200 protein-coding genes and 3 pseudogenes (2 of these 203 cut by a window edge) are annotated in these 230,686 nt (G+C 71.9%); 110 read left to right on the top strand and 93 right to left on the bottom strand.

Going from position 1 to position 230,686, the window contains the following annotated elements; all coding sequences use genetic code 11:
• From scpA to GHR20_RS09170, 3 genes are all read right to left on the bottom strand, one after another.
• Positions 1–1,109: the 5' portion of a methylmalonyl-CoA mutase gene (gene scpA / locus GHR20_RS09180; RefSeq protein ID WP_111580908.1), read on the bottom strand. Its footprint begins 1,066 nt before the window's first position; the window shows 1,109 of its 2,175 coding nt (coding positions 1–1,109); its start codon is at positions 1,107–1,109; its stop codon lies beyond the left edge, outside the window.
• Entirely contained in the window at positions 1,109–2,908 is a 1,800-nt protein-coding gene (locus GHR20_RS09175; RefSeq protein WP_153812897.1) for a methylmalonyl-CoA mutase family protein, read from the bottom strand. Before GHR20_RS09175 ends, scpA begins: the two co-directional genes overlap by 1 nt.
• Before the next feature lie 165 nt (positions 2,909–3,073).
• Complete coding sequence (locus tag GHR20_RS09170; protein ID WP_153815906.1) at positions 3,074–4,783, bottom strand: hypothetical protein; 1,710 nt, start codon at positions 4,781–4,783, stop codon at positions 3,074–3,076.
• A 298-nt stretch (positions 4,784–5,081) separates the two neighbouring features.
• On the opposite strand from GHR20_RS09170, the gene GHR20_RS09165 reads away from it, so the two are divergent.
• From GHR20_RS09165 to GHR20_RS09150, 4 genes are all read left to right on the top strand, one after another.
• Positions 5,082–5,459: a cell division protein SepF gene (locus tag GHR20_RS09165; protein WP_153812896.1), complete on the top strand. Its 378-nt coding sequence runs from the start codon at positions 5,082–5,084 to the stop codon at positions 5,457–5,459.
• 210 nt (positions 5,460–5,669) lie between these two features.
• Positions 5,670–6,878 (top strand): ATP-binding protein, encoded by a 1,209-nt coding sequence (locus GHR20_RS09160; RefSeq protein WP_153812895.1) that lies wholly within the window; start codon positions 5,670–5,672, stop codon positions 6,876–6,878.
• Entirely contained in the window at positions 6,862–7,194 is a 333-nt protein-coding gene (locus GHR20_RS09155) for a nucleotide pyrophosphohydrolase (protein WP_153812894.1), read from the top strand. Before GHR20_RS09160 ends, GHR20_RS09155 begins: the two co-directional genes overlap by 17 nt.
• Positions 7,195–7,376: 182 nt before the next feature.
• Positions 7,377–7,877, top strand: coding sequence for a DUF6099 family protein (locus GHR20_RS09150; protein ID WP_181515931.1), 501 nt, complete (start codon positions 7,377–7,379; stop codon positions 7,875–7,877).
• 91 nt (positions 7,878–7,968) lie between these two features.
• On the opposite strand, the gene GHR20_RS09145 is transcribed toward GHR20_RS09150, so the two are convergent.
• Positions 7,969–8,892, bottom strand: a complete 924-nt coding sequence (locus GHR20_RS09145) for an LLM class F420-dependent oxidoreductase (protein ID WP_148026165.1) — start codon at positions 8,890–8,892, stop codon at positions 7,969–7,971.
• Between the two features lie 103 nt (positions 8,893–8,995).
• Here GHR20_RS09145 and GHR20_RS09140 point away from each other — a divergent pair, with 103 nt between their 5' ends.
• Both GHR20_RS09140 and GHR20_RS09135 read left to right on the top strand, forming a co-directional pair.
• Positions 8,996–10,459 (top strand): 3' terminal RNA ribose 2'-O-methyltransferase Hen1, encoded by a 1,464-nt coding sequence (locus GHR20_RS09140; protein WP_161383198.1) that lies wholly within the window; start codon positions 8,996–8,998, stop codon positions 10,457–10,459.
• Positions 10,456–12,996: a polynucleotide kinase-phosphatase gene (locus GHR20_RS09135; RefSeq protein WP_153812893.1), complete on the top strand. Its 2,541-nt coding sequence runs from the start codon at positions 10,456–10,458 to the stop codon at positions 12,994–12,996. Before GHR20_RS09140 ends, GHR20_RS09135 begins: the two co-directional genes overlap by 4 nt.
• A gap of 21 nt (positions 12,997–13,017) precedes the next feature.
• Here GHR20_RS09135 and GHR20_RS09130 read toward each other — a convergent pair whose 3' ends face one another.
• Together GHR20_RS09130 and GHR20_RS09125 are read right to left on the bottom strand one after the other, a co-directional pair.
• Positions 13,018–13,908: a hypothetical protein gene (locus GHR20_RS09130; protein WP_111580917.1), complete on the bottom strand. Its 891-nt coding sequence runs from the start codon at positions 13,906–13,908 to the stop codon at positions 13,018–13,020.
• Positions 13,905–15,035: an SPFH domain-containing protein gene (locus GHR20_RS09125; RefSeq protein ID WP_148026163.1), complete on the bottom strand. Its 1,131-nt coding sequence runs from the start codon at positions 15,033–15,035 to the stop codon at positions 13,905–13,907. Before GHR20_RS09125 ends, GHR20_RS09130 begins: the two co-directional genes overlap by 4 nt.
• A gap of 172 nt (positions 15,036–15,207) precedes the next feature.
• On the opposite strand from GHR20_RS09125, the gene GHR20_RS09120 reads away from it, so the two are divergent.
• The 3 genes from GHR20_RS09120 (at position 15,208) to GHR20_RS09110 (ending at position 19,223) form a co-directional block, all read left to right on the top strand.
• Positions 15,208–16,431 carry an arginine deiminase gene (locus GHR20_RS09120; RefSeq protein WP_153812892.1) on the top strand — a complete coding sequence of 408 codons (1,224 nt, stop codon included), beginning with the start codon at positions 15,208–15,210 and terminating at the stop codon, positions 16,429–16,431.
• Between the two features lie 95 nt (positions 16,432–16,526).
• Complete coding sequence (gene argF / locus GHR20_RS09115) at positions 16,527–17,537, top strand: ornithine carbamoyltransferase (RefSeq protein WP_153812891.1); 1,011 nt, start codon at positions 16,527–16,529, stop codon at positions 17,535–17,537.
• 183 nt (positions 17,538–17,720) lie between these two features.
• On the top strand, positions 17,721–19,223 hold the full coding sequence (locus GHR20_RS09110) for an amino acid permease (RefSeq protein ID WP_153812890.1): 1,503 nt from the start codon (positions 17,721–17,723) through the stop codon (positions 19,221–19,223).
• Here GHR20_RS09110 and GHR20_RS09105 read toward each other — a convergent pair.
• Positions 19,183–19,635 (bottom strand): ATP-binding protein, encoded by a 453-nt coding sequence (locus GHR20_RS09105; RefSeq protein ID WP_148026161.1) that lies wholly within the window; start codon positions 19,633–19,635, stop codon positions 19,183–19,185. The two genes, GHR20_RS09110 and GHR20_RS09105, sit on opposite strands and share 41 nt — an antisense overlap.
• Positions 19,636–19,940: 305 nt before the next feature.
• On the opposite strand from GHR20_RS09105, the gene GHR20_RS09100 reads away from it, so the two are divergent.
• Both GHR20_RS09100 and GHR20_RS09095 read left to right on the top strand, forming a co-directional pair.
• Positions 19,941–20,768 carry an enoyl-CoA hydratase family protein gene (locus GHR20_RS09100; RefSeq protein ID WP_111580923.1) on the top strand — a complete coding sequence of 276 codons (828 nt, stop codon included), beginning with the start codon at positions 19,941–19,943 and terminating at the stop codon, positions 20,766–20,768.
• A 6-nt stretch (positions 20,769–20,774) separates the two neighbouring features.
• Entirely contained in the window at positions 20,775–23,066 is a 2,292-nt protein-coding gene (locus GHR20_RS09095) for a bifunctional salicylyl-CoA 5-hydroxylase/oxidoreductase (RefSeq protein ID WP_153812889.1), read from the top strand.
• Positions 23,067–23,120: 54 nt separating this feature from the next.
• Here GHR20_RS09095 and GHR20_RS09090 read toward each other — a convergent pair whose 3' ends face one another.
• Positions 23,121–23,651, bottom strand: coding sequence for a hypothetical protein (locus GHR20_RS09090; RefSeq protein ID WP_148026159.1), 531 nt, complete (start codon positions 23,649–23,651; stop codon positions 23,121–23,123).
• Positions 23,652–23,830: 179 nt separating this feature from the next.
• Here GHR20_RS09090 and GHR20_RS09085 point away from each other — a divergent pair, with 179 nt between their 5' ends.
• The 4 genes from GHR20_RS09085 (at position 23,831) to GHR20_RS09070 (ending at position 29,487) form a co-directional block, all read left to right on the top strand.
• A complete protein-coding gene (locus tag GHR20_RS09085; RefSeq protein WP_046422025.1) occupies positions 23,831–24,052 on the top strand; it encodes a hypothetical protein in 222 nt (73 codons plus the stop codon).
• Between the two features lie 338 nt (positions 24,053–24,390).
• Positions 24,391–24,717 (top strand): CU044_2847 family protein, encoded by a 327-nt coding sequence (locus GHR20_RS09080; RefSeq protein ID WP_194858850.1) that lies wholly within the window; start codon positions 24,391–24,393, stop codon positions 24,715–24,717.
• A 41-nt stretch (positions 24,718–24,758) separates the two neighbouring features.
• Positions 24,759–28,883 (top strand): trypsin-like peptidase domain-containing protein, encoded by a 4,125-nt coding sequence (locus tag GHR20_RS09075; protein ID WP_194858849.1) that lies wholly within the window; start codon positions 24,759–24,761, stop codon positions 28,881–28,883.
• Between the two features lie 193 nt (positions 28,884–29,076).
• Positions 29,077–29,487, top strand: a complete 411-nt coding sequence (locus GHR20_RS09070) for a hypothetical protein (RefSeq protein ID WP_146609724.1) — start codon at positions 29,077–29,079, stop codon at positions 29,485–29,487.
• Between the two features lie 93 nt (positions 29,488–29,580).
• Here the strand turns inward: GHR20_RS09070 and GHR20_RS09065 are convergent, their stop codons facing one another.
• Positions 29,581–30,399 (bottom strand): PaaX family transcriptional regulator C-terminal domain-containing protein, encoded by an 819-nt coding sequence (locus tag GHR20_RS09065; RefSeq protein WP_153812887.1) that lies wholly within the window; start codon positions 30,397–30,399, stop codon positions 29,581–29,583.
• A gap of 15 nt (positions 30,400–30,414) precedes the next feature.
• Positions 30,415–32,007 (bottom strand): AMP-binding protein, encoded by a 1,593-nt coding sequence (locus tag GHR20_RS09060; RefSeq protein WP_153812886.1) that lies wholly within the window; start codon positions 32,005–32,007, stop codon positions 30,415–30,417.
• A 153-nt stretch (positions 32,008–32,160) separates the two neighbouring features.
• Here GHR20_RS09060 and GHR20_RS09055 point away from each other — a divergent pair, with 153 nt between their 5' ends.
• From GHR20_RS09055 to GHR20_RS09045, 3 genes are all read left to right on the top strand, one after another.
• Positions 32,161–33,294, top strand: a complete 1,134-nt coding sequence (locus tag GHR20_RS09055; RefSeq protein ID WP_153812885.1) for an acyl-CoA dehydrogenase — start codon at positions 32,161–32,163, stop codon at positions 33,292–33,294.
• Entirely contained in the window at positions 33,291–33,689 is a 399-nt protein-coding gene (locus GHR20_RS09050) for a RidA family protein (RefSeq protein ID WP_148026149.1), read from the top strand. Before GHR20_RS09055 ends, GHR20_RS09050 begins: the two co-directional genes overlap by 4 nt.
• 91 nt (positions 33,690–33,780) lie before the next feature.
• Positions 33,781–34,242, top strand: a complete 462-nt coding sequence (locus GHR20_RS09045) for a DUF6299 family protein (protein WP_153812884.1) — start codon at positions 33,781–33,783, stop codon at positions 34,240–34,242.
• Between the two features lie 157 nt (positions 34,243–34,399).
• Here GHR20_RS09045 and GHR20_RS09040 read toward each other — a convergent pair whose 3' ends face one another.
• The 4 genes and pseudogenes from GHR20_RS09040 to GHR20_RS09025 all read right to left on the bottom strand — a co-directional run bounded on the left by GHR20_RS09040 (position 34,400) and on the right by GHR20_RS09025 (position 37,533).
• On the bottom strand, positions 34,400–34,600 hold the full coding sequence (locus GHR20_RS09040) for an acyl-CoA carboxylase subunit epsilon (RefSeq protein ID WP_148026147.1): 201 nt from the start codon (positions 34,598–34,600) through the stop codon (positions 34,400–34,402).
• Positions 34,601–34,611: 11 nt separating this feature from the next.
• Positions 34,612–36,144: an acyl-CoA carboxylase subunit beta gene (locus tag GHR20_RS09035; RefSeq protein ID WP_187279280.1), complete on the bottom strand. Its 1,533-nt coding sequence runs from the start codon at positions 36,142–36,144 to the stop codon at positions 34,612–34,614.
• A 211-nt stretch (positions 36,145–36,355) separates the two neighbouring features.
• Positions 36,356–37,153 (bottom strand): AfsR/SARP family transcriptional regulator, encoded by a 798-nt coding sequence (locus GHR20_RS09030; protein WP_148026790.1) that lies wholly within the window; start codon positions 37,151–37,153, stop codon positions 36,356–36,358.
• A gap of 286 nt (positions 37,154–37,439) precedes the next feature.
• Positions 37,440–37,533: pseudogene (locus GHR20_RS09025) on the bottom strand.
• Positions 37,534–37,709: 176 nt separating this feature from the next.
• Between GHR20_RS09025 and GHR20_RS09020 the strand changes: the two are divergent.
• The 6 genes from GHR20_RS09020 (at position 37,710) to fabI (ending at position 42,965) form a co-directional block, all read left to right on the top strand.
• Complete coding sequence (locus GHR20_RS09020) at positions 37,710–38,717, top strand: DUF2156 domain-containing protein (protein ID WP_111580936.1); 1,008 nt, start codon at positions 37,710–37,712, stop codon at positions 38,715–38,717.
• Between the two features lie 66 nt (positions 38,718–38,783).
• Complete coding sequence (locus tag GHR20_RS36735; RefSeq protein ID WP_164932611.1) at positions 38,784–38,933, top strand: hypothetical protein; 150 nt, start codon at positions 38,784–38,786, stop codon at positions 38,931–38,933.
• Between the two features lie 294 nt (positions 38,934–39,227).
• The gene (locus GHR20_RS09015) at positions 39,228–40,328 is read left to right on the top strand and encodes an acyl-CoA desaturase (protein ID WP_111580937.1); all 1,101 of its coding nucleotides are present in this window, start codon (positions 39,228–39,230) and stop codon (positions 40,326–40,328) included.
• 144 nt (positions 40,329–40,472) lie between these two features.
• Positions 40,473–41,846, top strand: a complete 1,374-nt coding sequence (locus GHR20_RS09010) for an MFS transporter (protein WP_111580938.1) — start codon at positions 40,473–40,475, stop codon at positions 41,844–41,846.
• A gap of 28 nt (positions 41,847–41,874) precedes the next feature.
• Entirely contained in the window at positions 41,875–42,201 is a 327-nt protein-coding gene (fdxA, locus tag GHR20_RS09005) for a ferredoxin (RefSeq protein WP_111580939.1), read from the top strand.
• Positions 42,198–42,965 carry an enoyl-ACP reductase FabI gene (gene fabI, locus GHR20_RS09000; RefSeq protein ID WP_037654306.1) on the top strand — a complete coding sequence of 256 codons (768 nt, stop codon included), beginning with the start codon at positions 42,198–42,200 and terminating at the stop codon, positions 42,963–42,965. The genes fdxA and fabI overlap by 4 nt, the downstream gene beginning before the upstream one ends.
• A gap of 59 nt (positions 42,966–43,024) precedes the next feature.
• Here the strand turns inward: fabI and serS are convergent, their stop codons facing one another.
• The 12 genes from serS to GHR20_RS08940 all read right to left on the bottom strand — a co-directional run bounded on the left by serS (position 43,025) and on the right by GHR20_RS08940 (position 55,103).
• On the bottom strand, positions 43,025–44,302 hold the full coding sequence (gene serS / locus GHR20_RS08995) for a serine--tRNA ligase (protein ID WP_111580940.1): 1,278 nt from the start codon (positions 44,300–44,302) through the stop codon (positions 43,025–43,027).
• Entirely contained in the window at positions 44,286–45,770 is a 1,485-nt protein-coding gene (locus tag GHR20_RS08990) for an APC family permease (RefSeq protein ID WP_153812883.1), read from the bottom strand. Before GHR20_RS08990 ends, serS begins: the two co-directional genes overlap by 17 nt.
• 110 nt (positions 45,771–45,880) lie before the next feature.
• Positions 45,881–47,101, bottom strand: coding sequence for a beta-ketoacyl-[acyl-carrier-protein] synthase family protein (locus GHR20_RS08985; RefSeq protein WP_148026787.1), 1,221 nt, complete (start codon positions 47,099–47,101; stop codon positions 45,881–45,883).
• A complete protein-coding gene (locus GHR20_RS08980) occupies positions 47,101–47,331 on the bottom strand; it encodes a phosphopantetheine-binding protein (RefSeq protein ID WP_111580943.1) in 231 nt (76 codons plus the stop codon). The genes GHR20_RS08985 and GHR20_RS08980 overlap by 1 nt, the downstream gene beginning before the upstream one ends.
• Before the next feature lie 35 nt (positions 47,332–47,366).
• Entirely contained in the window at positions 47,367–48,374 is a 1,008-nt protein-coding gene (locus GHR20_RS08975; RefSeq protein WP_111580944.1) for a beta-ketoacyl-ACP synthase III, read from the bottom strand.
• Entirely contained in the window at positions 48,371–49,351 is a 981-nt protein-coding gene (locus GHR20_RS08970; RefSeq protein WP_111580945.1) for a VlmB-like protein, read from the bottom strand. The genes GHR20_RS08975 and GHR20_RS08970 overlap by 4 nt, the downstream gene beginning before the upstream one ends.
• Entirely contained in the window at positions 49,348–49,896 is a 549-nt protein-coding gene (locus GHR20_RS08965; protein ID WP_111580946.1) for a flavin reductase family protein, read from the bottom strand. Before GHR20_RS08965 ends, GHR20_RS08970 begins: the two co-directional genes overlap by 4 nt.
• On the bottom strand, positions 49,893–50,426 hold the full coding sequence (locus GHR20_RS08960) for a hypothetical protein (protein WP_111580947.1): 534 nt from the start codon (positions 50,424–50,426) through the stop codon (positions 49,893–49,895). Before GHR20_RS08960 ends, GHR20_RS08965 begins: the two co-directional genes overlap by 4 nt.
• 20 nt (positions 50,427–50,446) lie before the next feature.
• Entirely contained in the window at positions 50,447–50,929 is a 483-nt protein-coding gene (locus GHR20_RS08955) for an SRPBCC family protein (protein ID WP_111580948.1), read from the bottom strand.
• A 2-nt stretch (positions 50,930–50,931) separates the two neighbouring features.
• Positions 50,932–52,227, bottom strand: coding sequence for an aminotransferase class III-fold pyridoxal phosphate-dependent enzyme (locus GHR20_RS08950; protein ID WP_111580949.1), 1,296 nt, complete (start codon positions 52,225–52,227; stop codon positions 50,932–50,934).
• 74 nt (positions 52,228–52,301) lie between these two features.
• Positions 52,302–53,444, bottom strand: a complete 1,143-nt coding sequence (locus tag GHR20_RS08945) for an acyl-CoA dehydrogenase family protein (protein WP_148026786.1) — start codon at positions 53,442–53,444, stop codon at positions 52,302–52,304.
• Between the two features lie 27 nt (positions 53,445–53,471).
• Complete coding sequence (locus tag GHR20_RS08940; RefSeq protein WP_037654324.1) at positions 53,472–55,103, bottom strand: aldehyde dehydrogenase; 1,632 nt, start codon at positions 55,101–55,103, stop codon at positions 53,472–53,474.
• A gap of 260 nt (positions 55,104–55,363) precedes the next feature.
• Between GHR20_RS08940 and GHR20_RS38300 the strand changes: the two genes are divergently transcribed.
• The 16 genes and pseudogenes from GHR20_RS38300 (at position 55,364) to GHR20_RS08860 (ending at position 78,591) form a co-directional block, all read left to right on the top strand.
• Complete coding sequence (locus tag GHR20_RS38300; RefSeq protein ID WP_237520301.1) at positions 55,364–55,555, top strand: acyl carrier protein; 192 nt, start codon at positions 55,364–55,366, stop codon at positions 55,553–55,555.
• 11 nt (positions 55,556–55,566) lie between these two features.
• Positions 55,567–61,254, top strand: coding sequence for a type I polyketide synthase (locus GHR20_RS08930; RefSeq protein ID WP_153812882.1), 5,688 nt, complete (start codon positions 55,567–55,569; stop codon positions 61,252–61,254).
• A 34-nt stretch (positions 61,255–61,288) separates the two neighbouring features.
• Positions 61,289–62,890: a fatty acid--CoA ligase gene (locus GHR20_RS08925; protein ID WP_111580953.1), complete on the top strand. Its 1,602-nt coding sequence runs from the start codon at positions 61,289–61,291 to the stop codon at positions 62,888–62,890.
• Positions 62,891–62,928: 38 nt separating this feature from the next.
• Complete coding sequence (locus GHR20_RS08920; RefSeq protein ID WP_153812881.1) at positions 62,929–63,927, top strand: LLM class flavin-dependent oxidoreductase; 999 nt, start codon at positions 62,929–62,931, stop codon at positions 63,925–63,927.
• A gap of 29 nt (positions 63,928–63,956) precedes the next feature.
• Positions 63,957–64,724, top strand: a complete 768-nt coding sequence (locus GHR20_RS08915) for a thioesterase domain-containing protein (protein WP_148026914.1) — start codon at positions 63,957–63,959, stop codon at positions 64,722–64,724.
• 133 nt (positions 64,725–64,857) lie between these two features.
• Positions 64,858–65,868, top strand: coding sequence for a ketoacyl-ACP synthase III family protein (locus GHR20_RS08910; protein WP_148026783.1), 1,011 nt, complete (start codon positions 64,858–64,860; stop codon positions 65,866–65,868).
• A gap of 53 nt (positions 65,869–65,921) precedes the next feature.
• Complete coding sequence (locus tag GHR20_RS08905; protein ID WP_153812880.1) at positions 65,922–67,427, top strand: MFS transporter; 1,506 nt, start codon at positions 65,922–65,924, stop codon at positions 67,425–67,427.
• Between the two features lie 99 nt (positions 67,428–67,526).
• Positions 67,527–69,035 carry an MFS transporter gene (locus tag GHR20_RS08900; protein ID WP_153812879.1) on the top strand — a complete coding sequence of 503 codons (1,509 nt, stop codon included), beginning with the start codon at positions 67,527–67,529 and terminating at the stop codon, positions 69,033–69,035.
• Positions 69,036–69,243: 208 nt separating this feature from the next.
• Positions 69,244–70,440, top strand: coding sequence for a cytochrome P450 (locus GHR20_RS08895; protein WP_153812878.1), 1,197 nt, complete (start codon positions 69,244–69,246; stop codon positions 70,438–70,440).
• Positions 70,441–70,814: 374 nt separating this feature from the next.
• Positions 70,815–72,023 (top strand): cytochrome P450, encoded by a 1,209-nt coding sequence (locus GHR20_RS08890; protein ID WP_148026779.1) that lies wholly within the window; start codon positions 70,815–70,817, stop codon positions 72,021–72,023.
• 50 nt (positions 72,024–72,073) lie between these two features.
• Positions 72,074–73,540 (top strand): MFS transporter, encoded by a 1,467-nt coding sequence (locus tag GHR20_RS08885; protein ID WP_111580959.1) that lies wholly within the window; start codon positions 72,074–72,076, stop codon positions 73,538–73,540.
• Between the two features lie 60 nt (positions 73,541–73,600).
• Positions 73,601–74,431, top strand: coding sequence for an alpha/beta hydrolase (locus GHR20_RS08880; protein ID WP_153812877.1), 831 nt, complete (start codon positions 73,601–73,603; stop codon positions 74,429–74,431).
• A gap of 191 nt (positions 74,432–74,622) precedes the next feature.
• Positions 74,623–75,573: a diacylglycerol kinase family protein gene (locus tag GHR20_RS08875; RefSeq protein ID WP_111580961.1), complete on the top strand. Its 951-nt coding sequence runs from the start codon at positions 74,623–74,625 to the stop codon at positions 75,571–75,573.
• A gap of 51 nt (positions 75,574–75,624) precedes the next feature.
• Positions 75,625–75,993, top strand: a complete 369-nt coding sequence (locus GHR20_RS08870) for a nuclear transport factor 2 family protein (RefSeq protein ID WP_111580962.1) — start codon at positions 75,625–75,627, stop codon at positions 75,991–75,993.
• 102 nt (positions 75,994–76,095) lie between these two features.
• Positions 76,096–77,667 (top strand): MmgE/PrpD family protein, encoded by a 1,572-nt coding sequence (locus GHR20_RS08865; RefSeq protein ID WP_148026776.1) that lies wholly within the window; start codon positions 76,096–76,098, stop codon positions 77,665–77,667.
• Positions 77,668–77,731: 64 nt separating this feature from the next.
• Positions 77,732–78,591: pseudogene (locus GHR20_RS08860) on the top strand (IS5 family transposase).
• Between the two features lie 262 nt (positions 78,592–78,853).
• Here the strand turns inward: GHR20_RS08860 and GHR20_RS08855 are convergent.
• A complete protein-coding gene (locus GHR20_RS08855; RefSeq protein WP_194858848.1) occupies positions 78,854–80,056 on the bottom strand; it encodes a trypsin-like serine protease in 1,203 nt (400 codons plus the stop codon).
• 143 nt (positions 80,057–80,199) lie between these two features.
• Complete coding sequence (locus GHR20_RS08850) at positions 80,200–80,565, bottom strand: hypothetical protein (RefSeq protein WP_237520302.1); 366 nt, start codon at positions 80,563–80,565, stop codon at positions 80,200–80,202.
• A 545-nt stretch (positions 80,566–81,110) separates the two neighbouring features.
• On the opposite strand from GHR20_RS08850, the gene GHR20_RS08845 reads away from it, so the two are divergent.
• From GHR20_RS08845 to GHR20_RS08835, 3 genes are all read left to right on the top strand, one after another.
• The gene (locus GHR20_RS08845; RefSeq protein WP_194858847.1) at positions 81,111–84,536 is read left to right on the top strand and encodes an ALF repeat-containing protein; all 3,426 of its coding nucleotides are present in this window, start codon (positions 81,111–81,113) and stop codon (positions 84,534–84,536) included.
• Between the two features lie 12 nt (positions 84,537–84,548).
• On the top strand, positions 84,549–84,881 hold the full coding sequence (locus GHR20_RS08840; RefSeq protein WP_111580967.1) for a hypothetical protein: 333 nt from the start codon (positions 84,549–84,551) through the stop codon (positions 84,879–84,881).
• Positions 84,882–85,286: 405 nt separating this feature from the next.
• Positions 85,287–85,634 carry a hypothetical protein gene (locus GHR20_RS08835; protein WP_153812874.1) on the top strand — a complete coding sequence of 116 codons (348 nt, stop codon included), beginning with the start codon at positions 85,287–85,289 and terminating at the stop codon, positions 85,632–85,634.
• A gap of 395 nt (positions 85,635–86,029) precedes the next feature.
• Here GHR20_RS08835 and GHR20_RS08830 read toward each other — a convergent pair whose 3' ends face one another.
• Positions 86,030–86,770: a GntR family transcriptional regulator gene (locus GHR20_RS08830; RefSeq protein WP_111580968.1), complete on the bottom strand. Its 741-nt coding sequence runs from the start codon at positions 86,768–86,770 to the stop codon at positions 86,030–86,032.
• Between the two features lie 324 nt (positions 86,771–87,094).
• Between GHR20_RS08830 and GHR20_RS08825 the strand changes: the two genes are divergently transcribed.
• The 10 genes from GHR20_RS08825 to GHR20_RS08780 all read left to right on the top strand — a co-directional run bounded on the left by GHR20_RS08825 (position 87,095) and on the right by GHR20_RS08780 (position 97,998).
• Entirely contained in the window at positions 87,095–88,372 is a 1,278-nt protein-coding gene (locus tag GHR20_RS08825; protein WP_148026769.1) for an extracellular solute-binding protein, read from the top strand.
• 109 nt (positions 88,373–88,481) lie between these two features.
• The gene (locus tag GHR20_RS08820; RefSeq protein ID WP_111580970.1) at positions 88,482–89,480 is read left to right on the top strand and encodes a sugar ABC transporter permease; all 999 of its coding nucleotides are present in this window, start codon (positions 88,482–88,484) and stop codon (positions 89,478–89,480) included.
• Complete coding sequence (locus GHR20_RS08815; RefSeq protein ID WP_153812873.1) at positions 89,477–90,307, top strand: carbohydrate ABC transporter permease; 831 nt, start codon at positions 89,477–89,479, stop codon at positions 90,305–90,307. The genes GHR20_RS08820 and GHR20_RS08815 overlap by 4 nt, the downstream gene beginning before the upstream one ends.
• 6 nt (positions 90,308–90,313) lie before the next feature.
• Positions 90,314–91,825 (top strand): glycoside hydrolase family 3 N-terminal domain-containing protein, encoded by a 1,512-nt coding sequence (locus GHR20_RS08810; protein ID WP_153812872.1) that lies wholly within the window; start codon positions 90,314–90,316, stop codon positions 91,823–91,825.
• Positions 91,826–92,523: 698 nt separating this feature from the next.
• Positions 92,524–93,555: a phytanoyl-CoA dioxygenase family protein gene (locus tag GHR20_RS08805; protein ID WP_148026767.1), complete on the top strand. Its 1,032-nt coding sequence runs from the start codon at positions 92,524–92,526 to the stop codon at positions 93,553–93,555.
• Positions 93,552–94,838 carry a DUF6271 family protein gene (locus GHR20_RS08800; protein WP_153812871.1) on the top strand — a complete coding sequence of 429 codons (1,287 nt, stop codon included), beginning with the start codon at positions 93,552–93,554 and terminating at the stop codon, positions 94,836–94,838. The genes GHR20_RS08805 and GHR20_RS08800 overlap by 4 nt, the downstream gene beginning before the upstream one ends.
• The gene (locus tag GHR20_RS08795) at positions 94,835–96,088 is read left to right on the top strand and encodes a type III PLP-dependent enzyme (RefSeq protein ID WP_153812870.1); all 1,254 of its coding nucleotides are present in this window, start codon (positions 94,835–94,837) and stop codon (positions 96,086–96,088) included. Before GHR20_RS08800 ends, GHR20_RS08795 begins: the two co-directional genes overlap by 4 nt.
• A gap of 1 nt (position 96,089) precedes the next feature.
• On the top strand, positions 96,090–96,608 hold the full coding sequence (locus GHR20_RS08790) for a GNAT family N-acetyltransferase (RefSeq protein WP_111580976.1): 519 nt from the start codon (positions 96,090–96,092) through the stop codon (positions 96,606–96,608).
• Positions 96,608–97,831, top strand: coding sequence for an MFS transporter (locus GHR20_RS08785; RefSeq protein WP_153812869.1), 1,224 nt, complete (start codon positions 96,608–96,610; stop codon positions 97,829–97,831). The genes GHR20_RS08790 and GHR20_RS08785 overlap by 1 nt, the downstream gene beginning before the upstream one ends.
• The gene (locus GHR20_RS08780; RefSeq protein ID WP_153812868.1) at positions 97,828–97,998 is read left to right on the top strand and encodes a hypothetical protein; all 171 of its coding nucleotides are present in this window, start codon (positions 97,828–97,830) and stop codon (positions 97,996–97,998) included. Before GHR20_RS08785 ends, GHR20_RS08780 begins: the two co-directional genes overlap by 4 nt.
• Here the strand turns inward: GHR20_RS08780 and GHR20_RS08775 are convergent.
• Positions 97,973–99,220, bottom strand: a complete 1,248-nt coding sequence (locus GHR20_RS08775; protein WP_153812867.1) for a LuxR family transcriptional regulator — start codon at positions 99,218–99,220, stop codon at positions 97,973–97,975. The two genes, GHR20_RS08780 and GHR20_RS08775, sit on opposite strands and share 26 nt — an antisense overlap.
• The gene (locus GHR20_RS08770) at positions 99,166–100,806 is read right to left on the bottom strand and encodes an ATP-binding protein (RefSeq protein ID WP_153812866.1); all 1,641 of its coding nucleotides are present in this window, start codon (positions 100,804–100,806) and stop codon (positions 99,166–99,168) included. The genes GHR20_RS08775 and GHR20_RS08770 overlap by 55 nt, the downstream gene beginning before the upstream one ends.
• A 483-nt stretch (positions 100,807–101,289) precedes the next feature.
• Here GHR20_RS08770 and GHR20_RS36730 point away from each other — a divergent pair, with 483 nt between their 5' ends.
• The 9 genes from GHR20_RS36730 (at position 101,290) to GHR20_RS08730 (ending at position 109,808) form a co-directional block, all read left to right on the top strand.
• The gene (locus GHR20_RS36730; RefSeq protein ID WP_194858846.1) at positions 101,290–101,814 is read left to right on the top strand and encodes a hypothetical protein; all 525 of its coding nucleotides are present in this window, start codon (positions 101,290–101,292) and stop codon (positions 101,812–101,814) included.
• Positions 101,811–102,563 carry a thioesterase gene (locus tag GHR20_RS36725; RefSeq protein WP_194858845.1) on the top strand — a complete coding sequence of 251 codons (753 nt, stop codon included), beginning with the start codon at positions 101,811–101,813 and terminating at the stop codon, positions 102,561–102,563. The genes GHR20_RS36730 and GHR20_RS36725 overlap by 4 nt, the downstream gene beginning before the upstream one ends.
• Before the next feature lie 89 nt (positions 102,564–102,652).
• Positions 102,653–103,546 carry a class I SAM-dependent methyltransferase gene (locus tag GHR20_RS08760; RefSeq protein WP_243877982.1) on the top strand — a complete coding sequence of 298 codons (894 nt, stop codon included), beginning with the start codon at positions 102,653–102,655 and terminating at the stop codon, positions 103,544–103,546.
• Positions 103,547–103,830: 284 nt separating this feature from the next.
• On the top strand, positions 103,831–104,703 hold the full coding sequence (locus GHR20_RS08755; RefSeq protein WP_153812863.1) for an AfsR/SARP family transcriptional regulator: 873 nt from the start codon (positions 103,831–103,833) through the stop codon (positions 104,701–104,703).
• Between the two features lie 70 nt (positions 104,704–104,773).
• On the top strand, positions 104,774–105,238 hold the full coding sequence (locus GHR20_RS08750; RefSeq protein ID WP_153812862.1) for a group II truncated hemoglobin: 465 nt from the start codon (positions 104,774–104,776) through the stop codon (positions 105,236–105,238).
• Positions 105,239–105,556: 318 nt separating this feature from the next.
• The gene (locus GHR20_RS08745) at positions 105,557–106,780 is read left to right on the top strand and encodes an MFS transporter (RefSeq protein ID WP_153812861.1); all 1,224 of its coding nucleotides are present in this window, start codon (positions 105,557–105,559) and stop codon (positions 106,778–106,780) included.
• Between the two features lie 165 nt (positions 106,781–106,945).
• Positions 106,946–107,695 carry a methyltransferase gene (locus GHR20_RS08740; RefSeq protein WP_153812860.1) on the top strand — a complete coding sequence of 250 codons (750 nt, stop codon included), beginning with the start codon at positions 106,946–106,948 and terminating at the stop codon, positions 107,693–107,695.
• A 129-nt stretch (positions 107,696–107,824) separates the two neighbouring features.
• Positions 107,825–109,282 (top strand): FAD-binding oxidoreductase, encoded by a 1,458-nt coding sequence (locus GHR20_RS08735; RefSeq protein WP_153812859.1) that lies wholly within the window; start codon positions 107,825–107,827, stop codon positions 109,280–109,282.
• A 118-nt stretch (positions 109,283–109,400) separates the two neighbouring features.
• On the top strand, positions 109,401–109,808 hold the full coding sequence (locus GHR20_RS08730; protein WP_111580985.1) for a RidA family protein: 408 nt from the start codon (positions 109,401–109,403) through the stop codon (positions 109,806–109,808).
• 125 nt (positions 109,809–109,933) lie between these two features.
• Here the strand turns inward: GHR20_RS08730 and GHR20_RS08725 are convergent, their stop codons facing one another.
• Positions 109,934–110,509: a flavoprotein gene (locus GHR20_RS08725; protein WP_153812858.1), complete on the bottom strand. Its 576-nt coding sequence runs from the start codon at positions 110,507–110,509 to the stop codon at positions 109,934–109,936.
• 221 nt (positions 110,510–110,730) lie between these two features.
• On the opposite strand from GHR20_RS08725, the gene GHR20_RS08720 reads away from it, so the two are divergent.
• From GHR20_RS08720 to GHR20_RS08700, 5 genes are all read left to right on the top strand, one after another.
• Positions 110,731–114,003 carry a non-ribosomal peptide synthetase gene (locus GHR20_RS08720; protein WP_153812857.1) on the top strand — a complete coding sequence of 1,091 codons (3,273 nt, stop codon included), beginning with the start codon at positions 110,731–110,733 and terminating at the stop codon, positions 114,001–114,003.
• Complete coding sequence (locus GHR20_RS08715; RefSeq protein ID WP_153812856.1) at positions 114,000–115,664, top strand: GMC family oxidoreductase N-terminal domain-containing protein; 1,665 nt, start codon at positions 114,000–114,002, stop codon at positions 115,662–115,664. The genes GHR20_RS08720 and GHR20_RS08715 overlap by 4 nt, the downstream gene beginning before the upstream one ends.
• 913 nt (positions 115,665–116,577) lie before the next feature.
• Positions 116,578–117,303 (top strand): alpha/beta fold hydrolase, encoded by a 726-nt coding sequence (locus tag GHR20_RS08710; protein WP_153812855.1) that lies wholly within the window; start codon positions 116,578–116,580, stop codon positions 117,301–117,303.
• 4 nt (positions 117,304–117,307) lie between these two features.
• Positions 117,308–118,450 carry an acyl-CoA dehydrogenase family protein gene (locus GHR20_RS08705; protein WP_153812854.1) on the top strand — a complete coding sequence of 381 codons (1,143 nt, stop codon included), beginning with the start codon at positions 117,308–117,310 and terminating at the stop codon, positions 118,448–118,450.
• A gap of 97 nt (positions 118,451–118,547) precedes the next feature.
• A complete protein-coding gene (locus GHR20_RS08700) occupies positions 118,548–119,141 on the top strand; it encodes an XRE family transcriptional regulator (protein ID WP_194858844.1) in 594 nt (197 codons plus the stop codon).
• A 90-nt stretch (positions 119,142–119,231) separates the two neighbouring features.
• On the opposite strand, the gene GHR20_RS08695 is transcribed toward GHR20_RS08700, so the two are convergent.
• Positions 119,232–120,206, bottom strand: a complete 975-nt coding sequence (locus GHR20_RS08695; RefSeq protein WP_153812852.1) for an NAD(P)/FAD-dependent oxidoreductase — start codon at positions 120,204–120,206, stop codon at positions 119,232–119,234.
• A 151-nt stretch (positions 120,207–120,357) separates the two neighbouring features.
• Between GHR20_RS08695 and GHR20_RS08690 the strand changes: the two genes are divergently transcribed.
• Entirely contained in the window at positions 120,358–120,600 is a 243-nt protein-coding gene (locus GHR20_RS08690) for a hypothetical protein (RefSeq protein WP_309251923.1), read from the top strand.
• Positions 120,601–120,610: 10 nt separating this feature from the next.
• Here the strand turns inward: GHR20_RS08690 and GHR20_RS08685 are convergent, their stop codons facing one another.
• The 3 genes from GHR20_RS08685 to GHR20_RS08675 all read right to left on the bottom strand — a co-directional run bounded on the left by GHR20_RS08685 (position 120,611) and on the right by GHR20_RS08675 (position 123,270).
• A complete protein-coding gene (locus GHR20_RS08685; protein ID WP_153812851.1) occupies positions 120,611–120,943 on the bottom strand; it encodes a monooxygenase in 333 nt (110 codons plus the stop codon).
• A 189-nt stretch (positions 120,944–121,132) separates the two neighbouring features.
• The gene (locus GHR20_RS08680; protein ID WP_111580995.1) at positions 121,133–122,662 is read right to left on the bottom strand and encodes a UDP-N-acetylglucosamine 1-carboxyvinyltransferase; all 1,530 of its coding nucleotides are present in this window, start codon (positions 122,660–122,662) and stop codon (positions 121,133–121,135) included.
• Between the two features lie 137 nt (positions 122,663–122,799).
• Positions 122,800–123,270 (bottom strand): Lrp/AsnC family transcriptional regulator, encoded by a 471-nt coding sequence (locus GHR20_RS08675; RefSeq protein WP_153812850.1) that lies wholly within the window; start codon positions 123,268–123,270, stop codon positions 122,800–122,802.
• 154 nt (positions 123,271–123,424) lie between these two features.
• Between GHR20_RS08675 and GHR20_RS08670 the strand changes: the two genes are divergently transcribed.
• Complete coding sequence (locus GHR20_RS08670; protein ID WP_153812849.1) at positions 123,425–123,901, top strand: rhodanese-like domain-containing protein; 477 nt, start codon at positions 123,425–123,427, stop codon at positions 123,899–123,901.
• A gap of 68 nt (positions 123,902–123,969) precedes the next feature.
• On the opposite strand, the gene GHR20_RS08665 is transcribed toward GHR20_RS08670, so the two are convergent.
• Both GHR20_RS08665 and coaD read right to left on the bottom strand, forming a co-directional pair.
• Positions 123,970–124,911, bottom strand: coding sequence for a DUF4232 domain-containing protein (locus GHR20_RS08665; RefSeq protein ID WP_153812848.1), 942 nt, complete (start codon positions 124,909–124,911; stop codon positions 123,970–123,972).
• 74 nt (positions 124,912–124,985) lie between these two features.
• A complete protein-coding gene (coaD, locus tag GHR20_RS08660) occupies positions 124,986–125,411 on the bottom strand; it encodes a pantetheine-phosphate adenylyltransferase (RefSeq protein ID WP_153812847.1) in 426 nt (141 codons plus the stop codon).
• Between the two features lie 344 nt (positions 125,412–125,755).
• On the opposite strand from coaD, the gene acnA reads away from it, so the two are divergent.
• Positions 125,756–128,473: an aconitate hydratase AcnA gene (gene acnA / locus GHR20_RS08655; protein ID WP_111581000.1), complete on the top strand. Its 2,718-nt coding sequence runs from the start codon at positions 125,756–125,758 to the stop codon at positions 128,471–128,473.
• Positions 128,474–128,625: 152 nt separating this feature from the next.
• On the opposite strand, the gene GHR20_RS08650 is transcribed toward acnA, so the two are convergent.
• The 6 genes from GHR20_RS08650 to GHR20_RS08625 all read right to left on the bottom strand — a co-directional run bounded on the left by GHR20_RS08650 (position 128,626) and on the right by GHR20_RS08625 (position 134,229).
• A complete protein-coding gene (locus tag GHR20_RS08650; protein WP_153812846.1) occupies positions 128,626–131,346 on the bottom strand; it encodes a SpoIIE family protein phosphatase in 2,721 nt (906 codons plus the stop codon).
• A gap of 64 nt (positions 131,347–131,410) precedes the next feature.
• A complete protein-coding gene (locus GHR20_RS08645; protein ID WP_153812845.1) occupies positions 131,411–131,917 on the bottom strand; it encodes a GNAT family N-acetyltransferase in 507 nt (168 codons plus the stop codon).
• A 43-nt stretch (positions 131,918–131,960) separates the two neighbouring features.
• Entirely contained in the window at positions 131,961–132,863 is a 903-nt protein-coding gene (locus tag GHR20_RS08640; protein WP_153812844.1) for a poly-gamma-glutamate hydrolase family protein, read from the bottom strand.
• Positions 132,860–133,102, bottom strand: coding sequence for a DUF397 domain-containing protein (locus GHR20_RS08635; protein ID WP_153812843.1), 243 nt, complete (start codon positions 133,100–133,102; stop codon positions 132,860–132,862). Before GHR20_RS08635 ends, GHR20_RS08640 begins: the two co-directional genes overlap by 4 nt.
• A gap of 66 nt (positions 133,103–133,168) precedes the next feature.
• Positions 133,169–133,414 carry a DUF397 domain-containing protein gene (locus tag GHR20_RS08630; RefSeq protein ID WP_153812842.1) on the bottom strand — a complete coding sequence of 82 codons (246 nt, stop codon included), beginning with the start codon at positions 133,412–133,414 and terminating at the stop codon, positions 133,169–133,171.
• Positions 133,411–134,229, bottom strand: a complete 819-nt coding sequence (locus GHR20_RS08625) for a helix-turn-helix transcriptional regulator (RefSeq protein ID WP_243877981.1) — start codon at positions 134,227–134,229, stop codon at positions 133,411–133,413. The genes GHR20_RS08630 and GHR20_RS08625 overlap by 4 nt, the downstream gene beginning before the upstream one ends.
• 112 nt (positions 134,230–134,341) lie before the next feature.
• Here GHR20_RS08625 and GHR20_RS08620 point away from each other — a divergent pair, with 112 nt between their 5' ends.
• Complete coding sequence (locus tag GHR20_RS08620; protein WP_243877980.1) at positions 134,342–134,764, top strand: ATP-binding protein; 423 nt, start codon at positions 134,342–134,344, stop codon at positions 134,762–134,764.
• Here the strand turns inward: GHR20_RS08620 and GHR20_RS08615 are convergent.
• Both GHR20_RS08615 and GHR20_RS08610 read right to left on the bottom strand, forming a co-directional pair.
• Complete coding sequence (locus GHR20_RS08615; RefSeq protein WP_153812841.1) at positions 134,757–135,086, bottom strand: hypothetical protein; 330 nt, start codon at positions 135,084–135,086, stop codon at positions 134,757–134,759. The genes GHR20_RS08620 and GHR20_RS08615 overlap by 8 nt on opposite strands.
• A gap of 96 nt (positions 135,087–135,182) precedes the next feature.
• Positions 135,183–138,986 (bottom strand): GH92 family glycosyl hydrolase, encoded by a 3,804-nt coding sequence (locus GHR20_RS08610; protein ID WP_194858842.1) that lies wholly within the window; start codon positions 138,984–138,986, stop codon positions 135,183–135,185.
• A 381-nt stretch (positions 138,987–139,367) separates the two neighbouring features.
• Here GHR20_RS08610 and ngcE point away from each other — a divergent pair, with 381 nt between their 5' ends.
• The 10 genes from ngcE to GHR20_RS08560 all read left to right on the top strand — a co-directional run bounded on the left by ngcE (position 139,368) and on the right by GHR20_RS08560 (position 151,866).
• Positions 139,368–140,810, top strand: coding sequence for an N-acetylglucosamine/diacetylchitobiose ABC transporter substrate-binding protein (gene ngcE / locus GHR20_RS08605; RefSeq protein WP_148026752.1), 1,443 nt, complete (start codon positions 139,368–139,370; stop codon positions 140,808–140,810).
• 29 nt (positions 140,811–140,839) lie between these two features.
• On the top strand, positions 140,840–141,766 hold the full coding sequence (locus GHR20_RS08600; RefSeq protein ID WP_111581008.1) for a sugar ABC transporter permease: 927 nt from the start codon (positions 140,840–140,842) through the stop codon (positions 141,764–141,766).
• A gap of 4 nt (positions 141,767–141,770) precedes the next feature.
• Positions 141,771–142,694, top strand: a complete 924-nt coding sequence (locus tag GHR20_RS08595; RefSeq protein ID WP_111581009.1) for a carbohydrate ABC transporter permease — start codon at positions 141,771–141,773, stop codon at positions 142,692–142,694.
• Between the two features lie 201 nt (positions 142,695–142,895).
• A complete protein-coding gene (locus GHR20_RS08590) occupies positions 142,896–144,107 on the top strand; it encodes an ROK family transcriptional regulator (RefSeq protein WP_111581010.1) in 1,212 nt (403 codons plus the stop codon).
• Positions 144,108–144,240: 133 nt separating this feature from the next.
• The gene (locus GHR20_RS08585) at positions 144,241–145,344 is read left to right on the top strand and encodes a substrate-binding domain-containing protein (RefSeq protein WP_153815901.1); all 1,104 of its coding nucleotides are present in this window, start codon (positions 144,241–144,243) and stop codon (positions 145,342–145,344) included.
• A 196-nt stretch (positions 145,345–145,540) separates the two neighbouring features.
• Positions 145,541–146,332, top strand: coding sequence for an ATP-binding cassette domain-containing protein (locus GHR20_RS08580; RefSeq protein ID WP_161214881.1), 792 nt, complete (start codon positions 145,541–145,543; stop codon positions 146,330–146,332).
• Positions 146,329–147,636, top strand: a complete 1,308-nt coding sequence (locus GHR20_RS08575) for a sugar ABC transporter permease (RefSeq protein ID WP_111581013.1) — start codon at positions 146,329–146,331, stop codon at positions 147,634–147,636. Before GHR20_RS08580 ends, GHR20_RS08575 begins: the two co-directional genes overlap by 4 nt.
• A gap of 66 nt (positions 147,637–147,702) precedes the next feature.
• The gene (locus GHR20_RS08570) at positions 147,703–148,041 is read left to right on the top strand and encodes a hypothetical protein (RefSeq protein WP_153812840.1); all 339 of its coding nucleotides are present in this window, start codon (positions 147,703–147,705) and stop codon (positions 148,039–148,041) included.
• A gap of 233 nt (positions 148,042–148,274) precedes the next feature.
• Positions 148,275–150,203, top strand: coding sequence for a 1-deoxy-D-xylulose-5-phosphate synthase (gene dxs / locus GHR20_RS08565; protein WP_153812839.1), 1,929 nt, complete (start codon positions 148,275–148,277; stop codon positions 150,201–150,203).
• Positions 150,204–150,354: 151 nt separating this feature from the next.
• Positions 150,355–151,866: an amino acid permease gene (locus GHR20_RS08560; RefSeq protein WP_153812838.1), complete on the top strand. Its 1,512-nt coding sequence runs from the start codon at positions 150,355–150,357 to the stop codon at positions 151,864–151,866.
• A 50-nt stretch (positions 151,867–151,916) separates the two neighbouring features.
• On the opposite strand, the gene GHR20_RS08555 is transcribed toward GHR20_RS08560, so the two are convergent.
• Positions 151,917–152,303 carry an NTP pyrophosphohydrolase gene (locus GHR20_RS08555; RefSeq protein WP_111581017.1) on the bottom strand — a complete coding sequence of 129 codons (387 nt, stop codon included), beginning with the start codon at positions 152,301–152,303 and terminating at the stop codon, positions 151,917–151,919.
• A gap of 69 nt (positions 152,304–152,372) precedes the next feature.
• Here GHR20_RS08555 and GHR20_RS08550 point away from each other — a divergent pair, with 69 nt between their 5' ends.
• Positions 152,373–153,389: a hypothetical protein gene (locus GHR20_RS08550; RefSeq protein WP_111581018.1), complete on the top strand. Its 1,017-nt coding sequence runs from the start codon at positions 152,373–152,375 to the stop codon at positions 153,387–153,389.
• Between the two features lie 106 nt (positions 153,390–153,495).
• On the opposite strand, the gene GHR20_RS08545 is transcribed toward GHR20_RS08550, so the two are convergent.
• From GHR20_RS08545 to GHR20_RS08525, 5 genes are all read right to left on the bottom strand, one after another.
• Positions 153,496–155,622 carry a 3-hydroxyacyl-CoA dehydrogenase NAD-binding domain-containing protein gene (locus GHR20_RS08545; protein WP_111581019.1) on the bottom strand — a complete coding sequence of 709 codons (2,127 nt, stop codon included), beginning with the start codon at positions 155,620–155,622 and terminating at the stop codon, positions 153,496–153,498.
• Positions 155,619–156,836 carry an acetyl-CoA C-acyltransferase gene (locus GHR20_RS08540; RefSeq protein WP_111581020.1) on the bottom strand — a complete coding sequence of 406 codons (1,218 nt, stop codon included), beginning with the start codon at positions 156,834–156,836 and terminating at the stop codon, positions 155,619–155,621. The genes GHR20_RS08545 and GHR20_RS08540 overlap by 4 nt, the downstream gene beginning before the upstream one ends.
• A 238-nt stretch (positions 156,837–157,074) precedes the next feature.
• Positions 157,075–158,364: a ribonuclease D gene (locus GHR20_RS08535; protein WP_153812837.1), complete on the bottom strand. Its 1,290-nt coding sequence runs from the start codon at positions 158,362–158,364 to the stop codon at positions 157,075–157,077.
• Positions 158,365–158,595: 231 nt separating this feature from the next.
• Positions 158,596–159,255 carry a response regulator transcription factor gene (locus tag GHR20_RS08530; protein WP_111581022.1) on the bottom strand — a complete coding sequence of 220 codons (660 nt, stop codon included), beginning with the start codon at positions 159,253–159,255 and terminating at the stop codon, positions 158,596–158,598.
• 282 nt (positions 159,256–159,537) lie between these two features.
• Positions 159,538–160,215, bottom strand: coding sequence for a DUF3000 domain-containing protein (locus GHR20_RS08525; RefSeq protein ID WP_153812836.1), 678 nt, complete (start codon positions 160,213–160,215; stop codon positions 159,538–159,540).
• 110 nt (positions 160,216–160,325) lie between these two features.
• Between GHR20_RS08525 and hemE the strand changes: the two genes are divergently transcribed.
• The gene (gene hemE / locus GHR20_RS08520; protein ID WP_111581024.1) at positions 160,326–161,393 is read left to right on the top strand and encodes a uroporphyrinogen decarboxylase; all 1,068 of its coding nucleotides are present in this window, start codon (positions 160,326–160,328) and stop codon (positions 161,391–161,393) included.
• A gap of 3 nt (positions 161,394–161,396) precedes the next feature.
• Here the strand turns inward: hemE and GHR20_RS08515 are convergent, their stop codons facing one another.
• Both GHR20_RS08515 and GHR20_RS08510 read right to left on the bottom strand, forming a co-directional pair.
• Positions 161,397–162,224 (bottom strand): rhomboid family intramembrane serine protease, encoded by an 828-nt coding sequence (locus tag GHR20_RS08515; RefSeq protein WP_148026742.1) that lies wholly within the window; start codon positions 162,222–162,224, stop codon positions 161,397–161,399.
• 65 nt (positions 162,225–162,289) lie between these two features.
• Positions 162,290–163,675 carry an FAD-dependent oxidoreductase gene (locus GHR20_RS08510; RefSeq protein ID WP_153812835.1) on the bottom strand — a complete coding sequence of 462 codons (1,386 nt, stop codon included), beginning with the start codon at positions 163,673–163,675 and terminating at the stop codon, positions 162,290–162,292.
• An 88-nt stretch (positions 163,676–163,763) separates the two neighbouring features.
• Between GHR20_RS08510 and hemG the strand changes: the two genes are divergently transcribed.
• A complete protein-coding gene (hemG, locus tag GHR20_RS08505; RefSeq protein ID WP_153812834.1) occupies positions 163,764–165,218 on the top strand; it encodes a protoporphyrinogen oxidase in 1,455 nt (484 codons plus the stop codon).
• Between the two features lie 5 nt (positions 165,219–165,223).
• Positions 165,224–165,955: a hydrogen peroxide-dependent heme synthase gene (gene hemQ, locus GHR20_RS08500; protein ID WP_111581027.1), complete on the top strand. Its 732-nt coding sequence runs from the start codon at positions 165,224–165,226 to the stop codon at positions 165,953–165,955.
• 3 nt (positions 165,956–165,958) lie between these two features.
• On the opposite strand, the gene GHR20_RS08495 is transcribed toward hemQ, so the two are convergent.
• The 14 genes from GHR20_RS08495 to GHR20_RS08435 all read right to left on the bottom strand — a co-directional run bounded on the left by GHR20_RS08495 (position 165,959) and on the right by GHR20_RS08435 (position 178,386).
• The gene (locus GHR20_RS08495) at positions 165,959–167,659 is read right to left on the bottom strand and encodes an alpha/beta hydrolase (RefSeq protein WP_153812833.1); all 1,701 of its coding nucleotides are present in this window, start codon (positions 167,657–167,659) and stop codon (positions 165,959–165,961) included.
• A gap of 108 nt (positions 167,660–167,767) precedes the next feature.
• Positions 167,768–168,541 (bottom strand): TIGR04222 domain-containing membrane protein, encoded by a 774-nt coding sequence (locus GHR20_RS08490; protein ID WP_153812832.1) that lies wholly within the window; start codon positions 168,539–168,541, stop codon positions 167,768–167,770.
• Between the two features lie 70 nt (positions 168,542–168,611).
• Complete coding sequence (locus tag GHR20_RS08485) at positions 168,612–169,892, bottom strand: DUF692 domain-containing protein (protein ID WP_153812831.1); 1,281 nt, start codon at positions 169,890–169,892, stop codon at positions 168,612–168,614.
• Between the two features lie 104 nt (positions 169,893–169,996).
• Positions 169,997–170,962, bottom strand: a complete 966-nt coding sequence (locus GHR20_RS08480) for an MFS transporter (RefSeq protein WP_343335998.1) — start codon at positions 170,960–170,962, stop codon at positions 169,997–169,999.
• On the bottom strand, positions 170,959–171,291 hold the full coding sequence (locus tag GHR20_RS38295) for an MFS transporter (protein ID WP_343335997.1): 333 nt from the start codon (positions 171,289–171,291) through the stop codon (positions 170,959–170,961). The genes GHR20_RS08480 and GHR20_RS38295 overlap by 4 nt, the downstream gene beginning before the upstream one ends.
• A 71-nt stretch (positions 171,292–171,362) precedes the next feature.
• Positions 171,363–171,644 carry a hypothetical protein gene (locus GHR20_RS08475; RefSeq protein ID WP_153812830.1) on the bottom strand — a complete coding sequence of 94 codons (282 nt, stop codon included), beginning with the start codon at positions 171,642–171,644 and terminating at the stop codon, positions 171,363–171,365.
• Between the two features lie 376 nt (positions 171,645–172,020).
• Positions 172,021–172,332 (bottom strand): DUF6087 family protein, encoded by a 312-nt coding sequence (locus tag GHR20_RS08470; RefSeq protein WP_153812829.1) that lies wholly within the window; start codon positions 172,330–172,332, stop codon positions 172,021–172,023.
• A 65-nt stretch (positions 172,333–172,397) separates the two neighbouring features.
• Positions 172,398–173,525, bottom strand: coding sequence for a protein-L-isoaspartate(D-aspartate) O-methyltransferase (locus GHR20_RS08465; protein ID WP_153812828.1), 1,128 nt, complete (start codon positions 173,523–173,525; stop codon positions 172,398–172,400).
• Positions 173,525–174,490: an ATP-grasp ribosomal peptide maturase gene (tgmB, locus tag GHR20_RS08460; RefSeq protein ID WP_153812827.1), complete on the bottom strand. Its 966-nt coding sequence runs from the start codon at positions 174,488–174,490 to the stop codon at positions 173,525–173,527. The genes GHR20_RS08465 and tgmB overlap by 1 nt, the downstream gene beginning before the upstream one ends.
• Positions 174,490–174,786: a putative ATP-grasp-modified RiPP gene (tgmA, locus tag GHR20_RS08455; protein WP_153812826.1), complete on the bottom strand. Its 297-nt coding sequence runs from the start codon at positions 174,784–174,786 to the stop codon at positions 174,490–174,492. Before tgmA ends, tgmB begins: the two co-directional genes overlap by 1 nt.
• A 699-nt stretch (positions 174,787–175,485) precedes the next feature.
• Positions 175,486–175,869 (bottom strand): DUF6415 family natural product biosynthesis protein, encoded by a 384-nt coding sequence (locus tag GHR20_RS08450; RefSeq protein ID WP_153812825.1) that lies wholly within the window; start codon positions 175,867–175,869, stop codon positions 175,486–175,488.
• Positions 175,866–176,030: a hypothetical protein gene (locus GHR20_RS08445; protein ID WP_153812824.1), complete on the bottom strand. Its 165-nt coding sequence runs from the start codon at positions 176,028–176,030 to the stop codon at positions 175,866–175,868. Before GHR20_RS08445 ends, GHR20_RS08450 begins: the two co-directional genes overlap by 4 nt.
• Before the next feature lie 196 nt (positions 176,031–176,226).
• Positions 176,227–177,411, bottom strand: coding sequence for a helix-turn-helix transcriptional regulator (locus GHR20_RS08440; protein ID WP_153812823.1), 1,185 nt, complete (start codon positions 177,409–177,411; stop codon positions 176,227–176,229).
• Between the two features lie 246 nt (positions 177,412–177,657).
• Positions 177,658–178,386, bottom strand: coding sequence for a peptidyl-tRNA hydrolase (locus GHR20_RS08435; RefSeq protein WP_153812822.1), 729 nt, complete (start codon positions 178,384–178,386; stop codon positions 177,658–177,660).
• Positions 178,387–178,537: 151 nt separating this feature from the next.
• Here GHR20_RS08435 and GHR20_RS08430 point away from each other — a divergent pair, with 151 nt between their 5' ends.
• A complete protein-coding gene (locus tag GHR20_RS08430) occupies positions 178,538–179,431 on the top strand; it encodes an ATP-binding cassette domain-containing protein (RefSeq protein WP_153812821.1) in 894 nt (297 codons plus the stop codon).
• The gene (locus GHR20_RS08425; protein WP_153812820.1) at positions 179,428–180,099 is read left to right on the top strand and encodes an ABC transporter; all 672 of its coding nucleotides are present in this window, start codon (positions 179,428–179,430) and stop codon (positions 180,097–180,099) included. Before GHR20_RS08430 ends, GHR20_RS08425 begins: the two co-directional genes overlap by 4 nt.
• A gap of 65 nt (positions 180,100–180,164) precedes the next feature.
• On the opposite strand, the gene GHR20_RS08420 is transcribed toward GHR20_RS08425, so the two are convergent.
• The 7 genes from GHR20_RS08420 to zapE all read right to left on the bottom strand — a co-directional run bounded on the left by GHR20_RS08420 (position 180,165) and on the right by zapE (position 187,304).
• Complete coding sequence (locus GHR20_RS08420; RefSeq protein ID WP_153812819.1) at positions 180,165–181,019, bottom strand: polysaccharide deacetylase family protein; 855 nt, start codon at positions 181,017–181,019, stop codon at positions 180,165–180,167.
• Positions 181,020–181,168: 149 nt separating this feature from the next.
• Positions 181,169–182,731 carry an FAD-dependent oxidoreductase gene (locus GHR20_RS08415; protein ID WP_153812818.1) on the bottom strand — a complete coding sequence of 521 codons (1,563 nt, stop codon included), beginning with the start codon at positions 182,729–182,731 and terminating at the stop codon, positions 181,169–181,171.
• Positions 182,732–182,761: 30 nt separating this feature from the next.
• Positions 182,762–183,619 (bottom strand): PPK2 family polyphosphate kinase, encoded by an 858-nt coding sequence (locus GHR20_RS08410; RefSeq protein WP_148026733.1) that lies wholly within the window; start codon positions 183,617–183,619, stop codon positions 182,762–182,764.
• Positions 183,620–183,702: 83 nt separating this feature from the next.
• On the bottom strand, positions 183,703–184,302 hold the full coding sequence (locus tag GHR20_RS08405; RefSeq protein WP_153812817.1) for a YbhB/YbcL family Raf kinase inhibitor-like protein: 600 nt from the start codon (positions 184,300–184,302) through the stop codon (positions 183,703–183,705).
• A gap of 10 nt (positions 184,303–184,312) precedes the next feature.
• Positions 184,313–185,371, bottom strand: coding sequence for an SPFH domain-containing protein (locus tag GHR20_RS08400; protein WP_153812816.1), 1,059 nt, complete (start codon positions 185,369–185,371; stop codon positions 184,313–184,315).
• Between the two features lie 78 nt (positions 185,372–185,449).
• Positions 185,450–186,028 (bottom strand): carbonic anhydrase, encoded by a 579-nt coding sequence (locus GHR20_RS08395; RefSeq protein ID WP_111581038.1) that lies wholly within the window; start codon positions 186,026–186,028, stop codon positions 185,450–185,452.
• 166 nt (positions 186,029–186,194) lie between these two features.
• Positions 186,195–187,304, bottom strand: coding sequence for a cell division protein ZapE (zapE, locus tag GHR20_RS08390; protein ID WP_241670512.1), 1,110 nt, complete (start codon positions 187,302–187,304; stop codon positions 186,195–186,197).
• Positions 187,305–187,335: 31 nt separating this feature from the next.
• Between zapE and GHR20_RS08385 the strand changes: the two genes are divergently transcribed.
• From GHR20_RS08385 to GHR20_RS08350, 8 genes are all read left to right on the top strand, one after another.
• Complete coding sequence (locus GHR20_RS08385) at positions 187,336–188,130, top strand: pyrimidine reductase family protein (RefSeq protein WP_153812815.1); 795 nt, start codon at positions 187,336–187,338, stop codon at positions 188,128–188,130.
• A 131-nt stretch (positions 188,131–188,261) separates the two neighbouring features.
• A complete protein-coding gene (locus tag GHR20_RS08380; protein WP_181515972.1) occupies positions 188,262–188,735 on the top strand; it encodes an indole-3-glycerol phosphate synthase in 474 nt (157 codons plus the stop codon).
• 76 nt (positions 188,736–188,811) lie between these two features.
• Complete coding sequence (gene murC, locus GHR20_RS08375) at positions 188,812–190,203, top strand: UDP-N-acetylmuramate--L-alanine ligase (protein WP_153812814.1); 1,392 nt, start codon at positions 188,812–188,814, stop codon at positions 190,201–190,203.
• A gap of 13 nt (positions 190,204–190,216) precedes the next feature.
• On the top strand, positions 190,217–190,624 hold the full coding sequence (gene msrB / locus GHR20_RS08370; protein ID WP_111581041.1) for a peptide-methionine (R)-S-oxide reductase MsrB: 408 nt from the start codon (positions 190,217–190,219) through the stop codon (positions 190,622–190,624).
• Between the two features lie 131 nt (positions 190,625–190,755).
• A complete protein-coding gene (locus GHR20_RS08365; protein ID WP_194858841.1) occupies positions 190,756–191,868 on the top strand; it encodes an ABC transporter ATP-binding protein in 1,113 nt (370 codons plus the stop codon).
• Positions 191,865–192,521, top strand: a complete 657-nt coding sequence (locus GHR20_RS08360; protein WP_111581042.1) for an ABC transporter permease subunit — start codon at positions 191,865–191,867, stop codon at positions 192,519–192,521. The genes GHR20_RS08365 and GHR20_RS08360 overlap by 4 nt, the downstream gene beginning before the upstream one ends.
• Positions 192,518–193,186 carry an ABC transporter permease gene (locus tag GHR20_RS08355; protein WP_111581043.1) on the top strand — a complete coding sequence of 223 codons (669 nt, stop codon included), beginning with the start codon at positions 192,518–192,520 and terminating at the stop codon, positions 193,184–193,186. The genes GHR20_RS08360 and GHR20_RS08355 overlap by 4 nt, the downstream gene beginning before the upstream one ends.
• A gap of 118 nt (positions 193,187–193,304) precedes the next feature.
• A complete protein-coding gene (locus GHR20_RS08350) occupies positions 193,305–194,225 on the top strand; it encodes an ABC transporter substrate-binding protein (RefSeq protein WP_148023041.1) in 921 nt (306 codons plus the stop codon).
• Between the two features lie 71 nt (positions 194,226–194,296).
• On the opposite strand, the gene GHR20_RS08345 is transcribed toward GHR20_RS08350, so the two are convergent.
• From GHR20_RS08345 to GHR20_RS08335, 3 genes are all read right to left on the bottom strand, one after another.
• On the bottom strand, positions 194,297–194,752 hold the full coding sequence (locus tag GHR20_RS08345; RefSeq protein ID WP_111581045.1) for a TerB family tellurite resistance protein: 456 nt from the start codon (positions 194,750–194,752) through the stop codon (positions 194,297–194,299).
• Positions 194,753–194,850: 98 nt separating this feature from the next.
• Entirely contained in the window at positions 194,851–195,291 is a 441-nt protein-coding gene (locus tag GHR20_RS08340; RefSeq protein WP_194858840.1) for a DUF6114 domain-containing protein, read from the bottom strand.
• Positions 195,292–195,296: 5 nt separating this feature from the next.
• The gene (locus GHR20_RS08335; RefSeq protein ID WP_241670513.1) at positions 195,297–195,968 is read right to left on the bottom strand and encodes a DUF6230 family protein; all 672 of its coding nucleotides are present in this window, start codon (positions 195,966–195,968) and stop codon (positions 195,297–195,299) included.
• A 741-nt stretch (positions 195,969–196,709) separates the two neighbouring features.
• Here GHR20_RS08335 and GHR20_RS08330 point away from each other — a divergent pair.
• The 3 genes from GHR20_RS08330 (at position 196,710) to GHR20_RS08320 (ending at position 199,512) form a co-directional block, all read left to right on the top strand.
• Entirely contained in the window at positions 196,710–197,360 is a 651-nt protein-coding gene (locus GHR20_RS08330; protein WP_153812812.1) for a Tat pathway signal sequence domain protein, read from the top strand.
• A 309-nt stretch (positions 197,361–197,669) separates the two neighbouring features.
• The gene (locus GHR20_RS08325; RefSeq protein WP_111581049.1) at positions 197,670–198,314 is read left to right on the top strand and encodes a ScbR family autoregulator-binding transcription factor; all 645 of its coding nucleotides are present in this window, start codon (positions 197,670–197,672) and stop codon (positions 198,312–198,314) included.
• Positions 198,315–198,336: 22 nt separating this feature from the next.
• Positions 198,337–199,512, top strand: coding sequence for a damage-control phosphatase ARMT1 family protein (locus GHR20_RS08320; protein ID WP_153812811.1), 1,176 nt, complete (start codon positions 198,337–198,339; stop codon positions 199,510–199,512).
• Here the strand turns inward: GHR20_RS08320 and GHR20_RS08315 are convergent.
• Complete coding sequence (locus GHR20_RS08315) at positions 199,505–200,767, bottom strand: cytochrome P450 (protein ID WP_243877979.1); 1,263 nt, start codon at positions 200,765–200,767, stop codon at positions 199,505–199,507. The two genes, GHR20_RS08320 and GHR20_RS08315, sit on opposite strands and share 8 nt — an antisense overlap.
• Positions 200,764–201,546 carry an alpha/beta hydrolase gene (locus GHR20_RS08310; protein WP_111581052.1) on the bottom strand — a complete coding sequence of 261 codons (783 nt, stop codon included), beginning with the start codon at positions 201,544–201,546 and terminating at the stop codon, positions 200,764–200,766. Before GHR20_RS08310 ends, GHR20_RS08315 begins: the two co-directional genes overlap by 4 nt.
• Positions 201,547–201,680: 134 nt before the next feature.
• Between GHR20_RS08310 and cyc2 the strand changes: the two genes are divergently transcribed.
• The 5 genes from cyc2 to GHR20_RS08285 all read left to right on the top strand — a co-directional run bounded on the left by cyc2 (position 201,681) and on the right by GHR20_RS08285 (position 208,969).
• The gene (gene cyc2, locus GHR20_RS08305; RefSeq protein WP_153812810.1) at positions 201,681–203,843 is read left to right on the top strand and encodes a germacradienol/geosmin synthase Cyc2; all 2,163 of its coding nucleotides are present in this window, start codon (positions 201,681–201,683) and stop codon (positions 203,841–203,843) included.
• 119 nt (positions 203,844–203,962) lie between these two features.
• On the top strand, positions 203,963–205,846 hold the full coding sequence (gene phsA / locus GHR20_RS08300; protein ID WP_153812809.1) for an O-aminophenol oxidase PhsA: 1,884 nt from the start codon (positions 203,963–203,965) through the stop codon (positions 205,844–205,846).
• Positions 205,847–206,002: 156 nt separating this feature from the next.
• Positions 206,003–206,542, top strand: a complete 540-nt coding sequence (locus tag GHR20_RS08295; protein WP_153812808.1) for a PDZ domain-containing protein — start codon at positions 206,003–206,005, stop codon at positions 206,540–206,542.
• A gap of 291 nt (positions 206,543–206,833) precedes the next feature.
• On the top strand, positions 206,834–207,961 hold the full coding sequence (locus GHR20_RS08290) for an aminopeptidase P family protein (RefSeq protein ID WP_153812807.1): 1,128 nt from the start codon (positions 206,834–206,836) through the stop codon (positions 207,959–207,961).
• Between the two features lie 75 nt (positions 207,962–208,036).
• The gene (locus tag GHR20_RS08285; RefSeq protein ID WP_153812806.1) at positions 208,037–208,969 is read left to right on the top strand and encodes an aminoglycoside phosphotransferase family protein; all 933 of its coding nucleotides are present in this window, start codon (positions 208,037–208,039) and stop codon (positions 208,967–208,969) included.
• A gap of 15 nt (positions 208,970–208,984) precedes the next feature.
• On the opposite strand, the gene treZ is transcribed toward GHR20_RS08285, so the two are convergent.
• Complete coding sequence (gene treZ / locus GHR20_RS08280) at positions 208,985–210,730, bottom strand: malto-oligosyltrehalose trehalohydrolase (RefSeq protein ID WP_153812805.1); 1,746 nt, start codon at positions 210,728–210,730, stop codon at positions 208,985–208,987.
• 203 nt (positions 210,731–210,933) lie between these two features.
• Between treZ and GHR20_RS08275 the strand changes: the two genes are divergently transcribed.
• Positions 210,934–211,497 carry a DUF1707 and FHA domain-containing protein gene (locus tag GHR20_RS08275; protein WP_111581059.1) on the top strand — a complete coding sequence of 188 codons (564 nt, stop codon included), beginning with the start codon at positions 210,934–210,936 and terminating at the stop codon, positions 211,495–211,497.
• An 81-nt stretch (positions 211,498–211,578) separates the two neighbouring features.
• A complete protein-coding gene (locus GHR20_RS08270) occupies positions 211,579–211,998 on the top strand; it encodes an SSI family serine proteinase inhibitor (protein ID WP_111581060.1) in 420 nt (139 codons plus the stop codon).
• A 79-nt stretch (positions 211,999–212,077) separates the two neighbouring features.
• Here the strand turns inward: GHR20_RS08270 and GHR20_RS08265 are convergent, their stop codons facing one another.
• The 4 genes and pseudogenes from GHR20_RS08265 to glgX all read right to left on the bottom strand — a co-directional run bounded on the left by GHR20_RS08265 (position 212,078) and on the right by glgX (position 218,288).
• The gene (locus GHR20_RS08265) at positions 212,078–213,331 is read right to left on the bottom strand and encodes a M14 family zinc carboxypeptidase (RefSeq protein WP_153812804.1); all 1,254 of its coding nucleotides are present in this window, start codon (positions 213,329–213,331) and stop codon (positions 212,078–212,080) included.
• 124 nt (positions 213,332–213,455) lie between these two features.
• A pseudogene (locus GHR20_RS37410) lies at positions 213,456–213,647 on the bottom strand (dihydrolipoyl dehydrogenase); the annotation flags it as partial.
• Between the two features lie 64 nt (positions 213,648–213,711).
• On the bottom strand, positions 213,712–216,081 hold the full coding sequence (treY, locus tag GHR20_RS08255) for a malto-oligosyltrehalose synthase (RefSeq protein ID WP_194858839.1): 2,370 nt from the start codon (positions 216,079–216,081) through the stop codon (positions 213,712–213,714).
• A gap of 98 nt (positions 216,082–216,179) precedes the next feature.
• On the bottom strand, positions 216,180–218,288 hold the full coding sequence (gene glgX / locus GHR20_RS08250; protein WP_153812802.1) for a glycogen debranching protein GlgX: 2,109 nt from the start codon (positions 218,286–218,288) through the stop codon (positions 216,180–216,182).
• Between the two features lie 280 nt (positions 218,289–218,568).
• Here glgX and GHR20_RS08245 point away from each other — a divergent pair, with 280 nt between their 5' ends.
• Entirely contained in the window at positions 218,569–219,807 is a 1,239-nt protein-coding gene (locus GHR20_RS08245; RefSeq protein WP_153812801.1) for an SAV2148 family HEPN domain-containing protein, read from the top strand.
• Positions 219,808–219,917: 110 nt separating this feature from the next.
• A complete protein-coding gene (locus tag GHR20_RS08240; RefSeq protein ID WP_153812800.1) occupies positions 219,918–220,640 on the top strand; it encodes a 3'-5' exonuclease in 723 nt (240 codons plus the stop codon).
• A gap of 46 nt (positions 220,641–220,686) precedes the next feature.
• On the opposite strand, the gene GHR20_RS08235 is transcribed toward GHR20_RS08240, so the two are convergent.
• Positions 220,687–221,550 (bottom strand): aminoglycoside phosphotransferase family protein, encoded by an 864-nt coding sequence (locus tag GHR20_RS08235; protein WP_153812799.1) that lies wholly within the window; start codon positions 221,548–221,550, stop codon positions 220,687–220,689.
• Between the two features lie 307 nt (positions 221,551–221,857).
• On the opposite strand from GHR20_RS08235, the gene GHR20_RS08230 reads away from it, so the two are divergent.
• The 3 genes from GHR20_RS08230 (at position 221,858) to GHR20_RS08220 (ending at position 224,183) form a co-directional block, all read left to right on the top strand.
• Positions 221,858–222,409 (top strand): DUF1697 domain-containing protein, encoded by a 552-nt coding sequence (locus GHR20_RS08230; protein WP_153812798.1) that lies wholly within the window; start codon positions 221,858–221,860, stop codon positions 222,407–222,409.
• Between the two features lie 23 nt (positions 222,410–222,432).
• Positions 222,433–223,449 carry a 2-dehydropantoate 2-reductase N-terminal domain-containing protein gene (locus tag GHR20_RS08225; RefSeq protein WP_153812797.1) on the top strand — a complete coding sequence of 339 codons (1,017 nt, stop codon included), beginning with the start codon at positions 222,433–222,435 and terminating at the stop codon, positions 223,447–223,449.
• Between the two features lie 410 nt (positions 223,450–223,859).
• Positions 223,860–224,183, top strand: a complete 324-nt coding sequence (locus GHR20_RS08220) for a hypothetical protein (RefSeq protein WP_111581069.1) — start codon at positions 223,860–223,862, stop codon at positions 224,181–224,183.
• A gap of 40 nt (positions 224,184–224,223) precedes the next feature.
• Here GHR20_RS08220 and GHR20_RS08215 read toward each other — a convergent pair whose 3' ends face one another.
• The 7 genes from GHR20_RS08215 to cysC all read right to left on the bottom strand — a co-directional run.
• The gene (locus tag GHR20_RS08215; RefSeq protein ID WP_153812796.1) at positions 224,224–224,961 is read right to left on the bottom strand and encodes a sirohydrochlorin chelatase; all 738 of its coding nucleotides are present in this window, start codon (positions 224,959–224,961) and stop codon (positions 224,224–224,226) included.
• 5 nt (positions 224,962–224,966) lie between these two features.
• Positions 224,967–225,857: an ABC transporter permease gene (locus tag GHR20_RS08210; protein WP_153812795.1), complete on the bottom strand. Its 891-nt coding sequence runs from the start codon at positions 225,855–225,857 to the stop codon at positions 224,967–224,969.
• On the bottom strand, positions 225,844–226,623 hold the full coding sequence (locus GHR20_RS08205) for an ABC transporter ATP-binding protein (RefSeq protein ID WP_111581072.1): 780 nt from the start codon (positions 226,621–226,623) through the stop codon (positions 225,844–225,846). Before GHR20_RS08205 ends, GHR20_RS08210 begins: the two co-directional genes overlap by 14 nt.
• 34 nt (positions 226,624–226,657) lie before the next feature.
• Entirely contained in the window at positions 226,658–227,767 is a 1,110-nt protein-coding gene (locus GHR20_RS08200; RefSeq protein WP_153812794.1) for an aliphatic sulfonate ABC transporter substrate-binding protein, read from the bottom strand.
• Positions 227,768–227,985: 218 nt separating this feature from the next.
• Positions 227,986–229,320 carry a GTP-binding protein gene (locus GHR20_RS08190; protein ID WP_153812792.1) on the bottom strand — a complete coding sequence of 445 codons (1,335 nt, stop codon included), beginning with the start codon at positions 229,318–229,320 and terminating at the stop codon, positions 227,986–227,988.
• Between the two features lie 2 nt (positions 229,321–229,322).
• Positions 229,323–230,258: a sulfate adenylyltransferase subunit CysD gene (cysD, locus tag GHR20_RS08185; RefSeq protein ID WP_153812791.1), complete on the bottom strand. Its 936-nt coding sequence runs from the start codon at positions 230,256–230,258 to the stop codon at positions 229,323–229,325.
• On the bottom strand, positions 230,255–230,686 hold the 3' portion of the coding sequence (cysC, locus tag GHR20_RS08180; protein WP_153812790.1) for an adenylyl-sulfate kinase. Its footprint extends 183 nt past the window's final position; the window shows 432 of its 615 coding nt (coding positions 184–615); its start codon lies beyond the right edge, outside the window; the stop codon is at positions 230,255–230,257. Before cysC ends, cysD begins: the two co-directional genes overlap by 4 nt.

Genomic DNA, 230,686 nt, shown 5'->3' with positions numbered 1-230,686 from the left:
TCGTCCAGCGCGTTGGTGTGCAGCGACTGGGTGTGGCCCTGGGTCGCGGCCATCGCCTCCACACAGGTGCGCGTGACGTTGTTGAACACGTCCTGCGCGGTCAGCGACCAGCCCGAGGTCTGCGAATGGGTGCGCAGCGACAGGGACTTGGTGTTCTTCGGCTCGAACTGCGCGACCAGCTTGGACCACAGCAGCCGGGCCGCCCGGAGCTTGGCGACCTCCATGAAGAAGTTCATGCCGATCGCCCAGAAGAACGACAGGCGCGGCGCGAACGCGTCCACGTCCAGGCCGGCTTCGCGCCCCGCGCGGATGTACTCCACACCGTCGGCGAGCGTGTACGCCAGCTCCAGATCGGCCGTCGCACCCGCCTCCTGGATGTGATATCCGGAGATGGAGATGGAGTTGTAGCGCGGCATCCGCTGCGAGGTGTACGCGAAGATGTCGGAGATGATCCGCATCGACGGCTTCGGCGGATAGATGTAGGTGTTGCGGACCATGAACTCCTTGAGGATGTCGTTCTGGATGGTCCCGGCCAACTTCTCGGGCGGTACGCCCTGTTCCTCCGCCGCCACGATGTACAGCGCGAGCACCGGCAGCACGGCGCCGTTCATCGTCATCGACACGGTCATCCGGTCGAGCGGGATGCCGTCGAACAGCTGCCGCATGTCGTAGATCGAGTCGATCGCCACGCCCGCCATGCCGACGTCGCCGGTCACCCGCGGGTGGTCGCTGTCGTAACCGCGGTGCGTGGGCAGGTCGAAGGCGACCGACAGGCCCTTCTGGCCGGCCGCGAGGTTGCGCCGGTAGAAGGCGTTGGACTCCTCGGCGGTGGAGAAGCCCGCGTACTGGCGGATCGTCCAGGGCTGGTTGACGTACATCGTCGGGTACGGGCCGCGCAGGTACGGCGCCATGCCCGGGTAGGTGTCCAGGAAGTCCAGGCCCTCCAGGTCACGCCCGGTGTACAGCGGCTTGACCCCGATGCCCTCCGGGGTCTCCCACAGCGGCTCGGCGCCGCCGGTGGCCTGCTTGACGGCCGCCTGCCACTCCTCGGCGCTGCCGCCGGCCGGCGGGGTCCCCAGCTCGATGCCGGAGAAGTCGGGGATTCCCATCAGGACACTCCCATACGGTCGAGAGTCGCGGTCAGCACATCGACGGCGTCGCAGCCCGCGAAGACGTGACGGTCGACGCCGGCGTACTCGCCCCGGCCCGCCAAAAACACCTGCCGGGCGCCCGCGGCGCGCAGCGCCGCGGCGCTCTCCTCGGCCTGTGCGGCGTACGTCGCGTCGCCGGAGCACAGCACGGCCTCGGTGGCGCCGCTGTCCTCGAAGGTTCCCCCGGTGACCGGCTCGATGCCGCCGGCCTGGAAGAGATTGGCGGCGAAGGAGGCCCGCGCGGTGTACTCGGCGGGCGAGCCGAGCGTGGCGAGGAAGATCCGCGGCCGGGCGCCGGTCGCCGCGAGATGGGCGTCGGAGCGGGCCCGCAGCTCCTCGAACGCCTCGTCCCGGCGCACCCGGGGCAGCCCCCCGGACGGCGCCTTCGGCGCGGGCTCGCGCTTCACCGGCTTCTCGGCCAGCAGCGGGAACTCGCTGACACCGGTGATGGGTTCGCGCCGCTTGGCGAGCTTCTTGGAGCGCTGCGCCCAGGTCGTCGCGAGGTCGGTGCGCAGCCGTCCGGAGCGCAGCACGGCCGCCTGGCCGCCGTCGCGCTCGATGGTCCGGAAGAACTCCCAGCCGGCCTCGGCGAGTTCGTCGGTCAGCCGCTCCACGTACCAGGAGCCGCCCGCCGGGTCGATGACGCGCGCGAGGTACGACTCCTCGATCAGGATCGTGGAGGTGTTGCGGGCGATGCGCCGGGCGAACGCGTCCGGCAGCCCGAGCGCGTGGTCGAACGGCAGCACCGTCACGGAGTCGGCGCCGCCCACCCCGGCGGCGAGCGTCGCGATCGTGGTGCGCAGCATGTTCACCCACGGGTCGCGGCGGGACATCATCACCGGCGACGTCACCACGTGCTGCGTCTGGGCGCCGGGCGCCCCGCTGACCTCCGCGACCCGCGCCCACAGCCGGCGCGCGGCGCGCAGCTTGGCGATGGTCAGGAACTGGTCGGCGGTGGCCGCGTACCGGAACTCCAGCTGCCCGGCGGCCTGTTCGACGCTCAGGCCCGCCTCGGTGAGCGCGCGCAGATAGGCCACCCCGGTGGCGAGCGAGGCGCCCAGCTCCTGCGCGGCCGAGCCGCCGGCCTCGTGGTACGGCAGCGCGTCCACGGTCAGCGCGCGCAGCCCCGGGTAGCCCTCGGCGCAGCGCGCGGCCAGAGCGACGTACGGCGCGACGTCCTGCGCGGTCCCGGTGCGGGCCTCGTACCCGAGCGGGTCGCCGCCGAGGTTGCCGCGTACGTCCTCGGGCTCGACGCCCTTGTCCGCGTACAGGGCCAGCAGCGCCTCGGCCGCCTCGGCGGTGTCCCGTCCGGCGTCCAGCACGACGGGCGCGAGGTCCAGGTAGACGCCCTCCAGGGCCCGGCCCAGGTCGGCGAGCGGGATGCCGCCCTCGCCCAGCGCCAGCCACAGCGAGGTGCCGCCGTTCTCCAGATCGGCGAGGACCGCGCCGTCGGCGAGCGTCGTGTGCCGCTGGCGTACGCCCCAGCCGCCCGCGACCCCGCCCTCGGGGCGCGCGCCCCGTACGAACGGGGCGAAGCCCGGCAGACCGGGGTCGGGCGCGGTGTCGCGCGCCGTGTACAGGGGACGGGTGCGCAGCCCGTCCTCCAGCGTCGTGGACAGAGCGTCCTCAGCTGCCGCGCCCGAGACTTCCTTGCCCGACTTGCGCAGCACACCCTCGACCAGGCGTTGCCACTGCTCGTGTGTCGCGTCAGGGAACTCGGCGGCCAGTGGGAGCCCGTCGTCAGGCAGGACCGTCATGGCTCGGATGCTAGGCCAGGGCGCTCAAAAGAGTGCAGAGCAATCGCTTGTGAGTTTTCTCCCCTTGCGGCTGTGACCGGCGCCGCTCCCGTAGTGGATCACCCCGGTACGACGGCGCGGCCCGGCCTCGACGAGGACCGGGCCGCGGCGGACGGGTGGGGGCGTTCAGCCCTTGACGCGCAGCGTGGACCGGGGTACATCCCGGGTGGAGAGCGTCTGGGGGCCGCCGGTGAAGGCGCGCAGCCGCAGCCGGGCGCTTGGCTTCCTCGGGAGCGTGAAACCGCCCGAGGGGGCACGGAGTTCGACGGTCGCCGTGCCGTGCGCGGGGATGGTGGCCGGGCCGTGCGCGAGCGGCCAGTAGCGGGTCATGCCCTGGCCGGTGGTGAGCATGTAGTGCGGGGTGAGCGGGTCGTCGCCGGTGTTGGCGACCCGCAGGGTCACCCCGGAGACCGTGCCGGGCGCGAGGGGCCGTACCGCCGTGATGTCCATCCGCAGCGGCGGGCTCCCGGTGGCCGCGAGGACCGCGCTGACCAGGGCGGGCGCCAGCAGCACCGGGACGGCCGCGAGCCGGACGGCCCTGCGCCGGGGACCGGCCAGGAAGCGCGGCCGGGGCTGCCACGCCTGCGCGAACTCCGGCAGGGGCGCGGTGACCGCCGCCGCCAGCCACAGCGGGGTCATCATCAGGTAGTAGCCGTCCTGCGAGCGTGTCGCCAGGAAGAACGCGCACCACGGCAGCACGGTCGCGGCCGGTCCGAGGCGCCGTACGAACAGCACGAACAGGGCCAGCAGGGCGGCGGCCAGCAGCATGCTCGCGTGCCCGTACCAGTCGAGGCGGTCGCTGCCGTGGGTGAAGTACAGCGAGATGCCCACGATGCCCTGGCCGTGCAGCACCGCGCCCTGGGTCAGCGGCAGCACGATGCCGCGCAGCCACGGGCCGGGCTCGGTCACGATCAGATACGCGTCGAGCAGCAGGAAGGCCAGGACGGCGATCCCGGTGATCCGCAGCACCACGCGCGCGGCGGCCCGGCCGCCCAGCTCGCCCCGGCGCACCGCGTAGATCCCGGCGAGCAGGAACGGCGCGACGAACCAGGGGAGTTGCTGGGCGGCGCAGGCCGCGCCGAGACAGGCGGCCCGGGCGACGCCGACCGCGCCGAGCCGGCCGCGCGCGCCGAGCCGGGGCCAGCGGACCACCACCGGGACCAGCAGCGCGAGGGCGAGGATCGCCGGGTAGCCCTGGCGGCCGTAGCTGGACAGCATGCCGAAGCCGAGGAAGACCATGGTGGCCGCCGACCGCCACTGCGCCGGGAGCAGCCGCCACAGCGCGATCGCGCCCGTGATCAGGGCGAGGGTGCCCACCGCCGTCGCCGGGGCGCCGCCGTGGCCCAGCCACAGGAACGGGACGGTGAGCAGCGGCGCGAGCGGGGGATAGCCGTACGTGTAGTCGTATCCGCCGGTCGTCGTCGCGGTCAGGGCGACGCCCTTGATGCGGAACAGCCAGGGCCATGGATGCTCGTACAGGTGGTGACCGTGGACGAGTTCCCGCGCGGCCTGTGTGGTCAGGAGCGCCTCGTCGCCGCCGCCGTGGTTCAGCGCCCACGCGCACAGGGCGAGGACGACCGCGGTCACCAGCACCACCAGGTCCAGGCGGGCCAGTGAGCGGGCCCGGCGGACCGTCAGCGCGAGCACGCCGGTCACCAGGATCGCCGCGTAGCACAGCGAGATGACCGCGGCGAGGACGAGACGGTGCGTGGCCGCCTGTGTCCAGACGGAACGGGTACCGATGAAGAGGCTCACGTCGGCCAGGAGCGTGAGGACGCGGTGCCACTGCGCGGGCCCGCCGGGCGCCTGCGCGCGCGGTCCGGGTACGGCGGACACCGCCGACTGCGTCCGCCGGCCGGGCGTCACCTGCTGTGTTTCTGCCAAGTGCACGGGACCGGACGCTAGCGGCGGTGCGTGACCGGCGCGCGACCAGCGGTGAAGAGTCCGGTATGAGGGCGGTAAGAAGCGGGCATATTCGCACATCTGCCCAGAGAAGGGGCGGGGTTGGGGCGGGGCGGGCGCCACCGGACCGATCGACTCCGTGTCGTTGTGTGTCGTTGTTGGGCCGAACGGGTGACTTGGCGTAAGAATTGGCTGGTGCAGGCATGGAAAGCGAGCAAGGTCGGGGGAGCCGGTGAGCCGTTATGACGTCACCGATGAACAGTGGGAAGGGCTCGCCCAGGTCGTGCCACTACGGGGCCGCGACGCGTGGCCCTCGGCGGTCAACCACCGTTCCCTACCGGACGACGAGACCGAGACCCGGCGCCGTTTCGTGGTCCTCCGCGTCAACGTCTTCGCCGATGCCCGGGAGGTCGCCGAGACGGTGATGGCGGGCGCGCCCGTCCTCCTCGACCTCTCCGGCGCCGAGGGGGATGTCGCCAAGCGCGTCCTCGACTTCAGCACGGGCGTCGTCTTCGGCCTGGGCAGCGGGATGCACCGGGTGGACCGCAACGTCTTCCTGCTGACCCCGCCGGGTACGGAGGTCAGCGGGCTGCTGGAGGGGGCGGGGTGAGCGCGGGCTCTCCCCGCGGCACCGGCGGCACCCGCGGCGTCCATGGCACCCACGGCGTCCATGGCGCCCCCGGCGTCCCATGGCTCTCCCCGGCCCCCGTAGCTCCCCGGAGTGAGGCCCGGTCCCCGTTGTTGCCGTGAACGCCCCCGATCGTGGGAACATCCGCCGGGTAAACGGTTCGCCCGCCCGGCGGAGCCCTACGTTCCGGGCATGGCCATGCCTTTCGCGTCCGCTGAGCCGCCGGTGGTCGACGGGCTCGGCGGGACCCTCCCGCCGGAGTCCCGCGAGCCCCTCGATGTGCGGCCCCGGGTCACCGAGCTGCGGTTGTCGGCGTTCGCCGGGCACCGGGGCGCGGGATTCCCGCTGGGGGCGGTCACGCTGTTCGCCGGCCCCAGCGGATCGGGGAAGACGACGGCGCTGGCGGCCTACGAGGCGCTGGCCCGGCTCGCCGGCGGCGCGCCGCTCGGGGAGGCGTTCCCCGATCCCGTCGCCTGCGTGCCCGACCGGGCCCGGCCCGACGGCGAGGGCCGGCGCGGCTTCAGGATCGGCTGCACGGCCGACGGCGCCGAGGGCCCGGTACGGCTCGACCTCGCCGTACAGGCCGAACCGCAGCCGCGGATCGTGGGCGAGCGGCTGAGCGCGGGCGGCACCGTCCTGCTCCAGACCGCGTTACGGGACCCGGGGCGGCGCGCCGTGCAGGCCGCCTGGCACACCGCGGGCACCGCGCCGGTGACCCGCGCGCCCCTGCCCGACGACCGCCTCGGCACCGCGCTGCTCCCGCTGCGGGTGGCCGGCAAGACCGACGGCCAGCGCCGGGTGCTGGCCGCCGCCGAGCAGATGGTCGTCGCCCTGCGCTCGGTCTTCGTCTGCGATCCCCGCCCCGACTGCATGCGCACCCCCGTGCCCACCGGCTCCGGCCGGCTGATGCCCGGCTGCGACAACCTCGCGGACGTGGTCTGGCGCACCCGCGCCGAGTGCGCCCGCAGGCACGGCCGGCTGGTCGAGGCGCTGCGCGCGGGCTGCGCGGGACCGGTGTACGACCTGATCGCCGAACCCCTCTTCGACGGCATGGTGCGCGCCCTGCTCGACCGCGGCGACGGCCACCGCACGGAGCTGGCCCGCCTCGGCGACGGCGAACTCCGCTACCTCGCCCACACCCTGGTGCTGCTGACCGGTCCCGGTGTGCTGGACATGGACCCGCCGGGCGAGGTCCCCGACGCCCTGCGCTCCCTCACCGTCCTCGCCGACGGCTTCGACCGCTCCCTCGACCCGGGCCAGCGCCGGTCCCTGCTGCGCCTCGCGGCCGCCATGGGCGAGTCCGGGCACATCCGGCTCGTCGCGGCGGTGAACGACGCCTCCTGGTGCGCGGGGGCCGAGGGCGTCACAGTGGTACACCTGAACCGTGACGGAACACCCTGACCTCCCCCGACTCCAGCGCAGGCTCGCCGAGTTCGCCGCCGCCCGCGACTGGGGGCGGTACCACACCCCCAAGAACCTCGCCTCCGCGCTGAGCGTGGAGAGCTCCGAACTGGTCGAGATCTTCCAGTGGCTGACCCCCGAGGAGTCGGCCCGGGTGATGTCCGACCCCGCCACCGCGCACCGCGTCCGCGACGAGGTCGCCGATGTCCTCGCCTATCTCCTCCAGTTCTGCGCGGCCCTGGACATCGATCCGCTGACCGCGCTCTCCGAGAAGATCGACCGCAACGAACACCGCTTTCCGGCGCCCGAAGACTGACAACAGGCGGATTCCCCGGTTCCGTTATCACTCTCCGCTGTCAATTCATCTACCGAATCCGAATTGTTGTCCCCAGATTTCGGGCTTCCTCTAGCTTTTCGCACCAACGGCCCTCACTCTGGGTAGTGGACAGGAGAGTCAGTGAACGTACGAGCGAGTGCGTGGAGGGACGGGGGCGACGGATGGACGCGGTACGACTCATCCTCACCGGCAGACGAGCCCTGGCGAACGGCGCGGACACGCGCGAGTTGATGGCGGAGGTGTGGCAGGCAGGGGCCCTCGCGCAGGCGATCGGCAGCAGACTCGCGGTCTCCGGACCGCCGGAGCTGCGCGGCGAGGCGCTCGGGCTGACCGAGCTGGCGGGCCGGGGCTGCGGTGTCCTCGACCCGCCCGAGCTGGACCTCGGCGATCTGCGCGCCGCCCAGCTCACCCGGCTGGACGACGCCCGCGAGACCCTGCTCTGCCTCGGCGGACTGCTCGCCGAGGTCGGCATGGCCCTGGTCGGCATGGCCAGCGGCGCGGCGGACGAGACGACGTACTGGCAGTGCATGGAGGCCATCGACGCGGCCGACGAATCCCGCGACCGGGTCCGCGAGATGCTGCGCAAGCTGGCCGCGCGGGAGGAGGTGTTATCGGCGGACGACAACCAGCGCAGCCCCTTCGGGGGCGCCCCCTGCGCGTAGCCGCCGCGCGGGAGTCGGGTACGACGGTTCGCGCCAAGGTTCCCGGAGCGGCGCGCGGCACCGCCCGCGGGCGACGGTGCCGGTCGCCCCGTCAGGCCACGTGCGGCATGACCTCGGACGCGATCAGCTCCAGGTGGGCCAGGTCGTCCAGGTCCAGCATCTGCAGGTAGACCCGCCCCGAACCCACCGCGGCATAGCGCCCCAGCTTGTCCACCACCTCCGCCGGAGAACCCGCGAGACCGTTCGCCTTCAGCTCGTCCACCTCGCGGCCGATGGCCGCCGCCCGCCGCGCGACCTCGGCGTCGTCCTTGCCGACACAGGCGACCAGCGCGGCGGAGTACACCAGGTCGTCGCCCTTGCGCCCGCGCTCCTCGGCCGCCGCCCGCACCCGGTCGAACTGCCGCTCGCTGTCCTCGACGGAGGCGAAGGGGATGTTGAACTCGGTGGCGTACTCCGCCGCCAGCGCCGGCGTGCGCTTGGCGCCGTGACCGCCGATGAGCACCGGCACCCGGCTCTGCGCCGGCTTCGGCAGCGCGGGGGAGTCCTGCAACTGGTAGAAGGTGCCGTCGTAGTCGAAGCGCTCGCCGATCGGCGTCTCCCACAGCCCCGTGACGATCGCCAGCTGCTCCTCCAGCCGCCCGAACTTCTCCTTCGGGAACGGGATGCCGTACGCCTTGTGCTCCTCCTCGTACCACCCGGAGCCGAGGCCCAGCTCCACCCGGCCGCCGGACATCTGGTCGACCTGCGCCACCTGGATGGCCAGCACGCCGGGGAGGCGGAAGGTACCGGCCGTCATCAGGGTGCCGAGCCGGATACGGCTGGTCTCCCGGGCGATGCCGGCGAGGGTGATCCAGGCGTCGGTGGGGCCGGGCAGGCCGTCCGCGCCACCCATGTGGAGATAGTGGTCGGAGCGGAAGAACGCGTCGTAGCCCAGCTCTTCGGCGGTCTTGGCGACACGCAGAAGCGTGTCGTAGGTCGCGCCCTGCTGAGGTTCGGTGAAGACTCGAAGATCCATGCGTCCATGATGCATGCCGTTGCGCGCGCAACCCTGTACAAAGCCGTCCGGAGGCGTGAAAACCGGTGGTCAGCGGGGTGCCCGGGCGGCCAGACTCGGACACGTGTTCCTGACGATCTCTCTCCGCGGCGACGCCGCCCACCCGGCCACCGACCTCGGGTACCTGCTGCACAAGCACCCGGGCAAGGCACAGCGCTTCTCCACGTCCTACGGCACCGCGCACGTCTTCTACCCGGAGGCGGACGACGCGCGCTGCACGGCCGCCCTGCTGCTGGAGACCGACCCCGCGGCGCTGGTGCGGCGCGGCAAGGGCAAGGGCCGCGGCGGCGCCCCCGACGCGGCCCTCGCGCAGTACGTCAACGACCGCCCGTACGCCGCCTCCTCCCTCCTCGCCGTCGCGCTGAGCGGCGTCTTCTCCAGCGCCATGCGCGGGATCTGCGCCGCCCGCCCCGAGCGGGCCGCCGCGCCGCTGCCGCTGCGCATCGAGGTCCCGGCCCTGCCCGCCCGCGGCGGCGCCGCGCTCGTACGGCGGCTGTTCGAGCCGCTGGGCTGGACCGTGGACGCCGAACCGGTGCCGCTGGACACGGAGTTCCCGCAGTGGGGCGACTCGCGGTACGTCCGGCTCGTGCTGGAGTCCGAGACGCTGACCCTCGCCGAGGCGCTGCGCCACCTGTACGTCCTGCTGCCGGTCCTCGACGACGCCAAGCACTACTGGGTCTCCGCCGACGAGGTCGACAAGCTGCTGCGGGCCGGCGAGGGCTGGCTGCCCGGCCACCCGGAGCAGCAGCTGATCACCAGCCGCTATCTCTCCCGCCGCTGGTCGCTGACCCGGCAGGCGCGCGAGGCACTGGAACTGGTGCGGCTCGCCGAGGCCGACGACAGCGAGGTCGAGTCGATCGACAACGCGGTCGGCGAGGAGACCGAGGCGGAGGAGAAGCCGACCCCGCTCGCGGTGCTGCGCCGGGAGGCGATCCTCACCGCGCTGCGCGCCCGCGGCGCCGCCCGGGTGCTCGATCTCGGCTGCGGCCAGGGGCAGTTGGTGCAGGAACTGCTCAAGGACGTCCGGTTCACCGAGATCGTCGGGGTGGATGTCTCCGTCCGGGCCCTCACCATCGCCGCCCGTCGGCTGGGGCTCGACCGGATGGGCGAACGGCAGGCGTCCCGCGTCCAGTTGACGCAGGGCTCGCTCGCCTACACCGACCAGCGGCTCAAGGGCTACGACGCCGCCGTGCTCAGCGAGGTCATCGAACACCTCGACCTGCCCCGGCTGCCCGCCCTGGAGTACGCCGTGTTCGGGCACGCCCGTCCCCGCACGGTCGTCGTGACCACCCCGAACGTCGAGTACAACGTCCGCTGGGAGACCCTGCCCGCGGGACACGTCCGGCACGGCGACCACCGCTTCGAGTGGACCCGCGCCGAGTTCCGCGCCTGGGCCGCCGAGGTCGCCGAACGGCACGCGTACGAGGTCGAGTTCGCGCCCGTCGGACCCGACGACCCCGAGGTGGGACCGCCCACCCAGCTGGCCCTGTTCACTCTCCGCGCCGAGAAGGAGGCGAAGGCGGCATGACCGAGACACGCAAGGGGCGGGCCCTGCCCGTCACCGACCTCTCCCTCGTGGTCCTGATCGGCGCCTCCGGCTCCGGCAAGTCCACCTTCGCCCGCCGGAACTTCAAGCCCACCGAGGTGATCTCCTCCGACTTCTGCCGCGGCCTGGTCTCCGACGACGAGAACGACCAGGGCGCCACCCGCGACGCCTTCGACGTCCTGCACTACATCGCCGGCAAGCGGCTCGCCGCCGGGCGCCGCACCGTCGTGGACGCCACCAGCGTGCAGCAGGACAGCCGCCGCCAGCTGATCGAACTGGCCAGGAAGCACGACGTGCTGCCCATCGCCATCGTCCTGGACGTGCCGGAGGAGGTGTGCGCCGAGCGCAACGCGGCCCGCACCGACCGCGCCGACATGCCGCGCCGGGTCATCCAGCGGCACATCCGCGAACTGCGCCGCTCGCTGCGCCACCTGGAGCGCGAGGGCTTCCGCAAGGTGCATGTGCTGCGCGGCGCCGAGGAGGCCGAGAGCGCCACCGTCGTCACCGAGAAGCGCTTCAACGACCTCACGCACCTCACCGGCCCCTTCGACATCATCGGCGACATCCACGGCTGCTCCGCCGAACTGGATTCGCTGCTGGGCAAGCTGGGCTACGTGGACGGCGTCCACCCCGAGGGCCGTACCGCCGTCTTCGTCGGCGACCTGGTCGACCGCGGCCCGGACTCCCCGGGGGTGCTGCGCCGGGTGATGTCGATGGTCGAGTCCGGCCGGGCGCTGTGCGTGCCGGGCAACCACGAGAACAAGTACGGCCGTTACCTCAAGGGCCGCAAGGTCCAGCACACCCACGGCCTCGCCGAGACCATCGCCCAGATGGAGGGCGAGAGCGAGGAGTTCCGGGCGCGGGTACGGACGTTCCTCGACGGGCTGGTCAGCCACTACGTCCTGGACGGCGGCGGGCTCGTCGTCTGCCACGCCGGACTGCCCGAGAAGTACCACGGCCGCACCTCCGGCCGGGTCCGCTCACACGCCCTGTACGGCGACACCACGGGCGAGACCGACGAGTTCGGCCTGCCCGTGCGCTACCCGTGGGCGGAGGACTACCGGGGCCGGGCGGCGGTCGTCTACGGCCACACCCCGGTGCCGGAGGCGACCTGGCTCAACAACACCATCTGCCTGGACACCGGCGCCGTCTTCGGCGGCAGGCTGACCGCGCTGCGCTGGCCGGAGCGGGAACTGGTCGGCGTACCGGCCGAGCGGGTCTGGTACGAGCCGACGCGCCCGCTGCGCACCGAGGCGCCCGGCGGGGCGGACGGGCGGCCGCTGGACCTCGCCGATGTGCGGGGCCGCCGGGCGGTCGAGACCCGGCACGCCGGCATGGTCGCGGTCCGCGAGGAGAACGCGGCGGCTGCCCTGGAGGTCATGAGCCGCTTCGCGATCGACCCGCGCCTGCTGCCGTATCTCCCGCCGACCATGGCGCCGACGGCCACCTCCGGGGTGGACGGCTATCTGGAGCACCCGCGGGAGGCGTTCGCGCAGTACGCGGCGGACGGGGTCGCGCGGGTGGTGTGCGAGGAGAAGCACATGGGCTCGCGGGCCGTGGTCCTGGTGTGCCGGGACGCTTCGGCGGCGACGAAGCGGTTCGGTGTGGACGGGCCGACGGGCGCGCTGTACACGCGTACCGGGCGCCCCTTCCTCGACGACGAGAAGACCACGGAGGAGATCCTGGCCCGGCTGCGCACGGCGGTCTCCGACGCCGGTCTCTGGTCCGAACTGGACACGGACTGGCTGCTGCTGGACGCCGAGCTGATGCCGTGGTCGCTGAAGGCGGCGGGGCTGCTGCGCAGTCAGTACGCGGCCGTCGGCGCGGCGTCCGGGGCGGTGTTCCCGGGTGCGCTGGCCGCGCTGGAGGCGGCGGCGTCCCGGGGCGCGGAGGTGGGCGAGCTGCTCGACCGGCAGCGGGAACGCGCGGCGGACGCGGCCGCGTTCACCGCCGCGTACCGGCGCTACTGCTGGACCACCGACGGCCTCGCCGGCGTCCGCCTGGCCCCCTTCCAGATCCTCGCCGCCGAGGGCCGCAGCCTCGCCGCGCTCCCGCACGACGAGCAACTGGCCCTGCTGGACCGCCTGGTGGAGCACGACGGAACCGGTCTCCTGGCCACCACCCGACGCCTCTACGTCGACACGGGCGACCCGGAATCGGTACGGGCGGGCATCGACTGGTGGCTGGAGATGACCGGCCGCGGCGGCGAGGGCATGGTCGTCAAGCCCCTCACCGCCCTGGCCCACCGCCCGGACGGCCGCCTGGTCCAGCCCGGCATCAAGTGCCGGGGCCGCGAGTACCTCCGGATCATCTACGGCCCGGAGTACACCCGCCCCGACAACCTCGCCCGGCTGCGCCGCCGCTTCCTCAACCACAAGCGCTCCCTCGCCCTGCGCGAGTACGCCCTCGGCCTGGAAGCACTGGACCGCCTCTCCGCCGGCGAGCCGCTGTGGCGGGTCCACGAGGCGGTCTTCGGCATCCTGTCCCTGGAATCCGAACCGGTGGACCCCCGGCTGTGACGCGGCCCGCGCCTGGTGGCCTCACCCCACCAGGCGCAGCCGCTCACCCCACACCCCGACCCGCACCCGCTGGCCCCACGTCAGCTGGAGTGCGTCGGTCTCGATGCCGTCGCCGAAGGCGATCAGGTGGTCGGACTCCACGGTGAGGGTCAGCGCGGCGGACGCGTCCAGTTGTCCGGAGACCAGGGTCGTGCCGGTGGCCGGGGAGGGCCATGCCTCGCGGACGTACCACAGGAGGCGGGGCTCGGTGGGGGCGGGCAGGGGGAGCTGTGCGCCCCGCTCCTGCCACAGGGAGCGCAGCCAGCCGGTGGCGCCCGTGCCCGTGCCCACCAGGACCCCGGAGGATGCCTGGGCCTCGACGGCACCCCTGTCGCCGTCGAGACCCAGGCGGTACCGGGCGGTCTGGTGGCCCGGGGCGCCGAGGTAGACCTCGTTGAGCGCGACCAGCCGCTGCGTGTCGTCGGCCTCCGCCGCCACCATCGTCAGCTCCTCGCACCCGCCGCCCGGCGCCGCGAGCAGCTTCGCCGCGTCCCGCGGCCGGTGCCGCACCAGCACCCCCGGGTTGCGTCCCGGGTCGGTGTCGATGCCGATCACCGGCTGCCCGGTCAGGTACTTGGCCACATTGGCGACCAGCCCGTCCTGGCCGACGACCACGACGACGTCCTCGGGCGCGAACAGGAACCGTTCCAGGTCCGCGCGTTCCACCCGGGCCTGCCGCCAGGTGAGCGGCACGGCCGCCGCCACCTCCGCCAGCGCCCGCCGCGTCCCCTGGTGCCGGGCCGCGATCTCCTCGATGTCCCGGCCCCGGGAGGCGAGCACGAACGCGGCCTGGCCGTGGGTGCCGTACCGGGCGACCAACTCCGCGTACTCCGTGGTGCGATGGACCAGCACGGCCCGCGGCGCGAGACTCACGCCCCGGCCCCACCGGAGCCGGAGCCCGAGGCCGAGCCGGAGCCGGAGGCCGTTCCCGGTCCGGAGCCCGCCCCGCCGAGCTTCGCCAGCAGCCCCGTCAGCACATCCGGCGAGATCGTCACGCTCTCGATGTCCGGCAGGTTCTCCGCCACCCGCATCGCCGCCAGCGCGTGCAGCGTCGCCACGTCCGCCTCGCCGTGCACCCGCAGCCACGCCGCCCGCGCCTGCGCTTGCGCCTCTCCCACCTCGCGCTCCCGCTCCGCCGTCGCGCGCGCCAGCCGTACCGCCTTGTCCGCCTCGGCCTCGGCGAGCCGTACCGTACGCGTCGCCTCCGCCTCGGCCAGCCGTACCGTGCGTGCCGCCTCGGCGTCCGCCCGTACCGCGTCCGCGGCCGCCTGCTCCTCCGCCTCGCGCCGTGCGTTGGTGCCACGCTGCTCCACCAACTGCTCCTCGCGCCGGGCGAGTTCGATGCGGCTGGCCAGCTCGTTCTCGGCGATCGTGCGCTCCCGCTCGACGGCCACCGCGCGCCGCTCGTACGTCGCCCGGTCCGCCTCCTGCTGGATCTGCTCCCGCGCGGGGGTGCGCAGCGCCCGTTCCACCTCGGGCTCCGGGCGTACGGCCACCACGCGCACCGCGACCACCTCCACCCCGGTCTCCGGCAGCCGGGGCTGCGCCGCGAGCCCGGCCGCGAGCCGTTCGCGCACCGCGCTCACCCCGTCGGTCAGCGCGGCCGACAGCGGCGTACGGGCCAGTACGTCCAGGGCGTGCTCCTGCGCCGTCTCCGTGAGCAGGGTGGCCAGTTGCTCCAGCGGTGTGCCCCGCCAGGCGCCGGTGTCCGGGTCGACCGAGAAGTCGAGCCGGGCGGCGGCGAGTGCCGGGTCGCCGATGCGGTAGGTGACCGTCGCCTGCACCGTCACGTCCTGGAAGTCGGCCGTACGGGCGTGGAAGGTCATCGCCAATTCACGGTCGTCCACCGGCACTTCGGAGAGCGCCGCCGTCAGCGAGCGGAACCAGAAGCTGAGTCCGGGGCCGTCGTGCAGCAGTGTCCCGGAGCGGTGGTGGCGGATGTGCGCGGTCGGTGTGCCCCGCAGATGGCGCCAGCCGAGGCGCCGGGTGATGTCGGCCATGGGGCTCCCCCTCGCTTCTTTTCGTCGTCAAGACGATAAGCGGAACTCCCCGTTGTCGTCAAGTGGACGAAAAGCACCCCCCGGTCGGGTGATCGAACTGAAGTCGCAACAAGAGCGCTCCGAAATGGCCGACAGGCGGGTGAATCCGGTCCCCGGTGGTCAGGATGGTCACATGGGATTCCAAGTCGACTCCGAGGCCGGGCGGCTGCGCCGCGTCATCCTGCACCGGCCTGATCTCGAGCTCAAAAGGCTCACCCCCAGCAACAAGGACGCCCTCCTCTTCGACGACGTCCTCTGGGTGCGCCGGGCCCGCGCCGAACACGACGGGTTCGCCGACGTCCTGCGCGACCGGGGCGTCGCCGTCCACCTCTTCGGCGAGCTGCTGGTCGAGACCCTGGAGCTGCCCGAGGCCCGCACCCTGGTCCTCGACCGCGTCTTCGACGAGCGGGAGTACGGCCCCCTCGCCACCTCCCATCTGCGCGCCGCCTTCGAGAACCTGCCCGCCCGCGAACTGGCCGAGGCCCTCGTCGGCGGCATGACCAAACGGGAGTTCCTGGCGGCCCACGCGGAGCCGACCTCCGTCCGCTTCCATGTGATGGACCTGGACGAATTCCTCCTCGCCCCGCTGCCCAACCACCTCTTCACCCGCGACACCTCCGCCTGGATCTACGACGGGGTCTCCATCAACGCCATGCGGCTGCCCGCCCGGCAGCGCGAGACCGTCCACTTCGAGGCGATCTACCGGCACCATCCGCTCTTCCGTGACGAGCGCTTCCACATCTGGTCCCAGGGCCAGGCCGACTACCCCTCCACCATCGAGGGCGGGGACGTCCTGGTGATCGGCAACGGCGCGGTCCTCGTCGGGATGAGCGAGCGCACCACCCCGCAGGCCGTGGAGATGCTCGCGCACAAGCTGTTCGCGGCCGGCTCCGCCCGGACGATCGTCGCGCTCGACATGCCCAAGCGGCGCGCCTTCATGCACCTCGACACGGTGATGACGATGGTCGACGGCGACACCTTCACCCAGTACGCCGGGCTCGGCATGCTGCGCTCGTACACCATCGAACCGGGCGTGAGCGAGAAGGAGCTGAAGGTCACCGACCACCCGCCGGAGCACATGCACCGCGCGATCGCCGCCGCCCTCGGGCTCGGCGAGATCCGGGTGCTGACCGCCACCCAGGACGTGCACGCGGCCGAGCGCGAGCAGTGGGACGACGGCTGCAACGTGCTCGCCGTCGAACCCGGCGTCGTCGTCGCCTATGAACGGAACTCCACCACCAACACCCATCTGCGCAAGCAGGGCATCGAGGTCATCGAGATCCCGGGCAGCGAGCTCGGGCGGGGCAGGGGCGGACCCCGGTGCATGAGCTGTCCGGTGGAGAGAGATCCTGTGTGAGAACCCGCACGTCAGGGGGATGCATAAGTTTACTGAGGGTCGTATAGAATTCCAGAGTCTCTGTAGTCGTACCCCCGTACCCCTGGAGCGCCCCCATGGCGACAGTCCCGACCGCCCTCGCCGGCCGCCACTTCCTCAAGGAGCTGGACCTCACCGGGGAGGAGTTTCGCGGCCTGGTCGAGCTGGCCGCGGAGCTGAAGGCCGCCAAGCGCGCCGGGACCGAGATCCAGCACCTCCGGGGTCGTAATATCGCACTGATCTTCGAGAAGACCTCGACGCGCACCCGCTGCGCGTTCGAGGTCGCGGCCGCCGACCAGGGTGCCCACACCACCTACCTCGACCCGTCCGGCTCGCAGATCGGGCACAAGGAGTCCGTGGGGGACACCGCCCGGGTGCTCGGCCGGATGTTCGACGGCATCGAGTACCGCGGCGACAGCCAGGCCAAGGTCGAGGAGCTGGCCGCCCGGGCCGGGGTGCCCGTCTACAACGGGCTCACCGACGACTGGCACCCCACCCAGATGCTGGCCGACGTGCTCACCATGACCGAGCACTGCGCCAAGCCGCTGACGGAGACGGCCTTCGCCTACCTCGGCGACGCCCGCTTCAACATGGGCAACTCCTACCTGGTCACCGGCGCCCTGCTCGGCATGGACGTACGGATCGTCGCGCCCGAGGAGTACTGGCCCGCCCCCGCGATCGTGGCCCGCGCCCGCGAGCTGGCGAGGACCAGCGGCGCGGTGATCACCCTGACCGAGGACATCGCGGAGGGCGTCCGCGGCGCCGACTTCGTCGCCACCGACGTGTGGGTCTCCATGGGCGAGCCCAAGGAGGTCTGGGCCGAGCGGATCAAGGCGCTCGCGCCGTACGCCGTGACCATGGACGTGCTGCGCGCCACCGGCAACCCGGACGTCAGATTCCTGCACTGCCTGCCCGCCTTCCACGACCTCGGCACCAAGGTCGGCCAGGAGATCCACGAGGCGTACGGCCTGACCTCCCTGGAGGTCACCGACGAGGTGTTCGAATCGACGTACTCCGTCGTCTTCGACGAGGCCGAGAACCGGCTGCACACCATCAAGGCCGTGCTGGTCGCCACACTCGGCCGCTGAGTCTGTTCCCGTCCCCGACCAGGGATTATCCTGATCGGCGGCCTCGGAACCACCCATTCCGGGGCCGTCGGCGCGACCGTCATCCCGTCGCTCGCACCCGCGACGCCACCCGTCGCACCCGCCGCTCGCACCGGCGGCCGTCACCCGGCCGCCCGCCACCGCCAGAAACGAGCACCACCCGCAATGCCCGCTCCCCGCATCAAGTCCCCCCACCTGCTCGTCGCCGAATCCGGCGCCGACCGCGAGGGACACGGCCTGAAGCGCACGATGGGGCTCTTCCAGCTCATCTGCTTCGGCGTCGGCGCCATCGTCGGCACCGGCATCTTCGTCGGCCTCTCCGACTCCGTCGCCCAGGCCGGCCCCGCCGTCGTCGTCTCCTTCGTCCTCGCCGCGCTCACCTGCGTGTTCACCGCCTTCTCCTTCGCGGAGCTGGGCGGCGCGATCCCGGTCTCCGGCTCCTCGTACTCCTTCGCCTACGCCGGCCTCGGCGAGTCCACCGCCTTCCTGGTCGGCTGGTGCCTGCTGCTGGAGTACGGCATCTCCATCTCGGCCGTCGCGGTCGGCTGGAGCCAGTACGTCAACGAGCTGCTGCACAGCCTCATCGGCTGGCAGCTGCCCGCCGCCCTGTCGGCGGGCCCGAGCGACGGCGGCATCGTCAACCTCCCGGCGGTGCTGGTGATCGCCATGGCCTCCGTGCTGCTGGTGCGCGGCGTGCGCGAGAGCGCCGGCGCGACCGCCGCCATGGCCGCCGTCAAGCTGGTGATCCTGATCGCCTTCTGCGCCATCGGCTACAGCGCCTTCAAGCACGGCAACCTGACCCCGTTCTCCCCGGCCGGCCTCGGCGGCATCGGCGCGGGCACCACCGCCGCGTTCTTCTCGTACATCGGCTTCGACGCGATCACCACCGCCGGCGAGGAGGCCAAGAACCCGCGCCGCGACATCCCCGTGGCGATCATGGTCTGCATGGGCATCGTGACGCTGCTGTACTGCGCCGTCGCGCTCGCGGCCATCGGCGCCATCGGCGGCAAGCAGGTCGCGGGCCGCCCGGCCGCCCTGTCCTACGTCGTCAACGAGGTCACCGGCTCCACCATCGGCGGCGGCGTGATCGCCTTCGGCGCGGTCGTCGCCATCGCCTCCGTGGTCCTCGCGGTGATGTACGGCCAGACGCGCATCCTGATGTCGATGTCCCGGGACGGCCTGATCCCGCGCGTCTTCGAGAAGGTCTCCCCGAAGACCTCCACGCCGGTCGCCGGCACCCTGATCGTCGCCGCCGTCTTCGCGCTCCCGGCGGCCTTCGCCTCGCTCGACGCGGTGATGAACCTGTGCACCATCGGCACGCTGGCGATCATGGCCGTGGTGAACGTCGCGGTGATGACCCTGCGCCGCCGCGAGCCGGACCTGGACCGCAGCTTCCGGGTGCCGCTCTACCCGGTGGGCCCGCTGCTCGGCATCGCCTTCTGTCTGTACCTGATCTACGAGACCGGCTGGTTCACCTGGGTGCAGTTCGCGCTGTTCCTCGCGGTGGGCTTCCTCGTCTACGTCGCCTACGGGCGCCGGCACTCCACGCTGGGCCGCGAGCTGGCGGCCGGGGCCAAGGCCGGGGACGCGGTCGAAGCCGGAGCCGCCGAGGCGGACCGGGTCGGCGTCACAGCGGCCGGCGCGGAGCGGGAACCGCGGGAAGCGTGAACCACACCGCCTTGCCCCTCGGGGTGGGGCGGTGTCCGCAGGAGGCGCTCAGGGCGCGGATCAGCAGCAGCCCGCGCCCGCCCTCCTGCCACAGGTCGGGCTCCTCCAGCACCGGCCGGGTCAGCTGGCCGGGCGGCGCGGGGTCGGGGTCGTGCACCTCGACCTGGCAGCCGGTCGGCAGCAGCTCCACCACCAGCTCTATCGGGCCGCGGCCCGCGGTGTGCTCCACCGCGTTGGCCACCAGCTCCGCCGTGAGCAGCTCCGCCGTGTCGCGGTCGGCCGCGTGCTCCACCTCGGAAAAGGCCGTACGCACCATGGCGCGGGCCACCGGCACCGCCGCGGCGGTGTGCGGCAGCGCCATGCGCCAGGAGGCCGATTCGGTGGGGCGTTCGTGCAAGGCGAGTCCGTTCATGGAGCAGGCTGTCCTGCTTTCGACTGTAGGAATGGTACGGGCCCGGTCGTCCGAAATGGCCGGCGGGCTTCGCCCGGGACCCTCGCCCCGGTACCGGACGCCCTACCCGTCCCGGCGCCCCGCCCCGCGCGCCGGGGCCCTCTGTTACGGGGCTGGAGCCGACCGGTGACAGTCGGCACGGTCCGGCCGAAAAGAGACCATCGACACCTCGGCTTGTCGCGTGCCCGTGACGACAGTCACAAACGGGTGATAACTTCGGAGGACCGCGCAACGTACGGCACCGCCGCCCAAGGAGGCCGCACGTCATGAGTCCCTTCACCGGCTCCGCCCGCCGCACCGCCGACTGGGAGCATCTGCGCCTCCAGATCGCCGACGGGGTCGCCACGGTCACCCTCGCCCGCCCCGACAAGCTCAACGCCCTCACCTTCGGCGCCTACGCCGACCTGCGCGATCTGCTGGCCGAGCTGTCCCGGGAGCGCGCGGTGCGCGCCCTGGTGCTGGCCGGGGAGGGGCGCGGGTTCTGCTCCGGCGGCGACGTGGACGAGATCATCGGCGCCACCCTCGCCCTGGACACCGCCCAGCTGCTCGACTTCAACCGGATGACCGGGCAGGTGGTGCGCGCGATCCGCGAATGCCCGTTCCCGGTGATCGCCGCCGTCCACGGGGTCGCGGCGGGCGCCGGCGCCGTCCTCGCCCTCGCGTCGGACTTCCGGGTCGCCGACCCGAGTGCCCGCTTCGCCTTCCTCTTCACCCGGGTCGGCCTGTCCGGCGGCGACATGGGCGCGGCCTATCTGCTGCCCCGGGTCGTCGGCCTCGGCCACGCCACCCGGCTGCTGATGCTGGGCGAGCCGGTCCGCGCGCCCGAGGCCGAGCGGATCGGCCTGATCAGCGAACTGACCGAGGAGGGCCACGCCGACGAGGCCGCGAGCGCGCTGGCCCGCCGCCTGGCCGAGGGCCCGGCCCTGGCCCACGCCCAGACGAAGGCCCTGCTGACGGCCGAGCTGGACATGCCGCTGGCCGCCTCGGTCGAACTGGACGCGGCGACCCAGGCGCTGCTGATGAACGGCGAGGACTACCGGGAGTTCCACGCGTCGTTCATGGCGAAGCGGCCTCCCAAGTGGCAGGGAAGGTGACCTCTCATGCCCACCGCGAGCAACCAGCCCCCGCGCATCGCGATCATCGGCGGCGGCCCCGGCGGTCTCTACGCCGCCGCCCTCCTCAAACGCCTCGACCCCACCCGTGAGGTGACCGTCTGGGAGCGCAACGCCCCCGACGAGACCTTCGGCTTCGGCGTGGTCCTCTCCGACGAGACCCTGGGCGGCATCGAACACGCCGACCCGGTCGTCTACGAGGCCCTGCGACGGCACTTCGTCCGCTGGGACGACATCGACATCGTGCACCGCGGCACCCGGTACACCTCAGGCGGCCACGGCTTCGCGGCCCTCGGCCGGCACCGCCTCCTGGAGATCCTGCACACCCGCTGCGCGGACCTGGGCGTCCGTATCGAGTTCCGCACCGAGGCCCCGCCCGTCGACCGGCTCCTCGCCGAGTACGACCTGGTCGTCGCCGCCGACGGGGTCCACAGCGCCACCCGTGAGGCCCACGCCGACGTCTTCCGCCCCAGGATCACCGGCCACCGCTGCCGCTACATCTGGCTCGCCGCCGACTTCGCCTTCGACGCCTTCCGCTTCGAGATCGCCGAGACCGAGCACGGCGTGATGCAGCTGCACGGCTACCCGTATGCGCCCGACGCCTCCACCGTCATCGTCGAGATGCGCGAGGAGGTCTGGCGGGCGGCCGGATTCGACGAGCTGGACCCGCGCGAATCGACCGACCGCTGCGCCAAGATCTTCGCGGAGGCGCTACGAGGCCGCCCGCTGCGCTCCAACAACTCCGCCTGGACGACGTTCCGTACGGTGGTCAACGAGCGCTGGTCGCACGGCCACCTCGTCCTGCTCGGCGACGCTGCCCACACCGCCCACTTCTCCATCGGCTCCGGCACCAAGCTGGCCGTCGAGGACGCGCTGGCCCTGGCCGCGTGCCTGCGCGAACAGCCGGACGTACCGGCCGCGTTGACGGCGTACGAGGCGGAGCGCAGGCCCGTCGTCGCCTCCACCCAGCGGGCCGCGCGGGCGAGCCTGGAATGGTTCGAGGACCTGGACCGGTACCGGGACCAGCCGTCCCGCCAGTTCGCGTTCAACCTGCTCACCCGCAGCCGCCGTGTCACCCATGACAACCTCCGGCTGCGCGACGCCCGCTTCACCGGGTCCGTGGAACGCGAGTTCGGCTGCCCGCCCGGCACGCCCCCGATGTTCACCCCGTTCCGGCTGCGCGGCCTGACCCTGCGCAACCGCGTCGTCGTCTCCCCGATGGACATGTACTCGGCCGCCGAGGGCGTCCCCGGCGACTTCCACCTCGTGCACCTCGGCGCCCGCGCGCTCGGCGGCGCGGCGCTGGTGATGACCGAGATGGTGTGCGTGAGCGAGCAGGGCCGCATCACCCCCGGCTGCGCGGGCCTCTACAACGGCCGCCAGGCGGAGGCGTGGCGGCGCGTCACCGACTTCGTGCACCGGCAGGCGCCGGGCACGGCGATCGGCGTCCAGCTCGGCCACTCGGGCCGCAAGGGCTCGACCAAGCTGATGTGGGAGGGCATCGACGAGCCGCTGCCCAGCGGGAACTGGCCGGTCGTGGCCCCCTCCCCGCTGCCGTACCGCCCGGGCAGCCAGACCCCGCGTGAACTCTCCCGCGCCCAGCTCACCGACATCCGCGAGCAGTTCACCTCGGCCGCCTGGCGCGCCGCCCGCGCCGGCTTCGACCTCCTCGAACTCCACTGCGCCCACGGCTACCTGCTCTCCGGCTTCCTCTCGCCCCTGACCAACCGCCGCACCGACGCGTACGGCGGCTCACTGGAGCGGCGACTGCGCTTCCCGCTGGAGGTCTTCGACGCCGTCCGCTCGGTGTGGCCCGGCGAACGCCCCATGACGGTCCGCATCTCCGCGACCGACTGGGCCGAGGGCGGTACGAGTGCCGAGGACGCGGTCGAGATCGCCCGCGCCTTCGCCGCCCACGGCGCCGACGCGATCGACGTCTCCACCGGCCAGGTCGTCTCCGAGGAGCAGCCGGACTTCGGCCGCTCGTACCAGACGCCGTTCGCCGACCGTATCCGCCACGAGATCCGGGTCCCGGTGATCGCGGTGGGCGCGATCTCCTCCTGGGACGACGTCAACTCCCTGATCCTGGCGGGCCGCACCGACCTGTGCGCCCTGGCCCGTCCCCACCTCTACGACCCCCACTGGACCCTGCACGCCGCCGCCGAACAGTCCTACGAGGGCCCCGGCATCCACTGGCCCACCCCGTACCGCGCCGGCAGCCGCCGCCCCCGTACGGGCCGCGCGGACACCCCCAAACCCCGCCTGTCGCTGAGCGACTGAGAACACCGGCAGCCGCCCGCGGGCTGTCTCCGAGGCCGACGGCGCTGCTCCCGGCTACCACAGCATGCGGAGCAGCCGCCGTCCCTTGCTTTCCCAACTCCCGGGCGAGGAGGCGAGGTCGATCAGGGTCCGGACCGTGCCGGGGGACCACAGCCAGGGGTGGCGGCGGCTTCGCCCCGCGATGTCGCCGCTGTGCGCCGCCGCCGCGACGGCCACCGCCGGTGTCGCCAGAAAGGCCAGCAGGGTCTGGCCGTAGCCGCCGTACATGGCCACGAGAACGAGCACCACCTCGGCCTGGAACAGCCCTCCCGCGACGACCGCTGCCAGCACTCCCCGAAGCGGACCGCGGGAGACCAGCCAGTCCGGTGCGACCGCCAGTACCGCTCCCGTCGCCACGCCGAGCAGTGCGCCCACCCCGAGGCTGCCCACCACGACGATGAGGCCCCGACCGAGCACGGCGAGCGGGCCGTACCGGGCCGAGGCCACCGTCAGGACCAGGAACAGCACACCCCAGAAGGCGGCCGGAATCACCCCGACCCGTATCCCGAACCGCAGACCGCGCGGCACCGCACCCCGCCTCACCATCACGCACGCCCCCCATGGCCCGACCCCCGGCTGATCGCCACCCGTGAGCTTAGACCTGCGGTCCATTTTCTCCCCGCCGCCGCACGAAACACCAGGTCAGCGGCGTGATGCGGGTCCGCCGGCCCGGAATTGTGCCGACGACCACAGCGAACGGGTTGCGCGAAGGCGCATAATGAGCCATGACAAAGCCTCCTGCGCCGAAGCGACACCTGCCGACGAGCCCCTTCAAGGCCCCGGTCGCACCGGTTCCCAAGCACTTCGCCCTGGGTGATCAGGTCACGCATGACATGTACGGCCTCGGCCGGGTGATCGGCATCGAGGAGGGCGTCGCGGCCCTGGTGGACTTCGGCTCCTCGCAGATGCGGATCTTGAGCCCGTACAGCAAGATGACCAAGCTGTAGTACCGCGGTGCCCGGTCACGGCACCCCAGGACCCCACTCGGGGACCTGTCACGAAAGAGAGCCCTCCCATCGATTCCTCCTCGCTGTTCTCCGCTCCGGAAGGGCAGCCCCGCTGCCCCACCGCGGCCTCCCCGCCGCCGGCGACCAACCCCTTCCAGGCCCCCGACTTCGGTGAGGCCGACACCTTCCCGCCGGACGACGCCCAGCCACCCGCCCCGCACACCCGCAGGCCACGCCCCAGGGCGGCCTAGCCTGTTCGCCCCCGGACGGAGAAGCTCCGGGCGGCGAGCCGGAAACGCCAAGTAGAATCTTCGCTCACGCGTGGTGAGGGGGGCGGAGTGACTACGCAGATCGTGTCGTATTTGCTGGACGACGAGACGGCGGTCCAGTTCGAGGTCGAGCCGACGGGAGACTGGCATCCCGTCAGCGCGGACGAAGCGGCCGGACGAGTCCGGGAGGCAGTGGGTCCTGCGGTCGAAGCCGCTCGAACCGTGCTGGCCAGAGTCGCCGCATTGCAGCCGGATCAGGTACAGGTCAAATTCGGCATCAAGGTCAACGGCACTGCGAACTGGGTCGTGGCCAGGGCGGCCACTGAGGCCAACTTCGAGATCGCCCTTACCTGGAATCCACAGACCGTGACGGAACAAGACGCTCCCCGGTCATGAGGGCGACTTCGCAAGGAATCCGGCCCCAACGCGACACTTGGGTGGCGGCGCTCCACGCCACTGAGCAGGACATGCGCCCGCTGGGCTCCGGCGTTCTGATCGATGAGCGGCGCGTGCTGACCTGCGCTCATGTGGTGCAGACGGTCTGGGAGCGAAGCGGAGTTCTGTGGGCTGCCTTTCCCAAGGCCGAGGAGGCCGTCGATCACCGTGTCCAGGTTGCTGATGTGGTGCTGCCTCCGGGTGGTGTCCACGAGGTCCGGGACGCGGCGGTGCTGCACCTTGCCGAGGAATTGCCCAAGGACCTCGCAGCACGGCTGAGGCGAGCGGCTCCCGGCGATCTGGTCGGCACGGAGTGGTGGTCGTTCGGCTTTCCCGAGGGAGTACTCGGCAATTCCGCGAGCGGGGACGTGGGAGAGACGCTCGGGCACGGCTGGATGCGACTCGATGCCCATCGGTCTCGGTATCCGGTCAAAGGCGGTTACAGTGGTTCCGCTGTGTGGTCGGCGGCGTACGAAGCCGTTGTCGGTCTGATAGGGCAGGCGCACAGCGGCACGGGGGATGCGCTGGCCATTACCGTGCGCCAGATCGACCGGCTTCTGCCGGCTGAGAAGCTGCGTGAGCTCACTGAGTGGTCGCTTGAAGCCGCCGACGAGCCGGCCCTGTCCGCATGGGGCTGGTCCCTGAACACCGATCTGGAAGCCGGGAGGCACTGGCGACCGCGCGCTCGTGGGGTGAACACCGACGCGGAACGCGGCTTTCGGTTCCAAGGCCGTACCGCTGTACTGGGTGAGATCAGTCGGTGGATCAGCGCCGCTCCACCTCAGCGCAAGGTGCTGGTAGTCACTGGCACACCAGGCTCCGGCAAGTCTGCGGTGCTGGGCCGGGTCATCACAACCGCGGACCCCGATATCGCCTCGTCGCTGCCGCCATATGACACGGCTCTACGCGCGCCGTTGGGAGCCGTAGCCTGCGCTGTGCACGCCAAGGGCAAGACCGCTTTGGAGGTGGCTCAGGAAATCGCCCGCGCCGCTTCCACTGCTTTGCCGAGCCAGGTCATCGATCTGCCACCGTTCTTGCGGGAAGTCTTGCAGGAACGCCCCGCCCGTTCCTTCGCACTCGTCATCGACGCACTCGACGAAGCGGCCTCACCGGCCGATGCACGTGCCATCATCAACCACATACTGGTACCCCTCGCGGAGACGTGCACAGGCGCAGGAGCACGCCTGGTAGTGGGAACCCGACGTCGTGACGACGCGGGCGACCTGCTGGCCAGCTTCGGACACTCGGCGCGGGTCCTCGATCTCAACGGACCTGAACTTTCAGAGCACTCGGATCTGGTCGCATATGCGTTGGCCACGCTTCAGCTCCGGGGCGACGAGCGTGGTAGGAACCCTTACGCGGACGGTGCATTGGCCTTCCCGGTCGCGGAACGTATTGCCGAACTGGCCGACGGCAACTTCCTGGTGGCCGGGCTGGTAGCCCGGGCACACGGAATGCATGATCCAGAGGCCGTTGACCTGGACGAGGTGTCCTTCCCGGTGACGGTGGAGACCTCGCTGCGCGAATACCTGCGCTATCTGCCCGACCTCGCGGGGCTGTCTGCCGAGAAACTACTCATCCCGCTCGCACACGCCGAAAGCCCTGGCCTTCCGCCCCGTCTGTGGCGGACAGCTCTCACCGCACTGTTCCGGACAGCTCCTGCCGAGGACGAGTTGCTCGCCTTCGCACGGTCCTCTGCGGCGAACTTTCTCCTCGAGTCCACCACTGACGACTCGCCCGACATCAGTTTCCGACTCTTCCATCAAGCATTGAACGACGCACTGCGTGCCTCACGGGCCGACCTGGCGCTGCTCGCCTCGGACGAGCTGGCCATCGCACGCGCATTCATCGAGGAGGGAGTTGAGCGCGGTTGGGTAAACGCACCCCGCTATCTCTTGCGGTCCCTGGCCACGCACGCGAAACGCGGTGGCATGATCGACCGGCTGCTACAAGAGGACGAATACCTGCTCCACGCCGACCTGCGTCGCCTCATCCCGCAAGCGCGTTCCGCGGTCACGGGCAGCGGCCGTCAGCGCGCAGAGCTACTACGACGGACACCGCGCGCCCTCGACGCCACGGCATCCGAACGGGCGGCCTTGTTCAGTGTGACCGAGGTACAGGAAGACCTTGGAACAACGTACAGGCACAGCGACAAGGCGGCTCCCTACCAGGCCCTCTGGTCGACCGCACCACCGTTGTTGGAGGTGGCCGTCTTCGAGGGACACAACAAGCAGGTGAACGCGCTCTGTTCGATGCGTACTGCTGAGCGCAGCCTCGTCGCGAGCGCTGACGAGCAATCCATTCGGCTCTGGGACGCGGTGACGGGCGAAGCCGTCCGCAGCCTTGGTGGGTATTCAAGCTGGGTTGGGGCTTTGTGCGGGGTGGTAGTGGATGACAGCACGCTGCTGGCCGGCGCTGGAAGCGATGGCACCGTGCGACTCTGGGACCCGGAGACCGGCGTCGTCGTCCGTGAGATGAAGGGTCATGACGCGCCGATCGACCATCTGTGCGTCGTCGACATGGCGTCCCACCCCTGTTTGGTGAGTGCCGGACGTGACGGCCGATTGACGATCTGGGATCCTCGAACAGGAGAGGCTCGGCGTACTTTCCGCACCCGGGGCAGTCGTATCAACAGCGTATGTGCTTTTGACGAGAACGAGCGTCCACTGCTGGCGATCAGCGTTGCGCAACGCTCGAAGAAGTACGACCAGATACGTGTGTGGGATCCAGCGACCGGGAAAACGGTCCGGGTGTTCTCGGCGTGCAGTAGCAGCCTGTTCAGCCGAAAGCTCACCGCGGTGCCCTGCCTGGACGGACCTCTTCTGGCCACTAATCATGGAGAAGACATCCTGCTCCTCGACCCTTGTAGCGGAAAGCCCATCCGGCTGCTCGACGGCATGGAAGAAAGCGACATTTTCACTCTCGCCACTGTGCACAGCGCCCACGGTCCTCTTGTGGTAGCCGGATACGGTCAGGAGGAGGCCGGGACCATCGTGATCTGGGATCCGGTCACAGGTGTGCGGACTCACTCTCTGGAAGGCCATGACGGCTGGGTGGGAGATGTGTGCGGGGTGCGATCGGAAGGTGAATGGCTTCTGGCCAGTGCTGGCGAGGACCGCACCGTGCGCCTCTGGGACCTCGACCGACAACCGGTTGCTCAACGTTACGACGAAGCGGGCGGTTGGGTCGATTCATTGTGCACACTCAGGCTCGGCGATCGCGAGGCTCTCGCCGACAATGGGTTACCCGGTGCTGTCCGGATACACGACATCGCGACGGGTGAACTCGTTAAGGTGGTAGGCGCCCCTTATGCTCGCGTTCTGGATCTATGTATGGTACAGGTGGACGACCGTTCCTGTCTGGCCATCGCCAGCGGCAGTCTGAAAGAGGGGGCGCTCCAGGTCTGGGATCCCGTATCGGAGGCAGTCAAGGAAATTAAGATCGAGGGCTGGCCTCGGAAAATTTCTCCGATTAATGTGAGTGGCAGGACGTGCCTCGCATTGGCTTTCAGTGAGGAAAATGCAAATCGGGTTCTGATTTTGGATCCGTCGTCCGGGGAGCGGATCAATTGCTTTGATGGCGGTGACCTGGGACGAGTTGATGACCTCTGTGGTCTCCGTACTGGAGGCGGCGCCGGGCTTGGAGTCCTTCAAAGTAACGTGATGGACGACTTCGGCACGGTCACCGTGTGGGATGTGGGCCAGTCGAAAGTGATCTTTTCCCTGCGGATCCCAGACGCTGAAATGGGATGCCTGTGCGCACTCGACACGGGCGGCAAAGATCTCCTGGTGGTGAAACGGCAAGTGAGCACGGACGAGGAGGACAGCTGGGGCGTCGGTTCGGTGTGGGTCCTGGATCCCGAGACGGGCCACAGGGTCAATGCGCGGGAGCTGCACAACGGGTGGGTGAACAGTGTCAGCCGCGTAGAGTTCGGGAGTCGGGAGCTGCTCGCGAGCGCTGGTCAGACCGGGCGCTGCGTGGGCCTGTGGGCAGACGAAAACCTACGACCGGTGCTCAATATCCCCGTACGCCGGGAAGCATTCTCCGTCATCGAGGCCGATGGCCGTCTCGCCGTCGGCCTCAGCCAGGGCGTCATGGTGCTCAGACTCCATGTTGAACAGTATTGACATGGTCCGGAGAGGCCATGCGGCCACAGCGCTGTTTACCTTAAAGGGTCTCTGGCTGGAGCCGGCTCAAGGTCCCGATCAACCGTCAACAGTGGCCCGCTGAGGTGAGTCACCGGCCTCGAACGAGGAGTCATCAGGTCCCGGCTTCCGTCCGGATGTGTTTGCCCTCCGCGCCAGCGGCAACGCGGAGTTCATGACTCAGACGAACAGTGGCACCAACAAGGCATCCGTGAACAAGACCCGGCGGGCGACCGCCAAGGTGACCGCGCCGGCGGCGAAGGCGGCCGGGAAGGCGGCGGAGAAGTCGGACGAGGTGGCCTCGGAGGCCGCCGGGGTGGCGGAGCGTGCGGCCGGGGCGGGCGCCTCGGTGGTGCGGGGTACGGCCGAGCGGGTGCAGGCCGGCCGGGAGGCGGTCGTCGCCGCGTCGGGGCACGCCGTGGGCTTCGCCAAGACGGCGTGGACCGTGGTCGCCCGACGGAAGGCCATCGCCGCCGGGGCGGGTGTCGGCCTGTCGGCGCTGGGGGCGGCCTCGTACCTCGCGGGGCATCGGGCCGGGCGCCGTACCCTCGGACCGATCACCCGGCTGACCGGCGGCCGGATCTGAGGGGCGTCAGGACGTCGGGCCAAGGGCGGCTCTCGTCGGCTCCGGCTGAGCGCCCCCGGCCCGCGGCCCGAGCGGCAGCGGGCCGGCGAAGGTTCAGGGCTGCTGTCGCGCGAACTCCGCGCCCGCGTTCCGGAGTCGCTCGTGCAGCGCCCGGAAGACCTCCGAGGAGCGCACGCCCGGCCAGTCGGCCGGGAGCAGGTCGGTGGGCAGGCCGGGGTCGGTGTACGGCAGGTGGCGCCAGGAGTCGAGGGTGAGCAGGTAGTCGCGGTAGGCGTCCTGCGGCGGGGTGTCCGCGCGGTGTTCCCAGGCGTGCAGCAGCGGGGCGTGGGTGTCCAGGAAGCGGATGTGCTCCTTGGCGATCGAGGCGAGGTCCCACCAGCGGGCGACCGCCTCCGGGGTGGGGGCGAAGCCCAGGTGGTCGCCGCGGAAGAAATCGACGTACGGGTCCAAGTGGAGGCGGCGCAGGGTGTGTTCGGTCTCGTCGTAGAGACGGGACGGGGCGATCCAGACGCCGGGGGCGGCCGTACCGAAGCCCAGCGCGGACAGGCGGGAGCGCAGCACATGGCGCTTCTGGCGCTCCGTCTCCGGCACCGAGAAGACCGCCAGCACCCAGCCCGCGTCCTCGGGCGGCGCGGCGGCGTAGATGCGGCGGTCGCCGTCCTCCATCAACTGAAGTGCCTCGGAGGAGAGTTCGTATCCGGCGGCACCGGCCTCCGTGCGGGCGGGCAGCAGCAGGCCGCGGCGCTTGAGGCGGGACACCGAGGAGCGGACGGATGGCGCGTCCACGCCGACCGCGGCCAGCAGCCGGATCAGCTCGGCGACGGGCACCGGGCCGGGCAGGGAGCGGCCGTACGCGCCGTAGAGCGTGACGATGAGGGATCTGGGGGCGTGCTGCTCGGACACGATGATCATCTTAGGTCGTCGGCATCACTGCTGGTCACCTGGGATGCGCAGGCGGAACCTCTGCAACTTGCCGGTGGCGGTGCGGGGGAGGGCGGACAGGAAGACGAACTCGCGCGGACACTTGTACGGCGCCAGTTCGGCGGTCAGGAACGCGCGCAGCGCCTCCGGGTCGCGGGTCGCGCCCTCGCGCAGCACCGTGTAGGCGACCGCCACCTGACCGCGGACCGCGTCCGGGCGGCCGACCACCGCCGTCTCCATCACGTCCGGATGGCGCAGCAGGGCGTCCTCCACCTCGGGCCCCGCGATGTTGTACCCGGCCGAGATGATCATGTCGTCGGCGCGGGCCACATAGCGGAAGTAGCCGTCGGCCTCGCGGATGTACGTGTCGCCGGTGATGTTCCAGCCGCCGCGCACGTACTGGCGCTGGCGGGGGTCCGCCAGATAGCGGCAGCCGACCGGGCCGCGCACGGCCAGCAGTCCGGGCTCGCCGTCCGGCAGCGGGGTGCCGTCCGGCCGCTGCACCCGCGCCTGCCAGCCCGGCACCGGCACGCCCGTGGCGCCCGGTCTTATGCCGTCGTCGGCGGCGGAGACGAAGATGTGCAGCAGCTCGGTCGCGCCGATCCCGTTGATGATCCGCACTCCGGTGCGCTCGTGCCACGCCCGCCAGGTCGCCGCGGGCAGGTTCTCCCCGGCCGACACGCAGCGCCGTAGCGAGGAGACGTCGTGGCCGTCCAGGTCGTCCAGCATCGCGCGATAGGCGGTCGGGGCGGTGAACAGGACGGAGACGCGGTGCTCGGCTATCGCGGGGAGCAGCCGGCGCGGGCCGGACTGTTCCAGCAGGAGGGCGCTCGCGCCGGCCCGCAGCGGGAAGATCACCAGGCCGCCGAGGCCGAAGGTGAAGCCGAGCGGGGGGCTGCCCGCGAAGACGTCGTCGGCGCGGGGGCGCAGGACGTGCCGGGAGAAGGTGTCGGCGATGGCCAGCACGTCCCGGTGGAAGTGCATGCACCCCTTCGGGCGTCCCGTGGTGCCCGAGGTGAAGGCGATCAGGGCCACGTCGTCGCTGGCGGTGTCGACCGCCGGGTAGGGGGTCGCGGGCGCGGTGCGGCGCAGCAGGTCGTCGGGGCTGTCGCCGCCGTACGTCGTGATGCGCAGCCCGGGGATCTCGGCCTTCGCCAGGTCGTCCACCGCACGGGCGTCGCACAGCGCGTGGCTCACCCGGGCGATCTCGCAGATGGTCGCCAGTTCGTGCGGGCGCTGCTGGGCCAGCACGGTGACCGCGACCGCGCCCGCCTTCAGCACCGCGAGCCAGCAGGCCGCGAGCCAGGGGGTGGTGGGGCCGCGCAGCAGCACCCGGTTGCCGGGGACGACGCCCAGCTCGCCGGTGAGCAGGTGCGCGATCCGGTCGACCCGGGCGCGCAGTTCGGCGTACGTCCACCCGGGCCCGTCCGGGGTGCGGAAGGCCGGGCGGGCGCCGTCGGCGTGGTCGAGGAGCTCCACCGCGCAGTTCAGCCGGGCGGGGTAGCGCAGCTCCGGCAGGTCGAAGCGCAGCTCGGGCCAGTCCTCCGGCGGCGGCAGGTGGTCGCGCGCGAAGGTGTCCACATGCGCCGAGAGATGCATGGCCTTGCCCCCTTGCCGTGACGGACGTCCGGACGGGCATTCCTGGCGGGCTCGCGGTTCGAGCGTATCGTGTTGGTGACGGCAGTCAACTGTGCGCGATAACGTCGTACGGGTGGACGGTCGCCGTGGTCCGTCCCGGAGGGAGGACCGGCAGTGCCCGCATTCTCACTCGACCCGGATCGGCTGGCCTGGTGCGCGCGACTGCGCTCGCTCGCCGCCGAGGAGCTGCGCCCGCTCGCCGACAAGGGCGCCCCCGGCCGTGTCAACCGGCCCCTGCTGGCGGCGCTCGGTCAACTCGGCCTGCTGGGCAGGCTGTTCACGTCCGGCGCGCTCGATCTGTGCCTGATGCGGGAGTCGTTGGCGCAGGGCTGCACGGAGGCGGAGACCGCCCTCGCCCTCCAGGGGCTCGGCGCCCACCCCGTGCACGCGCACGGCACCCCGGCCCAACGGGAGCGCTGGCTGCCGAAGGTCGCCGACGGCGGTGCGGTCGCGGCCTTCGCGCTGAGCGAGCCGGGCGCCGGTTCGGACGCGGCCGCGCTGGCGCTCGCGGCCGAGGAGCGCGGGGCGGGGGAGTGGCGGCTGACGGGGGAGAAGTGCTGGATCTCCAACGCGCCCGAGGCCGACTTCTACACCGTCTTCGCGCGCACCGGGCCGCGGGCCGGCGCCCGGGGCGTGACGGCGTTCCTCGTCCCCGCCGACCGGCCCGGACTCACCGGCCGCGCCCTGGAGATGATCTCCCCGCACCCCATCGGCGCGCTCGACTTCGACGCCGTGCCCGTCACCTCAGACGATGTGCTCGGCGAGGTCGGCCGGGGCTTCGCCGTCGCCATGGGGACGCTCAACCTCTTCCGGCCCAGCGTCGGGGCGTTCGCGGTGGGCATGGCGCAGGCGGCACTGGACGCGACCGTGGCACACACGCGTCAACGTCAGGCTTTCAAGGGTCGGTTGATGGACCTCCAGGCGGTGGCGCACCAGGTTGCGGAGATGGCGCTGCGCACCGAGGCGGCCCGGCTGATGGTGTACGCGGCGGCGAGCGCGTACGACGAGGGCGCGCCCGATGTGCCCCGCCGCTCCGCGATGGCCAAGCTGCTCGCGACGGAGACCGCGCAGTATGTCGTCGACACCGCGGTGCAGTTGCACGGCGCGCGCGCCCTGGAGCGCGGTCATCTGCTGGAGCACCTCTACCGCGAGGTGCGCGCGCCGCGTATCTACGAGGGTGCGAGCGAGGTCCAACGGGGCATCATCGCCAAGGAGTTGTACGCCGCATACGAGGAGGACGCACGGTGACGACCGAACGTGTCAACCCGCCCGAGCTGTCCCCGGCCACGGGGTTCTCGCACGCCGTCGTCGCGGCCGGGTCCAAGGTGGTGTTCCTAGCCGGGCAGACCGCGCTCGACGGCACGGGGAAGATCACCGGCGACACGCTGGCCGAGCAGTTCGAGCGGGCCCTGGGCAATCTGCTCACCGCCCTGCGCGCGGCCGGCGGCACCCCCGAGGACCTGGCCCGGGTCACGGTGTACGCCACGGACATCGCCGAGTACCGCGCGCGGGCGGGGGAACTGGGGCGGCTGTGGCAGGAGGCGGCGGGCCGGGTCTATCCGGCGATGGCCGTCGTTCAGGTCGTACGACTGTGGGACGAAACGGCGCTCGTGGAGCTGGACGGGTTCGCCGTACTGCCGTGACGCGCCACCGCCCGGGTGACGGTCACGCCCGCAGGGGTGGGTGACGGGTACCAGTGGATACCCCCGAAACGGTGCAAACCTGGAGGTATCCATGCCTGTCCGCCCCGCCCTCGCCGCGGTTCTCGGTGGCGCCGCCCTGCTGGCCCTCACCGCTGGACCGGCTCACGCCGCGGCATCGGTCCGCACCGCGGTGCCGGCTCATGCCGCTCCCGGCGAGTTCGTCACCGTCGACACGGTCGGCCGTCTCGCCGCCGACGGCACCGTCACCCTGACCGGCACCTACCGCTGCGCCGGCAACACCGGCCCGGTCTTCGTGACGTCTTCCCTCAGCCAGCGCGACCCCCGGGTGCGGCACGGCATCGGCGGCACCGTCGCGCGCTGCGACGGCATGACGCACAACTGGTCCAACTCCGGCCGGGTCACCAGCGAGACCCTCCGGCCCGGCGCGGCCCACGTCCAGGCCACGGTGATGGAACTGCGCCCGGTCGGGCTGGTGCCGCTGCCGGTGTTCCACGCCACCGCCGACCAGGACGTCACCCTGGTCCGGGGGTGATCCGGGGCGGCCACGCAGGAGCCGAAGCCGCAGCCGATGCCGCAGCCGCAGCCGCAGCCGCAGCCGCAGCCGAAGCCGCATCCGGAGCAGGAGTCGGAGCCGGGGCCCAGGGCAGGCGCACCCGTACCGGTGGTGCGCCCCCTGGGCCGTGCGGGGGTTACGCCCGCTGCCAGCTGTGCGGCGCGTGGAAGGAGTGCGGGCGCCAGGCCGTCGTGCCCGGGGAGGACGCGTCGGTGCCGGGGCCCGCGAGGGCGCTGCGGCTGAGCAGGAGGACGGTCAGGGCGGCCAGTTCCTCGGCGGTGGCTTCGCCCCTCTCGACCCGGATGGGGGGAGTGGGGGAGGGCGTGGACACGGACATGGGGACCTCCGTCATTGAGGGGGGTTGCCGTGCTTGCGGGCGGGGCTCTCCGCGTGCTTCGTGCGGAGCATCGCCAGCGACCGCACCAGGACCTCACGGGTCTCGGCGGGATCGATGACGTCGTCGACGAGGCCGCGCTCGGCGGCGTAATAGGGGTGCATCAGCTCGGACTTGTACTCCTTGACCAGCCGCGCGCGCATGGCCTCGGGGTCCTCGGCGTCGGCGATCTGGCGGCGGAAGATGACATTGGCCGCGCCCTCCGCGCCCATCACCGCGATCTCGTTCGTCGGCCACGCGAACGTCAGGTCCGCGCCGATCGACTGGGAGTCCATGACGATGTACGCGCCGCCGTACGCCTTGCGCAGGATCAGCGAGATGCGCGGCACGGTCGCGTTGCAGTAGGCGTACAGCAGCTTCGCGCCGCGGCGGATGATGCCGCCGTGCTCCTGGCCGACGCCCGGCAGGAAGCCCGGCACGTCCAGCAGGGTGACCAGCGGGATGCTGAAGGCGTCGCACATCTGCACGAAGCGCGCGGCCTTTTCGGACGCCTCGATGTCGAGGACGCCCGCGAGGGACTGCGGCTGGTTGGCGATGATGCCGACGACCTGGCCGTCGAGGCGGGCGAGCGCGCAGATGATGTTGCGGGCCCAGCGCTGGTGGACCTCCAGGAACTCGCCGTCGTCGACGATCTCCTCGATCACCTTCGTCATGTCGTACGGCCGGTTGCCGTCCTCCGGCACCAGATCGGCCAGCGCCTCGCAGCGCCGGTCGGCCGGGTCGGAGCACTCCGTCCGCGGCGGGTTCTCCCGGTTGTTGCCCGGGAGCAGCGACAGGAGGTATCGGACCTCCTCCAGGCAGGTCTCCTCGTCGTCGTAGGCGAAGTGGCAGACCCCGCTCGTCTCGGCGTGCACGTCCGCGCCGCCCAGGCCGTTCTGGGTGATCTCCTCGCCGGTGACCGCCTTGACCACGTCAGGTCCGGTGATGAACATCTGCGAGGTCTCGCGGACCATGAACACGAAGTCGGTCAGCGCGGGGGAGTAGGCGGCGCCGCCCGCGCACGGGCCGAGCATCACGGAGATCTGCGGGATCACTCCGGAGGCGGCCGTGTTCCGGCGGAAGATGCCGCCGTAGCCGGCGAGCGCGGTCACGCCCTCCTGGATGCGGGCGCCCGCGCCGTCGTTCAGGGACACGAGCGGTGCGCCGGCCGCGATGGCCATGTCCATGATCTTGTGGATCTTGGTGGCGTGGGCCTCGCCCAGCGCGCCGCCGAAGATGCGGAAGTCGTGCGCGTAGACGAAGACCGTACGGTCGTCGACCGTGCCCCAGCCGGTGATCACACCGTCGGTGTAGGGCTTCTTCGCCTCCAGGCCGAAACCGGTCGCCCGGTGCCGGCGCAGCGGCTCGACCTCTTGGAAGGAACCGGGGTCCAGGAGCAGTTCGATCCGCTCCCGTGCCGTCAGCTTGCCCTTGGCGTGCTGCGCCGCGGTCGCCTTCTCGCTCGGGCCGGCGAGCACGCTCTCGCGTATGCCGGCCAGTTCCGCGATATGGGACTTCATCTCTGCCTGCCTCTGTGGTGAGGTGACGTGACATCGGACGCTGCCCGCGCCGGACCGTCGCCGGGGTGATCCGGACACGATCGTGGCAACGCGGTCTGACCGGGCACTGACGGGCCGCTTACGGTCCGCACCGCCGCACCCGGACCGCCCCCCGCGCTCACCCGACCGCCTCTCGCGCTCACCCGACCGCCCCCCGCGCTCACACCGGCTGCAACGCCGTCGGGACCAGGTGATCGCCGGTGAGCGCCGGATCGTGCGAGAGGATCGCCAGCTCCACCTTGCGCAGCGCGGGCGACGGCTGGATGCCCAGCTCCTCGTCCAGCCTGCGGCGCATCCGGCGGAACACGTCGAGCGCGTCGGCCTGCCGGCCCGAGCAGTACAGGGCGACCATCAGCTGCTCGCAGAAGCGCTCGCGCAGCGAGTGGTTGGTGTGCGCCTCGGCCAGCTCCGCGAGCACCGAGGCATGTCTGCCCAGGCGCAGTTCGGCGTCGAAGCGCAGTTCCATCGCGCGCATCCGGTACTCCTCGTACCGGGCCCCGGCGAGCTGGCACATGGTGCCGCCGGGGAAGCCGCCGAACACCGGGCCCCGCCACAGCGCGAGGGCCTCGCCGAGCATCCGGGCGGTGCGCTCCGGGTCCTTGGGCCCGGCCGACTCGGCCTGCCGTACGGCCCGTACGAACTCCGCCGCGTCCAGCTCGCCCTCGCCGACGCTGAGCCGGTAGCCGGCCGGATGGATGGTCACCCGGGAGGCGGGGCGGTCCGGCTCCAGCGCCCGCAGCCTGCGCCGCAGCCGGCTGATGTGCGCCTGGAGGGCGTTGGCCCGATGGTCGGGCAGGGTCTCGCCCCACATCTCCTCCGCCAGGCTCTCCCCGGACACCGGCCGGCCCTCACTGACCAGCAGGGTCTGCACCAGAGTGCGCTGGAGATCGCCGCACACGTCCGCCTCGCCGGCGGTGGTGCGTATCTCCAGCGCTCCGAGAACGGAGAACCTCAGCATATCTTTCCCCCTAGATGACAATTCCTCGCCGACGGTGTTTCCGGAGTGGTGCTGCCGTGAAAGAAAGAATGTCCGAACGCGCCTTGCCCCGGCGGGCCTCGACCTGTACCGCGGCCCGCCGGGGCGTTAGCTCCGCCGGGACGGGGGGCGGCCGGCGGCTTCTGGGTGGTGCCGGTGCCCGAATGCGTTCGGAGGAGCACCGGCTGGTGGTGCCGAATTCATGGACGGACGCCTGCGATGTCCCACCGTCCGGGGCGGGAAGCGCGTCCAGCCATGGTTCCGGCCGTGGCGGAGAGGGCAGGATTTGAACCTGCGTGGGCTGTTGGGCCCGACCAGCGCGGTGCACGTGGTCCCCGATCGGCCACTCCGGGCACCTCTCCCCGTGTCCGGCTCCGGATTCCGGCGCCGTTCACGTCAACTACTTTGGCAGTAACGGCTGACGGAATGCTGACGCGGTTCTGACACAGGTAAATGAATGCCCAACTGCTCTTTTCCGGGGCAACGTTACGGTGCTGTACTCCCTTTGACGGAAAACGCTCCCGAAAGGGGTCAGGAAATGACCGCGATCACCACCGAGACCGGTACGGACAGGCTGATTCTCGACGCCGTACGAGCCCACACCACGAGCGAGAACCCGAGTTCCTTCCTCGCTCTCAACAGCGGAAACAGTGCCTTCACCGTCCCGGGCGTGGACGGTGTCGTCGTCTACCGCCGCACCGGCCGCTGGGCCGTGCAGTTCGGCGGCCCGTTCGCGGCCGAGGGCGACTACGACACCCTCCTGGACGCCTTCCGGACCTACGTCCGCGACGAGGGCCTGAGCCTGGTCGGCGTGCAGCTCCAGCGGGCCGACGCCGAGCGGTACGCGGCGCGCGGCTGCGTCGTCAACCAGATCGGCGCCTCCTGGGCGGTGAGCCTCGCGGACTTCACGCTGCGCGGCACCAAGTTCATGCAGCTGCGCAACAAGATCTCCCGCGCGCTGCGCAACGGCCTCCAGATCCAGGAGGTCGACGCGACCGAGGTCGCCGACGACATCGCCGTGATCGACAGGGCGTGGCTCGGCTCCAAGGGCGGCGCGCAGCAGCTGGAGTTCCTGGTCGGCCAGATCGGCGGGCCCGCCCAGGCGCAGCGCCGGCTGTTCAGCGGCACCATCGACGGCGAGCCGGTCGCCTACATCTCGTACTCGCCGGTCTACGGCAGCCGGGCCGGCTGGATGCACGACCTCAGCCGGCGCATCCCCGAGGGCTCGCCGGGCCTGATGGAGGCCATCAACGCGCACGCCATCGAGGTCTTCCGCGCCGAGGGCGTCGAGTGGCTGCACTTCGGCTTCACGCCGTTCACCGGGCTCGACGCCGGACACGAACTCGACGGCCACAGCCCGGGGTTCCAGTGGTTGATGCACGCCCTGTGGGCCGAGGGCGCGGCGCTGTACCCGGCGCAGACCCAGCTGTCGTACAAGCAGAAGTGGGCCCCGGACGTGCTGATCCCCGAGTACGTCGCCTTCGACGGGCCGCAGGCGTCGCTGCCCGGCTTCGCGCACATCTTCCGTGCCTGCAAGGCGTTCTGACACCCGCCCCGCACGGTCCCGCACCGCACCGCACCACACCGCCCCGCACCGACAGGAGACGATGAAATGAGCCAGTCCACCGAGGACCTCTCGCACGCCGTGGTCGAGCAGCTGATGGCCGTCATCGGCGCCCCCGACGACGCCCAGGTCGCCGAGACCGCCGACGCCGCCGTGCGCGCCCTGGACGACCGCCTGCGCGCCGAGGCGACCGCCTGAGTGGCCGACGGGCGGCCCGGGTGCCGGCCGTCGGGGCCCGCCTGGCCCGATCAGACCGGTATCAGTGCCACATCAGTGGTGCACGGAACGCTGGAACTACGTTCGCCCGGTGGTCCGGGTCCGGGAGTGCCGCACTGTACTCCCGTCGCCCGGGTCCGCCGGGCGGGCCACAGCCCGCGGCGGTGACGCCACGCGGGAGCTGAAGTCGACTCGCGGCGCCCGCCGGTCCGCAGGTCCGCGGGGCAGCGGCGCCGCCGCCCGCTATCGGGCACTTTCTCCCAAGGAGAGCAACGCATGCAGCGTCCGCACATACAGGAAGCCGTGGCCGCGGCCGCGCCGGGCGGCGAACGCACCGGCGCGTCGGCCACCTTCGCCGAACTGCTCAAGCGGGTCAAGGCCGAGGGCCTCCTCGATCTGGACCCGCGCTACTACGTGGGCAAGCTCGCCCTCAACACCGCCCTGCTGGCGATCGGGTTCGCCGCGTTCTTCGAACTGGGCAACAGCTGGTGGCAGTTGCTCACCGCCGTGTGGATGGGCCTGTGCGGCGGCCAGTCGGCGTTCATGTGGCACGACGCCGGTCACAAGGCCATGTTCCGCAGCAAGAAGGCCGCGTCCGCCGTCGGTTACGTGCACGCCAACCTGGTCAACGGGGTCAGCTACGGCTGGTGGGTCAACCACCACAACCGGCACCACTCCAACCCCAACCACCTCGACATGGACCCGGACATCGGCCGGCGCACCGCCATCTTCGACATCAAGCAGTACCCGACCCGCACGGGCACCCAGAAGCTCGTGGTGCGCTACCAGAGCGTGATGTTCTTCGTGCTGCTGGTCCTCGAGGGCTTCAAGATGCTGAAGACCGCGGTGGTGTCCATCACCGGCGGCAAGACCAAGCGCCCGCTGCTGGAGACCTCCCTCATCCTGCTGCGCGCCGCCGTCTACCTCACCTGCGTCTTCACCGTCCTGTCCCCGGGCCTCGCGGTCGCCTTCATCGTCGTCCAGCACGCCGCCCTCGGCGTGTACTTCGGCATGATCTTCGCCCCGAACCACAAGGGCATGGAGGTCCGCGACGGCGAGGTGGAGACCCTGGACTGGTTGCAGCGCCAGGTGCTCACCTCCCGCAACATCCGCCCCAGCCTGTTCATCGACTTCCTGTACGGCGGCCTCAACTACCAGGTCGAGCACCATCTGTTCCCGGCCATGCCGCAGAAGAGCCTGCCCCGCGCCCGCGAGCTGACCATGGAGTACTGCGCCGAACGCGGGGTGCCGTACCACGAGGTCGGCTTCTGGCGCTCGTACCGCGAGGTCGCCTCCTTCCTCCACAAGGTCAGCGCCCCGGTGCGCCGCGGTGACGTCGACGAGCAGATCCGCCGCCAGGCCATGGAAGCGGCCTGATCCCCCCACCCCCCTTGTCCACCTCCTCCTCACCCCCACACCTGGCCCCCGGGCCGCACGCCCGGGTCCGCCGGTGACCCGGGCGGTTCCTTCCCCAGCAGCACAGCGACAGCGTGCGACAGCAGTTTCCAAGGAGCCAGCCCCATGTCCCAGACCACCGCCGCGGCCGGCGGTCGCACCGCTCCCGTCCCGATCGGCGCCCGCCTGGACCGCATGCCGATCACTCCCCTGCACCGAAGACTCACCGCGGTCATCGGAGTCGGCCTGTTCTTCGACACCTTCGAGAACAACCTCTCCGGCACCATCGGAAAAGTGCTGCAGAGCGACTTCGGCTTCGGCACGACCTCGCTCAAACTCGTCCTGGCCTCCGCGTTCGTCGGCCAGTTCATCGGATCCCTGACGCTCGGCCGGATCGCGGACCGGTTCGGCCGGCGTCGGGCCTTCCTGGTCAACCTGGCGATCTACTCGGCCTGTTCACTGCTCGGCGCCTTCGCGCCGAACGCCGCCTGGCTGATCGTCACCCGCTTCCTCGCCGGTCTCGGCATCGGCGCCGAACAGGCCCTCTCCGACTGCTACCTGGCGGACGTCCTGCCCGCCTCCAAGCGCGGCCGGTTCATCGCCTGGGCCTACACCCTCGCCTTCTGCGGGGTGCCCGCGGTCGGCTTCGCCGCCCTGTGGCTGGTGCCGCTGTCCCCGCTCGGCGTGGCCGGCTGGCGCTGGCTGTTCGTGCTCGGCGCCCTCGGCTCCGCCGCCGTGTGGGTGCTGCGCCGCCAGCTGATCGAGTCCCCGCGCTGGCTCGCCGCCACCGGCCGCACCGAGGAGGCCGACCGCCTGGTCGCCCGCATGGAGGCCGAGGCGGCCGGAGCGGGACTGCCCCTGGAGCCGCCCGCCCCGCGGCAGGACACCGGGGCCCCCGCGCGGCAGGCCCGCCTCCGTGACATCTTCCGGCCCGGACTGCTGCGCCGCACCCTCGTGCTGTGGGTGTTCTGCGTCCTGTCCGTCGTCGGCTACTACGGCTTCGGCACCCTCGCCCCGCAGATCGTCGCCGCCAAGGGCTACGGCGTCGTCGCCGGACTCGGCTTCACCGCGCTGTCCTTCCTCGGCTACCCGGTGGGCTCCGCGCTGGTCCTGCCGATCGTGGACCGCATGGAGCGCCGTACCCTCGTCGCCCTCTCGGCCGGCGCGATGGTGGTCGCGGGGCTCGGCTTCGCCTACGCCGGGTCCGCGGAGCTCATCGTGCTGTGCGGCTTCGCCTACACCCTGTTCAGCAACGTCTTCTCCAGCGTCTCGCACGTGTACCTCTCCGAGCAGTACCCGACCGAGATCCGGGCCACCGCCGCGGGCGCCGCGTACTCGCTGTCCAAACTCAGCGCCGGCGCACTGCCGTTCGCGCTGCTCCCGGTCCTCGACGCGCACGGCCCCGGCGCGCTGTTCGCCGTCATCGCCGCCGCCATGGCCGTCCTCGCCGTCACCGTGCTGTCCCTCGGCGAGCGCACCACCGGTGTGTCCCTGAAGTGAACAACCCCTATCGATCAAGGAGTTGAGCATGGCCTACGTCATAGGACTGCCCTGCGTCGACATCAAGGACCGCTCCTGTGTCGACGAATGCCCCGTGGACTGCATCTACGAGGGCCGCCGCGCCCTGTACATCCATCCGGAGGAATGCGTGGACTGCGGAGCCTGCGAACCGGTCTGCCCGGTCGACGCCATCTACTTCGCGGACGACCTGCCCGAGGAGTGGGGCGACGACCACGCCGCCTCCAACGCCGACTTCTTCGCCACCCTCGGCTCGCCCGGCGGCGGCAGCGCGGCCGGTCCCCAGGACCACGACTCCCCGCTGGTGAGCACCCTGCCGAAGAAGGTGTCGGCATGAGCGGCATCCTCGCGGGCAAGCGCATCCTGGTGACCGGCGTGGTCACGGACGCCTCCATCGCCTTCCATGTGGCCCGGATCGCCCAGGAGGAGGGCGCCGAGGTGCTGCTCACCGGGTTCGGGCGGCTCTCCCTGATCGAGCGGTTCGCGGCGAAGCTGCCCAAGCCCGCCCCCGTCATCGAGCTGGACGTCACCGACCAGGACCACCTGGACACCCTGGCCGAGCGGCTCGGCGCGCACACCGACGGCCTCGACGGCGTGGTGCACTCCATCGCCTTCGGCCCCCAGGGCGCCTTCAACTTCCTCGACGGCACCTGGGACGACGTCTCGACCGCCGTGCACGTCTCGGCGTACTCCCTCAAGTCCCTGACCACCGCCTGCCTTCCGCTGCTCAAGCAGCGCGGCGGCTCGGTCGTCGGGCTCACCTTCGACGCGGCCGTGGCCTGGCCGCACTACGACTGGATGGGCGTCGCCAAGGCCGCCCTGGAGTCCACCAGCCGCTATCTCGCCCGCGACCTCGGCGAGTTCGGCATCCGCAGCAACCTGGTCGCGGCGGGCCCGCTGCGCTCCATGGCCGCCAAGTCCATCCCCGGCTTCGGTGAACTGGCCGACGTCTGGACCACCGGGCGGGCCCCGGCCGGCTGGGACCTCACCGACCCGGAGCCGGCCGCCCGCGGGGTCGTCGCCCTGCTCTCGGACTTCTTCCCGCGCACCACGGGCGAGATCGTCCATGTGGACGGCGGGGTGCACATGATGGGCGCCTGACGGCGCGCACACGGGAAGGGGGCGGGTGCCGGACCGGCACCCGCCCCCTTCCCGTGGTGTCACTCGGTGATGCCGCCCGGCAGGATGCGCCGGAACCCGGTGTACGGCTGGAGCGCCGCCGGCAGCAGCACCGAACCGTCGTCCTGCACGCCCTGCTCCAAGAGCGCGGCCACCGTCCGGCCGATCGGCAGCGCCGAGCCGTTCAGCGTGGCGGCCGGCGACTTGCGGCCGTCGGCCCGCTTGACCCGGATGTCCGCGCGGCGCGCCTGGAAGGTGCCGCAGTCGGACACCGAGGAGATCTCCCGGAAGGCGTCACCGCCCGGCAGCCACACCTCGATGTCGTACGTCATCCGCGCCGAGAAGCCCATGTCGCCCGCGGGCAGCAGCACGGTGCGGAAGGACAGTTCGAGCCGGCGCAGGCACTCCTCGGCGTGCCCGACCATCAACTCCAGCTGCTCCTGCGCCTCTTCGGGGGCGCAGATCCGCACCAGCTCCACCTTCTCGAACTGGTGCAGCCGCAGCACACCGCGGGTGTCGCGGCCGTACGCGCCCGCCTCCGCGCGGAAGCAGGGGGTGCGGGCGGTGAAGGCGTACGGCAGCGCCCGCGCGTCCAGCAGCTCGCCGGAGACCAGGTTGGTCAGCGGCACCTCCGCGGTCGGGATCAGGAACAGCTCCCGCTCGCCGACCTGGGTGCGGAAGAGGTCCTCCTCGAACTTGGGCAGCTGCCCGGTGCCGGTCATGGTGTCCCGGGAGACCAGGTACGGCACCGACTGCTCGGTGTAGCCGTGCTCGCGGGTGTGCAGGTCGAGGAAGAAGTCGGCGAGGGCGCGCTCCAGGCGGGCCCCGGCGCCGTGCGCCACGCTGAACCGGGCGCCGGACAGCTTGGCCGCGGCCTGCGGGTCCAGGATGCCGAGGGCCTCGCCGATCTCCGCGTGGTGCCGGGCGCCCTCGGCCGGGCGCGGCGCGGGACCGCCCCGGCGCACCTCCACGGCCTCCTTCTCGGAGTCGCCGTCCGGGACGCTGTCCAGGGGCAGGTTGGGGATGCCCAGCAGCAGTTCGGTCAGGTCCGCCGCGGCCACCCGGGCGACGCCCTCCGCCTGCTGTACCTCGGCGCGCAGCGCGCGGGCAGCCTCCTTCTCGGCCTCGCTGGGCGGGCCCGAACGGCGGGCCTTGGCCGTCCTGTTCAGCTCGGTGCGCAGCCGGGTCACCTCGGCGTTGGCGGCCGTACGGGCGCGCAGCGCACCGCCCACGGCGTCCAGGTCGAGCTCGTAACGGCGGCGGGCCAGGCGGCGCTTGGCGTCCTCGCCGGCCTCGATCAGCTCATTGGGATCGTGCATGGCGGTCTCCTGACGGGGTGAGGGTGAGGTCGGGGGCGGCGGGGGTGGCGGTGTGCCGGGTGCCGAGCTGCCGGTAGCGCAGCGGGTGGGCGCCGCGCAGCCGGGCCGCGTAGAGGAGCCCGCCGAGCGCGACCAGCGGCAGCAGCCAGGGCAGCGCGGCGATCACCTGGGAGGGGGAGCCGGTGAGCATGTCGAAGTTGCCGACCACCAGCCAGACGGAGGTGGCGAGCCCGGCGAAGCCCAGCAGCGGGGCGAGGGTCTCCTTCCACCAGTGCCCGTGCCCGGCGCGCAGCCGCAGCCCGAGCACCGACAGCGCGGCCAGCGCCTGGAGGGTGACGATGCCGAGGGTGCCCAGGCCGAGCATGCTGGTGGTCAGGTCGGCGTACGGGTCCAGGCCCGCCACCGCGAACCCGGCCAGCACCAGCGCGGTCAGCATGCTCTGCCACACGCTCGCCCGGTGCGGGGAGCCGTGCCGGGCGTGCTCGGCGGCCAGCGTGCGGGGGAGCAGCCCGTCCTGGGCGAGGACCTGGGCGTAGCGGTTGGCGGCGCTGTGCAGGGCCAGCGTCGCCGCGAACAGGCTGGTGCACAGCAGGACTTGGAGCAGTGTGCTGCCCGCCGAGCCGAGGAAGTCGTCGCCGAGCCCGAAGAACAGGTCGCCCATCTGCTTGCCGGCGACCTCGCGCACGTGGTCCGGGCCGATCGCGCCCACCGCCAGCCAGCTGGTCAGCGCGTAGAACCCGGCGATCAGCGCGGCGGCCGCGTACGTCGCCCGGGGCACACTGCGCTCCGGGTTGCGCGCCTCCTTGCCGTACAGCGCCGCCGACTCGAACCCGATGAAGGACACGAACGCGAACATCAGCGAGACACCGACGCCGGGGCCCGCGGCGGTGTGCGGGGAGAACGAGGCGGCGGGCAGCGCGTGCACCCCGTGCCGGACGAGGATCGACACGTCCAGCGCCGCCAGCACCCCGATCTCGCCCAGCATCAGCAGGGCCAGCACCCGGGCGCTCAGCGCGATCTCCCGGTAGCCGAGCACCGCGGTCAGCACCAGCCCGACCGCCGCGCACCACTCCCAGGACACCGTCAGCCCATGGGCGGCGAGCACGAGCTGGGTGAAGTACCCGAGCGCGCCGGCCAGCCCGATGGTCGCGCAGTTGTACGACAGCAGGGCCATGTACCCGGCCGCGACCGCCGGGGGTCTGCCGAGTCCGTCGGCGACGGAGGCGTAGAACCCGCCGGACCCGCCGGTGCGCCGCGCGCTGACCGCGTACCCGGCCGAGAAGCAGAGCAGGGTCACCCCGGCGAACAGGAACGCCGCCGGCACTCCGGCCCCGTCGCCGAACGCGAACGCGAGCGGGACGGTGCCGACCATCGCGGAGAGCGGGGCCGCGGCGGCGACGATGAGGAACAGGATGTGCGCGGTACCGAGCCGCCCCGAGACGGGCGGCGAACCACTGGTGGTGGACATGGGTGCTCCAGATATGGGGAGTGGGGTGGGGACTGTGGGGGGTGGGTCAAGGCCAACAGCCGCCCGCGGAACGTGCTCAGCGGACGGCTGTTGGAATGCGGGGCGTCTGCTCAGGCGGGCGCGATCGCCAGAGCGGTGTTCTGCCCGCCGAACCCGAGGGAATTGCTCAGCGCCAGATCGATCGGCATCTCGGTCAGGGTCTGTGCCAGCTTGATCTCCATCCGGGCGTCCGGCATCACCAGGTTGGCGGTGGGCGGGATGATTTCGTGCTCGACGCTGAGCACGGTGAACGCGGCCTCGACCGCGCCCGCCGCGCCCAGCAGATGCCCGGTGACCCCCTTGGTGGACGTCACCACCGGATCGCCGCGCAGCGTCCGCTGGATCATCCGTGCCTCGGACAGGTCGTTCAGCGGCGTCGACGTACCGTGCGCGTTGACGTGCTCGACGTCGTCGGGGTCGGCGCCCGCGTCGGCGAGCGCGGCGCGGACCGCCGCCTCGATGCCGGCGCCGTCGGGATGCGGCGACGTCATGTGGTGGGCGTCGGCCGTGGCGCCGTACCCGATGATCCGCCCGTGGATGTGCGCCCCACGGGCCCGCGCGTCGGCGACGCGCTCCATCACCAGGATTCCGGCCCCCTCGCCGGCCACGAACCCGTCGCGGTCGGCGTCGAAGGGGCGGGAGGCGGACGCCGGGTCGTCGTGCCGCTTGGACAGCGCGCCCATCTGGGCGAACCCGGCCATGACCAGCGGGGTGATCATGGCTTCGCTGCCGCCGGCCAGCACGATGTCGCAGCGGCCGAGCGCCAGCAGATCCCGGGCGGTGCCGATGGCCGTCGCGCCGGACGCGCACGCGGTGGCCACCACCAGGTTGGGACCGGTCGCCCCGAACTCGATGGCCGTCTGACCGGCCAGCATGTTCGGCAGCTGCATCGGCAGCAGCAGGGGTGACACCCGGTCCGCGCCCTGCTCGCGCAGCACATGGTGCTGTTCCTCGACCGTGCCAGGGCCGCCGTCGGCGCAGCCGAGGACCACGCCCACCCGGGCGCCGTCCCAGGTCCTCGGGTCGAGACCCGCGTCGGCCACCGCCTCGTGCGCGGCGACCAGCGCGAACTGCACGAACCGGTCCAGGCGGTGGGCCCGGCGCGCGCTCAGCAGGCTCTCGGGATCGAAGCCGGGCACCCGGCAGGAGAGCTGTACGGGGTTGTCGGCCAGCACCGGATCGAGGGCCGCGGCCGGCCTGCCGTCGCAGACCGCCGCCCAGCTCGGTCCGACCCCGATCCCGCCGGGGGTGATCAGACCGAGCCCGGTGACGGCGATGTCCATCGCGGCCATCAGACCTTCGCGCTCCGCTCCTCCATCAGCGAGACCATGTCGGCCACGGTCTCGGCTTCCAGGAGGTCGTCGTCGCTGACGTCCAGGTCCAGCTCGGACTTCAGCAGCAGCGACAGCTCCACGACGGCCAGCGAGTCCAGCTCGATGTCCTCCCGGGTGGCCTCGGGGGTGATGGCCTCGGGCGACACCTTGAGCTTGTTGGACAGGATTTCCTTGAGCTGCTCCAGCATGACGATTCCTTTCGAAGGTCTTTTCTGACGATCGGTCAGATGGTCTGGAGTTCGGGCCAGACGACCGTGGCCGCGCCCCAGGAGAGCCCGCCGCCGAACGCGGTGAGCAGCACCCGGTTCCCCGCGGTCAGCCGCCCGTCGGCGGTGGCCTCGGCGAGCAGCAGCGGGATCGAGGCGGCACCGGTGTTGCCGACCCGCGCGATATTGCTGAGCCGCCGCTCCTCGGGGATGTCGAGCCGGTCCGAGACGGCCTCCAGGATGCGGGCGTTGGCCTGGTGTGCCGCGAACCGGTCGACGTCCTCCAGGCGCCAGCCGGCCCGTTCGACGGCCTCGGTGGACGCGCTGGTCATCCGCTCCACCGCGTGCCGGTAGGTCTCCCGCCCGAGCATCCGGAAGTAGTGGTCCTCCGGGGCGGCCGGGCGGCCCGAGGAGCGCTGCTTGGAGCCGCCCGCCGGGACCTCGATCAGATGGCTCAGCTCGCCGTCGCTGCCGAGCACCAGCGGTCCGAGCGCGCCGGGTTCGTCCGGCGAGCCGGCCCGCAGTACCACCGCGCCCGCGCCGTCCGCGAAGATCACGGCGGTGGTGCGGTCCTCCGGGTTGATGATCGTGGTGAAGGCGTCGGCGGCGATCAGGAGCACGCTGTCGGCGACCCCGGAGGCGATCAGCCCGGCGGCGGACGCGAGGCCGTACAGGAACCCGGAGCAGACGGCCGCCACGTCGAAGGCGGGCACCTGGCCGAGCCCGAGCCGCGCGGCCACCTGGGGGGCGGTCGCGGGGCAGGGCTGGTCCGGGGTGGTGGTGGCGAGCACCACCGCGCCGACCTGCTCGTCGCCCGCCGACTTCAGGGCCCGCAGGCCCGCCTCCACCGCGAGGTCGCCGGTGGTGGTTCCGGGGGTGATGTAGAACCGCTCGGCGATGCCGGTACGGGTGCGGATCCACTCGTCGGAGGTGTCGAGGCGCCGTGAGAGGTCCTCGTTGGTGACGATGTTGGGCGGGACGTACGAGCCGATCCCGGTGACGACCGCCGCCCGCCCGGTACTCATGCGCCGGCCTCCGAGGCGAGGACCTCGACGGGCAGGCCCATGTACTCCATCCGGACCTCGGCCATCTCGTCGGTCCACTGCTCGGCCATGTCGTAGCGCTGGTCGGGAGTGGTGTCGAGGAGGCGGACGCCCGGCCAGACCTCGTAGTCGCCGATCAGGTCGGCGTGCTTGAACATGCCTTCCTGGAACAGCTCCTCGCGGTGGATGACGAACTCGCGGTCCGGCAGCTCGTCCCACAGCTTGACGCCCGAGCGCAGGATCTCCAGGAGCCGGGGGGTGTACTCGGGGTGCTCGACGAGGTGGTCGCGCAGGATGGTGCTGGCCACGGTGAGGTGGCGGATCTCGTCGATGGCGGTGCCGCGGGAGATCTCGCCGGTCGCCGGGGACAGCGGGGTCCACTTGCGCTCGCTGAGCTCGGCGGCGGGGGCGAGGACGCCCTCGATGATGATGGCGAACACCCCCACGCCGCCGGGGAAGTCGGCCTTGTCGCGGACGATGTCCAGCGTGAAGTCCACCACCGGGTTCAGGACCCGCTTGCGGTAGTCCTGGGTCATCTCCTCGATCTCCCGCAGCAGGGCGCTCTGCGGGATGCCGAGATCCACCAGGTGCTGGCGGAAGACACGGGCGTGCCGGGCCTCGTCGATCAGCTGGGTGGCGTAGAACTCCATCTCGGGGATGGAGGGCGCGATGGTCACGTAGTGGCCGAGCAGCCGGGTGGCGAGCTCCTCGGAGAGGGCCCGGAAGCCGAACTCCAGGATCAGGGCCTCGCGCAGCGGGCCGGGGGCCTTCAGGAAGTCGGGGGTGAGGGCGTCCACATGGTGGCCGGTGGCACCTCGGTCGCGCAGGGTGCCCTGGGCGACGGAGGTGAACCAGTAGGCGAGGTCGCACTCCTCGGGGCCGAGGGTGAGTTCCTTCGCGCCGTCCAGCAGGCCGGGGGCTTTCTCCCAGTCGGCCTCGGGGGCAACGGGTGCGGTCATGATGCGGCGGTCTCCTTCGCCGGACGCAGGGAACCGGCGTACAGCCCGCCGGTGTAGCTCAGCAGCGGCAGGCCCTCGTCCGCGGTGGCCCGGACGACATGGCCGAGCAGCAGCTCGCTGTCGCCCGCGGTGTGCGCGGAGTGGAACCGGCAGACATAGTGGGCGAGGGCGCCCGCGAGCAGCGGGGCCTGGGCGTAGCGGTCGGTGGTCCAGGCGAGGCCGGCGAAGGCCGCGCTGCCCTCGGGCCGCGAGCTGACCGCGAACCGCCGTGCCACGTCGGCCTGTTCGCCGCCGAGCACATTGATCGCGAACCGGCCCTCGGCGGCGGCGCGGCGGCCGAAGGACGAGCCCGCCCGCAGCACCACCCCGACCAGCAGCGGCGAGCGCGAGACCAGGGTGACGGTGCTCGCGGTGGTGCCGTGCATCCGTTCCTCGGGGCCCGTGGTGAGCACGGACACCGCGGAGGCCAGGTGGTACAGGGCCCGCCGGCGCTCGGCCGGGTCCTGGCGCACCGCCCGGCGTACCGGGGTCGCGGCGGTGGTCATCGCACGGCCTCCGTCTCGCGGACGACGGGCCGCGCGGGGACGTGCCCGACCGGCACCGGGTCCATCGCGTGCCCCACCGGCTTGGGATGCGGCAGCCCCAGGTCGTCCAGGAGGCGGAGGTACCCCTCCTGGCGCACCGGCTCGAAGGGCAGCGCGAAGGACTTCATGAAGTTGCCGAACAGGCCCCGGTCGCCGAAGAGATGGAACGGCAGCACCAGCAGCGCCCACTCCGGCTTGACCAGCAGGCACCACAGCGCGGCGACCGCGCCCTGGGTGATGAGGCTGTGCATGACGTTGTACAGGACGTAGTACGCCTTGTGGATCGGCTGCCCGCCGCTCTTGCGGAAGGCGATGGCGCCGGGGATGTAGCCGATCAGGTCGATGTAGAGGAACAGCCCGAGCGCCGGCAGCCAGCGGATGTCACCGAAGTGGTAGATGATCATCCCGGTGGTGACGGCGAGGCCCACCAGGTACTCGGCGCGGTGCAGCGAGTAGGTCCGTGGGGTCTCGAAGGGATTCGCCTGGTCCATGGTCAGCTCCTTCGGCGGTGCTACGCGCCGACCGTGGCGGGCGTGTTCAGCTCGATGCCGCCCTGGATGCGCACGGCCGGGTACAGACCGGTCAGGGCCCAGGCGACCGTCTCCTTGATGACCCGCTCGGCGATCGGGTCGAGGATGCCCTCCAGGCTCGGGATGCCGAAGTCGAAGTCGGCGTCGAAGCGGACGACGACGTCCTCGCCCTTCTGCTTGACCGACCAGACACCGGTGAAGGAGTCGAAGTCGCCGTCGGACTGCTCGAAGCGGATCTCGCCCGCCTCCGGCAGCACCGTGTCGTCCTCGGTCCAGCGCAGCAGACCGCTGCGGAAGTGCAGCTCCCAGCTGGAGGAGGGCTTGGGCTCGGGGTACGCGGAGTGCACGGTGGTCGCGTTCACGTGCGGCGCGAGGTCCGGGTACTTCTCAAAGCGCCGTACGGCGTGCAGGACCTCCTCGGCCTGCGCCGCGGGAATCAGGGATTCGAGTTCTACGTGCCGCACGATCAGTTACCGCCTTCCGGCATAGTGGCCGCGCCCTTGATGAGATCCCGGGTGGCCAGATCGAAGGAGTTGACGAGGTAGTCGAGGTCGGTGTCGCTCAGCACGGCGGGCGGGGTGAACCGGACCACCGAGCTGCCGTTCATGGAGTGGTTGGCGACCACGCCGTGGTTGAACAGCTCGATCAGCAGCTCGCCGGCGAGGCCCGCCTCGACCAGCTCCACGCCGATGAGCAGCCCCTGGCCGCGGACGTCCACGACCAGCTCGGGGATGTTGCGGTGGGCGACCTCCGCGATCCGCGGCAGCAGCCGGGCGCCGAGGTCCAGGGAGCGGGTGACCAGGCGCTCCTCCTTGACGGCACGGACCGCGCCCAGCACCGAGGCCATCAGCACCGGCTGCCCGGAGAAGGTGGCGGTGTGGACGTAGGGGTCCTTGTCGAAGGGGCGGAACGCCTTGCGGGTGGCGACGGCCGCGGACACCGGCATCACACCGCCGCCGAGCGCCTTGCCGGCCAGCAGCACGTCCGGTACGACGCCTTCGAGGTCGGCGCCCCACCACTCGCCGAGCCGTCCGAAGCCGGACTGCACCTCGTCGAGGATGAGGAAGCCCTCGTACTCGCGGACCAGTTCCTCGACCCGCTTGAGGTAGCCCTTGGGCGGGATGATCACGCCGCCCTCGCCCTGGACCGGCTCCAGGATCACGCAGACCTCGCCCGGGTGGGCGCGCAGCTCGGCCTCCAGGGCGTCGGCGTCGCCGAACGGCAGGTGCTGGAAGTCGGGGATCAGCGGCCGGAACGGCGCCTGGTAGACGTCCTTCGCGGTCGCCGACAGGGCGCCCAGCGTCTTGCCGTGGTAGCCGCCGCGCATCGAGATGGTCCGCTTGAAGCCGCCCGCGCGGGCCAGCTTCAGACCGGTCTCCACCGCCTCGGCGCCGGAGAGCGCGAAGTGCACCCGGTCCAGGCCGGTGGGCATCACCGACACCAGCGCCTCGGCGGCGCGGGCCACCGTCGGCTCCAGCAGGATGCGGGTCGCGGTGGGGTGGGTGCGCAGCTGGCGCTCCACCTCCTCCATGACGATCGGGTGCCGGGCGCCCATGATGAACACGCCGTAGCCGCCCGCGTTCAGGAAGCGCTCACCGTCGCTGGTGGTGAGCCAGGCGCCCTCGGACGCCACCTCCATGTGGCTGCCGAACAGCTCGGCGAGCGTGGCCCGGCCCTTGCTCAGGTGGGCCCGGTAGAGGTTGAGGATCTCGGCCTCGTCGTCGACGACGGGCGCGTGGGGGGAATCGTGCAAGACGGTCACGTGTCACTCACTCCAAGAGAGGGGGACTTTTCAATGCCGTTCAGGGGAGCGCCCCGAAGGGGCGCGGGGCCGCACTACGCGAGAACCAGCGGCCCTCCGTCGAAGTACGTCAGCAGCGGCTCCGACGCGGCGATCCGCGACGGCGGGTGGAAGGCCAGCGCCCTCGTGGCGGCCGCGGCCTGCGCGGACGCGGAGTTCGTGATGAAGTCCATCCCGCCGAGCAGCTCCAGCGCCCGTGCCACGATCCCCGGCAGCGCGTTCTGCACCGCGTAGCGCGCCACCAGCACCCGCGCCACCGACTCCTCGTCGCCCGGCTCGCGGCCGGTGCCCCGGGCCACGCCTTCGAGGAGGGCCAGCGCGGCCTCCATGTCGACGGCGAGCGCGGCCCGCTCGTCCGCGCTGCCCCGCTTGCGGGTCAGCACCTGCTCGACCAGCGCGGCCGCGGCGCCCGCGTACCCCGCCGAGATCAGCATCTCGAACCAGACGAACCCGGCGGACTGGAGGTCGTCCAGGCGCGTGGGATCGTCCGCGCCGGCCCGCACCACCATCTCGCTGGGCACGAACACGTCCTCCAGGCGCACCTCGTCGCTCTCGGCGCCGGCCAGCAGGTCGTTGGCCCAGAACCGCTGCACGGTCAGGCCCGGCGCGTCGGCCGGCACCAGCGCGAGCGCCAGCTCGGGCTCGCCGCCGTCCTCGCCGTGGATCGCCGTGGACGCGGTCAGCAGGCTCATCGAACGCGACAGGCTGCACGGCTTCTTGGAGCCGGAGAGCAGGAAGCCGCCCTCCACCGGGCGCGCGGTCACGGCCGGCTTGAGGATGTTCGCGGCGGTACGGCCCTCCGACCAGCCGGAGGCCAGCACCTGCTGGTCGGGCACGATCTGGTGCAGGAGCTGGGTCTGCGCGTCGGTGAGCCGCCCCGACTTGACGGCGAGCGAGTACAGCATGGCCGCGGTGAAGTGGTGCATGGAGACGGCCGCGACCAGCGAGGGCGACAGGGCGCCGAGCGCCAGCTGCACCCGCAGCGCCTCCAGCGGAGCCGCGCCGTGACCGCCGTACGTCTCGGGGATCAGCAGGCCCACACCGCCGTGGATGCGGAACAGGTCGATCACCGGACTGCCGGGTTTCTCCCGCTCTTCGTAAGGGAGTTGCTCGATTTCCTTGAGCAGTCCTGGGTGGAACCGCTCGCACACGGTCCGGGCGACATCGAGGGTACGCACGGGAAAACCTCCGGGGACGGGGTGGGTTCAGGCGCCGAAGACCGCGTCGTACGGGCTGACGTCGCGGGCGATGCTGACTCCCTGGACGTGGGAGGTCTTGAGCATCGGGTAGTTGGCCTCGCCGAACGCGCCGCCGGTGCGGCCGGTGCCGCCGTGGCTCGGCAGATACGGCAGGAAGCCGATGTGGGAGTCGTTGACCTTCAGCAGACCGCCGTTGACGGTGCGCCGCACGAAGGTCTCGACCACGTGGTCGGAGCGCGACCACAGCGAGTTGCGCAGCCCGTAGTCGTTGCTGTTGACGAACTGGAGGAACGATTCGAGCAGGGCGTCGTCATGATCGCGTTCGGCGACCACGATCGGGATCAGCGGGAAGAAGGTCTCCTCGCGGACCACGTCGTACGTCCGTGCCCGGTCCAGGCCGTCCACCCGGACCACCGTCGGCTGGAGGAACACGCCCGTCTCCGAGACCGTGCCGTCCACCTCGGTGCGGTTGCCGCCGGTGACCAGCTCGGCACCGTTGTCCAGCGCCTGCCGCAGCAGCCGGAAGAAGCGCTCACTGCGCCGCACCGGCGACAGCAGCACGTCCTCCTCCTCGGGCAGGCCCGGCTTGATGCCCTTGACCTGCTCCTTGACCTCGGCGATCAGCGCCTCGGCGACATCCGGGTGGGCCAGCACGTAGTTGGGGACCATGCAGATCTGCCCGGAGCCGTAGAACGCCTCCGTGATCGCCTCGGCCGCCCACTTCACGTCGGCGTCCTTCCAGACCACGATGCCGTCGTTGCCGGCGAGTTCGAGGATCGGCTTCTTGCCGTGGGCGACGCACTGCTGCTCGAAGCGCAGGCCCTCCTGGCTGCCGCCGATGTAGAAGATGTCGTTGATCAGCGGATCCGCTATCCAGCGGTCCATGGTCTGCTTCGGGTTGGAGCAGACCGCGTTGAGCACGCCGGGCGGCGCGTCGAACTCCTCCAGCAGCGGGGCGACGATGTCGCGCAGCAGCCACATGGTGGAGAGCGCGATACTGCGGGGGGCCCGCACGACCACCGCGTTGCCGGCCATCAGCGCCAGCACGCACAGCGCGGCACTCGGCAGCGGGGCGTTCTGCGGCGGGTTGAAGGCGACCACTCCGTCGGGCTGGCGGTGGAGGATCAGGCGGCGGCCGTTGTACTCCTTCTCGACCCGCATCTGCTTGTCGTACCAGCGCAGCGATCCGGGCGCGTAGATCTGGAGCAGGCAGCTCAGCTCCCAGCGAGCGAGCTTGACGGGGTGGGACTCGGCGACCAGCATCCGCAGGAACTCGTCCTCGTGCTTGATCAGTTCCTCGCGGAAGCGGGTGCCGAGCTTCATCCGCCGCTCCAGCGGTACGGCTTGCCACTCGGCGGCGGCCGCCGCGGCGGCCTGCGTGGCGAGGTCGATGGAAGCGTCGTCCGCGATCGCACAACGCCCCACGACGTAGGGGTGCTTGGCCGCCTCGGACTCGGGGTCCTGTTCGAGGGAGCGCTTCAGGCTCACGCTGGTGAACACGTCTTCCAGCAGGGAACGCCCGCTGACGGTGTACACCCAGCCGTCGCCGGCGACGTCTTTGCCCGCGATGTAGAGGTCGTAACTCTTCAATCCGGAAGGTGCCTCAGCACTCTCCTCCTGCGCGGCTTCGCGAAGCATCTTCAGCCTTTCGGATATGGCGTGTGGATTTCTTGAAGCAATGCGAGCGTGACAGCGGAATCTGATCCGGCGCTGACACCCGACTGATCCAGCCAACCCGCCCCACCCGCGCCGTCAGTGGTGCGTCAGCCGCCGCTGCTTGCATGAGGCGCATGTCACCCGTCGACAGCACCATCCAGCGGCTACGTGATCTGCCGCGCAGCGAACTGACCGAGGAAATCGAGACAATCGTCCTCAGGAAATTCAAGGTCGTTCTTCTCATGGACGATTCCGAGGACCTCCCCGTCGACATCTCCTACTTCGATCTCGGGCTCACCTCGCTGCGCCTGACCGAGATACGCCAGAGCCTGGAACAGCTCCTGGATCTGTCGATCAACGTCAATGTGCTCTTCAACGAGCCGACCATCACCCACCTCGTCGACCACCTGACCCAGGCCGTCCAGGAAGCTTGAGGAGTCGTTCCATGCCGCGTAAGGAATCAGCGCAGGCGCCCGAGCCGGTAGCGATCGTCGGAATCGGTCTGCGGTTCCCCGGCGGCAGTGGCTCGCCCGAGGAGTTCGACGACTTTCTGCGCGAGGGCCGCAGCGGAATCCGCCCCATCCCCACCGATCGCTGGGACGTCGAGGCGTTCACCCCCGAGGGCCCCGACGACAAGGGCAAGATCCGCGCCTCGGCGGGCGGGTTCCTCGACCGCATCGACCTGTTCGACGCGGGCTTCTTCAACATCTCGCCGAAGGAAGCCCGGTACATGGACCCCCAGCAGCGGCTGCTGCTGGAGACCGCCTGGCAGGCGCTGGAGCACGCCGGCATCGACCCGGCCCCGCTGCGCCGCGGCAACGGCGGCGTGTACATCGGCGCCAGCTCCATCGACTACGCGCTCGAGCTGGACTCGCTGCCGTACGAGGAGCTGGACGGCCATCTCGCCTCCGGCATCACCATGTTCCCGCTGTCCGGGCGGCTCTCCTACTTCCTGGGCTGGCGCGGTCCGAGCATGAGCGTGGACACCGCCTGCTCCTCCTCGCTGGTCGCCCTGCACCTGGCCGTGCAGGCGCTGCGCGGCGGCGAGACGGACATCGCGCTGTGCGGCGGCGTCAACGCCCTGCACCACCCGCGCATCCCGGTCATGTTCTCCAACGCGCAGATGCTGGCCCCGGACGGCCAGTGCAAGACCTTCGACGAGGCGGCCGACGGATACGCCCGCGCCGAGGGCTGCGGCATCGTCGTCCTCAAGCGGCTCTCCGACGCCGAGCGCGACGGCGACCGGGTGCTCGCCCTGGTGCGCGGCACCGCCGTCGGCCAGGACGGCGACAGCGCCGGCCTGACCGTGCCCAACGGGCCCGCCCAGGAGAAGGTCATCCGCAGCGCGCTGAGCGCGGCCCACCTCGCGCCCGAGGACATCAGCTACGTCGAGGCGCACGGCACCGGCACCCCGCTCGGCGACCCCATCGAATTCGGCGCCATCGGCGATGTGTTCGTGGACTCGCACACCAAGGACCAGCCCGTGGTGGTCGGTTCGGTGAAGACGAACCTCGGCCACATGGAGCCGGCCTCGGGCATCGTCGGCGTCATCAAGACGGTGCTCATGCTGCGCTCGGGCACCATCTACCCGCACATCAACCTCGACAACCCCTCCGGGCGCATCCCCTGGGACCTGTACCCGCTGCGCGTGCCCACCGCCCCCGAGCCCTGGAAGGCGGAGGTCAAGCGCGCCGTCGTCAACAGCTTCGGGTTCGCCGGGACGATCGGCGCGGTGGTCCTGGAGGAGGCCCCGGAGCATCCCGCCGAAGAGACCGAACAGACGGGCGCCGCACCGCTGTTCACCCTCTCCGCGAAGAACGCGACCGCTCTTCGTGAACTCGCCGCGGACTACCGGGCGTTGCTGGAGCGGCGGCCCGAGATCTCCGTCGCCGCGCTCTGCCACAGCGCCAACACCGCCCGCGCCCACCACCCGTACCGCGTCGCCGCCCCCGTCGCCGACCGTGCTGCCCTCGTCAAGCTCCTCGACAAGGCCGCCGAGCGCGAGCACGAGGGTCCGACCGGCATCCGCAAGACCGCATTCATGTTCACCGGCCAGGGCTCCCAGTACGCCGGCATGGGCGCCGCCCTCTACGCGGCGCTCCCGGTCTTCCGCGCGGAGGTCGACGCCTGCGACGAGCTGTTCGCCGCCCACCTCGGCCGCTCGGTGCGCGAGCTGCTGCTCGGCACCGCCGCCGACCCCGAGGCCATCGACCGCACCGAGTACACCCAGCCCGCCCTGTTCACCCTGGAGTACGCGCTCGCCCAGCAGTGGATGGCCTGGGGCGTCAAGCCCAACGTGCTCATCGGGCACAGCATCGGCGAGGTCGTCGCCGCCGCCGTGGCCGGGCTGTTCAGCCTCCCGGACGCGGTCAGGCTGGTCGCCGCCCGCGCCCGGCTGATGCAGGCCGTCACCGCCGAGGGCGGCATGGCCGCCGTCTCCGCGCCGCTGGAGGACGTCGCCCCGCTCCTGGAGGGCCACGCGGACCTGGCCGTCGCCGGGGTCAACGCCCCCGACCAGACGGTGATATCGGGCGCCACCGCGGCCCTGGACGAGGTGAGCGCCGCGCTCACCGAGCGGGGCGTGCGCGTCGAGCGGCTCAAGGTCTCCCACGCCTTCCACTCCCCGCTGATGGCCGAGGTCTACGACGACTTCCGCGCCGCCCTCGACGGCATCGAGTTCCACGAGCCGAAGATCAGCCTCATCTCCAACGTCACCGGCCGGCTCGCCCGCTTCCGCGAGATCGGCAACCCCGGCTACTGGGTGCGGCACATCGGCGAGCCCGTGCGCTTCCTCGACGGCATCCGCGCCGTCGCCAAGCGCGGCCGGCACGCCCTGATCGAGGTCGGCCCGCAGGCCGGGCTCACCGCGCTGGCCCGCCGCTCGGTCACCGTCGAGGACCACGTCTGGCTGGCCAGCCTGCGCCGCCGCGACACCACCACCGCGACCACGCTGGGCGCCCTCGCCGAGGGCTACACGGCCGGGCTCACCGTCGCCTGGGACGGCTACCACGCCGGGCACCCCGCCCCCGCCCGGGTGGACCTGCCGACGTACGCCTTCCAGCGCAAGCGCTACTGGCTGCCCTCCGTCACCCCGCGGCGCTCCGCGTCGAACGGCACCGCCCGCCACCCGCTGCTCGGCACCGAGGAGCGATTCGCCAGCGGGGTAAGGGAGTTCACCGCCGAGTTCATGCCCGAGGAGCTGGGCGCGCTCGCCGACCTGGCCGCCGAGGACCGCACGGTGCTGCCCGCCGGCGCCTACGTCGACCTGCTGCTCGCGGTGCAGGACGCGGTGCAGGGCCACGCCCGCAACGCCGTCCGCGACCTCAGGCTGCTGGCCCCCCTGGAGCTGTCCGCCGAGACGGTCACCGCGCTGACCACCCGCTGGCGGCCCCGCCCCGACGGCGGCGCCGAGGTCGAGGTGTACACGCTGGTCGGCGGCGAGGAGAACCTGCACGCCACCGCCACGGTCGCCGCCGACCCCGAACCCCTGGTCCCGGTCTCGGAGCTGGCCGAGCTGGACGCGGGGCTCGCCCCGGCCGCCCAGCACATCGACGACGAGGACATCTACACCGACCTCGCCTCCGTCGGCCGCCCCCAGGGCCCCCGCATGCGCCTGCTGGTCAGGGCCGCCCGGCACGGCGACGGCCTGGTCTCCGGCGAGCTGACCGGCCGCGACGCCAGTGCCGTCGAGCACGTCCCGGCCGAGCTGCTGGAGGCCGCCGTACAGGCGCTGGTCGTCCTCGACCCCGAGGGACCGGTGTTCGTGCCCCGCGAGATCGCCTCCGTACGGCACTTCCGCAAGCCGCGCGGCGAGCAGCTGCGCGTCCTCGCCCGGGTCCGCGGCGAGCAGGACCGGCGCCTCGCCGATGTGCTGCTGCTGGAGAACGGCGACCCGGTCGCCGAACTCCTCGGGGTGCGCATGGCCCGCCCCGAGGGCCGCGCCGGGCGCCGCCAGTTCCTGCACCGCCCCGAGTGGGTGCGGCGCGCCCTGCCCGCCCGCGGCGGCGCCCCCGCCGCCCGGCACGTCGTCCTCCTCGACCCCTCGGCCGCCCGCGCCGCCGAACTGGCCGCCGAACCCGGCCTCAAGGTCACCTGGCTGCCCGATCTCACCGATCTCAAGGCCGCCCTGGAGGACCCCACCGTCACCGACATCTGCCGGCTGTGGCACCAGCGCTCCGGGCCGATGTCCGCCGAGCGGATGCGCGCCGAGTGCGAGGACAACTACCGCGAACTCCTCACCCTCATGACCGCGCTGGAGAGCGCGAACCGCCCGCCGAGGCTGTGGCTGGTCACCGAGGGCGCCCAGTGGCTGCCCGGCGACCCGGCCGGCGACGGCGGCCACCTGGCGGCCGCCACCCTGTGGGGCTTCGGGCGGGTGCTGCTCACCGAGTACGCCCAGTACCGGGCCACCCTGGTCGACCTCGCCCCCGGCAGCGGCCTCGCCCCGCTCGCCGAGGAGTGGCGGACCGAGCCGGCCGGCGAGTACCAGGTCGCCCACCGGCCCGGCCGCCGCTATGTGCGCCGGCTGCTCGCCGGTGACACCAGCCTCACCTGGTCCGGCGGCTTCGAGCTGCGCGCCCCCGACTCCGGAGACCTGTCCGACCTGGTGCTCGTGCCGGTCGCCGACCGGGCCCCGGGAGCGGACGAGGTCCAGGTCCGGGTGAGCGCCGTCGGCCTGACCGCCGAGGACGCCCGCGCCGCCCTGGACACCGGGCGCGCCGAACGCGCCGAGGAGACGGGCGAGGCCGAACTGCCGCCGCTGCTCGGTCAGCTGGCCCGGGGTTCGGTCCTCGCGGCGGCCGAGGGCACCGGGTTCGCGCCGGGTGACGAGGTCCTCGTCCGCCATGACGGGACCTTCCGTGCCACGCTCACCGTGCCCGCGGTCGCCGTCGTACCGGCCGGCGGCGAGGACGGCTCCGGCCTCCGCTTCGGCCTGGACGAGACCGGCGAGGCCCTGCGCACCGCCCTGTCCGACCCGGCCGGACCCGCCTGGGTGACCCTGCCCGCGGACCTCCAGGAGCGGCCCGAGCCGGCCGACGAGGGGCCCGCCGGGCTCCGCGCCGACCGCACCTACCTGGTCACCGGCGGTCTCGGCGGCCTCGGTCTGGTCACCGCCCGCAAGCTGGCCGCGCTCGGCGCCCGCCACCTCACCCTGGTCAGCCGCAGCGGCAAGGCCACCGAGGAGGCCGCACCGGTCCTCGCCGACCTCGCGGCCGACACCGAGATCGACGTCGTACGCGCCGACATCTCCCGGCCGGGGGACGTCGAGCGGCTGGTCCGGCACCTGGCGGCGGGCTCGCGTCCGCTCGGCGGGATCGTGCACGCCGCCGGTTCCTACGACAAGAAGCTGGTCTCCGAGCTGACCTGGGAGTCCATCGACGCCCAGCTCGCGGCCAAGGCGTACGGCGGCTGGCTGCTGCACGAGGCCGCCGAGAACTCCTTCCCCGACCTGGAGTTCTTCGTCACCTACTCCTCCATCGCCTCCGTCCTCGGCGGCGCCACCCAGGGCCACTACGCCGCCGCCAGCGCCGGGCTCGACGCGCTCGCCGAATGGCGCGGCCGGCGCGGGGTGCCGGGCCTGTCGGTCAACTGGGGCGCCTGGGCCCGGGTCGGCATGTCCGCCCGGCTGGAGGAGCACCTCAGCCAGGAGATCGAACGCAGCGGCGTCCGCTTCTTCTCCCCGACCCGCGCCCTGGACACCCTGGCCCGGCTCTGGGGCCGGCCCCGCACCCAGCGGATCGTCGGCGAGTTCGACTGGGACCGCTACGTCTCCGGCAGCGTCAACGGCGACCTCTTCTTCGACCGGCTCGCCCGCCGGGGCGGCGAGGAGGGCACCGGTCTCGACCTCACCGCCCTCACCGCGCTCCCCGACGCCGAACGGCTCGCCGCCGTCACCGGCGTGGTGAGCGAGAAGGTCGGCGCCGTCCTGCACCTGGAGGAGGGCGACGAGCTGGATCTGAACAGCGAGTTCGTGTCGCTGGGCCTGGACTCCCTGATGGCCCAGCAGGTCAAGGCCGCACTGGAGCAGTCGTTCCGGCTGCCCCTGCCGGCCTCCCTCACCCACGACCACCCCACGGTCCGCGCGCTGGCCCAGTTCGTCGACGGGCAGCTCGCCCCGGCGCCCGCGGCGTGACGGTCGGACAGTTCGACAGAGACGGCACATCATCATGAGCGACATACCGAGGGAGCGCTGGACGCTCCACCACTCCGCCCGTGCCCACGCCGGCACCCGCCCCGACCACCCGGCGATCATCTGCGACGGGCACGTCACCACCTACGACAAGCTGCACCGCGACAGCAACCGCGCCGCGCACGCCCTGCACACCAGCGGGGTACGGCACGGCGACCGGGTCGCCTACCTCGGCCGCGAGTCCGCGAACTACTACCTCGTGATGATCGCCTGCGCCAAGGCGGGCGCCGTCCTGGTGCCGGTCAACTGGCGGCTCACCCCGGGCGAGGTCGACCACATCCTGCGCGACTCCGGCGCCACGCTGATCTTCGTGGACGACGAGTTCTGGGACACCGTCGCCGCCGTACGGCCCCAGCTGCGCGGCCTGCGCAAGGTGATCCGGGTCGACGGCACCGACGTGGACGGCGAACCCGCCCGCGGCGCCGGACTGCTCGCCTGGGCCGCCGACCAGCCCGAGACCGACCCGGCGCCCGGCACCGGACCCGACGACGCCGTCATCCAGATCTACACCAGCGGCACCACCGGGCTGCCCAAGGGCGCCATCCTCGCCCACCGCAGCTTCTTCACCCTGCCGCACGCCAGCCGCGAGCGGGGCCTGGACTGGATCGACTGGCTGCCCGAGGACGTCGCCCTGATCTCCCTGCCGGGCTTCGGCGTCGCCGGCATCGGCTGGTTCCTGCACACCTTCAACGCCGGCGGCACCAATGTGATCATGCCGCAGTTCGACCCGCAGGAGGCCGTCCGCCTCATCCGCGAGCACGGCGTCACCACCACCTTCGCCGCACCCGCGATGCTCCAGGCGATGGCCGCCGAACGCGGCGCCGGACCCGAGGCGTTCACCTCCCTGCGCAAGATCGCCTACGGCGCGGCGCCGATGTCCGAGACGCTGCTCAAGCAGTGCCTGGAGACCTACCGCTGCGAGTTCGCGCAGATCTACGCCAGCACCGAGACCGGCAGCGTCGCGGTCTGCCTGCCGCCCGGCGACCACCACGCGGGCAGCACCCGGCTCATCTCGGTGGGCCTGCCCTGCCCCGGCAACGAGATCAAGGTGGTCGGTCCCGACGGCGCGGTCCTGCCGCCCGGCGCCATCGGCCAGGTCTGCGTGCGCGCCCCCTCCCGGATGCTCGGCTACTGGAACCTGCCCGAGGCCACCGCCACCACCCTGGTGGGGGAGTGGCTGCACATGGGCGACGCCGGATTCCTCGACGAGGACGGCTATCTCCACCTGTGCGACCGCATCAACGACACGATCATCGTGGCCGGGCAGAACATCTACCCGGCCGAGGTGGAGAAGGCCCTCGCCGCGCATCCGGCGGTCGCCGACGTGGCCGTGGTCGGGCTGCACGACGACCGCTGGGGCGAGAGCGTGCACGCGGTGGTCGTCCTGCGCCCCGGCGCCAGAGCGACCCCCCGCGAACTCCTGCTGTCCCTGCGCGGCCGGATCGCCGACTACAAGATCCCCGGCACCTACCACTTCGCCGGCTCCCTGCCCCGCAACCCCTCGGGCAAGATCCTGCGCCGCGCGGTGCGCGAGCGGCTGACGGCGGAGACCAGGGCCGTCGCCGGGAGTGCCGTATGACCACGTTCCCCGACCTCCCCGCGGAGAGTGACACGTCCATGAGTACCGAACCGCTGCGGATCGGCATCCTCCTGCCCACCCGCGAGCAGGCCATCAACGGCGCCTACGCGGCCGCCCCGTTGCTGGACTTCGCCCGCCAGGCCGAGGCGCTCGGCTTCGACTCGCTGTGGGCCGGCGACTCGCTCACCGCCCGCCCCCGCCTCGACCCGCTGGTCGTGCTGTCGGCCGCCGCCGCCGCGACCCGGCGCATCACCGTCGGCACCGCCGCGCTCACCCCCGCCCTGCGCCACCCCCTCATCGGCGCCAACATGATCGCGAGCCTCAGCCATGTGGCCGCCGACCGGCTGATCCTGGGCCTGGGTTCGGGCTTCCCGATGGCCGAGACCGAGGCGGAGTTCGAGTCCGTCGGCGCCTCCTTCCAGGGCCGCGTCGGCCGCCTGGACGAGATCGCCGCGCTGTGGCGCGCCGCCTGGCGGGCCGGCGAGGACGGCGAACCCAGCGAGTTCGAGGGCAGGTTCTGGCAGGCGGAGAACCTGGACCGGCTGCCGTCGCCCGCCGTGCCCGGCGGTCCGCCGCTGTGGCTGGCCGGCAGCGACACCCCCAAGGTGCTCGCCCGCGCCGCCACCCGCTACGACGGCTGGCTGCCCTTCCTGCCCGACGTCGACGCCTACGGCCGGGCCGCCGCCCGGCTCGGCGAACTCGCCGCGGAGGCGGGGCGCACGGTGGTCCCCGGGCTGTACGCCACGGTCACCGTGAACAGTGACGAGGCTACCGCCGAGGCCGAGTTGGAGCACTACATCAGCCACTACTACGGCCGCTCCCTGGAGCAGATGAGCACCATCCAGGCATACGCCTGGGGCAGTGCCGAGAAGTGCGCCGAATGGCTCGGCGGATACGTCCGCGCGGGCGCCCGGCACCTGGTGATCCGCATCGGATCCCTCGACCCGGAGCCCCAGTTGAAGGAGATCGCCGAGGTGCTGCTGCCCGCGGTACGCGCCCTCGGCACCGCACCCACCGTAGGGAGTACGCAGTCGTGACCACCGCCATCGGCACCATCGGCAGCCAGATGTCCAGCGAGGGACACTGGTTCCACCCCGTGGAGCCCTCGCCCGACGCCTCCGTCCGGCTGTTCCTGCTGCCCCACGCGGGCAGCGGCGCCATCATCTACCGCGACTGGGAACGCCTGCTGCCGCCGGACATCTCCCCGCAGGCCGTCACCCTCCCCGGCCGGCACAACCGGCGCGAGGAGGAGACCTACGAGAACTTCTGGCCGCTGCTCGAAGCTCTGCACGAGGCGGTCCTGAACGACCTCGACGACCGTCCGTTCGCGTTCTTCGGCCACTGCCTCGGGGCCCAGCTGGCCTTCCGGCTCGCCATCCGCATGGAGGAGGAGGGCGGCCCGGTCCCCGCGATGGTTGGCATGTCCGGCTGGTCGCCGGTCGGCTTCTTCAAGCCGACGGAGGAGCAGAGCCGGATGCCCGAGCCCGAACTGATCGAGTGGATCAAGAAGTTGGGCTCCTTCCCGGCCGAGGTCTACGACAACCCCGAGATGCTCGCCCTGGTCGTGCCCGCCCTGCGCTCCGACCTGCGGGTCGCCGGGGACTACGACGACGACGGCGCCGGCGTCAGCTGCCCGCTCGCCTCCTACGGCGGCCGCAGCGACCCGCTCCAGGAGGCCCCGGACGCCATGACCCACTGGGCCGGGCGCACCCCGTCGTACCTGGGACACAACGAGTACGAGGGCGGCCACTTCTACATCGACACCCACGCCCAGGCCGTCACCGCCCACTTCGCACACCGGCTCCAGCGGACCGTGGCCACCGCTGTGAGCTGACCGGGGGAAACGGCGCGCGTCAGCGCCGTGTCAGCGGGACGCGAGATGGTGCAAGGCGGCCCGCCGACACGGCGCTCGTCGGTCTCTCCCCGACGTACTGCCGAGGCCACCCATCCGAGAGAGAAGCAGCAGTATGAGATTCGACAACGACCTCTTCATCGCGTCGGCCGGGTCGTGGATACCGGACACGATCACCGTGGCACAGGCCACCGCCGAGGGCCTGGTGGACGCGGAGCACCGCGACCTCGGCTTCGAGCACATCGCCGTCTCCGACGAACTCTCCGGCCCCGAGATGGCCGTACGCGCGGGCCGCCTCGCCGTCGAGCGCTCCGGCGTCGCGCCCGCGGACGTCGGCCTCGTCCTGCACTCCTCCGGCAGCTACCAGGGCCACGACATGTGGCCCGCCGCGGCCTACGTCGCGAACGAGACCGTCGGCCCCGGCGCCCCCGCCTTCGACCTCCAGCAGCGCTGCAACGCGGCCGTCGGCTCGCTGAGCCTGGCCGCCGGATACCTCACCTCCGGCCTCGCCACCGAGGTGCTGCTCACCACCGGCGACCGGTTCGCCCCGCCCTGGGTGGACCGCTGGAACGTCCAGATGAACCTGATCTTCGCGGACGGCGGCAGCGCCCTGCTGCTGTCCGGCCGCACCGGCTTCGCCCGGGTGGTCGCCGCCACCCTGGGCGCCGACAACTCGCTGGAGCGCTGGAACCGCGGCCTGGAGCCCTTCGCCCTCCAGCCCGGCCCCGAGGTACGGCTGATCGATCGCGGCGCGCAGCACGCGGCCACCCCGGAGGCCGAGGGCTCCTGGGAACGCTACGAGGCCGCCCTGATGTCCACCACCCGGCGCGTGCTGGCCGAGGCGGGCGTGTCGACCGAGGACATCGCCCGCGTCGTCACCCCGCACGTCCACCGCAACAAGACCCCCGAGAATTTCGACCTGCTGGGCTTCACCGAGAAGCAGAGCACCTGGGAGGTCGGCCGCAAGTACGGCCATGTCGGCCCCGGCGACCAGTTCCTCGGCATCGAACACCTCGTCCTGGAACGCGCCGTCGGACCGGGCGACCTCGTCCTCGTCGTCGCGGCCGGCGCGGGCTTCAGCTTCTCCGCAGCCGTACTGGAGATCCTGCACACCCCGTCCTGGTGACGGGAGGGGCGGCTCCCCAGTCCCCCCATCGCACGAAGAGAGGAACGGCCGTCATGGCCCTACAAGAACCCCGGGAAGCCGCCCCGGACCACAACGGCGACCAGCCCGGCGCCACCGCGGACCCCCCGCGGGCCGTCGCGCCGCAGGAGCCCGCGGCCCCGCACTGGGCGATGCTGCCGATCATCCTGATCGGCACCTTCGTCATCACCCTCGACGTGTTCATCGTCAATGTGGCGATCCCCGCCACCCAGCGTGATCTGCACGCCGGTTCGTCCGCCGTGGAGTTCATCGTCGCCGGGTACGCGCTCGCGTACGCGGCCGGACTGATCACCGGCGGCCGGCTCGGCGACCTCTACGGCCGCCGCCGGATGTTCCTGATCGGCGTGGCCCTGTTCACCCTCTCCTCGGCCTGGGCCGGCAGCGCGCCCACCGCCGGGCAACTGGTCGCGGCCCGCGTCGCCCAGGGCCTCGCCTCCGCCCTGATGGGCCCCCAGGTCCTCGCCATCATCGGCACCGTCTACAGCGGGCCCGCCCGCATCCGCGCCTTCAACGCCTTCGGCCTGACGATGGGTCTCGCCGGGGTGTTCGGCCAGCTCATCGGCGGTGTGCTGATCCACCTGGACATCGCCGGGCTCAGCTGGCGCACCTGCTTCCTGGTCAATGTGCCCATCGGTGTCGCCGCGCTGGTCTTCGCGCCGCGCGTGGTGCCCGAGTCCAAGGCACAGGGCAAGTCCCGCCTCGACCCGCTCGGCATGCTGCTGGTCTCCGCCGGTCTGGTCGCCGTCGTACTGCCGCTCGCCGAGGGCCAGCAGAAGGGCTGGCCGGAGTGGACCTGGGTGTGCCTCGCCGTCTCCCCGGTGCTGCTCGCCCTGTTCGCGCTGTACCAGCGGCGGCTGGCGGCGGCCGACCGCGGCCCGCTCGTCGATCCGGCGCTGTTCCGCCAGCGTTCCTTCACCGTCGGGGTGAGCACGGCCCTCGTCTACTACTCGGGCATGGCCTCGTTCTTCCTGGTGCTCGCCCTCTACCTCCAGCAGGGCTGCGGGCTCAGCGCGCTCGACTCCGGCCTGGTCTTCCTGCCGCTCGGCGTGGGCTTCCTCGGGGTCTCGCTGACCGCCAAGCAGATCGCCGCGGCGCTCGGCCGGCAGACCCTCGCGGTCGGCGCGCTGGTGCTGACGGCCAGTCTGATCGGCCTGTACGCCGCCGTGGAGCACATCGGCACCCACGGAGAGGTCGCCTGGCTGGTACCCGGGCTGCTGGTCGGCGGCGCCGGCATGGCCATGGTGATGGCGCCGCTGGCCACCGTGGCCCTCGCGGGCACCGACCCGCGCCACGCGGGCGCGGCCTCCGGGGTGCTGTCCACCGCCAACCAGGTCGGCGGCGCGATCGGCGTCGCGCTGGTGGGCGTGGTCTTCTACCACGTCCTGGGCCGCGGCACCGGCCCCGACGCCTACGCCGACGCCTTCCGGGCCAGCGTCTATCTGCTGGTGCCGTTCGCGCTCGGAGTGGCCGCCCTGGTCCAGCTGTTCCCGCGCCCGCCCAAGAAGGCGCCCACGTCCTGAGCCGCGCGGCCGCGGCCCGTTCGCGGGCCCGGCCGCCGGCCCCCGATCCGCGTGTCCGCCGACGGACGCGCCGTCAGCGCACCAAGAGGAGTCACGTCCATGACCACCGAAGCGGAACCGACCGGCAGAGCTGCCGAGTCCGCGCCGGCAACGGACCACGGGGAAACCGGCGGCAAGCCCGCCTGGGGTGCTCTCCTCGTGGTGTTGCTCGGCCTGTTCATCGCCAACATCGACTTCTTCATCGTCAATGTGGCCATCCCCTCCCTCCAGCGGGACATGCACGCCACCAGCGCCGAGATCCAGCTGGTGGCGGCGACCTTCAACATCGGCCTGTCCGCCATGCTCATCACCGGCGGCCGGCTCGGCGACCTGTACGGCCGCCGCAAGGTGTTCGCCATCGGCCTGGCCCTGTTCGCGCTGGCCTCGCTGGCCTGCGGCATCGCGCCGAACATGCCCGAGCTGATCGCGGCCCGCGCCGTGCAGGGTGCCGCGGCCGCGCTGGTGATCCCGCAGGTCCTCGGCATCCTGACCACCGCCTACACGGGCAAGGCCAGGGTCGCCGCGTTCAACGCGTACGGCATCACGATGGGCGCCTCCGCCGTGTTCGGCCAGCTGATCGGCGGTCTGCTGATCAAGGCCGACCTCTTCGGCTGGGACTGGCGGACCATCTTCCTGATCAACGCCCCGATCGGCGCCGTCGTCCTGCTGCTCACCCCGAAGGTGGTCCCCGAGTCCCGCGCGGAGGGCCGTACGGGCCTCGACTGGACCGGTGTCGTGCTGGTGACCGCCGGCCTGACGGCCATCGTGCTGCCGCTGGTCCAGGGCCGCGAGCAGGGCTGGCCGGCCTGGACGTGGGAGTGCCTGGTGGCGGCCGTGCCGCTGCTGGCCGCGTTCTGGTGGACGCAGCGCCGCAAGGCCGCCCGGGACGGATCGCCGCTGGTCCACCCGAGCCTGTTCGCGGACCGCGCGTTCGGCGTCGGCGTCGTCTCCCTGCTGGTGTTCTTCGCCGCGATGGCCTCCTTCTTCCTGGTCCTCGCGCTGTACCTCCAGGAGGGCCGGGGCGTGTCCGCGCTCAAGTCCGGTCTGCTGTTCATGCCGCTCGGCCTCGGCTTCTTCCTCGGCTCCGCGCAGTCGCCCAAGGTCGCCGCCAAGCTCGGCAAGCAGGTGCTCGCCCTCGGCGCGGTGCTCCAGGCCGTGGGCAACCTGGGCCTGGCCGAAACCGCATGGCACCTGGACAGCACCGGGAACGTCGCCTGGTGCATTCCGGCCATGGTCGTGGCCGGTCTCGGCATGGGCTTCGTGATCGCCCCGCTCGCCTCGCTGGTCCTGGCCGGGGTCGCCCCGCAGCACGCGGCCGCCGCGTCCGGGGTGTTCTCCACGGCCCAGGAGATGGGCAACGCGATCGGCATCGCCGTACTCGGCGTGGTCTTCTTCGGGGTCGCCGGATCGCATGTCTCCGCGCACTCCTACGCACACGCCTTCAGCGTCGGACTGCTGGTCCAGGCGGGGATCTGCGTCCTGGTCGCCTGCCTGGTGCAGCTGCTGCCCCGGCCGGCGGCGGCCGAAGCGGGGCCGGTGCCGGCCCCCGAGGCGGCACCGGCCGTCTGAGGCCCCTTCCGATCGCCCCGACGGGGGCCGGCGCGCGAGCGCCGGCCCCCGTTCGCGTGTTCCGGAACAGTGCATCCCGCTCCCCTTGACCTCTCGTAAACCAGCCATTGACTGGCCGAAAACGAATCAGTTAACCGTCAGATTCACGTCAGTTACGCTCGCCACGATGTCCTTCCAACGCTGAGATTCAGCCAACGGAGGGAACCCGATGTCCGCCTGCGACCAGCACCAACTCGCCGAGTGGCCGATGCCCCGCACCTGCCCCTACGCGCCGCCGGACGCCTACCGCGACCTGCGCGAGGACGCGCCCACGCGAGTGCGCATCCGCGGCGGCGACGCCTGGCTGGTCACCCGGCACGCGGACGTGCGCCAGGTGCTCAACGACAACCGGTTCAGCGCCGACGACCAGCAGCCCGGCTTCCCCATCCGGATCCAGCTGCCGCCGGAGCCCGGAGTGATGTCTTTCAGTCGCATGGACGACCCCGAGCATGGCCGGCTGCGCCGGATGGCGCTGACCGAGTTCACCGCCCGCCGTACCCGCGCCCTGCGGCCCGAGGTGGAACTCCTCGTCGACCGTCTGCTCGACGAGCTGGAGCGCAGACCCAGACCCGTCGACCTCGTGACCGAGTTCGCCGTCCGCCTACCCGCGCTGGTCATCGCCCGCATGCTCGGCGTGCCCGAGCAGGACGAGGCCGACTTCACCGAGCAGAGCCGCGTCGTGCTGTCCCAGGAGGCCGGCCCCGAGGAGACCTACGCCGCCTTCGTCACCATGACCCGCCTGCTCGACCGGCTGGTGACCGAGCGCACCGCCGACCCGCGCGACGACCTCATCAGCCGCCTCGCCACCCGCTATGTGGCGAGCGGCGAGCTGACCCACGACGAACTCGTGTCCATGGCCCGCTTCTTCCTCGTCGCCGGGCACGAGACCACGGCCCACCAGATCGGTCTCAGCGTGCTCAGCCTGCTGCGCGACCCCGGTCAGCTGTCCGAACTCCGCGCCGATCCCGTCCTGTTCAAGCCCGCCGTCGAGGAACTCCTGCGCTACTGGTCCATCTCGCAGGACAACCAGGTGAGAGTGGCGGTGGGCGATATCGAACTCGGCGGCGCACGCATCCGCAAGGGTGAGGGAATCGTTCTCGCCATCCCCGCCGCCAACCACGACGAGTCGGTCTACCCCGGCGCCGAGCGGCTCGACATCCACCGCGACGCCGCAGGTCACCTCGCTTTCGGCTTCGGCCCCCACCTGTGCCCGGGCGCCTCGCTGGCCCGCATGGAACTGGAGGTCTGCCTCAGCCGGCTCTTCGCCCGCTTCCCCGCGCTGCGCCTGGCCGTGCCGGTCGAGGACGTCCGCTTCCGCCAGAACACCCTGGTCTACGGCCTGGAGGAGCTCCCCGTCACCTGGTGACATCGACTCCGGGTAAAGAGTTCCTCATGGTGGCCAAAACCGGAGGGTCGTGCCCCACCACGGCCCTGTCCCGGCCCCGTCCGTCAGTTCCGGATCAGCCTCAGGTCAGCGCGGCTTGGCAAAGTCATTACCCAATTCGCTTCTGAGAGATCCCGCACCGAACCGCACACGGGCCCCCGCCGGGCCCGGTGTCAGTGCTACGTCAGCGCGGTGTCAGCGTGGTGCGCGACAGTGGCGCCACGACGTCCGCGCGCACGGCTCGGAGGAAAAAATTCCCCTTGCCGCCCCGCGTCGACGAACCCACCGTCGTGTCGAGCACAGGAAGCGAGTCGGTGCCGCGGATCGCCTTTGCCCCCCGGACCTGGAGGACAAGCATGTCGCTCGCCGACCACGCCGACATACTGGACTGGCCCTTCGCCCGGGCCGAGGACGGCAGCCCGCCGCCCATCCTCGCCGAACTGCGCCAGGCGCCCCCGCGCGTGGTGCGCATCCCGGCCGGCGCGGCCGAGTCCCGGCTGGGCTGGCTCGTGACCCGGTACGCCGATGTGCGCCAGGCGCTCGCCGACCCCCGGCTCAGCGCCGACGAGACGTTACCGGGTGCCCCCGTGCGCATCCAGGTGCCGCCCGGCGGCAACCCCAGCTCCTTCCTGCGCCTGGACGACCCGGAGCACGCCCGGCTGCGCGGCATGATCCAGACCGAGTTCACCGCCCGCCGGGTCAAGCGGCTGCGCGAGCCCGTGCAGCGCCTGGTGGACGAGCTGCTGGACGAGCTGGCCGCCCAGCCCCAGCCCGCCGATCTGCACGCCGTCTTCTCCCGGGCGCTGCCCACCCTCGTGATCGCGCGCCTGCTGGGCGTCCCCGAGGAGGACTCGCCGTTCTTCATCGAGAAGACCCGCGTCACCATCTCCCAGGAGGACCCGGCCGTCTCCCAGGCCGCGTTCGTGGAGATGTCCGAGTACCTCGCCAAGCTGGCGCTGCGCAAGCTCACCGAGCCCGGCGACGACCTGATGAGCCGGCTCGCCGTGCGCCACCACGCCACCGGCGCCATCACCCTGGACGAACTCGTCGGCATCGCCCGCCTGGTCCTGGTCGCGGGCCACGAGACCACGACCAACCAGATCGCCCTGAACATCCTCGCCCTGCTGCGCGACGACGACCTGCGCGCCCGGGTCGCCGCCGACGACGGTGCGCTGATCCCCAACTTCGTCGAGGAGTCGCTGCGTTACTGGTCGATCTCCCAGGACGCCATGGTCCGCCTGGCCCTCGAGGACATGGAACTGGGCGGTGCGCGCCTGGAGAAGGGCGACGCCGTGGTGATCTCGGTGCCCGCCGGCAACCACGACGAGACCGTCTTCGCCTGTCCGCACCGCATCGACCCCGAGCGCGACACCAGCGGCCACCTCCAGTGGGGCTTCGGCCCGCACTACTGCCAGGGCGCCCCGCTGGCCCGCCTCGAAATGGACCTGGCGCTGCGCACGCTGCTGCGCCGCTTCCCGAACCTCCGCCTCGCCGCCGATCCGCGCACGCTGTTCCGCCGGGGCACCGTTTTCCACGGGGTGACCCGTCTCCCCGTGACCTGGTGACCGGCCGGTCACCGCAGCAACCGACCGAAAGATCGAGAAACGGAGTCGTCATGACTCAGGAGTTAACTCCGGACATCGCGGCGGAGGGGCGCGAGCGGACGGCCTCCGACGGTGCCGCGGCCCCCTCGCCGGGCGCCCTGGCGGTGGTCCTCATCGGCACGTTCATCACCGTGCTCGACTTCTTCATCGCCAACGTGGCCGTCCCGGCCATCAAATCCGACCTGCACGCCACCGCCGCCCAGGCCCAGCTGATCATCGTCGGCTACGGCGTCGCCTTCACCTCGGGCCTGATCACCGGCGGCCGGCTCGGCGACCTCTACGGCCGGCGCCGGCTGTTCGCCCTCGGCATGGTGCTCTTCATGATCACCTCGGCCGCGTGCAGCTTCGCCCCCACGGTGACCTTCCTCGGAGTCGCCCGGATCCTCCAGGGCGGCTCCGCCGCGCTGATGGTCCCGCAGGTCCTCGGCATCATCAGCACCGTCTACACCGGCGCCGCCCGCGACCGTGCCTTCACCGTCTACGGCCTGGTCATCGGACTCGCCGGTGTCTTCGGCCAGTTCATCGGCGGCGCGCTGATCTCCGTCGACGTGGCGGGGCTCAGCTGGCGCACGATCTTCCTGATCAACGTGCCGCTGTGCCTGGTCTCCCTGGCCATGACCCGCCGTACCATCCCCGAGTCCCGGGGCCAGGGCGGCACCCGGCTGGACCTGCTCGGCGCCCTGCTGATCACCGTCGCCCTCGGCCTCATCGTGTTCGCGCTCCTGGAGGGCCAGGAGCGGCACTGGCCGGCGTGGGTGTGGGAGTCGCTGGCCGTCGCGGCCGTGCTGCTCGCCGTCACCGTCTGGCATCTGCGCCGCCGGTCCGCCGCCGGGCGCGGCCCGCTGATCGAGCCGGGCATGTTCCGCTCCCGGCTGTTCTCGGTGGGCCTGCTCGCCACGGTCGCCTACTTCCTGGCCATGGGCTCGTTCTTCTTCACCCTCGCCCTCTACCTCCAACTGGGCCGGGGCATGAGCCCGCTGGAGTCCGGCTCGATGTTCCTGGCGCTGGGCGTCGGCTACTTCGGCGCCTCCATCGTCTCGGCCCGGTTCGCCGCCTCGGTCAACGCCCGCCGGGTCGCGGCCGGTCCGCTGATCCTCGCCATCGGCTACACCGCCATCGCGCTCACCGCCTGGGACCTGAAGCTGGACGGTTCCGCGCTCTGGCTGCTGCCGATGCTGCTCGTCGCTGGGCTCGGCATGGGCCTGACCACCGGGCCGCTGACCAACCTGGTGCTCGGCGGCGCGGTCCCCGAGCACGCGGCCGCGGCCTCCGGACTGCTGAACACCGCGCAGGAGGGCGGCGCCGCCGTCGGCGTGGCCATCGCCGGCGCCGTCTTCTTCCCGGCCCTGGCCCGCGCGGGCGGCAAGGCGGACGCCTACCCGCACGCCTTCACCGTCACCCTGATCCCGCTCGTTTGCCTGGGCCTGCTCGCCTCGCTGCTCGTGCTGTCGGCCCCCGGCCGCGCCGCCCGGAGCTGACGCCACGCACCACCGGCGGCACGAGCGTCCCCACCACCACTGGAAAGGAGGCACACCGCGATGCCGTACTTCACCACCCGGGACGGAACCCGGCTGCACTACGACGACTGGGGCGAGGGACGCCCCGTCGTCCTGCTCGGCGCCGCCATGGCGGACGCGCGCATGTGGGAGTTCCAGGCCCCGTTCCTCGCCGGGAACGGACTGCGCTGCGTCACCTACGACCGGCGCGGCAGCGGCCGTTCGGACAAGCCCTGGACCGGATACGACTACGACACCCTCGCCGGCGACCTCGCCGACCTGCTCGACCACCTCGACCTGAGGGACACCGTGCTGGTCGGCTACGCGGTCGGCGGCGGGGAGTGCGTGCGCTACCTGTCCCGGTACGGCGACACACGGGTCACGGGCCTCGCCCTGGTCGCCTCGACCACCCCCTACCTGCTGCGCGACTCCGACAACCCCGACGGGCTCGACCTCGCCCTCTTCGACCAGATCGAGCAGGCCATCAAGGCCGACCGGGCCGCCTGGCTGTCCGAGCTGACCTGGCCGTTCTTCGCGGGCGCCGCACCCGACCCGGAGAACCTGCCGATCTCCCCGCAGCTGGCGAAGTGGCTGATCGAGATGTGCCTGAACACCTCGCCGAGAGCCGGCATCGAGATCTACCGCACGCTGCTCACCACCGACCAGCGCGCGGAGACGGCCGCGGTGCGGACCCCCACCCTGGTGATCCACGGGACCGCCGACCTGGCCGCCCCGTACCCGCTGTGCGCCCCGCGCACCACCGGGCTGATCCCGGACAGCAGGCTCATCACCTACGAGGGCGCCGCGCACGGCCTCTTCGCCACCCACGCGGACCGCCTCAACGCCGATCTGCTGGCCTTCGTCAAGGAGTGAGCCCCGCCGCCTCCCGGCAGCCACGTCCGGCCCCTCACCGCGAGGGGCCGGACGCGCGCGTTCGCGGCACGGGCGCCGTGTCAGCGCCGGGTCAGCGGCATGACAGTCCTCCCCGGCACAGTGGTCATTGCCGCGACACCGGGGCGCACCAGCCCGGTACCCCGGTGCCGACCGACGAAGGAGTACGCCCCATGGCAGACACCGCAGCCCCGGGACCCACCCGGGCACTCGTCCTGGGCAACCCCGCTTCCGGCAGCCACTCGCCCGAACTGGTCGAGGAGGTACGCCAGTTGTGCGCCTCCATGCTGGAGCGCGCCGAGGTCCACCTGACCACGGGACCGGGTGACGCCACGGTCGCCGTACGCCGCGCCCTGGAGCGCACCGACGACGCCCCCGACCTGATCGTCGCCATCGGCGGCGACGGCACGGTCCGCGAGGCCGTCCAGGGACTGGTGCCGGCCGACCACGGGGCGAGCCTCGCGGTGGTACCCGGTGGCACCGGCAACTCCGGCTACAAGATGCTGTGGGGCGAGCGCCCCTGGAGCGAGGCGCTGAAGGCGATCCTCAGCGACCACGGCGTCGGCGGCAGCGCCCGGCTGCGCAGGCTCGACCTGGCACGCCTCGCCGAGACGCGCAACTACGTCTATCTGGGCGCCTGTTCGGGCGTGATCGCCGACGCGCTGATCACCGCCAAGCAGGTCCCGCTGCGCGGCCGCGAGCGCTACGTCCGCGCCTTCGCCGACACCGCCGACGGGTACGAGCCGTACCCCGGCCGGGTCACGGTCGACGGCCGGATCGTGCACGAGGGCCCCACCGTGCTCGCCAACGTCGGCGGCGGCCCCTACCGCGGCGGCCGCTTCCAGGTACTGCCCGACTCGCTGCTCGACGACGGACTGCTCGACGTCTGCGTCATCGGCGGCGACATCACCGCGGCCCAGGTTCCCGAACTGACCCTGAACGCCGCCCATATGTCCCATCCGGCGACCGTCTACGCACGGGGCCGCCGGATCACCGTGGAACGCACCGACGGCCGCCGCCTCCCGCTGGAGCACGACGGTGAGTACCAACACGGCATCGGCGCCGCCGCCACCTTCGAGGTGCTCCCCGGAGCCCTCCCCGTGTGGGCGCCCGCCACCCCCTGAACCAACCGTCCGAAGAACCGAAGAAGCACCACCAAAAAGGAGATCGCCCGCATGAGCGACCTGACCACCACCGTCACCCGCTACCTCGACATCTGGAACGAGGCGGACGCCGACAAGCGCGCCGCGGCCATTGCCGAGCTGTTCACCGCCGACGCCCCGTACATCGACCCGCTGGCCGCGGTCGAGGGTCGCGAGGGCTTCGCGGCTGTGGTGGCCGGCGCCCGCGACCAGTTCAAGGGTCTCTCCTTCGAGCTGCACGGCACCGTCGACGCCCACCACAACCAGGCCCGCTTCCAGTGGGGCCTGGTGACCGAGGCCGGCGCCGAGCCGGTCGCCATCGGCTTCGACGTCCTCGTCGCCGACGAGGCCGGCAAGATCAAGGCCGTCTACGGCTTCCTGGACAAGGTCCCGGCCGCGTAACATCGGCACGCGTCGCGGGAGCACCGGCAGGTCCGGTGCTCCCGCACCCGTGTTGAGGACCGACGTCCTCCCCCTCGACGCACGCACGGAAGGTACCCCGCCATGACCGCCGTCCTCGCGGAGAGCGTCGCCCAAGCGCTGTGCGACGACTGGGCCGAGCAGGCCGCGGCATCGTCGCCATCGGCCGCCCGCAACCCCGCCGGTACGGACAGCCCGCTGCGCGAACTCTCGCACTGGGCCGCCACCTTGCGCCCGCAGGCCGTGCCGTGCCGGGTGCTCAAACTCGCCGCGAGCCAGGTGCTCTCGCAGATCGCCTCCATCCGGGCCGGGCTCCAGCACCCCCTGGGCCGCAAGCTGGTGGCCGCCTTCGGGCACCCCATGCAGCGCGACCCCCGCCAGGCCGCCGGGGTCTTCGCGGCGCTCGGCTCCTGGCTCAACCTGGACGACACCGCGTACGCCGGCCATCTGTCGAACTCCACGGTCGCCGTCCCCCTCGCCTTCGCCTACGCCCGCCGCCTGGACGGCCTCTCCCTGCTGACCTCGGTGGTCGTGGCCAACGAGTGCGCGGCCCGCATCACCGCCTCCGCGACCCTGGGCCCGCTGCGCGGCCAGAGCGCCGTGCACACCCATCTGGCCGGCGCCGTCGCCGGGCGGCTGCACGCCGACCGGGCCTCCGCGAGCCTGTACGAGAACGCCTTCGGACTGGCCTTCGCCATGCCCAACTGGCCCCTGATGCGCGCCTTCCTGGCCAGCGACGCCCGGCTGTTCAACACCTTCACCCCGGTGCGCACCGCGATGGACGCCTGCGACGCGGCGTACGCCGGGCTGCGCGGCGCACCCGACATCATGGAGCACAGCGACGGCTTCCTCGCCCGCTTCGCGACGGTCCCGCTGCCGCAGGCGGTCGCCAAGGGCCTCGGCCGGCGCTGGCACACCGACACCCTGTCCTTCAAGATGCACCCCGGCGGCCCCGGCATCGACGCGGCCGTGGACTGCGCGGCGGAGATCCACCGCGAACTGGGCTCCCTGCGCCCGCAGGACGTGGCCGAGGTCGTCGTGGAGGCGTCCCTGTACACCCTGTTCGCGGGGGAGCGGGCCGCCGCCTACGTCACCGGTCCGGGCTCCCCGCTCGGCGCGCTGGTCCTGGACGTGCCCTACCCGGTGGCGACCACCCTCCTCACCGGCGAGTTCTCCGTCGACGACTTCTCCTCGCCGCGTGTGGACGACCTCGACCGGTGGGCGCTGGCCAAGCGGATACGCCTGGAGCACGACACCGAGATGACCCGCGAACTCTTCCTGTCCGACGCCCCGTTCGGGGAGGCGGTACGAGAGGCGGGGGAGCTGGCGGTGCCGTGGCTGCGCGGCTTCGGCGGCGACGAACTCGTGGACCTGGTCGGCGCGATCCGTGCCGACAACCGCGACTTCTCCCGCTCCACCAAGGCGACGGGCGCCCGCGTCACCGTCCGCCTGACCGACGGCCGTACGATCTCCCGCACCCGCCTGATCCCCGTCGGCGCCGCGGGCCCCGAGACCCGCCGCTCCCACGCCGACCTGGTCCGCGAGAAGTTCCTCTCGGTGGGCGGCTCCCACGAGGTCGCCGACACGGTCGACCGCCTGCACCGGATGCGCCCCTCGGCGGTACGCCGCTGGATAGAGACGGCGTTCCTCGACTGAGGACGCCACCGGCCCGGGCTTTCCTAGAGTGTGTCTCTTTGATGGGTTCATCAGTTGATCGGATGTGCCTGCCCGATTAGTGCTCACTGATGTGATGTGGGATCGGCTCGAGCTGCTGATGCCGGCCGATCCGGTCCGGGGACGGCGGTGGGCCGACTACCGTCGCATGCTGGAGGCCATCGCGTGGAAGTACCGCACCAACTCGCCCTGGCGGGATCTGCCCGATGAGCTCGGCTCTTTCCAGACCGCCCACCGGCGGCTGATCAGGTGGGCAGTCGACGGCTCCTGGGAGATGATCCTCGCCGCTGTCCTCGCGGCAGCGGACGCCGACGACGATATCGACTGGACGGTGTCGGTGGGCTCCACGGTCGTGCGGGCTCACCAGCATGCCGCCGGAGTACGCAAAGGGGGGGCCTCGCTCCGGTGAGCCCGCCGGCCACGCACTCGGACGCTCCCGCGGAGGCCTGAGCGCCAAGGTCCATCTGGCCGCGGACGGCGGTGCATGCCCTTTCGCCTTCACTGTCACCGTAGGCCAAGCCGGTGACGCATCCGCTTTCGAGTCGGTGATGTCCCGCATCCGTGTGCCTCGCGGCGGCCCGGGCAGGCCACGGACCCGGCCTTTCGCTGTGCTGGCCGATCGGGCCTACTCTGTTCCGTGCCATCCGCGCCCGCCTGCGGCGCCGGGGAATCCGAGCGGTCATCCCGCAGCCGTCCGACCAGGTCGGCCACTGCCCGCGGCGGGGCCGCCGAGGAGGCTGCCCGCCAGGCTTCGACCGCGAGGCATACAAGCGGCGGAACACCGTCGAGTGGTGCATCAACCGGCTAAAACAGTGGCGCGGCCTGGCCGCACGAACCGACAAACTCGCTATCGCCTACCAGGCCGCACTCCACCTCGCAGGCATCATCATCTGGACCCGACGCTGACCAAAGAAACAGAACCTAGCCGGTCCACGAACAGCAGCTGGTACCGAGCACCCGCACCCGGCGCACGCCCTCGTGTTCCACCACGCACTCGCTCCCGTCGGCCCTCCGCCGAAGCTGCCCACGGCGAGGCCAACTCCTTGACCAGCGCCGCCAGATGCACCGTCGGTATACCCGTGAACAACGGATGCGCCCACACCGCCCGATCGACCATGCCCTTCACTTACCACGAGAGCATGCCCACCCGCTATCACGCACCAACTCGTTAGGAGGCTGGCAGCGGGCCGGGCTGGACGGCGTCGCGGGATGCGGTGGGGAAGTTGTCGGCGCGGGTGAGGCCGAAGCGTTCCCAGCTGCCGATCGTGTCGCTGCGCGCGCGCAGCAGTCCGTTGTCCGTGTCGCTGTCGTTGATCTCGGTGGACACGTACTTGCCGTTGCTCATTGCCTTGAGGGAGTAGTTCCCGTTGCTCTGGCGGTCGAGTCTGAACTTCTCCCAGTTGCCCGCACTGGTGGCGCGGGCGCGCAGCATGCCGGCGTGGGTGCCGGAGTCCTCGACCTCGACGCTCACGTACAGGTCACCGTTCTGGGCCTGCAGGCTGATACCACCGTCGGTGCCGTTTGCGGGGAGCGCGAACTGTTCCCAGCTGCCGGTGGGGGCATCGCTGCGGGCGCGCAGCTTGCCCTGCTGGTTGCCGGCGTCGTTGAACTCGGCTGCGACGTACTTGCCGTTGGCCTCTGCCTTCAGACCCCACCGCGCGACGTGCGCCGATACCCAGCCGGCCAGGTCGTCGACACGGGTGTCGAGTGCGTCGGTGCGCGTCTCAGTGGCGTCAGTGCCGAAACAACCTCCCTGCCAGGATCGGGAGTTGATGCCCACGAGCTCGCTCTTGCCGCCGTTGACGGCCAGCGCGGGTGCGCCGGTGTCGCCGGCGCAGATGGCGGAGCCGTCCTTGCCGGCGAGCGGCAGGTCGCTGGTGCCGGTGGCACCGACAGTGAAGGTGCCGACGTGCATCTTCTGCGGCGACCACTCGGTCTTGGTGCGCCCGTAGCCGGGCACGGTCACGTCGGTTCCCGCGGCGGGGGCCTGGGCAGCGATGGCCACTGGGGTGATGTCGGTGACCGGCTTGTCCAGACGGGCCAGCGTCAGGTCGCGGTCGGTGCGCGGCACCAGTTGCACGATGTTGCGTACCTGTCCGGTGCTGGAGGTCAGGTCGTTGCGGCCGATGGTGGCCTTCGCGGCCTTGGCCGGGGTGCCTGCGGCAGGTTTGCCGTCGGCGAAGCAGGTGGCGGAGGTCAGCAGCCACTGCGACTCGACCAGGACGCCGGAGCATGTGCGGTCGCCGTCGCCGATGTCGATGCGGGCGGTGAACGCGGCGGTGGCCTTGTCGGCCTCGGAGCCGGTGACGGCCTGGGCGGGCAGGGCAGCGAATGCCCCGGTGACGAGCGAGGTGGCGAGCAGGCCGGTCAATGCTGCTCGACGGGATGTTCTGGACACGGGTACGCAGGATCCGATCAAAGTGGAACAACGAACAGGGACGGCGAGCCGGCGGTGCCGGGAGCCGGGGGATGGCCTGCGCGCCTCACTCAGGCGGCAGGGCGCAGAGGGCGAGGTCAGCCGGTGACGCGCAGTTCGACCAGGATGGAGCGCTCTCCGGAGTCACCCGCCTCGCCCATCGGCGTGTAGTCGTTGACCGGAGCCTTCACGACGCTCTCCTTGCCGCCCGCGTCCAGCGTCGCCGTGACGGGGTGTGCCCCGTTGTCGATCCCGAAGGAGTCCGGAAGCTCAAGCGTGAGCAGGCCCTTCTTGCTGTTCACCGCAAAGCAGAAGTGCCCGAGTCGGGAGCGGACCTGGAGGTCGTAGGGCTGGGCGCAGTCGGTGAGTGTGATGTGCCCGTCTCCGCGCTTGAGGGCGATGCCCTTCTCCCCGGCGATCTTTGCCGCACCAGGGTAGTCCCAAGTCTCGGCGGTGGTAGGCATGTCCGTGGCTGTGGCTGCGGTCGGGGCAGTCTGCGGATCGGCCTGTGCGGTGCTGAGTGTCAGGAGGCTGCCGGTTGCGGCCAAGGCTCCAACGGCACCTGCGATGAGTGCCTTTCGGGCACGGGTTATCGCCATATCTTCCTTCCGGTTAGAGGCAGGTCGGCGCGAGTGACGCCTCACAAGATTTTCATAAGTAAATCACATGTATGCTTCACTCTCCTCGACAACTCCCAGCTCAGGGGCTGTTTCGCGCCCAAACGAAGTCATCGCGAAGGTGTCAGGCTTCGCCTTGGTGAGCAACCCTGACTCCTCATCAAGTACCTCACACGAGCGTTCCGCTTGGAGGTGGGCGTTTCGAGGGATCTCGCCTTCGCTGCGATCGGTATGAGGCACCGCACGTTCGCTGTGCGGGCCGAGAGAAAGGAATCAGGGTGGGAAGACGACCACTCGGCCACGGCGCTGGTACCTCACGTCGGACCGAGTCAAGACACCGGAACAGGACGCAGCGGTGGGGCACCCGCAGAGCTGCAGCCATGCTCCCCGGGATGCTTATAGCCGGGTTGCTGAGTATGCCTGTGCCAGCCGCGGCTGCCACAGACCAGGATGGCGTTCCAGTCCTCACCGATCGTGAACAGGCCGTCGACTACTGGCAGTACGGCGGCACGGGCATCAAGGAAGCCGCCGAACAGGCACTGCTCGGCGGCAGCGACGACATCAAGAAGTTCCTCGACGACGCGCCTGCGATCCAGAACCTCGATGACGAGGTCGATGTCAGCCGCATCTTCAACGCAGGTGGTCCCGCGGTCAGGGATGCCGCGAAGACAGCGCTGGCGGGTACCCCGGAGCAACTGCACGCCTTCTTGAAAGACGGGTGGAAGGCACCGCTGGAGCAGGACCAGGAGGTCGATGTCTCCCGGATCGTCAACTACGGCGGCCCCAGCGTGCAGGAGGCCGGGAAGAAGGCACTGAGCGGCACCGCCGCCGACCGGGCGAGGTTTCTCGACCGCGGCCAGTACGACGCCAGGGAGATCGACAACGAGGTCGAGGTCTCCAAGATCATCAATGCGGGCGGGCCGAACGTGCGGGCCGCCGGCAAGCTGGCTCTCAGGGGCAGCGCGGATGACATCGTCGAGTTCCTGGAGGTCGGCCAGTTCACGGCCCGTGACCGCGACGAGGAACACGCCACCATCGCCGAACTGACGGATCAGGCGGAGAAGGCCGGCAAGCAGGCGAAGAAGGAGACCGAGGCCGCCCAGGAGCAGTCGAAGAAGGCGATCGCAGCAGCCGGGCAGGCGCGGAAGGCTGCCGACAAGGCCGCGACCGAGACCGAGGCGGCCAAGAACGACTCGAAGATGGCCGCAGTCAAGGCCAAGCAGGCCGCCGATGCGGCCCGCCAGGCCGCATCCGCCGCACAGAGCGCGATTAGTGCCGCGAACGCGGCCAACCGTTCCGCGCGCATCGCCGCGCTCGCGGCCGCGCAGACCGCGAGCGCCGCTGCGCAGGCTGCGGACGCTGCCGAGGACGCCTACAACGCTGCGATCGCTGCAGGCAAGGACAAGAACCAGGCCGCAGATGCAGCCGCCAAGGCCAAGGCCGCACACAAGGCCGCCGATCTCGCGCGCCGTTCCGCGGTGGCCGCGGACCAGGCGGGCAAGGCGTCGCTGGCGGCGAAGGCCGCGGTGAAGGCCTCCCGCAGCGCCGGGGCGAACGCGAACGCGGCCGCCGATGCGGCCGACCGCGCCAACACCGCTGCCGAAGCGGCGGGTGTCCACTCGGGCGAGGCCGCGGCCGCCGCTGCAGAGACGCGCCGTCACGCCGCGGAGGCCAACCGAGCGGCGGACGCGGCCGAAGCCTTGGCGGACAAGTCCGCCACCGCCGCCAGCCAGGCACGCGACTACGCCAACTCGGCTGCCGACCACGCCGATAAGGCCGCCGATGCTGCGGACGCGGCCGCCAAGTTCGCCGGCACGGCAGCCGAAGCGGCGAAGCTGGCGACCCAGCACGCGGCCGCGGCCAAGCAGGCCGCCGACACCGCCACTCACGCGGCCACCACGGCGCACCAGGTCTTCGACGTGGCCCGCCAGACCGAGGCGGAGGAGCTGACCACCCGCACCAACGCCGCCATCGAGGTCGCCAAGACCGAGAAGGCTACCTACGACGAGTCCGTGTCCCAGGCCGCCGGCGTTGCCGTCAAGGCGCATGACCTGGATGCCACCGAGGCCACCCTCGGTGCTGAGGCTGCCAAGCCGGACGCCGATCAGGCCGTTCTCGCGGCCAAGGGCCGCCAGCTCGCCCTAGAGGCGATGAAGACCCGCGGCCCATGGGTGAGCCAGGCCGCTGCCGACGTCCTGGGCGGCACCGACCAGGACGTGATCACGTTCCTGCGTACCGGCTGGAACGCGGCAGTGCAGGACGAGACCCGCGACGCCGTCTCCGAGCTGAGCACCACCAGCCCGTACGAGAGCGTGCGCACCGCTGCGGCCAAGGCCCTTGAGGGTGACGCCAAGACGGTCAACGACTTCTATACCACCGGCCAGTACACCTCCGGTACCACCGACATGGAGGTGGAAGTCTCCAAGATCGTCAATGCCGGTGGCACCAGCGTGCAGGAAGCCGGCAAGGCCGCGCTCGCCGACGGCAGCGGCAAAGCCCTCGCGGCGTTCCTCGCCCACGGACAGTACGTCGCCCGCAGCACCGATGAAGAGGCCCAGGCCTCCAAGCTGGTCAACGACGGCGGCCCCGAGGTGAAGGCCGCGGCGAAGATCGCACTGGCCGGACCGGTCAACGAACTGCACGACTTCATCGCTGTCGGGCAGTACATGGCCGACCGCAAGGACCAGCTGGCCGCCACCCACGTCGCCCGGGTGACCGGCCTGGTCGCCCAGGCCGATGCCGCAGCCGCCACCGCGCGCAAGAACAGCTTCCTGGCGGCTAAGGCCGCCTACGAGGCCAACGGAGCCGCCGCCGACGCGACGGCCGCAGCCGAAGACGCCAAGGAGTCCGCGGACGAGGCCAAGGGCTACGCGGCCGACGCCGACAAGTCCGCCAATCAGGCACAGGCCAGCGCCGACAAAGCGGCCAAGTCCGCGACCACCGCCCGCAACGCCGCCGACGCCGCGGACCGCGACGCCGCAGCCGCCACCGAATCCGCCGCCCAGGCCGCATGGTCCGCCACCTACGCACGCAACTCCGCCGCGTCAGCCAACGCCTCGGCGGCACAGGCCAAACAGGACGCCCTGGACGCCGGCAAGTCCGCCGACCAGGCAAATAGTGACGCCAAGGCAGCCTGGAAGAAGACCTACGAGCTGCGCAAGCAGGAAGAAGCCGCAGCGCGCAAGGCCGCCGAGGAAGCCCGTAAGAAGCAAGCGGCAACCGACAACAAGCCGCGCTGCATCCCCAACAACAACGTCGCCGGAGTCGACTGGAACCTGGTCCGCTGTGTCAACAAGGGCGGCACCATCGAGGCCCCCGAATACGACCCGCGCCTCGTCGCCCTCGTCTGGGCCGTCACCGGAACCGACCTTGCCGTCGAGTGCTACAAGGATCCCAGCGCGACGAAGTGCGGCGAAGCCCTAGCGATGGTGATCCCCGGGGCGGGAGAAATCAAGGGCCTCAAGGCACTCAAGGACGTCGAGAAGATAGCGGAATCAACCCGCCTCGGCCGGATCGGGCACCTTAGCGAGGTTGTCCTTAAGGAAGGAAAGCCCCTCGGATACGAGGACAGCCCAGGCGTTCGCATCATCACTCCTGATGAGCTCAAGGACGTTGCTGACTCAATCCGTAGTAAGCTCGGCCCGCCTGATCAGGTGACGCAGGTCCCCGGGAAGGGAAGCGTTGAAGTGTGGAAGATGGAAGGCGGGAACGTCAACTACCGAAACTTCAGCAGCTCAGGCGGGGCCGGCGATACCACGATCGACTTCACCAAGGACCTCGCCAAAGAGTTCGGATTTAAGCGATACCACGCTAAGTAAGGAAGAACGCTCATGCTGGCGGACGCCGAGTACCGCGCCGAGCTGGATTATCTGATCCGATACACAGAGATGTCCCCGGTCTACTTCACTCCACTCTGGGACGCAGCCGAAACCGTGGCAGGTCAGAGCGCCAGTGAAGCTGAGGTGCAAGAAGCTGCACTCAGGCTTATCGGAGACATGATGGACCACGGCATCAAGGTGGGAGATATGAGCCCAAAAGATGGAGAGGGCGTCATCCCGTGGGGTCTCTCCCGCTCTGAGACGCTGGAACGCATCCACTCGGAAATGCAGGCGTGCGAGGACCCGCTTGAGTATGTGAATATTTGCTGGTTCAGCGCTACCTGACGCCAGCGGATTCCAGTATGCCCTGCGGCGCAAGAAGTGCGGCGCAGGGCATACTAGTTACGTGGCGGGTCTCGCGAGCTTCTTGTAGCAGGTCAGAGCCACTGCGAGGCCGAGCAAGGCCAGGAAGTACGATCCCTTCCGCTCGTATCTCCCCGGTCGCTTCCTCGGGTCGAGCAGATCACGATTCATTGACCGCATCTCTGGGTGAGCCTCAGTGCTTAGACAATCGCCGGGGCCCGCAGATGACGGGCGTGACTTAAGAGGATCGCTTGATCGTCGGTTCCAATCTGAGGAGCTGACCACCTGCACTAATTTCGCCTTCGAGATCGCCAAGATCGAGAAGGCCACCACCGACGACTTGCCAAGGATCTCGTTCATCAGTGGCGCTAACCCGAGGAGCACGGGATGACGGCAACCAAGCGGCATCCAACCATCAAAGTCATGGCGGACTACGAGTGTCATCCCTTGTGGCTCACCGGCGTTGATGCCGGCGACATTGAGCCCGGCGACTCTCGCCTGAATCTGTCACCTCAGTTGGCGCAACGATTCACCACTTGGGCTCAACAATTCGACCAAACGTTCAACCACGACGACCCCATCTCGTCCGGTTTTCTGACGCGTCAAGCCGAGGAAGAATTCGTTGCGACAGGAGAGTCACTCGCAAGTGACCTGGCACGAGAGCTCGGATCCGGCTGGAGAGTTCTTTACCAAGACATTCGGTCGGACACGACACGAGAGGTCCGTCATGGCTGAGTAGCTCCCGTGTGTGGTTGTAGAGTTCGTTGAGCTATACAACCACACGCGACCTTCCCGAAACGTCCAGACCAGATTTCGAGAAATCCGGGTCTCGCCCAGGGAACGGTGTCAACGAGCGCCGCTACCCGGCCGAGCGTCTCGAACGCCTCCGCTGGGTACACGAGAGCGCCTACTTCGCTCTACATCACACGATTCTGCACGCACAGGTGTTGCGCTCTGCGCTCAGGGAGCATTTTCGGTGGTCATTCTCGATCTACCGGCGCCTTCCGACCTGGTGACGCCGCCCCGCGGGTCATGGTCGACAGGGGGCAAAAGTCGTGCTGGGCCAGAAGGCCGCGAGCCTCACGATCGAGTCCGTCGAGAAGGTGACTGTGGTCGATGGTCAACAGAACCTAGGCCCCCCAGACCGCCGGCCGGCGCAGCGTCGCCACGAACTTGTACCGCGACCCCCGGTACACGGACCGCACCCATTCCACCGGCGCCCCCTCCGCGTCCCGTGAGTGCCGGGACATCAGCAGCATCGGCAGGCCCACGTCCGTCGCCAGCAGCGCCGCCTCCCGGGGCGTCGACAGCGACGTCTCGATCGTCTCGTCGGCCGACGACAGCCGCACCCCGTACACCTCCGCCAGCGCGGTGTACAGCGAGGGACACGAGGCCAGCACCCCCCGCAGTCCCGGGAACCGGCGCGCGGACAGATGTGTCGTCTCGATCGCCATCGGCTCCCCGCTGGCGAGCCGCAGCCGTTCGATCCGCAGCACCCCCTCCCCGGCGAAGACCCCCAGCAGCCCCGCGAGCCGCTCGTCCGCCGGCACCTCCCCGACGTCGAGCACCTGCGAGGCCGGCGACAGCCCCTGCGCCCGCATGTCCTCGGTGTGCGAGGTGAGTTGCAGCGTCCGGTACAGCTTCGGCTGCGCGACGAACGTGCCCTTGCCCTGGATCCGGTCCAGCCGCCCTTCGCCGACCAGCTCTTGGAGCGCCTGCCGCACGGTGGTCCGTGAGGTGTCGAACTGCTCGGCGAGCAACCGTTCCGCCGGCACCGCCGCACCGGGCTGGAGCGCCTCGGTCATGGCGAGCAGCCGCTGCTTGATGCGGTAGTACTTCGGCACGCGCGCGCCGCTGACGTCGGTGGTCATGCCTGCCTTCCGGCTGGGTCGATGGGCTCCCGTTATAGCGACCAAGTGCCCTATGGTCTAGTCCAACTGAACGGACCGGGCGAAAGGGACGCACGGGCCGTGTGCGGGGGCCCCGAAGCGGACGAGAGCACTCCGGTGTCTTTCTCGTAACGGCCTCGACCCGGCTCCCGGACCACCCTTGACACCCCGAAAGGTCTAGGCCAAGCTCCACCGTACTGGTCTACACCATTAGTGGCCAGGTCCCGAGCCCTACGTGCAACAGCGTCGTACGCAGGTCACCGCCGAGGGCGTGGGGGGTTGAGTGGCATCCCTGAGGAGGGTGGCGTGAAGCGCAAGCTCGCTTCCGCGATCGTGATCGCGGGCATGATGGTCTCCGTTGCGGCGTGTGGCGGAAGCTCCGGCAATGACAGCAAGGACGAGGGTCCCGGCAGCTGGAAGGGCCAGACCCTGACGGTGTGGACCATGACGGGCTCCGCGCCGCCGCAGTGGACCAAGGACGTGCAGGCCGCCTTCGAGAAGAAGACCGGCGCCAAGGTGAAGTTCGAGATCCAGCAGTGGGACGGGATCCAGCAGAAGATCACCACCGCGCTCTCGGAGGACACCCCGCCGGACGTCCTGGAGGTCGGCAACACGCAGACCCCGGCCTACGCGTCCACCGGCGGTCTCGCGGACCTCGGTGACATCAAGCAGTCCATCGGCGCCGACTGGACCGCCTCCGTCTCCAAGTCCGCCGTCTACGACGGCAAGCAGTACGCGGCCCCCTGGTACTTCGCCAACCGCGTCGTCATCTACAACAAGAAGATCTGGGCCCAGGCCGGCATCAAGTCCACGCCGAAGACCCGTGACGAGTTCCTCAAGGACCTCGACACCATCGGCAAGAAGACGGACGCCGAGCCGCTCTACCTGCCCGGCCAGAACTGGTACTTCCTGGACGGCCTGATCGTCGGCCAGGGCGGCGACCTGGTGAAGAAGCAGGGCGACAAGTACGTCTCCAACCTCGCGGACCCGAAGGTCGCCGCGGCCATGGAGATCTACAAGAAGTACGCCGCCTACTCCAAGGCCCCCAAGGACAAGGACGAGGCCAACCCGCAGCAGGCCACCGTCTTCGGCAAGGGCAAGACCGGCGCCTTCATCGGCATGGGCTGGGAGGCGGCCACCGCCGTCCAGGCCAACAAGTCCATCGAGAAGGACCTCGGCTACTTCACCATCCCCGGTGCCACCGCCGACAAGCCCGAGGGCGTCTTCCTCGGCGGCTCCAACCTCGCGGTCGCCCAGAACAGCAAGAAGCAGTCCCTGGCCAAGGAGTTCCTGAAGATCGCCCTGTCCGACCAGTACGAGGGCGAACTGGCCAAGCTGGGCGGCGTCATCCCGAACAAGACGTCCCTGGAGAGCAACCTCAAGGGCAACGCGGCCGCCGAGGCCGCCGCCCCGGGCGCCGCGGTGGGCGGCACCACCCCGCTGATCCCCGAGTGGGCCGCGGTGGAGAACACGCCGAACCCCATCAAGTCGTACATGACCGCCGTGCTGAACGGTAAGGCCCCGGCCGCCGCCGCCAAGGACGTCGAGAGCCAGATCAACCAGCGCCTGGCCCAGCAGAACTGACCCCGCGCCGGGGGCGTCCCAGCGACGCCCCCGGCTCACCTGCGCCGCCCGCGTCCTTCGGCGCCGGCGGGCACACGATTTCGTACGGCCACGGAAGAGACGACGACTCATGTCAGTGCAGACCGAAGGCACGGACACGGCCGGGGGGCCCGCTGTCCGCAAGGGCCGGGTGCCGGCGCCGCCGCGCGGTGCGGACCGGGCCTCCCGGTCCCCGGCGGGCCGCCCCGCCGCCGCTCCTTATCTCCTCCTGCTGCCCGCGCTGGCGGCCACACTGGTCCTGCTGGGCTGGCCGCTGGTCAAGAACGGCATGCTGTCGTTCCAGAACCTCAACCCGCGGCAGCTCATCCAGCACCTCACCGAGTGGAACGGCTTCCACAACTACCAGCAGATCCTGAGCGGTTCGGAGTTCTGGAAGGTCGTCGAACGCTCGGTCCTGTTCACCGCCGCCAACGTCGTCCTGATCATGCTGATCGGCACCCTGATCGGACTGCTGCTGGCCCGCCTCGGCAAGAAGATGCGCCTCACCCTGCTGGTGGGCCTCGTCCTCGCCTGGGCCATGCCCGTCATCGCCGCCACCACCGTCTACCAGTGGCTGTTCGCCCAGCGCTTCGGCGTCGTCAACTGGGTCCTGGACAAGCTGGGCTGGCACTCGATGGCCGACTACAACTGGATGGGCAGCCAGTTCTCCACCTTCTCGGTGATCGTCCTGCTCATCGTGTGGCAGTCGATCCCGTTCGTCGCGATCAACCTCTACGCCGCGACGACCACCATCCCCAAGGAGCTGTACGAGGCCGCCTCCCTGGACGGCGCCGGCGCCTGGCAGAGCTTCACCTCCGTGACCCTGCCCTTCCTGCGGCCCTTCCTCTACTCCACGACCTTCCTCGAGGTCATCTGGGTCTTCAAGGCGTTCCCGCAGGTCTTCGCCATGAACGAGGGCGGCCCCGACCGGCTCACCGAGACCCTGCCGATCTACGCCTACGTCGAGGGCGTCGGGAACCAGCACTTCGGGGTCGGCGCGGCGATCTCCTTCCTCACCATCCTGGTCCTGCTCGTCATCACCTCGTACTACCTGCGCATGGTGCTCAAGCAAGAGGAGGACGAGCTGTGAAGCGCTCGCTCTTCGGCCGTATCTGGCCCAACGCGACCGCCGCCGTCCTCTTCGTCGGCTTCGTGTTCCCCGTCTACTGGATGTTCGCCACGGCCTTCAAGCCGACCGGCGACATCATCACCGAGAACCCGGTCTGGTTCCCGACGCACTTCACCTTCGGCCACTTCACCAAGGCCGTGCACGCCGACCACTTCTGGACCCTGGTCGCCAACTCCGTGACCGTGACGCTCTGTTCGGTCCTGCTGTCGCTCGTCATCGCCCTGTTCGCCGCCTTCGCGCTCGCCCGGATGCGGTTCAAGGGACGGCGCGGGTTCATCATCACCTTCATGCTGGCGCAGATGGCCCCCTGGGAGGTCATGATCATCGCCATCTACATGATCGTGCGCGACGGCGACATGCTGAACAGCCTGGTCCCGCTCACCGTCTTCTACGCGATGATGGTGCTGCCCCTCACCGTCCTGACGCTGCGCGGCTACATCGCCGCCGTGCCGAAGGAGCTGGAGGAGTCGGCGATGGTCGACGGCTGCACCCGCTTCCAGGCGTTCCGCAAGGTGATCTTCCCGCTGCTCGCGCCCGGCCTCATGGCCACCTCGCTGTTCGGGTTCATCACCGCCTGGAACGAGTTCCCGCTGGTCCTGATCCTCAACAAGGACATCGAGAAGCAGACCCTGCCGCTGTGGCTGTCGCAGTTCCAGACCGCCTTCGGCGACGACTGGGGCGCCACCATGGCCGCGTCGACCCTGTTCGCGCTGCCCATCCTGATCCTCTTCATCTTCCTGCAACGCAAGGCTGTCAGCGGTCTGACCGACGGCGCCGTGAAGGGATGACGCCCGATGACCACACTCGCCACCACCGGGTCCGACAGCGGCGCCGCCGCGGGTGACGCCCTGACCCGCGACGCCCTCGCGGTGCTCCAGCCCGGCTTCGACGGCACCACCGCCCCCGACTGGGTGCGCCGCCGCATCGACGAGGGACTCGCCTCCGTCGCCCTGTTCGGCCGCAATGTCGTCACCGAGGACCAGGTCACCGCCCTGACCGCGCAGTTGCGCGCCGAGCGGGACGACCTCCTGGTCGCCATCGACGAGGAGAGCGGCGACGTCACCCGCCTCGACGTGCGCACCGGCTCCTCCTTCCCCGGCAACCACGCCCTCGGCGCCGTCGACGACCCGGACCTCACCCGCGCCGTCTCCCGCGAGCTGGGCCGCCGCCTGGCCGCCTGCGGCGTCAACTTCGACTGGGCGCCCTCCGCGGACGTCAACGCGAACGCCGACAACCCGGTCATCGGCGTCCGCTCCTTCGGCGCCGCCACCGACCTCGTCGCCCGGCACACCGCCGCCTGGGTCGAGGGCCTCCAGTCCACCGGCGTCGCCGCCTGCACCAAGCACTTCCCGGGCCACGGCGACACCAACATCGACTCCCACCACGCCGTACCCCGCATCGACGTCGACGCCGAGACCCTCTTCGCGCGCGAACTGCCCCCGTTCCGCGCGGCGATCGCCGCCGGCACCCGGGCCATCATGAGCGCGCACATCCTCGTCCCGGCCCTGGACCCCGACCGCCCCGGCACCCTCTCCCGCCGCATCCTCACCGAGCTGCTGCGCGGCGAACTCGGCTACCAGGGCCTGATCGTCACCGACGGCATGGAGATGCGCGCCATCTCCGGCACCTACGGCCTGGAACACGGCGTGGTCCTCGCCATCGCGGCCGGCGCCGACGCCATCTGCGTGGGCGGCGGGCTGTGCGACGAGGGCACCGTGCTCGGCCTGCGGGACGCCCTCGTGGCCGCCGTGCGCTCCGGCGAACTGCCCGAGGAGCGGCTCGCCGACGCGGCCGCCCGGGTACGGGAGCTGGCCCGCTGGACGGCCGGTGCGCGCGGCGACGCGGCCCGCACCGAACCGGCGCCGGAGGTCGGCCTGACGGCCGCGCGCCGGGCGCTGAGAGTGACCCGCTCCGGGGCGGCCGTCCCCGTCGACTCCCCGGTCTACGTCGCCCAGTTCAACCCCGAGCCCAACATCGCCGTCGGCGACCAGACCCCCTGGGGCGTCACCGACGAGCTGAGACGGCTGGTGCCCGGCAGCACGGACGGCTCCTTCACCGGCACGGACGCGGGCGCCCTCGCCCTCGCCGCCGCGGGCGACCGCCGGATCGTCGCCGTCGTCCGCGACGAACACCGCCACGACTGGATGCGCTCCGCCCTCGACACCCTCCTCGCCGCCCGCCCCGACACCGTTGTCGTGGAGATGGGCCTGCCCCAGGCGGCACCGCGGGGAGCCGCGCACATCGCCACGTACGGCGCCGCGCGCGTGTGCGGGGTGGCGGCGGCGGAGGCGGTCGTGAAGGGCTGAGCGGGGAGGACGTACGGCGGGCCGGCGGGGGGCTGGCGTTCCGGCCGGGGCAGGTTCGGGGGACCTGCGGCGGGGCGGGGCGGGTACGGCGCGGTGCGCGTACGACACGCGCGGCGCGCGTACGGCACGGTGCGTATACGGCACGACGGGGGACCGTGTGCGTCGCGACGGGGGCCCGCGTACGGCGCGACCGGGGGACCGCGCGGACGTGGCGGGCCCCACGGGGTCGTGGCGGGCCCCACGGGGTCGTGGCGGGCCTCCGCCGGGGGCACCCGCGCCAACCCCGGACATACCCGCACCGGTTGCCGGAAAGAGCTTCCCCGCGCCGCCCCTGACCGGACCAGCCCAGCGGGCCCGCGCCGGGCCCCGGCCGTACCCGCCGATCACCTGGTGCCGCCCGCCCTGACCAGCTGAAGCCCCACCGAACCGACCACCCGAAGCGGGGTGGGCCCGGCCCGACCCGGCAGGGCCGGGCCCACCCACCCCGGCGAGCCCCCGCGCCCCGAGGGGTGCGGGGCCGTCCCCGATACACGGCTCCGCCGCGGGGACCCGACGAGCCGCACCGCACCCGCACCCATCCGTGCGCCGAACATCCCTATCCGACCCGCCCGGACATCTCCCGGCCCCTTCGTGCCCCCCGCGTATGCCACCGGCACATGTCTCACCGCCATCCACATCCGTCATCCCGGAGTGCTCGCATGCAGACACCCGCCCCCTACCTCCACCGCGCGGCATCCGGCCGCCCCTACTTCAGCGCCGACGGCGAGACCTACCTCGCCCCGACCCCGTTGCGCGACATCGAGAAGTCCCGCCCGCTGCGGGTGCTTTCGGAAGCGGACCTCGCGTTCTGGCAGACGTACGGCTATGTCGTCGTCCGTGAGGCCATCACCCCCGGCGAGGCCAAGCAACTCCTCGACTTCACCTGGGAGTTCCAGGGCCTGGACCCGGACCGCCCGGATTCCTGGTACGAGCAGCCCGAGTTCCGCTCCGAACTCGACCAGCACCTGTTCATCTACGGCTTCGTGGAGGCGTACCACCACCAGCTCCTGTGGGACAGCCGGCAGAACCAGCGGGTCTACGACGCCTTCGTGGACGTCTGGGACTGCGAGGAGCTGTGGGTCACCCTCGACCGCCTCAACCTCAACCCGCCGAACACCGGCTCCCGTTCGCGCTCGCTGATCGAGCCCACCGCCGAGGGCTTCGACATCGACCTGCACTGGGACGTGGACACCACCCTCGCCGTGCTGCCCCAGCGCGTGCAGGGCATCATCGCGCTGAACGACACCCGGCCCGAGCTCGGCGGCTTCCAGTGCGCCCCCGAACTCTTCCACCGCTTCGAGGAGTGGCGCCTCGCCCAGCCGCCCGGCCGCGACCCGATCCGCCCGAACGCCGACCGCACCGAGTTCCCCGTGATCCGCCCCGACCTCCAGGCCGGTGACCTGCTCATCTTCAACGGGCTGCTGGCGCACGGCGTCGCCCCCAACCGGTCGGAGCGCGGGGTGCGGGCCGTCCAGTACCTGTCGATGATGCCCGCCCTGGAGGAGCACACCACCCTGCGCGACGCGCGCGTGCACTCCTGGCGCACCCTGGCCACCCCCGACTGGAACGCCACCCTCCTCGGCGACGCCCGCCGCCCCGAGGCGGCGCGTTATGAGACGGCCGAACTCAACCCCCTGGGCCGCAAGTTGCTCGGCCTCGACTCCTGGACCGGTGGAGGCGACGCCGAGTGAAGCACCGCATCTGCCTCTGCCTGCCCACCAACCGGGCCTGCCCCGCGACGATCACCGCCCTGCACCAGGAGGCCGCCTACGCGGTCCGCCACTTCGGCGCGGACGTCCACCTCCTGATCCTCGACTCGGCCGACGCCCCCACCCGCGCCGACCACCTCCGGGTGATCGCCGCGCTCCCCGAGACCCCCCAGGTGACCGTCCACCACCTGGACGAGGACCAACAGCGCTCCCGCCTCAGCGAGTTGATCAAGACAGCGGGGCTGCCCTCCGACCTTGTCCACCTGCTGCTCCCGCCCGCCGTCTCCTACGGCGCCTGCACCAACCGCGCCTTCCTGTTCGCCGCCGCGCTCGGCTGCCGTTCCCTGCACCGCAGGGACTCGGACAGCACCTACCAACTGCACGCCGAACAACCGGTGTTCCCCATCCACCACGAACTGCCCTGGCTGGGCCGCCCCGCCGCCGAGGCGACGGCCGCCGGCCAGTACACCGACCTGGACCCGGCCCACGCCCACCGCCCGGTCTCCCTGGCGGGTGCCTCCTTCATCGGTGAACTCTCCGTCGACATCGCCGAGATACGCCATCTGGACCCGGCGGTCTACCACGACGTGGTCAGCCTCTGGGCGCCCGCCGACTGGCCGGAGGAGCGCAAGCGGGACCTGGTCGCCGAGTCCTTCACGGGCGCGGGGACCGCCCCGTTCACCGGGGACCGCTCGACCCTCACCCTGGTCGACCCGATGCGCGTCGACATGTGCAACATCGCCTTCGACCGGGCCGTCTACGAGAGCGTCCCGCTGCCGCCCGCCACGGACACCATCGGCAGCGACTACTTCCTCCTCCACCTGGTCCACGACGCCACCTTGCCCGGCATCCTCCACAACCGGCACATCGAGAACTTCCACACCCCCGAACGGCGCACCCCCACCGGCTTCCTTGCCTATCAGCGCCGCTTCGTGAAGTTCCTGCTGTCGATGCGCTACTTCCACCACGTCTACGACCGCATGACCGCCGAGGGCGCCGCCCTCCTGGACGACGACGGCCGGCTCCGCCCCGACCGGATCACCGCGTTCCTCCGCGAGAGCACCACCCTGGACCCCACCGAGAACATCTGGCGCCTGGACCGCCTGGACACGTCGTACCGCAAACTGGGCGGCAGATACGCGGAGTTCGCCGACCGACTGGGCGACGAACGCGACCGGTTGCTGACCGAGGCCGCCTCGGACATCACGGCCTACGCGGACCTGATCGACGCCTGGCCCGCACTGATCAAGGCGATCCGCGCATGAGCGCCCCCGAGTGGCGCGGGGAACCGCGCGCTCAACCCCGTCGAACCCGCACCCGCCCGACAGCACTTCCCGGCACCCTCACAGGCGAACTCGCCGCCGCCACCACCGACCGCATCATCTACGACCTCACCGGCATAGAACACCAGTACGACTCCCTGCGCACCGAACTCCCCGGCACCGACATCCGCTTCGCGCTCAAGGCGTGCCCCGTCGACGACGTCCTCCACTGCCTGGCGGCCCGCGGCGCCGGCTTCGACGCCGCGAGCCCCGCCGAGATAGCGCAGGCCCTCCGCACCGGCGCCGACCCGAGCCGTATCCACTACGGCAACACCATCAAGTCCGACCGGGACATCGCCGAGGCCCACCGCCATGGCATCCGCACCTTCGCCACCGACAGCGTCGAGGACGTCACCGCGATCGCCCGACACGCTTCCGGCGCACGGGTGTTCTGCCGACTCGCCACCAGTGGCGAGGGCGCCCTGTGGGGCCTGAACCGCAAGTTCGGCTGCGCCCCCGAGGACGCCGTGCACATCCTGGAAACGGCACGTTCGGCCGGCCTCACCCCCGCCGGTCTGTCCGTGCACGTCGGCTCCCAGCAGATGACCGCCGAGGGCTGGCAGGCCGCCTTCGACCTGCTCGCCGAGACCCTGACGGCGCTGGCCGGACGGGGGATCGTACCGGACCACATCAACCTCGGCGGCGGACTGCCCGCGCTCGGCTACCGGGACCTCCACGGCGACCCCCTCGACCCGCCCCTCGACAAGATCTTCGCCGTGCTCCGCGAGGGAATGGACCGGCTGCGCGCCCTCGCCCCCGTCACCTTCGTCATGGAACCGGGCCGCCATCTGGTCGCCGACCACGGTGCCGTCCGCGCCCATGTCGCCCGCCTCACCCGCCGCCGCGGCCCGGACGGCGAGGACGCGCACTGGCTCTACCTCAGCTGCGGCAAGTTCAACGGCCTCTACGAGATGGACCAGTTGACCCATCACATGGTCTTCCCCGGACAGCCGGACGCGGGGGAGACGGTACCGGCGATCGTGGCCGGCCCGACCTGTGACAGCGACGACGCCTACGGCGCCGGCCTGCACCCCGTCCGCATCCCCCGGTCCCTCGCCTCCGGCGACCCGGTGTGGATTCTCTCCGCCGGCGCCTACGCCACGAGTTACACCACCGGCGGCTTCAACGGCTTCGGCCCGCTGCCCTGCGTCTGCGTCCGCGCGCCCGACTCCCCGAACCACGAACGGCTCTGACATGAACGACCACATACGCATCCGGGAGATAGCGGCCCCCGACTGGCCCGCGCTGGCCGCCCTCGAACACGAGACGTACGCGCACCTCTCCCTCGCCGAGGGCGAGCACCTGCTGCGCTCCCGCGCCGCCGCCTCACCCGCGACCTGCTTCGCCCTCACCGTGGACGGCCGACTGGCGGGCTACACCCTCACCCTGCCCTACCCCCGCCCCCACTGCCCCGACCCGACCCGCCCCGAGCACACCCGCCACGACACCACCAACCTCCATCTGCACGACCTCGTCGTGAGTGCCCCGCTGCGCCGCAGGGGACTGGGCAGCCGCCTGGTCCGCCACGTCAGCGAGACGGCACGGGACCGCGGCTTCGAGACGGTCTCCCTGATCGCGGTGGCCGGCAAGGAGACCTTCTGGCGGGCGAACGGCTACGCGTCCCACCCCGACACCCCCGTCCCGTCGGCCTACGGCGCCGACGCCCTCTACATGTCGGCCCGTCTGCCCCGCGAAGCGCTGAGGACGTCGTGATGCCCACCCTCTCCTTCTCCCGCGCGAAGTGGTCGATCGCGGCCCTGTTCTGCTTCCTCGGCTTCCAGTACGGCACCTGGGTCTCCCGCCTCCCCGCGCTGAAGACCCGCCTCGACCTGGGAGCCGGGGAAGTGGGCCTCCTCCTGATGGCCTGCGGCGCGGGCGCGGCGGCCGCGTTCCCGCTGGTCGCGGTCCTGATGCGGCGCCTGGGCTCACGCACCCTGTCGCTCGCCTCGGCGCTGGCCCTGATCGTCGTACTGGCCGCGCTGTCGGTCGTACCGAACTACCCCCTGGCCCTCCTCGCGGTCTGCGCCGACGGTGTCGCGGTGGGCTGCCTCAACGTCGCCATGAACGCGCAGGGCGCAGCGCTGGAGTCGTCGTACGACCGCACGGCCATGTCCCAGCTCCACGCCACCTTCAGCGCGGGCCTGCTCACCGCGGCCCTGCTGACCTCCGGCGTCACCAGCCTGACGCCCTCCGTCCCGGTCCATTTCACCGTCGCGGGCGCGGTGTTGCTCCTGCTGCTGGCGGGCGCCCACCGGGGCCTGCTCCCCGACGCGCCCGCGCCGAAGGAGACCGCGACGGTGACGGCGGAGAAGCGGCGCGCACGACGCTGGTCCCTCCCCTCCGGCCTGACCCTCCTCATGGGCTGCGCCATGACCTTCGGCACGATCACCGAGGGCGCGATGAACGACTGGTCGACCCTCTACCTGAAGGACACCGTCAAGGCGTCCTCGACGGTCGCCCCGCTGGGCATCGCGGTGGTCTCCGCGACGATGCTGCTGGCCCGCGCGTGCGCCGACCGCTGGCGCGACCGCTGGGGCGACGGCCCGGTGGTGCGCGCGGGCAGCGCGCTCGCCGCCGCCGGACTGGGAATCGCGCTGCTGACCGGCGGGGTGCCCGTCACACTCCTCGGCTTCGCCTGCGTCGGCCTCGGCGCGGCCGCCATCACGCCGTGCGTGTACGTCGCCGCCGCCGACCGCGGCTCCGACGCGCTGTCCCTGGTCGCCGCCATGGGCACCACGGGCCTGCTGGCCGGCCCCGCCCTGATCGGCTTCGTGGCGACGGCGGGCGGCCTGACCCTGGGCATGACCGTGGTCGCCGCCTCAGCCCTCGCGGTCACCGCGACCGCGTTCTGGATCCCCTGGAACATCCGTACGTCCCCGCAGCGAGACCCGATCCGGACCAACCTGGATCACGAAGAGGTGAAGACTCCTCATTGAACCAGTGCAACATCCAACGGGAGATAAAGGAGTTCGACCGGCACCGGCCCCTGGTGGCGCCGCTGGTCTCCTTCCACAGTCGCGCCGTGAGCATGTGGCTGACCTTCGTCTTCGGTCGGAAGGCCGCCCGCCCCGCCCCCGTCACCCCGTCCGCGGCAGCGGAGTGAACGCCGTCCGGTGCGGGAGGAACGGTACCGGGGCCGGGGCGGGCTCCTCGTCGGGTGGGAAGAACCTGGCCAGCTCATGGCGCCCGCTGATGCGCAACTTCCGGTAGGAGTGGGTGAGATGGGACTCGACATTGCGCAGGCTGACCTTCAGCAGCTGGGCGATGCCGCGGTTGCTCAGCCCGCGTGCGGCCAGCTCGGAGACCTGCCGTTCGGTGGGCGTCAGCAGCGACTCCGCGGAGTCCTTGCGCGGGTCCGGCCGGCCCCCCGCGCCCCGCAGCTCCCGCTGCACCGCCGCGACCAGGCCCTCGGCACCCAGCGAGATCCCGACCTCGTTGGCCCGGTGCAGCAGTTCGCGGGCGCGTCCCGCGTTGCCGGTGCGCCGGTGGGCGGTACCCGCCGCGTGCAGGGCGTGGGCGAACAGCAGGGGCGTCTGGGCGGGTTCGAGGAGTCCCACGGCCCGTCCGGCGAGCTGGAGCGCCTCGCGGCCCGAGCCGGCCGCGGCCCGCGCCACCAGGGCCCGGCCCAGGGCGAAGGGCGCTCCCCAGCGGGCGGCCAACTCCACCTCCTCCTGGGCGATCCGGCGGGCCCCCGCCGTGTCGCCGAGGGCCAGCAGGAGTGCGGACCGGGTCGAACGCCAGGGCAGGGGCGCCGGGTTGACCACCCCCCGGCGTTCCAGCTCCGCCGCGCACCGGTCGACCAGGGCGAGCCCGCGCCGGGTCTCGCCGAGCCGCGCCAGCGCCCGCCCGGCACTGTGCAGCAGATGCAGCTGCCACCACGTGACGGGCCGGTCCTCGGGCACCGGCGCCTCGTCGAGGAGAGCGCTGGCACCGGCGACATCGTCCTTCTCCAGGGCCACATCGATGAGCACGGCGCGCGCGAGCGCCCCGGTGTGGTGGCCGTCGGCGCCGATCCGGGACAGCAGCTCCAGCGCCTCCCCGGCGTCGTCCCTGGCCTCCGTCAGCAGCCCCCGGTGCAGCTGCACGAGGCCGCGCACGGCGAGCGATTCGGCGCTGCGGGGCACATCGCCCTCGGCGCGCGCGAGCCGCACCTCGGTGTCCATGCGCCGCAGGGCGTCGTCCACCTCGCCCGTCCACAGCAGGGCGAGCAGCGCGTGGTACCAGGGCGGCGAGCCGTACGGGGCACGCGGGACGGACAGGACGCCGTGGGCTATCCGCCGTACCGCGGGCGCCGAGTCGCCGCGGGCGGCACGCAGCAGCAGCACCCGCTCCAGCCGGCCCTCGCCCCCTCCCCGGGCCGGTAGCTCCCGTCGAGCAGCCGGACATGGACGAGACCCCGGCGCAGCCGCGCGGCCGCCACGGGGTCCCGGGTCCCGACCTCCCGCTGAGCCTCCTCCAAAACGGAGCGGGCCCGCGGTAGTTCATCGAGACGCAGCAGTATCTGGGCCAGTTCCAGGGCCTGTCGACATCGCTCGGCGGGACCGGCGCAGACGGCGGCGCGCGCGGTCAGCGCGCCCGCGGCCGCGGGCAGGTCGAGCCGGGTGAGCACCTGCACGCGCAAGTCCTCGGCGCGCGCGGCCAGTTCCGGCGGAAGGCCGTGCAGCACCGCCTTCTCGATCAGCCGGCGGGCGCCCGCCGGATCGGCTCCGGCCATGTCGTGGGCGCTGTCCAGGAGCAGCCGGGTCATCCAGGGCTCGTCCAGCCGGTGCGAGCGCAGCAGATGGGTGGTGACCGCCTGGGCCGGGGCGTCGCGCAGCCGCAGGCAGTGCGCGGCGATCCGGTGCAGCTCGGCACGTTCGGCGCACGGGATGTCCTGGTAGAGCAGCTCGGCCAGCAGGGGATGGCGGAATCTCAGGTCGTCGGGGTGCAGCAGACCCGACTCGGTGAGCCTGCCCAGACAGCGGCAGGCACCCTCCGTGGGGATGCCGCACAGGGCGGCGAGCAGGGCCGCGTCCAGCGGGGCGCCCAGGACGCAGGCCGCGCGGGCGACCTGCACGCCATGCGGATCGAGCCGCCGGATCAGGCACAGGATGCGCTCCTTGACCGCGTCCAGGCGGGTCCGCCGCTCCGGCGGGTCGGCCGGCGCGTGGCCCGGGGAACGCTTGTCCCCGGTGGCGTGCAGCGGGGTGACCCGGACCGCGGGAACGGTGCGTATCTGTTCGGTCAGCAGGTACGGATTGCCGCCGCTCTCCGCGATGAGCGCGCCCACGGACTCCTGGCCGTGGCCGCAGAGCGCGGCGGCGAGATCGAGGGCGGCGCTCGGGCTCAGGTCGTGCAGGTGGATATGGCGGTCGGGGCGGACGCCCTCCATGAACTCGACCAGCAGATGCTGGTCGGACGCCGGTTCCCCGCAGCGCTTCGTGGCGAGCAGCGCCACCGGCAGGTTCTCCAGGCGGCGGGCCAGGAACCCCAGCCACATCAGGGACTGACGGTCGGTGTGCTGGACGCAGTCGACCGTCAGCAGGACCGGGGTGTGGCGGGCGGCCCGGCCCAGACCCGCGCACAGCTTTGCGAGCAGCGGATAGTCGGGACAGGCCGGGTCCGTGGTGCCGTCAAAGGCGCCGCACCGCGCGAAGGCCCGGTCCCACAGGCCCGACGTCTCGGGCAGCGTCCCGAGAAGCTGGTGCACGATTCCCAGCGGGAACCGCTGCTCGGCCGGGGACGCGGTGGCCGACAGCATCACCATGCCCCGCTCGCGGGCGCTCCCCTCGGCCCAGCGCAGGAGTGCCGTCTTACCGGTCCCGATGATGCCTTCCACCAGCGCGGTCGCTCCCGTGCCGGTGGTGGCGGAGTCGAGCAACTCGACGATGATCCTTGCTTCTTCGCTCCTGCCGAACAGTTCCCGGGGCACCGGGCCCACACCTCCTGCCTGAACAGTGCACGACCTGGGTGACGAGGAATTCGAAGGGGGGCTCAGAAAGGCAGAGCCTGTAAATCACGCCGGAATCAGCTCGATCAAGCGCTTTTTCCGATCATGGCGGAACCATCACGGCCATCATGGAAAGGATTTCGCCAGGGAACGCGGGAAGTACGTCCGAGATTTCCCTCACGGCTCCCCCGCGGACACCGGTGAACGGCGTACACCTCTGATGCTCCCGACGCTAGCACGAGTACCCGCTGAATTTGTACAGCCGGTTCGCCACCAGGTTCCGGAGCGTGTTTCTTCGGCCAGTGCTTCGGTCCCACCGTATTGATGTTCACGGGTACCGCACCAGTACGGTCGGCACGGCTCAGAGCCGGTGCCCGGTGACCCGCGCACGGAAGGCGGCACCGCGTGTCCCGTCCCGTTCCTCCGTCCTGTTGGCGGAAACCCGGTGGAAGGATCGGTCCCCACGTGCCCGCGACCAGTCAGCAGCCCGGTGGCTGTCGTACCGAGCAGTTCGTCCTGTCCCTGACCGGCATCCTGCCGTACGTCTACGAGCAGGCATGGCAGTCCGTACGGGCGGCCTCCCCGGCCCTGCGCGGGGCCCTCGCCGAGGCCCGGTTCCCGCTCCAGGCGGTGGACTGGCGGGCCACCCACCCGGCCGTGCAGGACGCGCGGCTCGCCGAGCGGCTGGCCGCGGAGGCGGCCACCGGACTCGCCCGCGAGGAGGGGCCGCCGATGCGCGCCACCCTCATCCGGCGCACCGACCGGACCTGGACCTTCGCCTGGCGCTACGCCCGCGGCCTGCTGGACCGCGGCGCCGGAGCGCGGCTGCTGTCCGAGACCGCCGAGGAGTACGGCGTACTGCTGCGCGGCGGCCCCTCGCGGCACCCGGAACCGTCACCGCCGCGCCCCGGCGCCCCGCGGCCCCCGCGGTCCGGGGCCGGCGCCCCGGCGCTTCCCGCCCTGCTCGGCGGGCCGGTGGGCGACCGGTGAGCGACGGCTCGGTACGCCTGTTCTGCCTGCCCTTCGAAGGCGTGTCGGCGGGCGTCTATCTGCCCTGGCGCGAGGCGCTCGGCCCCGCCGTGGTCGTCACGCCCGTGGAACTGCCGGGCCGCGGGCGCCATCCGCGCACCCGCCCCTGCTCCCGGATGGAGCACCTGCTGGCCGAGGTCATGCCGTACGTGGTCCGCATGCGCGACCGGCCCTTCGCGCTCTACGGGCACGGCTTCGGCGCGCTCCTCGCGTACGAGATCGCCGCCCGCCTCGAATGGGAGCACGACGCCGTGGCCGAAAGGCTCTACGTCTCCGGCGCCGCACTGCCGCACCGCCCGGCGGCCGGGCGGCCCGCGGGCGGCCCGCCGGACGCCGGGCTGCCGGACGCCGAACTGCTGCGCAGGCTCGGTGAGTGCGGCCGGATACCACCGGGTGCGCAGGACCCCCGGCGGGCCGGCCGGGTGCTCGCCGCGCTGCGCGCGGACCGCGCCGTCCTGGCGGCGTACCGGCGCGATCCGCGCCATGTCGTGCACTGCCCGGTCACCCTCATGACCGGGCGGGACGACCGCGCTGCCGCCGCCGGACCGGCCGGCTGGCGCCTGTGCACCCGCGGTTCGCTGCGCACCCAGACCCTGCCCGGCGGCCACTACTTCCCGCTCACGGCCGGCTGGGACCTGCTGGACATCTTCACCCGGGACCTGCTCCGCCCGCCGGCGGTGCGCCACGTCCGGGCGGCCGCGGCCCGCTGACCGGCCGCCGCCCGCCGGGATTCCGGAAACGGCAACAAGATTTGCCCGGCCTGCCCGGCATGCTCATGCTGGCCGCCGGAGGTGACCGTATGACCACACACCACATCGAGGATGTCGGCGGCGACGACCTCGCCGCCGGACCGGAGGCGGAACTGGCGGTGGAGCCGCACTCCGGTTTCCTGGCGGAGGCGGCCGGCTGGCTGCGGGACCTGCTCGTGCCCGCGGACCGGGTGGCGGCGGTCCGCCGGGTGCTGGACGTGGGCAGCGGGCCGGGTGCGGCCTCCTGCGAACTGGCCCGTGTCTTCCCCCGGGCGGAGGTCGTCGCGGTCGACCGGTCCCCCTCGCAGCTGGTCCGGGCGAGGACCAGGGCCGCGGCACTCGGTCTGACCGGCCGGCTCAGCACCCGGCCGGCCGAACAGCCCGAGGAGTTCGGCGCCCTGGGCCCCGCCGATCTGGTCTGGACCGGCAACGTCTGCCGTCACCTGGGCGACCAGCAGGCGGCCGTGACGAGCCTGGCGTCCGCCCTGCGCCCCGGCGGACTGCTCGCCGTCTGCGAACGCGGCCTTCCGCCCCGTTTCCTGCCCCGTGACATCGGCATCGGCCGCCCTGGGTTGCAGGCACGGCTGGACGCGGCGCTGGAGGACCGGTTCGCCGAGCGGCGGGCCCGGCTGCCCGGTGCCACCTCCGTGGTCGAGGACTGGCCGCGGTTGATGGCCGCGGCCGGCCTCGTACCGGCCGGTACCCGCACCTTCCTGATCGACCTGCCCGCTCCGCTGGGGCCGGCCGCACGCGGATACCTGCGCGCCCGGCTGGCCCGGCTGCTCGCCGAGATCGGCGACCGGCTCGACCTCGCCGACCGGCTGACCGTGGAACAGCTCCTGGACGGCGACGCCTGCACCGGCATCCTGTGGCGGCCCGACGCCTTCTACCTCAGGGCGGTCACGGTGCACACCGCGCGTCTGTGCGCGGGCCGCCGCGCCTGACCGGACCACCGGGCGCGGTATTCGGTGAGAGCGCGTTCTCTTTCCCTGTTCCGCACCGGGGGAGAACGCGCCCTTCGGCCTGCCCGAATTCCGGGAGCGCCTTCGTGCGGCACGCTCCGTCGCCCTTTTCGGGAAACGCGTGCGGTACGGCTCAGATTCTACGGTCAGCCCTACGGTGCCACCGTATTGAGGCCCCCGGCCCCGCACTCCTACGTTCCTCTCGTGGCCATCGCCACATGGAATTACCGAGACCAGGCACTTCACGGTGATATTACGGAGGACTCGTGAAGATTCAGGTTCTGGGCCCCCTGCACGCAGTGGCCGGCGGAGTTCCGGTCACCCCGGCGGCGGGAAAAGAGCGGCAGATCCTGGCGCTCCTCGCCCTTCACCCGGGGCGGCTCGTGCCGGTGACCACCCTGATCGAGGAGGTGTGGGGGCCCCGGCCGCCGCGCACCGCGCACAGCACCGTCCAGACCTACGTCCTGCGGCTGCGCCGCACCCTGGCGACCGCACTCGGCGGCGCGGACGGCCCAGACGGCGCGATTGGCCCAGACGGCTCGGGCGGTCCGGACGGCCGGTACCGCGCCCGGCAGTTGCTGGCCACCGGCCACGGCGGCTATCTGCTGCGGGTCGCGGAGGACGACGTCGACGCCTTCGCGTTCCGGCGGGCGGCCCGGGCGGGCCATACGGCCTTCGCGGACGGCGAGGGGGAGCGGACCGCCCTGCTGCTGCGCGACGCGCTGGCGCTGTGGCGGGGACCGGCCCTGGTCGACGTGCCCGCCGGGGAGCCGCTGCGCGTCCAGGCGGCCCGGCTGGAGGAGGGCAGGCTGCTCGCCACCGAGCGGCTCGTCGACGCCGAACTGCGGCTCGGCCGGCACGGCGAACTCATCGCCGAACTGGTCGAACTGACGAGCCGTCACCCCAAGAACGAGCGGCTGCACGCCCAGGCCATGGTCGCGTTCTACCGCTCGGGACGACGGTCCTCGGCGCTGGAGCTCTACCGCGCCCTGCGCCGCCGGCTGGTGGACGAACTCGGTCTGGAGCCCGCGCCGCAGCTCCAGCGGCTGCACGAGGCGATGCTGACGGTCGATCCCCGGCTGGACGTCCTCACCCAGGGCGGCAGGCCGACCCCGACCTTCGACCTGTACGCCGCCTGACCACCGCGCCACCCTCCACCCGGTCCCACCCGCCCCCTCCACCCGGTCCCACCCAGCGAAAGGCGACATCGTGACGGACCAGACTCCCACCCTCTACGAGTGGGCCGGCGGCGCCGAGGCGCTGAGCCGGCTCACGGAGGAGTTCTACTCTCGCGTTCGCAAGGACGAACTGCTCGCTCCGCTCTTCGCCCGGATGTCGGACGACCACCCCCAGCACGTCGCCACCTTCCTCGGCGAGGTGCTCGGCGGCCCGGCGGACTACACCCGGCACCACGGCGGCTACCGGCACATGGTCTCCCGGCATCGCGACCGGGCCATCGAACCCGCCCAGCGGGAACGCTGGGTGGAGCTGATGCGGGAGGCCATGGACGTGGTGGGGCTCCCGCAGGACGCGGAGTTCCGCTCGGCGTTCATCGGCTACATCGAGTTCGGCTCGCGCCGCGCCATGGCCAACTCGCAGCCGGGCGTCGGACCCGGCACTCGTACGACGGTCAAGAAGTGGGGCTGGGGCGAGGCCGCCCCCGGCGACGACTGACCGGCCGCCGCCTTGAGTGGCCGCAACCCCGACCGACCGCCCGGGGACGTCCCGGTATCGGCAACAAATGTTGTCCGCCGGCCACGCCCGGTCCCAGCATGGGCACCAGTGGTGATCACCACGAAGACGCGGATCGCCGAGGCACCGCTCAGCACGTGGCCGCGACTCCCCCCGCCCGTCAGGACGCCGCGCCACCCGCCCTGATCCGCATGCCCGAACAACCCGAACAAGGAGTTCGCCCATGCGTATGACCACTCCCGGGCCGGCGCACCGCGACGCCGCGCCGACCGGCCCCGAGCAGCCCGGAGGTGGCCGCCGATGAGCGCCCAGACCGAACAGCTCCAGGCGGCCGACGGCAAGGCCACCGGCCGGCTCCCGCTCGGGGTCTACCTGCTCGCGTTCAGCCTGTTCGCCATGGGCAGCGCCGAGTTCCTGCTCGCCGGTGTGCTCCCCGACATCGCCGACGACCTCAACATCTCGCTGTCCGAGGCGGGCGCGCTGATCTCGGCGTTCGCCATCGGCGTGGTGCTCGGCGGTCCGCCGCTGGCCGTGCTGACCCTGCGCTGGCCGCGCCGTGCCGCCCTGGTGGTCTCCCAGGCCCTCTTCGCCGTCCTGGTGGCGATCGGCCTGATCAGTGACAACTTCGCCATCCTGCTGGTCACCCGCTTCCTGTGCGGCCTCGCCTACGCCGGGTTCTGGGCGGTCGCCGCGGTCACCGCGATCAGCCTGGTCACCCCCGACCGCACCGCCCGCGCCTCGGGCGTGGTGGTCAGCGGGCTCAGCGTGGCGATGGTGGCCGGCGGCCCGGCCGGTGCGCTGCTGAGCCACTTCACCTCCTGGCAGGGCGGCTTCTGGGCGGTCGTCGCCCTCACCGCCCTCGGCGCGATCTCCACGGTCGCCGCCGTGCCCGTCACCCGGGCCGCGCAGGAGCCCAGCGTGCGGCGGGAACTGCGCACCATGAAGCAGCCGCAGCTGTGGGTCGTGTACGCGGCGACCCTGCTGAGCACCGCCGCCTACATGATCTCCTACAACTACCTCGCGGCCTTCCTCACCGACATCACCGGCATCCGTACGGTGTGGGTGCCCGCGGTCCTGGTCCTGTTCGGTGTCGGCGCCTTCGTCGGGCTGTCCATCGGCGGCCGGATCTCCGACGGACGCCCTCATCACGCGCTGCTGGCCGGCGCGGCCGGCATCCTGGCCGCCTCCGTACTGCTCGCGCTGTTCGCCCACCACGCGGTGGCCGTCGTCCCGCTGGTGCTGATCCTGGGCGTCGCGGGATTCGTGCTCAACCCGGCCATCTACGGGCGGGTGTTCACGGTCGCGGCCGGGGCGCCCACCCTCGCCGGCGCCACCGCCGTCTCCATGTTCCAGCTCGGCATCAGCCTGGTGCCCCTCCTCGCCGGCGTGGCACTCGGCGCCGGGGCCGGGCTGACCGCCATCCCCTGGCTCGGCGCCGGTCTGGCCGTCCTCACCGTCCCCGTCGTCCTGATCGACCGCACGATGACCCGGGGCCGTGCGAACGCCCCGTCCGCCGAGGGCTGATCCGGGACCCGGAAGACCGGTCCACCGGGCGACGGCCGATCCGCCGCCGCCCGCCGCCCGCCGTCCAACGGAGTTCCCGCGTCCGTCCGCACCTTCCACCGTCCGGCGCCGTGGCGCAGCACGTCCCTGACGAGCCGCGCCACGGCCTTTCCCAAGGAGGACCGAATGGACAACAAGCTCGGATACGAGCTCGGCAACTGGGTCGTGGCACAGATCCAGAGCCCGGACGGCCCGGCGCAGACGGAGTTCTCGCTGCTCGGCCGGGACTGGGAATTGCTGCCCGAGGTGTTCCCGCCGTTCACCGACCCGGGCCCCGGCCTGTTCGCCTCCTGGGTGCCGTACGAGAAGGGCAGCCGCTTCCTGGAGATGGGATGCGGCGCCGGGGTCGCGGCCGTGCTCGCCGCACAGCAGGGCGCCGAGCGGGTGCTGGCCCTCGACGTCAACGAGGCGGCGGTGGAGAACACCCGCCGCAACGCCGCCCGGCACGGCGTGTCCGACCGGGTGACGGCCCTGCACAGCGATCTGTTCGACGCCCTGGACCCGGCCGAGGTGCTGGACCTCGTCTTCTGGAACACCCCGTTCATCGAGGCGCCGGAGGACCGGCCGCCCGGCGGCGGGATCGAGCGGGCGGTCTTCGACCCCGGCTACGAGCTGGTGCGCCGGTTCTTCCGGGACGTGGTGCCCCATCTCGCGCCCGAGGGGCGGGTCTATCTCGGCACCAGCGAGGCGATGGGCAACCCGCGAAAGATGCTGGGGGCCGCCGCCGACGCCGGATTCGAGGGCCACCGGTACCGCGGCGAGACCGTCGGTCTCCAGGCCGCCGACTTCCCCGAGTCCGCGGTGGTGAAGGCCCACACCGACGAGCGCGGAATCGTGGACATGGATTTCACGATGTACGAATTCCAGCGCCGCTGACCGTGTTCCGTCCGGCCGGGCGGAAATCCCGCCGCGACACCCACCGAACCATCAGCTCAGCCCCGATGGAATTGATGTGCCTCGCCTCGATCCGGACGCTGACACAGCGCGCTGGAGGATTGGATTGTGATGAACGCCAGCGGAAAGGCAGACGGCGGTAACTTCGATGTGGTCATCGCCGGCAATGGAATCCTCGGACTGTCGCTCGCCTGGATTCTCGCCCGGCGCGGACAGCGGGTCGCCGTGCTCGGCCGGCCGGCCCGCCCCTGGGCCGGTTCGACCGCGTCCGGCGCCATGCTCGGCTGTTTCGGCGAGGTCACCACCTCCCTGCTGGCCAGCGAGCACGGCCGGGCCAAGCTGGAACTCGGCATCGAGGCGGGCAGGCTGTGGCCGCAATGGCTCGCCGAGCTGGAGGAGGTGACCGAGGGCGCCCCCGTCAAGACCGCGCGGGGCACCACCGTCGTCCTCAACACCATCGGCACGGCCGAGATCGACGACGCCAACTACCAGGCCATCCGCGCCGAACTCACCCGCTACGAGGAGCCGTTCGAGGACGTCGAGCCCGCCGACCTGGACTGGGTGGACGCCGAGCCGATCTCCCGCCCGCTGCGGGCCTTCCACATACCCGGCGAGCACGCGGTCAACTCGGCCGCGCTGCTGGAGCGCCTGGAGGCGGCCGTCGTCCAGGCCGGCGGCATCCTCGTACCCGAGTTCGCCACCCGCGTCGAGTACCGGGGCGACCGCGTCACCGGCGTCGTGCTCGCCGACGGGCGGCGGATCACCGCGGGGCATGTCACGCTGGCCGCCGGAGCCCGCACCCAGGAACTCCTGGACAGCCTGCCCGTCGGCCCTCGCATTCCCCGCCTGGTCAGCGGCTACGGCGTCTCCGCCCTGATCAGGACCGCCGACGGCACCGCCCCCGACAGCGTCGTCCGCACGCCGAACCGCTCCTTCGCCTGCGGCCTGCACGTCGTCCCGCGCGGCGACGGACAGGTGTACGTCGGCGCCACCAACGTCATCTCCGTCGACCCCCGCGACACCGCCGAGATGCGCGACCTGGTGTTCCTCCTCCAGTGCGCCCACCGCCAGGTCCGTCGCAACCTCTGGAACAGCGACGTCACCAAGGTCCAGGTCGGCAACCGCCCGGTGTCCATGGACGGTTTCCCGCTGCTCGGCGACGGCGGCATGCGCGGCCTGTCGGTCATGACCGGCACCTACCGCGACGGCCTGCACCTCTCCCCGCTGCTGGCCCAGGACTTCGCCGCGCGCGCCCTCGGCGAGGAGACCCGGGCCGACGTGGCGCGGTTCGCCCCCGTGCGGCAGCCGCTGCGGGCCGGGACCCGCGAGGAGATCGTGGACGTCCTCATCGACCACCAGATGGGCATCGGCTACGAGCAGGACTGGACGATCCCCGTCGAGTGGCACCAGTGGATCGAGATGGACCTGCGGCCGGGCACTCTCGCCTGGGCGAACGGCCTCGACCCCGAGTTCACCCCGCCGCCCGAGCTGCTCTTCGCGTCCCGCTTCGACCCGGAGCTGGTCAGCATCCTGCGCAAGTACTACGCCACGTGCCGCGAGTACAGCTGACCCACCGCGCCCGGCCGCCCGCCCCCGAACTCCCGCCCCCCGAACTCCAGAACGGCCGTGCGGGCGGGCCGGTGTCCCCGCACCCGCCCGCACGGCCCGTCGAGAAAGGACGACCCGCATGGCAGTCGAGACGATCGACCCGCCCGGCCTCCCCGAGCCCTACGGCTGGCGGCAACTGGCCGTGGGCACCGGCAGCAAGATGGTGTTCCTCAGCGGCCAGACCCCGCGCACCGCGGACGGCGAGCCCGTGGGCATGGGCGACCTCGCGGCCCAGACCGAGCAGGTCTACCTCAACATCGCCACCGGACTGGCCGCGGCCGGTGCCACCTTCGACGACGTACTCCGCCTGACCATGTACGTCGTGGACTGGTCGCTGCCCAAGTGGGAGGAGATCAGCGCGGGCGCCAAGCGGGCCGCGGCCAGGCTCGGCGTCGACGTCATCCGGCCCACCACCCTCGTCGGGGTCGCCACCCTCGCCGAACCGGACTTCCTCATCGAGGTCGAGGCCACGGCCATCGCCACCTGACCAAATCCCCGCCTCCCGACCAGGGCCGCGTCTCCTCACCAGCGTCGCCGATACGTGCGGTGCCCCGCCTCCCTCCCCGGGGGCGGGGCACCACGCGTACCGGCCGGTCCGGCCGCCCGGACCGGTCACACCAGCAGGTCCCCGATCACCTTCGCCACCGAGTCCGGCGCCGGCAGCCCCGGATGGTTGCTCGTGGTCCCCGTGCCCGGGTCGTAACCCTCGTGCCACTCCGGTTCGTTGACGAGTGCGCCGTCCTCGCGGAGCCGCGCGATGTTGCGCCGTACCGCGGGCTTTCGCCACATCTTCGCGCCCATCACCGGGAAGTAGACGACCGGACAGTCCACCGAGAGCGCCACGGTCAGCAGCCGGTTCGGCGCGGCCCCTGCCGCCGCCGACGCCAGGGTGTGGGCGGTGGCCGGGAGCACCGCGAGCACGTCGTGGTCCGCGGCCAGCCGGGAGGGCTTGTCGGTCGGCCAGTCGGCCGGCGACTCCCCGCTCACCACCCGCTCGGCGAACAGGGCGAGACTCTCGGGGGAGACGAACGACGCCGCGGTATGGGTCAGCAGGACCGTGAACGTACTGCCCTCGATGTGCCGGCGCAGCGCCTGGATATATGCGGGAAGTCCGGTCACCGCGATCGATCCGGTGGCCCCGATGAGTACGCGTTTCCCGGCCGTCCCCGGGGAGTCCTTGAATTCCATGCCCGATGATGTCGCCGCCGTCCCGCTCGCGGTCAACGGTGTGCACCCGAATTCCGGAGAGAATCCGGCGCGGGTCCAGCGGCGGTCCAGTACCGGCCAAATCCTTCGGGTGTCCCTACGGTCTCACCGTATTGAGGCCGAATGCGGCCGCTGCCTAATGTCCCTTGCGCACCACCGATGCGAAAGCCGATCAGGCATCCGACGAAAAGGGACGTGAATCGATGGAGGATCTCTTCGCGGAACTGTGTACCCGGACTGGCCACCGTGGGCCGGACCAGGACACGCCGGAACTCAAGCCGCGGCCGGAGCAGCGCCATGAACCCTTCCCGCTCACCGACATCCAGCAGGCGTATCTGATCGGCCGGCTGGGCGGCCTGGAGCTGGGTGGTATCTCCAGCCAGTACTACCTGGAGTTCGACTGCCCCGGTCTCGACCCGGACCGGCTGGCCGAGGCCCTGCGCGAGGTCGTCGCCCGGCACGAGGCGCTGCGCACGGTCACCGGACCCGACCGGACCCAGCGGGTCCTGTGCGGGCACGAAGCGGCGCCGTGCCCCGTGCGCACCACGGATCTGCGCGGCCGGCCGGCCGCCGAACAGCGGGCCGAACTGGAGCGCATCCGCGCCGAGGCGACCGGGCAGGTGCTCCCCGCCGACCGGGCACCGCAACTCGATGCCCGGGCCACGCTCCTGGACGACGGCCGCGTGCGGCTGCACCTCGCCGTCGACCTGCTCTTCCTCGACATGCCCAGCCTCTTCCGGCTGCTGCGGGAATGGCGCCGCCACTACGACGACCCCGGTCTGCGCACCCAGCCGCTGGAACTCTCCTTCCGTGACTACGTGCTGGCCCAGGAGGAGCTGCGCGAGTCCGGCACCGGCCGGGCCGCCGCCGCGTACTGGACCGAACGGCTGGACAGCCTGCCCCCGGCTCCCGAACTGCCGCTGGCCGCGGCCCCCGAACAGCTGGGCACCCCGCGGTTCGTACGACACCGTGCCACGCTCGCGCCCCAACGATGGGCGGCACTGCGGGCGGCGGCCGCCGAGCACGGGCTCACCCCCTCGGGTGTGCTGCTCGCCGCGTACGCGGAGGTGCTGCGGGCCTGGTCGCGGCGGCAGGAATTCACCCTGACCGTCACCCAGTTCCACCGGCTCCCGCTGCACCCGCAGGTGGCGGAGATCCTGGGCGACTTCCTCTCCCCGGGACTGCTCGCCGTCGGCGGAGACCCCGAGGAGACGTTCGCGCGGCGGGCCGCGGACCTCCAGGCGCGGCTCCTGGAGGACCTGGCGCACGCCACCCATGGCGGCATCCGGGTGCTGCGCGAGCTGGCCCGGCGCCGGGACGACGGCCGTGCCGCGATGCCGGTGGTCTTCTCCAGCACCCTGGGCGGCGAGGACCTCCCCGGGGCGGGGGCCCTGGAGTCCTTCGGCGAGCTGGTGTACGACCACAGCCGGACCCCGCAGGTGTGGCTGGAGAACCAGATCCTGGAACTCGACGGCCGGCTCAGCGTCAACTTCAACGCTGTCGAGGGCCTGTTCCCCGAGGGGACTCTGGAGGACATGTTCGAGGCGTACACGACGCTGCTGCACCGGCTCACGGACGACCCGTCCACCTGGCACACCACCCGCGGACTCGTGCCGCTGCCGCCCGCGCAGGCGAAGGAGCGGGCGCTGGCCAACGCCACCGCCGCGGACATCCCGCCGGCCCTGCTGCACGAGCTGGTCGCCGACGCGGCCCTGCGCCGCCCCGACGCGGTCGCGGTCGTCACCCCCGGTACGGAGACCACGTACCGCCGCCTCACCGAGGCCGCCCACCGCATCGCCCACCGGCTGCTCACCGGCCCCGCCACCGCACCCGGCGAGATCGTCGCCGTGTCCATGCGGCCGGGCGCCGCCCAGTACTCCGCGCTGCTCGGCGTGCTGCACGCGGGCGCCGTCTACGTGGCCATCGACCCGGAGCTGCCCGAGGAACGGCGGCTGCGGCTGCTGGCCCGGTGCGCGGCGCGCGCGGTGATCACCGAGCCGGACCTGCGCGAGTCGCTGCGCTGGCCGGCCGGTGTGACGGTGGTGACCGGACAGGACGCGGCCACCCTGGAGTGCTCCACCGAGCGGCCCGCCGGACGCCGGAGCCCGGACGACCTGGCGTACGTGATCTTCACCTCGGGCTCCACCGGCGAACCCAAGGGCGTGATGATCAGCCACCGCGGCGCCGCCAACACCGTGCGGGACATCAACCGCCGCTTCGACGTCGGCCCCGACGACCGGGTGCTGGCCCTCGCCCCCACCGGCTTCGACCTGTCGGTGTACGACCTCTTCGGCGTCCTCGGCGCCGGCGGCACCGTCGTCGTCCCCGACCCGGCCCGCGCCGGCGACATCGCGCACTGGACCCAGTTGCTCAGCCGCTACGGCGTCACCATCTGGAACAGCGTGCCCGCCCCCATGCGCATGTGGATCGACTCGCTCGGCGACGGCGGCGCTCCGCGCGGCTGCCGGCTGCGCCTCGCCCTGCTCAGCGGCGACTGGATACCCGTCGACCTGCCGGACCGCGTCCGGGAGAAGATCCCCGCGATGCGGGTGATCAGCCTGGGCGGTGCCACCGAGGGCTCGATCTGGTCGATCCACCACCCCGTCGAGGCCGTCCGGCCGGAGTGGTCGAGCATCCCCTACGGCAAGCCGCTCGCCAACCAGACCATGCATGTCCTCAACCAGTGGCTGGAGCCGTCGCCCGTCGGTGTCACCGGCGAGATCCACATCGGGGGGACCGGTGTGGCCCAGGGATACCTGGGCGACCCCGAGCGCACCGCCGAACGCTTCCTCGTCCACCCCGTCACCGGGGAACGCGTCTACCGCACCGGCGACCTCGGCCGCTATCTGCCCGGCGGCGACATCGAGATCCTGGGCCGCGAGGACTTCCAGGTGAAGATCAACGGCTATCGGGTCGAGCTGGGCGAGATCGAGGCCGCGCTGCTGCGCCAGCCGGGCGTGCGCACCGCGCTGGTCACCGCGCCGGCCCACACCCGCACCGGCCAGCGGCAGATCGCCGCGTACGTGGTGCCCGAGCCCGGCGCCGACCCGGACCCGGCCGCGCTGCGCGAGGCGCTGACCGCCCTGCTGCCCGGCTACATGGTGCCCAGCCGCTTCCTGACCCTGGACACCCTGCCCCTGACCGTCAACGGCAAGATCGACCACAAGGCGCTGCCCACGCCGTGGAACGACGACGCCGAGGCGGGGGACGGCCGCGTCGCGCCCCGCGGCCGGCTGGAGGAGCGGCTGTTCGCCCTGTGGTCGCGGCAACTGGGCCATGGCGACTTCGGTGTGGAGGAGGGCTTCTTCGACATCGGCGGCGACTCCCTGCACGCCGTCGGCCTGCTCACGCTGCTGCGCGCCGAGTTCGGCATGGGCACCGAGGAGGAGCAGGAGATGGTCGAGGGGCTGTTCATGAACGCCTCGATCGCCTCGTTCGCCGAACTGCTCGGCACAACAACGGAGTTGACCGCATGAGCGGCGCCCGTGGACCCGCCGCGGAGCCCCGTGAGTGGGAGTACGTGATCGTCGGTGCGGGGTCGGCCGGCGCCGTCACCGCCGCCCGGCTCGCCGCCCGGGGCTCCGGGAGCGTGCTGCTGCTGGAGGCGGGCGCCGACCAGCCGCGGCCCCGGGACCGCTCCCATCCGCTGGCCGACGCCGGCCGGCTCGTGCTCTCGGGCTACAACTGGGACTACCGGGCGAACCTGCGCACCAGCAGCCGCCTGGAAGACCTGGTCCGAGGCACCGGCACCCCCGCCGGTCCCGGCGTCGGCACCCCGGCCGGTCCCGGCGCGGGCCGGGCCGCGGCCCGCGCCCTGTGGGAACGCTTCCCCTACCAGCTCGGCAAGGTCGTCGGCGGCGGCTCCGCCGTCAACGGCGCCATCGCCCTGCGCGGCCTGCCCCGCGACTTCGCCGCCTGGGCGGCGCGCGGCAACCCCGACTGGTCCTGGGCGCAGGTCCTGCCGTTCTACAAGGACATCGAGCACGACGCCGACTTCCCCGGTCCGCTGCACGGCGACAGCGGCCCGCTGCCCGTCCGCCGGACTCCCCGCGTGCGGGTGCACGCACTGGACGAGGCGTTCTGGGCGGAGTGCGACCGGCAGGGCGTCACCACGCTGGCGGACCTCAACGCGGGCGCCGAGGCCGGGGTCGGTGCGATCCCCGGCAACACCGTCGACGGCGAACGCGTCGACGCCGCCACCGCGTTCCTCTCCGGCGCCCGCGACCTGCCCGACCTGCACCTGCGCACCGGCGTCCGGGTCACCCGGGTGCTGTTCGAGAAGAACCGGGCCGTCGGTGTGGAGACGGAGAGCGGCGGCCGGCTCGACACCGTCCGCGCCCGGCACGTCGTGCTCAGCGCGGGCGCCGTCGGGACCCCCGTCATCCTGCAGCGCTCCGGCGTCGGTGGCGCGGCACTGCTCCGCGCGCTCGGCATCACCCCCGTCGCCGACCTGCCCGGGGTGGGCCGCGACCTCGTGGACCACCCGTCGGTCGTCATCTGGTCCCGGCCGGCCGACGGCGTCTGCACCCCCGGACTGCCCTGGCGGCAGGTCGCGGCCCGCATGAGCAGCGGCTACGACGGCGACACCGACATCCAGGTGGGGCTGCTCAACAACGTGGAGAGCCACACCATCCCCGGCTTCGTGGACCGCCTCGGGTGGCCGCTCGTCGTGGGCACCTCGGTGATGCTGCTGCGCCCGCGCTCCCGGGGCCGGGTCTTCCTCGACAGCGCCGACCCCACCGCCGCGCCCGTCATCGAACTGGGCATCGGCACCGACCCGGAGGACGTGGAGCGCCTCTACCACGGCGTACGCCGGGCCTGGAGCTTCCTGCGCTCGCCGGGACTGGCCGGCCGGCTGGCGCAGACCCAGTTCTGGAGCGACCGGATGATCGCCAGTGACGGCGTGGTGCGCAGCGGCGTGCGGCACATCATGAACCCCGGCTGGCACGCGGCCGGTTCCTGCCGCATGGGGCCCGCCACCGACCCCTTCGCCGTGGCCGGTCAGGACGGCCGGGTGCACGGCACCGAACACCTGCGCATCGCCGACGCCTCCCTCTTCCCGGCGATCCCCAGCGCGCCCACCAACCTGACCACCCTGATGCTGGCCGAGAAACTGGCCCGCGGCACAAAGGAGTAAACGTGCGCCCTCCCTCCGGCCCCCCGACACCCACCCACCCCAACCTCCCGGCATCGACCCGGCCCGGCTCTCCGGCATCCACCCAGCCCGGCTCTCCGGCATCGGCCCGGTCCGGCTTCCCGGCACCCGTCCGCTCCGGCTCCCCGGCCCCCGCCCATCCCGCCCTCCCGGCATCGGCCCGGTCCGGCTCTCCGGCATCCGACCGATCCGGCCTCCCGGCATCGGTCCGGTCCGGCTCTCCGGCATCCGACCTGCCCGGTTCCCCGGCACCCGTCAGATCCGGCTCTCCGGCGTCCACCCAGCCGGGCCCCCCGGCCCCCGCCCGATCCGACCCCCCGGCACCCGTCCGCTCCGGTTCCCCGGCATCGGCCCGGCCTGGCTCCCCGGCCCCCGCCCATCCCGACCCCCCGGCATCGGCCCAGCCCAACTCCCTGGCATCGGCCCAATCCGGTTCCCCGGCGTCCGCCTTGCCCGGCCCCCCGGCACCCGTCCGCTCCGGTTCCCCGGCATCCGCCCTGCCCGGCCCCCCGGCACCCGCCCATCCCAACCCCCGGCATTAGCCCGGTCCGGCTCTCCGGCATCGGCCCGACCCTGCTCTCCGGCTCCTGTCAGCTCCGGCTCTCTGGCATCTGCCCGCTCTGGCCCCCCGGCATCTGCCCGCTCTGGCCCCCCGGCATCTGCCCGCTCTGGCCCCCCGGCATCTGCCCGCTCTGGCCCCTCGACACCCGCCCGCTCCGGCCCCCCGGCATCCGCCCGGCCCGGCCCCTCGACACCCGCCCGCTCTGGCCCCCCGGCATCTGCCCGCTCCGGCCCCTCGACACCCGCCCGCTCTGGCCCCCCGGCTCCCGCCCGGCCCGGCCCCCCGGCCCCCGCCCGCTCTGGCCCCCCGGCTCCCGCCCGGCCCGGCCCCCCGGTGCTCCTCTACTGCTTTCCGCACGCCGGGGCGACCTCGCTCGTCTACCGGAGCTGGCAGCCGCCCGCGGGTACCCGGCTGTCGGTCCGGGGCGTGGACCCCCCGGGGCGCGGGACCCGCCGTCGCGAGCGCCGCGCCGAGGGCTTCCACGCCCTGGTCCGGGCCATGGCCGAACAGGTGGTCGCCGACCTGCTGGTCGAGCGGGCCCGCACCCCCGGCGTGCGCTGGGCGGTCTTCGGACACAGCTTCGGCGCCACGACCGGTCTCGCGGTCGCCGCCGCCGTGGCCCGCCAGGTGGGTACGGCACCCGAACGCGCCGTACTGTCCGGGGCGGTGCCGCCCGCGCTCCAGCGGCCCGGGGAACTCCTCGCCGACGTGTCCGACGCGGAACTGCTCGCCCGTACCGCCGCCGGCAAAGGCACCCCGGCCGCGGTGCTCGCCGACCCCACGATGAGCCGCATCCTGCTGCGGATGCTGCGCGAGGACGACGCCGTACGGGCCGAGTTCGCGCGGGAGGCGGCCGGGCTGCGGGTGGACTTCCCGCTCACCCTGATCGCCGCCCGCGAGGACGCGTACGCCCCGCCGGAGCAGGTCTGGGCGTGGTCCGCGCACAGCACGGCCCCGGTCCGCCGGGAGGAGATCGACGGCGGCCACTTCGCGGCCGTACAGCACCCGAAGGAAACGCTGACGACCGTCGCCGAGCACACCGGCGCGGGGGAGAGGTGACCGCATGGCACGCAGGCGGTACGAGACGGCGCACGAGCAGTTCCGGGACGCGTGCCGGGAGTTCCTGACCCGGGAGGTCGTGCCGTACCACGCCCGCTGGGAGCGGGACGGCATCGTCGACCGGGAGGTGTGGCGCAAGGCCGGGAAGGCCGGCCTGCTCGGCATCGGGGTGGCGCCCGAGTACGGCGGGGGCGGCGAGCGCGACTTCCGCTACCCGGCCGTCTTCGCCCAGGAGATCATGTGGGCCCGCGCCACGGCACCGGGCTTCGTCGCGCACAACGACGTCATCGCCGGATACCTGTCCGAGCGCACCACCGAGGAGCAGCGCGCCCGCTGGCTGCCCGGCCTCTGCTCGGGCGAACTGATCGCCGCGATCGCGATGAGCGAACCCGACGCCGGGTCCGATGTCGCCGACATCCGCACCACCGCCGTACGCGACGGCGACGGCTATGTCCTGAACGGCCAGAAGACCTTCGTCACCAACGGCGAGAACTCCGATGTCGTCCTGGTCGCCGCCAAGACCGCGCCCGAGCGCGGCGCGCAGGGGATCAGCCTGCTGGTCGTGGAGCGCGGCGCCCCCGGCTTCACCCGGGGCCGGCGCATGGAGAAGCTGGGGTGGCATGCCAGCGACACCTGCGAGCTGTTCTTCGACGACTGCCGGATACCGGCCGAGAACCTGATCGGCAAGGAGAACGCCGGGCTCGCCTACCTGATGGCCGGACTGCCCCGGGAGCGGCTGAGCATCGCGACCGTCGCCGTGGGCGCGGCCGAGCGGATGCTCGCCGACACCCTGGAGTACGCGCGCACCCGGCAGGCGTTCGGGCAGACCATCGGAACCTTCCAGCACAACCGGTTCCAGCTCGCCACGATGGACACCGAACTCACCGTGGCCCAGGTCTTCCTGGACCACTGCGTCACCGAACTCAACGCCGGACGGCTGTCGGTGACGGACGCCGCGAAGGCGAAGTGGTGGACGACCGAGCTCCAGATGGACATGGCCAACCGCTGCCTGCAACTGCACGGGGGCTTCGGCTATCTGAAGGAGAGCGCGATCTCCCGGGAGTGGGCCAACGCCCGGGTGCAGACGATCTACGGCGGTACGACCGAGGTGATGAAGGAGCTGATCGGCCGCTCCCTCGGCCTGTGAGCCGGACCGCGCGGCACTGACCCGGACGCGTGATCGGCGTCCGAAAACAGCACCGTGCGTTGCGAGTTCGGGGACACGATCGGTTGTAATGAGAAGCGTGGACCAGTCCCCGACCATCGCCCAGGCCCTGTCCGAGGTCGGCCCCCGGCTCAAGCGGCTGCGCACCCTGCGGGGTGTCACGCTCGCCGCGCTGGCGGAGGCCACCGGCATCTCCAAGAGCACGCTGTCACGGCTGGAGGCGGGCCAGCGCCGCCCCAGCCTGGAAATACTGCTGCCCATCGCCCAGGCGCACCAGGTCCCGCTCGACGAACTGGTCGGAGCCCCGGAGGTGGGCGATCCGCGGGTCCGGCTCAAACCGCACCGGGTGAACGGCAACACCGTGCTGCCGCTGACCCGCCAGCCCGGCTCGATCCAGAGCTACAAGATGGTCCTGCCGGCCGGCCGCAGCACACCCGAACTGTGCACCCACGAGGGATACGAGTGGCTGTACGTGCTCTCGGGCCGGCTGCGGCTCGTCCTCGCCGACCACGATCTGGTCCTGGGCCCCGGCGAGGTGGCCGAGTTCGAGACCCGGCTGCCGCACTGGTTCGGCAGCACCGGGGAAGGCCCCGTGGAGGTGCTGAGCCTCTTCGGCCGCCAGGGCGAGCGGATGCATGTGCGGGCCCGCCCGAACCACGGTTCGGGCGCTTGAGCGCACCGCCGCTGCCCGCGCGCCGACGGGCCGGCGCCGGAGGAACACGGATGTTCCTCCGGCGCTGGAGGGATGCCGGGCGCCCGACGGTCAGCGTGCCGCGGTCACGGCCGACGCGCGATGCGCGGTGACGGCCTGCTCGATCTCCTCGTCCACCAGGTCGTGATTGAGCGCGAAGGCGGCGGCGGCCCCCATACCGGCCGCGGTCACGGCCTGGGCGCGGCTGTCCACCACATTGCCGACCGCCCACAGGCCCGGCCGGCTGGTGCGCCCGGCCCGGTCGGTGACGAGCCAGCCGCCCTCGTCCCGCGCGCAGCCGAGGCCCTCGAAAGCCGCGTCGTTCGGGGTCATCCTCGGGAAGACGAACACCGCGGCGCACTCCAGGCTCCGCCCGTCGGCGAGTTCCACCGCGTGCAGCCTGCCCTCCCGGGTGAGCACACCGGACACCGGTCCTTCGGCCACCCTGACGCCGCGCGCGTCCATCCGCTCTCGCTCCTCCTCGGTGAGCGGCTGGGTGTGCGGGACGTACACGACGTCGTGCGACCACTGGCGCAGCAGCAGCGCCTGCCCGGCGGACGCCGGGTGCACGCCCAGCACCACCAGCGGCTGGTCACGGACCTCGTAGCCGTGGCAGTACGGGCAGAAGATCACGCCCTCGCCCCACAGCGCGCGCAGCCCCGGGATGTCCGGCAGCTCGTCGCGCAGGCCCGAGGCGAGCACGACATGCCGGGCGTCCAGCGTCGCCCCGCCGGCCAGCCGGACCACGTACCCGCCCGGCTCACCGGCCTCCACCTGGTCCACCTGACCCCGCACCAGGACCGCTCCGTAGCGCGCGATCTCGGCGCGACCGGTCTCCAGCACGCTGAGCGGGGGGACCCCGTCACGGGAGAGGAAGCTGTGCATATGGGCCGAGGGTGCGTTGCGGGGCTCCCCGGAATCGATGACGGCGACGGAGCGACGGGCCCGCGCGAGCACCAGCGCGGCGTTCAGCCCACCCGCCCCGCCGCCTATCACGATGACGTCGTACGAAGTCCGGTCGGTCCTGTCGTTGAATGCGCCGGTCATGGCGATCACCTCCGCCGCAAGGGTGCGGCGGAGGCCCCGCCCGGGCAATTTTTGTTGCCGTTTCCGGAACGCGCGACCGCCCGGCCCGTTTGTCCGGGCCGCCGCGGGCAAAACGGAGTCCATGAGAGGCATCGACTCCGTCATAAGAACCGTGGCTCACGTGCTCGCGGGCATCCTGGTCGTCTGGATCCTCATGGACCTCTTCCACGCCAACCGCGGCAACACCGTCGTCGGCTGGTTCCACTCCGCCGCCGACTGGCTCGCCGGCTGGTCCATCGGCCTCTTCACCGTCTCCGGGCACACCCTCCAGGTGCTCCTCGACTACGGCATCCCCGCGATCGTCTACGTGGTGATCGCGAACATCGTCGCGGGCAGGGCCTTCGCCCGGGCCTAGCCCCGGAAGCTCAGCTGTCGAGGGGCGTGGGGACGGTGAGCGGACCCCTGTTGACCGCCGACAGCGGGCCGTTCACGGCGAAGATCCGGCCACGGACGTCGGTGATGCCCCAGGACCGCAGCCGTTCGGTGTGCTTGGCCAGGTACCGCTGTGCGTCTGCCTCGGAGCCGAAGAGGTAGATGCCGCCCGCTTCGCCGGCCTCGCTGTTCTCGGTCCAGATCTTCCAGATCAACCCCGGCTCGTCGTTGATGCTCTCGGCCAGCTGCCGGTACTCGGTCGCCATCTGCTCCCCGAAGGGGCCGTTGTGCGGGAAATCGACCTGGAGGAGATACGTCGTAGCCATCTTCGTTCCTTCGGGCTGTGCCGTGCCGGTGTCCGTCGGGGCGGAGCGCCGACGCAGTGTGGGCAACCGTGGGGCCGCGGACGAAATTCCCAGGTCGGCCCAACTACCCGGAGAATTCCCGGAAATGCCGCCGCACCCCTCCCCGACCCGCTGAGCACAGGTCGGACGGGGTGCGGCGGCATTCGCGCGTCAGATGTCCCGGAAGATCTCGATCTGTGCCCCGATCGAGTTCAGGCGCTCCGCGAGGTCCTCGTAACCGCGGTTGATGACGTACACGTTGCGCAGGACCGACGTCCCCTCCGCCGCCATCATCGCCAGCAGGACGACCACCGCGGGACGCAGCGCCGGGGGGCACATCATCTCGGCGGCGCGCCAGCGGGTGGGGCCCTCGACGAGGACGCGGTGCGGGTCGAGGAGCTGGAGGCGGCCGCCGAGGCGGTTGAGGTCGGTGAGGTAGATCGCGCGGTTGTCGTAGACCCAGTCGTGGATCAGGGTCTGGCCCGAGGCGACCGCCGCGATCGCGGCGAAGAACGGCACGTTGTCGATGTTCAGGCCCGGGAAGGGCATCGGGTGGATCTTGTCGATCGGCGCTTCCAGCTTGGAGGGGCGGACCGTGAGGTCGACCAGCCGGGTACGGCCGTTGTCCGCGAAGTACTCCGGCGAACGGTCGTGGTCCAGGCCCATCTCCTCCAGGACCGCCAGCTCGATCTCCAGGAACTCGATCGGCACCCGGCGCACGGTGAGTTCGGACTCGGTGACCACCGCCGCGGCCACCAGGCTCATCGCCTCGACCGGGTCCTCGGAGGGCGAGTAGTCCACGTCGACGTCGATGTTGGGCACGCCGTGCACGGTCAGCGTGGTGGTGCCGATGCCCTCCACCTTCACGCCCAGCGCCTCCAGGAAGAAGCACAGGTCCTGGACCATGTAGTTGGAGGAGGCGTTGCGGATGACGGTCACGCCGTCGTGCCGCGCCGCGGCCAGCAGCGCGTTCTCGGTCACGGTGTCGCCGCGCTCGGTCAGCACGATCGGGCGGTCGGGGCTGACCGTGCGGTCCACCTGCGCGTGGTACTGGTTCTCGGTCGCCGCGATCTGGAGCCCGAACCGGCGCAGCGCGATCATGTGCGGCTCGATGGTCCGGGTGCCGAGGTCGCAGCCGCCGGCGTACGGCAGCTTGAACTGGTCCATGCGGTGCAGCAGCGGACCGAGGAACATGATGATGGAGCGGGTGCGGACGGCCGCCTCGGCGTCGATCGCCGTCATCTCCAGCTCGGCCGGCGGGACCAGCTCCAGATCGACCCCGTCGTTGATCCAGCGGGTGCGCACGCCGATGGAGTTGAGCACCTCCAGCAGGCGGTACACCTCCTCGATGCGCGCGACCCGGCGCAGCACCGTGCGTCCCTTGTTCAGCAGGGAGCCGCAGAGGAGGGCCACACAGGCGTTCTTGCTCGTCTTGACGTCGATGGCGCCGGACAGCCGCCGGCCGCCGACGACCCGCAGATGCATCGGGCCCGCGTAGCCCAGCGACACGATCTCGCTGTCCAGAGCCTCACCGATGCGGGCGATCATCTCAAGGCTGATGTTCTGGTTGCCGCGCTCGATGCGGTTGACCGCACTCTGGCTGGTGCCGAGCGCCTCCGCGAGCTGCGTCTGCGTCCAGCCCCGGTGTTGCCGGGCGTCACGGATGAGCTTGCCGATGCGTACGAGGTAGTCGTCTGCCATGAGGTTGAGGTTATCTCAGATATGAGATGGCGCCCGTCAGGGGGGCCATTCGAGTGATGGCGCGTCAATGACCTGCGGGTTTCCGGCGGGTGTGCCGACCGCGGGTGATTCATTCCGTAATGACGCTCATGACGGATTTAGCCGTCGATGGGGTGATGAGGCGAGGCAGACAGGGCGCGATGGGGGAGCGGGGACGAGTAGACGACGCTGGTCGTCACCGACCCCAAACCGCCGATCCGTCCCGAAATCTCCTCCAGATGGCGCATCGAGCGGGCCGCCACCTTGATGACGAAGCAGTCGTCGCCCGTCACGTGATGCGCCTCCAGGATCTCCGGCATCGCCGTGACCAGGTCGTGGAACGGCTTGTAGTTGCCGTTCGGGTACCGCAGTCGTACGAACGCCATGACCGTCAGTCCGACCCGCTCCGGGTCCACGACCGCCGCGTAGCCGCTGATGACCCCGCCCTCCTCCAGCCTGCGCACGCGTTCCGTGACCGCGCTGGCCGACATGGAGACGGCCCGCGCGAGGTCGGCGAAGCTGGTCCGGCCGTCCCGCTGGAGGACGTCGAGAATGCGCCAGTCGATGGCGTCCAGGGATATCGCGGTCATGGTCGAGAAATAGCACGGATTCCCCGGCCGATCGGGTGACATCGCCGTGGATCGAACCTTCAGCGGGCCGCTTCCGCTCCGTAGATTCGAGCCCGAAGCCGCGAGGCCGGACCTCGCCGGCCGAGCCGACCCCCTCAGGCAAGGAATGGCCCCCATGACCCCGACCGCCCCCGCCACCCTCAGCGAAACCGCCCCCCTCACCGCCCCCGCCGAAGCCGCCGCCCACTTCCGCGCCTCCCTCCGTTTCCACACCGACGTCGCCGACGTGGCCGCCGCCCTCGCCGCCCCCGGCGGCCCCGGATTCGTGCTCCTCGACTCCCGCTCCACCCACTCCTGGGACCAGGGGCACATCCCCGGCGCCGTCCACCTCCCCACCGCGCTCATCCCCGAGCGGGCCCCCGGTCTGCTCGACAGATCCGTGCCCGTCGTCACCTACTGCTGGGGCCCCGGCTGCAACGGTGCCACCCGTGCCGCCCTCGCCCTCGCCGAACTCGGCTACCAGGTCAGGGAGATGCTCGGCGGATTCGAGTACTGGGTGCGCGAGGGCTTCGCCCACCGGACCTGGCAGGGCCCGGAGCGCCGCGACCCCGACCCCCTCGCCGCCCCGGTCGCGGGCACCTGCGGCTGCTGACGCCCGGCCGACCTCGGGTCGTACGGCACCTCGGTCCTACGACGCCTCGGTCCTACGACGCCTCGGTCCTACGACGCCTCGCGCGTCCAGGCCCGGACGGCCAGCTTGCCCGTCGTACCGAGGTCGAGATGGGGCGTGACCGTCACCGGCGCGGCACCCTCCTTGGCCCGCACCCTGACGTACGGGACGTCGACCGCCGTACCGAACTCCGTGGTGTTGCGCCACATGAGGCCGGAGACCGCGCTCTCGCCGGGCTTCAGGACCAGCGGGCGGGCCGGGTCGTCGAATCCGGTGCCGGTGCTGATGCCGCCGCTCCCGTGGAAGATCCGCACGCCGTGGACGGGGGCCAGGTCGTCGTCCAGCAGTTCCAGTCGCGGATAGCCGTCGAGCGTGTAGTCCCGCTTGCCGCAGTTCTCCAGGCGCAGGCCCACCACGCGCAGCCCCATCGCGGCGTCGCCCGCGTCATTGCCGAGACGGATGCCGGAGGGCGGGCACACGCCGGGCGCGGGCGGGGCCTCGGCGGCGGGCACCCGGGTCACCTGGGCCACCTTGATCCGGCTGACCCGCGACGACCCGGGGGCCGGCGCCCCCAGCCGTACCGTGCCGCGCCTCGTCGCGCCGGGGGCGACCGAGCGCACGGTCTCGGCATGGTTGCCCATGACCGCGCCGCTGTCCGTGGTGAAGTCGAACAGGACCGTGTACGTCAGCTCCTGGGTGCCGCTGTTGGTGACCTCGTAGGCGGCCGAGATCCCGGAGTCGGCGGCCGGGAGCGGGTCGGCGTGCACCAGGTGGTCGGAGGGGGAAGGGCTCGGCGTGCCGGTGGGGATCGTCACCGAGGTGATCCGGACACCGTCCACGGGCGGATCGGACACGGGAACCGCGGCCCCGGACCCGGCACCCGGGCCGGCCATGCCGGAGACCCCCGCGTGCTCGGACCCGCACGCCGTGAGCAGCAGCAGCGCGGCGACGGCGGGCACGACGGCCGGAAGAAGTGAGGTGGCAGTGCGCATCCGCGCATCCCATCAGCGCCGCGCCCCCCGGACCATGGTGGAAGCCACAGTTCCGGCCACCGGTACGCGCCCGCCTATACGCTGCCCCCCGCGTACTGGCCCATCGCGGTGACGAGGCTGGAGGACACGTGCGCCAGCGCGGGATCGGCGGGGATGAAGAACGTCTCCACTCCGGCCAGTTCATGGTTCATCCGGGCCATCGGCATCTCGTAGTCCAGGTCCTTGGCGTCCCGGACCCCGCGGACCACGATGTCGATTGCGGCCTCGCGGCAGTAGTCGACCAGCAGCCCGCCGGTGTGCGAGTCGACCGTGACATTGGTCAGCCCTTCCGCCGCCGCGCGGAGCTTTTCCAGCCGTTCCGCGACCGGAAAACGGCCGGTCTTGCTCGCGTTGAACATCACGCAGACGACGACCTCGTCGAACAGCAGCGAGGCGCGCCGCAGCACGTCCTGGTGCCCCGGCGTCACCGGGTCGAACGATCCTGGAAAGAGGGCTCGCATGACCAGACAGAGTAACAACCGCCCGACCCCCCGGACCGAAACCCGAACGGACCTCGAACCGAAACCCGAACGGAACCCCGAACCAAACCCGAGCGGAACCCCGGCCCGAACCCCGACCGGGACCCCGGTCAGGATCAGGGTCCACGCGCGCGCAAGGCGGCCCCGGCATGACCATCCGGCACCCATGTACTAGAGTTATCTCGACATCGAGATATCTGCCGAGGCGCACCGCAGCCGCCACCCCGGTAAGGCAAGCCTAACTTAGCCTGACCTTACCGGACCGGCCAAACCGGCGTGGCGGCAGGATTGACGGTGGTAGGCGCACATCAATGAAGGAGACTGTCGTGTCGGCGAACAGCTTCGACGCCCGCAGCACGCTGCAGGTGGGCGACGAGTCGTACGAGATCTTCCGGCTGGACAAGGTGGAGGGCTCGGCCCGCCTGCCGTACAGCCTCAAGGTCCTGCTGGAGAACCTGCTCCGCACGGAGGACGGCGCGAACATCACCGCCGACCACATCCGTGCCCTCGGCGGCTGGGACTCGCAGGCCCAGCCCAGCCAGGAGATCCAGTTCACGCCGGCCCGCGTGATCATGCAGGACTTCACCGGCGTGCCCTGCGTCGTGGACCTCGCCACCATGCGCGAGGCCGTTGCGGCCCTCGGCGGCGACCCGGCGAAGATCAACCCGCTCTCCCCGGCCGAGATGGTCATCGACCACTCCGTCATCGCCGACAAGTTCGGCACCAGCGACGCGTTCAAGCAGAACGTCGACCTGGAGTACGGCCGCAACCGCGAGCGCTACCAGTTCCTGCGCTGGGGCCAGACCGCGTTCGACGACTTCAAGGTCGTCCCGCCGGGCACCGGCATCGTGCACCAGGTGAACATCGAGCACCTGGCCCGTGTCGTCATGGTCCGCGACGGCAAGGCGTACCCCGACACCCTGGTCGGCACCGACTCGCACACCACCATGGTCAACGGCCTCGGCGTCCTCGGCTGGGGCGTCGGCGGCATCGAGGCCGAGGCCGCGATGCTCGGCCAGCCGGTCTCCATGCTGATCCCGCGCGTCGTCGGCTTCAAGCTCACCGGTGAGCTCCAGCCCGGCACCACCGCCACCGACCTGGTGCTCACGATCACCGAGATGCTGCGCAAGCACGGCGTCGTCGGCAAGTTCGTGGAGTTCTACGGCGAGGGCGTCGCCGCCACCTCGCTGGCCAACCGCGCCACCATCGGCAACATGTCGCCGGAGTTCGGCTCCACCGCCGCGATCTTCCCGATCGACGACGAGACCCTCAACTACCTGCGCCTGACCGGCCGTTCGGAGCAGCAGGTCGCGCTGGTCGAGTCGTACGCCAAGACCCAGGGCCTGTGGCTGGACCCGAAGGCCGAGCCGGACTTCTCCGAGAAGCTGGAGCTGGACCTCTCCACGGTCGTCCCCTCCATCGCCGGCCCGAAGCGCCCGCAGGACCGCATCGTCCTCGCGAACGCCGCCGAGCAGTTCAAGCAGGACGTCCTCAACTACGTGGACGTCGTGGACGAGGCGGGCCAGGAGTCCTTCCCGGCCTCCGACGCCCCGGCCGTCCGCCCGAACGGCGGTCCGTCCAACCCGGTCCAGGTCACCGCCCCCGACGGCTCGACCTACACGATCGACCACGGCGCGGTCACCGTCGCGGCCATCACCTCCTGCACCAACACGTCCAACCCGTACGTCATGATCGGCGCCGCCCTGGTCGCCAAGAAGGCGGTCGAGAAGGGCCTGTCCCGCAAGCCGTGGGTCAAGTCCACCCTCGCCCCGGGCTCGAAGGTCGTCACCGACTACTTCGACAAGGCCGGCCTCACGCCGTACCTGGACAAGCTGGGCTTCAACCTCGTCGGCTACGGCTGCACCACCTGCATCGGCAACTCCGGCCCGCTGCCGGAGGAGGTCTCCAAGGCGGTCAACGACCACGACCTCGCCGTGGTCTCGGTCCTCTCCGGCAACCGGAACTTCGAGGGCCGCATCAACCCCGACGTCAAGATGAACTACCTGGCGTCCCCGCCGCTGGTCGTCGCGTACGCCATCGCGGGCTCCATGAAGGTGGACGTCACCCGGGACGCCCTGGGCACCGACCAGGACGGCAACCCGGTCTACCTGAAGGACATCTGGCCCTCCGAGGCCGAGGTGAACGAGGTCGTCGCCAGCGCCATCGGCGAGGACATGTTCAACAAGTCCTACCAGGACGTGTTCGCGGGCGACGCCCAGTGGCAGTCGCTCCCGGTCCCGACCGGCAACACCTTCGAGTGGGACGCCGAGTCCACCTACGTGCGCAAGCCCCCTTACTTCGAGGGCATGGGCATGGAGCCGGCCCCGGTCGCCGACATCACCGGCGCCCGTGTGCTGGCCAAGCTGGGCGACTCGGTCACCACCGACCACATCTCCCCGGCCGGCGCCATCAAGGCCGACACCCCGGCCGGCAAGTACCTCACCGAGCACGGTGTGGAGCGCCGCGACTTCAACAGCTACGGCTCGCGCCGCGGCAACCACGAGGTCATGATCCGCGGTACGTTCGCCAACATCCGCTTGCGCAACCAGATCGCGCCGGGCACCGAGGGCGGCTACACCCGCGACTTCACCCAGGCCGACGGCCCGGTGTCCTTCATCTACGACGCCTCGCAGAACTACCAGGCCGCCGGCACCCCGCTGGTCGTCCTGGCGGGCAAGGAGTACGGCTCCGGTTCGTCCCGCGACTGGGCCGCCAAGGGCACCGCGCTCCTCGGCGTCAAGGCCGTCATCGCCGAGTCGTACGAGCGCATCCACCGCTCGAACCTCATCGGCATGGGCGTCCTGCCGCTCCAGTTCCCCGAGGGCGCCACGGCCGAGTCCCTCGGTCTGACGGGCGAGGAGACCTTCTCCTTCGCCGGTGTCACCGAGCTGAACGACGGCACCACGCCGCGCACGGTCAAGGTCACCACCGACACGGGCGTCGAGTTCGACGCGGTCGTCCGCATCGACACCCCCGGTGAGGCCGACTACTACCGCAACGGCGGCATCATGCAGTACGTGCTGCGCAACCTGATCCGCAACTAAGCGATCAGTAACCGCGGTTGAGGGCCGCACCCCTGGCAACGGGGGTGCGGCCCTCTCTTGTGTCTTTTGTCTTTCAGGGGCGCGGGGAACCGCGCGACCAGCCACGACGCACCCGCACCCGGCGACGCACCCCCACCTCCCACCCCGCCCCCTCAGATCTCATCGAACGAGTCCAGCGACAACTCCGGCATCACCGGCGGAGCCCCCCGCAGCGCCATCTCCGCCCAGATCACCTTCCCCTGCGGCGAGTACCTCGTCCCCCACCGCTCCGTCATCTGCTGGACCAGGAACAGCCCCCGCCCGCCCTCGTCCGTCGTCGCCGCGTACCGCAGATGCGGCGACGTGTTGCTGCCGTCGGCCACCTCGCAGATCAGCGCCCGGTCCCGGATCAGCCGCAGCCGGATCGGCTCGGAGCCGTACCGGATCGCGTTGGTCACCAGCTCGCTGAGCACCAGCTCCATGCCGAACGCCTGCTCCTCCAGCCCCCACTCCTCCAGCCGCCCGGTCACGGCCCGCCGCAGCCCCGCCACGGCCGACGGATCGGCCGGTACGTCCCACTCGGCCACCTGGTCCGACGTCAGCGCCCGGGTGCGCGCCACCAGCAGCGCGACATCGTCCTTGGGCCCCTCGGGCAGCAGCTCCTCCAGCACCGCCCCGCAGCTCGCGTCCGGGGAGCGGTCGGGATGCCCGGCCAGCGCCCGCCGCAGCAGCTCCAGGCCCTCGTCCAGATCGCGGTTGCGGTCCTCGACCAGCCCGTCGGTGTACAGCACCAGCTGCGTCCCCTCGGCCAGCTCCAGCTCCGCCGTCTGGAACGGCATGCCCCCGAGCCCCAGCGGCGGACCGCCGGGCAGCTCGGGGTAGGTGACGCTGCCGTCGGGATGCACCAGGGCGGGCGCCAGATGCCCGGCGCGGGCCATGGCGCACCGGCGCGAGATGGGGTCGTAGATCGCGTACAGGCACGTGGCGCCCACGATCGCGCCCGAGTCCTCCCCGTCGCCCTCGTCCTGGTCGATGCGCCCGACCAGGTCGTCCAGATGGCTGAGCAGCTCGTCGGGGGGCAGGTCGAGGGTCGAGAAGTTGTGTACGGCGGTCCGCAGCCGGCCCATCGTGGCGGCCGCGTGCAGCCCGTGCCCGACGACATCGCCGACCACCAGCGCCACCCGGCTGCCCGGCAGCGGGATCACGTCGAACCAGTCCCCGCTCACCCCCGACTGGGCCGGCAGATACCGGTAGGCGACGTCCAGCGCGCTCTGCTCGGGCAGGGCGCGCGGCAGCAGGCTGCGCTGGAGGGTGACCGCGAGGGTGTGCTCACGGGCGTAGCGGCGGGCGTTGTCCACGCTGACGGCGGCGCGGGCCACCAGCTCGTCCGCGAGCGTGAGGTCCTCCTCGTCGAAGGGGTCCCGTTTGGCCCGGTAGAAGTTGGCGATGCCCAGCACCACCCCGCGGGCCCGGATCGGGGCCGAGATCAGGGACTGGATGCCGTACTCGAGGATGTTGTCGGTGCGCTGCGGGTCCTGGGCCCGCCAGTCCGTCGCCATGGCCAGGTCGGACACCAGTTCGGAGTGTCCGGAGCCGTAGCCCCGGGCCTGGGGGGTGAACGGCTTGAAGTCGATCAGCCGGTCCTGCTCGTACAGCGGATGGTCGCCCCGGATGCCGTGCACGGCGATACGGCGCAGGGTCGCCGCGGTGGGGCCGGGCTCCTCGCCGTGCAGGACGCCGTCGTCCAGGTCGACGGTGACGTAGTCCGCGAAGCGCGGTACGGCGATCCGCGCCAGCTCCTCCGCGGTGCGCCGCACGTCCAGGCTGGTGCCGACGCACAGCCCGGCGTCGTAGAGGAGCTTCAGCCGCTCCCTGGCGACCTCGGCGCGCCCGGAGAGGGCCTGGAGCTCGGTGGTGTCCCGCAGGGTCACCACGGTGCCGCCGGGGAGCCCGCCGTGGTCGGTGGGCCGCTGGTTGACGGCGAGCAGCCGTTCCCCGGCGAACAGGACCTCGTCGGTGGCCTCGCGCCCGGAGGCCAGCAGCTCCACCGTCTCGGGGTCGAGGCCGGGCAACTCGGACAGGTGGCTGCCCTCGGCGTCGGCCGGCAGCCGCAGCAGGCGCCGGGCCTCGTCGTTGGCGAGCAGCAGCAGCCCGTCGTCACTGACGATGAGGACGCCCTCGCGCACCGAGTGCAGCACCGTGTCGTGGTGCTCGTACATCCGGGTCATCTCGTCGGGGGCGAGGCTGTGCGTCTGGCGCCGCAGCCGCCGCCCGACCAGCGCGGTGCCGCCGGTGGACACGACGAGCGCGCCCGCCCCGGCGGTCAGGATGATCGGGATCTGCCGGTCCACCTCGCTGGTGACGTTCTTGACCTTGAGCCCGGCGGAGACGAGGGCGACCACCTTGCCGTGCGCGTCCTCGATCGGGGCCGTGGCCTGCATCTCCCGGCCCAGCGGGCCATGCACGCTCTCCGTGTAGATCTGCCCGGCCAGCGAGGGTCCGATGTTGCCCACGAACCGCTGCCCGATCTTGCTCGGCATCGGGTGCGTGTAGCGGATGCCGTGCGTGTCCATGACGACGATGAAGTCGACCCCGGCCGCCTTGCGCCCGGCCTCCGTGAGCGGCTGGAGCACCGTGGAGGGCTTGGGGGCGTCCAACGCCTGGAGGACGCCGGGGGAGTGCGCGAAGGTCTCCGCCACGGCGACGGAGCGGCGCCTGGCCTCGGCCGTGGTGTCCCGCTCGGACTGGAGGAAGAGGGCGAGCACGCCGCTGAGCACCAGCAGCACCACGAGGGCCACCTGGAGCAGGAAGACCTGCTTGGCGACGCTCCACTGCCTCCCGCCGATCACAGAACGCCATACCAGGCGTCTGAACCGAGCCACGGTGTCCGACATGCCGCATTTGTAGCACCGGAGTCCGCTGTGTGGCCACGGTCGGTCCACAGATTGGACAGGTGTTCTAGGAGGTGGGACCGCCGTCGGTCGGGAGGGGCAGTTCCAGCAGCTCCGCCGGGGGCCGGAAGCCGGAGCGCCGGTAGAGGGGATCGCTGCGCTCCGACGGCCAGACGATCAGCGTCTCCAGCCTCGCGCCGCGCGCGTATGACGTCAGCGCGTCCAGGAGCGCGGTACCGGCCCCCTGGTTCCGGTACGCCGGCTCGACGAAGAAGTTGGTCACATAGCCCAGGGAGTCGTTGTCGGCGAACGGCTCCGGCACCCGCTCCACCAGTGCCAGGAAGACATGGCCGCGGATCTCGCCCCCGGCCTCCGCCACCCAGGCCAGCCACCGCCCGCCGCCGAGCCGCTCGCCGATCCACCGCTCGGCCTCGTCCAGGGGCGGGGCGGTGTCCGGCGGCGCCTCGTGGTCCTCCCGCTTGAACGCCCATCGCAGCTCGGCCAGGGACCGGGCGTCGGAGGGCCGGGCGGGCCGCACGGTGAGATCGGTCGGCACCGGGGGGTCGGTCGTCATGGGGCGAGTCTCGCGTCCGCGGCCCGGGAGGGCGACCGATTTCCTACAGGGCGTCCAAGCCCCGCTCGTGGTTCTCGACCGCCTCGCGTACGGCGCCCACGAAGCCGGTCCAGAAGTGGTCGGCGTAGGGACTGGCCGTGCTCGGGACGCCCGCGCTCGTCCGGCGCTTGGCCGCGCCGGAGAAGTCGCCGAACATCGCCTTGCGCAGCGCGGTGGATATCTCCAGCTGGGCGCCGCCGCCGGTACGGGTGCGGTTGACGATGTTGGCCGGGTCGTCGCCGTCGATCGAGGTCGAGGGGTCCGCGAGGACCACGGTGACGTTCCGGTCCGGGTCGGCCGCCGGGGAGGTCAGCCCGTACTTCGTGAACGCCGCGAGCAGATTGCGCTTCAGCCGCGCGTCCCGGCCCCCGACGATCACCTTCTTCACGGACGTGTCGTCGAACCCGTGCAGCGACACGGCGTACAGGTTGCCCGTGCAGACGGCCAGCGCCGCCGGGTCGTCGCAGTGCGTGGACGTCACATGCTGCGCGGCGGAGTTGGCCAGCGCCTCGAACATCCAGTAGTCGCGCTGCGGCTCTCCCGGTACGGCCGCGCTCGCCGGGTCGGTGTCCGTCTCGAACGGCGTGTACCCGGCGATCGCCATGCACAGCTCGCTCGTACCGGCCTCGATCCCGCCCCCGTGCGGTGCGATCACCGCGGTGCCGCCGAGCGGGCTGCTGGTGGTCCGTGCGTTGTCCGTGACCTGCGCCGGCGCGCCGATCCGGAACCGGCGCACCCAGTCGGTGCCCTCCCGGTCCGCGGTACGGGTGTACAGCTCCGTGTTGGACCCGTACTGGTCCGCCGCGCTCGCCGGGGTGGCACCGGAGCCACTGACGACGGCGTTGACGGTGGGCAGCCCGGCGGCGAGGGCGGCGACGGAGGCGAGGACGGCGCGTCTGCTGTTCATCGCACCGAGGAGGTGAAGGCGGCCCAGGTGAGCGGGCTGACGCGGAGAGTGGGCGCGTGGGAGGGGTCCTGCTTGGAGTCCCGGACGAGGACGGAGTGAGCGCAGGAGGCGACTTCGACACACTGGCCGCCCTCGCTGCCGCTATAGCTCGACTTACGCCAGGAGACGGCCACTTCGAGGCACTGGCCGCCTTCGCTGCTGCTGTAGCTCGACTTGAACCACTGAAGTGCGGCGCTCATTGCTCTCCTAGTAGACGATCAAGCAGTTCTCTTGAGATCTCGACGGCGAGGACGGCGCTCCGCTGTTCACCGGACCGAGGAGGTGAAGGCGGCCCAGGTGAGCGGGCTGACGCGGAGAGTGGGCGCGTGGGAGGGGTCCTGCTTGGAGTCCCGGACGAGGACGGAGTGAGCGCAGGAGGCGACTTCGACGCACTGGCCACCTTCGTCGCCGCTGTAGCTCGACTTGCGCCAGGAGACGGCCACTTCGAGGCACTGGCCGCCTTCGTCACTGCTGTACGTCGACTTGAACCACTGAAGTGCTTCCGCGCTCATTGCTCTCCTAGCAGGCGGTCGAGCAGGCCCTTGGAGTACTGGATGTTCAGGGCCTGTGTCCGCAGCATCGCATATTTGCGTGCCAGGCGAGACACCTCTTCGGGGTCGGAAACCAACTGGCTTCCGCGTTGCGATTCCGTGTAGGCGAGGTGCTGGTGGTCCGGAGTTTCGAGGAGTGTGAAGGGCCCGTTGAGTCCCGCGTGGAGGTTGCTGTCCAGTGGCAGTACCTGGAGTGAGACGCACAGCAGTTCGGCCACTTCACGCAGATACCGCATCTGCTCCCTGCGGACCTCCTCGCAGCCGATCCTCAGACGCAGCGCGGGCTCCCACACCACGAAGCTCAACGTCGGCGGACACTTGCGCTTCAGGATCTCCTGGCGATCGAGTCGCAGCCGTAGCGTCGTTTCCAGGCTCTCCTCGTCGTACGCCGGGACGCGATTCTGTAGCACCGCGCGGGCGTACGCCTCGGTCTGCAACAGACCTGGGATAACGGCGTTGTCGTACCAAGACAGCGCGACGGCCACCTTCTCCTGATCCATGTACTCCTCCGCCCACAGCGGGAACTGGTCGATCTCCGGCAGGTTCGTCACCCCCGCCGCCAGCGTCCCCTTGGTGCCCAGAAGCTCGTCACACCTCTCGGCGATGTCCAACTTCAGGGGACGTCGGCCCTGTTCGATCGACGCGATCGTCTCGTCGTTGACCTTCAGTTTCGCGGCCAGCGCGGGTTGGCTCAGACCGGCCGCTCGGCGGGCCGCGCCCAGTTGACGGCCGAGCATCCGCATGGCCGACTGGTTCTTCCTGTGTGCAGGCGTCATGTCTGTTGAACTCCCCGTGCCATCGGAACGCCACCCCGCACGATCCCGTACAAATAATCTGTACGGGATCACCTACTGCCGCAGGCTAGTCACGCTGCGCGACATTCGCCCCGTGAACGAGCAGATTGAACTCCTGCGACAGCTCGACCAGTTCTACCCACGGGCCCGCCGCTCCGTCCCCGCTGCCAGACGGTTCGCGGAGTGGGCGTTGGCGGACTGGGGACTGGCCGCATGGGAGCGCGGCGCGGACGTATCGCTCTGTGTGAGCGAGTTGGCGACGAACGCGGTCGTGCACGGTGTCCCGCCGGGCCGGGGCTTCCTGCTGCGGCTGTGCCATGACGGCGCCCTCGTCCGGGTCGAGGTCCACGACAGCGGAACGGGCGTCCCGGTGGTCGCGCACCCCCTCCTGGACGAGGGCGGCCGAGGGCTGCTGCTGGTGTCGGCGCTGGCCGACACGTGGGGCGTGGGGGAGCGGAACCCCGGCAAGATCGTGTGGTGCGAGTTCGCGCTGCCCGAGGGGCGGGCCGTCACATGAAGGGCAGCGGGGTGGCCAGCAGCCAGCCGGCCGAGGCCGCTCCGCTGCCACAGGCCGTCGCCCAGCCCGCCCACTCCTTGCCGGAGAGGACCCGCGCCGCCCGCGCGGCCTCGGTGCCGAGGATCACCCCGAAGAAGAGCGACAGCCACAGATCGGCCCACGCGGTCTCGGGCCTGCCGATGAGCAGCCAGCCCACCACGCCCGCGGCCAGCGCCGCGGCCACATGGGGCCAGGACATCTCCTTCGGGGCACCGGACGGGGCGCGCCAACGCTGTACGGCGATGAGCGCGACCTCTACGAGGGCTGCTGCCAGGGCGATCAACGGGAGCTTCCTGTGGGGGAGGTGGGAACGAAGTCGGCAAACGGAATCATAAAGGACCCGGTTCATCAACTCTTGGGCTCCCACCCCCCGGTCACCTCATCCGAGCAGCTCCACCTCCGCCAGCGTCGCCGAACCACCTAGTACCAACCGGTACTTGGCGTACGACCCCGGCGCCGCGATGGTGAACGCCCGGGTCTGCCGGTTCCACGGGAAGGTCTCCCCGGAGCGGTGGTCCAGCGTCCGCCAGGTCGTGCCGTCGGCCGAGCCCTGGAGGGTCCAGCCGGCCGGCGCCGTGGTGTGGTCCGCCGCCGACGTCAGCGTGTACTGGACCGGCTTCCCGGACCGGTTCACCGGCAGCTCGACGGAGGTGAACGTCTCCTGTGTCGCCGAGGTGTCGTCGAACAGGGCGCCCTCCCCGCGCAGCAGGTCCGTCCGGGGCGCGGGCACCTGGTCGTCCTGGGTGATCGACACCGGCCCCGCGTTCTTCCCGGAGCCCCACGCCGAGGGCCGGGGTCCCATGGTGAACGTCAGCTCCCCGCCCTTGGCCAGCAGCGACTGCGGCAGCGAAGTGGACTTCCAGGGGCGGCCGTTGAAGGTCACGTTCTGCACGTAGACGTTCTTCGCGCTGTTGCCCGGCGCCCGGACCACCAGGTCGTGGCCGTTCTCCAGGTGCACGGTGACCTTCTTGAACAGCGGGGAGCCGATGGAGTAGTCGCCGCTGCCCATGACCAGGGGGTAGAAGCCGAGCGCGGAGAAGAGGAACCAGCCGGACTGCTCGCCGTTGTCCTCGTCGCCGTGGTAGCCCTGCCCGATCTCGCTGCCCAGGTAGAGCCGGGACAGGATCTGCCGCACCGCCGCCTGCGTCTTCCACGGCCGGCCCGCCGCGTCGTACATGTACGAGACGTGATGCGCGACCTGGTTGGACTGCCCGAGCATGCCCATCCGCACGTCCCGCGCCTCGGTCATCTCGTGGATGACCCCGCCGTAGGACCCGACGAACTCGGGGGACGCGGTCTCCGGGGTGGCGAAGAACTGGTCCAGCTTGTCGGCGAGCTGCTTCCTGCCGCCGTACAGGTCGGCGAGGCCCCGGCTGTCCTGCGGCACGGAGAAGGCGTAGCCCCAGCCGTTGGTCTCCGTGTAGTCGTAACCCCACACCCGGGGGTCGTAACGCGCGGAATCAAGGCGCCAGTTGCCCTTGGCGTCCTTCCCCTGGAAGAAGCCGGCCTTCGGGTCGAAGAGGTTCACGTAGTCGCGGGCGCGGTTGAGGAAGTAGTCCGACTCCTCCTTGTAGTGCCTCTCGCCCGTCTTCTCGTACAGCGCCGCGCCCATCTTCGCGATGCCGTAGTCGTTGACGTACCCCTCCATCGCCCAGGACAGCCCCTCGGCGGTGTCGGTGCTGGTGTATCCGAGGAACGGCGAGGTGCTCATGCCCTTGCGGCCCACCCCCGAACTCGGCGGCACCACGGTCGCGTTCTTCAGCGCCGCCTCGTACGCCGCCTTCGCGTCGAACTTCACGCCCTTGACGTAGGCGTCGGCGAACGCCACGTCCGAGGAGGTGCCGGTCATCAGGTCCGCGTAACCGGGGGAGGACCAGCGCGAGGTCCAGCCGCCGTCCTTGTACTGCTGCACGAACCCGTCGACCATCGCGCCCGCCTGAGTGGGCGTCAGGAACGAGTACGCCGGCCAGGTCGTCCGGTAGGTGTCCCAGAAACCGTTGTTGACGTACACCGTGCCGTCCACGATCTTCGCGCCGGTGTGCGTCGGGGTGTCCTGGCTCTGCATCGGGGAGAACGGGGAGGCGTACCGGTCCTTCCCGTCCACCTTCTCGTAACCCGAGTTGGGGTACAGGTACAGCCGGTACATGCTGGAGTACAGCGTGGTCAGCTGGTCCGGTGTCGCGCCCTGCACCTCGACCTTGCCGAGCAGTTTGTCCCAGGTGCGCTGCGCCCGCGCCTTCACGGCGCCGAAGGAGGTGCCGTCCGGGATCTCCCGGCGCAGATTGTCCTTCGCCTGGTCGACGCTGATCAGCGAGGTCGCGAGCCGCAGGGTGACGGTGTGGCCGGCGCCGGCCGCGAACCGCAGGTAGCCCTTCACCCCGCTCGCCGACCCGTCCGTGACCGGCCGGTCGAACACGCCGTACACGAACAGCCGGGTCGCGCCGGTCGACAGACCCGACTTGACGTCCGAGTAGCCGGTGACGGTCCCGTGCTCCTTGTCCAGCGTCAGCCCCGCCTGCTCGGTGACGTTGTCGAAGAGCACGCCGGCGTCGGAGCCGGGATAGGTGAAGCGCATCACCGCCGCGTGGTCGGTCGGCGCCATCTCCGCCTTGAGCCCGTTCTCGAACCGTACGCCGTAGTAATACGGCCGCGCCGTCTCGTTCTCGTGCCGGAACGCCAGCGCCCGCGCCTCCCGGCCGGTGTCCGGGGTGCCGGACGCGGCCGACGGCATCACCTGGAAGGTCTGCCGGTCACCCATCCACGGGCTCGGCTCATGGCTCGCGCTGAACGCCTGGATCGTCGGCAGATTGGCCTCGTTGTTCGCATGCGCGTACTCGTAGAGCCAGCTCAGCGACGACGCGTTGGTCACCGGCGTCCAGAAGTTGAAACCGTGCGGCAGCGCGGTCGCGGGGAAGTTGTTGCCCCGCGAGAAGCTGCCGCTGGAGTTGGTGCCGCGCGTGGTCAGCGCGTAGTCGGACAGATGCGCCTTCGGCCGCTCGGGCGCCACCGGCTTCAGCGACACGTCGTCGATCCAGCCCCGGAACTTCGCCGGCCCGGTGGGGGAGTCGTACCCGACGAGAATCCGGTCGACCGTCTTGCCGGCCGCGACCGAGCCGATCCGCGCGACGACGTTGTTCCACTGATTGACGTACAGCGACTTTGCGTCGCCCTGCCCGCGCGGCGACAGTGGGAACCCGTGCTGGTCCAGCGCGCCGAGGCCGCTGAGGTAGGTGCCGTCGGTGAAGGCGAGGTCCAGGGAGACGTCGGTCGCGTCGTAGTCCCGGTCGCCGTCGGCCATCGAGGGGAAGATCCGGTACGACAACTGCGTGTCGCCGCCGACCCTCACATTGACGTCGAACACCTTGTTGAAGGAGTACGCGCGGCCGTCCGCCGTGTGCCGCCCCGCGTACCGCAGCGCCCGGGTCCCGGTGAACCCGGCCCGCGCCTTGGCCGTCGGCGAGGCGGTCGGGCCCTTGTCGACCAGCGTCAGCATGTCCTGCGGCACCGGACCACCGCCGCCACCCGTGGCGAACTGCACATCCGCGAGCTGGAGGACGTCCGGCGCCCCGTTGTTCCTCGTCACCTCCAGCCGGAAGTGCTGGTACTCGGCCGGCTGCGCGAGGTCGTACGACGTGGTCTGGAACCGCTCGGAGAAGGTCTCGCCCGTCCGCGCGTCGAGGCTCTTCCAGTCCTTGCCGTCGGTGGAGCCGAGCAGCGTCCAGTCCCGCGGGTCGCGCTCGGCGTAGTCGTTGGCCGAGGTCAGCGCGTACGTCCGGACCGCGACGGGCTTGTCCAGGTCGAACTCCGCCCAGCCGGTGGGCTGGAAGGTCAGCCACTTGGTGCCGGACTCGCCGTCGGCCAGGTTCTCCTTCACCTCGCCCGCGCCCGCGTTCTCGCCGCTCGCCCGGACCTCGGTGACGTGGTCGTTCACATTGCCCGGTATGCCGGTGCTGTAGCCGCCGTCTACCCCCGAGGCGCGCGGGGCGCCGTCCGGGCCGGTGTCGACCGTGTCCACCCAGTCGGGGGCGGGATCACCCGCCTCGAACGAGGATGCGAACTCCCGGTCGGCCACCGGGGCCTTGGCGGGCAGTGCCACCGCGGCGCCCTGCGCGCCCACGGCCATCACGAAGGCGGCCGTGAGCACGGCCGCCGGGCCCCATCTGTGCCGAGTTCTCCGCTGCATGTACGGATTTCCTCCCCGCGCCGTCGCGGACAACGTTGTCATAGGCGGTACACAGGAACCAAGTAGGTGGTCAAGTGGTGGATGATGTCAAGGGCGTTGGGCGTGTCATTCCGGGGCCGATGTCGCGTGGATTTCTCAGAGGCCGCGCACAACCCGTTCCTCTGTCCGCGAGGTCTCAACTCGGAAAAGACCCACGGCCAACCCTGCATTCGATCTTGCTCCGTCGGCGGGAAGTGGACTATACCTGTCGGCGCCCGGTACAAGAGCAATCCCGGCAGTTCATGCACGAAGCACTTCCTGTACCACCCAGCTTGACCCGACCGCGGTGCCGGGCAGGATCCGGTTCACCGCCTGAGTCCTGGAGAAGGCGAGGACTTGAGCATGGGATCCACTGCGCACGACCGTGAGGGTGTCGGCCGCCGAGAACTGATCAGGCGGTCCGCCGCGCTCGGCCTGGTCGCCGTTCCGGGGATGAGCCTGCTGTCCGCCTGCGCGAGCAGCGGCGGCGACGGCCAGACCAAGGCGAAGGCCGGAAAGAAGACCGCCAAGAACCCGCTCGGCGTCAACGACACCGCGAAGATGGAGTTCGTCCTCTTCGACGGCGGCTTCGGCAAGGAGTACGCGCAGGACGCGGTCAAGATCTACCAGAAGGACTTCCCCAAGGCCCAGGTGAAGTTCGCCGCCACCCAGAAGATCCAGTCCACCCTCCAGCCCCGCTTCAACCAGGGCAACCCGCCGGACCTCATCGACAACTCCGGCGCCGAGCAGATGGACATGGGCGTCCTGGTCGGCAAGAACCAGCTGGCGGACCTCACCCCGCTGCTCGACGCGCCGTCGTACGACGACCCGGGCAAGAAGGTCCGCGACACGCTGCGGCCCGGCATCGTGGAGATGGGCCAGTTCGACGGCAACCCGGTGTGGATCATGTACTACGCGTACACGGTCTACGGCGTCTGGTACTCCCAGAAGGCCCTCGACTCGCTGGACGCCGAGTACCCGAAGACCTGGGACGAGATGCTCCAGGTGTGCGCCAAGGCCAAGAAGAAGGGCATGGCGGGCTGGACGTACGCGGGCAAGTACCCGTACTACATCCCCTTCTCGCTCTACCCGATGATCGGCAAGGTCGGCGGCGTCGAGGTCCTGAACGCCATCGACAACCTGGAGCCGAACGCCTGGAAGCACCCGGCCGTCAAGGCGTGCTTCGAGGCGTACTACGAGCTGTTCAAGAAGGGCTACATCCTCAAGGGCACGCCCGGCCTGGACCACATCCAGTCGCAGACCGCGTGGGCCAAGGGCGAGGCCCTGTTCATCCCGAACGGCTCCTGGGTGGAGAACGAGTCGGCGAACGTCATCCCCAAGGACTTCGACCTCGCGGTCTCGGCGCCCTCCGGCATCGACGGCGGCGACAAGATGCCCTTCGGCACCATCTGGGCCTCCGGCGGCGAGCCGTTCATCGTGCCCTCCAAGGCGGCGAACCCCGAGGGCGGCATGGAGCAGCTGCGCATCATGCTCTCCGAGGCGTCCTCGAAGAACTTCACCTCCAAGGTGAAGTCGCTGTCCGCCTACAACGGCGGCACCGACGGCATCGAGCTGACCCCGGGCCTGAAGTCGGGCGTGGCGGCGCTGAAGCTGGCCGGCTCCCACGTGGTGAACCCGCGGCTTCAGGACTGGTACGTCCAGTTGCAGAAGGAGAAGATCGGCGTGGGCGCCCTCGGCGAGATGATGGCGGGCCGGCTCACCCCGGCGGAGGCCATAAAGAAGATCCAGGGCTACGCCGACGAGGCCGCCAAGGACACCACCATCAAGCACTACAAGCACCAGTAACCAGCACCCCCGAGCGCACCGGAGTAACGATGCAGCACGGCAAGTACCGGTTCATCGTGGGGTTTTTGGTACTGCCCCTGGGACTGTACGCGCTGTTCGTGGTGTGGCCGTTCATCCAGTCCATCTATTACTCGTTCACGGACTGGACCGGCCTGAGCCCCGAATTCAAGATGGTCGGCTTCGACAATTACAAGAGGATGCTGCACGACGACGTCTTCTGGAAGTCGTTGCAGCACAGCCTGCTCTTCGCTCTGGTGCTGCCGGTCGTGACGATCAGTCTGGCGCTTTTCTTCGCCTTCATGATCAACGTGGGCGGACGGCGCAGAAAGGGCGGCCCCGCCATCACGGGCGTGCGGGGCTCCTCCTTCTACAAGATCGTTTATTTCTTTCCGCAGGTCCTGTCCATCGCGATCGTCGCGCTCCTCTTCCAGTTCGCCTACAACCCGGACAGCGGGGCGATCAATTCGCTGCTGCGCGGGATCGGACTCGATCATGTGCAGCCCTTGTGGCTGGGTGATCCGGGCCTCGCCCTGTGGTGTGTGATGGCGGTGCTCGTCTGGTCCACCACCGGCTTCTTCGTGGTCCTCTTCTCCGCGGGCATGGCCTCGATCCCGGCCGAGCTGTACGAGGCCGCGCTGATCGACGGCGCGGGCCGCGCCGCCACCTTCTTCCGCATCACCCTGCCCCTGCTGTGGGACACCGTGCAGTCCGGCTGGGTCTACATGGGCATCCTCGCGCTGGGCGCCGAGTCCTTCGCGGTCGTACAGATCATGACGACCGGTCCGGGCGGGCCCGACTACTCGACCACGGTGCTGGTCCTGTACGTGTACCAGAAGGCGTTCCGGGACGGTCAGGCCGCCTACGCCACCACCATCGGCGTCGCCCTGCTGGTCGTCACGCTCGCCTTCGCGGCGATCGTGATGCGGCTGGGCCGTCGCGAGCGGCTGGAGTTCTGAACCGATGAAGACGACCGAGACCCCCGCCCCGCCGCCGGCCGAGCCCGGTGCGCGCGTCTCCGAGGCGGATGTGCCGGCGCGGAAGCCGGGCGGCCGCGCGAGGGAGGGCGGCGTCCTCAACGTCTTCTCCCACGGCGTGCTGGTCATCTGGGCGATCATGGTGGTCACGCCGCTGCTGTGGGCGGTGATGACGTCCTTCAAGGACGACAGCTCCATCTTCGGCTCGCCCTGGGCGCTGCCGGACCGGCTGCACTTCGGGAACTGGGCGCGGGCCTGGACCGAGGCCAACATGAGCGGCTACTTCCTCAACACCGTCCTGGTGGTGGGCGGTTCGCTCGTCGGCACCCTGGTGCTCGGCTCGATGGCCGCCTATGTGCTCGCCCGGTTCGACTTCCCGGGCAACCGCTTCATCTACTACCTGTTCATCGGCGGCATGAGCTTCCCGATCATGCTGGCGCTGGTCCCGCTGTTCTACGTGGTGAACAACATGGGCCTGCTGAACACCATCCACGGGCTGATCCTGGTCTACATCGCGTACTCGCTGCCGTTCACCGTCTTCTTCCTCACGGCGTTCTTCCGCACCCTGCCCACCTCGGTGGCGGAGGCCGCGTTCGTGGACGGAGCTTCGCACACGCGTACGTTCTTCCAGATCATGCTGCCCATGGCCAAGCCCGGTCTGATCAGCGTGGGCATCTTCAACTTCCTGGGCCAGTGGAACCAGTACATGCTGCCCACGGTGCTCAACACCGACCCCGACAAGAAGGTCCTCACCCAGGGCCTGGTCCAGCTCGCGGTCAGCCAGGGCTACAAGGGCGACTGGTCGGGCCTCTTCGCGGGCCTGGTGATGGCCATGCTGCCGGTGCTCGGGGCGTACATCGTCTTCCAGCGCCAGGTGGTGCAGGGGCTCACCGCGGGGGCGCTGAAGTAGGCCGCTCCACGTCGGGGGTGACCCTCCGTAGTCGTCCATGCGCACGCCGTCCGGGGCCGCCGGGCGGCGTGCGCCGCTGTGGCGTACCCCGGATCCGGCTCAACCTCTTGACGTGAGTCACCCCGAACGGCTCAGCTTAGAGTTCACTAGTTGGACATACACGGGGCCTCGCCGAAGCGGCCCCGCGCTCAGGAGGTCGTCGTGGAGACTCCAGGGTCGCAGTCGTCACTGCACCGAGCCAACCTGGAGCGGGTGGTACGGGCCGTCCGGCTTGCCGGTTCGCTCACGCAGGCGGAGATCGCGCGGACGACCGGCCTGTCCGCCGCCACGGTCTCCAACATCGTGCGGGAGCTGAAGGACGGCGGGACGGTCGAGGTCACGCCCACCTCGGCGGGCGGCCGCCGGGCCCGCAGCGTCAGCCTCAGCGGGGACGCGGGCATCGTGATCGGCGTGGACTTCGGTCACCAGCACCTGCGGGTCGCGGTCGGCAACCTCGCCCACCAGGTGCTGGCCGAGGAGGCCGAGCCGCTGGACGTGGACGCCTCCGCCGCCCAGGGCTTCGACCGGGCCGAGGAGCTGGTCAGCAGGCTGATCGTGGCCACCGGGGTGGACCGCGCCAAGATCGCGGGCGTGGGCCTCGGCGTACCCGGCCCCATCGACCTGGAGTCCGGCACCCTCGGGCACAGCGCCATCCTGCCCGGCTGGGGCGGCACCAAGCCCGCCGAGGAGCTGGCACAACGCCTCGGCGTGCCGGTCCACGTGGACAACGACGCGAACCTCGGCGCCCTCGGCGAGCTGGTCTGGGGCAGCGGCAAGGGCGTACGCGACCTCGCCTACATCAAGGTCGCCAGCGGCGTCGGCGCCGGCCTGGTCATCGACGGCACGATCTACCGCGGGCCGGGCGGCACCGCGGGCGAGATCGGCCACATCACCCTGGACGAGTCGGGCCCGGTCTGCCGCTGCGGCAACCGCGGCTGCCTGGAGACCTTCGCGGCGGCCCGCTACGTCCTGCCGCTGCTCCAGCCGAGCCACGGCTCCGACCTGACCATGGAGGGCGTCGTACGGCTCGCCAGGGAGGGTGACCCCGGATGCCGCCGGGTGGTCGCCGACGTCGGCCGCCACATCGGCAGCGGTGTGGCCAATCTCTGCAACCTCCTCAACCCCAGCCGGGTGCTCCTCGGCGGCGATCTCGCGGAGGCCGGCGAGCTGGTCCTCGGCCCCATCCGGGAGTCCGTCGGCCGCTACGCGATCCCCAGCGCCGCCCGTCAACTCACCGTGCTTCCCGGGGCACTTGGAGGCCGCGCCGAAGTGCTGGGCGCGCTCGCCCTCGCCCTGAGCGAGATGGGCGATTCAGCCCTTCTGGACGGTTCCGTCACCGGCACTCCGGCCGTGTCCGCCCCTGCCTTCACTTAGAGAAGGAATGGCACCGTTGCCATCTCGTTAAGGATTTACTTCTTGACGTCGCACGTGTGGCCGAGTTGACTTCCAGCCACCTCGGCCGCAACGACGCGGCCTCGTCAGGGAGGTTTGAGAAGTGAACACGCGTATGCGTCGCGCGGCCTTCGCCGTTGCCGCTGGTGCCATGGCCGTCTCGCTCGCCGCTTGTGGCAGCGCCAAGGAGTCGAAGGGCGACAGCTCTTCCTCCGCGTCCTCCGCCAAGAAGGGCGACAACATCAAGGTCGGTCTCCTGCTCCCGGAGAACAAGACCGCCCGGTACGAGAAGTTCGACCGCCCGCTGATCGAGAAGAAGATCAAGGAGCTGACGAACGGCAAGGCGACGATCGACTACAACAACGCCCGTCAGGACGCGAACCTGCAGGCCCAGCAGGTCGACACCATGATCACCAACAAGGTGGACGTCCTGATCGTGGACGCGGTCGACGCCAAGGCCATCCAGAACTCCGTGCAGAAGGCCGTGGACGCGGGCATCAAGGTCGTCGCGTACGACCGCCTGGCCGAGGGCCCGATCAGCGCCTACACCTCCTTCGACAACGAGAAGGTCGGCGAGACCCAGGGCCAGGCCCTGCTGACGGCGCTGGGCGGCAAGGCCACCAAGTCCTCCAAGATCGTCATGATCAACGGCTCGGTCACCGACCCGAACGCCGCCCAGTTCAAGGCGGGCGCCCACAAGGTCCTCAACGGCAAGGTGACGATCGCCAAGGAGTACGACACCAAGGAGTGGTCGCCGGACAATGCCAACTCCGAGATGGAGGCGGCGATCTCCGCGGTCGGCAAGGACAAGATCGCGGGCGTCTACTCCGCCAACGACGGCATGGCCGGCGGTATCATCACCGCCCTCGACGCGGCCGGCCTCAAGGTCCCGGTCACGGGCCAGGACGCCGAGCTCGCCGGTGTGCAGCGCATCGTCGCCGGTTCGCAGTACATGAGCGTCTACAAGCCGTACGCCCCCGAGGCCGACGCCGCCGCCGAGATGGCCGTCGCCCTCGCCCAGGACAAGTCGCTGGACTCCGTCGCCAAGGACAAGATCTCCAGCAACTCCCAGAAGGACGTCCCGTCGGTCCTCGTCCCGGTCACCGCGCTGACCAAGGACAACGTCAAGGACACCGTCATCAAGGACGGCGTCTACACGGTCGCCGACATCTGCACCCCGCAGTACAAGAGCGCCTGCGCCAAGCTCGGCCTGAAGTAAGCCGCGGCAACACGCCTTCCCTCTCGGGGATTTCACCCCCGTAACTCCCCGGAGAACCCCCTCCGTGAGGGGAGAGGGCGTCTCACTGTCCTCCGGCGCTCCGCGACACACACAGCCCCGCAAGCTCGGCGCGGGGCGCCGGACGGAACCCCCCAAACTTCTGCACAACCTCCCGCCGGGTCAGGCGGCGAAGGAGATGGTTCACGTGTCCGCTACGCCCGTGCTGGCGTTGCGCGGGGTCTCCAAGCGGTTCGGTGCCGTCCAGGCGCTCACCGACGTAGAGCTTGAGGTCCACGCCGGTGAGGTGGTCGCCCTGGTGGGCGACAACGGTGCCGGTAAGTCCACGCTGGTCAAGACGATCGCCGGGGTGCACCCGATCGACGAGGGTGCCATCGAATGGGACGGCAAGCCCGTCTCCATCGGCCGGCCCCAAGACGCCCAGGCACTGGGCATCGCGACGGTCTACCAGGACCTCGCGCTGTGCGACAACATCGACGTCGTCGGCAACCTGTTCCTCGGCCGCGAGCTGAGGAAGTGGGGCGTGCTGGACGAGGTCGAGATGGAGCGCCGCTCCCGCGAGCTGCTCACCACGCTGTCGATCCGCATCCCCAGCGTGCGCATCCCGATCGCGTCGCTCTCCGGCGGTCAGCGCCAGGTGGTGGCCATCGCCCGCTCCATGCTCGGCGAGCCCAAGCTGGTCATCCTGGACGAGCCCACCGCGGCCCTCGGCGTCGAGCAGACCGCCCAGGTCCTCGACCTGGTGGAGCGGCTGCGCGAGCGCGGCCACGCCGTCGTCCTCATCAGCCACAACATGGCGGACGTGAAGGCGGTGGCCGACAAGGTCGCCGTGCTGCGCCTCGGCCGCAACAACGGCGTGTTCGACGTCGCCTCGACCTCTCAGGAAGAGATCATCTCCGCCATCACCGGCGCCACCGACAACGCTGTGACCCGCCGTGCGGCGCGTAGCACCAAGGAGGTCCAGAAGTGAGCCTGGACAAGACCTCCACGCCTCCCGAGGACCACACTCCCCAGGACGCCGTAGTGGAGAACCCCGAGGCGGCGGCCGCCGCGGTCACCGCGGTCGACCCCCGCCTGCTCGTCCGCGAACAGGGCCTGATGGGCTACTGGAGCGAGTTCAAGCGCAAGATGAAGGCCGGCGAGCTGGGCTCCATGCCCGTCATCGTGGGCCTCGTGATCATCTGCGTGATCTTCCAGGTGCTGAACTCCAACTTCCTGTCCGCGCAGAACATCAACGACATCACGATCACGATGGTCGGCACCGGCATGATCTCGGTCGGTATCGTCTTCGTGCTGCTGCTCGGCGAGATCGACCTGTCCGTCGGCTCGGTCAGCGGCGCGGCCAGCGCCCTCGCGGCCGTCCTCGCGGTCAACCAGGGCTGGCCGGAGTGGGCGGCGGTGCTGCTCGCCATCGCCTCCGGCGCCGCCATCGGCGCGCTGCACGGCTTCTTCTTCGCGGTGCTCGGCGCGCCCGCCTTCGCCGTCACCCTGGCCGGTCTGCTGTTCTGGCTCGGCTTCATGCTGAAGGTGCTGGGCGCGGACGGCACGATCAACCTCGACTCGGACGGTCTGGTCGGCAAGCTCACCACGTACTACTTCTCGGACGTGGCCGCCGCGTACGGGCTCGCCGTGGTCATGGTCGTGGTGTTCTTCCTCACCTCGTTCCTCGCCAACCGGCGCCGGGAGGCCGCGGGCGTCCCGTCCCGGCCGCTCAGCGACACGGTCCTGCGGACCGTTCTGCTGGCCGTGATCTCGTTCGCCGCCGCGTACATGTACAACCAGTACAAGGGTCTGCCGCTGGCCACCGTGATCTTCCTGGTGTTCCTGATCGGCTCGGACTTCGTACTGCGGCGCACCCCGTACGGCCGAAGGATCTTCGCGCTCGGCGGCAGCGTCGAGGCGTCCCGGCGCGCGGGTATCAACGTGACGGCGGTCCGCATCTCCGTCTTCGCGATCTCCGGCGGCTTCGCGGCGATCGGCGGCCTGTTCCTGGCCTCCAAGATCGCCTCGGCCAACCAGAGCGCCGGCACCGGCGACCTGCTCATGAACGCGATCGCGGCCGCCGTCATCGGTGGCACGTCCCTGTTCGGCGGCCGGGGCCGCACCTGGAACGCCCTGCTGGGTGTGCTGGTGATCGTCTCGATCCAGTACGGCCTCCAGCTGGAGTCCATCGCCGAGCCGGTGAAGTACATGATCACCGCGGCGGTCCTGCTCACGACGGTCGTGATCGACTCGATCACCCGCAAGACCCAGAAGACGGCAGGCCGCGCCTGACGGAACGACGGACAGCCCCCGTGCCGTGAGGCCACGGGGGCTGTCCGTTTGCCGCCCGGAACCGAATTGACGCCCTACCTCGGTGAGCGGGTGGGCGCGAAGGACGTGCGGAAGCTCAAGCTCAAGGCTTGCGGCATCGGCCACTACGCGTGCAAGAACGCCCCGGTCCGCTACCAGAAGGACAAGAGCTATCCCTACGCCTGGTTCTTCTTCGCGCAGAAGGGGCACTTCGACGGCAAGGACTCGATGGTCCGGTTCCGCTTCTACGACGACAGCCAGGGGTTCCTGCACCTGAAGGTGTACGCGCTCGTCACCCACCCCACCGTCCCGGACGCGATCAACAAGGAGTTCGTCACCATGAAGTGGCGGGCCTTCGCCCACATCCTGGGCATGCACCTGGAGTAGGGGAACCCGCCGCGGACCCTGACCTCACGGCTCCGCGGCCGCCCGCGTGAACCCCGGCCCGCCGGCGCCGGGTCCGCGCCGCATGAGGTCGGTCACACGGCTGACCGGGCACCTGCCGAGATCGCCCGATCACGTGATGCCGGTCGGCGACCTGGAGCACCACGCGTCACACCGGAAAGTTAGACTCTGGCGAGCCCGGCAAGCTCGATCAGCTCTATTGCAAGGAGGCACGGGTGCCGCTGCTGACCCGCATCACGGGACCGCGCGATCTGGACCGGCTCAGCCTGGAGGAGCTGGACCAGCTGGCAGGGGAGATCAGGACCTTCCTGGTGGAGGAGGTCTCCAAGACCGGCGGACACCTCGGCCCCAACCTCGGCGTGGTCGAGCTCACCATCGCCCTGCACCGGGTGTTCGAGTCCCCCAAGGACAAGGTGCTCTTCGACACCGGCCACCAGTCCTATGTGCACAAGCTCCTCACCGGCCGGCAGGACTTCTCCCGGCTGAAGATGAAGGGCGGCCTCTCCGGCTACCCCGCACAGGCCGAGTCCGCGCACGACGTCATCGAGAACAGCCACGCCTCCACGGTGCTCGGCTGGGCCGACGGCATCGCCAAGGCCAACCAGCTGATGAAGCGGGACAGCCATGTCGCCGCCGTCATCGGCGACGGCGCGCTCACCGGCGGCATGGCCTGGGAGGCGCTGAACAACATCGCCGCCGCCAAGGACCGCCCCCTCGTCATCGTCGTCAACGACAACGAGCGGTCGTACGCCCCCACCATCGGCGGCCTCGCCAACCACCTGGCCACCCTGCGCACCACCGACGGCTACGAGCGCTTCCTCGCCCGCACCCGCGAGGTGCTGGAGAAGACCCCCGTCGTCGGCCGCCAGCTCTACGAGACGCTGCACGGCGCCAAGAAGGGCCTGAAGGACTTCATCGCCCCGCAGGGCATGTTCGAGGACCTGGGCCTGAAGTACGTCGGCCCGATCGACGGCCACGACATCGAGGCGCTGGAGTCGGCGTTCTCCCGCGCCAAGCGGTTCGGCGGCCCGGTCATCGTGCACTGCCTCACCGAGAAGGGCCGCGGCTACCAGCCCGCCCTCCAGGACGAGGCCGACCGCTTCCACGCCGTCGGCAAGATCCACCCCGACACCGGCCTGCCGATCGCCGCGTCCGGCGCCGACTGGACCTCCGTGTTCGGCGAGGAGATGGTCAGGCTCGGCGAGGAGCGCGAGGACCTCGTCGCCATCACCGCGGCCATGCTCCAGCCGGTGGGCCTCGACAAGTTCGCCAAGCGCTTCCCCGAACGGGTGTACGACGTCGGGATCGCGGAGCAGCACGGCGCCGTCTCCGCCGCGGGCCTCGCCCACGCGGGCGTGCACCCCGTCTTCGCCGTCTACGCCACCTTCCTCAACCGCGCCTTCGACCAGGTCCTGATGGACGTGGCGCTGCACAAGTGCGGCGTCACCTTCGTGCTCGACCGGGCCGGCGTCACCGGCACCGACGGCGCGTCCCACAACGGCATGTGGGACATGTCGATCCTCCAGGTCGTCCCGGGCCTGCGGATGGCCGCGCCGCGCGACGCCGACCAGGTGCGCGCCCAGCTGCGCGAGGCCGTCGCCGTCGAGGACGCGCCGACCGTGGTGCGCTTCTCCAAGGGCGCGGTCGGCCCCGCCGTCCCCGCCGTCGACCGGGTCGGCGGCATGGACGTGCTGCGCGAGGCGGGCACCGAACGGCCCGATGTCCTCCTGGTCTCCGTCGGCGCCCTCGCCCCGATGTGCCTGGAGATCGCCGCTCTGCTGGACAGGCAGGGCATCTCCGCCACCGTGGTCGACCCGCGCTGGGTCAAGCCGGTGGACGAGGCGATGGCCCCGCTGGCCGAGCGGCACCGGGTCGTCGTCACCGTCGAGGACAACAGCCGGGTCGGCGGCGTCGGCTCCACCGTCGCGCAGGCCCTGCGCGATGCGGGCGTCGACGTACCGCTGCGCGACTTCGGCATCCCGCCGCGCTTCCTCGACCACGCCTCGCGCGCCGAGGTGCTCACCGAGATCGGGCTCACCGCGCCGGACATCGCCCGCCAGGTGACCGGACTGGTCGCCAAGCTGGACGGCCGGTTCGACCGTACGGCGGACGCGGTGGACTCCGTGGAATCCGCGCGCGACTAGGACCAGCGCTCCCGACCGGGCCGGTCCCGCCCCTCCTTGCGGTGGCGGAACCGGCCCGCTTGCGTAAGCCTGCCTGTCACAGGGCTCTCGCGGCCCGACCCTCTCGACCAGGTCGACCAGGTCGAGGGCGACACGCGTGGGAGGCAGCAACGTGAGCAGCTCGCTCTTCCGGACGAAGAACGTCGAGCAGTCGATCCGGGACACCGAGGAACCGGAGCATGCGCTCAAGAAGTCGCTCTCCGCGCTCGATCTGACCGTCTTCGGCGTCGGCGTGATCATCGGTACCGGCATCTTCGTCCTGACCGGACAGGTCGCGAAGAACAACGCCGGCCCCGCGGTCGCCCTGGGCTTCGTCGCCGCCGGTGTGGTCTGCGCCCTCGCCGCCCTGTGCTACGCCGAGTTCGCGTCCACGGTCCCGGTGGCGGGCTCGGCGTACACCTTCAGCTACGCCTCCCTGGGCGAGCTGCCCGCCTGGATCATCGGCTGGGACCTGGTCCTGGAGTTCGCGCTCGGCACCGCGGTGGTCGCCGTCGGCTGGTCCGGCTACATCCGCTCCCTGCTGGACAACGCGGGCTGGCACCTGCCGGGCTACCTCTCCAGCCGCGACGGCGCCCACGGCTTCGGCTTCGACATCCTCGCCGCGCTCCTGGTGCTCGTCCTGACCGCGATCCTCGTCCTCGGCATGAAGCTCTCGGCCCGGATCACCTCGCTGGTCGTCGCGATCAAGGTCGCCGTCGTGCTCATCGTGATCATCGCGGGCGCCTTCTTCGTGCAGACCCGCAACTACCACCCCTTCATCCCGCCGGCCCAGCCGGTCCCGGCCGGTGCCAGCCTCAAGGCGCCGCTGGTGCAGCTGATGTTCGGCTGGGCGCCCGCCAACTTCGGCGTGATGGGCATCTTCACCGCCGCCTCGGTGGTGTTCTTCGCCTTCATCGGCTTCGACATCGTGGCCACCGCCGCCGAGGAGACCCGCAACCCGCAGCGGGACGTGCCGCGCGGCATCCTCGGCTCGCTGATCATCTGCACCGTGCTCTACGTGGCCGTCTCCATCGTCGTCACCGGCATGCAGAACTACACCCGGCTGTCCGTGGACGCCCCGCTCGCCGACGCCTTCAAGTCCATCGGGCACCCCTGGTACGCGGGCGTGATCAGCTTCGGCGCCGCCATCGGCCTGACCACCGTGTGCCTGATCCTGCTGCTCGGCCAGACCCGGGTGTTCTTCGCGATGAGCCGGGACGGGCTGCTGCCGCGCTTCTTCTCCCGGGTGCACCCGCGCTTCCGGACCCCGCACCGGCCGACCATCCTGCTCGGTGGGATCATCGCGATCGTCGCCGGGTTCACCAGCCTGAGCGAGCTTGCCGAACTGGTCAACATCGGCACCTTGTTCGCGTTCGTGGTCGTGGCGATCAGTGTGATCATTCTGCGCCGGACGCGCCCCGACCTGCCCCGCGCCTTCCGCACCCCGTGGGTTCCGTTCGTCCCGATCGTCTCCGTGTGCGCCACGCTCTGGCTGATGCTCAATCTGCCCGCCGAGACCTGGCTGCGGTTCGCCATCTGGATGGTGATCGGCTTCGCCGTCTACTTCCTCTACGGCCGCTCGCACAGCCGTCTCGCCCACCCCGAGGAGCCGACGAAGCCGGAGCCCGCGCCGCCGGTCCCGTGACCGGTCGCACGGCGCTGCCGCTGAACCGGCCGAACGGCGCGGCGGCCGGTTCAGCCGAGCACCGCGCGCGGCCCGGTGACCCGCGCCCCCAGCTCCGTCACCCGGCGCCGCAGTTCCCGGTCCGCGGTGACGACCAGACAGGTACGGCCCGCCGCCTCCCCGGCCAGCTCCACGATCCGGTCGTCCCCGCTGCCGGGCGCCTCCGCCACCCGCACCCCCGGCACGGACGCCACCCCGCGCGCGGCGCCCTCGACCACCAGCACCAGTTCGAGCGGCCCGGGCAGCTCCGCCGTACCCGAGTCGGCGTACGCCACCAGGCGGTCGCGCAGCCGTTCGGCGGCCCCGCGCCGGTCGCGCCACCAGCCGTCGGGCACCGAGCCGACCACGTTGGCGCCGTCGACGATGAGCAGGGGCAGGATGTTCGTCATGCCCGCCATGGTGCCCGCTCGGCGCCCGTCACGGTGCCCGCTCGCCGGGCGCCCGGGGGCCCGGCTTAAAGTGACCGGGTGAACGGAGACTGGCTCCTTCGCGGCCGAGACGGCCGGCTCAGTGTCTACCAGTCGTCGGGCGACGCCGTCCTGTGCCGGGCGGAGAGCGCCCCCGGCGGCCCCTGGACCGGCCCGCGCAAGGTCGGCGGCGAACAGAAACTGCATCCCGTCCCGGCCCTCGGCCAGGGCGCGGACGGCTATGCCCACCTGGTGGCCTGGCGCCCCACCGGCAAGGGCGAGTCGGGCCTCGTGCACTCCACCCACTTCCGCGCCCACCTCGCCGCCCTGGACTGGAGCCCGGTCGGCCATCCCGACAAGAAGGGCGACCGCACCGGGCAGCCCTCCGTCGCCGTGGACGCCGAGGGCCGCGCCCATGTCTTCGTGCGCAACAAGGGCGGCGGCGTCAGCATGCTCGCGCAGAAGGAGAAGGGCGGCTGGGAGCCCTGGCGGGACCTCGGCGGCAAGGGCGTCCAGGACGGACTCGCCGCGGTGACGGGGGAGTCCGGCAGGGTCGAGCTGTACGCGGCGGGCCCCGAGGGCGTCCTGTACTGGCGCCAGGAGGCCCCCGGCGCCCCGCCGGTACTCCAGGAGCCCCTGAAGGCCCCGGTCCGCCCAGGGACCCTGTACGCCCTCGCCACCTCCGCGGGGAGCACGACGCTCTACTACACCGGCACCGACGGCGAACTGAACGCCTGGCGGCCCGGCGGCAAGCCCGTCGCCCTGCTGACCGCCGCGGGCCACGGCCCGGTCAGCGCCGTCCGCTGCGAGCTCGACGGCCACGACTGCACCCTGCTGGCCCAGCGCTCCGCCACCGGCCGCGTCGCCTTCGCCGCCTACCCGACCGAACTGGAGTCCGCCGGCGCCTGGTGGGCCGAGTCCGGCCCCCGGCTCACCGTGGACGCCCGGGTCTCCCTCACCACGGACGAGGACGGCCGGGTGGCCGCCGCGACCCTGTCCCCGTCGATCGGCCAGCTCCTGCTGACCCGCCGCAAAGCCGAACCGGGCCTCGCGCTGGAGGCGTGGCGGACGGTGTGAGCGGGCCGTGAGCGGTCCGGCCGTACCGAGCGCGGACGCAGCCGACGAGCACACACGAAAAGGCCCCCGCCGAGGCGGGGGCCCTTCCCTGTCGGTGCCGGCGGGGTTACGCCGGGACGCTCGCCACGCCCGGGGCCAGGAACGGCTTGCCGTTCACGCGCTCCGAGACGCCCTCGCGGTCCAGGTACGGCGTGATGCCGCCCAGGTGGAAGGGCCAGCCGGCGCCCGTGATCAGGCACAGGTCGATGTCCTGGGCCTCGGCGACGACGCCCTCGTCCAGCATGAGCCCGATCTCCTGCGCCACCGCGTCGAGGACGCGGTCACGCACCTGCTCCTCGGTCAGGACGACATCGCCCTGCTTGAGGAGAGCCGCGACCTCGGGGTCCAGCTCCGGCTTGCCGCTGTCGTAGACGTAGAAGCCGCGCTTGCCGGCCTCGACCACGGCCTTGAGGTTCGGGGAGACCGTGAAGCGGTCCGGGAAGGCCCGGTTGAGGGTCTCCGAGACGTGCAGGCCGATCGCCGGGCCGACCAGTTCGAGCAGGACCAGCGGGGACATCGGCAGGCCCAGCGGCTCGACAGCCTTCTCGGCGACCTCGACCGGGGTGCCCTCGTCGATGACGTTCTGGATCTCGCCCATGAAGCGGGTCAGGATGCGGTTCACGACGAACGCCGGGGCGTCCTTGACCAGCACCGCGGTCTTCTTCAGCTTCTTGGCGACCGCGAAGGCGGTGGCCAGGGAGGCGTCGTCGGTCTGCTCGCCGCGCACGATCTCCAGCAGCGGCAGGATCGCGACCGGGTTGAAGAAGTGGAAGCCCACGACCCGCTCCGGGTGCTGGAGCTTCGCGGCCATCTCCGACACGGACAGCGAGGAGGTGTTGGTCGCGAGGACGGCGTGCGCCGGGGCGACCGCCTCGACCTCCGCGAACACCTTCTGCTTGACGCTCATCTCCTCGAACACGGCTTCGATGATGAAGTCCGCGTCCGCGAAGCCCTCGGCCTTGTCCAGGACGCCGGTGACCAGCGCCTTGAGGCGGTTGGCCTTGTCCTGGTGGATACGGCCCTTGCCGAGCAGCTTGTCGATCTCGGCGTGGACGTAGCCCACACCCTTGTCGACGCGCTCCTGGTCGATGTCGGTCAGCACGACCGGCACCTCCAGGCGGCGCAGGAAGAGCAGCGCGAGCTGGCTGGCCATCAGACCGGCGCCGACGACGCCGACCTTGGTGACCGGGCGGGCCAGGCTCTTGTCCGGGGCGCCGACGGGGCGCTTGCCGCGCTTCTGCACCAGGTTGAACGAGTAGATGCCGGCGCGCAGTTCACCACCCATGATCAGGTCGGCGAGCGCCTGGTCCTCGGCGTCGTACCCCTGCTGGAGGTCACCGCCGCGGGCGGCCTCGATGATCTCCAGGGCGCGGTAGGCGGCCGGGGCCGCGCCGTGCACCTTGGAGTCGGCGATGAAGCGGCCCTTGGCGACGGCCTGGTCCCACGCCTCGCCGCGGTCGATCTCCGGGCGCTCCACCGTGACGTCGCCGTTGAGGACCTGGGCGGTCCACAGCAGCGACTGCTCCAGGAAGTCGGCACCCTCGAACAGGGCGTCGGCGATGCCCAGTTCGAAGACCTGCTTGCCCTTGAGCTGCTTGTTCTGGTTCAGCGAGTTCTCGATGATGACCGAGACGGCCTTGTCGGCGCCGATCAGGTTCGGCAGCAGGGTGCAGCCGCCCCAGCCGGGGACCAGACCGAGGAAGACCTCGGGCAGCGAGAACGCCGGGATCGCCTGGGAGACGGTGCGGTAGGTGCAGTGCAGACCGACCTCGACACCGCCGCCCATGGCCGCGCCGTTGTAGTAGGCGAAGGTCGGCACGGCGAGGCCCGAAAGGCGCTTGAAGACCTCGTGGCCGCCCTTGCCGATGGCGAGCGCGTGCTCGTGCTCCTTCAGCAGCTCGACGCCCTTGAGGTCGGCGCCGACGGCGAAGATGAACGGCTTGCCGGTGATGCCGATACCGGCGATCGCGCCCTCGGCGGCCTCCTGCTCGACCTGGTCGATCGCCGCGTTCAGGTTGGCGAGCGAGGCCGGTCCGAAGGTGGTCGGCTTGGTGTGGTCCAGGCCGTTGTCCAGCGCGATCAGCGCGAAGCGGCCGGCGCCGAAGGGGAGGTCGAAGTGGCGTACGTGCGCACTGGTGACGACCTCGTCGGGGAACAGGCCCGAAGCCTGCTTCAGAAGCTCGGTGGTGCTCACTTGTCCCCCTCGAAGTGCGGGTTCTCCCAGATGACCGTCGCGCCCATGCCGAAGCCGACGCACATGGTGGTCAGGCCGTAGCGGACGTGCGGCTGCTCCTCGAACTGGCGGGCCAGCTGCGTCATCAGACGGATGCCGGAGGAGGCCAGCGGGTGGCCGAAGGCGATGGCGCCGCCGTACTGGTTGACGCGCGCGTCGTCGTCGGCGATGCCGTAGTGCTCCAGGAAGGCGAGCACCTGGACGGCGAATGCCTCGTTGATCTCGAACAGGCCGATGTCCGAGATGGACAGGCCCGCCTTGGCGAGCGCCTTCTCGGTGGCCGGGATCGGGCCGTAGCCCATGACCTCGGGCTCCACGCCGGCGAAGGCGTAGGAGACCAGGCGCATCTTGACCGGGAGGCCGTGCTCGCGGGCGAAGTCCTCGCTGGCGACGATCGACGCGGTGGCACCGTCGTTCAGACCGGCCGAGTTGCCGGCCGTGACGCGGCCGTGGACGCGGAACGACGTCTTCAGGTTGGCCAGGCCCTCCAGGGTGGTCCCCGGACGCATCGGCTCGTCGGCGGTGACCAGGCCCCAGCCGGTCTCGCCGCCGACGGGGGTGGTGCGGCGCACCGAGATCGGCACCAGGTCCCGCTGGATCTTGCCGTCGGCGTACGCCTTGGCGGCCTTCTCCTGCGAGAGCACCGCGTACTGGTCGGCCCGCAGCTTGGTGAGGCTCGGGTAGCGGTCGTGCAGGTTCTCCGCGGTCATGCCCATGAACAGGGCCGACTCGTCCACCAGCTTCTCGCTGACGAAGCGCGGGTTCGGGTCGACGGCCTCGCCCATGGGGTGGCGGCCCATGTGCTCGACACCACCGGCGATGACGGCGTCGTAGGCGCCGAAGGCGATGGAGCCTGCGACGGACGTCACGGCGGTCAGACCACCGGCGCACATGCGGTCGATGGAGTATCCGGGCACCGACTGCGGCAGACCGGCGAGGATGCCGGCGGTGCGGCCGAGGGTCAGACCCTGGTCACCGATCTGCGTGGTCGCGGCGATGGCGACCTCGTCGATCTTCTTCGGGTCCAGGCCGGGGTTGCGGCGCAGCAGCTCCCGGATCGCCTTGACGACGAGGTCGTCGGCGCGAGTCTCGTGGTAGATGCCCTTCGGGCCCGCCTTGCCGAACGGGGTGCGGACGCCGTCGACGAAGACGACGTCCCTGACGGTACGAGGCACGATGGCTCTCCTCCATGGTGCGGGACGCTGAGCGCTTGCTTAAGCCCATGCTACTTGCGAGTAATGTAGTTGCCCAGCGTCGGGGGTGCCAGCGGCGAAGGTCACACCGGCGGGAGCGGGGGTCCGTCCGGAGGTTGGCGCGATCTTTACGGCCCGGCAGCGCCTGTCGGGGGCGGGAAAACGCGCGAGCGGCCACGGTGGACCCGCGGCCGCTCGATCTCGGTCCGTACTACGACGCTCAGGCGCCCTTGTCCGACAGCGCGCTCACCAGTTCCGGCGTCACCAGCTCCACCTGCCACGGGCGCGCGCCGTACCCCGCGAGCGCGGCGGAGACGGTCCCGGCGTCGGCCGGGGCGGGCGGCTGCCAGCAGAGCCGGCGGACCGTGTCCGGGGAGATCAGGTTCTCCTGCGGCATGGACAGCCGCTCGGCGAGCGAGCTCACCGCGGCCCGCGCGGCGGACAGGCGCGCCGCCGCCGACGGGTCCTTGTCGGCCCACGCCCGCGGCGGGGGCGGACCCGTCACCGGCTGCCCCGGCTGCGGCAGCTCGGACTCCGGCAGCGCCTTCGCCCGGTCCACCGCCGCCTGCCACTGCTCCAGCTGCCGGCGCCCGGTGCGGTGCCCGAACCCGTTCAGCGCGGCCAGCGCGTGGACATTGGCCGGCACGGCCAGCGCCGCCTCCACGATCGCCGCGTCCGACAGCACCTTGCCCGGCGACACGTCACGCCGCTGCGCGATGCGGTCCCGCGTCTCCCACAGCTCCCGTACGACGGCCAGCTGCCGGCGCCGCCGTACCTTGTGCATCCCGGACGTACGGCGCCAGGGCTCCTTGCGGGGCTCGGCCGGCGGGGCGCTCGCGATCGCGTCGAACTCCTGGAGGGCCCACTCCAGCTTGCCCTGGCGGTCCAGCTCCTTCTCCAGGGCGTCGCGCAGGTCCACGAGGAGTTCGACGTCCAGCGCCGCATAGCGCAGCCACGGCTCGGGCAGCGGGCGGGTGGACCAGTCGACGGCGGAGTGGCCCTTCTCCAGGACGAAGCCGAGGACGTTCTCCACCATGGCGCCGAGGCCGACCCGGGGGAACCCGGCGATCCGGCCGGCCAGCTCGGTGTCGAACAGCCGGGTGGGGAGCATGCCTATCTCACGCAGGCACGGCAGGTCCTGGGTGGCGGCGTGCAGGACCCACTCCACGCCGGACAGCGCCTCGCCGAGCGCGGACAGGTCGGGGCAGCCCACGGGGTCGATCAGTGCGGTGCCCGCGCCCTCGCGGCGCAGCTGCACCAGATACGCGCGCTGGCCGTAGCGGTACCCGGAGGCGCGCTCGGCGTCCACGGCGACCGGCCCGGAGCCGGCGGCGAAGGCGGCGACCACCTCGGCGAGCGCCGCCTCGTCGGCGACCACGGGCGGAATGCCCTCGCGGGGTTCGAGAAGGGGTGTCGGCGCCTCCGGCACAGAAGATCCGGCGTCGTCGGGAGACGTGTCTCCATTGCTGCGCCGGGTGCTGTCTGCTGCGGTGTCTTGGGCGTCGGTCACCTGTCAAGGGTATCCATGCGTGGACAGCGCCCGTCGCCGGAACGTTCCGTCGACGGGCGCCGAGGGGTCGTAAACCAGTCAGCCCGGTGAAATCGCCGGTTCAGGGGAGTGAATCGGCCGCATTCCCGAAGGGGTCGGTGGGAAAGGGTGCGGGGGGAAGGGGGCGGAGCGGGAAGAAGGGCCGGGAGGGGTGGGGAAAGGGGAGATCAGGGGAGGGGTGTGGGGGAAGGGTCAGTGGATGATTCCGGTGCGCAGGGCGACGGCGACCATGCCGGCCCGGTCGCCGGTGCCCAGCTTGCGGGCGATGCGGGCGAGGTGGCTCTTCACGGTGAGGGCGGACAGGCCCATGGACACGCCGATGGCCTTGTTCGACTGGCCCTCCGCGACCAGGCGCAGCACCTCGACCTCGCGTCCGGACAGTTCGCGGTAGCCGCCCGGGTGGCTCGGGGCACCCGGGGGGCGGCGGTGCATGCGGGCGGCGCCGCCGAGGGGGGTGGCGCCGGGCCGGGTGGGGAGCCCGATGTTGGTGCGGGTGCCGGTGACCACGTAGCCCTTGACCCCGCCGGCCAGGGCGTTGCGCACCGCGCCGATGTCGTCGGCGGCGGAGAGGGCGAGCCCGTTGGGCCAGCCCGCGGCGCGGGTCTCGGAGAGCAGGGTCAGGCCGGAGCCGTCGGGCAGGTGGACGTCGGCGACACAGATGTCGCGGGGGTTGCCGATGCGGGGACGAGCCTCCGCGATGGACGAAGCCTCGATCACATCGCGCACACCGAGCGCCCACAGATGGCGGGTGACGGTGGAACGCACGCGCGGGTCGGCCACGACCACCATGGCGGTCGGCTTGTTCGGGCGGTAGGCGACCAGGCTTGCGGGTTGCTCGAGGAGAACGGACACCAGGCCTCCTGGGTGGGGGGACGGGGCCGGCTTGTGGGGAAGAAGCCGGGACGAACCGTGCTTTCAAGGTCACAGTCGTCTTCGGCAGCAAACGTGTCCGCCTTTAGAGAGTGATCACGATCTAGTGAGTAACAATCCGTGCAATTCGGACACACGCTCGATCACCCGAAGATCGAATCGGTCCGAGCGGATGCGATTCGAAGTCACAATGTGGCCGTATCGACAAAGAGATGGTCAATAAGGCGCCCCGGAGGAGGACGGCGGTCGTGACGCGCCGTCACGTCACCGGGACTGCGGCCCCCTGCGCTGCGGCAGCGTCACCACCGAGGTGTCGCCCGGACCGGCCGGCGGCAGCCCCCCGACCTGGGCCAGCAGATCACACCAGGAGGTCAGGTGCGCGGCCGTGTCCGGCACCCCGCCCCGGCCCTCGCGCGGCGTCCAGGAGGCCCGGATCTCGATCTGCGAGGCGGCCGGCCGGTCGGCGAGACCGCCGAAGTAGTGCGAACTCGCGCGCGTGACGGTGCCGCTCGGCTCGCCGTAGCCGAGGCCGCGCGCCCCGAGCGCCCCGGTCAGCCAGGACCAGCACACCTCCGGCAGCAGCGGATCGGCCGCCATCTCCGGCTCCAGCTCCGCCCGCACCAGCGTCACCAGCCGGAACGTGCCCCGCCAGGCGTCGTGCCCGGCCGGGTCGTGCAGCAGCACCAGGCGCCCGTCGGCCAGCTCCTGCTCGCCGTCGACCACCACCGCCTCCAGCGCGTACGCGTACGGCGCGAGCCGCTGCGGCGCGGGGGTCGGCTCCACCTCGATCTGCGGCCGCAGCCGGCAGCCGCGCAGGGCGTCGACCGCGGCCCGGAACGCCGGCGGACCCGCGGCACCAGGGTGCCGGTCCGCCTCCTCGGTGTCCTTCACGTCGCCCAATCCGTCAGCGCCTTCCGACCTGTGTCCGTGAGCCGCAGCCATGCGGGGAAGAGTAAGGGGAATCGGGCCTCTGCGCAGGCAAGACACCCCGCGACGTGCGCTTCCTCGCCGCCTGTGCACGGGGCGTCCACACCGCATGCGAGACTTTTCCCGTGACCGCCAACGACGCCCCTCGGGGCAAGCAGCCGACCGCGACGTACGACAGCGCCTTCCTCAAGGCGTGCCGGCGCGAGCCCGTGCCCCACACCCCCGTGTGGTTCATGCGCCAGGCCGGCCGCTCGCTGCCCGAGTACCTCAAGGTGCGCGAGGGCATCCCGATGCTGGAGTCCTGCACGCGGCCCGAGCTGGTCACCGAGATCACCCTCCAGCCGGTGCGGCGGCACCACGTGGACGCGGCGATCTACTACAGCGACATCGTCGTCCCGCTCAAGGCCATCGGCCTCGACCTGGACATCAAGCCCGGCGTCGGCCCGGTCGTCGAGCAGCCCGTCCGCACCCGCGCCGACCTGGCCCGGCTGCGCGACCTGACTCCCGAGGACGTCTCCTACGTCACCGAGGCCATCGGGATGCTCACCCGCGAGCTGGGCCCCACCCCGCTGATCGGCTTCGCGGGCGCCCCCTTCACGCTGGCCAGCTACCTGGTCGAGGGCGGCCCCTCGCGCACGTACGAGAACGCCAAGGCGATGATGTACGGCGACCCCGAGCTGTGGGCCGACCTGCTGGACCGCCTCGCCGCCATCACGGCCGCCTTCCTGAAGGTCCAGATCGAGGCCGGCGCCTCCGCCGTGCAGCTGTTCGACTCCTGGGCCGGCGCGCTCGCCCCCGCCGACTACCGGCGCTCGGTGCTGCCCGCCTCGGCCAAGGTCTTCGACGCGGTCGCGGAGTACGGCGTGCCGCGCCTCCACTTCGGCGTGGGCACCGGCGAGCTGCTGGGCCCGATGGGCGAGGCCGGCGCGGACGTCGTCGGCGTCGACTGGCGCGTCCCGCTGGACGAGGCCGTCCGCCGCGTCGGCCCCGGCAAGGCGCTCCAGGGCAACCTGGACCCGACCGTGCTGTTCGCGGGCAAGGACGTCGTCGAGGCCAAGGCCCAGGAGGTGCTGGACGCGGCCGCGGGCCTGGAGGGCCACATCTTCAACCTGGGCCACGGCGTGATGCCCAAGACCGACCCGGACGCGCTGACCCGCCTCGTGGAGTACGTCCACGGCGCGACCGCGCGCTGACCCTCACCAGGTCGGGTAGGAGGGCCGCGCGCGCCTGCCGAACAGCAGGCCGGGCGGCTCCGGCGGGGGCGGGGTGCCCGGCCGCAGCGGCAGGGCGATGAGCAGGCCCACCAGGAAGCCGATCACATGGGCGGCGTACGCCACCGTCCCCGCGTCGGCCACCCCCTGCCCGGACGAGTACACGGCCTGGAGCACGAACCAGAAGCCCAGCACCAGCCAGGCCGGCAGCCGCAGCGGCAGGAACACCAGGAACGGCACCAGCACCCAGACCCGCGCCCGCGGCCACAGCACGAGGTAGCCGCCGAGCACCCCGGCGATCGCGCCCGACGCGCCGATCAGCGGGTCGCCCGAACCGGCGTTCAGCAGCGCGAAGCCGTATCCGGCCGCATAGCCGCAGACCACGTAGAAGACGAGGTAGCGGAGGTGGCCCAGCCGGTCCTCGACGTTGTTGCCGAAGATCAGCAGGAACAGCATGTTGCCCAGCAGGTGCAGCCAGCTGCCGTGCACGAACATCGCCGTGAACACCGACAGCGGCGGCGACTTGTGGAAGCCGCGCGGGGCCACCACGCAGCCGGGGCCGTGCGGGCCGACGCCCACCTGACCGGTCGGCACCAGCCGCGGCACCTGCCCGTGGACCAGCTCTCTCGGGACCGCCGCGAAGCGGTCCATGAAGGACTCCAGATGGCACAGCTGCGCCAGGTTCTCGCCGCCGGCCAGCGAGCCGGGCATGCCGGGCGTCGCCAGGAACACCAGGACGTTCGCCGCGATCAGCGCGTACGTCACCCAGGGGGTGCGGCGCACCGGGTTGATGTCATGGACGGGAATGACCACGAGGGAGTAGTGCCCGGCTGCCCCGCCGGGCAACCGGGCGGAGCCGGCGGACGGCCGCGCCCCGGTCAGCTCCCGCGCACCCGCCGCGCCGCCTTGCGCGCGGCCACCAGGACCGGGTCCCACACCGGCGAGAAGGGCGGCGCGTAGCCGAGGTCCAGGGCGGTCATCTGCTCCACCGTCAGCCGCGCGGTCAGCGCCACCGCCGCGATGTCCACCCGCTTGGCCGCGCCCTCCCGACCCACGATCTGCACGCCCAGCAGCCGCCCGGTGCGGCGCTCGGCGAGCATCTTGACGGTCATCGGGGAGGCGTCCGGGTAGTAGCCCGCCCGGCTGGTCGACTCGATGGTGACCGCCTCGAACTCCAGGCCCACCCGGTGCGCGTCCTTCTCGCGCAGGCCGGTGCGGGCGATCTCCAGGTCGCAGACCTTGCTGACCGCCGTGCCGACCACGCCGGGGAAGGTCGCGTAGCCGCCGCCCGCGTTGGTGCCGATGACCTGGCCGTGCTTGTTGGCGTGGGTGCCCAGCGGGACGTACTGCTCCCGCCCCGAGACCAGGTTCAGGACCTCCACGCAGTCGCCGCCCGCCCAGATGTTCTCGTGGCCGCGCACCCGCATGGCCAGATCGGTGAGCAGCCCGCCGTGGGCGCCGAGCGGCAGCCCGGCGGCGCGCGCGAGGGCGGTCTCGGGGAGGACGCCGATGCCGAGGACCACCACGTCGGCCGGGTACTCGGCGTGCTGGGTGGCCACCGCGCGGACCCGGCCGTCCTCGCCGGTGAGGATCTTGGTGACCTCGGTGCCGTTCACCATGGTGATGCCGAGGCCCTCCATGGCGCGGTGCACCAGGCGGCCCATGTCCGGATCGAGGGTCGACATGGGCTGCTCGCCGCGGTTGACGACCGTCACCTCGAAGCCCCGGTCGATCAGCGCCTCGGCCATCTCCACGCCGATGTACCCGGCGCCCACGACCACCGCGCGCCGCCCCTTCGCCCGGGCCAGCGAGTCGAGCAGGGCCTGCCCGTCGTCCAGGGTCTGCACGCCGTGCACTCCGGGGGCGTCCACGCCCGGCAGCTCCGGGCGGACCGGACGGGCACCCGTGGCGATCACCAGTTTGTCGTACGACGTCCAGGACGTGGCGCCGGAATCCACGTCCCGCGCGCGCACCCGCCGCCCCGGCACGTCGATCTCCGTGACCTCGGTGCGCAGCCGCAGGTCGATGCCCCGGGCGCGGTGCTCCTCGGGGGTGCGGGCGATCAGCTCGTCCCGCCCGGGGACGGACCCGCCCACCCAGTAGGGGATGCCGCACGCCGAGTACGAGGTGAAGTGGCCGCGCTCGAACGCCACGATCTCCAGTTCCCCGGGCCCCCGCTGCCGCCGCGCCTGCGACGCCGCCGACATGCCCGCGGCGTCCCCGCCGACGACGACCAGCCGCTCCCGCCCCTGATGCATGCTCATGGGGACACGCTAGAGGGTCCGGGCGACAGCGCGGCGGGGACCTACGGCCCCATCGGCGCTGTCGGCGGGGTCTGAGAGAGTGGGGACCATGAGCGCAACGGGTACGAGTCCGGGTCACGCCGTCGTCGTCGGAGCCGGCATCGCCGGTCTGGCCGCCGCCCACCGGCTGCTGGAGCGCGGCGCCCGGGTGACGGTGCTGGAGGCGGCCGACCGGGTCGGCGGCAAGCTGCTGCCCGGCGAGATCGCGGGCGTCCGGGTCGACCTCGGCGCCGAGTCGATGCTGGCCCGTCGCCCCGAGGCCGTGGCCCTCGCCCGCGAGGTCGGGCTCGCCGAGCGGCTCCAGCCCCCGGCGATCGCGAGCGCCGCCCTCTGGACCCGGGGCGCGCTGCGCCCCATGCCCAAGGGCCATGTGATGGGTGTGCCCGGCACCGCCGCCGCCCTCGCCGGTGTCCTGTCCGAGGACGGCCTCGCCCGCATCGGACAGGACGCGGTCCTGCCCCGCACCGAGGTCGGCGACGACGTGGCGGTGGGGGAGTACGTGGCGGCGCGCCTCGGTCGCGAGGTCGTGGACCGCCTGGTCGAACCCCTGCTCGGCGGGGTGTACGCGGGCGACGCGTACCGCATCTCGATGCGCTCCGCCGTCCCCCAGCTCTTCCAGGCCGCCCGCGCGCACGCCTCGCTGACCGAGGGCGTCCGCGAGATCCAGGCCAAGGCCGCGGCCGCCCAGCAGACCGGGCCCGTGTTCACGGGCATCGAGGGCGGTGTGGGCACCCTGCCGCTCGCGGTCGCCGACTCCGTCCGCGCGCGCGGCGGCGAGATCCGCACCGGGGCGCCCGTCACCGCACTGCGCCGGGACCCCGCGGGCGGCTGGCGGATCACCGCGGCCGGAGAGCCGCTGCACGCCGACGCCGTGGTGGTCGCCGTACCCGCCCCGGCCGCGGCCCGGCTGCTGCGCCCCGAGTCCCCGGCGGCCGCCGCCGAGCTGGCCGCCGTCGAGTACGCCTCGATGGCCCTGATCACCCTCGCCTACCGGCGCGCCGATCTGTCCCTGCCCGAGGGCAGCGGCTTCCTGGTGCCGCCGGTCGACGGACGCACCATCAAGGCCGCCACGTTCGCCTCCCAGAAGTGGGGCTGGATCGCCGAACAGGACCCGGACACGGTCGTGCTGCGCACCTCGGTCGGGCGGTACGGCGAGACGGCGGTCCTCGGCCGGGACGACGCCGACCTGGTGGAGGTGTCCCGGCACGACCTCCGCGAGGCCGCCGGCATCGACGCCGCGCCCGTCGCGACCCGGGTCACCCGCTGGACCGACGGGCTGCCCCAGTACCCGGTAGGGCACCACGCGCGCGTGGCCCGCGTCCGCGAGCACATCGCCAAGCTGCCGGGCCTCGCGGTCTGCGGCGCGCCGTACGACGGGGTGGGCATCCCCGCCTGTGTCGCGAGCGCGAACGCGGCCGTCGACCAGCTGTCCGGTGATCCGCGCGGGGCCGAGGAACTCACGGCCCACCCGGTGCAGAGCCGCCACGGCGGAGCAGGAGAATAGGAACCATGAGTGACGACGCCCCCATCACCGAGTCCGGCCGCATCCCCAACAAGGGCAAGCTGGCCAAGGACCTGAACGATGTCATCCGCTACACCCTGTGGTCGGTCTTCAAGCTGAAGGACGTGCTGCCGGCCGACCGCGCGGGCTACGCCGACGAGGTCCAGGAGCTGTTCGACCAGCTTGCCGCCAAGGACGTGACGATCCGCGGCACGTACGACCTCTCCGGCATGCGGGCCGACGCCGATGTGATGATCTGGTGGCACGCGGAGACCAGCGACCAGCTCCAGGAGGCGTACAGCCTCTTCCGCCGCACCAGGCTGGGCCGCGCGCTGGAGCCGGTGTGGTCCAACATGGCGCTGCACCGCCCGGCCGAGTTCAACCGCTCGCACATCCCGGCGTTCCTCGCCGACGAGACGCCCCGCGACTATGTGAGCGTCTACCCCTTCGTGCGCTCGTACGACTGGTACCTGCTGCCCGACGAGGACCGCCGCCGCATGCTCGCCGACCACGGCAAGATGGCCCGCGGCTACCCGGACGTGCGCGCCAACACGGTCGCCTCGTTCTCGCTGGGCGACTACGAGTGGATTCTCGCCTTCGAGGCGAACGACCTGTCCCGCATCGTCGACCTCATGCGCCACCTGCGCGGCTCCGAGGCCCGGATGCACGTCCGCGAGGAGGTCCCGTTCTACACGGGCCGCCGCAAGGACGTGGCGGACCTGGTGGCGGGGCTGGCGTAAGGCTCAGCCCGCCTTCCGTCCCCCGCCGGGGACGGGTTCGGCGCGGGGCGCGCAGGACGCGTTCCGCGCCGGGAGGCGGCCCGTCAGCAGGTAGTCCTCCATATAGCCGTTGACGCAGTGGTTGGGGCCGCCGCCGATGCCGTGCGTGCCCGCGTCCCGCTCGGTCACCAGCAGGGAGCCGGCCAGCCGCCGGTTCATCTCCAGGGCCCCCGCGTACGGCGCGGCCGCGTCCCGTTCGGCCGCCAGGAGCAGCACCGGGGGCAGCGCGCCGGGCGCGGTGCGCACGTCCAGGGGCCGCTGCCGGGGCGCCGGCCAGTACGCGCAGGGCAGGTTCATCCACGCGTTGTCCCAGGTCTCGAAGGGCGCGACGCGGGCCAGTAGGGTGTTGTCCCGGTCCCACACCGCCCAACGTGTGGGCCACGGCGCGTCGTTGCACTCGACGGCCGTGTACACGGCGCTGCCGTTCTCCGCGGCCGCGGCCGACCCGGCATCCGGTGCGGCCAGCGCGATCAGCGGCTTCGGGTCGCCGCGCAGATAGGCGGAGAGGGCGGCGGCCCGGCCCGGCCAGTAGGCGTCGTAGTACCCGGCCGTCAGGAACGCGTTCTGCAACTGGCCCGGCCCGACCTTCCCGCCCGCCGGTGTCCGGGCGAGCCGCGCGGCGGCCATGTCGTAACTCCCCTGCACCTTCCGGGGCGTGTCGCCGAGCCGGTAGACGTCGTCGTGCCGGGCGATCCAGTCCCGCACGTCCGCCCAGCGCTTCTCGAACGCGGCCGACTGGGCGAGGTTGCTGCGGTACCAGATCTGCCCGGGGTCCGGGTCCACCGGCGCGTCCAGCACCATCCGGCGCACCTGGGCGGGGAACATCGCCGCGTACAGCGAGCCGTAGTACGTGCCGTACGACGCGCCCATGAACGTCAGCCGGTCCTCGCCCAGCGCGGCCCGCAGCACGTCCAGGTCCCGGGCGTTGTTCAGGGAGTCGAAGAAGCGCAGCCCGGGACCCGAGCGCCGGGCGCAGCCGCGGGCGTACGCCTTCGCCTGGGCCACCCGCTCGCGTTTGTACGACGCGGAGGGGTGCGTCGGCGCGAGCGTGGGCGCCTTGCCGAACTGCTTCGGGTCCTCGCAGGACAGCGGGGCGGACCGGCCGACCCCGCGCGGGGCGTAGCCGACCAGGTCGTACGCGGCGGCGATCCGCTTCCAGACGGGCAGGGTGCCGGCCAGCGCGAAGTACATGCCGGTGGCGCCGGGGCCGCCGGGGTCGTAGACGAGGGCGCCCTGCCGGGGGACCTTCCGGCCGCCGTCCTTCCCGGTGGCGGGGGTGCGGCTGACGGTGAGTTCGATCTGCTTCCCGTCGGGACGGGCGTAGTCGAGGGGCACGGCGACGGTGCCGCAGCGCAGGCCGGCGGGGGAGTGGGGGACGGCCGGCACCTCGGCGGGGTCGCAGGTGCCGTAGCGGATGCCGGTGGCGCGGGCGCGCAGGGCGGCGACGATGGTGCCGCGGAGTTCGGCGGCGCCGGAGGGGAACGGCGCGGAGGGGAACGGCGCGGCGGGGATCGGTGCGGCGGGGAGGCTCGGCACGCCGGGGAGGCTGTGCGTGGCACGGAGGCCCGGCGTGGCGGGGTGGCTCGGTGTGGCGTCCACCGGGGTGGTGGCCAGGGCGGTCAGCAGCAGGGAGACGGCGGCCGAGCGGACGGCGGCGGCTTTCATTCGGCACCCCTTCGGTCACCGCGACGGACACCAGGGATGTTTCGTGCCGCCGCCGGGGAAGGCAAGCACCGCCCGGCGGGTGTCGGCCCCAGTGCTCCGATGCGCCCCCTACTCCCGGTGTGGCGCGTCGCGGTGGGCGAAGGCCGCGCGCAGCTCCGGTTCGCCGATCGCGCGGATGCCGCGCAGCGCGACCGAGGTGAGGAAGGACGGCTCGGCACCGGAGCGCCGCCGCAGCAGCGCGCCCAGTACGCGCTGCCCGGCGGGGGAGGCCCACGGCGAGTACGGGTGCACCTCGAAGCGGGCTATGGCCAGGCAGCTCAGCGCCAGCGTGAACGGCAGCAGGAACCACAGGCCGGCCATCAGACGTGAGGCGTCGGCCTGGACCGGCAGCAGCAGCGCGGCGACGGCGAGGGCCGGCACGGCGAGCACGGCGGCGCGGACCTGGCGCACGGCCGCGCCGATGGTGGGGCCGTGCGCGTCCGGGACGGCGAGGCCGCTGCGCACGAGGCGGTCGGCGAGGCGCCGTACGGCGTCGGCGTGGGCGGCGCGGGTGCGCACCGGCGCGATGCGGGACTGGCCCTCCGGGCCGATCGCCCCGATGACGGACCGCTCGATCTCGTCCCGGCCGAGCGGGTCGACGACGGTGGCCCAGCCGGTGTGGGCGAGGTGCAGGCGCCGCCCGCGGGCCATCGACAGCAGGGTGACGTCGGCGACGCGCTGGGGCCCGCCGGACAGGAACGCGGTCTCGTACAGGGTCAGTTCGTGGTCTCCGGCCGGTGCTCCGGGGTCCGTGGCCGCGGCGCGCATCGCCGCGAGACAGAGGCGGACGCAGGCCGTACCGGTGAAAGCCCAGGCGAGGAGCAGGAGAAGGAGCCAGAACATGAGGTGTTTTGTATGCCAGGGGCGGGCGCGGGCGCCAGGATTTTTCACATGCGGATCGCGTTCCGCCGGTTCAGCTCCGCCCCGGCAGCATCCTTCGCGCCGCCCGCGCCAGCCGCCCCCGAGGCGCCGGGCCGGAGCGGTCCAGCCACCACTCCCGCAGCTCCCGCCGCGGGAGGTCCGGCCGCTTCCCGGCCAGCAGGAACGCGGCGAAGTCCAGCGCGTCCCGCCGGTACCCCGCACCCATCGGCCGCCGGCCCGCGTACTCCAGGAACGCCGGCCGGTACGACGCCCCCAGCAGCACCGGCAGCTCCGGCGCCACCTTCGCCACCACGTCTGCCCGCTTCGCCGCGAGCGCCCGCGCCTGTACCCCCAGCCGTACCCGGTCGAACCCCTCGGGCACGGGCGTCCCGGCCACCAGCGAGGACAGTACGGCGGTCTGCGCGACGCCGAGCCGCTGACGGGCGTCCTCGGTGTCGGCGGAGCCCTCGCGCACCGGCGAGACGGGCCGCGCCTCCGCCTCCCCCCGCCGGCCGCCCTCCACCACCTTCCGGATCGCCGTCAACTCCCGCTCCAGCTCGGCCGGTTCGGGGAAGTCCTCGTCGCGCTCCAGCAGGACCCCGGGCGGGGCGGCCCGGGAGGCGAGGTCGGCCAGGATGCCGAGCACCGCGTCCGGTACCGGGTGCGCGTGGCTGTCGTGCCACACGCCGTCGCGCTCGACGCCGCCCGCGACATGGACGTAGGCGATCGCCTCCAGCGGCAGCGCGTCCAGCGCCTCGGCCGGGTCCTCGCCCCGGTTGACGTGGTTGGTGTGCAGGTTGGCCACGTCGATGAGCAGCCGTACGCCGGTCCGCTCGGCCAGCTCGTACAGGAACTGCCCCTCGGTCAGCTCCTCGCCGGGCCAGGAGAACAGCGCGGCGATGTTCTCCACGGCGAGCGGCACCGGCAGCGCGTCCTGGGCGATGCGCACATTCGCGCAGAGCACGTCGAGCGCGTCCCGAGTACGCGGCACGGGCAGCAGATGGCCCGCCTCCAGCGGCGGCGAGGCGGTGAGCGCGCCGCCCGCCCGGACGAACGCGATGTGCTCGGTGACCAGCGGCGACCCGAGCACCTCCACGCGTTCGGCGAGCGCCGCGAGCCGGCCGGCGTCGGGCCGCCGCGCGCCGCCGAGCCCGAGGGAGACCCCGTGCGGCACCACGGTCACCCCGCGCTCGCGCAACCGCACCAGCGACTCCGGGAGATGGCCGGGGCACACGTTCTCCGCCACGACCTCCACCCAGTCGATCCCGGGCATCCGCTCCACGGCCCCGGCGATCTCCGGCCGCCAGCCGATCCCGGTCCCCAGTCTCCCCATGACCCGTCCCGTCCCCTCCGCGCCCCCCGGCGCACGCGTCGTACATGACCCCCGGGGCCCGCCCCGAACCCCCTACCGGCCGCCTTCAGAGCAACATTTGAGGTTCAGCCGGGGTTTCCGGCCGGGCTCGCGGCCGGGCGGGTGTCCCGGGGCATCCGGTTGACGCGGTGCAGATCCGGGACGCAGAGATTGAGCACGGTCGCCGCGACGATCAGCGCGGCGCAGGCCAGGAGCACCCCCTGACTGCTCCAGGCGGGCACCGCGAGCGCGGTGACGAGGTAGCCGAGGGGGATGGCGAGCCGTTCGCCGACCCCGTTGAAGGCGCTCATGCGGCCCTGTTCCGCCGAGGGCACATGCTGCTGGAACGCGGTGGTCCAGGCGACGACCGCGACATCGAGCCCGATCCCCGCGAGGAAGGCGGCCCCGAGCACGAGCGGCAGCGCCATGCCCCAGGCCATGGCGGCCAGCGGCAGCGCGAGCGCGCCGCCCGCGGCGACGGCGACCGCGAGCAGCCGGTACGGCTTCCACCGCAGGCACACCAGGGTCCCCGCCAGCAGCCCGCAGGAGAACGCCGCCTGGACCAGGCCCCAGTCGCGGGCCCCGGCGTACCGGCGGGCGGCGACGAGCGGGCCGAGGAGCTGGAATCCGGCCAGCCACGCGGCGACGAGGACGGTCCCGGCGGCCGTGTAGGTCCACAGCCAGGTACGGGACCAGAACCCCGTCCAGCCGGCCCGCAGGTCGGCCAGGACACCGCCGGCCGCGGCGGGCGGCACGGCCAGGCGCAGGCCCAGCAGCAGGACGGCCGCGACGGCGAAGCTGCACGCGTCGAAGGCCAGCGCCCAGGCCGCGCCGCTCAGGGCGACGACGAAACCGCCGACGACCGGGCCCAGCACCTTCACCGTGTTGCCCGGCAGCCTGAGCAACGCGTTGGCCCGCTGGAGGTGTTCCCCGGGGACGATCTGCGCGACGACACCCTGCGTGGCCGGCACGATGAACGACGCCGCCGTCCCCGACACGAAGCCGCAGGCCGCGATCGACGCCGTCGTCGCGTGCCCCGTGGCCACGGTCATGGCCAGCGCCCCTGCGCGCCCGCTGCCGCCAGGTTCCCCAGGAACAGGATGCGGCTGCGCGACCACCGGTCCGCGAACAGGCCGCCCATGAGCAGGAACAGGATCGTGGGCACGGTGTTCACCGCGAGCACGACCCCCAGCGACCCGGCCCCGCCCCCCTCCTCGATCACCGAGTAGGCGAGCGCGATCGGCGCCATCGCCGACCCGCTCGCCGAAACGACGTTCGCCACCACGAACCGCCGGAACGCGGGGAGGCGCAGGGGCGATTCGAGGGTCTTGGACGCCTCCGGGGGCTTCGATGCCTTCGGTGAGCCGGTGGCCGTCTCCATGATCCCCCTCGGACTTGGTGGAGCGTGCACCTTAATGCAGCCGCTGCCCCACGCGAGACAGTTCTTCGAAGCTAACGACGAGCGCACTCGGGGCAGGCCGTGCCCGCTGCGGCCCGCCGACCGGCCGACCCGGCCAAGCCCGCGGTGACGATGAACGCGGCGATCGCGGCGACGATGCCCAGCCAGGCCGGATGCACGGCGGTGGGCCAGAGGACGAGTCTGCCGATGCCGCCGCCGCTGTCGGAGCTCACCGTGGTGACCGCGGCGACGATCGCGGCGATCACAGAGCCGAATTCGAGGAGCGCGAGCCAGCTGAGAAACCTGGACCACCCGTGCTTCTCGACCGGCTTCATGTCCTGGCCGCAGCGCCCACAGTGGCGGCTTCCGGCTTCAGAGATGGTCGCGCGGACCATCCCACCGGCCTGGTACCCGGACCACCCGGGCTGGAAGGACCGACCGGACCAGCGGGGCCGCCGGACAGGATGGGGAGGACGGCAAGGACGGACGTGACGGGCAGACATTCCCCGACGGCTAGACCCTCCAGGCGCCCCCTCACGATCCCGACGCACTGGTCTGCCGGAAGGACAGCACCCCCGGCGGGCCGACCACGACACGCCCACCAGCGCGCTGCGGGCCCTCAGCCTCGACCCGCAACGCCGCCAGTACTGAACGCGAAGGCCCCACTCGTCCGTCTCGGAGGCGACGGGCGAGCGAGGCCCATCATGGGACTTACTGCCCTGACGTATCGGGGCGGTAGAAGCGCTTTGTAGGGCGCCAGGGTTCGGGCATGTGCGGCAGCTTGCCGAACGCCGGCAGAGGAATGCGCTCGGCACGGGCGTTCGCGTCCCTCCCGGCCTCAGCAGCCGCAGCGCCCCGGTCATCGGCGACACCGGTGGGTGTCCACTGGCACCCGTCCCACTCCTGGATGACGCGCGGAGTGTCCGGGTCTACGTGCGCGCCCTGCTCCGGCCGGTCGCCGAGCGGGGTGGCCCGCCGCTCCCCGCGTGCCGGGCGGCGCAGCTCGCGGCGCTCGTCGTCCATCGGTCCCTCCCTCGTCGGCCGTCTTCAGTGTGCCGCGCATCCACGGGCCGGGTACCCCGAGCCGGTCAGAGCGTGGCCGTCCAGCCGCCCCGCGACAGCGTCGTCACACCGTCGGGGCTGATGGTGACCTGTGCCCCGTACACGGGTAGCTCGCCGTGCTCCAGCCACCGCCAGCGGATTTCGTCCAGCAGGTCGTAAAGGCGGCGCGGGCCGCCCTGGTGGACGGTCGTGGTGCGCTCGCCCGGCGCGGTCCGGGCCCGCGCCCATGACCCGTCAGAGTGCAGCATCCACGCCAAGCGGCCCCCACGGTCATCGGTGCCGGTGCGGTGCTCGATCCCCGGCGCCATCAGCGACAGCATCGACCACAGGTCCCACGCCTGCATCACGTTCAGCACCGGGAACGGTGACAAGGTCACCTCGCCGTCCTCCCCGCTGGCGGCGAACAGTTCATCGAGGCGGGGCGGGTAGTCGACGCCCGCCCGGGTGGCCATGAACGAGGCCCGGTCCCACTCGACCCGGCCGATCGCGCCGCCGTCGGGCCCCTTGTCGGCCGTGACGATCAGTCCGGTGCCCGCGATCGTCGTCACCAGGCGCCCCTGCGGAGCGAGGCCGCGCAGCCACGATGCGGGAATTCGGGGTACGGACACCATGGACACGATCCGGTCGAAGACGCCTGGCAGGTCGGCGGTGGCGTCGGCGGCGACGACGTCCGGGCGGTAGCCGATACGCTCCAGCCGCTCGGCAGCCGCCTCCGAGAGATACGTATCGACGTCGAGTGTCGTCACCATCTCGGCGCCGAGCCGGTGGCAGGCCAGAGCGGCGCTGTATCCGGAGCCGGTGGCTACGTCCAGCAGGCGCGCGCCCGGGGCGAGGCGGCCCTGCCGGAGCATTGTGAGGACCAGGCTCGGATGTGTGGAGGACGAGGTGGGCAGTCCGGTGTACGTCTGGCCGGGCTCGGCCAGGTCGGCGTGCACCGGCCCGACCCGCGTGACCAGTGTCGTGTCCGAGTAGGCAGCGCGGGCCCACGTCTCCTTGTCGGCGGAACCCTCGACCATCTTCCAGCCGCCCCCGCCGGGCGTGAACCAGCGCCCCACCAGCTGGTGCCGGGGTGTAGCGCTGACCGGGTCCCACCAGGCCGAGCCCGAATACGTGACCTCGGCCGCGAGGGCGGCTGCATACGGTTTCCAGTCCATCAGCTGATCCCTTGCAGCTCATCGGCGATCGCCTCGGCGATCGGCAGGCCGGTCTCCCCGGCGATCCAGTCCCACTGCCCGCACGGGTTGACCTCCAGGAACGTCCACTGCCCATCGGGTCTCACGACGAAGTCAGCTGCACCGTAACGCAGTTGTAGCCGGTCCATCAGGGCAAGCATCCCAGTCGCCACCACCCCTGGCACTGCACTGGTCGTGTAGGTGAGAGATCCGTAGTCGCTGCGCCAGTCCTCGTGCCCGGCGTCGCTGTCGGCGTGGATGGCCGCGGCGAACATCTGCCTGCCGACGACGGTCAGTCGCACCTCATACGCCTTGTCCACCCATGCCTGGAACAGGTGCGCGGTCGTGCTGATCCCGCGCAGGTCGAGCAGGTCGTCCGGGGTCAGCCGCCTGGTGTAGACGGACTTGAGGCGGCCGTCCTCGATGAGTACGGGCGAGGACACCGGTTTGCACACCACTGGGCCGCCGGCCTCGGCGGCGAACTTCTGCACATCGCCTGGCCGGTTGGTGATCAGGGTGGCTGGAATTCGCAGCCCACACGCGCGAGCGGCGGCGAGCTGCACGGGCTTGTACTCGGCGCGCGCCATCGCCGTGGGATGGTTCACCCATCGACAGTCCAGTGCGGACAGGACACCGCCGAGGCCGGCGCGGGCCTGGGCGGCTGCGAACCGCGCCTCCGGGCCGGACATCCCCGTGGGGAACCGGAACGCCCCGGGGGCGCGGTAGTACATCGCGCCGACCCGGGACAGCTCCACCGTCCGGTACTCGGTGGCGAGTTCGCCCGTCCACGCCTGCTCCTGGTCGATCCGGCCGGCCAGGCCGAGTTGCTGCGGGAAGTCCGCGGTATCCATGCGGAACACCTCTACGCTGCGGCTCTCCAGCTCGACGACGATCCGGTCCGTGGGCCAGTCATCGCGAGCTGCGACGATCAGAACGGGCGCGGACATCAGTCCTTCGGCCCCTCGTCCAGCGGTGGCGGGTTCGAGACCGAGCCGTCCGGCACCGTCGGCGAGTGCGTGTTGGCCATGCAGGTCAGCAGGCCACCGTCGTAGGAGATGCTGACCTGCCGTCCCCGGTCGTACTCGTGAGCCGGGACGGGGATGGCCGCGGTGGAGTCGGGGATGCGGGCGCCCCGCAGCGCCCACGGCCGGGTGTCCGGGCCGGACGGCATCTCCTTGCTGTAGGGGGTCGTGCCCCCGGGCGGGGTGAGCGGAAACGCTTCGTGGTCGAGCGCTGTTGTCATGTGCCTCTCCTGTCAATGACGGCGCGGCGAGTGCCGAGCCTGATCTGTGTGGGCCCGCACCGATACCCGGCGTGGGTGATGGTGCAGAGACCCGGCACGGGGCATTGCTTGCCGTGGGAGAACGGGAAGCCATGCTTCCCGCGCCGGGCGCTGAGGCCGGTGTGAGGTGACGCCCTTATTACGGGGAGCGGTCTGTCTGAGTGCCTGGACCCAGTCGGCGTTCGGCCGCTCGGCAGGTGGATCGCCCCGGCTGGTGCAGAGCGCGTCTACAGCAGCTGGGCCACGGGGGCACTTCGCCCGGGTGCTCTGCGGCGATGTGCCGCGCGAGGTTGATCTGCTCGGCGAAGCAGCCGGCGTCCGCCCAGACCTTCTCGGCCAGGAGGACCAGCAGCTGCCAGCAGCCGGTGCAGGTGAACATGAAGGGCGCAGGCACCGGTAAGGCGTTGTCCTCGGATTCCATCGTTCTCCCTTCGTGGCGCTCACCCCGCCCGGGTCTTCCGGATTCCGGGCGGGGTGGCGGTCCCGCCGCGCTCGTGGCGGAAGGCGAGCCAGCTGCCTTCCAGCGGCGGGGCTGGTGGGTGCGGCCCTGACCCGAGACGGCCGCCATGGGAGTGCTTCAGTGCGAGGCCGTCGTAAGCACCAGGACGAGGGCAGAGGCGGTCGCGGCGGCTCCGTACAGGAACAGGCCGACGATCGTCCTCACTGCGACGACGGCGCCCCGGCGTCCTCGAAGTGGTCGAGGAGCGCCCGCAGGACACGGGCCGGGCGGCGGGCGTACTCCACCTCGCCGTCGGGGCCGCGGGCCGGGCGTGCCTGGAGCTTGCCGCGGGCCTCGCCGACGCACGCGCTCGCGCAGTACCGGCCGGAGCTCTCCCTCGGCAGCTGGCCGAGCTTTTTCTCCACCTCGGGGATCAACTGCACCAGATGGTCGCGCAGCACGAAGATGAGGGAGCCGCGCTTCTCGGGTGCCGGGGGCGGCGCGTCGGCCTGGCCCTCGGGTCCGAGCGTCAGGGACGCGTTCTGGCGCATGGTGGCGGTGTCCACCTGCTCCTTGCTCGCAGTCTGCTTCGCGGGGGCGCTCATCGGGTCACCGGCCGACCGAGGCGGCAGAGCGGGCACTGGCATGCGGGGTAGGAGTCGGGCTGGGGCAGCGGCGGCAGTTTGCCGTCGACGGCCACGGTGACCGTGCCGCGGTCCTGGGTGATCGTGCCGTAGCGGTCCACGGTGTAGACCCGCATCGTCATCCGGCCACCCCGTGCGTTCGCCGGCCTCTGGGCGGTAGCGTTTGTCATGTCGACGCTCCCTGTTGGGTTCGAGCGCTGGCCATGCCCCCGGACCGTTGACGCGGTCGCGGGGGTTCGTCTGTAAGCAGGATGCCGACATGAAAAGGCCCTAACTATCAGACATCACTGATAGTTAGGGCCAACGGTTATCGAAGCGTCACATACCCAGCCAGGAACCGTAGTTGGTGAAGGAGTCAGGCATTCGACGCCTCGCCGCGTCCAGTCCGGCATAGGTCTCACGGACGGTCGGGTGATAGCGAGTCTGCTGGGGAGCCAGCTTGCGTGCCTTGAGCAGGCTCTTGAAGGCCGCCTCGGTCTGGCCCGTCCACATCTGGGCCCGCGCAATCTCCGCATGATGGTGGGCGAGCCGGGACGGCGGCCACCCGTCCGCGATCACCATGTCCTCTGCCTGGCGTACGGCCTCGGGGTACAGGTCCAACTCCGCCAGGACACTCACTCGATGCGCGCCGACGTTCGTGGGCCCGAAGGACAGCCAGTGCACCTTCTCGGCCGGCCCGGTGCGCTTCGCGATGCGGCCCGCCTCGGCGAGGTGTCCCTCAGCGGTATCCGTGTCCTTCTCCCGGCCGGCGAGTACGGCAGCGCCCAGGTGCAGCTGCCCGGTGACGACGTCCAGGACGCGCCCAGGCTCGGCCTGTTCCAGGGTGGACATGCCGAGGCGGACCAGCCGCTTGCCTGTCTTGTAGTCGCTCGCCCGCAGGTAGGCCAGGGCGCGGAGGTACTGGCGCATGCCGCTCAGCACCGGATCAGAGGCGCGCTGCGCCGCCCAGTCCATGCGGTCCAGAGCAACCGTGCACAGGTCGGGGAAGCCGAGCTTGGTCGTGACGTCGTACGCGGTCCGGTAGGCGCTGGCCAGCAGTTGCCAGCTGCGCGCAGTTCCGCTGATGTGAGCCGTCGTCGTCGCCTCGTGGATCAGCGCCGGCAGCTCCGTCGCGACCTGCTTGATGTTCGTGGCACGCACCTGGGCGCACAGCTGATCGGCGTGCTCCTCCAGGGCTGGTAGCGCGCGCGGACTGACGTCCGGGTCGGGACCGAGGTCGTAGATGTTCAGCGCCTCGCGGATCGGGTTGATGAGGCCATCGAGCTGGTCCTGTCGCAGCTCGTCCATATACGGCTGACCGTTGAGATCCGAGACCTGGACGGACAGGGCGCGGGCCAGCGCGCCCACCACCGAGGGGCTGGGCGGCATGGCGCCCTGCTCGACCTTGGTGATCGTGCTGTAGGAGACGTGGGAGAGATCGGCCAGTTCACGCTGGGTCAGGCGACGGGCTTTGCGCGCGTGCGCGATGCGTGTGCCCGTGTGTTCTACAGAGGGCGGGGGCATACTGGACTCCGTTCTGAACTCGACACTCGGAACGGTACTCCTCGAGACAACGGGCCTACCTGGTACGGGCCTTACGGTCGTTTGACCGTAGGGCCCGTTCTGTTCGTGCGGGCAGATCCCGGCGTAGTCAGGACTTCATCGGAAAATCGCCTGTCGCATCGGCTCCCCAGTTCCGTGGCGTCCCGAGGCTCCCCGGACGACGTACGCTCTGCGCGCTGGCGCGCTGTCCCAGCTGATGTCGCCAGTTCAGGGCCGTTGCAAGCGTCCCACCGATGCGAAGTGCTCGCCGCCCTCCACTGCAACAGTCAGCCCCGGAGCGATCTCCGTGAAACCGGCGTCGCGGACCAGTGGCAGGCCGCTGTGGGTGAGGCGGGTCCAGTCGGCGGGGGTGGCGGTGCGGACGGAGAGGGGGTGGCCGGCGGCGCGCCAGGCGGCGCGGGCCGGGTCGGGCAGGGCCCACCAGGCGAGTTGGGCGGCGTGGCCGGTCTGGGCCATGGTCTTGCCGGCGGACATCGTGAGGCCGGGGTTGAGCCACAGGACGGGCGCGGTGCGGTCGGGGTCCGACGGGGGCTCGGGGTCGTCGAGTTCGGTGCCGGAGACCTGGAGCTTGGCCAGGTCCTTGGGCCAGCCGTCCAGGGGGACCGGCGGGAAGACCCGTACCTCCGCGGTCCCGCCGGTCACCGTGATCCCGGGCAGCGCCCCGGCGCGCCGCCACTCCGCGCCACGGGCCCGCCGGACCACCTTGCGGATGCGGGCGTCCTCCCAGTTCCGTACGGCCTCGGCCCACTCGCCGTCGCCGAGGGCCCGTTCGTCGCCGAGCAGCGTCAGGACCGCCCGCGCGGACGTCTCCAGGGCGTCGGTACGGGCGGGCGGCGCATCGCGTTCGAGGCGGACGACGAGCGGCAGCACGTACTGCGGGGCCTCGTCGCGCGGGGACGGAAGGGGGCGGTCGGCGGGGATCGGAACATCGCTCACGAGGGGCCACCCTACGAAGCCGGGCGCACGCCGATCAACGCGCGTCCCCCGAGGCACGGTTCACGCGCGTCCCCCATCGTGAGGACCGCATCGTGAGGACCGTCTCGCGAGGACGCCCCGCCCGGCGGGCCGTCTGAAGAAGAATGACCCCATGCACCGTGACCTGCGACTGACCGCCGTGGGCCGCCGCTACGGCGTCCGCGGCCCCTGGGTGTTACGAGGCGTCGACCTCACCGTGGCGCCCGGCACCCTGACCCGCGTGGAGGGGGCGAACGGCACCGGCAAGTCGACCCTGCTGCGACTGCTCGCCCGGCTCGACACGCCCACCGAGGGCCGGATCACCGGCCGTCCTCGCACGGCCTACGTGCCGGAGCGGTTCCCGTCCGCGCTGCCCTTCACGGCCGCCGGCTACCTGACCCGGCTCGGCACCGTCCACGGCCTGTCCCGCGCGTCCGCCGCCCGCGCCGCCGGCGCCTGGCTGGAGCGGTTCGGGGCGGCCGCGTACGCCGGCACACCGATGGCGCGGCTGTCCAAGGGGAGCAGCCAGAAGATCGCCGTCGCGCAGGCGCTGCTCGCCGATCCCGAGCTGCTGGTCCTGGACGAGGCGTGGACCGGGCTCGACGCGGACGCGCGCGACGAGCTGGAACGGGCGGTGGCCGAGCGGACCGCCGCGGGCGGGGCCGTCGTCTTCGTGGACCACGACCCGCGACGGCTGGCGGGGGCGCCGGACGCGACGTACACCGTCATCGACGGCGGGCTCACGTCCCGCGCGGACGGCGGCACTCCGGCCGCCGGGGCGCTCGCCGTCATCGTCGTACAAGGCGGCGGGCAGTTGCCGCCCGACGCGGCACGGCTCGCCGCCACCGCGGAGGAGACCGGCCCCGGCCGGCACCGGCTGACCGTCCCCGCCGCCCGCTCCGACGTCGTGCTGCGCACCCTGCTCGCGGCCCGCCCGCCCTGGCACGTCGTCAGCGTCGCACCATCCCTCGGCACCGAGCCCCCGCTCGCCGCGGAACCACCCCTCGACCCCGGGAGCCGGGCATGAGCGCACTGCTGCGTTACCACGTCGAACTGCTGCTGCGCTCGCAGCGGTGGCTGGCTCCGGTGATCCTCTACGCCGCGTTCCTCGGGGTCGGTGTGCAGAGCGGGCAGCCGGTGCTGGACTCGCTCGGGTACGCGGCGGCCGGGCTGCTGCCGGTGGCGGCCTGGCTGGTACGGATCTGCGTCACCGGGGAGCCGCCCGCCGCCCGTGCCGTCGTGGCCGCGCCGCACGGACCCGCGCGGGCGCACCTCGCCGGTCTGCTGACGGCGCTGCTCGCGGCGGCCGTCCTCGGTACGGCGGCGACGCTCGTCGTCACCCTGATCAGCGACCCGGCGAGTAACGGCGCCCAGGTCAGGGTGGACCGCCTGGGCGCCGGCGCGGCCGGTCTCGCGGCCGCGTACGTCTGCGCGCTGCTCGGCGCGGGCGTCGGCGCGCTCACCCACTGGCCGCTGCTGCGCTCCGCCGGACGCGCGGTGCCCGCGATGCTGCTGGGCGCGCTGCTGGCGACGGTGCTCGCGGGTTCCCCGGCGCAGGCGGCGGTCTCCGGCCTGGTCACCGGTTCGCGCTCCGGCCGGGTGCCGGTGCCGCTGCTGCCGCTGGCCGGGGCGGCCCTGCTGACGGCCGCGGCCTTCGCCGCGGCCTGCGCGCTCACCGCCCGCCGAACGCCCTGAGCGCCCGCCGGTCCGCGCCCCGCTCGCACGCGGAATGGCCCTGGCCTCGGCAGAAAGCCCCGGCCTCAGCGGTGGCCCTGGCTCGCGGCGATCATCTGGGAGACCTTCACGAACGTGTAGCCGCGCTTGCGCAGCTCCGGTACGACGGTGCGGACGACCTGCTCGGTGGTCGGCGCGGCGCTGCGGGTGCAGTGCATGATGACCACCGAGCCGGGCCGCACCCCGTCGAGGACCTGCTTGGCCACCGCGTCGGCGTCCGTCGCGAACGCGTCCCCGCTCACCACGTCCCACTGGATCGCGGTCATCCCGAGTCCGCTGAGCGCGCGCAGCGTCTGCTGGTCGTAGCAGCCGCCCGGGAAGCGGAAGTACGGCAGCGCGTTGCGCAGGCCCGCCGTGCGGAAGGCGGCGTACGCCCGCTCGACGTCCGCGCGGGCCCGGTCCACGCCCATGGTCGGCAGGCCGTAGCAGCTCGGGGTGAACGCGTAGTGGCTGTAGGAGTGGTTGGCGACCTCGAACTGCGGGTCGCCCCCGAGGCTGCGGGCCTCGTCCGGGTACTCCTCGGCCCACCGGCCGGTCATGAAGATGGTCGCGGGCACCTTCAGCGTGTGCAGGGCGCCGATCAGACCGGGGTTGTCGAAGCGCTCGCCGGAGGCGGCGCGGGGCCCCTCGTCGGCGGTCATGTCGGCGTCGAAGGTGAACGCCACGATCTTGCCCTTGTCGCGCGGGCCGTGTTCGAAGACCGGGGTGAGGCCGCCGGGACCCGGGGTGAGCACGGGCGGGCGGGTGGCGGACGGGGAGACGGAGACGGGGGACCTGGCCGGGGCCGGACGGGTGCTGCCCGTGGGGCCCGCGGTCCCGCAGGCGGCGAGGGCCGCGCCCAGGGCACAAGCGGCGGTCATACGGCGTACTAGTCGGATCACCCTACGAACGTAGGGCTATGTGTTGGTTTATATGGCGATATGCCCCGTGGCGCGGCGGTACGGTCACCCGCGCGGCCGTCGCTCCGGGGCCACCCCGGGGTCCACCCGGCGCCCCGCCCCGGGGTCCACCCGGCGCCCCGCCCCAGGGTTCACTCGGCGTCCCGCTCCGGGTCGTCCGCCGCCACGCCCGGGGCCGGTTCGAGGTCCCGCTGCTCCAGCGGCCGTACCGCGGGCCCCTCCAACACCCGCCCGTCGACATCGAAGCGGGAGCCGTGGCAGGGGCATTCCCAGGCGCGCTCGGCACGGTTGAAGGCGACCAGGCAGCCCAGATGGGTGCAGCGGGCCGAGACGGCGTGCAGCGCGCCCGCGTCGTCGCGGTGCACGGCGAACCGCTGCTCACCGGCCCGGACCAGCGCGCCGTCGCCCGGTGCCAGGCCGTCGAGGTCGACCGAAGGCTTCAGCCGGTCGCCGACGAAGTGCCGGGCCACCTCGGCCTGCGTCCTGAGCAGCGCGGGCGCCTCGCGCACCACGGACTTCAGGCGCCGGGGGTCGTACAGCTCCCGCCAGGGGCTGTCCCGGCCGGTGATCAGCGCGGTCAGCAGCAGCCCGGCCATGATGCCGCCGCTCAGCCCCCAGCCGCCGAAGCCGGTGGCCACATAGGTGTGCCGGGCGCCCGGATGCAGCGGGCCGACCAGCGGCACGGTGTCGGTGGCGTCGCTGTCCTGGGTCGCCCAGGCGTGGTCGAGGCGCACCCCGGGGAAGTGCCGCTCGGCCCACGCGGCCAGCCCGTCGAGGGCGGCTCCCGGGTCGCCGGTGCCCGGTGTGAAGTGCTCCCCGGTGACCACCAGCAGCCGTCCGCCGTCGTACGGCGCGGTCCGCACCGAACGGGTGTTCTCCTCGGGCGTGATGTACATGCCCCCGGGGTCGGGCCCGTCGCCCAGCGGCCCGGCGACGACCAGCTCCCGGCGCGGATGCAGCCGGGCGAACAGCAGGGCGCGGTCGAACACCGGATAGTGCGTGGCGACGACGACGTCCCGGGCGGTGACGGTACGGCCCGTCTCCGTCGTCAGCCTGCACGGCCCGGACGCACCGCCCTCGTCCAGGCCGACGACCCGGGTGCCCTCGTACACCCGGCCGCCGCGCGCGATCAGGTCCTCGGTGAGCGCCCGCAGGTATTTCACCGGGTGGTACTGCGCCTGACCGGTCACCCGCACCGCGCCCGCCACCGGGAACGGCAGCCCGGTCTCCGTGGTGAACGACGCGTCCAGTCCCGCCTCCCGCGCGGCCCGCGCCTCCGCCCGCACCTCGTCCGCCCGCTCCGGGTCCCGCACATAGGTGTACGCGTCCCGGGTCTCCCAGTCGCAGTCGGCGCCCCACCCGGCCACCAGGTCCGCCGCGTGCGCGATCGCCTCCGACTGCGAACGGGCGTACAGCCGCGCCCCCTCGGGCCCCCGGGTGCGCCGCAGCCGGTCGTAGATCAGCGTGTGCTGGGCGGTCAGCTTGGCCGTGGTGTGTCCGGTGACCCCGGCCGCCACCCGCCCGGCCTCCAGTACGACGACCCGCAGCCCGGCCCTGGCCAGCTCGTAGGCGGTGCTCAGCCCGGCCATCCCGGCACCGATCACGGCGACGTCGGCCTCGGTGTCCTCGATGAGGGCGGGGTGGGCGGGTCCGGGCGCGGTGCCCAGCCAGTACGACTCGGTGATCTTGCGCATGCCCGCCGGGTACCCCTGGGCGGGGGCGGCTCACGTCTCCGTCAGCAGCCGCTCCCGGCACTCGGCCAGATCGTAGGGGGAGCGCGGATATCTGGGGTCCAGCTCCCGCAGGTGTTCGAGGAGCAGGCGGCCGACGGCCCAGTTCCGGTACCACTTGTGGTCGGCGGGGACCACGTACCAGGGCGCGGCGGCGCAGTGTCCGAGGGCCAGCTCGTACGCCTCCTGGTAGGCGGGCCACAGGGCGCGCTCGTCGATGTCGGAGGGGGCGAACTTCCAGCGCTTGTCCGGGCGGTCGAGGCGGCGCAGCAGCCGGCGGCGCTGCTCCGCGTAGGACAGGTGGAGGAAGCACTTGACGACGGTCACCCCGTCCTCGGCGAGGGCGCGCTCGAAGTCGTTGATCAGGCCGTAGCGGCTGCCGATCTCGGCGGGCGGCACCAGGTGCCGGACGCGGGCGACCAGGACGTCCTCGTAGTGCGAGCGGTCGAAGATGCCGATCTCACCGGGCTGGGGGAGCGCCTGCCGCACCCGCCACAGGAAGTCGTGCCGCAGCTCCTCGGCGGTGGGCGCCTTGAAGGCCCGGATGCGGCAGCCCGAGGGGTTGAGGTGGCCGATCACATGCTTGACCGTGCCGCCCTTGCCGCTGGTGTCCATCCCCTGGAGCACCAGCAGTACCCGGCGCCGGTCGCCCGCGGTGCCCGCCGCCCACAGCCGTTCCTGGAGCCCGGCCAGTTCGTCGCCCATGCGTTCGGCGTCGGCGAGCGAGGCGTGTTTGCCGCCGGGGGCGCCCGGCGCGGCCCCCGGGTCGTGCGCCGCCAGGTCGACGGTCCCGCCCGGTGGCAGGCGCAGCAGCTGCCGTAGATCCGTCGTCGCCGCGGGTTTCTTCGCCACGGGCGCCCCTTCCTGACAGGTGTTCTTCGGGCGTTCTTCGCCGGTCGTGTCCGCCGTACCCGGGTCGCCGGCCCGGGAACCGCTCAGTGGCCGTAGCGGCCGGTCAGGGTGCCGGTGGCGAGGGTGTGGCCGGACAGGGCGCGGCGCAGGGCGTCGGGGGAGGCGCCGGGGGAGAGGGGCGGGCGGCGGTCGGTGGCGTAGACGGTGAGGACGTAGCGGTGCGGGTGGTCGCCGCGCGGCGGGCAGGGACCGCGGTAGCCGGACTTCCCGAAGCTGTTGCGGCCCTCGGCGGCGCCGTGCGGGTGCGCCCCGGCGGACAGCCGGCGGGTGCCCGCGTCGAGGTCCCAGATCAGCCAGTGGGTGAACGTGCCGCCCGGTGCGTCGAGGTCGCGCACCGTCACGGCCAGGGAGTCCGTGCCCGCGGGCACGGAGGACAGGGCGAGCGGGGGTGAGACGTCCGCGCCGTCGCAGGTGAAGCGGCGCGGGACGGTGCCGCCGTCGGCGTAGGCCGTGCTCGTCACCGTGATCCGGCGGGCGGCGGGGGCCGTGGCCGCCGTGTCCGCCGTACCCCTCGTAGCCGTCGTGTCCGTGGGCGAGGCGGCACCGGTCGCGTGGCCGGTGCCGCCTCCGCAGCCCGTGACGGCGGCCAGGCAGACCGCCGCGATCGCCAGACTCTTGCGCATGCCCGGCAGGCTAGTCGGGGCGGGCGCCCCGGCCGGGGTCCGGCGCGAGGGGGTGATGGGCGGTCTCGGGGCCGGGGGCCGGTACGCCGTCGAGGTCCGGGGCCGGTGCTCGGTCGGGGGCGAGGTCCGGGGCCCGCGCCGGCTCACCGTTCGGGGCGATCTCCTCGGGGGCGAGCTGGGGGGCGGCCTCCTGGAGGCCGACCCTATGGGGGCCCTGCTCCAGCTCCGGTTCCGGCTCCGGATCGAGCTGCCGTTCCGGCTCCTGTTGCCGCGGCGGGCGCGTGGCCGTCTCTCCGTTCGGCGTGTCCCCCCGGTTCCCCCGCTCCAGGAAGTGCAGCAGCTCGACCGGGATCGGCAGGACCAGCGTGGAGTTCTTCTCGGCGGAGACCGCCATCACCGTCTGGAGCAGGCGCAGCTGGAGCGCGGCCGGGGTGCCGGACATCTGCTGGGCGGCCTCGGCGAGCTTCTTGGACGCCTGGAGCTCGGCGTCGGCGTTGATGATCCGGGCCCGGCGCTCCCGGTCCGCCTCGGCCTGGCGGGCCATGGACCGCTTCATCGTGTCGGGCAGCGAGACGTCCTTGATCTCGACCCGGTCGACCTGGATGCCCCAGCCCACGGCCGGGCTGTCGATCATCAGCTCCAGGCCCTGGTTGAGCTGCTCGCGGTTGGAGAGCAGATCGTCCAGGTCGCTCTTGCCGATGATCGACCGCAGCGAGGTCTGCGCCATCTGCGAGACGGCGAACTTGTAGTCCTCGACCTTGATCAGCGCGCTCGCCGCGTCGACCACCCGGAAGTAGACGACCGCGTCCACCCGCACGGTGACGTTGTCGCGGGTGATGCCCTCCTGGGCGGGGATCGGCAGCGTGACGATCTGCATGTTGACCTTCGCCAGCCGGTCCACGAAGGGAATGATCAGCGTGAGACCCGGCGGCCGTACGTCACCGGCGACCCGGCCGAGCCGGAACAGCACCCCGCGTTCGTACTGCTTGATCACGCGGGCCGCCATCCCCATGTACACCAGGGCGACGCACACCAGCGCGACGATCGCCCCCACCAGCTCCGGGACCATGACGACCTCCTCACCCAGAGGTCTGATGCACTATTTCGTCTGTCGATGCAACGATATGCCTTTTTTGACCGAAGGGGATCAGAGGGATTCGAAGGTGTCCGTCTCCGCCCGGTGGGCCCGCACCGCGCCGGTGTGCACCTCGTAGTACCAGCCGTGCAGCCCCAGCCGGCCCGCGGCGAGGCCACGCTCCACGCACGGGTACGAGCGCAGCCGCAGCAGCTGGGTCAGCACATGGCACCGCACGGCCTCGGCGACCTCCGGGTCCTCCGGCGCGCCGGACGGGCGCGGGGCGGCATGCGCCAGCCAGTCGCGCACGGCCGGCACGGCGGTCAGGTCGTCGCCCCGCACCAGCGCGCCGACGGCGCCGCAGTGCGAGTGGCCGCAGACCACGATGTCGCGGACGCCCAGCACCTCCACCGCGTACTCGATGGTGGCCGCCTCGCTGGTGGGGTGGGCGGAGGTGTGCGGCGGCACGATGTTGCCCGCCGTGCGCAGCTCGAACAGCTGGCCGGGGCGGGCGCCGGTGATCAGGGCCGGGACGACCCGGGAGTCGGAGCAGGTGATGAACAGCACCTGCGGGGACTGGCCGGCGCCGTGCCGGGCGAAGTCCTCGGGGCGGTCGCCGAAGCTGCGGGCGTTGTCGATGAGGGGCTGCACAGGGGGTCCATCCATGCCTCTCGTCCGGGCCAACCATTGGTCAATGGAAGGTCAAGAAAGACATTAGCGCGGCAAAGCCCCCCACGGGAGGAAATTCACCCCATGGGGGGACGCAAGCCCCGGTCAGGGACTGGCGAGCCCCTGCTCGCGGACCTGCGCGCCCTGCTCAGGAGCCGACGAGCCCCTTCGCGTCCCGGGCGAGCGCCGTGAGGCGGGATATCGCGCGGAAGTACTTCTTGCGGTACCCGCCGTTCAGCATCTCCTCGCTGAACAGCTTGTCGAACGGCAGTCCGGACGCCAGGACCGGGACCTCGCGGTCGTAGAGCCGGTCCGCGAGCACCACCAGGCGCAGCGCCGTGGACTGGTCCGGCACCGGGCGCACATCGGTGAGGCAGACCGCCCTCAGGTCGTCGGTCAGCGCGCCGTACCGGCTCGGGTGCACCTTGGCCAGGTGCTCCAGCAGATGCGGGAAGTCGTCGAGGGAGGCACCCTGCGTGCCGTACGCCGCCTTGGTCACCTGCTCGTCGGTGAACGGCGCCGGTGCCTCGGGCAGGCCCCGGTGGCGGTAGTCCTCGCCGTCGATGCGCAGGGCGCGGAAGTGGGCGGACAGGCCCTGGATCTCGCGCAGGAAGTCGGCGGCCGCGAACCGGCCCTCGCCCAGCTTGCCGGGCAGGGTGTTGGAGGTGGCGGCGAGCGCGACACCGGCCTCGACCAGCTTGCCGAGCAGCGTGGAGACGAGCACCGTGTCGCCCGGGTCGTCCAGCTCGAACTCGTCGATGCACAGCAGCCGGTGCTCGGACAGAGTGCGCACGGTCTGCTGGAAGCCGAGGGCGCCGACCAGGTTGGTCAGCTCCACGAAGGTGCCGAACGCCTTGCGGGAGGGCTCGGCGGGGGTGGCGTGCCACAGGGAGGCGAGCAGATGGGTCTTGCCGACGCCGTAGCCGCCGTCGAGGTAGACGCCGCGGGGGCCCGCCGGGGTCCTGGGCGCCTTGGCCCGGCCGAAGCCGAGGAAGCCGCGCCGGCCCGCGCCCAAGGCGTGCGCCCCGCCGAGCCCGGCCGCGAAGCCCTCCAGGACCGTGACGGCCTCGGTCTGGCTGGGCTGGTTCGGGTCCGGTATGTACGTCGAGAAGCGGACCGAGTCGAAGCGCGGTGGCGGCACCATCTCGGCGACGAGGCGGTCCGCGGGGACGTGCGGCTCGCGCTCGCAGAGGGAGAGGGGGCCCGCTGCGGTCAGGGCGCTGGATCCGGGGGCGGTGGTGGAGGACGACACGGTCATCCATGTTAAGCGCCGTGTCACACTGCACGACATGCGACGCCTGTTCCCTGTGACCGACGAGACACCAGCCCAGGCTTCCGGCGGAGGTGAGAGCGGCGCCGCGGGCGCCGGCCGCGAGTGGGGCCTCGCCGAACTGGCCGCCGCCTACGCCTACCCGGCGCGCCGGCCCTGGCTGCGCGGCAACATGGTGTCCTCGCTGGACGGCGCCGCCCAGCACGACGGCCGCTCCCAGCCCCTCTCCAGCGCCACCGACATGCGGATCTTCGGCACGCTGCGGGCGCTCGCGGATGTCGTGGTCGTCGGCGCAGAAACGGTACGGCAGGAGGGGTACCGCCCGGCCCGCGCGCGGGCGGAGTTCGCCGCCGCGCGCGAGGCGGCAGGGCAGCGCCCCGCACCGGCCGTCGCGGTCGTCACCGCGAGCCTCGACCTGGACTTCTCGCTCCCGCTGTTCACCTCGCCCCTGGTGCCCACGCTGATCCTGACCGGCGCCGCGGCCGCGCCCGAGAGGGTCACCGCCGCCGAGAAGGCCGGCGCCCGGGTCGTCGTGGCCGGTGAGGGCATGGGCGTCGACCCCGAGCGCGCCGTCCGCGCCCTCGCCGGGCTCGGCCACCAGAGGCTGCTCACCGAGGGCGGCCCCCGGCTGCTCGGCCAGCTGATCGCCGCCGAGGTGCTGGACGAGCTGTGCCTGACCCTCTCGCCGACGCTCACCGCGGGGGACGCGCAGCGCGTCGCCGGGGGGCCGTCGGTCGCCGTGCCGCGCCGATTCGAACTCGTGTCCCTCCTGGAGGAGGACGGATTTCTGTTCGGTCGCTACCGCAGGCCCTGAAATCAGCGGAATCTGCCGTTCCGGTTGGACTTCGGCGGGCACACTAAGACCCGCGGTACCCGTGCAGGCGCGGGGGAAAATGGTTTCCGCAGGGGCCCGGCACACGGCCCACGGAGGAGAAGAGGCGTTTGGTGTTCACGAGCGTACTGATGATCGAGAAGGCGATGACGTCCGCGGACGTCGAGTTCGTCACCACCTTGCACGGCGACGAGCCGGTCGCCTTCCATGTGCTTCTCCAGCCGCGCGGGGACCAGGCGGACCGCCTGCTGCGGGCCATCGACGACATCGCGCTCGGCGAACTCGACGAGGCGGTGCGCGAGCACGAGACCCCGGAGGGGGAGGACGCGCGCAGCGTCGGCCGGCAGGCCCTGGACGTCTCCGTCGCCGCCCTGCGGGCCTCCGGCAGCGTGGCCGAAGGCCGGCTGGTCGAGGACCATCCGCTGGACGCGCTGAAGTCGATGGTGGCGGAGGTGGGCGCGGACGAGGTGATCGTGCTCACCGATCCGCACTACGTGGAGGAGTTCTTCCACCGGGACTGGGCCTCGCGGGCCCGGCACAAGGTGGGGGTGCCGGTGCTGAAGCTGTTCTCCCACAGCAAGGCGTAGGGGCTTCGCCGCGGGCGGGGGCCGAGCGCATAGGCTAGGCCCCGCTTCAGCTCGTACCGTCTCTGGGGAGAAACGCATGGCACCCGGCATTCCTACCGCCATGGACCGACCGCACTTCATCGGCATCGGCGGCGCCGGAATGTCGGGGATCGCGAAGATCCTCGCGCAGCGCGGGGCCGAGGTCGCCGGCAGCGACGCCAAGGACTCGGCGACCGCGCGGGCGCTGCGGGAGCTCGGGGTCACCGTGCGCCTCGGGCACGCCGCCGGACACCTCGCCGACGACGCCAGCTGCGTCGTCGTCTCCTCGGCGATCCGCGAGGACAACCCGGAGCTGGTCCGCGCCGCCGAGCTGGGCATCCCGGTCGTGCACCGCTCGGACGCGCTGGCCGCGCTGATGACGGGGCTGCGCCCGATCGCCGTGGCCGGCACGCACGGCAAGACGACCACCACCTCGATGCTGGCCGTCTCGCTCGGCGAGCTGGGCCTGAAGCCGTCGTACGCCATCGGCGGCGACCTGGACGCGCCCGGCTCCAACGCGCTGCACGGCGCCGGTGACATCTTCGTCGCCGAGGCGGACGAATCGGACCGCAGCTTCCACACGTACGCGCCCGAGGTCGCCATCGTCCTCAACGTCGAGCTGGACCACCACGCCAACTACGCCTCGATGGACGAGATCTTCGAGTCCTTCGAGATCTTCGCCGGCAAGATCGTGCCCGGCGGCACCCTGGTGATCTCCGCCGACCACGAGGGCGCCCGCGAGCTGACCCGGCGGCTGGCCGGATCGGTGCGGACGGTCACGTACGGCGAGGCCGCGGACGCCGACGTGCGGGTCACCGCCATCGTCCCGCAGGGCCTGAAGAGCCTGGTCACCGCGGTGATCGACGGGGCGGAGCTGACCTTCGCGGTCTCCGTGCCCGGCCGGCACTACGCGCTCAACGCCGTCGCCGCGCTCGCCGCCGGTGCCGCGCTCGGCATCCCCGCCGCCGAGCTGGCGCCCGCCATCGCCGCCTACACCGGCGTCAAGCGGCGCCTCCAGCTCAAGGGCGAGGCCGCCGGGGTGCAGGTGATCGACTCCTACGCGCACCACCCCACCGAGATGACCGCGGACCTGGAGGCCATGCGGGGCGCCGCCGGGGACGCCCGCATCCTCGTCGTCTTCCAGCCGCACCTGTTCTCCCGCACCCAGGAGCTGGGCAAGGAGATGGGCGAGGCCCTGGCGCTCGCCGACGCCTCGGTGGTCCTGGACATCTACCCGGCCCGCGAGGACCCGATCCCGGGCATCACCAGCGAGCTGATCATCGAGGCCGCGCGCGCCGCGAACGCCGAGGTCACCGCGGTGCACGACAAGGCGGAGATCCCGGCCGTGATCGCGGGAATGGCCGGGCCCGGTGATCTCGTTCTCACCATGGGCGCGGGCGATGTGACCGACCTGGGCCCGCTGATCCTGGACCGCCTGTCGCAGCAGTAAGGGGCTGAGACCCATGTCGTACGACATCGAGAAGCCGGACGAGCAGTGGCGCGCGGAGCTGAGTCCGGGCGAGTACGCGGTGCTGCGCCAGGCCGGGACCGAGCCCGCCTTCGCCGGTGAGTACACGGACACCACGGCCAAGGGCGTCTACTCCTGCCGCGCCTGCGGGGCCGAACTGTTCACCTCGGAGACCAAGTTCGCCTCGCACTGCGGCTGGCCGTCCTTCTTCGACCCGAAGGACACCGACGCCGTGGAGCTGATCGAGGACCGCTCGCACGGGATGGTCCGCACCGAGGTGCGCTGCGCCCGCTGCGGCTCGCACCTCGGGCATGTCTTCGCGGGGGAGGGGTATCCGACCCCCACCGACCAGCGGTACTGCATCAACTCGATCTCGCTGAGGCTGGCGCCCGAGGAGGGCTGACCCGCCTCGCACAGGCCGGATGAGCCGGGCCGTTGCCGTCTAGACTCTCGCGGCAGCGGCCCGCGCGTCGTCGGCCGAACCGTGGCCGCGGGCGGGCGGAGAGCTGTCAGACCCGAAGGGTGTTCGGCGTTTTGATACGGATAGATGCAGTCACGAAGCGGTACGACGACGGTACGGTCGCGGTCGACCGGCTGTCGCTGGAGATACCGGACCGGGCGATCACCGTCCTCGTCGGGCCCTCCGGCTGCGGCAAGACGACGACCCTGCGGATGATCAACCGGATGGTGGAGCCCACCGAGGGCAGCATCCTCCTGGATGGCGCGGACATCCGCCGCCAGCCGGTCAACTCCCTGCGGCGTTCGATGGGGTACGTCATCCAGAACGCGGGGCTCTTCCAGCACCGCACCATCCTCGACAACATCGCCACCGTGCCCCGGCTGCTCGGCTGGAACAAGCAGAAGGCGCGCGAGCGGGCCGCGGAACTGATGGAGCGGGTCGGCCTGGACACCGCCCTCGCGCGGCGCTATCCGTACCAGCTCTCCGGCGGCCAGCAGCAGCGCGTCGGCGTGGCCCGCGCGCTCGCCGCCGATCCGCCGGTGCTGCTGATGGACGAGCCGTTCTCCGCCGTCGACCCCGTGGTCCGCAAGGGACTCCAAGACGAACTGCTGCGCATCCAGGACGAGTTGGGCAAGACGATCGTCTTCGTCACGCACGACATCGACGAGGCGATCAAGCTGGGCACCATGGTCGCCGTGCTGCGCGAGGGCGGCCGGCTGGCCCAGTTCGCGCCGCCGGCCGAGATGCTCAGCGCACCCGCCGACGCCTTCGTGGAGGACTTCCTCGGCGCCGACCGGGGCATCCGGCGGCTGTCCTTCTTCCCGTCCGACGCGCTGGAGCTCGCGACCGCGCCGCTCGTCCCGCTCGACGCGGACGCGGAGCGGCTCGCCGCCGCGGCCGACGCCCCCTACCTCCTGGTCACCGACGCCGACGGCCGGCCGCTCGGCTGGGCCGAGCCCGGCGCTCCGCTGGACCGGGACCGGCTCCTGGACCACGGGCGGCCGTTCCGGCCCGGCACCGACTCGCTGCGCACCGCCCTGGACGGGGCCGTGCTGTCGCCGACCGGATGGGCGGTCGCCGTGGACGGCGAGGGGCGCGCCGTGGGCGTCGTCTCGCAGCAGACCATCGGGGAGGCGATCCGCACGGCGCACGGCCGGGCCGGCGCCGGAGTGAAGGCCGCCCGGTGAACGGCTTCTTCGATCTGCCGAGCGACCTCCAGTACACCTACCTCGGTCTCGTCGGACTGCATCTGCGCGAGGCGCTGATCCCGGTGCTGGCCGGGCTGGTCGTCGCGCTGCCCGTCGCCCAGCTGTGCGCCCGCTTCCGCTGGATCTACCCGCCCGTGCTCGGTCTGACCACCGTGCTCTACTCCATCCCCTCGCTCGCCTTCTTCGTCGTCCTCATCGACTACTTCGGGCAGAGCGAGACCACGGTGATGATCCCGCTCGCGGTCTACAGCCTGGTGGTGCTGGTCCCCGGCATCGTGGACGGCGTCCGCTCGGTGCCGCAGGAGACACTGGCCGCCGCCGAGGCGATGGGCTTCGGCCCGCTGCGCCGCTATCTCCAGGTCCAGCTCCCCATCGCCGCACCGGCGATCATCGCGGGCCTGCGGGTGGCGGTCATCTCCAGCCTGTCCCTGGTCAGCGTCGGCATGCTCATCGGCAACCAGGGCGCCCTGGGCAACATGCTCTACGACGCCAACACCTACCACCGGCCCGCCCTGGCCGTTAACTCGGTCCTGACCACGGCGGTGCTGGGCGTCCTCGCCGATGCCCTGCTGGTCCTCCTGCGCCGACTGCTGACCCCCTGGATGCCGACGAGGAAGGCCACCGCCCGGTGAACGTACTGAACCTCGTCCACGCCTTCTTCGGCGACGGCGCCCACTGGCACGGCTACGACGGCATACCGGCCCGGCTCGCCGAGCACGTCACCTACTCGCTGGAGGCGCTGCTGATCGCCGCCGTGATCGGGCTGCCCGTCGGCCTGGTCACCGGACACTACGGCCGGGGCGGCAACGCGCTCGCGCTGATCGCCACCGCCGGGCGGGCGCTGCCCAGCTTCGGGCTGCTGGTGCTGATGGTCCTGTGGATCGGGCTCGGCCTGGTGCCGGTGATGATCCCGCTGGTGGTGCTCGCCGTACCGCCGATCCTGGTCACCACCTACGAGGCGGTGCGCACCGTCGACCCGTCCCCGGTGGACGCGGCCCGGGGGATGGGGATGTCGGAGGGGCGGGTGCTGTTCCGGGTCGAGGTGCCGGTCGCGCTGCCGCTGATCTTCTCCGGGCTGCGCACGGCGGCCGTGCAGATCATCTCCACCGCGACCATCGCGGCGTACGTCGGTCTCGGCGGGCTCGGCCGGTACATCATCGACGGCCTCTACCAGCGCGACTACGAGAAGGTCGTGGGCGGCGCGGCCCTGGTCGCCGGGCTGGCCCTGGTGACCCTCCTGCTGTTCTGGGCGGCCGCCCGGGTCACCGTGTCACGCGGGGTGCGCCGAAGCACCTGACCGGCCGGCCGTTCCCCTTCGTTTCCCTTCATCAAGTTCTTTGCCCTTCATCAAGAATGCGTTACAAGAGCCGGGCGCGCCGTTGACGCGGTGTCGAGCCCGTGGATTGGATCAGGTAGTGACTTCAACAAGCCAGATCAGCAGGTCCATACGGAGGAACCGGGGCGCGGCGGCGGCGGTCGCGCTCGCGACGGCGACGGCCCTGCTCGCGGGCTGCTCCGCCAAGTCCGGCGGCGTGGTCGTCGGCTCCAACAACTTCCCCGAGAGCAACCTGCTCGCCGACATCTACGGCGAGGCGCTCAAGGCCAAGGGGATCGACGTCACGTACAAGCCGAACATCGGCAGCCGCGAGACCACCTACGGGCTGCTGAAGAACGGCTCCGTCGCGGTGCTGCCCGAGTACAACGGGGCGCTGCTGGCCTACCTCGACTCCAAGGCGACGCCGAAGAGCGCCGAGGAGACCACGGCGGCCATCAAGGCCAAGCTCGCCGCCAAGCTGACGCTGCTCGACCCGTCGGCGGCGCAGGACAAGGACTCCCTCGCGGTCAACGCGGAGACGGCGCGCAAGTACCACCTCACCGCGGACTCCAGCGCCGCCGACCTGAAGGCCGTCGCCAAGAACCTGGTGATCGGGGGCTCGCCGGAGTTCCAGACCCGGCAGCAGGGCCTGGTGGGCCTGAAGTCCGTCTACGGCCTCGACTTCAAGTCCTTCAAGGCGCTGGACGCGGGCGGCACGCTCACCCAGACGGCGCTGAAGAAGAACGACGTCCAGGTCGCCGACCTCTTCAGCACCGACCCCACCATCGCCAAGGAGAAGTTCGTCGTCCTCAAGGACCCCCAGAACCTCTTCGGCTTCCAGAACATCCAGCCGGTCGTCTCCAAGACGGCTCTCCCCAAGAAGGGCGTCGCCGCTCTGAACGCGGTCTCCGCCAAGCTCGACACCACGACCCTGCTGAACCTGGACACCCAGGTTCAGCTCCAGCACAAGGACCCGCTGGACGTGGCGAAGGCGTGGCTGAAGTCGGCGGGGCTCGACTGACGCGCGGGCGACACGAAGGGCGGGGCGCGGCCGGGAGTTCCCGGCCGCGCCCCGCCCTCGTACTCGGTCCGTCAGAGGTCGAACTCGTGCGGCGGGAGCTCCAGGGTGAAGCACGCCTCGCGGACGACGGCCTGCTCGGTCTTGTCGAAGTCGCCGTCGGCGCCGCCGATGACGATGCCGATCTGGATGACGGCGCGGGCCTCGGCGGGCTTCTTCTTGGCCTTGGCGATCTCCTGGAGGACGCTCACCTTGCCGAAGGCGAAGTCGGTGGTGAGCTTGTTCAGATTGTCCTCGAAGCGGCGGCGCAGGTCGTCCGCCGGGAAGTTCCCGAGCACCTCATTGGTGGCGATGAGCTGGGCCACCCGCTGGCGCTCGGAGGGGTCGACGGTGCCGTCCGCGGCGGCCACCAGGGCGCACATGGCCATGCTCGCGTCCCGGAAGGCGCCGCTCTTCAGGTCGTTCTTCTTCGCCACCAGCTGGTTCTGCATCTGCGACGCGGATTCCTTGACGCGGTCCCACAGGGCCATGCTCGCTCCTCATATCAACGGCAGGTGCCCCGCGGCACCCACCGGCAACTTCTACAACACCGTAGAAACTGACGGTGGGGCCGGAAAGTTCCGGGGCGTCATACCGCGCTCGTCCCGGCCTCCTCGGCGCGGGCCCGTGCCAGGCGGCGGCGCTCGCGGCGGCCCGTCCGGGGCTCCTGGTCCGGCAGCCAGCCGAAGGCGAGGCAGCTGCCGACGACTCCGAGCAGCAGGCCGATGAAGAAGCCGCCCAGGTTGGACGTGACCCAGGTGCCCAGCGACGCCAGCACCCCGACGATGGAGTAGAAGAGCCGCTGCGCGGGGTTGAAGAGGACCAGCAGGCCCAGCAGCGCCATCAGGCCGGGCAGCAGATAGCCGGCGAGCCCCTGCATGCCGATGTGCATCACGACCTTCAGCGATGCCTTCTCGGTCAGCAGGATCTCGCCGCCGCCCAGGGCGAGCAGCAGCCCGCCCCAGAAAGGACGGCGGGCCCGCCAGGACCGGAAGGAGCGCCGGGCACCCGGTCGGGCGTCGTCCGTCACGGTGCTCAGCAACCCGAGTCGCTGAAGCGCAGCTTGAGACCGGGCAGCTTGAACACTCCTGCCGTGGTCGCGTAGTTGGTCTGCCGCAGCTGGTCGATGTGCACGCTGTCGGCCTGCTGGCTGAAGACGCCGATCGGGCCCTTCGCGTTGGCCTTGGTCAGCGTGCTCGCGTCGTTGCCGATCTCGATGTGGTTGAACGACGCGTCACCCGACATCTCGGTGGAGTCGGTGGTCAGATCGGACGCGCTGACCTTGGTGGCGCCGCTGCCCGCGGTGATCAGCAGGTTGGTGCCGCCGAGGTCGACGCTCTGGCACAGCTTGGTGAGTGTCGCCTTCTTGATCGCCGAGGTGACGATGAGCTCCTGGCCACCGGTGTCACCGGCGTTGGGGCTGCCGTCGGCCATGTTGTCCAGGCCGCCGAACTGCTCGAAGCCGGTGCCGTCCAGCTGGCTGGCGGTGACCGTGAACGGCATGCCGGAGATGGCGAACTGCACGCCCAGCGCGCCCTGCGCGGTGAAGACCGCGAGGCCGGCGGCGATGAGGGTGGCGGGCACCGCCATCACCGCGGCGCGACGGGCCCGGACCCGGCCCCGTCTCTCGGTCGCGGTGCTGCTCGGCGCTTCGGACGGGGAAGCGCTTTCCCGGTACTCGGGGGTGTTGCCGGTGGACGAGGCCATGTCTGCTCCCATGGGCATGGATCAATGCGGGTTGGGCTTCAGTGGCGCGATGTCCTGGCGCGGACAGCGGCCGCCGCGGACGCCTCCTCGCACTCCCGGCGGGTGCAAGGGCTTTCTCGTTACGCGGCGGTAGCCTTTCGAGGAAGTTACCGCCGGTTACATTTTGGGGTCAAGGGAGATGTGAAAAAAGGGTGTCGACGGTGCGTACGAGCCCTGCGAACGCTCAACTTCCCCTGTGTACAGATGGGTTGAGCGGTCCGAAGGGTTGACGCCGATGGTTGACGGGGTTACAAATTCCTCAGATTCCACGGATCCGTGGCGCCGGATCCGCCGAGCGGCAGCGGCCGTGCCCCCTGCGGGCACCGGCCGCGTTCCCGGCCCTTACGCGGCACCCGCTCCATCGGCCATCGATCGTCCCGAACCCGGGCTGCCGCACATGCCGGCCCCTTCGGGCGGCGGCCGCTTCGAACGGTGATCTTCCCGCACTTCGCGCGAGTACGGCACGGACAGCTCCCGCACGGGTCCGTACCGGCACCCCCTTGTTCGTCCGGCCCGGCCGATTCCCCCCGGGTACCGGCCGGTGTCCGGCCCGCCGCCGTCGCCGGTCCGTCGCGTAAGGAGAAGGCGTGACGGACCCGCGCCGGCGGCGCATTCCGCACCACCCCGTACCGCCGTGAAACCGCCCCCACCCCCCACGTCCCCCACTTCCATGTTTCCCCACCTCATGAGAGAGGCACCCGCATGCGTACGCGTACCCTCATCGCCCTCGCCGGCACCGCCACCGCCACCGCGCTCGCCCTCGTGTCGGCCGGTCCGGCCTCCGCGGCCGGCTCGGTCCTCACCAAGGGCAGCGCCGGCGGCACCGCCGTCGCGGTCGGCGACACGCTCACCTCGCCGCTGGCGAGCGGCACCTTGGCCACCTTCTACTCCAGCTCGACCGGCACCAGTGGCGTGAAGTGCGGCACCTCCCAGTTCACCGCCAAGGTCACCGCCAACCCGACCGCGCCGGGCACCGCCACCGAGTCCCTGACCGGACAGACCTTCAGCGGCTGCACCAGCAACGTCACCGGTGTCACCGGCGTCAACAGCGTGACCATCGACAACCTGCCCTACACGGCGGCGGCCTCCTCCAGCGGCACCCTCACCGTCACGCCCCCGAGCGGCTCCGTCATCCAGTCCACGGTCAAGCTGAACACCCTGCTCGGCAGCGTCACCTGCGTCTACCAGGGCCCGAGCCTGGCCGGGAAGACGGCCAACGCCGACAACAGCATCACCTTCACCAACCAGCAGTTCACCAAGGTCTCCGGGTCCTCGCTCTGCTTCTCCACCGCGTACTTCAGCGCCAAGTACGCCGCGGTGACCGACGGCGGGTCCGCGGTCTACGTCAACTGACGTCCCCCGGGCGGTCGTTTCGGGCCGACCTGAACGCAGCGCCCAGGCGGCGCCGACGCGGTGCACCAAGGCATCGCGGCGGCGCCGCCCTGCTGTGCGACCTCATCCCGGCAGCGGCCGTACTGCCTTACAGTGCAAGGCAGTTGGTCGTTTTCGGCCCTCCGGTGAGACGCCGTTGAGGAGCCGGCCGTCCGCCTCGTATCGTGGCGATCATGGGGACTCCCGTTGTCATTCGGTGAGTTATCGTATGCAAGGGGTTAAAACAAACCGCATGTCCCGTTCGTTCGTCTCGCGAGGAGGGGTCCCAGCATGGCGAGGCAGTTACGCGCCGAACAGACCCGGGCCACGATCATCACGGCCGCCGCCGACCTGTTCGACCAACACGGCTACGAATCCACCAGTCTGAGCGACATCGTCGCACACGCGAAGGTCACCAAGGGCGCCCTCTACTTCCACTTCGCCGCCAAGGAGGACCTGGCGCACGCGATCCTGGAGCTGGAGAACCGTGCGGCCCGCCGTCTGGTCGCCGATCTCGACGGTCGTGGCTACTCCTCCCTGGAGGGCCTGATGCGCACCACCTTCGGGATCGCCCGGCTCGCCGTGGACGACCCGGTGCCGCGCGCCGGACTGCGCCTCGCCACCGCCGACGTGACCGTACGGCCGCCGCTGCGCCACCCCTACACCGAATGGCTGGAGTTCGCCGGCCGCAAGTTCACCGGGGCCGTGCGCGAGGCCGATGTGCACGGAGATCTGGACGTCTCCGCCGCCGCCCACTCGCTCGTCTGCTTCTTCTTCGGCACCCGGGTCGCCGGCCGTTTCGAACCCGTGGGACGCCTGCCGCGCCGGGTCGCCGAGATGTGGCACCTGATGATCCGCGGCCTGGTCCCGGTGCACCGCCGCCCTCGCTACGTCACCCTCGCCACCCAGCTGGAGCGGGAGATCAGAACCGCGTGAGCCGCGCGGTACGGTGACGGACATGCCCACAACCCCGTTCGCATCCGTGATTCTCGGCAACGAACCCGGCTCGTTCCCGCACGGTGTGCTGGCCGAGCGGCACCCGGCGATCATCCGCCAGGTGCGGGACGCCTTCCCGTACGGGCCCGGGCAGCACCGGGCGCTGGACGAACTGCTGGAGAGCTGCGCCGAGGGGACCGTGGAACCCCTGCCCGCCGACGCCCCGGACCGGGCGGCATGGCACGCGTGGGGCCTGGCCGAGTACGCCGGGCGGTCCTGGTTCGACGTGCCGTGGCTGTGGTCCGAGAGCTACTTCTACCGCCGGCTCCTCGAAGCCGTCGGCTACTTCGCACCCGGGCCCTGGCGGGGCATCGACCCCTTCCGGCCCGTCAAGCGAGCGGAGCTGGCCGCGCCGGAGACCGACCGGGAACTCGCCGCCCTCGACGGTCTGCGGGAGCTGCCCGTGCCGGAGCGGGACCGCGCCCTGCTGCACGGCTCGCTCTGGGGCAACCGCGCCGACCTTGGCTTTCGGCTGTCCGCCGAGGGTGCCGGGGCCCGGGAGGCGGTGCCCGCGCTGGTCGCCGACGACAGCGAGCGGCTGTGGTCGCTGCTGCCGCCCGACGGCGCGGGCACCCTCGTCCTCGTCGCGGACAACGCCGGCCGCGAACTCGTCCCCGATCTGCTGCTGATCGCCCATCTCCTCGCCGGCGGCCGGATCGAGCGGGCGGTGCTGCACGTGAAGCCGTACCCGTACTACGTCTCGGACGCGGTCATGGCCGATGTGCTCGACGGCCTGGAACGGCTGCGCACGGCGCCGGGCGCGGCCGGGGAGCAGGGGCGGCTGCTGCGCTCCGCCCTGACCGACGGGCGGCTCACCGTGCGCGCCCACCCCTTCTCCTGCGCCCCGCTGCCGTACGAGCGGATGCCGGCCGAGCTGCGCGCCGAGTTCGCCGCCGCCACCCTCACCGTCTTCAAGGGCGACCTCAACTACCGCCGCCTGGTGGGGGACCGGCGATGGCCGCCGACCACCCCCTTCGCCGACGCGACCGCCTATTTCCCGGGCCCGGTGGCCGCGCTGCGCACCCTGAAGTCCGAGGTGATCACCGGGCTGACCGCCGCCACCGAGGCACGGCTGGTGGCGGCGGAGGGACAGCGCTGGCGCACGGACGGCACGCATGCGCTGATCCAGATCAACTGATCCGCACCGGCAGCGACTTGATGCCGTTGATGAAGTTCGACACCAGCCGCTCGGCCGGGCCCGCGGGCCGCAGCTCGGGCAGGGCGCGCGCCACCTCCGCGTAGAGCAGCCGCAGTTGCAGCCGGGCGAAGTGGGCGCCCAGGCAGACATGCGGACCGTCCCCGAAGGAGACGTGCGGGTTGGGGGAGCGGGCGAGGTCGAGGCGGCCGGGGTCGGCGAAGGCCCGCTCGTCGCGGTTGGCGGAGGCGTGGAAGACCACCACCTTGTCACCCGCCCAGATGCGCCGGCCGGCCAGTTCGGTGTCCCGCGCGGCGGTGCGCCGGAAGGTCAGCACGGGCGGGTGCCAGCGCAGCAACTCCTCAACGGCGGTGGTGAGTTCGTATTTCCCCGAGCGCAGCAGCCCGTACGACTCCGGGTGTCCGGCCAGGGCCAGCAGGCCGCCGGGGGCCGCGCCGCGGACGGTGTCGTTGCCCGCCACCGTGAGCAGGAAGAAGAACATCTCCAGCTCAGGGCCGGTGAGTTCGGGGTCGGTGGCGAGGGTGGTCGTGATGTCGTCGGCGGGGTGCCGGCGCTTGTGCGCGGCCAGTTCGTGCGCGTAGCCGAACATGTCCCGCAGCAGCGCCGGGGAGCGCGGATTCAGCGGCTTGCCCGAGCCGTCGAGGACCGGGGCGGCGGCCTCGTCCGGGTCCTGGTAGCCGATCACCCGCCGCGTCCAGTCCAGCAGCAGCCCGCGGTCGCTCGTCGGTACGCCCAGCAGATCCGTGAGGTTGAGCAGGGCGTACTCGTCGGTGACGGCCGCGACCAGGTCGACCGTGCCGTCCCCGTGCGCGGCCCGCTCCACCGCCGCCGCGAGCAGCGTCCGCGCCCGCTCCCGGGCGAGGGCCGCGAACCGCTCGATCCGTCCCGGCGTGAACGCCCGGCTCACCAGCCGCCGCGGCCGGCCGTGGTGCGGCGGGTCCTGGTTGAGCATCATGCGGCGGACGAACGGCAGATCCGCCGGGTCGGGGTCCCGGATCTGGGTCGCGCCCAGGTGCGAGGAGTACGCGGCCGAGTCCCTCAGGACCCGGACCACGTCCGCGTGCCGGGTCACCGCCCAGAACCCGGGCCCGGCGGGCCAGCCCAGCACCTCGGGCTCCTCCTGCCAGGCCACCGGATGCTCGTCGCGCAGCACGCGGTAGGCGTCGTACGGCACCCCGGTGGCGTACCGCCGCGGGTCGAAGACGTCCGGCACCGGACCGGTGATTCCCGTGCTCACGCCTGGTCGCTCCCGTCCGCGCGCAGGAAGTCCTCCACCACCCGGACCAGCTCCAGCGGTGTCTCGTCCATCGCGTAGTGTCCGGCACCGGGCAGGGCGACGAGATGGCCGTGCCGGTACCAGGACAGCCAGGTCCCCCGCATCAGCTCGGGCGACAGGGCCGGGTCCAGTTCGCCCGCCACCGCCAGCGCGGGCACCTCGCTGCCGGCCACCTCGGCGTGGAAGTCCTCGCCCGCCCAGGAGTCGAGCCAGGCCCGGAACGCCTTCGCGTCGCTGCGCTGGAACGACGTCCACACCATCCGGTCCAGCCAGGCGGCCGGGCGACGGCCGCCGGTGGTGAAGTCGATGATCGCGCGCCGGTTGCCCGCCCGGTGCGCCGCGTCCGTGAACAGCGCGCCCTGCTCGCCCGAGAGCGGCATCCCCGCCGCGGGCACCGGGGACACCCCGACGATCCGGCGCAGCCGCCCGGGCGCGAGCGCGAGCAGCCGCTGGGCCACCGCCCCGCCCATCGAGTGCCCGATCACCGAGAACCGGGCCCAGCCGAGCCGGTCGGCCAGCGCCACCAGATCCACGGCCGCCTGCGCCGTCGTATACGGCCCCGGGGCGTCCGCCGCCTCCCCGTAGCCGCGCAGATCGACCGGCACATACGTGAAGGAGGCGCGGTCCAGGTCCGGCAGCACGGTCGCGTAGGCGGAGCGGTCGGCGAACCAGCCGTGTACGGCGAACACCCGGTGGGCGCCGTCGCCGTGCACCTCATGGGGCAGCACGAAGGAGTTCATGCGCTCCACCGTGGCCCGGGCACCCGAGCACGGCAAGGGCGCGGACGGGGCACACCTCGGGGCCGGTTCACGCGATGGTGTGATCATGTCCCGCGCATGGGATGGGCGTTCGGGACCCCGGGTAGGGCCCGGCCATGACGCAGCCGTTCGAACTCCCGCACTTCTACATGCCGTTTCCCGCGCGGCTCAATCCGCACCTCGACGAGGCACGCGCCCATTCCACCGCGTGGGCGCGCGAGATGGGCATGCTGGAGGGCTCCGGGATCTGGGAGCAGTCCGACCTGGACGCGCACGACTACGGGCTGCTGTGTGCCTACACCCACCCCGACTGCGACGGCTCCGCCCTCTCGCTGATCACCGACTGGTACGTGTGGGTGTTCTTCTTCGACGACCACTTCCTCGACATGTTCAAGCGGACCCAGGACCGTGCGGCCGGCAAGGCCCACCTCGACCGGCTCCCGCTGTTCATGCCGATCGATCCCGCGACCCCCGTGCCGGAACCGGAGAACCCGGTCGAGGCGGGTCTGAAGGACCTGTGGGCGCGTACGGTGCCCGCGATGTCGGCGGACTGGCGCCGCCGCTTCTCGGTGGCCACCGAGCATCTGCTCAACGAGTCGCTGTGGGAGCTGTCCAACATCAACGAAGGGCGGATCGCCAACCCCGTCGAGTACATCGAGATGCGCCGCAAGGTGGGCGGCGCGCCCTGGTCCGCCGGGCTCGTGGAGTACGCGACCGCCGAGGTGCCCGCGTCCGTCGCGGGGACCAGGCCGCTGCGGGTGCTGATGGAGACCTTCGCCGACGCCGTCCATCTGCGCAACGACCTGTTCTCCTACCAGCGCGAGGTCGAGGACGAGGGCGAGAACAGCAACGGCGTGCTTGTCCTGGAGACCTTCTTCGGCTGCACCACCCAGCAGGCCGCCGACACCGTCAACGACATCCTCACCTCGCGGCTGCACCAGTTCGAGCACACCGCGCTCACCGAGGTGCCCGCGATCGCCCTGGAACAGGGCCTCACCCCCGTCGAGACGGGCGCGATCGCCGCCTACGCCAAGGGACTCCAGGACTGGCAGAGCGGCGGCCACGAATGGCACCTGCGCTCCAGCCGCTACATGAACAAGGGCGCGCGCGGCGACTCGCCCTGGCGGCTGCCGAGCGGGCCCGGCACCTCCGCCGCCCACATCGGCTCCCTGCTCGCCTCCGCCGCGCACGAGCGGCTGCGCTCCTACGCGCATGTGCCCCACCAGAAGGTCGGCCCCTCGATCCTGCCCGAGTTCCACATGCCGTTCGCCCTGGAGCTCAGCCCGCACCTGGAGGCCGCCCGCCGCCATCTGCGCGCCTGGTGCGACCGGATGGGCCTCCTCCGGGAGGGCGTCTGGGACGAGGACCGGCTGCGCGCCTGCGACCTCGCCCTGTGCTCCGCCGGACTGGACCCCGACGCCACCCCCGAGGCCCTCGACCTCAGCGCCCAGTGGCTCGCCTTCGGCACCTACGGCGACGACTACTACCCGCTCGTCCACGGCCGCCGAGGCGACCTGGCCGGCGCCCGCCTGGCCACCGCCCGGCTGTCGGCCTGCATGCCCGTCGACGGCGAGCCCCCGCTGGTGCCCGGCAACGCCCTGGAGCGCTCCCTGAGCGACCTGTGGGCCCGCACCAGCGCCCCGATGAGCACCGGGCAGCGGCGCACCCTCAAGGCCGCCGTGGACACCATGACCGAGAGCTGGGTGTGGGAACTGTCCAACCAGCTCCAGAACCGCGTCCCCGACCCGGTCGACTACCTGGAGATGCGCCGCGCCACCTTCGGCTCCGACCTCACCCTGAGCCTGTGCCGGATGGGCCGGGGCCCCGCGGTCCCGCCGGAGCTCTACCGCAGCGGCCCGGTGCGTTCCCTGGAGAACGCCGCCATCGACTACGCCTGCCTGCTCAACGACATCTTCTCGTACCAGAAGGAGATCGAGTACGAGGGCGAGATCCACAACGCCGTCCTGGTCGTGCAGAACTTCTTCGGCGTCGGCTACCCGGCCGCGCTCGGTGTCGTCCACGACCTGACCACCCAGCGCATGCGGCAGTTCGAACACGTCGTCGCCCATGAACTGCCCGTACTGTACGACGACTTCGGGCTGTCCCCGCAGGCCCGTGCGGCGATGGACGGCTACGTCGACGACCTGCGCAACTGGCTGGCCGGAATCCTCAACTGGCACCGCAGCGTGGACCGTTACCGGGACGCGTGGCTGTCGCGGCGCGCCCACGGCTTCCTGCCCGACCGCCCGCCCGTGCGCCCCCTGCTCACTCCGGGCTGATCGACCGTTTCGGAATCTACTCGTACGGAGTAGGGCATTCAGGGAACTTCGGCGGACTCTTCGCAGTCTTCACAGGCAAGGGGAACGACACAGCGCGAGAACACGGGGGGTGTTCGAGCTTGACCGAGATCATCGAGAAGGCCGTCGGAAGGATCACCGGCGCCACGGGGGAGAAGAAGCAGGCGCCGGGCGAACTGCGGCCGTATGTCGCGCCGTTGACCGTGCCGCCGGTGCTGCGGCCGGGCGGGGCCGACGTCCGGCAGGAGACCGAGATCGCCCTGCGCCCGACCTGGGTGCGGCTGCACCCGCAGCTGCCGCCCACCCTGATGTGGGGCTACGACGGCCATGTCCCCGGCCCGACCATCGAGGTGCGGCGCGGCCGCCGGATCCGCATCGCCTGGACCAACCGCGTCCCCCGGGACGCCGAGTACCCGGTGACCTCGGTCGAGGTGCCGGTCCGCGCGCCCGGTACCGCGCCCGCCACCACCGAGCCCGGCCGCGGCGGCGTGGAGCCCGACAAGGACGTCGCCGCCCTGCCCGCCTGGACGGTGACCCATCTGCACGGTGCCCAGACCGGCGGCGGCAACGACGGCTGGGCGGACAACGCGGTCGGCTCCGGCGACGCCCAGCTGTCGGAGTACCCGAACGACCACCAGGCGACCCAGTGGTGGTACCACGACCACGCCATGAACATCACCCGCTTCAACGTGATGTCCGGGCTCTACGGCACCTACCTGATCCGCGACGACGAGGAGGACGCGCTCCATCTGCCGTCCGGGAAGCGGGAGATCCCGCTGCTGCTCGCCGACCGCAACCTCGACACCGACGAGGGCGGGCGGCTCAACGGGCGGCTGCTGCACAAGACGGTCGTCGTGCAGGCGAGCAACCCGGAGACCGGCGAGCCGGTGTCCATCCCGTTCACCGGGCCGTACACCACGGTCAACGGCCGCATCTGGCCGTACGCCGCGGTGGACTCGGCCTGGTACCGCTTCCGTCTGGTCAACGCCTCGAACGCGCGCATCTACGACCTCGTGCTGATCGACGAGGACGGCGACCCGGTGCCCGGCGTCGTGCACCAGATCGGCAGCGACGGCGGGCTGCTGCCGCGGCCCGTGCCGGTGGACTTCGGCGCGGAACTGCCCACCCTGACCGCGGCGCCCGCCGAGCGCTTCGACCTGCTGGTGGACTTCCGGCGGCTGGCCGGCCGTACCCTGCGGCTGGTGAACAAGGGGCCCAACCAGCCGGCGGGCGTGCCCGACCCGGCCGGTGACGTGCGCTATCCGGCGGTCATGGAGTTCCGGGTCCGCGAGGCCGCCGAGCGCGACACCTTCGAGCTGCCCGAGGTCCTCTCCGGCTCCTTCCGCCGGCTCACCCACGACATCCCGCACGGCCACCGGCTGGTCGTGCTCACCCCGCCCGCCACCCAGGGCGCGGGCGGGCACCCGGAGATCTGGGAGATGACCGAGGTCACCGGCACGGACGGGCCGACGCTCCCGGCCGACGGCGTCATCCGGCTCACCGGCGCCGACGGCACCACCAGGACGTACCGGCGCATCGCGCGGACCTTCAACGACGGGCTCGGTTTCACCATCGCCGAGGGCAGCTACGAGCAGTGGAGCTTCCTCAACCTCGCGCCCATCGTGCACCCCATGCACATCCACCTGGCCGACTTCCAGCTGCTGGGCCGGGACGCCTACGACGTCTCCGGCTTCGACCCGGCGGCCGGCGGGACCCGCGCCCCGATCCGCCACGACGCGGGCACCGCGATCCCGCTCGCGCCCAACGAGCAGGGATACAAGGACGTCTTCCGGGTGCCCGGCGGCCAACTGCTGCGGGTCATGGGCCGCTTCGACGGGGCGTACGGCAGGTTCATGTACCACTGCCATCTGCTGGAGCACGAGGACATGGGGATGATGCGCCCGTTCGTCGTGATGCCGCCCGAGGCGATGAAGTTCGACCACGGCGCGGCGCACGACGGCGGCCACGGAGGGCACATGGGCTGAGCCGAGCTTGAGCCGAAGGCCGGGGCCCCTGGTGACCGGGGGGGCGCGGGGTGTCCGTAGTGACTACCCGCCGCCGGCCTCCGGGCAGTCTCACTCGTTCGTGTCTCGTCGCCGGCCGGTGCGCCGGGTAGATGACCGGCCGGAGGCGAGCGAACCATGGAACACACTGCGTTGCGGCCCAGGCCGCTGCCGGGCCGGGGCCCCCGGGCCGGCGGCGGCCCCCGGACGGGCGGCGGCCCCGCCCACCATCCGCACGCCGCGTCCCGGCGCGTACGGCGGCTGCGGACCCTGCTGCTCGGCGCCTGCGCGGGCACCCTGCTGCTGCTGTCCGGCGTGGGCATCGGCGCGGTCGGCGCCACCCTGCTCGGCGCGGGGAAGAGCGCCGTACCGCATCCCCGGACCGCGGCCGCGCCCGCGCGGGACGGCGGCCCCCGGGCCACCCTCGGCGTGGAGGCCGTCGACTACGGCAGCCCCGGCGCCCTGGTGGTGGGGGTGCACACGCCCGGCCCCGGCTACCGGGCGGGCCTGGCCCGCGGGGACGTCCTGCTCCAGTTCGGCGGCGCCCGCGTCGACACGGCCGCCGACCTGGCACGGGCCGTCGCCCGCGCCCGCCCCGGCAGCGAGGTGCTGCTCACCGTGCGGCACAGCGGCGGCGGGTTCCAGCAGCTGACGGTGGTGCCGGGCGTGGTGACCTGAGCGCGGCGGAGTCCGGGGCCGGTGGGTCGGTGGAACCCGGGAGCCGGTGGTCGGTGGAATCCGGGGGCCAGTGGTCGGCGGAGTGCGGGGGCCGGTGGGACATGATGGCCGGGTGCCGTACCTCCTGCCGACCCCCGTGAGCCGCCCCGCGCGGATCTCCGCCGCACCCGGCGGACGCGGGATCGTCCGATCGGGTCGCGTGGCCCGGTCCGGGCGGGCAGGATGCTGCCCAGGGCGCCTGCCGTGCGCCCCGGTACCCGCCCGACCAGCCAGAACCGCCCGGAGGCCCGGATGACCGGTAGTACGACCACGCCCTTCAGCGCAGCCGACCACCAGGCCCGCATGGAGCGTGCCGCGCGCGCCGCGGCCGACGCCGGTCTCGCCGGGCTGCTCGTGGCACCGGGCCCGGACATGGTCTGGCTGACCGGCTACACCCCCACCGCCGTCACCGAGCGGCTCACCCTGCTGGTCCTCGCCCCCGGCCAGGACCCCGTCCTGGTCGTCCCCACCCTGGAGGCCCCGGACGCCGAGCACTCCGTCGCCGGCGAGGCGCTCACCCTGCGCGACTGGACCGACGGCAAGGACCCGTACGCCGTCACCGCCGAGCTGCTCGACGGCCGCGGCCGCTACGGCATCAGCGACAACACCTGGGGCCTGCACGTCCTCGGCCTCCAGCGCACCCTGCCCGACAGCTCGTACGCCGCCCTCACCGACGCGCTGCCCATGCTGCGCGCGGTCAAGGACCCCGCCGAGGTGGAGCTGCTCGCGGCCGCCGGAGCCGCCGCCGACGCCGCGTTCGAGGAGATCCGCAAGGTGACCTTCGCCGGGCGCCGCGAGTCCGACCTCGGCCGCGACCTCGCCGCGCTGCTGCGCCGCTTCGGCCACTCCCAGGTCGACTTCACCATCGTCGGCTCCGGCCCCAACGGCGCCAACCCGCACCACGAGGTCGGCGACCGGGTCATCCGGCGCGGGGACATGGTCGTCCTCGACTTCGGCGGCCTGAAGGACGGTTACGGCTCCGACACCACGCGCACCGTGCACGTCGGCGAGCCCACCGAGGAGGAGCGCCGGGTCCACGACATCGTGCGGGAGGCCCAGGAGGCCGGCTGCCAGGCGGTGCGGCCGGGCGTGGCCTGCCAGGAGGTCGACCGGGCCGCCCGCCGGGTGATCACCGACGCCGGGTACGGCGAGTACTTCATCCACCGCACCGGGCACGGCATCGGCGTCACCACGCACGAGCCGCCGTACATGATCGAGGGCGAGGAGCTGCCGCTGGTGCCCGGGATGTGCTTCTCGGTCGAGCCCGGCATCTATCTGCCCGGCCGGTTCGGGGTGCGCATCGAGGACATCGTGACGGTGACCGAGGACGGCGGCCGCCGCCTCAACAACACCGGCCGCGAGCTGGTGACAGTGGACTGACGGACCGAGACCCCGGGCCCGGGGCGGGCCCGGGCAGAGCACCCCGACGACACCCGGAACGGCAACGCGCGATCCATGACCCAGGCACCGACCCCCACCGCGGACACCGTCCGCCAGCTGGTCCGTTCGCTGCTCAAGGAAGGCCCGGACGGCGACGCACCCGACGTCCGGCCCGTACGGGAGGAGCATGCGTACACCTGGTGGGTCGGCACCCGCCAGGTGCTGCGGCTCGCCCCCGACCGGGAGGCGTCCGCCCGCAGGCGCCGCGAGCTGCGGCTGCGCGCCCTGGTCCGCCCGCACGTCCCCATCGCGGTGCCGGTCAGCGTCGCGCACGCCGACTGGGCGCCCGGCCTCGCCTGCACCCTGGACACCGCGGTGCCCGGCGGCACCGCCGAGGAGCACGAGGTCTCGGCGGCCGGCGAGGCCGATCTCGCCGGGCTGCTCACCGGGCTGCGCGCGGTGCCGGTACGGCAGGCCGAGTCGCTCGGCGTGCCGCGCGCCGCCCCGCGCTCCCTGGAGGCGCTGCGCCGGATGGCCGTGCACGCGGCCGAACGGCTCGCCGCCGCCGACGAGTTCGACGCCGAGCCGATGCACCAGCTCACCCCGGCCGGGGCCGCCCAGCTCGCCGCGCAGCCCGGCGTCGCCGTGCTCACCCACCACGGGCTGACCGGCGAACACGTGGTGGTCAGCGCCGACGGGCGGGTGCGCGGCGTCCTCGACTGGACCGAGGCGGCGCTCGGCGATCCCGCCGAGGACATCGCGGGGCTCGCCGTCGCCGTCGGCTCCCCGGCCGCCGTCCGCGCCGCCACCCTCGCCGGGTACGGCGCCCGCCCCTGCCTGCGCGGCCTGTGGCTGGCCCGCTGCGACACGGTGCTGCGCCTGATGGACCGCCTCGACGGCCGCGGCCCGGGCGACCCGGCGCTGCTGCGCACCCAGTTGCGCCGGGCGTGGGAGCCGATCCTGCTGGAGCGGGTGACGGACTTCAAGACGGCGGGGGAGGAGCCGTGACCGGCGTCCGGCGGCTCAGGGCTGGCTGAGCACCACGCACGACTCCCCGGGCAGCTGGAGCACGCCGTCCGCGCCCGGCGGCTCGACCGGCTCCCAGGCGGCGAGGACCAGGGCCGGGCGGGAGCCCAGCGGAATGGCGGCCGGTTCCTCGCCCAGGTTCACCGCGACCCGTACGTCGCCCCGCCGGAAGGCCAGCCAGCGGGCCCCCGCGTCGTAGGCCACCTTCGTGTCGGCGAGGTCCGGGTCGGTGAGGTCGGGCTGGTCGCGGCGCAGCGCGATCAGCCGCCGGTACCAGTCCAGCATCCGCGCGTGCGCGGCGCGTTCGGGTTCCGACCAGTCGAGGCAGGAGCGCTCCCGGGTCGCCGGGTCCCCCGGGTCGGGTACGTCCTCCTCGGCCCAGCCGTGCGCCGCGAACTCCCGGCGCCGCCCGCGCCGTACCGCCTCGGCGAGCTGCGGGTCCGTGTGGTCGGCGAAGTACTGCCAGGGCGTACCGGCCGCCCACTCCTCGCCCATGAACAGCATCGGGGTGAACGGCGCGGTCAGCACCAGCGTCGCCGCGCAGGCCAGCAGGCCCGGGGAGAGGTGCGCGCAGAGCCGGTCGCCCTGGGCGCGGTTGCCGATCTGGTCATGGGTCTGGGAGTAGCCGAGCAGCCGGTGCCCAGCCACCCGCGCCCGGTCCAGCGGGCGCCCGTGGTGCCGGCCCCGGAAACCGGAGTAGGTGCCGTCGTGGAAGTAGCCCCCGGTCAGCGTCCTGGCCAGCGCGGCGAAGGGGTCGCGCGCGAAGTCGGCGTAGTAGCCCTGGGACTCGCCGGTCAGCGCGGTGTGCAGGGCGTGGTGGAAGTCGTCGTTCCACTGCGCGTGCAGCCCGAGCCCGTGCTCCCCGCGCGGCGTGATCAAGCGCGGATCGTTGAGATCGGTCTCGGCGATCAGGAACAGCGGCCGGCCCACCTCCGCCGCCAGGTGGTCGACGGCCGCCGACAGCTCCTCCAGGAAGTGGACGGCCCGGGTGTCGTACAGCGCGTGCACCGCGTCCAGGCGCAGCCCGTCGAGCCGGAAGTCCCGCAGCCACGCCAGCGCGCTGCCGACGAGGAACGCGCGTACCTCGTCCGAGCCGGGCGCGTCCAGGTTCATCGCCGCGCCCCACGGTGTGGTGTGCGTGTCGGTGAAGTACGGCCCGAAGGACGGCAGATAGTTACCGGAGGGCCCCAAGTGGTTGTGCACGACGTCCAGGACGACACCGAGCCCCAGCTCGTGCGCCCGGTCCACGAACCGCTTCAGCGCCTCGGGGCCGCCGTACGGCTCGTGCACCGCCCAGGGCGCCACCCCGTCGTACCCCCAGCCGTGCCGCCCGGGAAACGGGCAGAGAGGCATCAACTCCACGTGCGTGATGCCCAGTTCCACCAGATGACCGAGCCGGTCCGCCGCCGCGTCCAGCGTGCCCTCGGGGGTGTACGTGCCCACATGCAGCTCGTAGAGCACCGCGCCCGGCAACTCCCGCCCCGGCCATGGCACCCGCCACCGGTACCGCTCCTGGTCCACGACCGCGCTGAGCCCGTCCGGACCGTCCGGCTGGCGGCGCGAGCGCGGGTCGGGCAGCACCGGACCGTCGTCCAGCGCGAACCCGTACCGGGCGCCGTCACCGGCCGCCGCCTCCCCCTTCCACCAGCCCCCGCGCTCCGGATCGCGCGCCAACGCCCGCGTGGCGCCCTCGCACTGGAGCGTCACCCGGTCTGCCTGCGGTGCCCACACCTCGAACTGCACGGACGGTTCCCCTTCGTCTGTTCACCGTGATGTCCCGCGCTCCCATCGTGCCCGCCCCCGCCCTCGATCTCCCCTCCGATCGGGGCCTTTCCCCTCAGGTGTCGTGCGAAGTTCCCCGGGCGGCCCGCGCGGAAGTACCGTCCGGCGGGCGCCGATTACCCGCTTTCTGGACACGCGTCGCCCACTGACCGACAATCACAGGCGTGACGTCGTCCTTCGAGTTCCCCACCGCCCCGGCCCCGGCGTCCGCGCGGCTGTCCGACACGGAGCGGGAAGCGGCCCTGGAGGTGCTGCGGGACGGCGCGGCCAAGGGCCGGCTGTCGCACGAGACGTTCGTGCGCCGCATGGAACTGGCGCTCGCCGCGCGCCACGCCGACGAACTCGCCGTCCTCGTCGCCGACCTGCCCCGCGACAGCCGCCTGTCCCGCGTGGTCTTCGGCACCGTGGAGGCCGTCTCCGGTTTCACGGTACGACTGCGCCGCGCCTGGCAGGCCGAGCGGCTGCCCAAGCTGCTGCTGCCGGGACCGGCCCACACCCGCCCGCTGCGGATAGGCCGCGACCCGGGCAACGGGCTGCGGCTGACCCATGAGACGGTCTCCCGGGTGCACGCCGAACTCAGCCACCAGGGCGGGCTGTGGATTCTCCGGGACCTCGGCTCCACCAACGGCACCACCGTCAACGGCCGCCGGGTGATCGGCGCGGTCGCCGTCCGCGAGGGCGACCAGGTGGCGTTCGGGCGGGTCGCGTACCGGCTGTCGCTGGGCTGAGCGCGCGGCCGGGGGCGCCCCGGTCGTTCGAACGGGTGACCCGCACTGCGGAACGGCGGACGTCCTGCCGATGCAACGGGCATGACGTACTTCACCAGAGCGACCGCGGCCGTCGGCGTGTTCCTGGCCGCCGCCGGTCTCCTCGCCGCGGGCCCCGCCCAGGCGTTTCCCCATCCGTTCCCCCATCGGCACGGCAACCGGCTGCACCTCACGATCACCCGCTCGGGCGACCGGGCCGACAGCGGCCGCAGCGCCCTGCTGCGCTGCCTGCCGCCGCACGGCCATCCGTACGCGGCCGAAGCCTGCGCCGAACTGGCCGCCGCCCGCGGCGACATCGACCTCATCCCGGCCCGCAAGGTGTTCTGCCCGCGGATCTACTCCCCGGTCACCGCCACCGCGCGCGGCCGCTGGAACGGCCGGATGGTCGACTTCCGGCGGACGTACACCAACTCCTGCGAACTGCGGGCGCGGACGGGGTCGGTCTTCGACCTCGGCGACTGACCGGCGGCGCGCGGCCCCGCCGGCCGCCCTCGTGAGCCGGCCGCCCTCGTGAGCCGATGGCACTTCGAGCCGGCGGCCCCTAGGGATACGCCTGCTCCCGGGCCTGCTGGGCCGCCAGCAGCACCGTGCGTGACTGGTGCTCCACCTGGTGGTCCAGCGGCACCCAGCGGGCCCGGAAGCGCCGGGCGAAGGCGTCGGACCAGGTGGCGACGAGCCGTTCGAGGTCCGGCGCCGCCCGGTCGCCGCTCTCCCGCAGCACCCGCAGCAGCATCGCCGCCGCCCGCAGCGGCAGCCGCCGCCCGAACGCGTCCACGCTGCCGACGTACGCCATCGTGCCGGCGGCCGGCACGGTGTGGGTCCAGTCCTCGGCCAGGCCCGGGATCAGCCCCAGCGCCCAGCGCGCGGCCCGCAGCAGCGGCCCGTCGGCGCCGTCGAGCCGGGGCAGCGCCTCCGCGAGCACCCGCTCCACCTCCAGCGAGTCCCGCAGCAGCCGCCGCGCCAGCCGCCGGATCGCCACCGCCGGCGCCGGGTGCGGCGCCGGGTCGTCCACCAGGTCGCTGGCCCACATCGGCACCTCCACCACGGCGGTCAGCCCCCCGTAGCGGTGCGCGTGGTACCAGGTGCTGTGCCGGGCGTCGTCCGGCATGCTCGGATAGGCCACGCCGCTCTCCGGACCCGGCATCACATGCACCCCCGGCCCGGACGCCGGCCAGCCCGCGGCGTCCGAGGCGCCCGTCTCCACCGGGATGTGCAGCTGCGCCGCCGACTTGGCGAACGGCTCCGCGAGGCCCGGCACGTCCCGCGTCAACTGCACCCAGCTGCCGCCCAGATCGGTGCCGTGCAGGGTCACCTGGAGGTAGGGGCGCAGCTCGTCGATCACCCCGGTCAGCGCCCGGGTCTCGGGCGGGAGCAGGTCGGGGGGCAGCACGGACGGCGACCACTCCGGTTGCTCGGCGCCCGTGGGCCGGTAGAAGCCGAGGTGGTAGTCGAGCAGGCTGCGCGGCGCCGGGGTGACATGGAGGGCGGCGCCGTCCGGGTCCGCGCACAGCAGGAAGTGCCAGGAGGTGCCGGTGCGCAACTCGCGCTCCGCCAGCACCCGTCGGGCGAGCACCCGCAAGGTGGAGCCGCCGGTCGGCTCGTTGGCGTGGGCGCCCGCCACCACCAGCACCGAGCGCTGTGCGTGCCCCACCGACAGCAGGTGCAGCGGTCGTCCCGCGCGCGAGCGGCCCACTTGCCGCAGCGCGCACAGCCCGGGTTCCGAGGCGGCCAACGCCCGTGCGGAGGCCACCAGTTCGGGAACGCTGGGATAGCGCAGCTCCGGCAGGAGACTCACCCCCGACTCGTCCGCCCTGCTTCGCCCTCCCAGTCCCGCACGGTGCGCGGTGGCTGTCAAGCGTCCGGCCGGATGCCCGCGCGGCATGTGCCAACCGGAGCCGGGGCCACCGCACGCACGGCGCTCACCGCTGGTGCAGCCCCCGCCCCGCGAGCGTCAGGAACACCTCGTCCACCGCCTCCGAGAGCGTCGGGTGCGGGTGTATGTGCCGGGCCACGTCACCGGGTTCGGCGTCCCAGCCGATGATCAACCGGCCCTCGCCGATCGGCTCCGAGACCTGCGGCCCGACCAGAGGCACCCCGAACACCGGCCCGCCACCGGCCGGGACCCGCCGGGAGCGGTCTCCCGGCGGGTCCCGGCAGGGGGGCATCGGTTGCCTCTCACTCCCGGGTGACGCGCTCCAGCAGGGCCACCGGCCGGGGGGCGAACAGGTCCGTGAGGGGGACCCGGCCGGTGAACTCCCGTGCCGGGTCGAGGGCATCGGCCCAGCGGCCGGGGGGCAGCGGCAGGGTCGTGTCCCGCCAGCCGCCCGACTCCGCGAGCCGCAGCGAGAGCCGGGTCACCGCCGTGATCACCTCCCCGGAGCGGGCGAAGGCCGTGCAGTGGTCCGCCGCCGGGCCCTCGGCGGGCAGCGGGTCGTAGGAGGCGGCCGCCCCGAAGGCGTCCGGCCTGCGGGCACGCAGCCGCAGCGCCGCGCGCGTCAACTCAGCCTTTTCGCCCGGAGTTTCGGGCGGCAGGGCCGCCGGGCGGCGGTTGTCCGGGTCCACCAGCGCGCGGAACTCGCCCTCGGCGCCCTGGTACACGTCCGGGACGCCCGGCATCGTCAGGTGCACCAGGGCCGTGCCGAGGACGTTGGCCCGGATGTACGGCTCCAGCGCCTTGCGGAAGGCGGTCACGCGTTCGCCGGGCGGGCCGCAGGGGCCGGCCGCCACGAAGGCGGTCACCGCCTCCTCGTACGGCGTCTCCCGCTCGGTCCAGCTGGTGTACATGCCGGCCTCGCGCACATGCTTCAGCAGGTTCTCCCGCACCCGCTCCTCCTCGGCCGGACCGAGCCCGAACACCGTCTGCCAGGCCGCCCAGGCCAGCTGCCCGTCCGGGGTGCCCTCCTCGGGGCGGGTCACCCCGGCCACCAGCTCCGCCCAGCGGCCGGGGCACTCGGTCAGGACGGCGAGGGCCGCGCGGACGTCGGCGCTGCGCTTGGTGTCGTGCGTGGTGACGGCCGTACCGGTCAGCGGCCGCTCCTCCTGGACGCGGGCGCAGTACGTGTGGAACTCGCGCGGGGAGATCCCCGGGCGGCCCGGGTCGCCGCCCACCTCGGTCGCCGCCAGCAGCGGCACATAGCGGTAGTACGCCGTGTCCTCCACCGACTTCGCCCGCAGCGCGGAGGCGGTCTGCGCGAACCGGGTGCGCAGTTCGAGCCGGTCGGCGTGGTCCGGCGCGGCCGGGTCCCCGGGCGGCTCCACGAGCAGCTGCCGTACGAGGTCGACGACCGCCGCCTCCTCGGGGACCACGAAGGCGAGCCGGGCCTCCCCGGCGGCCTCCTCCGTGATGACGGCGGCCGCGTCCCCGGAGGCGTACGGCCGGTAGACCCGCATCCGGACCAGGAGTTCCTCCAGGGCCGTACGCAGCGCCCAGGGGGCCCGGTCGCGCAGCGCGAGGTCGGGAGAGTGGGCGCACAGCCGCACCGCGACCCGGGTGAGCCGCTCGGTCTCGGTGGCCAGCTCGTGCGTGAGCACCTTGTAGGCGGCCCGGCGGACCGTCGCATCCCAGACACCGCCCCGGTCCGCCTGCGGGGCCGCGAACCGCCGGTACTCCGTGAGGAGTTCGACCGCCCCGTCCGGGTCCGTGAACAGGCCGTCGACCCGGCGCAGCGCGTCGTAGCCGGTGGTGCCCGCGATGGGCCAGGAGGGCGGCAGCCGCTCGTCGTCGGCGAGGATCTTCTCGATCACCGTCCAGCGCCCGCCGCTCGCCTCGTGCAACCGGGCGAGATACGCGTCCGGGTCGGCGAGCCCGTCGGGGTGGTCCACGCGCAGCCCGTCGGCCACGCCCTCGTCCAGCAGCTGGAGGATCTTGGCGTGGGTGGCGTCGAACACCCCGGGGTCCTCCACCCGCAGCCCGATCAGCTCCGAGATGCTGAAGAACCGCCGGTAGTTCAGCTCGGTCCGGGCGAGCCGCCACCACACCGGGCGGTACCACTGGGCGTCCAGCAGCTCGGGCAGCGGCAGCCGCTCGGTGCCGGCGCGCAGCGGGAGGACCTGGTCGCGCAGGCGCAGCGCGTCGCCGTCGACCCGCAGATGGCCGAGCTCGGCCCCGAGCGGGGCACCGAGCACGGGCAGCAGCACCCGGCCGCCCCCGGCGTCCCAGTCGATGTCGAACCAGCTTGCGTACGCCGAATCCGGTCCCTCGCGCAGCACCTCCCACAGGGCGTGGTTGTGCGCGGGCGCCATCGCCATGTGGTTCGGCACGATGTCCAGGACCAGGCCGAGGCCGTGCTCCCGGGCGGTCCGGGACAGCGCGCGCAGCCCCTCCTCGCCGCCGAGTTCCGCGCGGACGCGGCCGTGGTCCACCACGTCGTAGCCGTGCGCGGAACCCGGTACGGCCTCCAGGACGGGGGACAGGTGCAGATGGGACACGCCGAGCGAGGCGAGGTACGGGACGGCCGCCGCGGCGGCCGAGAACGGGAAGGCGGGCTGGAGCTGAAGCCGGTAGGTGGCCGTGGGCACCCCCGGTCCGGGTCGCGCAGAGGTCATGGGAACCTACGTACCCGCCCTGCCGCGTTTCGTGTCACCCGGACCGGGCCGGCGGCCGAGGCGGCTCGTCCGCGCTCACCCACCTGGCCTACGGCGCCCTACGCCGGACGCTGGAGGACCATGAGGCTGCGGTCCTCCAGGGCCAGCCGGTCGCCCGCCTTCGCCTTCGTGCCCGAACCCGGCGGGATGCCCTCGGCGCGGGCCGTGTCGACCACCACCTGCCACTGCCGGCCGTGGTTCACCGGCACCCGGAAGTCCAGCGGCTCGGGGGAGGCGTTGAACAGCAGCAGGAAGGAGTCGTCGGTGATCCGCTCCCCGCGCGGGCCCGGCTCGGAGATGGCGTTGCCGTTGAGGAACACGGTCAGCGCGGACGCCCCGGCCGCGTCCCAGTCCCGCCGGGTCATCTCCGTGCCGTGCGGGGTGAACCAGGCGATGTCGGACAGCTCGCCGTGGCTGCCCTCCACCGGGCGGCCGTGGAAGAAGCGGCGGCGGCGCAGCACGGGGTGGTCGCGGCGCAGCCACACCATGGTGCGCACGAACTCCAGCAGCTCCCCGCCGTCCTCGGGCCAGTGCAGCCAGGAGACCTCGTTGTCCTGGCAGTAGGCGTTGTTGTTGCCGCGCTGGGTGCGGCCGAACTCGTCGCCGTGGCTGATCATCGGCACGCCCTGGGACAGCATCAGGGTGGCGAGGAAGTTGCGCGTCTGGCGGGCGCGCAGCGCGAGCACCCCGGGGTCGCCGGTCTCGCCCTCGGCGCCGCAGTTCCAGGACCGGTTGTGGCTCTCGCCGTCCCGGTTGCCCTCCTCGTTGGCCTCGTTGTGCTTGTCGTCGTACGACACCAGGTCGCGCAGCGTGAAGCCGTCGTGGCAGGTGACGAAGTTGACGGAGGCCAGCGGGCGGCGGCCGTCGTCCTGGTAGAGGTCCGAGGAGCCGGTCAGCCGGGAGCCGAACTCCGCGAGCGCGCGCGGCTCGCCCCGCCACAGGTCCCGTACGGTGTCGCGGTACTTGCCGTTCCACTCGGTCCACAGCGGCGGGAAGTTGCCCACCTGGTAGCCGCCCTCGCCCACGTCCCAGGGCTCGGCGATCAGCTTCACCTGGGAGACCACCGGGTCCTGCTGCACCAGGTCGAAGAACGAGGACAGCCGGTCCACCTCGTGGAACTGCCGGGCCAGGGTCGCCGCGAGGTCGAAGCGGAAGCCGTCGACATGCATCTCGGTGACCCAGTAGCGCAGCGAATCCATGATCATCTGGAGCACGTGCGGGGAGCGCATCAGCAGCGAGTTGCCGGTGCCGGTGGTGTCCGTGTAGTAGCGGGGATCGTCCGCGAGGCGGTAGTACGACGGGTTGTCGATGCCCTTGAAGGAGAGCGTCGGGCCCAGGTGGTTACCCTCGGCGGTGTGGTTGTAGACGACGTCCAGGATCACCTCGATCCCGGCCTCGTGCAGCGCCCGCACCGCCGACTTGAACTCCAGCACCTGCTGGCCGCGGTCGCCCCAGGAGGCGTACGCGTTGTGCGGGGCGAAGAACCCGATGGTGTTGTAGCCCCAGTAGTTGCTCAGCCCCAGGTCCGCCAGCCGGTGGTCGTTGACGAACTGGTGTACGGGCATCAACTCCAGCGCGGTCACACCGAGTTCGGTCAGATGCTCGATGAGTGCCGGGTGGGCGAGCGCCGCGTACGTGCCGCGCAGCTCCTCCGGGAGGCCCGGGTGACGCATGGTCAGGCCCTTGACGTGGGCCTCGTAGATCACCGTGTGGTGGTACTCGGTGCGCGGCGGCCGGTCGTCGCCCCAGTCGAAGTACGGGTTGATCACCACCGAGGACATGGTGTGCGGCGCCGAGTCCAGGTCGTTGCGCCGCTCGGGCGCGCCGAAGTGGTAGCCGTACACCTCCTCGCCCCAGCGCACCGCGCCCGCGACCGCCTTCGCGTACGGGTCGAGCAGCAGCTTCGCCGCGTTGCAGCGCAGCCCCCGCCCCGGGTCGTAGGGGCCGTGCACCCGGAATCCGTAGCGCTGTCCGGGCATCACCCCCGGCAGATACGCGTGCCGCACGAACGCGTCGCTCTCCCGCAGCTCCACCGCCGTCTCCGAGCCGTCGTCGTGCAGCAGACACAGCTCCACTCGGTCCGCGGCTTCGGTGAAGACCGCGAAGTTGGTGCCGGCGCCGTCGTACGTCGCGCCGAGCGGATACGTCCCTCCAGGCCAGACCTGCATGGCAATGACTCTCCCAGGTGGGCGGCCCGCCCGGGGGCCGGTTCGCGCGATGGCACGAAGTCTCCCCGAAAGCAGGAACGGGACCGGCCGGGTACCCCCGGCTATGAAACCGCTCACTCCCCGTGCACGAGCGGTGGGGAACGGCCCGAAAACGCCAAGCAGTTGAGCAGAGCAGGAGCGGAACCGACCTGTCCATCCGGCTGCACCGCGCGCCGCTCCCGGAGTACCCTTCCTTGATCGTCGAGACGGGAAAGGCCCGGGGACGGAAGGCGGTGCACGGGTGGGCTCGGGAGGGCTGGAGCTGCCCCCTGGTGGCGAGGGTCACGAGGGAGACTCCGCGGACGTCCCGCCCGGCGCGGTGTCCCTGGCACGGCCGATGGACGCGGGTTCCATCGGGCCGGAGCTGGACTGGGGCGCCGACGCCTGGCACGAGGTGCGCACCCGCGCCCAGCGGGCCGGCCGGGCCTACATCTGGCTGAACCTCGTGGAGCAGCGGCTGCGTTCGGTCGTCGCCGCCGTCCTGCGGCCCGTGTACGAGCCCGTGCACGGCGACGAGTGGGTGGTCGCCGCCGCCGGACCGGCCGGACAGGAATGGGTGCAGCGCGCGGTCGCTGTACGCGAAGTCAGCCGCCGCAAGGGCTACTTGCTCGATCCGGCCGACGACAACGTGCTCAGCTTCCTGACGTTGCCCCAGCTGCGCGAGCTGATGGTGCAGCACTGGCCCTGCTTCGAGCCGTACTTCGACGAGCGCCGCGACCTCGAACTCGCCCTGGACGAGCTGGAGGTGACGCGCAACGTCGTCTCCCGCAACCGGGCCCTGTCCGAGGCGGTGCTCGGCCAGGCGGAGCGCGCCTCGGCCCGGCTCCTGGAGATGCTCGGCGCGGGCGGCGACGTGCCCTCCGCGCGCCGGCTGCCCGTCGACGCGGTCGAGGACCTGGTCGGCGACCGGTACGCCGACGTGGTCGCCGTCCACTCGGACCGGGTGCGGCTGATGCGCCGGTTCCCGGCCGAGGACCTCTTCGGCGGCGCCCGGCGCCTGGACGCCATCGGCATCGGCCTCAACCTGCTGGTGCAGAACTTCTCCGGGCGGCGCCTGGTCCGGCTCGCCGAGTCCGGCTGCCGGGTCCGGCTGCTCTTCCTCAACCCCGCCTCCAGCTCGGTCAAGCGCCGCGAGCGCGAACTCGGGATGAAGCGGGGCGAGCTGAGCCGCTCGGTCGAGATGAACATCCTGCACATGCGCCGGGTGCGCTCCCGGCTGCGCGACCCGGACGCCTTCCAGATCCAGGTGTACGACGAGACGCCCCGCTTCACCGCCTATCTGGTGGACGGCGACGGTACCGACGGCATCGCCGTGGTGCAGTCCTATCTGCGCGGGGCGCGCGGGATGGAGTCGCCGGTCCTGGTGCTGCGCAACGGCAGCCGCCTGGTCAAGTCGGACGATGCGGGCGAAGCCGGACTCTTTCCGACATATCGCGAGGAGTTCGAGCTGACGTGGGCCGATTCGCGCCCTGTGTCCTGATCCGCACCCCCTTCTCCACCGAAAAGCGGAACGCGGTCCCCTGATTGTCAGTGCCCCGTGCGAGGGTGGAGACCACTGGGGGAACGCACCATGAAGAAGGGGGACCGCCCATGGGCTGGCACCAAGAGCTGCTGGTCGGCTTCGACCTGGAGACGACCGGCACGGATCCGCGCGAGGCACGCATCGTCACCGGCGCGGTGATCGAGGTCAGGGCCGGTGAGCCGCTGGGCCACCGGGAGTGGCTGGCCGATCCGGGCGTCAAGATCCCGGCCGACGCGGTCGCCGTGCACGGGATCAGCAATGAACGGGCGGCGGCCGAGGGCGCACCCGCGGACCGGGTCGCCGACGCCATCGCCGAGGCCCTGGTGTCGTACTGGAAGACGGGCGTCCCGGTCGTCGCCTACAACGCGGCCTTCGACCTCACCCTGCTCGCCGCCGAACTGCGCCGCCACCGGCTGCCGTCCCTCGCCGACCGCCTCGGCGGGGCGGCCCCCGCGCCGGTGATCGACCCGTACACCATCGACCGCCGGGCGGACCGCTACCGCCGCGGCAAGCGGAATCTGGAAGCGGTCTGCGCCGAGTACGGCGTCGTCCTGGACGCGGCGCACAACGCGTCCGCGGACGCCCTCGCCGCCGCCCGCCTGGCCGCCGCGATAGCCGTCCGCCACCCCAAGATCGCCGCGCTCGGCCCGGCCGAACTGCACCGCCGGCAGATCGAGTGGTACGCCGAATGGGCGGCCGACTTCCAGGAGTTCCTGCGCCGCAAGGGGGACGGGGCGGCGGTGGTGGACGGGCTGTGGCCGCTGCGGGAGCTGACACCCGAGACGGTGTGACGCGAGGCGTCCGGCGGCTCGGACGCGGGCCGTCCGGCCGGTGGGATCAGAAGGGGTACCAGCGCACCGACTCGTCCCCGTCCCGCAGCGACGCCACCCGGCGGCGGAACTCCGCGAGGGCCTTCGGATTGCCGGGCGCGTGCTGGGCGACCCAGGCGCAGCTGGCCGTCTCGCGGGCGCCGCGCAGCACCGAGCAGCCCTCCCACTCGCGCACGTCCCAGCCGTAGGTCGCGGTGAAGGCGTCGTACGACGCGGCGGGCAGCCCGTACCGGTCGCGGGACAGGGCCATCACCACCAGGTCGTGCTCGCGCAGATCCGCGGAGAAGGTCTCCAGGTCCACCAGGGCCGGACCCTCGGGCCCGATGTGGACATTGCGCGCCAGCGCGTCACCGTGGATGGGACCCGGCGCCAGACGGGGCGTCAGCGCCGCCGCGGCCGCCGCGAAGCCGTCCCGGCGCGCCCGCAGATAGGCCGCGTCCTCGGGGTCGACCGCCTCGCCCGCGAGCCGCAGCCAGCGCTCCACGCCGCCCAGCAGCTCACGCGGCGGCAGCGCGAACGGCGCCGCGGGCAGGGCGTGCACCAGGCGCAGCAGCCCGGCCAGATCACGCGGCTCGGCGGGGCGTACGGCGTCCGGCAGCCGGTGCCACACCGTCACCGGATGCCCCTCGGCCAGCCGCGGCTCCGGCTCGGCCGCCCGCACCGCCGGCACGCCCGCCTCGGCGAGCCACCCGGCGACGGCCAGCTCACGCCGGGCGCGCTCCAGCAGCTCGGCGTCCCGCCCCACCTTCACGACCAGGTCGCCGGCGGCGAACACCGCGTTCTCGCCGAGCGCGAGCAGCACCGCGTCCCCGGCCCCCGCCGCGGGCACGCCCGCCGCGGCCAGTACGTCCCGCGCCCGTGCCTCGTCCATCGTGGTGCCTCTCCGTGCCGCCGTCTTCGCCGAGCCGTTCCCGGGGCGCCGGCGCCCGCCGTTTCCCCCGGTCAGTCTCCCATCCGCGCGGGACCGGACCCCGCCGGGCGTCATGGGATGTCCGTTCCGCCGTCAGAGATCCACTTTGTGATTACGAAAGCTTGTTGAACAAGTCACAGCTGTGTGCAGAGGTTGATCCGGCCCCCGCCGAACCGGCATTGTTTCGCGCAGCCCGCCCCCCTCGGGGCCGGGCCCCGGCCGTCGTGCCCGCCCCCACGGGGCACGACGGCCGTTCTAAGCTGACCGTGTGACGACCTATGCGGCGCTGTTGCGCGGGATCAACGTGGGCGGGAAGCGGAAGCTCCCGATGGCCGACCTGCGCGCCCTGCTCGGCACCCTCGGCCACACCGGCGTCCGCACCCATCTCCAGAGCGGGCAGGCCGTGTTCACCACCGGCCGGGGCGACGAGGAGTCGCTGGCGGGGGAGTTGGCCCGGGCGATCGAGGAACGCTTCGGCTTCCCGGTGGACGTGCTGGTACGCGACCACGCCTATCTGGCCGAGGTGGTCCGCGCCTGCCCCTTCCCGGCCGCCGAACTGGAGGCCCGGCAGCTGCACGTGACCTACTTCTCCGGCCCCGTCACCCCCGACCGCTACGCCCACCTCGACCAAGTCGCCCACCTCCCCGAGGAGTTCCGCCTCGGCGACCGCTGCCTGTACCTGTACGCCCCCGACGGCCTCGGCCGCTCCAGGCTCGCCGAGGCGCTGGGCCGCCTGCGGGCCGCCACGGACCTGGTCGGCACCAGCCGGAACTGGAACACCGTGGTGAAACTCGCCGAGCTGACCGCGCCCCCGGCGTGATCGCGTGTGATGGGATCGGGTCCATGCGCTACATCGTGATCGGAGCGGGAGCGGTCGGCGGGGCCGTCGGCGGACGGCTGGCCCAGGCCGGACGCGAGGTCGTCCTCGTCGCCCGCGGCGGACATCTGAGGGCACTCGGCGAGCACGGGCTGCGGCTGCGCGTCCCCGAGGGGGAGCTGACGTACCGGCTGCCGGCCGTCGAGGGCCCGGAGCGGCTCGGCGCGTTGCGCCCGGACGACGTCCTGCTGCTCGCCGTGAAGACCCAGGACACCGCGGCCGCGCTGGACGCCTGGGCGCCCGCCCCGGTGGCCGGCGGCGGCACCGCCGCCGAACGGCTGCCGCTGCTCTGCCTCCAGAACGGCGTGGAGAGCCCCCGGATCGCGCTGCGCCGCTTCCGCCGGGTGTACGGCGTCTGCGTCTGGCTGCCCTCCACCTTCGTGGAGCCCGGCGTCGTCTCCGCCCCGGGCGCCCCGCTCACCGGCATCCTCCATCTGGGCCGCGCCGAGGGCGGTACCGACGACACCGCCCGGCGGATCGCCGCCGACCTCGCCGCCGCGCACTTCGAGGCGCCGGTCGTGCCGGACGTGGCCCGCTGGCAGTACGCCAAGCTGCTCAGCAACCTCGCCAACGCCCAGGAGGCCCTGAGCGGCCCCATCGAGGGCACGGCCGCCGAGGAACTGCACGCACGGGTACGGGCCGAGGGGGAGGCCGTGCTGGCCGCCGCCGGGATCGCCCACGCGAGCGCCGAGGAGCAGCGCGCGGTGCGCGGCGACAAGGTGACCCTGGTCCCGCTGGACGGGGCCCCGCGCGGCGGCGGCTCCTCCTGGCAGTCCCTCGCGCGCGGCACCGGCAGCATCGAGGCGGACTACCTCAACGGCGAGATCGCCCTGCTCGGGCGGCTGCACGGCATGCCCGCGCCGCTGAACGAACTCCTTCAGCGCCTCGCCGGCGCCTTCGCCCGGGAACGCCGGGCGGCGGGCTCACTGCCGCCGGCCGAGCTGGTCCGGCTGGCCGACGAGGCGCGGGCGGCGTCGGCCTGAACCGCCGCCGAACTCCGCTTGTGCTGAACCGGAGTTCGAAGGGACCTCGCCGCAGTGGCCGATAACCGACCCTGTGCGTACCCGACTTGGTCTTCCTCTGTGACACCTGGGGCTCCCGGGGCGCAGAACGGAGTGCCGTCGCGGTCCGACGTCACAGGGGAACGCCGGACCGCGACGGCTTGTACCACGGTCCTCACTCGTACGGGGACGGCTCCGCGAACAACGCGACAACTCCGTCCCGCTGTCCCTAGGGTGAAGCACGCCGGACGGCCGGAAGGACACCGCCCATCCCCGCGCCGGAGCGTGCGCACGCCGTTCCGCTCGCGCGTCCGGGGTCGTCGACGGACGACCGGCCACCCGCGGGAGTGGCGATTTTCGGCCTACCTCCGATCCACGAGCGAGGACTGGACATGAGCACCTACGACTACGGACACCCCAACGGACCTGGACAGTACGGTGAGTTCGTCGGCCTCGACCTGACCCACGGCACCCCGCCGCTGCCGGCCCTGATCGCGGTCTCCGCCCGGCTCACCGAGGCGCTGCGCAGGGAGTGCCCCGGGCTCGTCCGGCAGGGCCAGATCATCGAGGCGGCGTTCGCGGAGTCCGCCGACGACGGACTGCCGCCCAACCGCGGCCGCATCCGCTCCGCCCTGGACGACATCTGCATCGGGGCGTCGGCCGGCACCGCCAGTCTCGCCTACACCCGGCAGCTGGTGCAGGCTCTCGGACTGTGACCGCGGGCCGCGCCCGGCGGCGGCCCTCGCACGAAACTCCTTAGGCGCCGAGCGCCTGGAGCGCCGGGCGGCACGCCGCGTCGTACCGGCGCAGCAGCAGCCGGGCCACCTCCGGCGCGGGCCCCAGCACCTCGGCGAGGACGTCCGCCCCGGCCGCGCCGCGCGCGATCCGGTCCGGCAGGAAGCCGGGCGCGAGGACGTACGGCGCGACGGCGACCCGTGCGCAGCCGAGCGCGTGCAGTTCCCGTACGGCGTCCTCGGTGCGCGGCAGCCGGGCGGAGGCGAACGCGGGCCGCACGGCGCACCAACCGGTGTGCCACCACTCCCGCGCGATATCGGCGATCACCGCGATCGCCTCCGGGTCGCTGGACCCCGCCGAGGCCAGCACGACCCCGGTCGAGGACTTGTCGGCGGGGCTGAGCCCGGCCTCGTACAGCCGTCGCTCCAGCGCCGTGAGCAGCAGCGGCGACGGGCCGAGCACCTCCGCCTGCCGTATCCGCAGCCGCGCGGGCGCCGCCCGCAGCACCGCCGGGATGTCGGACTTCGCGTGGAAGGCACGGGTGAGCAGCAGCGGCAGCGCCACCACGTCCCGGACGCCCTCCGCCGCCAGGGACTTGAGCACACCGTGGACGGACGGCACGTTGAAGTCGAGGAAGCCGGTCTCCACGCGCAGCCCGGGGCGCTGCGCGCGCACCCGCTCCACCAGGGCGTGCACGGTGGCGGCGTGCCGCGGGTCGCGGCTGCCGTGGGCGATGACGAGGAGCACGGGCGCTGCCATACGGATCAGCCTTTCACCAGCAGGCCGCGGCTGCGCAGCACCCACCGCTCCAGCGGACTGAAGATCAGCAGGTCGATGGCGATGCCGACGAACAGGATCAGCAGGATGGCCTCGAACACCATGGCCATGTCGCTGGCCGTACGGGCGTTCTCCAGGAGCTGGCCGAGGCCGGTGCCCAGGTCGGGGAAGTTCGCGATGATCTCGGCGGCCATCAGGGAGCGCCAGGAGAAGGCCCAGCCCTGCTTCATGCCCGCCACATAGCCGGGCAGCGCGGCCGGCAGGGTGATGTGCCAGGTGCCCTTGACCCCGGTGGCGCCGAGCGTACGGCCCGCGCGCAGGAACAGCGGGGGCACCTGGTCCACGCCGGACACCAGCCCGTTGGCGATGGACGGCACCGCGCCGAGCAGGATCACCGTGTACATCATGGAGTTGTCCAGGCCCAGCCAGATCACGGCCGGGGGCACCCAGGCGACCGAGGGCAGCGACTGGAGGCCGGACAGGATGGGCCCGATCGCGGCGCGCACGAACTTCACCCGGGCCACCAGCAGCCCCAGCGGGGTGCCGATCACCAGGGCGAGGCAGAAGCCGAGCAGACCGCGCGAGACGGACGTCCAGATGTAGCCGAGCAGCTTGCCCTGGAGCCAGTCGTCGCGGAAGGCGCCCCAGACCGCGCCCGGCGTGGGCAGCTTGGTCGGGTCGTCCACGATCTTCAGGGTGATCAGGCCCTGCCACACCAGGAGGACGACGGCGATCGCGGCGACCGGCGGCAGGATCTTGTCGACCAGGGTCCTGCGGAACGGTGTACGGCCCGAGGGGGCGGTCTCCAGCGCGTCGAGGCCCGCCTCCACGCTGCCCGGGGCCGGGGCGTCGGTGGTGGTGGTGTCAGTGCTGGCCATGGCGGCGGATCTCCCCACGCAGTACTTCGGTGATCTCCAGGGACAGTTCCGCCACGGGCGCGTCCTCGATGCGGCGCGGCTGCGGGATGCCGACCTCCCATTCGCGGGCCACCCGGCCCGGCCGGGAGGACAGCAGCACGACCCGCTGGGCGAGCCGCACGGCCTCGCGCACATTGTGGGTGACGAACAGTACCGAGACGCCGGTCTCCGACCAGATCCGGGTCAGCTCGTCGTGCAGCACGTCCCGGGTGATGGCGTCCAGGGCCGCGAACGGCTCGTCCATCAGCAGCAGTCGGCTCTCCTGGGCGAGCGCCCGGGCCAGCGCGACCCGCTGGCGCATACCGCCGGACAGTTCGTGCACCCGCTTGCCGTACGCGCCCTGGAGGCGGACGAGTCCGAGGAGTTCCTCGGCCTTGCCGCGCCGCTCGGGGCGGGGAACTCCCCTGAGTTTGAGAGCGAGTTCGATGTTCTTGCCGGCGGTCAGCCAGGGGAACAGGGCGTGTTCCTGGAACATCAGCGCGGGACGGCCGTCGGTGCGGATGGCGCCGGTGGTGGGCTCGTCCAGGCCCGCCACCAGATTGAGCAGCGTGGACTTGCCGCAGCCCGAGGCGCCCAGGAGGGTGACGAACTCGCCGGGCGCGACATCGAGGCTGATGTCGTCCAGCACGAGCTGGGAGCCGCCCGGCGTGGCGAAGGACTTCGAGACATGCTCAAGGCGTGCGGCGTACTCCACCGACCGCGCGGCCTTGGCGAGGGTCGTGGCCATGGTCGTCACCTCCTGGGACGTCTTCGGGCGGGCGTCAGCTGGTGCCGAGGCCGGCGGCGTCGACCGGGCTCGCGCCCTGGGCCTTGAGCACCTTGTCGAGGATCGTCAGGTCGTAGATCCCCTTGAGGTCCGGCTTCTTGAGCAGCCCGGCCTTGACCGCGTGCGCGGCCTCGGTGTCGAGGGTGGCGGCCAGCGGGTCGTCGGTGAACTGCACCGACTTCCAGGCCGGGTCGAGCACCTTGGCCGGCAGCGCCTTGCCGGAGTCGTCCGCGAGCTGCTTGTTCGCGGCCTGCTTCGCCTGCTCCGGGTTGGCGTTGATCCACTTGTTGGCCTCGACGGACGCCTTCAGGACCGCCTCGACCGCCTTCGGGTGCTCCTTGAGGAACGCCTGGCGCACGATGATGTTGGTGATCACGAACTTGTTGCCCGGCCACAGCGAGGACTCGTCCAGGAGCACCTTGCCGCCCTCGGCGACCAGCTTGGACGCGGTCGGCTCCGGCACCCACGCGCCGTCGATGGAGTGGGACTTGAAGGCGTCCGGGGTCACCTTGTTGTCGCTGCGGACGACCGTGACATCGCCCTTGCCGCTCTGCGGGTCGACCTTCCAGCCCTGCTCCGCGGCCCAGTTGAGGAACGCCACGTCCTGGGTGTTGCCCAGCTGCGGGGTGGCGATCCTCTTGCCCTTGACGTCCTTCAGGGACGTGATCTTCTTCGGGTCGACGACCAGCTTCACCCCGCCGGACGCCGAACCGCCGATGATCTTCAGGGACTTGCCGTCGGACTTGGTGTAGCCGTTGATCGCCGGGGACGGGCCGATCCAGCCGATGTCGATGGAGCCGGAGTTCAGCGCCTCGATCTCGGAGGGCCCGGCGTTGAAGGTGGCGTAGTCGGCCTTGGTGGCGCCCAGTTCCTTCTGGAACAGGCCCTGCTCCCGGCCCACCAGCGCGGTGCCGTGCGTCAGGTTCGGGAAGTAGCCGATCTTGACGGAGCCGAGACCGTCGATCTTCTTGGCCCCGGCGGCGACCTTGGCGGTGTCGTCGCTCTTGGCGTCGGAGCCGTAGCCGCACGCGGCGAGCGTGAGCAGTGGCAGAGCGGCGAGCGCGGCTATCGAGCGGCGCAGGAACGGGGAGTTGATGGCAGGCACGGGAGGTGTTCCTCTCGTTGGCCCGGCGGGTCACGGTCTCTCAGGTCGTGGCCGGGAGGTCGGCAGGTCTTCGTCTGTGGGGGGTGAGGGCGCGCGAGCGGTGCGCGTACGTCAGCGCACACATCGCCCGACCCCGCCCTGTCCGCTGCCGAGGGCACCGCTGCCGACGCGGCCGCCCTCCTTCGCGAACGTGGAGTAGACATCGGATGCGTTCATGCTCAGAAGTCCCAGCCGTCGTCGTCGGCCGCGTCCTTGACGGGCTCCGGCGCGGCGAAGGACTCGCCGACCATGCCCGCGGTGAGGGTGGTGCCGTCGGCGGGGTCGATCAGGATGAAGGAGCCGGTGCGGCGCGAGTCGGCGTAGGCGTCGACGGGCAGCGGTTCGGCGGTACGGATCTTCACCCGGCCGATGTCGTTGGCGGCGAGCAGCCCGGGGTGCGGGTGCAGGGACAGATCGTCCAGGGTGAGCCGGGACGGGATGTCCTTGACGATCGCCTTGACGGTCCGGGTGCCGTGCTTGAGCAGCACCCGGTGGCCGACGGTCAGCGCGGCGTCGGCGACATGGCACACCGTCGCCTCCACGTCCTGCGTGGTCGGCGGCGCGTCCTTGGTCGGCACGATCAGATCGCCGCGCGAGACGTCGATGTCGTCGGCCAGCAGCAGGGTCACGGACTGGGTGGTCCAGGCGACGTCGACCGGCTCGCCCAGCAGGTCGATGCCGGAGATCGTGGTGGTCCGCCCGGACGGCAGCACCGTGACCTGCTCGCCGACCCGGAAGCTGCCCGCGGCGATCTGGCCCGCATAACCCCGGTAGTCGGGGTGCTCGGCGCTCTGTGGCCGGATCACGTACTGCACGGGCAGCCGGGCGTGGCAGTGCGCCAGGTCGTGGCTGACCGGGACGGTCTCCAGGTGCTCAAGGACGGTGGGGCCGCCGTACCAGTCCATGCGCGCGGACGGCTCCACCACGTTGTCCCCGGCGAGCGCGGAGATCGGGATCGCGGTGACCTCGGGGATGCCCAACTCGGTGGCGTAGGCGGTGAATTCCTCGGCGATCGCCGCGAAGACCGGCTCCCGGTAGCCGACCAGGTCCATCTTGTTGACGGCCAGCACCACGTGCGGGACGCGCAGCAGGGCGGCGATCGCGGCATGCCTGCGGGTCTGCTCGACCACGCCGTTGCGGGCGTCGACCAGGATCACCGTCAGTTCGGCGGTGGAGGCGCCGGTGACCATGTTGCGGGTGTACTGCACATGGCCGGGGGTGTCGGCGAGGATGAACCGCCGCCGGGGCGTGGCGAAGTAGCGGTACGCCACGTCGATCGTGATGCCCTGTTCCCGCTCGGCGCGCAGCCCGTCGGTGAGCAGCGCGAGATCGGGGCCGTCCTGCCCGCGGCTCGCCGACGCCCGCTCCACGGCCTCCAGCTGGTCGGTGAGCACCGACTTGGAGTCGTGCAGCAGCCGGCCGACCAGGGTGGACTTGCCGTCGTCGACGGAGCCGGCGGTGGCGAACCTGAGCAGCGTGGCGGTCGCCGCCAGCGCCTCGGTGGTCGTGGTCATGGTCAGAAGTACCCCTCGCGCTTGCGGTCTTCCATCGCGGCCTCGGACAGCTTGTCGTCGGCGCGGGTCGCGCCCCGCTCGGTGAGCCGGGAGGCGGCGATCTCCGCGATGACGGCGTCCAGGGTCGTCGCGTCGGAGTCGACGGCGCCGGTGCAGGACATGTCACCGACGGTGCGGTAGCGCACCAGGCGCCGGACGACCGGTTCGTCCTCGCGCGGACCGCCCCAGTCGCCGGCCGTCAGCCACATCCCGGCCCGCTGGAACACCTCGCGCTCGTGCGCGAAGTAGATCCGCGGCAGCGCGATGCCCTCGCGGGCGATGTACTGCCACACGTCCAGCTCGGTCCAGTTCGACAGCGGGAACACCCGGACGTGCTCACCGGGCGCGTGCCGGCCGTTGTACAGGTTCCACAGCTCGGGGCGCTGGCGGCGCGGGTCCCACTGGGAGAACTCGTCGCGCAGCGAGAACACCCGCTCCTTCGCGCGGGCCTTCTCCTCGTCCCGGCGCCCGCCGCCGAAGACCGCGTCGAACCTCTCCGAGCGGATCTTCTCGGTCAGCGGCAGCGTCTGGAGCGGGTTGCGGGTGCCGTCCGGGCGCTCCTTGAGCACCCCCCGGTCGATGTAGTCCTGCACGGAGGCCACATGGAGGCGCAGCCCGTGCCGCTCGACCGCGCGGTCCCGGTACTCCAGCACCTCGGGGAAGTTGTGCCCGGTGTCCACGTGCAGCAGCGAGAACGGCACCGCGGCCGGCGCGAACGCCTTCAGCGCGAGGTGCAGCATGACGATCGAGTCCTTGCCCCCGGAGAACAGGATCACCGGGTTCTCGAACTCGCCCGCCACCTCACGGAAGATGTGCACGGCCTCGGACTCCAGCGCGTCCAGGTGCGACAGGGCGTACGGGCTGTCCGTACCGCCCTGCACCTCGGCGAGCGTGGTCATATCAGTCCCCTCTCGCTGAGCAGCGCGGACACGGCGGCCGCGGATTCCTGCACACTCTGGTGCTGCGACTCGATGCGCAGGTCGGGTTCGGCGGGCTCCTCGTACGGGTCGTCCACCCCGGTCAGCCCGGTCAGTTCGCCCGCGGCCTGCTTGGCGTACAGCCCCTTCACATCGCGGACGCTGCACACCTCGACGGGCGTCGCCACATGCACCTCCAGATACGGGGTGGCGTTCTCCTCGTGCCGCTCGCGCACGGCGTCCCGGCTGTCCGCGTACGGCGCGATCACCGGTACGAGGGTCAGCACACCGTTGCGGGCGAGCAGTTCGGCGACGAAGCCGATGCGCCGCACATTCGTGTGCCGGTCCTGCCGGGAGAAGCCGAGGCCCGCGGAGAGGAACTCGCGGATCTCGTCGCCGTCGAGCACCTC

This window comes from Streptomyces sp. SUK 48, assembly GCF_009650765.1.
Lineage (GTDB): Bacteria > Actinomycetota > Actinomycetes > Streptomycetales > Streptomycetaceae > Streptomyces.
This window is presented reverse-complemented; position numbering and strand designations above follow the sequence as displayed.

Coding starts and splice junctions, on each gene's coding strand:
- GHR20_RS08685 (WP_153812851.1), bottom strand. CDS start 120,943: ATGGCTACGACGTATCTCCTCCAGGTCGATTTCCCGCACAACGGCCCC.
- GHR20_RS08640 (WP_153812844.1), bottom strand. CDS start 132,863: ATGAACAGCAGACGCGCCGTCCTCGCCTCCGTCGCCGCCCTCGCCGCC.
- GHR20_RS08405 (WP_153812817.1), bottom strand. CDS start 184,302: ATGCGCAAGAGTCTGGCGATCGCGGCGGTCTGCCTGGCCGCCGTCACG.
- GHR20_RS08675 (WP_153812850.1), bottom strand. CDS start 123,270: ATGACCGCGATATCCCTGGACGCCATCGACTGGCGCATTCTCGACGTC.
- GHR20_RS08665 (WP_153812848.1), bottom strand. CDS start 124,911: ATGCGCACTGCCACCTCACTTCTTCCGGCCGTCGTGCCCGCCGTCGCC.
- GHR20_RS08920 (WP_153812881.1), top strand. CDS start 62,929: ATGAGTACCGAACCGCTGCGGATCGGCATCCTCCTGCCCACCCGCGAG.
- GHR20_RS08595 (WP_111581009.1), top strand. CDS start 141,771: ATGAAGACGACCGAGACCCCCGCCCCGCCGCCGGCCGAGCCCGGTGCG.
- hemG (WP_153812834.1), top strand. CDS start 163,764: ATGAGCGCAACGGGTACGAGTCCGGGTCACGCCGTCGTCGTCGGAGCC.
- GHR20_RS08235 (WP_153812799.1), bottom strand. CDS start 221,550: ATGGACGAGGCACGGGCGCGGGACGTACTGGCCGCGGCGGGCGTGCCC.
- GHR20_RS08970 (WP_111580945.1), bottom strand. CDS start 49,351: ATGACCGCACCCGTTGCCCCCGAGGCCGACTGGGAGAAAGCCCCCGGC.
- GHR20_RS08760 (WP_243877982.1), top strand. CDS start 102,653: ATGACCACACACCACATCGAGGATGTCGGCGGCGACGACCTCGCCGCC.
- GHR20_RS09105 (WP_148026161.1), bottom strand. CDS start 19,635: ATGAACGGACTCGCCTTGCACGAACGCCCCACCGAATCGGCCTCCTGG.
- GHR20_RS08735 (WP_153812859.1), top strand. CDS start 107,825: ATGAACGCCAGCGGAAAGGCAGACGGCGGTAACTTCGATGTGGTCATC.
- GHR20_RS09060 (WP_153812886.1), bottom strand. CDS start 32,007: ATGCATCTCTCGGCGCATGTGGACACCTTCGCGCGCGACCACCTGCCG.
- GHR20_RS08670 (WP_153812849.1), top strand. CDS start 123,425: ATGACCCCGACCGCCCCCGCCACCCTCAGCGAAACCGCCCCCCTCACC.
- GHR20_RS08795 (WP_153812870.1), top strand. CDS start 94,835: ATGAGCGCCCCCGAGTGGCGCGGGGAACCGCGCGCTCAACCCCGTCGA.
- GHR20_RS09125 (WP_148026163.1), bottom strand. CDS start 15,035: ATGGCCGACATCACCCGGCGCCTCGGCTGGCGCCATCTGCGGGGCACA.
- GHR20_RS09095 (WP_153812889.1), top strand. CDS start 20,775: ATGCCCACCGCGAGCAACCAGCCCCCGCGCATCGCGATCATCGGCGGC.
- GHR20_RS08965 (WP_111580946.1), bottom strand. CDS start 49,896: ATGACCACCGCCGCGACCCCGGTACGCCGGGCGGTGCGCCAGGACCCG.
- GHR20_RS08985 (WP_148026787.1), bottom strand. CDS start 47,101: ATGGCCGCGATGGACATCGCCGTCACCGGGCTCGGTCTGATCACCCCC.
- tgmB (WP_153812827.1), bottom strand. CDS start 174,490: ATGTCCGCGCCCGTTCTGATCGTCGCAGCTCGCGATGACTGGCCCACG.
- argF (WP_153812891.1), top strand. CDS start 16,527: ATGGCGACAGTCCCGACCGCCCTCGCCGGCCGCCACTTCCTCAAGGAG.
- GHR20_RS08850 (WP_237520302.1), bottom strand. CDS start 80,565: ATGCCTACCACCGCCGAGACTTGGGACTACCCTGGTGCGGCAAAGATC.
- GHR20_RS08645 (WP_153812845.1), bottom strand. CDS start 131,917: ATGACGACCGACCCCCCGGTGCCGACCGATCTCACCGTGCGGCCCGCC.
- GHR20_RS08720 (WP_153812857.1), top strand. CDS start 110,731: ATGGAGGATCTCTTCGCGGAACTGTGTACCCGGACTGGCCACCGTGGG.
- GHR20_RS09020 (WP_111580936.1), top strand. CDS start 37,710: ATGACCGCGATCACCACCGAGACCGGTACGGACAGGCTGATTCTCGAC.
- GHR20_RS08210 (WP_153812795.1), bottom strand. CDS start 225,857: ATGGCCAGCACTGACACCACCACCACCGACGCCCCGGCCCCGGGCAGC.
- GHR20_RS09070 (WP_146609724.1), top strand. CDS start 29,077: ATGACTCAGACGAACAGTGGCACCAACAAGGCATCCGTGAACAAGACC.
- GHR20_RS08225 (WP_153812797.1), top strand. CDS start 222,433: ATGCGCTACATCGTGATCGGAGCGGGAGCGGTCGGCGGGGCCGTCGGC.
- GHR20_RS08580 (WP_161214881.1), top strand. CDS start 145,541: ATGGTTCACGTGTCCGCTACGCCCGTGCTGGCGTTGCGCGGGGTCTCC.
- serS (WP_111580940.1), bottom strand. CDS start 44,302: ATGCACGATCCCAATGAGCTGATCGAGGCCGGCGAGGACGCCAAGCGC.
- GHR20_RS38295 (WP_343335997.1), bottom strand. CDS start 171,291: ATGGAGACGGCCACCGGCTCACCGAAGGCATCGAAGCCCCCGGAGGCG.
- GHR20_RS08630 (WP_153812842.1), bottom strand. CDS start 133,414: ATGAGCGCGGAAGCACTTCAGTGGTTCAAGTCGACGTACAGCAGTGAC.
- cysD (WP_153812791.1), bottom strand. CDS start 230,258: ATGACCACGCTCGCCGAGGTGCAGGGCGGTACGGACAGCCCGTACGCC.
- GHR20_RS08430 (WP_153812821.1), top strand. CDS start 178,538: ATGCACCGTGACCTGCGACTGACCGCCGTGGGCCGCCGCTACGGCGTC.
- GHR20_RS08745 (WP_153812861.1), top strand. CDS start 105,557: ATGAGCGCCCAGACCGAACAGCTCCAGGCGGCCGACGGCAAGGCCACC.
- GHR20_RS08820 (WP_111580970.1), top strand. CDS start 88,482: ATGTCAGTGCAGACCGAAGGCACGGACACGGCCGGGGGGCCCGCTGTC.
- GHR20_RS08725 (WP_153812858.1), bottom strand. CDS start 110,509: ATGGAATTCAAGGACTCCCCGGGGACGGCCGGGAAACGCGTACTCATC.
- GHR20_RS08465 (WP_153812828.1), bottom strand. CDS start 173,525: ATGGACTGGAAACCGTATGCAGCCGCCCTCGCGGCCGAGGTCACGTAT.
- GHR20_RS08880 (WP_153812877.1), top strand. CDS start 73,601: ATGCCGTACTTCACCACCCGGGACGGAACCCGGCTGCACTACGACGAC.
- GHR20_RS09045 (WP_153812884.1), top strand. CDS start 33,781: ATGCCTGTCCGCCCCGCCCTCGCCGCGGTTCTCGGTGGCGCCGCCCTG.
- GHR20_RS08915 (WP_148026914.1), top strand. CDS start 63,957: ATGTCCAGCGAGGGACACTGGTTCCACCCCGTGGAGCCCTCGCCCGAC.
- GHR20_RS09015 (WP_111580937.1), top strand. CDS start 39,228: ATGCAGCGTCCGCACATACAGGAAGCCGTGGCCGCGGCCGCGCCGGGC.
- GHR20_RS08475 (WP_153812830.1), bottom strand. CDS start 171,644: ATGAAGCCGGTCGAGAAGCACGGGTGGTCCAGGTTTCTCAGCTGGCTC.
- GHR20_RS08975 (WP_111580944.1), bottom strand. CDS start 48,374: ATGAGTACCGGGCGGGCGGCGGTCGTCACCGGGATCGGCTCGTACGTC.
- GHR20_RS08980 (WP_111580943.1), bottom strand. CDS start 47,331: ATGCTGGAGCAGCTCAAGGAAATCCTGTCCAACAAGCTCAAGGTGTCG.
- GHR20_RS08940 (WP_037654324.1), bottom strand. CDS start 55,103: ATGCTTCGCGAAGCCGCGCAGGAGGAGAGTGCTGAGGCACCTTCCGGA.
- GHR20_RS08740 (WP_153812860.1), top strand. CDS start 106,946: ATGGACAACAAGCTCGGATACGAGCTCGGCAACTGGGTCGTGGCACAG.
- GHR20_RS08335 (WP_241670513.1), bottom strand. CDS start 195,968: ATGGCCTCGTCCACCGGCAACACCCCCGAGTACCGGGAAAGCGCTTCC.
- treY (WP_194858839.1), bottom strand. CDS start 216,081: ATGACCTCTGCGCGACCCGGACCGGGGGTGCCCACGGCCACCTACCGG.
- GHR20_RS08845 (WP_194858847.1), top strand. CDS start 81,111: ATGCTTATAGCCGGGTTGCTGAGTATGCCTGTGCCAGCCGCGGCTGCC.
- GHR20_RS09065 (WP_153812887.1), bottom strand. CDS start 30,399: ATGATCATCGTGTCCGAGCAGCACGCCCCCAGATCCCTCATCGTCACG.
- GHR20_RS08285 (WP_153812806.1), top strand. CDS start 208,037: ATGACCCAGGCACCGACCCCCACCGCGGACACCGTCCGCCAGCTGGTC.
- GHR20_RS09175 (WP_153812897.1), bottom strand. CDS start 2,908: ATGACGGTCCTGCCTGACGACGGGCTCCCACTGGCCGCCGAGTTCCCT.
- GHR20_RS08310 (WP_111581052.1), bottom strand. CDS start 201,546: ATGAACTCCTTCGTGCTGCCCCATGAGGTGCACGGCGACGGCGCCCAC.
- GHR20_RS08730 (WP_111580985.1), top strand. CDS start 109,401: ATGGCAGTCGAGACGATCGACCCGCCCGGCCTCCCCGAGCCCTACGGC.
- GHR20_RS09090 (WP_148026159.1), bottom strand. CDS start 23,651: ATGGTGAGGCGGGGTGCGGTGCCGCGCGGTCTGCGGTTCGGGATACGG.
- GHR20_RS08890 (WP_148026779.1), top strand. CDS start 70,815: ATGTCGCTCGCCGACCACGCCGACATACTGGACTGGCCCTTCGCCCGG.
- GHR20_RS08680 (WP_111580995.1), bottom strand. CDS start 122,662: ATGGCAGACGACTACCTCGTACGCATCGGCAAGCTCATCCGTGACGCC.
- GHR20_RS08295 (WP_153812808.1), top strand. CDS start 206,003: ATGGAACACACTGCGTTGCGGCCCAGGCCGCTGCCGGGCCGGGGCCCC.
- GHR20_RS08715 (WP_153812856.1), top strand. CDS start 114,000: ATGAGCGGCGCCCGTGGACCCGCCGCGGAGCCCCGTGAGTGGGAGTAC.
- GHR20_RS08525 (WP_153812836.1), bottom strand. CDS start 160,215: ATGGCTGCGGCTCACGGACACAGGTCGGAAGGCGCTGACGGATTGGGC.
- GHR20_RS08240 (WP_153812800.1), top strand. CDS start 219,918: ATGGGCTGGCACCAAGAGCTGCTGGTCGGCTTCGACCTGGAGACGACC.
- GHR20_RS08925 (WP_111580953.1), top strand. CDS start 61,289: ATGAGCGACATACCGAGGGAGCGCTGGACGCTCCACCACTCCGCCCGT.
- GHR20_RS08205 (WP_111581072.1), bottom strand. CDS start 226,623: ATGGCCACGACCCTCGCCAAGGCCGCGCGGTCGGTGGAGTACGCCGCA.
- glgX (WP_153812802.1), bottom strand. CDS start 218,288: ATGCAGGTCTGGCCTGGAGGGACGTATCCGCTCGGCGCGACGTACGAC.
- GHR20_RS36735 (WP_164932611.1), top strand. CDS start 38,784: ATGAGCCAGTCCACCGAGGACCTCTCGCACGCCGTGGTCGAGCAGCTG.
- GHR20_RS09110 (WP_153812890.1), top strand. CDS start 17,721: ATGCCCGCTCCCCGCATCAAGTCCCCCCACCTGCTCGTCGCCGAATCC.
- GHR20_RS08600 (WP_111581008.1), top strand. CDS start 140,840: ATGCAGCACGGCAAGTACCGGTTCATCGTGGGGTTTTTGGTACTGCCC.
- cyc2 (WP_153812810.1), top strand. CDS start 201,681: ATGACGCAGCCGTTCGAACTCCCGCACTTCTACATGCCGTTTCCCGCG.
- GHR20_RS08510 (WP_153812835.1), bottom strand. CDS start 163,675: ATGAGCATGCATCAGGGGCGGGAGCGGCTGGTCGTCGTCGGCGGGGAC.
- GHR20_RS08805 (WP_148026767.1), top strand. CDS start 92,524: ATGCAGACACCCGCCCCCTACCTCCACCGCGCGGCATCCGGCCGCCCC.
- GHR20_RS09010 (WP_111580938.1), top strand. CDS start 40,473: ATGTCCCAGACCACCGCCGCGGCCGGCGGTCGCACCGCTCCCGTCCCG.
- GHR20_RS08625 (WP_243877981.1), bottom strand. CDS start 134,229: ATGACGCCTGCACACAGGAAGAACCAGTCGGCCATGCGGATGCTCGGC.
- GHR20_RS08840 (WP_111580967.1), top strand. CDS start 84,549: ATGCTGGCGGACGCCGAGTACCGCGCCGAGCTGGATTATCTGATCCGA.
- GHR20_RS08450 (WP_153812825.1), bottom strand. CDS start 175,869: ATGAGCGCCCCCGCGAAGCAGACTGCGAGCAAGGAGCAGGTGGACACC.
- GHR20_RS09160 (WP_153812895.1), top strand. CDS start 5,670: ATGGCCATGCCTTTCGCGTCCGCTGAGCCGCCGGTGGTCGACGGGCTC.
- murC (WP_153812814.1), top strand. CDS start 188,812: ATGGCACCCGGCATTCCTACCGCCATGGACCGACCGCACTTCATCGGC.
- GHR20_RS08220 (WP_111581069.1), top strand. CDS start 223,860: ATGAGCACCTACGACTACGGACACCCCAACGGACCTGGACAGTACGGT.
- GHR20_RS08440 (WP_153812823.1), bottom strand. CDS start 177,411: ATGCCCCCGCCCTCTGTAGAACACACGGGCACACGCATCGCGCACGCG.
- GHR20_RS08835 (WP_153812874.1), top strand. CDS start 85,287: ATGACGGCAACCAAGCGGCATCCAACCATCAAAGTCATGGCGGACTAC.
- GHR20_RS08585 (WP_153815901.1), top strand. CDS start 144,241: ATGCGTCGCGCGGCCTTCGCCGTTGCCGCTGGTGCCATGGCCGTCTCG.
- GHR20_RS08785 (WP_153812869.1), top strand. CDS start 96,608: ATGCCCACCCTCTCCTTCTCCCGCGCGAAGTGGTCGATCGCGGCCCTG.
- GHR20_RS08215 (WP_153812796.1), bottom strand. CDS start 224,961: ATGGCAGCGCCCGTGCTCCTCGTCATCGCCCACGGCAGCCGCGACCCG.
- GHR20_RS08705 (WP_153812854.1), top strand. CDS start 117,308: ATGGCACGCAGGCGGTACGAGACGGCGCACGAGCAGTTCCGGGACGCG.
- msrB (WP_111581041.1), top strand. CDS start 190,217: ATGTCGTACGACATCGAGAAGCCGGACGAGCAGTGGCGCGCGGAGCTG.
- GHR20_RS08635 (WP_153812843.1), bottom strand. CDS start 133,102: ATGAGCGCCGCACTTCAGTGGTTCAAGTCGAGCTACAGCAGCAGCGAA.
- GHR20_RS09100 (WP_111580923.1), top strand. CDS start 19,941: ATGAGTCCCTTCACCGGCTCCGCCCGCCGCACCGCCGACTGGGAGCAT.
- GHR20_RS08320 (WP_153812811.1), top strand. CDS start 198,337: ATGCCCACAACCCCGTTCGCATCCGTGATTCTCGGCAACGAACCCGGC.
- GHR20_RS08610 (WP_194858842.1), bottom strand. CDS start 138,986: ATGCAGCGGAGAACTCGGCACAGATGGGGCCCGGCGGCCGTGCTCACG.
- GHR20_RS08885 (WP_111580959.1), top strand. CDS start 72,074: ATGACTCAGGAGTTAACTCCGGACATCGCGGCGGAGGGGCGCGAGCGG.
- hemQ (WP_111581027.1), top strand. CDS start 165,224: ATGAGTGACGACGCCCCCATCACCGAGTCCGGCCGCATCCCCAACAAG.
- GHR20_RS08905 (WP_153812880.1), top strand. CDS start 65,922: ATGGCCCTACAAGAACCCCGGGAAGCCGCCCCGGACCACAACGGCGAC.
- ngcE (WP_148026752.1), top strand. CDS start 139,368: ATGGGATCCACTGCGCACGACCGTGAGGGTGTCGGCCGCCGAGAACTG.
- fdxA (WP_111580939.1), top strand. CDS start 41,875: ATGGCCTACGTCATAGGACTGCCCTGCGTCGACATCAAGGACCGCTCC.
- GHR20_RS08270 (WP_111581060.1), top strand. CDS start 211,579: ATGACGTACTTCACCAGAGCGACCGCGGCCGTCGGCGTGTTCCTGGCC.
- GHR20_RS08900 (WP_153812879.1), top strand. CDS start 67,527: ATGACCACCGAAGCGGAACCGACCGGCAGAGCTGCCGAGTCCGCGCCG.
- GHR20_RS09120 (WP_153812892.1), top strand. CDS start 15,208: ATGGGATTCCAAGTCGACTCCGAGGCCGGGCGGCTGCGCCGCGTCATC.
- GHR20_RS08415 (WP_153812818.1), bottom strand. CDS start 182,731: ATGCGCAAGATCACCGAGTCGTACTGGCTGGGCACCGCGCCCGGACCC.
- GHR20_RS08695 (WP_153812852.1), bottom strand. CDS start 120,206: ATGACCGGCGCATTCAACGACAGGACCGACCGGACTTCGTACGACGTC.
- GHR20_RS08930 (WP_153812882.1), top strand. CDS start 55,567: ATGCCGCGTAAGGAATCAGCGCAGGCGCCCGAGCCGGTAGCGATCGTC.
- GHR20_RS08870 (WP_111580962.1), top strand. CDS start 75,625: ATGAGCGACCTGACCACCACCGTCACCCGCTACCTCGACATCTGGAAC.
- GHR20_RS08330 (WP_153812812.1), top strand. CDS start 196,710: ATGCGTACGCGTACCCTCATCGCCCTCGCCGGCACCGCCACCGCCACC.
- GHR20_RS08425 (WP_153812820.1), top strand. CDS start 179,428: ATGAGCGCACTGCTGCGTTACCACGTCGAACTGCTGCTGCGCTCGCAG.
- coaD (WP_153812847.1), bottom strand. CDS start 125,411: ATGCGAGCCCTCTTTCCAGGATCGTTCGACCCGGTGACGCCGGGGCAC.
- GHR20_RS08190 (WP_153812792.1), bottom strand. CDS start 229,320: ATGACCACGACCACCGAGGCGCTGGCGGCGACCGCCACGCTGCTCAGG.
- GHR20_RS08555 (WP_111581017.1), bottom strand. CDS start 152,303: ATGGCGGGCATGACGAACATCCTGCCCCTGCTCATCGTCGACGGCGCC.
- GHR20_RS08830 (WP_111580968.1), bottom strand. CDS start 86,770: ATGACCACCGACGTCAGCGGCGCGCGCGTGCCGAAGTACTACCGCATC.
- GHR20_RS09150 (WP_181515931.1), top strand. CDS start 7,377: ATGGACGCGGTACGACTCATCCTCACCGGCAGACGAGCCCTGGCGAAC.
- GHR20_RS08875 (WP_111580961.1), top strand. CDS start 74,623: ATGGCAGACACCGCAGCCCCGGGACCCACCCGGGCACTCGTCCTGGGC.
- GHR20_RS38300 (WP_237520301.1), top strand. CDS start 55,364: ATGGACGATTCCGAGGACCTCCCCGTCGACATCTCCTACTTCGATCTC.
- zapE (WP_241670512.1), bottom strand. CDS start 187,304: ATGACCGTGTCGTCCTCCACCACCGCCCCCGGATCCAGCGCCCTGACC.
- GHR20_RS08990 (WP_153812883.1), bottom strand. CDS start 45,770: ATGTCCACCACCAGTGGTTCGCCGCCCGTCTCGGGGCGGCTCGGTACC.
- GHR20_RS08495 (WP_153812833.1), bottom strand. CDS start 167,659: ATGAAAGCCGCCGCCGTCCGCTCGGCCGCCGTCTCCCTGCTGCTGACC.
- GHR20_RS08290 (WP_153812807.1), top strand. CDS start 206,834: ATGACCGGTAGTACGACCACGCCCTTCAGCGCAGCCGACCACCAGGCC.
- GHR20_RS08445 (WP_153812824.1), bottom strand. CDS start 176,030: ATGACGATGCGGGTCTACACCGTGGACCGCTACGGCACGATCACCCAG.
- GHR20_RS08345 (WP_111581045.1), bottom strand. CDS start 194,752: ATGGCCCTGTGGGACCGCGTCAAGGAATCCGCGTCGCAGATGCAGAAC.
- GHR20_RS08385 (WP_153812815.1), top strand. CDS start 187,336: ATGCGACGCCTGTTCCCTGTGACCGACGAGACACCAGCCCAGGCTTCC.
- GHR20_RS08400 (WP_153812816.1), bottom strand. CDS start 185,371: ATGGTCCCGGAGCTGGTGGGGGCGATCGTCGCGCTGGTGTGCGTCGCC.
- GHR20_RS08485 (WP_153812831.1), bottom strand. CDS start 169,892: ATGGGGAGACTGGGGACCGGGATCGGCTGGCGGCCGGAGATCGCCGGG.
- GHR20_RS08790 (WP_111580976.1), top strand. CDS start 96,090: ATGAACGACCACATACGCATCCGGGAGATAGCGGCCCCCGACTGGCCC.
- GHR20_RS08480 (WP_343335998.1), bottom strand. CDS start 170,962: ATGACCGTGGCCACGGGGCACGCGACGACGGCGTCGATCGCGGCCTGC.
- GHR20_RS08325 (WP_111581049.1), top strand. CDS start 197,670: ATGGCGAGGCAGTTACGCGCCGAACAGACCCGGGCCACGATCATCACG.
- GHR20_RS08910 (WP_148026783.1), top strand. CDS start 64,858: ATGAGATTCGACAACGACCTCTTCATCGCGTCGGCCGGGTCGTGGATA.
- GHR20_RS08865 (WP_148026776.1), top strand. CDS start 76,096: ATGACCGCCGTCCTCGCGGAGAGCGTCGCCCAAGCGCTGTGCGACGAC.
- fabI (WP_037654306.1), top strand. CDS start 42,198: ATGAGCGGCATCCTCGCGGGCAAGCGCATCCTGGTGACCGGCGTGGTC.
- GHR20_RS09145 (WP_148026165.1), bottom strand. CDS start 8,892: ATGGATCTTCGAGTCTTCACCGAACCTCAGCAGGGCGCGACCTACGAC.
- GHR20_RS09030 (WP_148026790.1), bottom strand. CDS start 37,153: ATGCTGAGGTTCTCCGTTCTCGGAGCGCTGGAGATACGCACCACCGCC.
- GHR20_RS09085 (WP_046422025.1), top strand. CDS start 23,831: ATGACAAAGCCTCCTGCGCCGAAGCGACACCTGCCGACGAGCCCCTTC.
- GHR20_RS08895 (WP_153812878.1), top strand. CDS start 69,244: ATGTCCGCCTGCGACCAGCACCAACTCGCCGAGTGGCCGATGCCCCGC.
- GHR20_RS08490 (WP_153812832.1), bottom strand. CDS start 168,541: ATGTTCTGGCTCCTTCTCCTGCTCCTCGCCTGGGCTTTCACCGGTACG.
- GHR20_RS08470 (WP_153812829.1), bottom strand. CDS start 172,332: ATGGACGACGAGCGCCGCGAGCTGCGCCGCCCGGCACGCGGGGAGCGG.
- GHR20_RS08650 (WP_153812846.1), bottom strand. CDS start 131,346: ATGTCGGACACCGTGGCTCGGTTCAGACGCCTGGTATGGCGTTCTGTG.
- GHR20_RS08960 (WP_111580947.1), bottom strand. CDS start 50,426: ATGGACCAGGCGAATCCCTTCGAGACCCCACGGACCTACTCGCTGCAC.
- GHR20_RS09040 (WP_148026147.1), bottom strand. CDS start 34,600: ATGTCCGTGTCCACGCCCTCCCCCACTCCCCCCATCCGGGTCGAGAGG.
- GHR20_RS09135 (WP_153812893.1), top strand. CDS start 10,456: ATGACCGAGACACGCAAGGGGCGGGCCCTGCCCGTCACCGACCTCTCC.
- tgmA (WP_153812826.1), bottom strand. CDS start 174,786: ATGACAACAGCGCTCGACCACGAAGCGTTTCCGCTCACCCCGCCCGGG.
- GHR20_RS08810 (WP_153812872.1), top strand. CDS start 90,314: ATGACCACACTCGCCACCACCGGGTCCGACAGCGGCGCCGCCGCGGGT.